Annotated in this window: 187 protein-coding genes, 1 other RNA gene and 3 other annotated features (1 of these 191 running past the window's edge); of the genes, 158 read left to right on the top strand and 30 right to left on the bottom strand. The window is 38.5% G+C overall.

Going from position 1 to position 185,284, the window contains the following annotated elements:
• The first annotated feature begins 151 nt into the window (after positions 1-151).
• From AC4G3O_RS05855 to AC4G3O_RS05840, 4 genes are all read left to right on the top strand, one after another.
• On the top strand, positions 152-1,354 hold the full coding sequence (locus AC4G3O_RS05855) for an IS110 family RNA-guided transposase (RefSeq protein ID WP_491089503.1): 1,203 nt from the start codon (positions 152-154) through the stop codon (positions 1,352-1,354).
• A gap of 479 nt (positions 1,355-1,833) precedes the next feature.
• On the top strand, positions 1,834-2,247 hold the full coding sequence (locus tag AC4G3O_RS05850) for a GNAT family N-acetyltransferase (protein ID WP_491135928.1): 414 nt from the start codon (positions 1,834-1,836) through the stop codon (positions 2,245-2,247).
• Between the two features lie 157 nt (positions 2,248-2,404).
• Positions 2,405-3,223 (top strand): SDR family NAD(P)-dependent oxidoreductase, encoded by an 819-nt coding sequence (locus AC4G3O_RS05845; protein ID WP_491135927.1) that lies wholly within the window; start codon positions 2,405-2,407, stop codon positions 3,221-3,223.
• A gap of 333 nt (positions 3,224-3,556) precedes the next feature.
• Positions 3,557-3,778, top strand: a complete 222-nt coding sequence (locus tag AC4G3O_RS05840; RefSeq protein ID WP_491135926.1) for a hypothetical protein — start codon at positions 3,557-3,559, stop codon at positions 3,776-3,778.
• A gap of 408 nt (positions 3,779-4,186) precedes the next feature.
• Here AC4G3O_RS05840 and AC4G3O_RS05835 read toward each other — a convergent pair whose 3' ends face one another.
• Positions 4,187-4,666, bottom strand: a complete 480-nt coding sequence (locus AC4G3O_RS05835; RefSeq protein WP_066105598.1) for a hypothetical protein — start codon at positions 4,664-4,666, stop codon at positions 4,187-4,189.
• Positions 4,667-4,949: 283 nt separating this feature from the next.
• Between AC4G3O_RS05835 and hemA the strand changes: the two genes are divergently transcribed.
• From hemA to ysxE, 8 genes are all read left to right on the top strand, one after another.
• Positions 4,950-6,314 (top strand): glutamyl-tRNA reductase, encoded by a 1,365-nt coding sequence (hemA, locus tag AC4G3O_RS05830; RefSeq protein WP_066105594.1) that lies wholly within the window; start codon positions 4,950-4,952, stop codon positions 6,312-6,314.
• A gap of 15 nt (positions 6,315-6,329) precedes the next feature.
• Entirely contained in the window at positions 6,330-7,160 is an 831-nt protein-coding gene (locus tag AC4G3O_RS05825; protein WP_066105591.1) for a cytochrome C assembly family protein, read from the top strand.
• Between the two features lie 13 nt (positions 7,161-7,173).
• Entirely contained in the window at positions 7,174-8,106 is a 933-nt protein-coding gene (hemC, locus tag AC4G3O_RS05820) for a hydroxymethylbilane synthase (RefSeq protein ID WP_066105588.1), read from the top strand.
• Positions 8,107-8,889: a uroporphyrinogen-III synthase gene (locus AC4G3O_RS05815; RefSeq protein WP_491135925.1), complete on the top strand. Its 783-nt coding sequence runs from the start codon at positions 8,107-8,109 to the stop codon at positions 8,887-8,889.
• Positions 8,890-8,906: 17 nt separating this feature from the next.
• Positions 8,907-9,896, top strand: coding sequence for a porphobilinogen synthase (gene hemB / locus AC4G3O_RS05810; protein WP_491135924.1), 990 nt, complete (start codon positions 8,907-8,909; stop codon positions 9,894-9,896).
• 27 nt (positions 9,897-9,923) lie between these two features.
• Positions 9,924-11,213 carry a glutamate-1-semialdehyde 2,1-aminomutase gene (hemL, locus tag AC4G3O_RS05805; protein WP_491135923.1) on the top strand — a complete coding sequence of 430 codons (1,290 nt, stop codon included), beginning with the start codon at positions 9,924-9,926 and terminating at the stop codon, positions 11,211-11,213.
• 272 nt (positions 11,214-11,485) lie between these two features.
• Positions 11,486-12,955, top strand: a complete 1,470-nt coding sequence (locus AC4G3O_RS05800; RefSeq protein WP_491135922.1) for a LysM peptidoglycan-binding domain-containing protein — start codon at positions 11,486-11,488, stop codon at positions 12,953-12,955.
• 186 nt (positions 12,956-13,141) lie between these two features.
• Positions 13,142-14,164, top strand: a complete 1,023-nt coding sequence (gene ysxE, locus AC4G3O_RS05795; protein ID WP_491135921.1) for a spore coat protein YsxE — start codon at positions 13,142-13,144, stop codon at positions 14,162-14,164.
• 89 nt (positions 14,165-14,253) lie between these two features.
• Here ysxE and AC4G3O_RS05790 read toward each other — a convergent pair whose 3' ends face one another.
• On the bottom strand, positions 14,254-14,445 hold the full coding sequence (locus tag AC4G3O_RS05790) for a YszA family small membrane protein (protein ID WP_066105566.1): 192 nt from the start codon (positions 14,443-14,445) through the stop codon (positions 14,254-14,256).
• 221 nt (positions 14,446-14,666) lie between these two features.
• Positions 14,667-14,901 (top strand) — a binding site (T-box leader).
• A gap of 67 nt (positions 14,902-14,968) precedes the next feature.
• Between AC4G3O_RS05790 and AC4G3O_RS05785 the strand changes: the two genes are divergently transcribed.
• From AC4G3O_RS05785 to pheA, 28 genes are all read left to right on the top strand, one after another.
• Positions 14,969-17,620, top strand: coding sequence for a valine--tRNA ligase (locus AC4G3O_RS05785; RefSeq protein ID WP_491135920.1), 2,652 nt, complete (start codon positions 14,969-14,971; stop codon positions 17,618-17,620).
• Positions 17,621-17,717: 97 nt separating this feature from the next.
• Positions 17,718-19,028, top strand: a complete 1,311-nt coding sequence (locus AC4G3O_RS05780) for a bifunctional folylpolyglutamate synthase/dihydrofolate synthase (protein WP_491135919.1) — start codon at positions 17,718-17,720, stop codon at positions 19,026-19,028.
• Between the two features lie 138 nt (positions 19,029-19,166).
• Positions 19,167-20,888, top strand: a complete 1,722-nt coding sequence (locus AC4G3O_RS05775) for a sensor domain-containing diguanylate cyclase (RefSeq protein ID WP_491135918.1) — start codon at positions 19,167-19,169, stop codon at positions 20,886-20,888.
• Positions 20,889-21,500: 612 nt separating this feature from the next.
• Positions 21,501-22,250 (top strand): prepilin peptidase, encoded by a 750-nt coding sequence (locus tag AC4G3O_RS05770; protein ID WP_491135941.1) that lies wholly within the window; start codon positions 21,501-21,503, stop codon positions 22,248-22,250.
• Positions 22,251-22,274: 24 nt separating this feature from the next.
• The gene (pilM, locus tag AC4G3O_RS05765) at positions 22,275-22,760 is read left to right on the top strand and encodes a type IV pilus biogenesis protein PilM (protein WP_140461963.1); all 486 of its coding nucleotides are present in this window, start codon (positions 22,275-22,277) and stop codon (positions 22,758-22,760) included.
• Positions 22,730-23,236, top strand: a complete 507-nt coding sequence (locus AC4G3O_RS05760) for a type IV pilus biogenesis protein PilM (RefSeq protein WP_077248078.1) — start codon at positions 22,730-22,732, stop codon at positions 23,234-23,236. The genes pilM and AC4G3O_RS05760 overlap by 31 nt, the downstream gene beginning before the upstream one ends.
• A gap of 31 nt (positions 23,237-23,267) precedes the next feature.
• Entirely contained in the window at positions 23,268-23,795 is a 528-nt protein-coding gene (locus AC4G3O_RS05755) for a hypothetical protein (protein WP_491135917.1), read from the top strand.
• Between the two features lie 102 nt (positions 23,796-23,897).
• On the top strand, positions 23,898-24,248 hold the full coding sequence (locus tag AC4G3O_RS05750; RefSeq protein ID WP_491135916.1) for a hypothetical protein: 351 nt from the start codon (positions 23,898-23,900) through the stop codon (positions 24,246-24,248).
• 84 nt (positions 24,249-24,332) lie between these two features.
• Positions 24,333-24,710, top strand: a complete 378-nt coding sequence (locus AC4G3O_RS05745) for a hypothetical protein (protein ID WP_491135915.1) — start codon at positions 24,333-24,335, stop codon at positions 24,708-24,710.
• Between the two features lie 30 nt (positions 24,711-24,740).
• The gene (locus AC4G3O_RS05740; protein ID WP_491135914.1) at positions 24,741-25,211 is read left to right on the top strand and encodes a type II secretion system protein; all 471 of its coding nucleotides are present in this window, start codon (positions 24,741-24,743) and stop codon (positions 25,209-25,211) included.
• Positions 25,212-25,306: 95 nt separating this feature from the next.
• On the top strand, positions 25,307-26,263 hold the full coding sequence (locus tag AC4G3O_RS05735; RefSeq protein WP_140461966.1) for a hypothetical protein: 957 nt from the start codon (positions 25,307-25,309) through the stop codon (positions 26,261-26,263).
• 120 nt (positions 26,264-26,383) lie between these two features.
• Positions 26,384-26,992, top strand: coding sequence for a Maf family protein (locus AC4G3O_RS05730; RefSeq protein WP_225983733.1), 609 nt, complete (start codon positions 26,384-26,386; stop codon positions 26,990-26,992).
• A gap of 37 nt (positions 26,993-27,029) precedes the next feature.
• Positions 27,030-27,719 carry a RadC family protein gene (gene radC, locus AC4G3O_RS05725; RefSeq protein ID WP_140461968.1) on the top strand — a complete coding sequence of 230 codons (690 nt, stop codon included), beginning with the start codon at positions 27,030-27,032 and terminating at the stop codon, positions 27,717-27,719.
• A gap of 162 nt (positions 27,720-27,881) precedes the next feature.
• The gene (locus AC4G3O_RS05720; RefSeq protein WP_066105546.1) at positions 27,882-28,898 is read left to right on the top strand and encodes a rod shape-determining protein; all 1,017 of its coding nucleotides are present in this window, start codon (positions 27,882-27,884) and stop codon (positions 28,896-28,898) included.
• Between the two features lie 55 nt (positions 28,899-28,953).
• Positions 28,954-29,826: a rod shape-determining protein MreC gene (gene mreC / locus AC4G3O_RS05715; protein ID WP_491135913.1), complete on the top strand. Its 873-nt coding sequence runs from the start codon at positions 28,954-28,956 to the stop codon at positions 29,824-29,826.
• Positions 29,823-30,338, top strand: a complete 516-nt coding sequence (mreD, locus tag AC4G3O_RS05710) for a rod shape-determining protein MreD (protein ID WP_066105539.1) — start codon at positions 29,823-29,825, stop codon at positions 30,336-30,338. Before mreC ends, mreD begins: the two co-directional genes overlap by 4 nt.
• 77 nt (positions 30,339-30,415) lie before the next feature.
• On the top strand, positions 30,416-31,099 hold the full coding sequence (minC, locus tag AC4G3O_RS05705; protein WP_066105536.1) for a septum site-determining protein MinC: 684 nt from the start codon (positions 30,416-30,418) through the stop codon (positions 31,097-31,099).
• Between the two features lie 2 nt (positions 31,100-31,101).
• A complete protein-coding gene (minD, locus tag AC4G3O_RS05700; protein WP_066105532.1) occupies positions 31,102-31,905 on the top strand; it encodes a septum site-determining protein MinD in 804 nt (267 codons plus the stop codon).
• A 120-nt stretch (positions 31,906-32,025) separates the two neighbouring features.
• The gene (locus AC4G3O_RS05695; protein WP_181162035.1) at positions 32,026-32,820 is read left to right on the top strand and encodes a M23 family metallopeptidase; all 795 of its coding nucleotides are present in this window, start codon (positions 32,026-32,028) and stop codon (positions 32,818-32,820) included.
• The gene (locus AC4G3O_RS05690; RefSeq protein WP_066105525.1) at positions 32,813-33,679 is read left to right on the top strand and encodes a M50 family metallopeptidase; all 867 of its coding nucleotides are present in this window, start codon (positions 32,813-32,815) and stop codon (positions 33,677-33,679) included. The genes AC4G3O_RS05695 and AC4G3O_RS05690 overlap by 8 nt, the downstream gene beginning before the upstream one ends.
• A 57-nt stretch (positions 33,680-33,736) precedes the next feature.
• Positions 33,737-35,233: a ribonuclease E/G gene (locus tag AC4G3O_RS05685; RefSeq protein ID WP_491135912.1), complete on the top strand. Its 1,497-nt coding sequence runs from the start codon at positions 33,737-33,739 to the stop codon at positions 35,231-35,233.
• Positions 35,234-35,280: 47 nt separating this feature from the next.
• Positions 35,281-35,353: a sequence feature (ribosomal protein L21 leader region), on the top strand.
• Positions 35,354-35,366: 13 nt separating this feature from the next.
• Positions 35,367-35,675: a 50S ribosomal protein L21 gene (rplU, locus tag AC4G3O_RS05680; RefSeq protein WP_066105519.1), complete on the top strand. Its 309-nt coding sequence runs from the start codon at positions 35,367-35,369 to the stop codon at positions 35,673-35,675.
• Positions 35,676-35,685: 10 nt separating this feature from the next.
• Positions 35,686-36,009 (top strand): ribosomal-processing cysteine protease Prp, encoded by a 324-nt coding sequence (locus tag AC4G3O_RS05675; RefSeq protein ID WP_066105516.1) that lies wholly within the window; start codon positions 35,686-35,688, stop codon positions 36,007-36,009.
• A gap of 15 nt (positions 36,010-36,024) precedes the next feature.
• Positions 36,025-36,315 (top strand): 50S ribosomal protein L27, encoded by a 291-nt coding sequence (gene rpmA, locus AC4G3O_RS05670; protein ID WP_066105513.1) that lies wholly within the window; start codon positions 36,025-36,027, stop codon positions 36,313-36,315.
• A gap of 224 nt (positions 36,316-36,539) precedes the next feature.
• Positions 36,540-37,070: a Spo0B C-terminal domain-containing protein gene (locus AC4G3O_RS05665; protein WP_491135911.1), complete on the top strand. Its 531-nt coding sequence runs from the start codon at positions 36,540-36,542 to the stop codon at positions 37,068-37,070.
• A 42-nt stretch (positions 37,071-37,112) separates the two neighbouring features.
• Entirely contained in the window at positions 37,113-38,402 is a 1,290-nt protein-coding gene (gene obgE / locus AC4G3O_RS05660) for a GTPase ObgE (protein WP_491089856.1), read from the top strand.
• Between the two features lie 40 nt (positions 38,403-38,442).
• Complete coding sequence (locus AC4G3O_RS05655) at positions 38,443-38,895, top strand: ACT domain-containing protein (protein WP_490996561.1); 453 nt, start codon at positions 38,443-38,445, stop codon at positions 38,893-38,895.
• A 60-nt stretch (positions 38,896-38,955) separates the two neighbouring features.
• Positions 38,956-39,798, top strand: coding sequence for a prephenate dehydratase (gene pheA, locus AC4G3O_RS05650; protein ID WP_491135940.1), 843 nt, complete (start codon positions 38,956-38,958; stop codon positions 39,796-39,798).
• A 97-nt stretch (positions 39,799-39,895) separates the two neighbouring features.
• Here pheA and AC4G3O_RS05645 read toward each other — a convergent pair whose 3' ends face one another.
• The gene (locus AC4G3O_RS05645; protein ID WP_139063840.1) at positions 39,896-40,435 is read right to left on the bottom strand and encodes a transcription repressor NadR; all 540 of its coding nucleotides are present in this window, start codon (positions 40,433-40,435) and stop codon (positions 39,896-39,898) included.
• A gap of 170 nt (positions 40,436-40,605) precedes the next feature.
• On the opposite strand from AC4G3O_RS05645, the gene safA reads away from it, so the two are divergent.
• From safA to yajC, 10 genes are all read left to right on the top strand, one after another.
• The gene (gene safA, locus AC4G3O_RS05640; protein WP_491135910.1) at positions 40,606-42,357 is read left to right on the top strand and encodes a SafA/ExsA family spore coat assembly protein; all 1,752 of its coding nucleotides are present in this window, start codon (positions 40,606-40,608) and stop codon (positions 42,355-42,357) included.
• Positions 42,354-43,322: a phosphotransferase gene (locus tag AC4G3O_RS05635; protein WP_066105494.1), complete on the top strand. Its 969-nt coding sequence runs from the start codon at positions 42,354-42,356 to the stop codon at positions 43,320-43,322. The genes safA and AC4G3O_RS05635 overlap by 4 nt, the downstream gene beginning before the upstream one ends.
• A gap of 226 nt (positions 43,323-43,548) precedes the next feature.
• Complete coding sequence (locus AC4G3O_RS05630) at positions 43,549-44,247, top strand: metallophosphoesterase family protein (RefSeq protein ID WP_491135909.1); 699 nt, start codon at positions 43,549-43,551, stop codon at positions 44,245-44,247.
• Positions 44,248-44,544: 297 nt separating this feature from the next.
• Positions 44,545-45,093, top strand: a complete 549-nt coding sequence (locus AC4G3O_RS05625; protein WP_066105486.1) for an intercompartmental signaling factor BofC — start codon at positions 44,545-44,547, stop codon at positions 45,091-45,093.
• 148 nt (positions 45,094-45,241) lie between these two features.
• Complete coding sequence (gene ruvA, locus AC4G3O_RS05620) at positions 45,242-45,853, top strand: Holliday junction branch migration protein RuvA (protein ID WP_066105483.1); 612 nt, start codon at positions 45,242-45,244, stop codon at positions 45,851-45,853.
• A 27-nt stretch (positions 45,854-45,880) separates the two neighbouring features.
• The gene (gene ruvB, locus AC4G3O_RS05615) at positions 45,881-46,867 is read left to right on the top strand and encodes a Holliday junction branch migration DNA helicase RuvB (RefSeq protein ID WP_373925499.1); all 987 of its coding nucleotides are present in this window, start codon (positions 45,881-45,883) and stop codon (positions 46,865-46,867) included.
• Positions 46,864-47,070 (top strand): DUF2905 domain-containing protein, encoded by a 207-nt coding sequence (locus AC4G3O_RS05610; protein WP_066105478.1) that lies wholly within the window; start codon positions 46,864-46,866, stop codon positions 47,068-47,070. The genes ruvB and AC4G3O_RS05610 overlap by 4 nt, the downstream gene beginning before the upstream one ends.
• Before the next feature lie 88 nt (positions 47,071-47,158).
• On the top strand, positions 47,159-48,187 hold the full coding sequence (queA, locus tag AC4G3O_RS05605) for a tRNA preQ1(34) S-adenosylmethionine ribosyltransferase-isomerase QueA (protein ID WP_066105476.1): 1,029 nt from the start codon (positions 47,159-47,161) through the stop codon (positions 48,185-48,187).
• A gap of 23 nt (positions 48,188-48,210) precedes the next feature.
• Positions 48,211-49,350 carry a tRNA guanosine(34) transglycosylase Tgt gene (gene tgt / locus AC4G3O_RS05600; RefSeq protein ID WP_139892612.1) on the top strand — a complete coding sequence of 380 codons (1,140 nt, stop codon included), beginning with the start codon at positions 48,211-48,213 and terminating at the stop codon, positions 49,348-49,350.
• Positions 49,351-49,387: 37 nt separating this feature from the next.
• On the top strand, positions 49,388-49,678 hold the full coding sequence (gene yajC, locus AC4G3O_RS05595; protein ID WP_066105468.1) for a preprotein translocase subunit YajC: 291 nt from the start codon (positions 49,388-49,390) through the stop codon (positions 49,676-49,678).
• A 33-nt stretch (positions 49,679-49,711) separates the two neighbouring features.
• Here yajC and AC4G3O_RS05590 read toward each other — a convergent pair whose 3' ends face one another.
• Positions 49,712-50,104: a TIGR04086 family membrane protein gene (locus AC4G3O_RS05590; RefSeq protein WP_306821561.1), complete on the bottom strand. Its 393-nt coding sequence runs from the start codon at positions 50,102-50,104 to the stop codon at positions 49,712-49,714.
• 148 nt (positions 50,105-50,252) lie between these two features.
• On the opposite strand from AC4G3O_RS05590, the gene AC4G3O_RS05585 reads away from it, so the two are divergent.
• On the top strand, positions 50,253-50,903 hold the full coding sequence (locus AC4G3O_RS05585) for a DUF421 domain-containing protein (RefSeq protein WP_066105465.1): 651 nt from the start codon (positions 50,253-50,255) through the stop codon (positions 50,901-50,903).
• A gap of 7 nt (positions 50,904-50,910) precedes the next feature.
• On the opposite strand, the gene spoVB is transcribed toward AC4G3O_RS05585, so the two are convergent.
• Positions 50,911-52,476: a stage V sporulation protein B gene (gene spoVB, locus AC4G3O_RS05580; RefSeq protein ID WP_066105462.1), complete on the bottom strand. Its 1,566-nt coding sequence runs from the start codon at positions 52,474-52,476 to the stop codon at positions 50,911-50,913.
• Positions 52,477-52,607: 131 nt separating this feature from the next.
• Here spoVB and AC4G3O_RS05575 point away from each other — a divergent pair, with 131 nt between their 5' ends.
• The 7 genes from AC4G3O_RS05575 (at position 52,608) to dtd (ending at position 61,778) form a co-directional block, all read left to right on the top strand.
• Positions 52,608-52,916: a post-transcriptional regulator gene (locus AC4G3O_RS05575; protein ID WP_139063839.1), complete on the top strand. Its 309-nt coding sequence runs from the start codon at positions 52,608-52,610 to the stop codon at positions 52,914-52,916.
• 236 nt (positions 52,917-53,152) lie between these two features.
• Positions 53,153-55,420, top strand: a complete 2,268-nt coding sequence (gene secDF, locus AC4G3O_RS05570; protein ID WP_066105457.1) for a protein translocase subunit SecDF — start codon at positions 53,153-53,155, stop codon at positions 55,418-55,420.
• A 262-nt stretch (positions 55,421-55,682) separates the two neighbouring features.
• Positions 55,683-55,973 (top strand): LapA family protein, encoded by a 291-nt coding sequence (locus tag AC4G3O_RS05565; RefSeq protein WP_066105454.1) that lies wholly within the window; start codon positions 55,683-55,685, stop codon positions 55,971-55,973.
• A 67-nt stretch (positions 55,974-56,040) separates the two neighbouring features.
• Positions 56,041-58,410: a single-stranded-DNA-specific exonuclease RecJ gene (gene recJ, locus AC4G3O_RS05560; RefSeq protein ID WP_490551091.1), complete on the top strand. Its 2,370-nt coding sequence runs from the start codon at positions 56,041-56,043 to the stop codon at positions 58,408-58,410.
• The gene (locus AC4G3O_RS05555) at positions 58,401-58,913 is read left to right on the top strand and encodes an adenine phosphoribosyltransferase (protein WP_066105448.1); all 513 of its coding nucleotides are present in this window, start codon (positions 58,401-58,403) and stop codon (positions 58,911-58,913) included. The genes recJ and AC4G3O_RS05555 overlap by 10 nt, the downstream gene beginning before the upstream one ends.
• Before the next feature lie 215 nt (positions 58,914-59,128).
• Positions 59,129-61,324: a RelA/SpoT family protein gene (locus AC4G3O_RS05550; RefSeq protein ID WP_066105445.1), complete on the top strand. Its 2,196-nt coding sequence runs from the start codon at positions 59,129-59,131 to the stop codon at positions 61,322-61,324.
• Positions 61,325-61,334: 10 nt separating this feature from the next.
• Entirely contained in the window at positions 61,335-61,778 is a 444-nt protein-coding gene (gene dtd / locus AC4G3O_RS05545; RefSeq protein ID WP_066105443.1) for a D-aminoacyl-tRNA deacylase, read from the top strand.
• A gap of 402 nt (positions 61,779-62,180) precedes the next feature.
• Here dtd and AC4G3O_RS05540 read toward each other — a convergent pair whose 3' ends face one another.
• Positions 62,181-63,446, bottom strand: a complete 1,266-nt coding sequence (locus AC4G3O_RS05540) for an N-acetylmuramoyl-L-alanine amidase family protein (protein WP_491135908.1) — start codon at positions 63,444-63,446, stop codon at positions 62,181-62,183.
• Positions 63,447-63,585: 139 nt separating this feature from the next.
• On the opposite strand from AC4G3O_RS05540, the gene AC4G3O_RS05535 reads away from it, so the two are divergent.
• The 5 genes from AC4G3O_RS05535 to AC4G3O_RS05515 all read left to right on the top strand — a co-directional run bounded on the left by AC4G3O_RS05535 (position 63,586) and on the right by AC4G3O_RS05515 (position 68,613).
• A complete protein-coding gene (locus AC4G3O_RS05535; protein ID WP_175354278.1) occupies positions 63,586-63,762 on the top strand; it encodes a hypothetical protein in 177 nt (58 codons plus the stop codon).
• Between the two features lie 53 nt (positions 63,763-63,815).
• Positions 63,816-64,049 (top strand) — a binding site (T-box leader).
• Between the two features lie 99 nt (positions 64,050-64,148).
• Entirely contained in the window at positions 64,149-65,423 is a 1,275-nt protein-coding gene (gene hisS, locus AC4G3O_RS05530; protein ID WP_066105436.1) for a histidine--tRNA ligase, read from the top strand.
• A 14-nt stretch (positions 65,424-65,437) separates the two neighbouring features.
• Positions 65,438-67,222, top strand: coding sequence for an aspartate--tRNA ligase (aspS, locus tag AC4G3O_RS05525; RefSeq protein ID WP_139892609.1), 1,785 nt, complete (start codon positions 65,438-65,440; stop codon positions 67,220-67,222).
• A gap of 31 nt (positions 67,223-67,253) precedes the next feature.
• Positions 67,254-67,441: non-coding RNA, 6S RNA (gene ssrS / locus AC4G3O_RS05520), on the top strand.
• A gap of 410 nt (positions 67,442-67,851) precedes the next feature.
• Positions 67,852-68,613, top strand: a complete 762-nt coding sequence (locus AC4G3O_RS05515) for a tRNA threonylcarbamoyladenosine dehydratase (RefSeq protein ID WP_066105431.1) — start codon at positions 67,852-67,854, stop codon at positions 68,611-68,613.
• A 60-nt stretch (positions 68,614-68,673) separates the two neighbouring features.
• On the opposite strand, the gene AC4G3O_RS05510 is transcribed toward AC4G3O_RS05515, so the two are convergent.
• Complete coding sequence (locus tag AC4G3O_RS05510; RefSeq protein ID WP_066105428.1) at positions 68,674-69,960, bottom strand: replication-associated recombination protein A; 1,287 nt, start codon at positions 69,958-69,960, stop codon at positions 68,674-68,676.
• Positions 69,961-70,220: 260 nt separating this feature from the next.
• On the opposite strand from AC4G3O_RS05510, the gene cymR reads away from it, so the two are divergent.
• The 4 genes from cymR to AC4G3O_RS05490 all read left to right on the top strand — a co-directional run bounded on the left by cymR (position 70,221) and on the right by AC4G3O_RS05490 (position 75,737).
• On the top strand, positions 70,221-70,643 hold the full coding sequence (gene cymR, locus AC4G3O_RS05505; RefSeq protein WP_066105425.1) for a cysteine metabolism transcriptional regulator CymR: 423 nt from the start codon (positions 70,221-70,223) through the stop codon (positions 70,641-70,643).
• A gap of 38 nt (positions 70,644-70,681) precedes the next feature.
• Positions 70,682-71,824: a cysteine desulfurase family protein gene (locus AC4G3O_RS05500; protein WP_066105423.1), complete on the top strand. Its 1,143-nt coding sequence runs from the start codon at positions 70,682-70,684 to the stop codon at positions 71,822-71,824.
• A gap of 23 nt (positions 71,825-71,847) precedes the next feature.
• Entirely contained in the window at positions 71,848-72,960 is a 1,113-nt protein-coding gene (mnmA, locus tag AC4G3O_RS05495) for a tRNA 2-thiouridine(34) synthase MnmA (RefSeq protein WP_491135907.1), read from the top strand.
• A gap of 89 nt (positions 72,961-73,049) precedes the next feature.
• Entirely contained in the window at positions 73,050-75,737 is a 2,688-nt protein-coding gene (locus tag AC4G3O_RS05490) for a cation-translocating P-type ATPase (RefSeq protein WP_066105420.1), read from the top strand.
• A gap of 13 nt (positions 75,738-75,750) precedes the next feature.
• On the opposite strand, the gene AC4G3O_RS05485 is transcribed toward AC4G3O_RS05490, so the two are convergent.
• Positions 75,751-76,458, bottom strand: coding sequence for a GDSL-type esterase/lipase family protein (locus AC4G3O_RS05485; RefSeq protein ID WP_491135906.1), 708 nt, complete (start codon positions 76,456-76,458; stop codon positions 75,751-75,753).
• Positions 76,459-76,700: 242 nt separating this feature from the next.
• On the opposite strand from AC4G3O_RS05485, the gene AC4G3O_RS05480 reads away from it, so the two are divergent.
• The 17 genes from AC4G3O_RS05480 (at position 76,701) to AC4G3O_RS05400 (ending at position 94,074) form a co-directional block, all read left to right on the top strand.
• Positions 76,701-77,357 (top strand): tetratricopeptide repeat protein, encoded by a 657-nt coding sequence (locus AC4G3O_RS05480; RefSeq protein WP_491135905.1) that lies wholly within the window; start codon positions 76,701-76,703, stop codon positions 77,355-77,357.
• A 16-nt stretch (positions 77,358-77,373) separates the two neighbouring features.
• A complete protein-coding gene (gene recD2 / locus AC4G3O_RS05475; protein WP_225983612.1) occupies positions 77,374-79,800 on the top strand; it encodes an SF1B family DNA helicase RecD2 in 2,427 nt (808 codons plus the stop codon).
• 90 nt (positions 79,801-79,890) lie between these two features.
• Entirely contained in the window at positions 79,891-80,079 is a 189-nt protein-coding gene (locus tag AC4G3O_RS05470; protein ID WP_066105409.1) for a YrzR-like zinc ribbon domain, read from the top strand.
• Between the two features lie 32 nt (positions 80,080-80,111).
• Positions 80,112-80,243 carry a YrzQ family protein gene (locus tag AC4G3O_RS05465; protein WP_077248072.1) on the top strand — a complete coding sequence of 44 codons (132 nt, stop codon included), beginning with the start codon at positions 80,112-80,114 and terminating at the stop codon, positions 80,241-80,243.
• 112 nt (positions 80,244-80,355) lie between these two features.
• Positions 80,356-81,423, top strand: a complete 1,068-nt coding sequence (locus AC4G3O_RS05460; protein WP_306821560.1) for an AI-2E family transporter — start codon at positions 80,356-80,358, stop codon at positions 81,421-81,423.
• A gap of 348 nt (positions 81,424-81,771) precedes the next feature.
• The gene (alaS, locus tag AC4G3O_RS05455) at positions 81,772-84,411 is read left to right on the top strand and encodes an alanine--tRNA ligase (RefSeq protein WP_066105403.1); all 2,640 of its coding nucleotides are present in this window, start codon (positions 81,772-81,774) and stop codon (positions 84,409-84,411) included.
• 168 nt (positions 84,412-84,579) lie between these two features.
• The gene (locus AC4G3O_RS05450) at positions 84,580-84,846 is read left to right on the top strand and encodes an IreB family regulatory phosphoprotein (RefSeq protein ID WP_066105399.1); all 267 of its coding nucleotides are present in this window, start codon (positions 84,580-84,582) and stop codon (positions 84,844-84,846) included.
• Between the two features lies 1 nt (position 84,847).
• Positions 84,848-85,267 (top strand): Holliday junction resolvase RuvX, encoded by a 420-nt coding sequence (ruvX, locus tag AC4G3O_RS05445; RefSeq protein WP_066105397.1) that lies wholly within the window; start codon positions 84,848-84,850, stop codon positions 85,265-85,267.
• Between the two features lie 17 nt (positions 85,268-85,284).
• Complete coding sequence (locus AC4G3O_RS05440) at positions 85,285-85,557, top strand: DUF1292 domain-containing protein (protein ID WP_066105394.1); 273 nt, start codon at positions 85,285-85,287, stop codon at positions 85,555-85,557.
• A gap of 300 nt (positions 85,558-85,857) precedes the next feature.
• Positions 85,858-86,982: an endolytic transglycosylase MltG gene (gene mltG, locus AC4G3O_RS05435; protein ID WP_225983611.1), complete on the top strand. Its 1,125-nt coding sequence runs from the start codon at positions 85,858-85,860 to the stop codon at positions 86,980-86,982.
• A 163-nt stretch (positions 86,983-87,145) separates the two neighbouring features.
• Positions 87,146-87,799, top strand: a complete 654-nt coding sequence (locus tag AC4G3O_RS05430) for an O-methyltransferase (RefSeq protein WP_066105391.1) — start codon at positions 87,146-87,148, stop codon at positions 87,797-87,799.
• Positions 87,796-88,725 (top strand): peptidase U32 family protein, encoded by a 930-nt coding sequence (locus AC4G3O_RS05425; protein ID WP_066105387.1) that lies wholly within the window; start codon positions 87,796-87,798, stop codon positions 88,723-88,725. Before AC4G3O_RS05430 ends, AC4G3O_RS05425 begins: the two co-directional genes overlap by 4 nt.
• A gap of 21 nt (positions 88,726-88,746) precedes the next feature.
• Positions 88,747-90,018 (top strand): peptidase U32 family protein, encoded by a 1,272-nt coding sequence (locus AC4G3O_RS05420; protein WP_066105385.1) that lies wholly within the window; start codon positions 88,747-88,749, stop codon positions 90,016-90,018.
• 2 nt (positions 90,019-90,020) lie between these two features.
• Positions 90,021-90,653: a uridine kinase gene (gene udk / locus AC4G3O_RS05415; protein ID WP_066105382.1), complete on the top strand. Its 633-nt coding sequence runs from the start codon at positions 90,021-90,023 to the stop codon at positions 90,651-90,653.
• A 258-nt stretch (positions 90,654-90,911) separates the two neighbouring features.
• The gene (gene greA / locus AC4G3O_RS05410) at positions 90,912-91,388 is read left to right on the top strand and encodes a transcription elongation factor GreA (protein WP_066105374.1); all 477 of its coding nucleotides are present in this window, start codon (positions 90,912-90,914) and stop codon (positions 91,386-91,388) included.
• A gap of 118 nt (positions 91,389-91,506) precedes the next feature.
• Positions 91,507-93,288, top strand: a complete 1,782-nt coding sequence (locus AC4G3O_RS05405) for a penicillin-binding transpeptidase domain-containing protein (protein ID WP_066105371.1) — start codon at positions 91,507-91,509, stop codon at positions 93,286-93,288.
• Between the two features lie 87 nt (positions 93,289-93,375).
• Positions 93,376-94,074 carry a YrrS family protein gene (locus tag AC4G3O_RS05400; protein ID WP_225983610.1) on the top strand — a complete coding sequence of 233 codons (699 nt, stop codon included), beginning with the start codon at positions 93,376-93,378 and terminating at the stop codon, positions 94,072-94,074.
• Positions 94,075-94,207: 133 nt separating this feature from the next.
• On the opposite strand, the gene AC4G3O_RS05395 is transcribed toward AC4G3O_RS05400, so the two are convergent.
• Together AC4G3O_RS05395 and AC4G3O_RS05390 are read right to left on the bottom strand one after the other, a co-directional pair.
• Positions 94,208-94,579: a hypothetical protein gene (locus AC4G3O_RS05395; protein WP_490558400.1), complete on the bottom strand. Its 372-nt coding sequence runs from the start codon at positions 94,577-94,579 to the stop codon at positions 94,208-94,210.
• Positions 94,580-95,142: 563 nt separating this feature from the next.
• Positions 95,143-95,349 (bottom strand): DUF2536 family protein, encoded by a 207-nt coding sequence (locus AC4G3O_RS05390; RefSeq protein ID WP_066105356.1) that lies wholly within the window; start codon positions 95,347-95,349, stop codon positions 95,143-95,145.
• A 153-nt stretch (positions 95,350-95,502) separates the two neighbouring features.
• On the opposite strand from AC4G3O_RS05390, the gene mtnN reads away from it, so the two are divergent.
• The 6 genes from mtnN (at position 95,503) to AC4G3O_RS05360 (ending at position 101,314) form a co-directional block, all read left to right on the top strand.
• Complete coding sequence (mtnN, locus tag AC4G3O_RS05385) at positions 95,503-96,198, top strand: 5'-methylthioadenosine/S-adenosylhomocysteine nucleosidase (RefSeq protein ID WP_139892605.1); 696 nt, start codon at positions 95,503-95,505, stop codon at positions 96,196-96,198.
• A gap of 190 nt (positions 96,199-96,388) precedes the next feature.
• A complete protein-coding gene (locus AC4G3O_RS05380) occupies positions 96,389-96,601 on the top strand; it encodes a YrhC family protein (protein ID WP_077248071.1) in 213 nt (70 codons plus the stop codon).
• Positions 96,602-97,076: 475 nt separating this feature from the next.
• A complete protein-coding gene (locus AC4G3O_RS05375; RefSeq protein WP_066105347.1) occupies positions 97,077-97,460 on the top strand; it encodes a DUF454 family protein in 384 nt (127 codons plus the stop codon).
• The gene (locus AC4G3O_RS05370; RefSeq protein WP_066105343.1) at positions 97,457-99,181 is read left to right on the top strand and encodes an ABC transporter ATP-binding protein/permease; all 1,725 of its coding nucleotides are present in this window, start codon (positions 97,457-97,459) and stop codon (positions 99,179-99,181) included. The genes AC4G3O_RS05375 and AC4G3O_RS05370 overlap by 4 nt, the downstream gene beginning before the upstream one ends.
• Positions 99,178-100,860, top strand: coding sequence for an amino acid ABC transporter ATP-binding/permease protein (locus AC4G3O_RS05365; protein ID WP_139892604.1), 1,683 nt, complete (start codon positions 99,178-99,180; stop codon positions 100,858-100,860). The genes AC4G3O_RS05370 and AC4G3O_RS05365 overlap by 4 nt, the downstream gene beginning before the upstream one ends.
• Positions 100,861-101,179: 319 nt before the next feature.
• Positions 101,180-101,314 (top strand): YrzI family small protein, encoded by a 135-nt coding sequence (locus AC4G3O_RS05360; protein WP_077248070.1) that lies wholly within the window; start codon positions 101,180-101,182, stop codon positions 101,312-101,314.
• Positions 101,315-101,686: 372 nt separating this feature from the next.
• Here AC4G3O_RS05360 and AC4G3O_RS05355 read toward each other — a convergent pair whose 3' ends face one another.
• Positions 101,687-101,854, bottom strand: coding sequence for a hypothetical protein (locus AC4G3O_RS05355; protein WP_180350008.1), 168 nt, complete (start codon positions 101,852-101,854; stop codon positions 101,687-101,689).
• Positions 101,855-102,024: 170 nt separating this feature from the next.
• On the opposite strand from AC4G3O_RS05355, the gene sigK reads away from it, so the two are divergent.
• The 3 genes from sigK (at position 102,025) to AC4G3O_RS05340 (ending at position 106,029) form a co-directional block, all read left to right on the top strand.
• The gene (sigK, locus tag AC4G3O_RS05350) at positions 102,025-102,741 is read left to right on the top strand and encodes an RNA polymerase sporulation sigma factor SigK (protein WP_066105338.1); all 717 of its coding nucleotides are present in this window, start codon (positions 102,025-102,027) and stop codon (positions 102,739-102,741) included.
• Positions 102,742-102,823: 82 nt separating this feature from the next.
• On the top strand, positions 102,824-105,079 hold the full coding sequence (locus tag AC4G3O_RS05345; protein WP_490558397.1) for an MMPL family transporter: 2,256 nt from the start codon (positions 102,824-102,826) through the stop codon (positions 105,077-105,079).
• A 170-nt stretch (positions 105,080-105,249) separates the two neighbouring features.
• Complete coding sequence (locus tag AC4G3O_RS05340; RefSeq protein WP_066105333.1) at positions 105,250-106,029, top strand: phosphatidylserine decarboxylase; 780 nt, start codon at positions 105,250-105,252, stop codon at positions 106,027-106,029.
• A 63-nt stretch (positions 106,030-106,092) separates the two neighbouring features.
• Here the strand turns inward: AC4G3O_RS05340 and AC4G3O_RS05335 are convergent, their stop codons facing one another.
• Positions 106,093-106,224: a sporulation histidine kinase inhibitor Sda gene (locus AC4G3O_RS05335; protein WP_066105330.1), complete on the bottom strand. Its 132-nt coding sequence runs from the start codon at positions 106,222-106,224 to the stop codon at positions 106,093-106,095.
• 349 nt (positions 106,225-106,573) lie between these two features.
• On the opposite strand from AC4G3O_RS05335, the gene AC4G3O_RS05330 reads away from it, so the two are divergent.
• Genes AC4G3O_RS05330 through AC4G3O_RS05295 form a run of 8 tightly spaced genes read left to right on the top strand, consistent with a single transcriptional unit; the run spans position 106,574 to position 111,638 of the window.
• Entirely contained in the window at positions 106,574-107,128 is a 555-nt protein-coding gene (locus AC4G3O_RS05330) for a YqeG family HAD IIIA-type phosphatase (RefSeq protein WP_175354283.1), read from the top strand.
• Positions 107,116-108,237, top strand: coding sequence for a ribosome biogenesis GTPase YqeH (yqeH, locus tag AC4G3O_RS05325; RefSeq protein WP_066105326.1), 1,122 nt, complete (start codon positions 107,116-107,118; stop codon positions 108,235-108,237). The genes AC4G3O_RS05330 and yqeH overlap by 13 nt, the downstream gene beginning before the upstream one ends.
• 11 nt (positions 108,238-108,248) lie before the next feature.
• Positions 108,249-109,079, top strand: a complete 831-nt coding sequence (gene aroE / locus AC4G3O_RS05320) for a shikimate dehydrogenase (protein WP_066105324.1) — start codon at positions 108,249-108,251, stop codon at positions 109,077-109,079.
• Positions 109,080-109,373 (top strand): ribosome assembly RNA-binding protein YhbY, encoded by a 294-nt coding sequence (gene yhbY, locus AC4G3O_RS05315; protein ID WP_066105322.1) that lies wholly within the window; start codon positions 109,080-109,082, stop codon positions 109,371-109,373.
• A gap of 33 nt (positions 109,374-109,406) precedes the next feature.
• The gene (locus AC4G3O_RS05310; RefSeq protein WP_066105318.1) at positions 109,407-109,994 is read left to right on the top strand and encodes a nicotinate-nucleotide adenylyltransferase; all 588 of its coding nucleotides are present in this window, start codon (positions 109,407-109,409) and stop codon (positions 109,992-109,994) included.
• Positions 109,963-110,535 carry a bis(5'-nucleosyl)-tetraphosphatase (symmetrical) YqeK gene (gene yqeK, locus AC4G3O_RS05305; RefSeq protein WP_066105314.1) on the top strand — a complete coding sequence of 191 codons (573 nt, stop codon included), beginning with the start codon at positions 109,963-109,965 and terminating at the stop codon, positions 110,533-110,535. Before AC4G3O_RS05310 ends, yqeK begins: the two co-directional genes overlap by 32 nt.
• Positions 110,536-110,889, top strand: a complete 354-nt coding sequence (rsfS, locus tag AC4G3O_RS05300; protein ID WP_066105311.1) for a ribosome silencing factor — start codon at positions 110,536-110,538, stop codon at positions 110,887-110,889. It begins immediately after the preceding gene.
• Positions 110,886-111,638, top strand: coding sequence for a class I SAM-dependent DNA methyltransferase (locus tag AC4G3O_RS05295; protein ID WP_066105308.1), 753 nt, complete (start codon positions 110,886-110,888; stop codon positions 111,636-111,638). Before rsfS ends, AC4G3O_RS05295 begins: the two co-directional genes overlap by 4 nt.
• Positions 111,639-111,745: 107 nt before the next feature.
• On the opposite strand, the gene comER is transcribed toward AC4G3O_RS05295, so the two are convergent.
• Positions 111,746-112,576, bottom strand: a complete 831-nt coding sequence (comER, locus tag AC4G3O_RS05290) for a late competence protein ComER (RefSeq protein ID WP_066105304.1) — start codon at positions 112,574-112,576, stop codon at positions 111,746-111,748.
• A 98-nt stretch (positions 112,577-112,674) separates the two neighbouring features.
• On the opposite strand from comER, the gene AC4G3O_RS05285 reads away from it, so the two are divergent.
• The 3 genes from AC4G3O_RS05285 to AC4G3O_RS05275 all read left to right on the top strand — a co-directional run bounded on the left by AC4G3O_RS05285 (position 112,675) and on the right by AC4G3O_RS05275 (position 116,275).
• Positions 112,675-113,331 carry a helix-hairpin-helix domain-containing protein gene (locus AC4G3O_RS05285; RefSeq protein WP_077248068.1) on the top strand — a complete coding sequence of 219 codons (657 nt, stop codon included), beginning with the start codon at positions 112,675-112,677 and terminating at the stop codon, positions 113,329-113,331.
• Positions 113,332-113,403: 72 nt separating this feature from the next.
• Positions 113,404-113,973, top strand: a complete 570-nt coding sequence (locus tag AC4G3O_RS05280; protein ID WP_066105301.1) for a ComE operon protein 2 — start codon at positions 113,404-113,406, stop codon at positions 113,971-113,973.
• Positions 113,942-116,275 (top strand): DNA internalization-related competence protein ComEC/Rec2, encoded by a 2,334-nt coding sequence (locus AC4G3O_RS05275; RefSeq protein ID WP_066105299.1) that lies wholly within the window; start codon positions 113,942-113,944, stop codon positions 116,273-116,275. Before AC4G3O_RS05280 ends, AC4G3O_RS05275 begins: the two co-directional genes overlap by 32 nt.
• A gap of 48 nt (positions 116,276-116,323) precedes the next feature.
• On the opposite strand, the gene AC4G3O_RS05270 is transcribed toward AC4G3O_RS05275, so the two are convergent.
• Positions 116,324-116,458 carry a YqzM family protein gene (locus AC4G3O_RS05270; protein WP_066105296.1) on the bottom strand — a complete coding sequence of 45 codons (135 nt, stop codon included), beginning with the start codon at positions 116,456-116,458 and terminating at the stop codon, positions 116,324-116,326.
• Between the two features lie 311 nt (positions 116,459-116,769).
• Here AC4G3O_RS05270 and holA point away from each other — a divergent pair, with 311 nt between their 5' ends.
• Positions 116,770-117,774 (top strand): DNA polymerase III subunit delta, encoded by a 1,005-nt coding sequence (holA, locus tag AC4G3O_RS05265; RefSeq protein WP_077248089.1) that lies wholly within the window; start codon positions 116,770-116,772, stop codon positions 117,772-117,774.
• A 56-nt stretch (positions 117,775-117,830) separates the two neighbouring features.
• On the opposite strand, the gene AC4G3O_RS05260 is transcribed toward holA, so the two are convergent.
• Positions 117,831-119,114, bottom strand: a complete 1,284-nt coding sequence (locus AC4G3O_RS05260; protein ID WP_066105291.1) for a glycoside hydrolase family 18 protein — start codon at positions 119,112-119,114, stop codon at positions 117,831-117,833.
• Positions 119,115-119,330: 216 nt separating this feature from the next.
• On the opposite strand from AC4G3O_RS05260, the gene AC4G3O_RS05255 reads away from it, so the two are divergent.
• Positions 119,331-120,818 (top strand): MFS transporter, encoded by a 1,488-nt coding sequence (locus AC4G3O_RS05255; protein WP_491135904.1) that lies wholly within the window; start codon positions 119,331-119,333, stop codon positions 120,816-120,818.
• Between the two features lie 263 nt (positions 120,819-121,081).
• Here the strand turns inward: AC4G3O_RS05255 and rpsT are convergent, their stop codons facing one another.
• Positions 121,082-121,348 carry a 30S ribosomal protein S20 gene (gene rpsT, locus AC4G3O_RS05250; RefSeq protein ID WP_066105290.1) on the bottom strand — a complete coding sequence of 89 codons (267 nt, stop codon included), beginning with the start codon at positions 121,346-121,348 and terminating at the stop codon, positions 121,082-121,084.
• A 262-nt stretch (positions 121,349-121,610) separates the two neighbouring features.
• Between rpsT and gpr the strand changes: the two genes are divergently transcribed.
• The 17 genes from gpr to AC4G3O_RS05165 all read left to right on the top strand — a co-directional run bounded on the left by gpr (position 121,611) and on the right by AC4G3O_RS05165 (position 139,703).
• Complete coding sequence (gene gpr / locus AC4G3O_RS05245; protein ID WP_175354282.1) at positions 121,611-122,702, top strand: GPR endopeptidase; 1,092 nt, start codon at positions 121,611-121,613, stop codon at positions 122,700-122,702.
• Positions 122,703-122,773: 71 nt separating this feature from the next.
• Positions 122,774-123,946 (top strand): stage II sporulation protein P, encoded by a 1,173-nt coding sequence (gene spoIIP / locus AC4G3O_RS05240; RefSeq protein ID WP_066105286.1) that lies wholly within the window; start codon positions 122,774-122,776, stop codon positions 123,944-123,946.
• Positions 123,947-123,971: 25 nt separating this feature from the next.
• Positions 123,972-124,304 (top strand): DUF3679 domain-containing protein, encoded by a 333-nt coding sequence (locus tag AC4G3O_RS05235; protein WP_066105283.1) that lies wholly within the window; start codon positions 123,972-123,974, stop codon positions 124,302-124,304.
• A gap of 159 nt (positions 124,305-124,463) precedes the next feature.
• A complete protein-coding gene (gene lepA / locus AC4G3O_RS05230; RefSeq protein WP_066105279.1) occupies positions 124,464-126,299 on the top strand; it encodes a translation elongation factor 4 in 1,836 nt (611 codons plus the stop codon).
• A 97-nt stretch (positions 126,300-126,396) separates the two neighbouring features.
• Positions 126,397-127,527: a radical SAM family heme chaperone HemW gene (gene hemW, locus AC4G3O_RS05225; RefSeq protein ID WP_066105276.1), complete on the top strand. Its 1,131-nt coding sequence runs from the start codon at positions 126,397-126,399 to the stop codon at positions 127,525-127,527.
• 115 nt (positions 127,528-127,642) lie between these two features.
• Complete coding sequence (hrcA, locus tag AC4G3O_RS05220) at positions 127,643-128,677, top strand: heat-inducible transcriptional repressor HrcA (protein ID WP_066105273.1); 1,035 nt, start codon at positions 127,643-127,645, stop codon at positions 128,675-128,677.
• A gap of 63 nt (positions 128,678-128,740) precedes the next feature.
• Positions 128,741-129,322, top strand: coding sequence for a nucleotide exchange factor GrpE (gene grpE / locus AC4G3O_RS05215; RefSeq protein WP_066105271.1), 582 nt, complete (start codon positions 128,741-128,743; stop codon positions 129,320-129,322).
• Between the two features lie 42 nt (positions 129,323-129,364).
• A complete protein-coding gene (gene dnaK, locus AC4G3O_RS05210) occupies positions 129,365-131,191 on the top strand; it encodes a molecular chaperone DnaK (protein ID WP_066105268.1) in 1,827 nt (608 codons plus the stop codon).
• A gap of 156 nt (positions 131,192-131,347) precedes the next feature.
• Complete coding sequence (dnaJ, locus tag AC4G3O_RS05205; RefSeq protein WP_066105265.1) at positions 131,348-132,469, top strand: molecular chaperone DnaJ; 1,122 nt, start codon at positions 131,348-131,350, stop codon at positions 132,467-132,469.
• Positions 132,470-132,490: 21 nt separating this feature from the next.
• The gene (gene prmA, locus AC4G3O_RS05200; protein WP_066105262.1) at positions 132,491-133,429 is read left to right on the top strand and encodes a 50S ribosomal protein L11 methyltransferase; all 939 of its coding nucleotides are present in this window, start codon (positions 132,491-132,493) and stop codon (positions 133,427-133,429) included.
• A 201-nt stretch (positions 133,430-133,630) separates the two neighbouring features.
• Positions 133,631-134,377, top strand: a complete 747-nt coding sequence (locus AC4G3O_RS05195; RefSeq protein WP_066105259.1) for a 16S rRNA (uracil(1498)-N(3))-methyltransferase — start codon at positions 133,631-133,633, stop codon at positions 134,375-134,377.
• A gap of 5 nt (positions 134,378-134,382) precedes the next feature.
• Positions 134,383-135,735 carry a tRNA (N(6)-L-threonylcarbamoyladenosine(37)-C(2))-methylthiotransferase MtaB gene (mtaB, locus tag AC4G3O_RS05190; protein WP_066105256.1) on the top strand — a complete coding sequence of 451 codons (1,353 nt, stop codon included), beginning with the start codon at positions 134,383-134,385 and terminating at the stop codon, positions 135,733-135,735.
• Positions 135,736-135,975: 240 nt separating this feature from the next.
• Positions 135,976-136,149 (top strand): 30S ribosomal protein S21, encoded by a 174-nt coding sequence (gene rpsU, locus AC4G3O_RS05185; RefSeq protein ID WP_066105253.1) that lies wholly within the window; start codon positions 135,976-135,978, stop codon positions 136,147-136,149.
• 15 nt (positions 136,150-136,164) lie between these two features.
• Complete coding sequence (locus tag AC4G3O_RS05180; RefSeq protein ID WP_066105252.1) at positions 136,165-136,614, top strand: GatB/YqeY domain-containing protein; 450 nt, start codon at positions 136,165-136,167, stop codon at positions 136,612-136,614.
• Between the two features lie 153 nt (positions 136,615-136,767).
• Positions 136,768-138,084, top strand: coding sequence for an NfeD family protein (locus AC4G3O_RS05175; protein WP_491135903.1), 1,317 nt, complete (start codon positions 136,768-136,770; stop codon positions 138,082-138,084).
• 31 nt (positions 138,085-138,115) lie between these two features.
• On the top strand, positions 138,116-139,114 hold the full coding sequence (floA, locus tag AC4G3O_RS05170) for a flotillin-like protein FloA (protein ID WP_066105247.1): 999 nt from the start codon (positions 138,116-138,118) through the stop codon (positions 139,112-139,114).
• 37 nt (positions 139,115-139,151) lie between these two features.
• Positions 139,152-139,703, top strand: a complete 552-nt coding sequence (locus AC4G3O_RS05165) for a YqfB family membrane protein (RefSeq protein WP_066105245.1) — start codon at positions 139,152-139,154, stop codon at positions 139,701-139,703.
• Between the two features lie 147 nt (positions 139,704-139,850).
• On the opposite strand, the gene AC4G3O_RS05160 is transcribed toward AC4G3O_RS05165, so the two are convergent.
• Entirely contained in the window at positions 139,851-140,357 is a 507-nt protein-coding gene (locus AC4G3O_RS05160) for a DUF1648 domain-containing protein (RefSeq protein ID WP_066105242.1), read from the bottom strand.
• A gap of 405 nt (positions 140,358-140,762) precedes the next feature.
• Between AC4G3O_RS05160 and yqfC the strand changes: the two genes are divergently transcribed.
• The 16 genes from yqfC (at position 140,763) to cccA (ending at position 157,084) form a co-directional block, all read left to right on the top strand.
• Entirely contained in the window at positions 140,763-141,047 is a 285-nt protein-coding gene (yqfC, locus tag AC4G3O_RS05155) for a sporulation protein YqfC (RefSeq protein WP_066105239.1), read from the top strand.
• Positions 141,048-141,064: 17 nt separating this feature from the next.
• Entirely contained in the window at positions 141,065-142,252 is a 1,188-nt protein-coding gene (gene yqfD, locus AC4G3O_RS05150) for a sporulation protein YqfD (RefSeq protein ID WP_066105236.1), read from the top strand.
• A gap of 3 nt (positions 142,253-142,255) precedes the next feature.
• Positions 142,256-143,227, top strand: coding sequence for a PhoH family protein (locus AC4G3O_RS05145; RefSeq protein ID WP_066105233.1), 972 nt, complete (start codon positions 142,256-142,258; stop codon positions 143,225-143,227).
• 163 nt (positions 143,228-143,390) lie between these two features.
• Positions 143,391-145,535 carry an HD family phosphohydrolase gene (locus AC4G3O_RS05140; RefSeq protein ID WP_066105230.1) on the top strand — a complete coding sequence of 715 codons (2,145 nt, stop codon included), beginning with the start codon at positions 143,391-143,393 and terminating at the stop codon, positions 145,533-145,535.
• 14 nt (positions 145,536-145,549) lie between these two features.
• Positions 145,550-146,020 carry an rRNA maturation RNase YbeY gene (gene ybeY / locus AC4G3O_RS05135; RefSeq protein WP_066105227.1) on the top strand — a complete coding sequence of 157 codons (471 nt, stop codon included), beginning with the start codon at positions 145,550-145,552 and terminating at the stop codon, positions 146,018-146,020.
• On the top strand, positions 146,004-146,387 hold the full coding sequence (locus tag AC4G3O_RS05130) for a diacylglycerol kinase family protein (protein WP_066105225.1): 384 nt from the start codon (positions 146,004-146,006) through the stop codon (positions 146,385-146,387). Before ybeY ends, AC4G3O_RS05130 begins: the two co-directional genes overlap by 17 nt.
• Before the next feature lie 353 nt (positions 146,388-146,740).
• Entirely contained in the window at positions 146,741-147,658 is a 918-nt protein-coding gene (era, locus tag AC4G3O_RS05125; RefSeq protein ID WP_066105222.1) for a GTPase Era, read from the top strand.
• A 687-nt stretch (positions 147,659-148,345) separates the two neighbouring features.
• Positions 148,346-148,489, top strand: a complete 144-nt coding sequence (locus AC4G3O_RS05120; RefSeq protein ID WP_066105219.1) for a YqzL family protein — start codon at positions 148,346-148,348, stop codon at positions 148,487-148,489.
• Between the two features lie 30 nt (positions 148,490-148,519).
• On the top strand, positions 148,520-149,272 hold the full coding sequence (recO, locus tag AC4G3O_RS05115) for a DNA repair protein RecO (RefSeq protein WP_066105218.1): 753 nt from the start codon (positions 148,520-148,522) through the stop codon (positions 149,270-149,272).
• 295 nt (positions 149,273-149,567) lie between these two features.
• Complete coding sequence (locus tag AC4G3O_RS05110) at positions 149,568-150,950, top strand: glycine--tRNA ligase (protein ID WP_066105215.1); 1,383 nt, start codon at positions 149,568-149,570, stop codon at positions 150,948-150,950.
• 138 nt (positions 150,951-151,088) lie between these two features.
• Positions 151,089-151,724 (top strand): transcriptional regulator CcpN, encoded by a 636-nt coding sequence (gene ccpN / locus AC4G3O_RS05105; protein ID WP_175354274.1) that lies wholly within the window; start codon positions 151,089-151,091, stop codon positions 151,722-151,724.
• Between the two features lie 44 nt (positions 151,725-151,768).
• Complete coding sequence (locus tag AC4G3O_RS05100; protein WP_066105209.1) at positions 151,769-152,575, top strand: pyruvate, water dikinase regulatory protein; 807 nt, start codon at positions 151,769-151,771, stop codon at positions 152,573-152,575.
• Positions 152,576-152,820: 245 nt separating this feature from the next.
• On the top strand, positions 152,821-153,312 hold the full coding sequence (locus tag AC4G3O_RS05095) for a YaiI/YqxD family protein (RefSeq protein ID WP_066105206.1): 492 nt from the start codon (positions 152,821-152,823) through the stop codon (positions 153,310-153,312).
• A 41-nt stretch (positions 153,313-153,353) separates the two neighbouring features.
• Positions 153,354-155,171: a DNA primase gene (dnaG, locus tag AC4G3O_RS05090; protein WP_491135902.1), complete on the top strand. Its 1,818-nt coding sequence runs from the start codon at positions 153,354-153,356 to the stop codon at positions 155,169-155,171.
• A 37-nt stretch (positions 155,172-155,208) separates the two neighbouring features.
• Entirely contained in the window at positions 155,209-156,345 is a 1,137-nt protein-coding gene (gene rpoD / locus AC4G3O_RS05085; RefSeq protein WP_066105200.1) for an RNA polymerase sigma factor RpoD, read from the top strand.
• 382 nt (positions 156,346-156,727) lie between these two features.
• Positions 156,728-157,084, top strand: coding sequence for a cytochrome c550 (gene cccA / locus AC4G3O_RS05080; protein WP_066105198.1), 357 nt, complete (start codon positions 156,728-156,730; stop codon positions 157,082-157,084).
• Between the two features lie 134 nt (positions 157,085-157,218).
• Here the strand turns inward: cccA and AC4G3O_RS05075 are convergent, their stop codons facing one another.
• The 3 genes from AC4G3O_RS05075 to AC4G3O_RS05065 are packed head-to-tail and all read right to left on the bottom strand — an operon-like array spanning position 157,219 to position 159,931.
• Positions 157,219-158,211, bottom strand: a complete 993-nt coding sequence (locus AC4G3O_RS05075) for an ABC transporter permease (RefSeq protein ID WP_066105195.1) — start codon at positions 158,209-158,211, stop codon at positions 157,219-157,221.
• Positions 158,204-159,124 (bottom strand): ABC transporter ATP-binding protein, encoded by a 921-nt coding sequence (locus tag AC4G3O_RS05070; RefSeq protein ID WP_066105192.1) that lies wholly within the window; start codon positions 159,122-159,124, stop codon positions 158,204-158,206. Before AC4G3O_RS05070 ends, AC4G3O_RS05075 begins: the two co-directional genes overlap by 8 nt.
• 3 nt (positions 159,125-159,127) lie before the next feature.
• Positions 159,128-159,931, bottom strand: a complete 804-nt coding sequence (locus tag AC4G3O_RS05065) for a GDSL-type esterase/lipase family protein (protein ID WP_139892587.1) — start codon at positions 159,929-159,931, stop codon at positions 159,128-159,130.
• A gap of 201 nt (positions 159,932-160,132) precedes the next feature.
• On the opposite strand from AC4G3O_RS05065, the gene AC4G3O_RS05060 reads away from it, so the two are divergent.
• Positions 160,133-160,840, top strand: coding sequence for a tRNA (adenine(22)-N(1))-methyltransferase (locus AC4G3O_RS05060; protein ID WP_066105189.1), 708 nt, complete (start codon positions 160,133-160,135; stop codon positions 160,838-160,840).
• Positions 160,840-161,961 (top strand): Nif3-like dinuclear metal center hexameric protein, encoded by a 1,122-nt coding sequence (locus tag AC4G3O_RS05055; RefSeq protein ID WP_148630171.1) that lies wholly within the window; start codon positions 160,840-160,842, stop codon positions 161,959-161,961. The genes AC4G3O_RS05060 and AC4G3O_RS05055 overlap by 1 nt, the downstream gene beginning before the upstream one ends.
• Positions 161,962-162,563: 602 nt before the next feature.
• Here AC4G3O_RS05055 and AC4G3O_RS05050 read toward each other — a convergent pair.
• Both AC4G3O_RS05050 and vrrA read right to left on the bottom strand, forming a co-directional pair.
• A complete protein-coding gene (locus AC4G3O_RS05050; RefSeq protein ID WP_066105183.1) occupies positions 162,564-163,505 on the bottom strand; it encodes a 4-hydroxy-3-methylbut-2-enyl diphosphate reductase in 942 nt (313 codons plus the stop codon).
• A 148-nt stretch (positions 163,506-163,653) separates the two neighbouring features.
• On the bottom strand, positions 163,654-164,262 hold the full coding sequence (gene vrrA, locus AC4G3O_RS05045; RefSeq protein WP_139892582.1) for a VrrA/YqfQ family protein: 609 nt from the start codon (positions 164,260-164,262) through the stop codon (positions 163,654-163,656).
• Positions 164,263-164,472: 210 nt separating this feature from the next.
• On the opposite strand from vrrA, the gene AC4G3O_RS05040 reads away from it, so the two are divergent.
• Positions 164,473-165,768: a DEAD/DEAH box helicase gene (locus AC4G3O_RS05040; RefSeq protein ID WP_225983608.1), complete on the top strand. Its 1,296-nt coding sequence runs from the start codon at positions 164,473-164,475 to the stop codon at positions 165,766-165,768.
• A gap of 14 nt (positions 165,769-165,782) precedes the next feature.
• The gene (locus AC4G3O_RS05035) at positions 165,783-166,679 is read left to right on the top strand and encodes a deoxyribonuclease IV (protein WP_066105178.1); all 897 of its coding nucleotides are present in this window, start codon (positions 165,783-165,785) and stop codon (positions 166,677-166,679) included.
• Between the two features lie 36 nt (positions 166,680-166,715).
• Here the strand turns inward: AC4G3O_RS05035 and AC4G3O_RS05030 are convergent, their stop codons facing one another.
• Positions 166,716-166,973 (bottom strand): DUF2624 family protein, encoded by a 258-nt coding sequence (locus tag AC4G3O_RS05030; protein WP_066105175.1) that lies wholly within the window; start codon positions 166,971-166,973, stop codon positions 166,716-166,718.
• 147 nt (positions 166,974-167,120) lie between these two features.
• Between AC4G3O_RS05030 and AC4G3O_RS05025 the strand changes: the two genes are divergently transcribed.
• Genes AC4G3O_RS05025 through AC4G3O_RS05015 form a run of 3 tightly spaced genes read left to right on the top strand, consistent with a single transcriptional unit; the run spans position 167,121 to position 169,174 of the window.
• A complete protein-coding gene (locus AC4G3O_RS05025; protein ID WP_066105172.1) occupies positions 167,121-167,876 on the top strand; it encodes a metal ABC transporter ATP-binding protein in 756 nt (251 codons plus the stop codon).
• A 15-nt stretch (positions 167,877-167,891) separates the two neighbouring features.
• Positions 167,892-168,725: a metal ABC transporter permease gene (locus AC4G3O_RS05020; protein WP_066105169.1), complete on the top strand. Its 834-nt coding sequence runs from the start codon at positions 167,892-167,894 to the stop codon at positions 168,723-168,725.
• A 14-nt stretch (positions 168,726-168,739) separates the two neighbouring features.
• Complete coding sequence (locus AC4G3O_RS05015) at positions 168,740-169,174, top strand: Fur family transcriptional regulator (protein WP_066105166.1); 435 nt, start codon at positions 168,740-168,742, stop codon at positions 169,172-169,174.
• A 39-nt stretch (positions 169,175-169,213) separates the two neighbouring features.
• Here AC4G3O_RS05015 and AC4G3O_RS05010 read toward each other — a convergent pair whose 3' ends face one another.
• Positions 169,214-169,792, bottom strand: a complete 579-nt coding sequence (locus tag AC4G3O_RS05010; protein WP_066105163.1) for a 5' nucleotidase, NT5C type — start codon at positions 169,790-169,792, stop codon at positions 169,214-169,216.
• 153 nt (positions 169,793-169,945) lie between these two features.
• Between AC4G3O_RS05010 and AC4G3O_RS05005 the strand changes: the two genes are divergently transcribed.
• Entirely contained in the window at positions 169,946-170,317 is a 372-nt protein-coding gene (locus AC4G3O_RS05005) for a DUF308 domain-containing protein (RefSeq protein ID WP_066105160.1), read from the top strand.
• 226 nt (positions 170,318-170,543) lie between these two features.
• Here AC4G3O_RS05005 and ispG read toward each other — a convergent pair whose 3' ends face one another.
• The 3 genes from ispG to AC4G3O_RS04990 form a co-directional block, all read right to left on the bottom strand.
• Positions 170,544-171,659, bottom strand: a complete 1,116-nt coding sequence (gene ispG, locus AC4G3O_RS05000) for a flavodoxin-dependent (E)-4-hydroxy-3-methylbut-2-enyl-diphosphate synthase (protein ID WP_139892578.1) — start codon at positions 171,657-171,659, stop codon at positions 170,544-170,546.
• A 116-nt stretch (positions 171,660-171,775) separates the two neighbouring features.
• Entirely contained in the window at positions 171,776-172,069 is a 294-nt protein-coding gene (locus tag AC4G3O_RS04995; RefSeq protein WP_491135901.1) for a hypothetical protein, read from the bottom strand.
• A gap of 187 nt (positions 172,070-172,256) precedes the next feature.
• Positions 172,257-173,048: a DUF1189 domain-containing protein gene (locus AC4G3O_RS04990; protein ID WP_139892576.1), complete on the bottom strand. Its 792-nt coding sequence runs from the start codon at positions 173,046-173,048 to the stop codon at positions 172,257-172,259.
• Positions 173,049-173,193: 145 nt separating this feature from the next.
• On the opposite strand from AC4G3O_RS04990, the gene AC4G3O_RS04985 reads away from it, so the two are divergent.
• The 9 genes from AC4G3O_RS04985 to phoU all read left to right on the top strand — a co-directional run bounded on the left by AC4G3O_RS04985 (position 173,194) and on the right by phoU (position 182,529).
• A complete protein-coding gene (locus AC4G3O_RS04985; RefSeq protein WP_066105145.1) occupies positions 173,194-173,676 on the top strand; it encodes a DUF456 domain-containing protein in 483 nt (160 codons plus the stop codon).
• 124 nt (positions 173,677-173,800) lie between these two features.
• Positions 173,801-174,409 carry a superoxide dismutase gene (locus AC4G3O_RS04980; protein WP_140462014.1) on the top strand — a complete coding sequence of 203 codons (609 nt, stop codon included), beginning with the start codon at positions 173,801-173,803 and terminating at the stop codon, positions 174,407-174,409.
• A 162-nt stretch (positions 174,410-174,571) separates the two neighbouring features.
• The gene (locus tag AC4G3O_RS04975) at positions 174,572-175,780 is read left to right on the top strand and encodes an MFS transporter (RefSeq protein WP_066105141.1); all 1,209 of its coding nucleotides are present in this window, start codon (positions 174,572-174,574) and stop codon (positions 175,778-175,780) included.
• A gap of 93 nt (positions 175,781-175,873) precedes the next feature.
• Entirely contained in the window at positions 175,874-177,958 is a 2,085-nt protein-coding gene (locus tag AC4G3O_RS04970) for a peptidoglycan D,D-transpeptidase FtsI family protein (protein WP_254654710.1), read from the top strand.
• A gap of 282 nt (positions 177,959-178,240) precedes the next feature.
• Positions 178,241-179,137: a phosphate ABC transporter substrate-binding protein PstS family protein gene (locus AC4G3O_RS04965; RefSeq protein WP_139892573.1), complete on the top strand. Its 897-nt coding sequence runs from the start codon at positions 178,241-178,243 to the stop codon at positions 179,135-179,137.
• Between the two features lie 71 nt (positions 179,138-179,208).
• On the top strand, positions 179,209-180,096 hold the full coding sequence (gene pstC / locus AC4G3O_RS04960) for a phosphate ABC transporter permease subunit PstC (protein WP_066105134.1): 888 nt from the start codon (positions 179,209-179,211) through the stop codon (positions 180,094-180,096).
• A complete protein-coding gene (gene pstA / locus AC4G3O_RS04955) occupies positions 180,093-181,007 on the top strand; it encodes a phosphate ABC transporter permease PstA (protein WP_066105131.1) in 915 nt (304 codons plus the stop codon). Before pstC ends, pstA begins: the two co-directional genes overlap by 4 nt.
• Before the next feature lie 32 nt (positions 181,008-181,039).
• On the top strand, positions 181,040-181,840 hold the full coding sequence (gene pstB, locus AC4G3O_RS04950) for a phosphate ABC transporter ATP-binding protein PstB (RefSeq protein ID WP_491135900.1): 801 nt from the start codon (positions 181,040-181,042) through the stop codon (positions 181,838-181,840).
• A 29-nt stretch (positions 181,841-181,869) separates the two neighbouring features.
• Entirely contained in the window at positions 181,870-182,529 is a 660-nt protein-coding gene (gene phoU, locus AC4G3O_RS04945; protein WP_066105126.1) for a phosphate signaling complex protein PhoU, read from the top strand.
• Between the two features lie 69 nt (positions 182,530-182,598).
• Here the strand turns inward: phoU and AC4G3O_RS04940 are convergent, their stop codons facing one another.
• Complete coding sequence (locus AC4G3O_RS04940; protein ID WP_066105670.1) at positions 182,599-183,216, bottom strand: LysE family transporter; 618 nt, start codon at positions 183,214-183,216, stop codon at positions 182,599-182,601.
• A 224-nt stretch (positions 183,217-183,440) separates the two neighbouring features.
• On the opposite strand from AC4G3O_RS04940, the gene AC4G3O_RS04935 reads away from it, so the two are divergent.
• Positions 183,441-183,833 (top strand): hypothetical protein, encoded by a 393-nt coding sequence (locus tag AC4G3O_RS04935; RefSeq protein WP_066105123.1) that lies wholly within the window; start codon positions 183,441-183,443, stop codon positions 183,831-183,833.
• A 153-nt stretch (positions 183,834-183,986) separates the two neighbouring features.
• Here AC4G3O_RS04935 and AC4G3O_RS04930 read toward each other — a convergent pair whose 3' ends face one another.
• Together AC4G3O_RS04930 and AC4G3O_RS04925 are read right to left on the bottom strand one after the other, a co-directional pair.
• Complete coding sequence (locus AC4G3O_RS04930; protein ID WP_491135899.1) at positions 183,987-184,304, bottom strand: hypothetical protein; 318 nt, start codon at positions 184,302-184,304, stop codon at positions 183,987-183,989.
• Positions 184,301-184,663: a hypothetical protein gene (locus AC4G3O_RS04925; protein WP_491089832.1), complete on the bottom strand. Its 363-nt coding sequence runs from the start codon at positions 184,661-184,663 to the stop codon at positions 184,301-184,303. The genes AC4G3O_RS04930 and AC4G3O_RS04925 overlap by 4 nt, the downstream gene beginning before the upstream one ends.
• Before the next feature lie 223 nt (positions 184,664-184,886).
• On the opposite strand from AC4G3O_RS04925, the gene AC4G3O_RS04920 reads away from it, so the two are divergent.
• Positions 184,887-185,284 carry the 5' portion of a hypothetical protein gene (locus tag AC4G3O_RS04920; RefSeq protein WP_066105112.1) on the top strand. Its footprint extends 172 nt past the window's final position, so the window shows 398 of its 570 coding nt (coding positions 1-398); the start codon lies at positions 184,887-184,889; its stop codon lies off the right edge, out of view.

Here is a 185,284-nt window from a genome sequence, read left to right as displayed (position 1 = left end):
ACAAATGATCCCGTCCGCTAAACTGTTCACCCCCTACTTGTAGAAATATGTTTGAGGCTGGTTGGGACTGAGATCTCGTATAACAAGCGAAGCTATAATACTACTTGGAGGAAATAGGGGTACTGGTGAATTTATCAGAGGAGGAGAAAGAATGAACCCAGTTGTGGGTATAGATATAGCCAAAGAAGAAAGTGAAGTACAGGCTTTTTTAGATAAAGGAAAGCCGTATGGAACAAGTTTTTCGATTAAGCATAATCGTGAAGAGTTGGAGAAGTTTATCTATTTCTTAGAAGAAATGAAGGAAACAACTGGGCAGATGCCTGTGGTTATATTGGAATCAACAGGACATTATCATACCCCAGTTGTTCAATGCTTAGAAGAGAATGACATACTTTATATCTTATTGAATCCAATCATTTCTCATCAAGCGAAGAAGGCCAGTTTAAGAAAGGTGAAAACTGATGCGTTTGATGCGTATCAATTATGTGTTCTCTATTATAAAGAAGAATTTGAACCTCAAAAAAGGAGAGGAATTCAACTTCTAAATATTCGGAATCTATCGAGACAACAAGAGATAATGACGAATATGTATGTGGAGGCAAAATTGCATTTCCATACGATTTTAGATCAGGTTTTCCCTGAATATAGAAAGGTTTTTGGGGATCTATTTTCGAAAGTATCTTTATCGGTATTAAAGGAATACCCTACCTCGGAGAAGGTTCTAAGGGCTAGCAAGGAAGAGCTAGAAGATAGGATACGAGAACATTGTCCCAGTCGGTCTGTACAGTGGGCCAAAGAAAAGGCAAGAAAGCTCATTCATTCAGCTTCTCAAAATCCTTTTCAGAAAGTGCGATATGAAAGCCATCTTATCAATCTTAGTATGTATATCGATATTTTATTTCACTACCAAGGACACCTTACGGATTTAGAGAGCCAAATGGTATCCCTGGCAAATGAAATAGAAGAATATAAGATTATCCAATCGATTCCTGGTATCGGTGAAAAGATTGCGGCAACAATCATTTCGGAGATAGGAGAAATTGATCGGTTTAATCACCCTAAAAAGTTAGTGGCCTTCGCTGGAGTCGATCCCAGTGTCTATTCATCTGGTAAGTTTACTGCGAACATAAATCGTATAACCAAACGAGGATCCAGTAGGCTAAGGCATAGTTTGTATTTAGCTGTTTTATGTGGGATAAGAGGCTCTAGAAATAAAAAGCTCAAAGAGTTCTATGATAGAAAACGTTCAGAAGGAAAACCTTCAAAAGTTGCCATTGTAGCTTGTATCAACAAGCTGCTTCACTGGATTTATGCTTTATTGAAAAAGAACGAGAATTTCCTAGATTTAGCTTAGGAAATGATATTTATCCAACATAAGAAAAACCTTCCAAAAAGAAACTGGAGGGTTATTTGGCATACCCAAAAACAGTATAGCATATAAAAAAATGAAATATACAGAGAGATATTGACAACCTATTAGCTGGTTTAGTGGATGAAAGATTTTGTATTAACCCTCTTGAAAGAGTTCCTTAACCATAGATAGGATGGTGATTTATAATGAGAAATTTGATTATTGGTATTATAGCTTTACTTGCACTTTATGTATTACTCTCATATTTCGCTATCAACATATGGTCCTTGAGTTATGTAGAATGGGCTACAAAATTTATTCTACCTTGGATAATCTTGTACTGGCTCATTAGATTGGTTAAAAGTATCGAAAATAAATAATGATGTCGATTATTATACTAACGGGGCAGGTTAGCTGAACAAGGAATTAACTATTGAATAAGGAATTGTTTAAGGAATATGACTATAAAAAGGGTGACGTTTATGAAAGAAGTTAATTCGGAAACAATTCATCCAACAATACGGAAACTTCTCTCCTTTGCCACCTCAGATTTTAAAGTTGACCAAGAATATGAGAACTATTTGAAAACATTAAACCGACAATTATATGGTTTTGAACTTGAAGGGGAAATTGTTGGATGTATAGGTATTGAAGTTATTAGCTTAATTGAGTGTGAAATAAAACATATTGCAGTATCTTCAGTTCAAAGAGGGAAGGGTATTGGTAGTAAAATGATTAATTATATCACTGAACGATATCCATTAATTTCTGCTGAGACGGATAATGAAGCAGTAGGTTTCTATCGTGATTTTGGTTTTGATATAACAAGTCTAGGCGAAAAATATCCAGGTGTAGAACGATTTCTATGTAAATATAAAAAGCAAGGACCTTATTGACTATCGGTAGCATTGATCAAGGAGGATTAATGCTCTTTTTTATTGAATTCCTTATTGTAGAAAGGGGCAGTTGCGGAAGAAGGATACCACTTACTTAATACCGAATTTATAAATTATATAAATAAAAATGGGGATATGGTAAGGGAGTAGGTAGAATATGAAACCGTTAGAGGGAAAAATTGCTGTTGTTACAGGAGCATCCCGTGGAGCTGGTAGGGGGATTGCCTTTCAACTAGGCAGTGCAGGTGCAACAGTGTATGTGACAGGTCGGAGTGTAAAGGGAGCTACAACCGATAATCGACCAGAAACGATTGAAGAAACTGCCGATGGTGTTACTTCACGAGGAGGTAAAGGCATCGCAGTACGATGTGATCACATTAGCGATAATGACGTTAGAAACCTGTTTGAGCAAATTGCAAGGGAACACGGGCGGATTGATATTTTAGTCAATAGTGTATTTGGTGGCTCTGAAAGTTCTCTGCCAACAGGAGATGGAAGGCATTTTTGGCAGCGACCACTAGAGCATTGGGATGCGATGATGGTTGCTGGACCGCAAGCTTATTTACTGACTACCCGATATGCTGTACCTCTGATGGCACAACATCAAAAAGGGCTTATAGTAAATATCACATTTTTTATCAAGGACGAAATTTCAGGTAATTTATATTACGATTTAGCAATGAATACAATCAATCGAATGACACTTGGAATGGCAAAGGAATTAAAGGATTTTAACGTTTCGGCCGTTGCTGTTTGCCCAGGTTGGATGAGGACGGAAAGAGTTATAGATTCAGGTTTTGGACCAGAGGATGGAACAACGGAAACAACAGCGTATGTAGGTCGTGCGGTTGTGGCGTTGGCATCAGACACCAAAGTATCTAAGTATTCTGGAGACACAATAATGGTGTCTGAACTAGCGAGAAAATATGGCTTTACTGATGTAGATGGCACACAACCTTTGCCGTTTGAAGGATAAACCTCTTTCTGTCGATGGGTGCCAGATTTGATAATGATTCATTTAAAATGGAACAGGAAGAACTAAAGTAATGTATTTAAACAAACAGTGGTGTGGTTCAGAGAGGTTTAATGCTCTTTTTGTTGAATTCCTTATTGTAGAAACGGGGCAGTTTAGCGGAATAAGACAATACTTAAAGGCGTATATATCAATAACTAATGGGTCACTATCGTTCTGAGAAGGATTGATGCCCTTTTCTGTTGTATTTCTTATGCCGCTATCGGGGTAGGTTAGTTGAATAAGAAATAGTCTTCACTTTGCTGAAACCTTTATGATTAAGAAAAGGAGAAGAATATGAAAGATTTATTAGGCTATTTTCTTATAGAACAAGCCATTATTACAGGAGTAATCGTTCATACGGTATATGCCTTTTCGGGTAATATTATGGATATCGTTTTTTATGCTGTAACACCTGATGCGGAGGTAGAGATGCGTGTTGGAGTACCTGATTTTATATGGAGTTTACTTATTATAGTAATAGGATTAGGTATATTTGTGATTGCTAAGAAGAAGTAAAATTAAAGAGTGGTGTAATTCAGAAGTAAATGGTTGAACATCTTATAGAAGTAAAGGAGCAGCATCCTGTAATATATGAAGTAAGTTCGTGAAGAAAAGTACTTAAACTAACGGGGGCTTTAGCGGAATAACAAGAAAGTCACTTCTTTTTGGAAGTGGCTTTTTCATCTAGATAAATGTAAGAGAATGGAAACGGAATCTTTAAGAATGCAGCCTATTGCTTACCAAATATCATGAACAATTATACGTAAACTATGAGGGCTTTAGTGAAACAAGGAGACAGTAAAAGTTGTCTCTCTTTTTTTTCTAATAGTAACAAGTTACGAAAAGAGATTATAAAAAAGAAAGGCAGATAGCCTAATGCAGCAACCCTGACCACAATAGGTAGGGTTGCCATGCTATCTGCTTTTATTTTTTCTTAAATAGAATGAATCCGCCAATGAGCATTAAAAGAACAGGCCAGTAGTGATTAAAGAAATCAACAAAATGAACCAAGCCCAGTATAGTTAAGATTCTCTCATGGAATATAAAGATGATAGAGACAACAAGGAATAAAATCCCCGGGCCTTTACCAACTCCTTTTTTTAGATGAAGCAATAAAAGACCCAAACTAATAAATAAAAATAGGGCTGTATGCTCAGCTGGCCAGTTTTCCAAATGGACGGCTATGTATTGGTGTAAACCGAATCCAGTGAGCAAGATTCCAGGCAGTATAAAATCAGAATGACTGCCAAACCTGCTTTCAGCAAGAAAGGCTAATCCGATAATAATACAAAGAGATCCCCATGAATAATAAGGTGACAATAGGGAAAAGTTAATTGATTTTAAAAAATAAAAAAGACCAAAGCCAATCAAAATAGTGCTTGAAAAATAACGATATTCTTTCATATGTAGTCTCCCGGTTTATTATTATTGATAATTATTCTAATCTTTGATAATGTACAATTAGTGATTTAATTTACACATAATACTGTCATAGGAACATCTTGGCAATTAAGATTTAACCTATTATACATTAATTATAGCAGGTTTTTATTTCATGAGAATTTCTCATTTACATGTTTAATTGATATAGAGTTACGATAATGTTCACAATTTGTGGAAAATTTTTCATATACACCAATGATATACTTGCAAAAGAATATGCTCAGATGGGGGTGTGACAGGGGAAATGCATATAATTGTTGTCGGTCTTAATTACAAAACTGCTCCTGTTGAAATCCGTGAAAAAGTCAGTTTTGAATTGGGACAGCTGCCGGAAGCGATGAAATCATTAAGTAAGAAAAAAAGTATCCTTGAAAATATCATTGTTTCCACCTGTAATCGGACAGAGGTTTATGCAGTAGTGGATCAGCTGCACACGGGCAGATATTATATTAAAGAATTTTTAGCAGAGTGGTTCGCGGTTGACCAAAATGAACTTTCCTCCTATTTATATGTTTATGAGCAGGACGGAGCAGTTAATCATTTATTCCAGGTTGCCTGTGGATTGAACTCCATGGTATTGGGAGAAACTCAAATACTTGGACAGGTGAAGAAAAGCTTCCAGCAGGCACAGGAAGAAAATACCGTCGGAGTATTGTTTAATAATCTGTTTAAACGGGTGATTACGCTTGCCAAAAAAGCTCACTCTGAAACGGAAATCAATAAAAATGCGGTATCAATCAGCTATGCAGCGGTTGAGCTTGGTAAAAAAATCTTTGGTTCGCTTCAGGATAAGAAAATCCTCGTAGTCGGTGCCGGGAAAATGGGCCAGCTTGCCATTGAAAATTTATATAGCAATGGTGCCAATCAAGTAACGGTAATTAACAGAACCTTGGAAAAAGCCGAAATATTGGCATCTAAATTCTCTGGACAGGCAAAAATGCTTCAGGAATTGCAATGTGCCCTGCTTGATGCAGATATATTAATCAGTTCGACTGGATCAAAGGAATATGTAATTACAAAAGAAATGATGGAAAATATCAACATTTTAAGAAAAGGCCGTCCGATTTTTATGGTTGATATTGCCGTACCGCGTGATTTAGATCCTAAACTAATGGAACTGGACAGCGTCTTTCTTTATGATATAGACGATTTAGAAGGTATCGTTCAGGCGAACCTGGCAGAAAGAAAAGAAGCAGCAGAACAAATTATGATCATGATTGAAAGTGAGCTGGTTGAATTCAATCAATGGATCAAAATGCTTGGTGTTGTTCCTGTGATTTCTGCATTGCGCGAGAAAGCATTAGATATTCAGGCAGAAACAATGGAGAGTATGCAGCGTAAATTACCAGGCCTAAGTGAAAGAGAATGGAAGGTTATTAATAAGCATACGAAGAGCATCATTAATCAGATGCTTAAAGATCCGATTCTTTATGCAAAAGATATGGCAGAAATGAAGAATCCAGAGGCTGCTTTACAGGCATTTGTCTCGATCTTCAATATTGAGGAGCTTGTAGAAGAACAGGAATTTAAGGCGGCAATGCCATTCCAATCTAAAACATCGGTCCAGCAAAATAGACCTGTCTTGAAAGTGGTGTCACAACCATATTAAGCAAGGATGGGATATATGATTGATATTAATTTAAATAGATTGCAAGAAATTACAATTATATTATATGGACTTAGTGTCTTATTCTATTTCATAGATTTTTTACAAAATAATCGGAAGGCTCATAAGGCAGCCTTCTGGTTTCTTTCGATTGTTTGGTTGATGCAAACAATTTTTTTATGTCTATATATGTTTGAAGTGGGAAGATTCCCGGTTCTTACCTTGTTTGAAGGATTATATTTTTACGTGTGGATATTGATTACCTTTTCACTCATCCTAAACCGGATAATACGGACAGATTTTTTTATGTTTTTTACAAATGTAATAGGGTTTGGTTTGATGGTCATTCATATATTCTCAACATTAGAATCCTATTCTACGGCAGAAGCGCAAACTAAGGTGTTATCTGAGCTATCCATGATTCATATTACAGTTGCCATTCTATCTTATGCAGCGTTTGCTCTTTCCTTTGTCTTTTCAATTTTGTATCTAATACAGTACGATTTATTAAAGCGAAAGAAATGGGGGAAAAGGCTGAACAGGCTGGGAGATCTGGCGAAACTGGAACAGCTGTCTTATATACTGGTAGCAATCGGTGTACCTCTGTTATTATTATCATTAATACTAGGTCTTGAATGGGCCTATATAATCGTTTCGGATATTAATTGGTATGATAGTAAAATTCTTGGCTCATTTGCCTGCCTAATTATATATGGAATCTATTTATATCTTAAAGTTAACAACCGGATTTATGGGAAATCACTCGCTTATTGGAATATTGGTTCATTCTTGTTAGTGCTAGTGAATTTCTTCTTTTTCGGCAGCATATCAGCATTTCATGTCTATTGATGGAGGGTAAATCATGAGAAAAATCATTATCGGTTCACGTAGAAGTAAATTAGCATTGACACAATCTAATTGGGTTATTGACCAGCTGAAAAATCTGGGATTACCGTTTGAATTTGAATTGAAAGAAATTGTGACAAAGGGTGACAGGATTTTAGACGTAACTCTCTCTAAGGTCGGAGGAAAAGGTCTTTTTGTAAAAGAAATCGAACAAGCCATGCTAGATGGGGAAATTGATATGGCCATTCATAGCATGAAAGACATGCCGGCAGAGCTTCCAGAAGGGTTAACGATTGGCTGTATTCCAGAGCGTGAGGATCATCGTGATGTGTTGATTTCAAAAAATAATCTAACGCTTGCAGAACTTCCGGAAGGTGCGATTGTCGGTACAAGCAGCTTAAGAAGAAGTGCTCAATTGTTGGCAAAACGTCCGGATTTAACAATCAAGTGGATTAGAGGGAATGTGGATACACGTATTCAAAAATTAAAAGATGAAGAATATGATGCAATCGTATTGGCGGCAGCAGGTCTTTCGAGATTAGGCTGGAAAAAGGATGTTGTCAGTGATTTCCTTGATGAAGATACTTGCATACCTGCAGTTGGCCAAGGGGCGCTGGCGATTGAATGCAGAGCAGACGATCATGAGCTATTGCAGGAATTAGCTAAATTAACTTGTCAGGATACAAAAGAAGCTGTTACAGCGGAGCGTGTCTTCCTCAATAAAATGGAGGGTGGCTGTCAGGTTCCAATTGCAGGTTTTGCATATAAAGACGAAAAAGGGACCTTACAATTCCAGGCACTCGTCGGAACGCCTGATGGGCGTACCATTTATCGTGAACAAATTTCAGGAGATGATCCTGAAAGCTTAGGTATAACAGCTGCCAATCGCCTAATCGAACGGGGAGCAAAGACTTTAATTGAAAAGGTTAAAGAGGAGATGGAAAGCTAAATGAAGCATTCCTTGTTTCTTTCGGGTAAAGGCGTATTGGTTACAAGAGAAGAAGCGCAGGCCGAACAATTGTGTGCCATGATTGCTGAGCATGGAGGGGTACCAATTAAGGTGCCTCTTCTTTCGTTTCAAAAGGTTGATGATGCAGATAGGCTTGAATCAGTAAAAGAAAAGCTGAGCAGGCTGGAATCTTTTGATTGGATCGTTTTCACAAGCAAGCCGGGTGTTGATCTATTTTGTGAGATGCTGAACGAAATGGAATTTGAAGGAATCTATCCTAAAATAGCAGCCATTGGTAAAAAAACGAAAGCAGCCTTGCAGGAACATGGTCTGCAGCCTACTTTTATCCCACCGAAATATGTAGCTGAATCTTTTTTGCCTGCGTTTCTGGAAGTAGTGGATACGAGCGAATCTGTGCTCATTATAAAGGGTGATTTGGCGAGAGATTATCTATTTAATGGGCTGATAGCTGCAGGTATACATACAGAGGAGTCCGTTATTTACAGCAACCGTATGCCAGAAGACAGTGAACAAGCCTTGGTGGATGTACTTACAAATAAAAAGATAGATATTCTATTATTTACGAGCCCTTCGACAGTAAATCATTTTATGAAGACCGTGAAAAAACATCATTTATTTGACTGTTTGATAGATAAAGTGACAGTTGCAATCGGACCGGTCACGAGGAAAAGAGCCGAAGAACTGGGCGTGGCTGTCACATTATGTCCGGAGCAATATACCGTAGATGAAATGATGAAAGAATTAAGGCAGTATTATTCGTAATATAGGAGGACCTTAAAATGGCCAATATTGAATTTAATCGACACAGAAGATTAAGAAGAAATGAATCTATGAGAGCGCTTGTGCGTGAAACACATTTACATGTAGAAGACTTTATTTATCCGATTTTTATTACGGAAGGTACAAATGAAAAGAACCCCGTTACTTCTATGCCAGGAATCTATCAATTTTCCATGGATCGTTTGAAAGAGGAAATGGATGAAGTGGCTTCACTTGGTATCAAATCTGTCATTCTCTTTGGAGTACCGGATGAGGAAAATAAGGATGAATGTGGGACAGGTGCTTTTCATACACATGGGATTGTCCAAAAAGGGATTCGTTTTGTAAAAGAAAACTATCCTGAAATTCTTGTTGTAGCTGATACATGTTTATGTGAATATACAAGCCACGGTCACTGCGGTATGGTTGAAAATGATGAAATCTTAAACGATGAAAGTCTGGAGCTTTTGGTTAAAACAGCTGTCAGCCAGGCGGAAGCAGGAGCGGATATTATTGCTCCTTCCAATATGATGGATGGATTTGTGGCTGCGATTCGCCAGGGTCTTGATGAATCAGGCTATCAGCACATCCCAATCATGTCCTATGCCGTTAAATATGCATCCGCATTTTATGGTCCATTCCGTGAAGCAGCAAACGGAGCACCTCAATTTGGTGATAGAAAATCCTATCAAATGGATTATGCCAACCGTATTGAAGCCTTGCGTGAAGCTGAATCAGACGTTCAGGAGGGAGCGGATTTTATCATTGTGAAGCCAGCTCTTGCTTTCCTCGATATCATTCGCGATGTGAAGAATACGGTAAATCTGCCTCTTGTAGCTTATAATGTAAGTGGAGAGTATTCCATGGTTAAAGCAGCAGGTGCAAATGGCTGGATTGACGAAAAAGCTATTGTGATGGAAATGCTAACTGGTATGAAACGTGCCGGTGTAGATTTAATCATTACTTACTTTGCAAAAGATGCAGCAAAATGGTTAAAAGAATCAAATTAATTCCATATATAAAGGAGATTGCAACATATGCGTTCATATGAAAATTCTAAGAAAGCATTCCAGGAATCCATCAATTTATTGCCGGGCGGCGTAAACAGCCCTGTCCGTGCTTTTAAATCTGTAAATATGGATCCGATTTTTATGGAAAGAGGAAAGGGTTCAAAAATCTATGATATTGATGGCAATGAATATATTGATTATGTTCTTTCCTGGGGACCGCTGATTCTTGGCCATGCAAATGACCGGGTAGTAGAGGCGATTAAAAAGGTTGCTGAAACTGGTACAAGCTTTGGTGCTCCAACTTTAATGGAAAATAAATTGGCACAGCTTGTAATTGATCGTGTCCCATCAATTGAAATGATACGGATGGTTTCCTCCGGTACAGAAGCAACCATGAGCGCACTTCGTCTGGCACGAGGATATACAGGACGGGATAAGATTCTTAAATTTGAAGGATGTTATCACGGACATGGAGATTCATTGCTTATCAAAGCTGGCTCAGGCGTTGCTACACTTGGTTTACCAGATAGCCCTGGTGTTCCAGAGGGCGTTGCGCGAAATACCATTACAGTTCCATACAATGATCTTGAGAGTGTAAAACTTGCTTTTGACCAATATGGCGAAGATATAGCAGCTATAATTGTAGAGCCAGTTGCGGGAAATATGGGAGTAGTCCCTCCACTGCCAGGCTTCTTGCAGGGATTAAGAGAAATTACTGAAAATCACGGTTCTTTATTAGTCTTTGACGAAGTTATGACCGGTTTCCGTGTTGATTATCAATGTGCGCAAGGTCATTTCGATGTTACTCCAGATTTAACTTGTCTAGGAAAAGTAATTGGCGGAGGACTTCCAGTAGGAGCATTCGGCGGTAAAAAAGAGATCATGAGCCAAATTGCGCCAAGCGGTTCCATCTATCAAGCCGGTACATTATCAGGAAATCCGATTGCGATGACAGCCGGTTATGAAACGTTAATCCAGCTTAATGAGGATACGTATAAAGAGTTTACTAAAAAAGCAGATCTCTTAGAGGCAGGGTTTAAGGAAGCAGCTGAAACCTACCAAGTACCTTTAACGTGTAATCGAGCAGGGTCTATGATTGGCTTCTTCTTTACTAATGAACAGGTTAAAGATTACGAGTCTGCAAAACAATCAGATCTTCAATTTTTTGCGAATTATTATAAAGAAATGGCGGAAAATGGTGTATTCTTGCCGCCTTCTCAGTTTGAAGGAATCTTTCTTTCAGTGGAACATAGTAATGAAGATATTCAAAAGACTATACAGGCTGCCCAAAAAGCGTTTAAAGCAATTAAACGATAAAGTGAAACAATGTCCGTTGAGGAATTACTTTCATTCCACACGGAGCATTAGTTGAACTAATCGACTTCTTACTGCTGCTTACCTTTGTTTTAGGCGAGAGTCCATGCTCCAGTTTGAATGAGATAAAGTGATTAGTAGATTCCCCCGGAGAGCATACTCAGGGGAATTTTTTTATTCTCCAGACATACGTTTAACAAAGCACATATTTTCTGTATCTGCAGCATAGGCTGATAATGGCATTTAGATGAAAAGGGCTGAAGGGAGGAAATTGGGTGTCTGAGGATCATGCATCGTCATTACGATTTTCATTAGAAGAGAGTGTGTGGTTTCAAAGGGGACAGGAAGTTGAGGAACTGTATTCCATTTCGCTTGAACCAAATGTTTCAGCTCATCAAGTAGAACAGTATGTGATTCTTAAAGGGACTCTGGATTTAATGGGGGAATATAAGGCCACTGAGGCAACAGGACAGGAAGAAGGAGCAGAAGATCCGTTTCGGCGCTATGTTTCTGTAATCGAACAAAGGGAGCATCATTTATTTGAATTCCATCAGCAATTTCCTGTAGATATAACGATTCCTGCAGAAAGAGTTCGGGAAATGGATGAGCTTAATATAGGTGTGCATACATTTGATTATAAGCTGCCAGAAAAGGGATATCTGCAAATTAGAGCAGATTTATGGATTGGTGGAGTTTACGATAATTTGCCTGAAGAGCAGACGCAAGTGACAGAGACAGAGGAACGGGAAGAGACTTCAAACTATCAAAATGGAACATCCGGGCGATTTCAGGAAGAGCATCATACTCATACATGGAATAAAATCAACGAAGATTTTGAGGAGTCAGCAGAGGAGATTACTATTCAGGCAGAAGTCCATAATGAGCAAGAGGAAGAACAGATAGAGGTGCATTTATATCGGGAAAATTCTGAGGATGAGGATCAGGAGCAGGAGGATTTGGCAGATTCGCCTGAGATTTATCTCAAGAACCCAACTTCTTATATAGAGAGTAATCATAACCAGGATGACCATTTTTATGTTGAAACTAAATTGTCACCCCGACTGCATCAACCAGCCGATTATGAAGAAACACAGCCGAATGATGAGTCAGATCATACAGACAAGGACTATAGCCCTTTTGCTTTTGAACCGGACCAATTAGTTGACAGACAAAAGCAAAAAGATGAAAACCAATCTTTTTCCATTCCATATGATAATAGATTTGATGAGGGTCCTCCGGAATTAATGGAAGTCGTTCCTTTTACTGCCGAGTATGAAAAAGAGGAAAGTTCAGAATATGAAAAAGAGGAAAGTCCTGAATATGACAGAGTACAGCCGCACCAATCTCAAGCGAATGTAGCACCAGATTTGAATAAAGCTGCAGTAGAACCGGAAACAAATGTTTCTCGCATAAGTCAACAGAAAAAAGAACAAACATCCAATCAGTATGTAGAGAAAAAGTATCAATCGTCTGATTCTAAAAGAAAGAATGGGAAGGAGAACGAAGATCAAACTGAAGGTAAGTCTAAATCTTTGTTATACGATTTATTTACAGAGGAGGAAGAATCACAACAATCAAAAGTAAGAGTCTGTATTGTCCAAAATGGAGAAAATATTGATGTTCTGGCAGATCGATATAAAACGAGCGTTCAGCATATCGCGAGAATAAACGGGATGGAATTAACATCCGATCTAAAAGCTGGTCAGGTAATTTATATTCCTGAAGCTGCTGCTTCTTATAAATAATAGGTCTAGTTAACAGCAGAGCACAGCATTATATGCTCTGCTTTTTTAATAGGAATAGTACAATGCAATTTAAATGTGAGAAACATGGCTGCATAGCTCATTAAAAAATAATGACTTATGATAGGGCAGCTGAAATAGATTTCATTGGTTTCCAAAAAGGGCACATGCAGAAAGGGTGCCAGAGGAATGTTAAGAAAAGATCAGGAGTGGATATCTGAGTTTCTAAGAAACTATCAATTGGAACTTGAATTTTACGAGGATTTTGGAAAAGTAAAAAAAGTATATACGAACAATGGTATATTTGCGATTAAAACCATCCCGGCAACCAAAGGCATTGATTTTATCAAAAATGTGCAGAACCTATATCAAAATGGATATAACCGAATTGTTCCGATTTTTCCAACAGTTGATGGCAGATATGGAGTATTAACTCATGATAAAATCAGTTACCTTATGCCTTGGCTGCCGGATGAACATATAGAGGAACGGGCAGAACGACACCAGCAGATGTTCAGGGAATTGGCAAGAATGCATACGCTATCTGGCAAGGAAATTAACATTACGAAAGAGGAACGGGAAGAGCATTATGAAAAAACAGTCAAGGAGTGGGAGGAGCAAAAGGAATTTATTCGTGAAATGGTAACAACCATCGAAAAGAAGTGGTATATGTCTCCGTTTGAGCAGTTGTTTAGTATGTGCTTTTATGACTTGTCTCAGGCTCTGACGTATTCCTTAAATAAACTGAAGGAGTGGTTTGACCTAACAAAGGAAGAAGAAAAAGTACGCAGTGTGGTGACCCATGGAAATATCTCAATTCATCATTTCTTATATAGTGAAAATGGTTATGGCCATTTTATCAATTTTGAACAGAGTAAAACCGCACCTGCCTATTTCGACTTATTGCCTTTTGTCGTTAAGCAGTTAAAAACTTATCCAATCCAGGGTGAAGAAATAGTTGAGTGGATCTATCTTTATCTGAAGTATTTTCCCTACAAGGAGGGTGAGCTGCGTTTATTCTTATCCTATTTAGCCTATCCGGCTAATTGTATCAAGGTAATAGAACAATACTCCAGAAAAAAAGGTAAACAGGATGAAATACAATTTTGCCGAAGATTCCAAAGGCAGTATTGGTTATTAAAAAACATTGAATATATTATTATGAGGATGGAACAAATAGAAGAAAGCAAAAAGGCGAAGGAAGAGAAATAAAAGATATGGCATCAACATAATAAAATGATAGGCTGTATCAAACAAAAACCAGGCAAACCTACCTGGTCTAAATGAATAGTTATAAAAGATTACAGAATATCAAAGTGGAAGGCTAAAGCAAGACCAATCAGTAATAATAGCAGAAACAAATCAAAAGTGGTCGGAAAAAAGAATGTCCGGATTCCTTGAAAAACGGCAAAGGGAATGGAGAATTGCTGTAAGACATTTCTTGTATTTCGAATCCACGGAGGCATATTGTATTGAGTTACCTTTTTTCGCATGTAAATTCCCCCTTTATGATAGAATATAAAATTACCCCTGAATGGGTGTCTGTACAGCATTATTTAAAGCGTCTAAGAATGAGAATTGACGATGACACCTTGGACATAGGCTTGAATAAAATATAGAAAAATGGGAAACAATGATTGACGAGTAGATGCATACTTATGTATGATAACAGTATTAAAAAATGATTTCCGATTATGAGAAACCAAAATAACAATGAAAAGCTTTGAATGGGAAGAGTATGTGATTAAGACTGTAAGAGAGAGGAATCCATCGGCTGTAAGATTCCTTCAGTAACCGTAATCGCAGAAGGTCGCCCGGGAGCTGTTTCCGTGAACGTCAATAGTAGCGGATAACCGGTGAAGAGCCGTTAATGAAATGAAGTGCCGATACAACAGTTATTTGTATTGGAACAAAGGTGGTACCGCGAGACATACCGTTTCGTCCTTTTTATATAGAGGATGAAGCGGTTTTTTTATTGCGTTTTTCACCAATTATGAAAGTAAAGGAGAATGAAAAATGGAGCAACAAACGGATATTGGTATGCCAACCAAATACGATCCTCAATCAATCGAAAAAGGACGCTATGATTGGTGGTTAAAGGGTAAATTCTTTGAAGCGGGACAGGATAAACAAAAACAACCTTATACGATTGTAATTCCTCCTCCAAACGTAACGGGTAAACTGCATTTAGGTCATGCATGGGATACTGCGCTTCAGGATATTTTGACAAGAATGAAGAGAATGCAGGGTTATGACGTATTATGGCTGCCAGGTATGGACCATGCGGGAATCGCAACTCAAGCGAAGGTAGAAGAAAAACTGCGCAATCAAGGTGTTTCACGTTATGATTTGGGACGTGAGAAATTTGTTGAAGAAACATGGAAATGGAAAGAGGAATACGCATCCCATATTCGTGAGCAATGGGCAAAAATTGGATTGGGCCTTGATTATTCTCGTGAACGCTTTACTTTAGATGAGGGACTTTCAAAAGCTGTTCGTGAAGTGTTTGTAAAACTTTATGAAAAAGGCCTTATTTACCGCGGTGAATATATTATTAACTGGGATCCAAGTACAAAAACAGCGATCTCTGATATTGAAGTAATTCATAAAGAGGTTAAGGGTGCTTTTTATCATATGCGCTACCCACTTGCAGATGGCAGCGGGCATATTGAAGTTGCGACAACTCGTCCGGAAACAATGCTTGGCGATACAGCAGTTGCAGTTCACCCGGAAGATGACCGTTATAAGCACCTGATTGGAAAAACGGTTATCCTGCCAATCGTTGGAAGAGAAATTCCGATTGTTGGCGATGATTATGTAGAGATGGATTTTGGTTCCGGCGTTGTAAAAATTACACCAGCACATGATCCTAATGACTTCGAGGTAGGTAATCGTCATAATCTTGAACGCATTCTAGTTATGAATGAAGACGGAACGATGAACGCGAAGGCTGGCAAATATGAAGGTATGGACCGTTTCGATTGCCGTAAGCAAATTGTGAAAGATCTTCAGGATCAGGGAGTGTTGTTCAAAATTGAAGAGCATATCCATCAGGTTGGACACTCTGAAAGAAGCGGATCTGTTGTAGAGCCTTATTTATCTACACAATGGTTTGTTAAAATGGGACCATTGGCAGAGCGTGCAATTGAAATGCAATCCACTGAAGGTAAAGTAGAATTCGTACCGGAACGCTTTGAGAAAACATATTTGAATTGGATGGATAATATCCATGACTGGTGTATCTCTAGACAGCTTTGGTGGGGTCACCGCATTCCGGCTTGGTACCATAAGGAAACAGGCGAGGTACATGTAGGAATGGAAGATCCTGCAGATATCGAAAACTGGACGCAGGATACAGATGTATTGGATACATGGTTCAGTTCTGCGTTATGGCCGTTTTCCACAATGGGCTGGCCTGATACAGATTCAGAAGACTTTAAACGTTATTATCCAACAGCAGCTCTTGTGACTGGATACGATATTATTTTCTTCTGGGTATCAAGAATGATCTTCCAGGGACTTGAATTCACTGGAGAGCGTCCATTCAAAGATGTATTGATTCATGGACTTGTACGTGATGAGCATGGCAAGAAAATGAGTAAATCTCTTGGTAATGGTGTAGATCCAATGGAGGTTATTGAGAAATATGGTGCGGATTCATTAAGATATTTCTTAACAACTGGAAGCTCACCAGGTCAGGATTTACGTTTCAGCTATGAAAAAGTAGAATCTGTTTGGAACTTTGCCAATAAAATTTGGAATGCATCCCGTTTCTGCTTGATGAATATGAATGGGCTGAAATATGAAGAGATTGATTTAACAGGCGAAAAATCAGTTGCGGATAAATGGATTTTAACTCGTCTAAACGAAACGATTGAAACTGTAACAAGACTGGCAGATAAATATGAATTCGGTGAAGTTGGCCGTGCATTATACAACTTCATTTGGGATGATTTCTGTGATTGGTATATTGAAATGGCGAAGCTCCCTCTATATGGAGAAGACGAGGAAGCTAAACTTACAACACGTTCTATCCTTGCGTACGTATTGGATCAAACGATGCGATTGTTACATCCATTTATGCCATTCATCACTGAAGAAATTTGGCAGAACCTTCCTCACCAAGGGGAGTCCATCACAACAGCATCTTGGCCTGTTGTAAATCCGGACTTAACGGATGAAAAAGCTTCTGATGAAATGAAATTGCTTGTCGAAATCATTCGTACAGTACGTAATATTCGCGCAGAAGTGAACACGCCGCTCAGCAAAAAAATCAAGCTTTCTTTGAAGGCGAAAGATACAGAAACACAAGCTGTTCTTGAGAAAAACAGCAGCTATATCGAGCGCTTCTGTAATCCAGAGGAATTAACAATTGGTACAGACATCCCTGCTGATGATAAAGCGATGACAGCTATCGTAACGGGTGTTGAATTAATTCTTCCATTGCAAGGTCTATTAAATATTGAAGAGGAACAAAAACGTCTTCAAAAAGAACTTGAAAAATGGAAAAAAGAAGTAGAAAGAATTGAGAAAAAGCTATCCAATGAAGGCTTCATGAAAAAAGCGCCTGAAAAGGTGATTGAAGAAGAAAAAGCGAAGCTGGCAGACTATGTTGAAAAACGTGAGGCTGTACAAAGCCGCCTGAAGGATTTAGAAGAATTGGCTTAAGACATTTTATTGCGCCCTGTTCGAAGCATTTGAACAGGGTGTTTTTGTTCAATCATGTCATACTAATACATAGCGCAATGGTTGAGGAGTGAAAAAAATGATACAGGATTATCAACAGGCAGAGAAGTTTCTTGCAGACCGTACAGCAAAACTTGGGATGGATTTTGGCCTGGAGAGAATGGAAAGAGTCTTACGTAAATTGGGAAATCCGGAGCGCAGCATTCCTTGTATACATATAGCAGGCTCAAATGGCAAAGGTTCTACGCTTACATTTTTAAAACATATTTTGGTGGCAGAGGGCTACCGGGTAGGTACCTTTACATCTCCCTATCTTGAAAAGCTGAACGAACAAATTATGATTGATGAGGAAATGATTTCGGACAATAAGCTAGTTGAATGTTTAAATTACCTCCTCCCTGTTTTAAATGAAGCAGAGCAAGAAGGGGATTATCTGACTGCTTTCGAAGTAACGACTATATTAGCTTTTCTGCACTTTAAAAATGAGCAACCGGACATTCTTATTATTGAAACAGGACTTGGGGGAAGACTTGATTCCACTAATGTAATTGAACCGCTTTTGGAGATCATTACTAGCATTTCTTTAGAGCATACCAACATTCTCGGGAATTCTCTGAGTAAAATAGCAACAGAAAAAGCAGGAATTATCAAGAATGGAACATCAGTTGTTACAGGTGTAAAAGATGAGGAAGCATTAGAGCCCCTCGCAAAACAGGCAGAGAAAATGAATGCTGCTTTATATACGCTAGGAAAAGAATTTAAGATTTTAAACCGCTCTCACCCTGAAAATCAGGAAGTTTTCACGGTTAAATGGCGAGAATACTTACTGGAGAATTTACATATTAGCATGCTTGGAAGCCATCAAGTTGAGAATGCAGCGCTTGCTGTCATCAGTTCAATATTACTTAGTGAAACGTATCGCTTTTCGATTCGGGAAGAAAGTATCAGAAAAGGACTGGCATCTGCCAGATGGAAAGGGCGTTTTGAGATTGTGTCGAACCAGCCGCTAATCATCCTGGACGGCGCACATAATGTGTCAGGTATAAACTCTCTGCTTTCAACGATTGATGATCGTTACCCAAATTGTGATATACATATTTTGTTTGCGGCCTTAAAGGACAAGGATTATACAAAGATGATTCAGATGATTGAACAAAAGGCAGCAAGTATAACTTTTACGGAGATTCCATTAGAACGAATGAATGAGGCAGAGGAGCTTTTTAAACATAGCCGACACCCTCATAAGGATGTAAAAAAAGATTGGGTAGAAGGAATAAATGAGATATTAGCCAAAATGAAAGACAGAGATATGCTATTGGTCACAGGCTCTTTATATTTTTTGGCGTCTATTCGTCCATATATCGTCAATGAAATTATTCGAAAGTCATAACTAAATTCATGTAAAAGTAATGATGTTCATGACAATCCTCCATAAGACCTGTTTTTGTAAATACTTGTGTAACAGATGTCAGAATTTTTGATAAAATTTGACATAAGATGGATGAAATTCCTGAACGGAGGGGCGGTAATGGTTACAAAACAAAAACGCTTCATTATTTGGATACTTTGGTTATTGATCGTCCCTGCAAGTTTATATATTTCATATACGGAGTATCCTATTTTAGGAAGCTTTTTTTCGATTGATATTCTTCTGTTCCTATTACTGCTTTGTATTATTACGTATTACCCTATTATGATAAATGGATTGCCAATTTTTCTCCTTCAGGGTGTATCCTTGGCTCTATTCCTTGAGTACGGATTATTTGTTGAAATAATCCTTTCGCAAATCGGAGTAATAACATTGCTCTATAGAATAAAAATAAGCAAGGATGAGCTTTTCCGCATTCCGATGAATTCTTTAATGTTTTTTATTAATTCATTAACAAGCGGATTAATCTATTATTTGCTTGGCGGTCAGCATTCTAATTTGGACTTATCGGATATAAGTGTATTTTCATTAATTGTAATCCACCAAATTGTCTGGTTCTTATCTAATTTTATTTGTGCTTTACTCATAGATGTGTTTGTATATAAGGCAAAAGTAGAGTTTGTTGCAAAAGATCAGGTTGCGGATATCGTATCCAGTATTATCATCTTTCCAATCGGGTTATTATTGTATTCAACCTATCAGGAGCTGGGGGTGGTAGCCATTATTATTGTTGGCGTACCGCTTGTGAGTTTGGCTCTTGTGATGAGACTGTATTATCGGGCTGACCATATGAATGAAGATTTGCAAAAAGCGAGCCAAATTGGTCACAGATTGACAGAAAGATTAGAAGTCAAGCAAGTACTGGATTTATTTTTGGGTGAAATTTCAAGGATTTTCCCAGTGGACGAAACCTATATTCTTAGTGTGGATAGCAAAGCCAATAATCGCCTTCGTATGGTTCGTTATGAAAGTAAAAATGAGACTGGTATGCCCCATTTGAATTTAATCTCGGCAACAGACAGCTTGTTAGGAGAAGTATGGAAATCAAAAAAAACATTGCTGATTCAGAGCTCTGCCTCCCTGAAGAAATACGAAAACCATGGTATTCCTGATTGGGCAGAAAGCGTCTTGATTGTTCCGGTTTTAAATGCAGAGCAAATGGAAGGGATTGTCCTTCATATATCTTCGAAAAGAAACTTTTTTGAAAACAGTCAGATAACGATTGCAGATATTCTTTCTACATATCTGGCTTCAGCTATTGAAAATGCGAGGCATTATGAAGAAACAAAAGTCAAAAGTGAACGCTGCTCTTTAACAAATCTCTATAACAACTATTTTCTGGAAGATTACTTAAAAGAACAATTTATCCTGATAAGGGAAAGAAAGCTGGACACATTAACTCTTATCTTAATAGACTTGGATCACTTTAAGTCAATAAATGACTCTTACGGACATTTGGGTGGGAACGATGTTTTATGTCAGGTAGCAGAACGTTTGTCTTCACTCGTACAATTTAAAGGGATTGCAGCCAGATATGGCGGTGAAGAATTTGTGCTTGTCCTCCCTGGTGCAGGTGTGGAGGAAGGCTATAAATTTGCCGAACTGGTACGTCAAAAAATTGGAACAAAGCCGTATGAATTAGTATCTGATTTAGGTAGTGAAAGCAGGAGGGTTCATGTAAGAGTAACTGCATCAATTGGAGTTTCAACAGCTCCAAATGATGCGGATGATCCTCACTCATTAATCCGTCATGCAGACCGGGCTATGTATACAGGAGCAAAACGCGCCGGACGTAACAAAGTGGCGCAATATATTAAATAAAAGTGACGTATTCTGACTACTAGAGAGGAGGAATACGTCTTTTTTGTTCAAGAGAAATAGACTAAAGCTATTTGTGTAGAAGTGAGTTTCATATATGGAACAGCTGATAAAAATTTTGAAAGAGAAATCGAAGTAATTCAAGCATTAATTACTATTTTGATAAAAAGATGAAGTTAAATCTACCTATCTCTGTAAATCAACAAATATCCTATAAGATTAATATTTATAAATAGAACAGATAATTTATTGGAAAATATACAAAATAATGGCAAAGAATGTATAATAATAATTAGTGATATAGGTAATTTGTACGAGTGAAGAATAGATTCTATTTAAAATACAGGGTAGAGGGGTGGGTATATGAAAAGAGGGCTAAAACTAGCAATTGCTATTATTATTTTATTTTCAACGGTATTGCAGACTCCTAACGTAACATATGGAGCGGAAAGCACTCCAAAAATAAGAGTTTTGGAGATTTACGATAATAAAAATTATTACCCGACAAAGCTTGAGGACCTTTTAGGGGATACCCAATATGAATATACGTCAATGCCAATGAAAAAATTTGTAGCACTTCGAGAAGAATTAGATGGAAAATATTACATGATTGTAATGTTTACTCTCTATCTCTTAATCTTCCTCACCGGTCTCATCTTTGGTTCATTTTATAATGCGGTAGGTTTGAGGATTCCAGCGAAGGAATCGATTGTAGCTCCGAGGTCGGCTTGTCCGGCCTGCGGCCATACATTGACACCGATAGAGCTTATCCCTGTATTGTCTTACTTGTTTCAAGGGGGGAAGTGCCGTAAGTGTAAGGCGGGCATTTCACCTATTTATCCGATGATGGAACTGACAACGGCTATTCTATTTATGGCAGCTCCGATGCTGCTGGGCTGGACTGCTGAATTGTTTGTGGCATGGGCACTTATTTCCCTGCTGATCATTATTTTTATATCGGATATTACGTACATGCTTATACCGAACAAAATTCTGCTGTTTTTTACAGTTGTTTTTTTGTTTATTCGGGTATTTATTCCTTTGGACCCATGGTGGGACGGTATAGCTGGGGCTATTGTCGGGTTTGGAATCCCATTTTTTATCGCTGTAATCAGCAAAGGCGGCATGGGTGGCGGAGATATTAAATTATTCGGTTTAATTGGATTTGTGATGGGAGTAAAGGGAGTTATTCTCGCCTTTATATTCTCCACCTTTTTTGGAGCTGTCTTTGGAGTCATTGGGATGTTAATCGGTCTTGTGAAGCGGCGGAAGCCGATTCCATTTGGACCGTTCATCGTCGTTGGTACACTGGTGGCCTACTTTTTTGGGGAGTTCTTGCTAGACTGGTATTTACAATTTTTGTGATTGATTTGGAAGGGAGAAGTTATAATGGCTTTTACTTTATTTTCAGGCAGCAATCGGGTTGTGAACCTGGTATTAAAAGACCATGTGATTCGTTATGTAGAACTTAAACAGCTGGACCCACCGATTGTTCATAAATGCGGTGAGCATTTTTTACCTGCCGGTGTTATAAAGGACGGCATTATTACTGATTTTGACCTTCTAAAGGATATTTTAGGTGATTGTGTTGTTAAATGGAAAATACAGAAACGTCAGGTGCGGTTTTTAGTACCAGACTCCCGTTTGGTCATTCGTAAGGTTGCCATTCCAAAGGATATTAAAGATGATGAAATCAAGGGCTACTTATATTTGGAAATGGGAACGAGTATACATCTTCCATTTGAGGAACCCATTTTTGATGTGGTTCTGTTGGAAGAGACGGAGGAAAAAAGGAAATTCTGTTATTCGCTGCTGAAGAAGAGGTGGTATCGGAGTACGCCACTTTGCTTGAAAAATCTCAGCTTTATCCTATAGAAGCAGATATTTCGCCTTTGTCGCTGTACAGGCTGTTTTTTCATGCAGGAAAAAGAGATTCGAAAGACCATCTCTTACTGATTGAATTTAATTTGCATACCGTCAACACAAGTGTTTTTGTAAATGATAAGCCGATCTTTATGAAAAATATCCCTATTACAGGGCAAAGTAGTGAATGGGAACTATTGCGTATAAATGAAGATCAGCAAATCATGGAATATTCCAGTGACAAAGAAGATTATATGCAATTGTTGGAGGATACTTATACAGAAATTGATCGGGTGCTAAGCTTTTATCAATATTCCTTAAGCCATGAGCAGCATCAGGTCACTAAAATAATCATAACCGGTGATCATCCTTATCTAACTGAAGTGATCACTGACATAAAAAATAGATATGATCAAACTGTGGTGAGTATTCCAAAGGGATATATACAAACCAATAAGGAACCTGAATTGCCGGAGTCCTTTTTTTAGCCGGGGGATTGGCTCTTAAAGGAGTGAGATGATGCTTGTAGAAATTAACTTGCTGCCAAAAAAAGAGCGCAAAAACCGTGGTGTACTCCTGATTATCTTATCTGCAGTGTTTCTCGGTATTCTCTGCGGAATCCTTTACTTTTGGCAATATCAGAGCAATCAAAGCCAGTTGAATGCATTAGAACAAGAATATGAAATGACTGCTCAAATGATTGAAGTAGAACAGCAGAAGGTTGTATCTCAGGAGAATAGCAATTCCGTTGCTCAATTAACAGAAAAAGTTAAATGGGCAAACCAATACCCTGTTAAAACAGTACCTCTCTTAAAACATTTAAATAGATTTTTGCCGGAGCGAGGATTTATTGAAACCTTTTCTTATGCTGAAAATGGCGCAATTAAACTCGAAGTACGGTTTGATAAAGCAGAAGAAGCGGCCTATTATCTAAAGGATTTATCATCAACTGAGATTATAACGAATGCGATGGTTTCTTCATTGGAAGCAGCACCTGTGGAGGAAGAGACTGAAGATAGTGAAGAAATTGATCCTGTGGAACTATGACCCCCGATATATTGGGACATTTGAGCTGACTCTCAATATGCCGGCAGTAAAAAAATTGAAGGCTGATGGTGAGCTGCCCTCTGAAGAAGAGGTGAAATCGAAATGAGTTGGCGATTAAGTAAAGTTCAAATGTACATATTAAGCGGTGTTTGCGTGGCCATTCTATTACTATTTGTCGGATTGTATTTCTTTCTTCTTAATCCGATGAAATCAACAATTGAAACAAAAAAAGCTGAAGTGGCTACACAGCAAACTATATTGGATTCTATTTCTTCACAGCTGAATCAGTCAACTGGATCAACGTTTCAGTCTACGATGGAATTACAAAAAAAGCTTCCGGTAAAACCATTGGGAGATCAGTTAATTCTCGATTTTGAAAAAGCAGAGGTTATCTCTAATAGTCTGATTTTAAAACTAGAAGTTCGGGATGAAGAGCTGGCTGAAGCAGGTTGAGCGGAGCCTGCTCAACCAACTGATTCTGCAGATGGAACAGGTACGGCTGATTCTCCAGATACCGAAACGGCTTCCGGTGCAAAAGTGGAAACCGAATCAGAAGTAGAGCAGCTGGAACCCCCATTGCCGCTGCCGCAGGGTGTGAAAAAATTAGCGGTTAAGGTGACAGTCGAGGCTGATGGTTATGATGAAATCGAAAAATTTGTTGAGACCATAGAGTCCTCCAGGAGGATTATAAAGGTAGACGGCCTTGAGTTTGTTGGAACAGAAGAGATTACTTCCGTTGAGCAGAACACGGAGCCGCTTGTTTATACATTAAGTATCTCTGCATTCTATTCGCCGGACCTTTTAGATTTACAAAACCAATTGCCGGATATAGAGGCGCCTCCACCAGCTAATAAAGATAATCCATTAAGCATTGCACCGGACGTATATGACGATTCAAAAAAAGATAGTGAGTAGTTTAATAGAAGCATTCAGGTTGTGAGTGAAATGATAAGGAATATAAATAGGAAGTCTAATGAAAATGGAGCTACCTTAATTGAGTTACTGGCGATTATTGTCATATTGGGTATTATAGCTTCAATAGCTGTCCTGGTGATTGGCGATGTCATCCAAAAGGCGAGAAAGCAGGCCTTCGTCTCTAATGCCTATATCATGCGCAATGCCAGTACGGTTTATTATAAGAATAAAGAATTCAATAAAGAACCGTTAGTAAACCCCGTAACATATAACGAACTTGTTACCTCAGGTTTTTTGGATGTCATCATTGATCCGGATACAGGAGATAAATGGGGATTAGATTATACAGATTCCTATGTACTATTTAAGGATGGAAAAGCAGTATCCATCTGTTTAATTGGAATGAAACGTAAATTATGCGGTGAAAAGCAAGGTGAAGATTATTTGCCGTTGCCTCTTGATCAAATACGTGAAGAGAATGTTGAGGATAGAGAATCCTAGAAATTTGGCGAAACCTTTTTGGACAAGACGACAAGAGTCTTGTTCTTTTTTTTTTACAGAATGATAAGATGAACAAAAAACGCGGAGGCAAAGGAATGGATAAGCCAACCCGGGAACGAACAATCATCGTAAACATAAATGGCGAAAAAAAGGAATACAAATGGATTCCAAGTGAAGATCCAGATACTTTGGATACGATCCAAGAAATTGCCAGCACGGTTGAGGATGAACAAGAACCGTCTCTTTGGGCAGCACCCGAAGAAAAACCTGTTAAAAAAAACGAGGCAAAAACAAAGCCGACACAAAAAACGGCTTTTCTTGACCATGTAAAAATGAATAAATTACCGGTTCTTGCAGCAGGAATTCCTGTATTGGTAGCACTTATAATCGGGACATTATTTGGAGTTGTAATTTTAAAAATTGTCCTATTTGGCGGCGGAGAGGAAACTGTTAAAGTACCGGACTCTGTTCCTCTGCTTGGTTCCAATAAACAAGCGCCTCAGGACGAGAAGCAAATGGTCAAGGATATGAATGCTTTTGTCGTTCAGGGCGGCGTCTACTCGAGTAAACAGGCAGCAGAACAACGTGCCTCGCTTATTGAAGGGGATGGAATTCCTGCTATCATTCTTAAACAGGAGGATAAATATTTTATTTATATAGGAGCAGCGGCTACATTGCAGGATACAAAGAAATTGGCACTTTTATATAGAGGAGAAGGTGTTGATACGTATTGGAAGGAAATTCGTTTTCAGGGCCAAACAAAAAAAGCTTATACACCAAAAGAAACAGAGGTCATCCATAATATGATACACAACACCGGTCAATACACACAATTGGCTTCAGAGGGCCTATTACAAAGTGAAACGAAAGAAAAGCCAGATATAAAGTCTATTAATTTAGAGAATATTCCGAAAGAATTACAAAATCTCCATAATTTAAGTGAAAGTATGAATAAAACTTGGTCTACCTATCAATCTAAACCAGAAGAAGCATCCTTAATGCAGCTTCAAAAATGTATACTTCAATTTTTTGATGAATGGTATAGATTATAATGTATTTTCCGGGAAATAAAAAATACAATTTGTGTTTAAAAGGGTACTTCACATTTCGGGGTACTCTTTTTTATTTTGCTTTAAGAATTGAGAATGGTGTCGTATTCTGTTAGGATGAATATGTATCTCCCTATCTATATAAATTCTTATGGCAGGTGGCGAAAAGGATTGGATTTAATCTTGGCTTCTTCTTCCCCAAGGAGAAAAGAATTGCTTGAAATGCTGAACACACCATTTCAGGTGAAAGTAAGTTATGCAGACGAAACCTATCAGGATGGAATGGAACCTCACGAAATAGTGATGGAATTAGCACGCATAAAATCAACTGTTATCGCTGAAACTAACCGTGATTCCGTTGTGATAGGCGCAGATACGATTGTAGTAATGGATGGTGACATCCTGGGCAAGCCGAAAAATAAAGATGAAGCAATTTCCATGCTGAATCGTTTATCCGGTAATGTACACCAGGTTTATACAGGAGTTTCCTTAATAAGAGGGCAAGATTCTATCTTGTTTTATGAAAAAACAGATGTAGAATTCTGGCCATTAAAAAAAGAAGAAATTGAACAATATGTATTGACCGGAGAACCGTTTGACAAAGCGGGATCCTACGGGATACAGGGATTTGGTTCCTTGCTGGTGAAGAGAATCGAAGGTGACTACTTCTCAGTTGTAGGGCTCCCGGTTTCCAGACTTAAGAGGGAACTTGAAAAATTAGTACATCCTTAAGAATAGCCTCACTCCGTCAATGGAATGGAGAATATGGATGGATACAACGCAAATCATGATAAGAGACTATCCAAAGGATGATCGCCCAAGAGAACGATTTATCCAATTTGGACCGGAAAGTCTGTCAAACCAAGAGTTACTGGCACTTCTTTTAAGAACTGGAACAAAGGAAGATTCAGTGATAAATCTGGCTAACCAACTTTTGGCTAAGTTTGGCGGGCTGCGTCTTTTGAAAGAGGCAAGTATTGAAGAAATGACTAGTATTAAAGGTATTGGGGAAGCAAAAGCTGTGCAGCTTGCTGCAGCTATGGAATTAGGAAGAAGAATCAGCAATTTGACGAATGAAGAGAGGTACGTGATTCGTTCGCCAGAGGACTGTGCCAATTATTGTATGAATGATATGCGTTTTTTATCACAGGAACATTTTGTATGTATATATTTAAATACGAAAAACCAAATACTCCATAAACAAACAATCTTTATCGGCAGTTTAAACGCCTCAATTGTCCATCCCCGTGAAGTCTTCAAAGAAGCTCTCCGCAGATCAGCAGCATCTATAATATGCTTGCATAACCATCCTTCAGGAGACCCCACTCCAAGTCGAGAAGATATAGAAGTAACCAAACGTCTAGCTGAATGTGGGAAAATTATGGGAATAGAACTTTTAGACCATTTGGTTATCGGAGAGAAAAAATATGTAAGTCTTAAAGAAAAAGGATATTTATAATACTAGGAATTCACATGAGGATGAGCTATAATATTACGTATGCTTTTTAAAGAATTTATTTTTCATTACATTACTGAAGAACTTAACTTTATGATATGAAAAAGAAAATAAAAAAACTCGTACCTAATATGGAATATGTTTCAGAAAGGGAGATATTAAAAGATGCTTGGAAATAGAGATTTAGGAATTGATTTAGGAACCGCCAATACACTTGTTTATGTTAAAGGAAAAGGCATTGTAGTACGTGAGCCTTCCGTTGTTGCATTTCAAACAGATACAAAATCCATTGTTGCTGTCGGTAATGATGCGAAAAATATGATCGGCCGTACACCTGGTAATGTTGTGGCTTTGCGCCCTATGAAAGATGGCGTTATTGCTGATTATGATACGACTGCAACCATGATGAAATATTATATGAAACAAGCGTTAAAAAACCAAGGTTTATTTGCACGTAAGCCATATGTAATGGTATGTGTTCCATCCGGAATTACAGCCGTTGAAGAGAGAGCTGTTGTTGACGCAACTAGACAAGCCGGGGCACGTGATGCTTATACAATTGAAGAACCGTTTGCAGCTGCTATTGGAGCAAACTTACCTGTTTGGGAACCAACAGGCAGCATGGTTGTAGATATCGGTGGCGGTACAACTGAAGTCGCGATTATTTCTTTGGGCGGTATTGTGACTAGCCAATCTATTCGTATCGCAGGAGACGAAATGGATGAAGCGATTATTAACTATATCCGTAAAAACTACAATTTGATGATTGGTGATCGAACTTCTGAAGCTATTAAGCTTGAAATCGGTTCAGCTGGTGATCCTGAAGATATTGAAAACATGGAGATTCGCGGCCGTGACTTATTAACAGGCTTACCAAAAACAATTGAAATCACTGCTGATGAAATTGCAAAAGCTCTTCATGACACAGTGTATGCGATTGTAGATGCGGTTAAAAATACGCTTGAAAAAACTCCGCCTGAGCTTGCTGCTGATATCATGGATCGCGGAATCGTTCTAACAGGTGGTGGCGCATTATTACGCAACCTGGATAAAGTGATCAGTGAAGAAACAAAAATGCCTGTTCTAATTGCTGAAAATCCATTGGATTGTGTAGCAATTGGTACTGGTAAGGCACTTGATCATATTCATTTGTTCAAATCAAAAGTAAAAGATTCAAGATAATATAATAGAACGCAAAAATCCTGAAAGAGGATAATAATGATAGAGGAGCAAGGATATGCCACAATTTTTCTTAAACAAAAAATTGATTATCTTGCTGATTAGCATCATCTTTCTGGTGGCTTTGATTGGGTTCTCACTTCGGGAAAGGGATGAATTGAGCTGGCCTGAACAGTTTATGAAGGACTCGGCCGGCTTTGTTCAAACAATTTTCCATAAGCCCGCTTCTGCTGTAGCGGGCTTTTTTGAGAATCTTTCAGATTTAAGGAATACATATGAAGAAAATAAGAATCTTAAATCACGCCTGGAAGAATATGTGAAGTTGGAAACAGAGATATATGATTTGAAAAAAGAAAATGAGGAATTAAGCAATATACTTAAGAAAAGAGAAGATTTAAGTGATCATACAGTTTCTCATGCAACTGTCATTGGCAGAGGTCCGGAGAGATGGCATGAAACATTGACGGTCTCGAAGGGCAGTGTAAATGGGATTGAGAAAAATATGGCTGTAATTACTGCTGAGGGATTGATTGGAAAGGTCAAAAGTGTTTCTCAATTTACCTCTACAGTACAATTAATGACGGCTCTTGATCCGCAAAACCGTATTTCAGCAATTGTGCAAAGTAAAGAAAAATCATATGGATTTATCCAAGGATATGATGAAGATAAGCAAGCCTTGCTATTAACAGGTCTCCATTATGATGCTAAAATTAAAAAAGGTGAGAATGTGACAACATCCGGGCTTGGAGGGGTGTTCCCAGAAGGTTTAGTCATAGGTACGGTTAAGGAGGTCGTTATCGATCAATACGGATTAACCCAAACAGCTTTGGTTAAGCCGGCAGCTAATTTCTATGATTTGAATAACGTAATGATTGTAAAACGTACAATGACTACTGTAGATACAGATAGCACTGAGGGGGATGACCTGTGATAAGGTTTAAAATCTTCCTTTTAGCTGTCCTTGTTTTTATATCTGAAGGGATTTTTGTTGAAATATTTTCGGCGAAATTATATACAACACCCTACATCTTGGTGCCAAGGTTTATTATTATCTTTCTAGTGTTTTTAGGGGTGTACGGAAAAAGGAACATGGCAATCATATATGCTTTTGTTATGGGAATCTTCTATGATGTCGTCTATACAGAAGTATTGGGTGTTTATTTATTCACTTTGCCGTTAATGGTGTACTTCTCAACTCAACTGATGAAAGTACTGCAAATTAATCTTGGGATAGTCTCAACTGTATGTTTGCTTGCTATATCTATTTTAGAAATTATCGTCTATGAGGTGAATACCTTAATTGGTTATACTTCATTGACGTTCATTGAATTTGCACGTATGAGATTGCTGCCTACCTTAATTCTGAATCTAATCTTCCTACTCCTGTTCGCTTATGTATTTGCTAAGTGGATTAAAAAATGGACTGTTGAAGAAGATAATTAAACGGTATTGATTCTATAAAAAAAAGGAATTGTCAGCGCTCATGTCGAATTAAATTGCATTGAGGTGAGCACGACGTCATGGGAAAGAAGAATATTCAGCATGTTATGATCAAAGGAAGTAAACAAGGTTTAACGATTGTGATTGATGATCATTCATCTATTTCTGAAGCTTTAAGAGATTTGGATGAAAAATTGTCTATTCATAATTCAACGATTGAAACAACATCAAGTATTCATGTCACCATACATACCGGTAATCGTTATTTAACGGACGAACAAGCGAAAGCTTTGGTCGATTTAGTAGAAAAAAAGGGATACATGGTTGTAAATAATGTTGAATCTAATGTTATTTTGCATGAAGAAGCCAAAAGATTGGCTGAAGAAGTGGCTGTGACAAAAATCGTGAGGATTGTCCGTTCGGGTCAAGTTTTGGAAGTGAAGGGTGACATGCTCTTAATAGGAGATGTAAATCCCGGTGCGACCGTTAAAGCCGGCGGTAATATCTTTATTATGGGTACACTGCGGGGGAAGGCGCTGGCAGGTATACACGGCAATAAAGAATGTGTCGTGTCTGCATCTGTGTTTAAGCCATCCCAAATCGTTATTGGAGATGTTTTATATAACTCTTTTGATTATGATGAGCAGGATGACCACAAAATGGAATGTGCTTATTTAGATCAATCTGGTGAGATGATTTTTGATAGATTACAAGTTTTATGTAAAGTGAGACCTAATTTATCCTTATTTGAGGAGGGCGTATAGCCATGGGAGAGGCCATAGTAATAACATCCGGTAAAGGTGGAGTAGGGAAAACGACTACTACTGCCAATGTCGGAACTGCCTTAGCGTTAATGGGGAAAAGAGTCTGTTTGGTCGATACTGATATAGGTTTGAGAAATCTGGATGTAGTAATGGGCCTTGAAAATCGTATTATCTACGATTTGGTAGATGTGATTGAAGGAAGATGCAAAATCCATCAGGCGCTTGTGAAAGATAAGCGTTTTGATGATCGTCTTTATTTAATGCCTGCAGCACAGACAGCGGATAAAACCTCCGTAAATCCAAAACAGGTCAAGCAGTTAATTGATACTTTGAAACAAGATTTTGATTATATCATTATTGATTGTCCAGCCGGTATCGAACAAGGGTACAAAAATGCAGTGGCTGGCGCTGATAAAGCAATTGTTGTAACGACACCTGAAACATCTGCAGTCAGAGATGCGGACCGGATTATCGGGTTATTGGAGAAGGAACCAAATGTCGAATCTCCAAAACTAGTCATCAACCGTATTCGAAATCATATGCTAAAAATGGGCGATATGCTAGATATTGATGAAATTACTACTCATCTATCCATTGATTTGATTGGGATTGTAGTTGATGATGATGACGTAATTAAGGGTTCAAACCAGGGAGAGCCGATTGTGTTTGACCCGAATAATCGAGCATCTGTTGCCTATCGAGACGTTGCGAGACGTATTTTAGGTGAATCCATTCCGCTAAAACCACTTGAAGACGAGAAAACAGGAATGTTTAAGCGGATAAAAAAATTATTTGGTGTTAAGTAATAGTAAGTGAGGACCTCTAATCAAACGGATTAGAGGTCCTTTTTTTGTATGTCTGCATGGCATAGCTTGGACCGACTATACATATCTTTTAGAAAAGAGCTGTATAAGAGAGGTGAAAGGATGGGCAGCCAAAGTAGCTCAGAAGTTCGTAAGCGCATTGCCGAGAGAAGAAAAAATCGGGAAAGAATGATGAATGCCAGTAAGAGGAATGAAAGACCGACATGGCCGGAAATGGAAGATGAGAAAGAATGGGGTTCTGAAAATGTTTTCGTATATGAAGAAGGGGTGAGTGAGCATAAAAAGCCGCCTATTATAAACAAAGATTGGATCTTATTTCGTATCCTTGCTTCTGTTTGTTTGGTTTTGTGCATGGCCATTATTTATCGAACTTCTGCTCCATGGACCCAGACAGCGAAAACTACCCTTGACCAAGTCTATCAGAAGGAATTTCAATTTGCGTCAGTATCTAGCTGGTTTGAGGATACAGTCGGAAAGCCATTTGCTTTTTTGCCTGAGGAATCGGTGAATGAATCTAAAAATAATAATGCTGCTGATAATCGTTTTGCCACGCCGGCAACAGGCACCATTATGAAAAGCTTTGTGAAGGATGGACAGGGGGTCTTAATCAAAACATCCAATAATACATCGGTTGACACGATTAAAGAGGGGGTCGTTATCTACGCAGGTGAGAAGGAGACACACGGAAAAACAGTTATTGTCCAGCATCCGGATAAGAGTGAATCATGGTACGCTCACCTGCAGGAGATAAACGTCAATTTGTATGAACAAATTAAGAAAGGAACGAAGGTAGGAATAGTATCGCCGTCGGATGAGCCGGACAAGGGGGAGTTTTACTTTGCATTGAAAGCCAATGGAAAGTTTATTGATCCTAATGAGGTGATCTCGTTTGAATAAAATATGGCCTGTGCTTACGAAAATACGCATTCATCCATTAACCTGGTTGTTACTTGCTCTTGGTGTGTTGACAGCCAGGTTTACTGAATTGCTTTTAATGTTTGCAATCGTATTATGTCATGAGCTGGGTCATGCTATTGCTGCGCAGTTATTTGGCTGGAGGATAAAATCAGTTACACTTTTGCCTTTTGGCGGAGAGCTGGAGACAGATGAGCATGGAAACCGGCCATGGCATGAGGAATTAATTGTGTTGGCATCCGGTCCTTTGCAGCATGTTTGGATTTTGCTGCTGACTTATCTTTTTTACACAATTGGCTTTATATCAGATTATATCTATACCAGTTTAATTCTATATAATTTTATTGTTTTATTTATAAATTTAGCCCCTATCTGGCCCCTGGATGGAGGAAAAGCGTTGTTTGTTTTATTAAGCAAGCGGATGCCCTTCCTGCATGCGCACCGTCTAATTATTATCATTTCCGGTGTCAGTCTGTTTCTTGCTTTAATCGGATTGGTCGCTGTTAATCCGCTAAATATGAATTGGTGGATGGTTGTTGGCTTTCTGATCTTTTCTTTATGGAAGGAGTGGAAACACCGTCAATTTGTATTTTTACGCTTTTTGATGGAAAGACATTATGGACATAATAAGGATATTAGAGCGATATCACGGCTGGAAGCGGAAAAGGATATAAAGATTTATAAAATACTTGAGGATTTCCGTAGAGACAATAAGCATATTATAATCGTGAAAAACAAGGATGAAGAATTAGGGAAGCTGGATGAAGCGGAGGTTTTACATGCCTGTTTTACATCAAAATTGGCATATCGGCCTATTGGAGAACTTTTGTATCCTTATTGACGCTCCTCTCCTGACTCGTTAAAGTAAGATTAATGAGCCAACGAGAGGATTTTTTTAATGAAAAAAATAGTGCTTGATTTTCAAGGAACGGAACGACGTCTCGGTTTATTGCAAGATGATAAGCTGATGAGGATACATATTGAAAGAGAAGGGCAGGGCCCATTTGCCGGCAATGTTTACATTGGAATTGTTCGGGAAATTGTACCGGGTATGAACGCAGCTTTTGTGGATATTGGGTTTGATAAAAATGCCTATTTGCCATTTGAAGAAACGCCGAACTACCATTTAGACCCTGAGGCAAAAACATATGTAAAGCAAGGTGAAAAGCTGCTTGTACGCATTCTGCGGGACCCAGAAGGAACGAAAGGCGCTAAAATAAGTGCGTTAATTGAAGTTTCTTCGCCTGAAATTGTTTATATAAAGGGTGAACATTTTGTCCGTACTTCTAAAAAAGCAGATAGGAAGACTGTTCAGAAGTGGAAACATATAACAGCCAAGAATCTGCAAAAAGATGAAGGTGTGATTGTTCGTACATCATTCTTGGATGCGGATGAAGAATCCTTTATCTCGAAGCTTAGCGAGTTGCGTGAACGTTATGAGCAATTACAAAGAAAAGCGTCAAAAAGTAAAGCTCCAGCGCTTATAAGCGATCAAAATCGCATTCTGAATCTGATAGAAAGCTGGACAACAGGGACAACTGGGGACCTTTGGACTAATTCTGCAGAAGGAATGCAATTACTCCGTTCTGTACTACCTGAAACATGGGAAGCAAAGCTTCAAAAGGATAAAGTGGGTCTGTATGATTCCCACGGCGTTACTGAAGAATTGGAGAAAGCAGTCAAAAAGGTAGTCTGGCTTTCGAACGGATCGTATTTACTTTTTGGAAAAACAGAAGCCATGCATGTGATAGATGTAAATACGGGTAAGTTTACTGGAAAGCACGACATAAATAAAACAATTTTGGATACAAATATACTCGCCGCAACAGAAGTAGGAAGACAGATGATTCTGCGCAATTTATCCGGGATTATTGTAATTGACTTTATTAATATGAAATCCCCTGAGCATCGTCATCAAGTACAGGCAGCAATGGAAACAGCCTTAAAAGATGATCCGCTGCGTTCTGTGGTCATTGGGTTTACCGAACTAGGACTCATGCAAATAACACGAAAAAAAGAAGGTCCGGATTTATATGAAATTCTTCAAGAAGACTGCTTGGAATGCAGCGGAACAGGATTAATAAAAAGCCGTCAGAGCGCGATATATGAATTGGAACGTCAGTTAGAGGCATTAAAATACAGCTTGGATGATTCTGTATGGGTTGTGGTTGATTCATCCTTTTACACGTATATCAAGGACAATATTCATGCGGTGAAAATACATATCCTGTCGGGCACTAAAAATATATTTGTGACGGAGGGAAGAATGACAGGGGCCAATCGTTTTGAAATTCGAGCCCTCGGAAATAAGAAGGATCTTGAAGAGCGTATGAAGCGTACAGAGGAAGGAATAAAAAACAAGCCTATTATCCGTATGTTAGTAAATCATGATTGACAATGTTTGTCTGATTATGATAGTATTTTTATGTTAAGTTTGTAGCACCCATGCTACAACCGCACACGTCAGGTAATAAGTCCATTATGGCGCCTGCCGTCGGCGAGTCTTAGACAATTAAGGAGGTGCAGGTATGTACGCAATTATCGAAACTGGTGGAAAGCAAGTGAAAGTAGAAGAAGGTCAATCTATCTACGTTGAGAAAGTGAACGTTGAAGAAGGTGGCATCGTTACTTTCGATAAAGTTCTTTTTGTAGGTGGAGAAGATGTGAAAGTTGGAAGCCCTGTTGTTGAAGGCGCTACTGTAACAGGTAAAGTTGAAAAACACGGCAAACAAAAGAAAATCATCGTTTTCAAATACAAAGCGAAAAAGAACAACCGTAAAAAACAAGGTCACCGTCAGCCTTACACAAAAGTAACAATCGAAAAGATTAGCTTCTAAGGCGACGCGTATGATTAAAGTAAAGGTAGTGCGAGCTGATGAGCGAATTTCTTCGTTCAGTATATCAGGACACGCCGATTTTGCACAAAAAGGTCAGGATATCGTTTGTGCAGGGGTATCTGCAGTAGCTTTTGGCTCTGTAAATGCCGTGATGAGTTTAACTACTGTTGAACCCATCATTAAACAGGCTGGTAAAGATGGCGGTTTTCTTGAAGTCCATTTTCCGGAAACGGATAGCGATGACAAGGTACAATTGCTACTCGAAGGCATGCTTGTTTCCTTACAAACGATTGAACGTGACTATGGTAGATACATGAAAATTATTCTTAGCTAACAGGAGGTGGAATACATGTTAAGATTGGATCTTCAGTTCTTCGCTTCCAAAAAGGGAGTAGGTTCTACAAAGAACGGTCGTGACTCCATTTCTAAACGTCTTGGCGCTAAACGTGCTGATGGACAATTCGTAAGTGGTGGTTCTATCCTTTACCGTCAACGTGGTACAAAAATCTATCCAGGTTTGAACGTTGGCCGTGGTGGAGACGACACTCTTTTCGCTAAAATTGACGGAGTTGTTAAATTTGAGCGCTTGGGTCGTGACAAGAAACAAGTCAGCGTTTACCCAGTAGCACAAGAAGCATAATAAGTAACAGTCAAAAGAAGCTCTAACCTTGTTGGTTGGAGTTTTCTTTTTTAGATATGAGTTTTTTGGTTAAAACCATTATACTTCCGTATGTACCCCAAGTTATTTACTGCTGGCGAATATATTCCTCTCCTGAAACTTCGCTAAATTTGTTATACTGTAATAGATGATTTGCGATTTTTCCAGGACCTCATTATTCCAATCCGACAGGAGAATGTATTAAGATGGAAACAAAATGGACGACTGTAGAATTACTGAGGCATGCACGTCATGATTGGTTAAACAAAATACAGCTGATTAAAGGAAATATGGCATTAGGTAAAATGGATAGAGTATCTGGTCTTGTAGATGAAATCATTATTGAAGCACAACAGGAAGCAAAAATTTCAAATATGAATATGCCGATGCTTTCCGAACTTTTATTGACAGGTAAGTGGCTTCATTACAAATTCCATATTACATATGAAATTATGGATGATATAAAAGGCTATCAGGAATTGGATGAATTGATAACCAATTGGATGAAGAAGTTTTTCAATGAAGTGAATAGGCAAATAGAAGCACTAGATATCCTGCATTTAACCATCCTGCTCAGCAAAACAGATGAGGATTCATTAAAGATTGGTTTTGATTTTCAGGGACCAGTAAACAATAAAGAAGAATTAATAAAAATGTTTCAGGTAAAAGAGCCTTTAAAAATATCAGGCATTACAGAGGATATTAATTCTTTTTATTTTGAAATAACGGTAAGATAACAATCAAAGAGTTGCAAAAGCAGAAAGTAGGTGTTACCACCCATGTTTGTGGATCAAGTCAAGATTTACGTTAAAGGTGGAGATGGCGGCAATGGAATGGTCGCTTTCCGAAGAGAAAAGTATGTACCTAAGGGCGGTCCGGCCGGTGGAGACGGAGGCCATGGAGCAAATGTTGTATTTGAAGTAGAAGAAGGACTTCGCACACTAATGGATTTCCGATATAAAAGGCATTTTAAAGCACCCCGAGGGGAACATGGAATGTCTAAAAATCAGCATGGTAAGAATTCAGCTGACATGATTGTCAAAGTTCCTCCGGGCACAGTTGTTTCAGATGCCAATACTGGTGAAATTATTGCAGATTTAACCGAACACGGCCAGCGTGCCATTATTGCGAAGGGCGGACGAGGCGGACGTGGTAATACTCGTTTTGCTACACCTGCAAACCCAGCTCCTGAACTATCTGAGAAGGGTGAACCAGGGGTTGAACGTGATATAATTATGGAATTGAAATTACTGGCAGATGTAGGCTTGGTTGGATTTCCGAGTGTAGGTAAATCCACATTGCTATCGTCTGTTTCAGCTGCAAAGCCAAAGATTGCTGAGTACCATTTCACTACGATTGTCCCTAATCTAGGTGTGGTTGAAACCGGTGATGGACGCAGCTTCGTTATGGCTGATTTACCTGGACTGATTGAAGGGGCTCATGAAGGTGTTGGGCTTGGACATCAATTCCTGCGCCATATTGAGCGTACGCGTGTAATCGTCCATGTCATTGATATGTCCGGTCAGGAAGGCCGTGATCCTTATGAAGATTATGTGACAATTAATAAGGAACTTGAAGAGTATAATTTACGCCTAACGGAAAGGCCGCAAATTATCGCGGCAAGTAAAATGGATATGCCTGATTCTGAAGAGAATTTGAAGGCCTTTAAAGAACAGTTAGAAGACGATGTACCAGTCTTCCCGATTTCATCGGTTACTCATGAAGGCTTGCGTGAATTACTGTTTGCTGTGGCCGATAAAATTGAGGAAACTCCGGAATTCCCGCTTGAGCATGAAGAAGAGACAAGCGGTGTCCACCGTGTTCTCTATAAACATGAGGCAGAGAAAGCAGAATTCACTATTACAAGAGAGTCGGACGGTACCTTTGTTGTTACTGGCGATAAGCTTGAAAAAATATTCAAGATGACAGACTTCAGCCGTGATGAATCTATTAAACGCTTTGCCCGCCAGCTTAGAGCAATGGGTGTGGATGAAGCTCTTAGACAGCGCGGAGCAGTTGACGGAGATATTGTTCGTTTAATGGAATATGAATTTGAGTTTGTAGATTGAGCATAAAGTTTAAGGATGGTTCCAAAGAGGGTGAACTTGCTTGCATAATAAAGCTGATAAGAAATTTTATTTAGTCAGGGAAGATGTATTGCCTGAGGCGATGCAGAAAACTTTGCAGGCTAAAGAAATGATTGAAAGAGGAAAGGCTGTTTCTGTTTGGGAGGCTGTCAAAAGCGTCGATTTAAGCAGAAGTGCTTTTTATAAGTACAGAGATACAGTTTTTCCTTTTCATTCAGTTGTAAAAGAAAAAATTATTACGCTATTTTTCCATTTGGAAGACAGGTCAGGCACGCTTTCTGAATTACTCGGTATCGTTGCATCTTCGGGATGCAACGTGCTGACCATCCATCAAACCATTCCGATTCAGGGACGTGCAAATGTAACCTTATCGTTAAATACAGGTGAGATGCATATGGAAATGAACGAATTTATAAACCGTTTAAAAAGGCTTGAATTCGTGGATAAGGTTGAAATATTAGGCTCAGGAGCTTGAAAAATAAATACATAGATAGAGAAACAGAGAGGTTTAGAGCAGGGGGAGAACACTTTGGACATACGTATTGCCTATCTAGGGCCAAAAGCTACATTTTGTGATTTGGCAGCATCAAAATTATTTCCTTATGGACAAAGGCAGGCATTTATGACAATTCCTGAATGTATAGATGCTGTGGAAGCTAAGCTGGTTGATTATGCGGTTGTTCCATTAGAAAATGCTTTGGAGGGATCAGTCAATATCACACTGGATTATTTGATTCATGAAGTCCCGATTCCGATAGTTGCGGAGTTTTCTGCCCCTATTCGCCAGCATTTAATGGTTCATCCTTCTCATGTCAATGAGTTAACCAGGATTGATCGGATTATTTCGCACAGTCATGCGATAGCCCAATGTCACAAATTCCTGCATGGAGATATGAAAGGCGTACGATGTGAAAGTATTACCTCCACTGCTGCAGCCGCTCACTATATTCAAGAGCATCCGGATGAGTTGACAGCAGCGATTGCAAATGAAATGGCTGCTGAAGAATATGGACTTTCGATTGTAAAATGGGATATACACGATTATTCTCATAACCATACACGATTTGTCGTTCTGGGCCATAAGCCGTTATCGGAAAAAATGATTCCTAATCAACAAAAAGGAGAAAAAACAACGATTATGGTATTGCTTCCAGCTGACCATGCCGGAGCTCTCCATCAAGTGTTATCAGCCTTTTCGTGGAGGAAGCTTAACCTTTCCAAAATCGAGTCCAGACCATTAAAAACAGGACTTGGCAACTATTTCTTCATTATCGATATCGAACAAAAGATGGATGATATTCTGTTGCCTGGCGCCATTGCTGAAATGGAAGCCTTGGGTTGCCAAGTCACGGTTATGGGCAGTTATTATAGTTATTAATTATCACTTAAGATTAAACGAAGGACCCCTGCTATATTCAGCAGGGGTCCTATTTATATTGTTCTTTTACATAATTAAAGTTGGGCAGCATATCTTTTTATTCTTTCAAAAAACCTGCATTTCTTAATGCCTGTACTGCTTGCTCGAGCTCCGCTTCACTTGCAGCTTCAATGGTATGAAGATGTAAACCATTGGTTAACTGGGACAAGAGAGAGGCATTTGTATTTTTTAGGTTGGCGATAAACTGCCGGACATCTTGTCTGGTGCTGACCATAATGGATGCTGTTAAGTCACCGTACATGGGATGTTCCACTTTTACATCCTTCACCGTAACACCGCAGTCCACTAAAAGCAGTAGTTCCTCTTCTGCTTGTTCAGGTGCATGGAAACTCGCAATAATCCTTGTTTTCCGTTCCAATTTTGGATCGATTTGATGTATATAAATGTACCCACTTGGCGTGGCTATGATTGGTTCATTCCGTGCTTTAAGCAAGGTAATATCTCCAACTATGATTTGGCGGCTGACTGAGCAAATAATAGAGAGCTCACTTCCTGTAATCGGTTCATGACGTTCTTTTAAAATGGATAGGATATATTTACGCCGTTCTTCTGTTGTATATTTTTTCTGGGTCATCACTTATGCCCTCCTTGCTTAGGTGTTATTTTAAAATACTGGTTGTCTTTATTGTAACATAGAGGGATTTCCTTCATAAACCAGAATAATTCCGCATAAATTTTCTTAAATCAATAGCAATCTGCCCAATCAATCATAGTATATATGGACATATGCGTAGGGAGGGATTATGCGTGAAAATACACATCGTCCAAAAGGGCGACACATTATGGAAGATTGCTAAGAAATATGGAGTGAATTTTGAAACATTAAAGAAAATGAATTCACAGCTCAGCAATCCGGATATGCTGATGCCTGGCATGAAAATTAAAATACCCGATAATACGTCTCCATCTGTAAAAAAAGGAGGCAATACAAAGATTAATTTTGGAACCGTAAAGGAAGTTCCTATTTCAGGTGGGAGTTCAAATGTGAAGGAAAGTATAAAAGCAGAGACCGAGACAGTTCCGAGTAAACCGAAAGAGATGCCGATTGTGTCACCACCACCAGCAGTGAAGGAGATGCCAATACAACCGATGGATATTAAAAAAGAAAAGCCTGTTAAAGAAATGCCTAAAATGCCGTATGTCGCCCCACAGGCCATTGTAAAACCTGTTGTACCAGAAATTGATATCAACAACTATTATTTAATGAATATGGCCAAAATGGAAATGCAAACACCTCCTCCTATGCCTATTATTAAGGAGGTACCTAAAGTTAAAGAGAAGCCAGTCATAAAAGAAAAGCCAATCATAAAAGAAAAGCCGAAGAAAATGGAAAAACCAATGCCGAAGCCACAGCCCATGCCAATGCCGAAACCGCAGCCAATGCCGCAGTATATGCCGGAATATTGTCCGCCTATGATTCCATATTATGATCCATGCTGCCCGCCAGTTATGATGCATCCATGCATGGCCTATCCAACGCCTTATTTTAATCAGTCATATATGACTGGACCGTCTTATCACCAACCGTCTTTCCACCAGCCTTACTGGGGTCATGGAGACGGAATGGAAGACAGTTCAAGCTTTCACTATGGGCACCACGAATCAAGCCATAAGATGGGAGGCCACCATGGGGATTATTATCCGCAGCAGCAAGGGTATCATCAAGGCGGAACGATGTCCCCGTATGGCCAATTCCCTGTACAGGGAACACAAGGCTACTATCAACATCCAGGATTTGGGCATCATGGATATGAATCTTCCCATTATGGGATGGAATCGTCAAGCCATATGATGGATCATCATTATCAACAGCAACAGCAACAACAGCAATATATTCCGTTTGATGGGTATATACCGAAAGGCTGCGGCTGTTCTGATACAGGAGCACAGGGGTCTTTTTATCAGCCAATGAATCAATATGACCAACAAGGTATGAGTCATTCAATGGGCAAGTATGGCCAACAAGGTATGAGTCAGCCAATGGGTCAGTATGACCAGCAAGGTATGAGTCAATCGATGGGTCAGTATGACCAGCAAGGTATGAGTCAATCGATGGGTCAGTGTGACCAGCAAGGTATGAGTCATTCAATGGGCCAGTATGACCAACAAGGTATGAGTCAGCCAATGGGTCAGTATGACCAACAAGGTATGAGTCAGCCAATGGGTCAGTATGACCAACAAGGTATGAGTCAGCCAATGGGTCAGTATGACCAACAAGGTATGAGTCATTCAATGGGCCAGTATGACCAACAAGGAATGGGTCAACAAATGGGTCAGTATGAACAGCAAGGCATGAGTCACCCTATGTATCAGCATGCTGCTCAACAACCGTTTTTTCAGGATTCCCAATTTCATCAAAGGTATGGGGGTCAGCAGTTTGAAACAGGATCTCCTTCCTACAATCCCGATGGCCAGCATGTGATACCGCATATCGAGCCGGCAGCATTTGATATGCCAAGGACACAGGAAGAAAGCAGTGAGCAAGAAGGTCAATCATGATGAGGGAGCAGGAGGGAGGCAGTCTAAAAGACTGCCTCCTTGCTTATTTAAGTCAACAAAATATCGTAGTTTATGAGATGAAAGCTATCAAACCAAGATTGATTAAGGTTAGTACAAATAAGGGTATATTTATCGCCAAACAATTTGTAAATCAAAAAAGATTACTCATGCAACTCGAATTTTTAAAAAAGCTGCGAAAAGCAGGGTTCAATGGAGCTTATGTGTTTTCCGATGAAATTAAACCGTTTGAATGCAAAGGTAAATCAATCGGTTTTATAGAATATTTAACGAAGCATCCAAGAAGCTTTACGTATGAAAATTATTCGGAGCGATTAGAAGGTTTGACATTGTTAAATAAGATGCATGAGGCCTCTGCTACGATCATCAATGATTTGACAGTGGAAAAACACACTTTTTCACAAGTGTCAAAATGGAGAGAACGATTAGGAGAATTTACATCTAATAGGAATATGCTCAACAGAGTTATTCCCGACTCGATGCTGACCGAGTATTTAAGAATGGGAGAATGGGCATTGGATAAGCTGGGTTCATACGAGCTTGAGGAAGTGGATGAAGATCCTGTTATCATTCACGGCGACCTGGCACATCACAATTTTTTTAGAAAAGATGATGGTGAGCTTCTCCTTATTGATTTTGATTTGATGGCTGAAGCACCGCCTATGATAGATTATTTACAGTATGCCAACAGATTGCTAATTTTTAATAATTGCTCATTGAAAGAGATTCTTACTTTTCCTCAGTTTAAAAAATATCGGGATAATCCTTTCTTTTTGATTGGGCTTAGTTTTCCAACAGATATTTATAGAGAATGGAATCGCATCTGCCGTGATCAATTATGGAGTTCCAACCGTCGTCTCGACTCCCTTTGGGATATTACCGTGGAAGATTTACCAAAGAGAATCTATTTTTTTAGAGAATTGAAGTCGAAGATAGGGCTTTTGTAAAAATTAATCGTGCAAAAATGTAAGGAATAGTGAAATAACCAATAGATAATTGAAAGATGAGCGTCGTGGATGTTCATCTTTTTTGTCATGAGCTTGGAAAGAAGCGATATCTGTCTGAAGGCTAAGGATACTTACTAATGAATATGAGCAGAAAAGACCGCAGTAATCAGCTGAAATTAGTATAATAAACCAAATGATTAGAATAGATAGAGGAGAACGAATCAATATGAATATACTTTCGGTCGCTGATATACACGGTAACAGAAACATCTATAAACATATCATAGAAGTCATAAGAGAAAAAGATGTTGATCTGTTAATTCTCCCGGGTGACTTATATCCAAAACCATTTAGTGTCACTTTTGAGATGTTTAAAGCAATCCAGGAGGAATCTGCTCAAGAAATCTCGAGTCTTTTTAAACATTTGGATATTCCAATATATTATGTGTTAGGAAACGATGACTGGGTAGACTCGGAAATAAAGAGCGGCATAAATTTACACGGTAAAGTCGTTGAGCATATGGGTATTCACTTTACGGGCTTTGAATATATCAAGGAAACACCTTTTTTCACAAATCGAGAGCTTTCTGAGGATCAACTGAAAATAGCATTTCGTAAGCAAATAAACACCTTACAACTAAAAAGTAAAGAACCGTTGGTTATCGTGGCTCATACTCCGCTATTCGAGAAACAGGACAGAATAACAGGAGGGGAGCGAGTGGGAAGCCAGTCGTTACGCATGGAGATAGAGAACCTGAACCCCCTCATTTATTTAGGTGGTCATATTCATGAAGATTTTGGAGCGGACAAATTAGGTGACACCTATGTATTTAATTGCGCTTGCTCTCATGAAATAGATTTGTTAAGAGGTTATGTAATTAGAATAAAAGAAGGTCAAGTAACTTACGAAGATGTCATTCGGTAACATATAAACAAAGAGCGGACCGCTCTCTAGAAAACAATAGTCACAAAGATTTTGCTGCAGGACGTGGCGTTCTTAGTCCTTGGTCCTTAGTGCAGTCGTCTCAGCTTTTCGTGAGATCCAGCTTCGGCTCCTAGGCCCTCGAGTCATAAGTATAACCACTTCGGGGAAGGGACGTCCCCTGCGTGCCTCTTACTTATGCTTGTCGCTCCTGAACAGTCGCCTCAGCTTTTCGTATTAATTTCAATTTTTTGGGGATACTGGTGGAGAGTTGATTTACATCTTAGTGAGGTGGGTTAGATGAATGGACGGTACTTTTTCCTGGTGGCTTGTTTGTTTTGTTTAATAGTCATTCCAGGTATGAATGATCACGTAGGTGTTGCGGTTAGAAACGATGCCGGTCAGGATAGTCCGGTCCTTGGAATTGCTCCAATCCAGCGAACAGTCATTCTTCAGCGAGTATATTTGGATGGAGAGATGAGTGAAGAAAAAATCGAGGAAACGATTATTTCCATGGATGATTTTTGGAGAAAATATGATAAGTGGCTATTGGTGGACCAAAACGATCAGCAGCTTGTATTCCAAACGTATGTTGATGATATTTCTCCCTTATTAAAGGGAAATGGGTATTTTGGGATTAAATCTGATGGAACGATTACTATTTTTAACGGCAAGCCTGCCAGGGATCAAATCATTCAATCTTTCTATCAAATTGATTTAAAGAAGCTGGAATCCACTGAAAAATCTGAATTGCAGAATGGTGTTAGAATCGTAAATAAAGAAAGATATCTTAAGTTCTTGGAAGTTTATAAATCTTATTCAACACCGACGTCTAAAACGCTTCAATAATTTATAAAAGAGCTGATCGTTTGCCTGCGACAGCTCTTTTGGCTGTTTTCTTAAAAATCAAAAAATCAAACATTTGTGCTGGTAGTGTATAATGGTTAAATGTAGTATGGTACAATGGTTTACAGTCGAATTAGAGGAGAGGTAAACGTTGTACGATTTTATAAAAGGTCGGATAGACTATGTCTGTCCTGAATATATAGTAGTCGAGAATAACGGGATTGGTTATTTAATTCATGCGCCAAATCCATTTGTATTTTCCGGAACGAACGAGGAAAAGAAAATATACGTACATCACTATGTACGTGAAGACTTACAGGCACTGTACGGTTTTAGTTCAAGAGAAGAAAAGAAACTGTTTATAAAATTATTAAATGTCACAGGTATCGGGCCAAAAGGTGCGCTTGCTGTACTCGCGAGTGGAAGAGTCGATCAGGTTGTGGAAGCCATTGAATCTGAGGATGAGAAGTTTCTTGTTAAATTTCCGGGCATTGGAAAGAAAACCGCAAGACAAATGATCCTTGACCTAAAAGGGAAGCTTGAAGATGTTTCTCCAGATGCATTCCCTGATTTATTCCAAACAGCAGATGGAAAAGAATTGAGCTACTCCACCAAGAATATTGCATTGGAAGAAGCATTGCTTGCTTTGCAGGCACTTGGTTACTCCGAGAAAGAAGTTAAGAAATTGGTGCCGAAGCTTGAAAAAGAGGAGAAAACAACGGAAGAATATATAAAAGGTGCATTACAGCTTATGTTGAAATAGGAGGTGGACAACTTGGAAGAGCGAATCATGGACCTGCATGCACAAAATCAGGATGAGACGTTTGAATATAGTCTGAGACCCCATTCACTTGAACAATATATTGGGCAGGATAAAGTAAAAGAGAATTTACGTGTATTTATTGAAGCAGCCAAAATGAGAGAAGAGGCGCTTGACCATGTGCTGCTGTATGGCCCACCGGGACTTGGTAAAACGACATTGGCCACAATCATTGCGAATGAAATGGGAGTGGAAATTCGGACTACATCTGGACCTGCTATTGAACGCCCTGGCGATTTAGCTGCTATCTTAAGTTCTCTTCAGCCTGGTGAGGTTTTATTTATTGATGAAATCCATCGACTGCCAAAATCTGTTGAGGAGGTATTGTATCCAGCGATGGAGGATTTTTGCCTCGATATCGTAATCGGTAAAGGACCGGGAGCGCGTTCTGTTCGATTGGATTTGCCTCCTTTCACCCTTGTGGGAGCCACAACAAGAGCAGGTGCTTTATCAGCACCATTACGTGACCGTTTCGGTGTCATATCCAGGTTGGAGTATTATACTGAGTCACAGCTGCGGGAAATTGTGACACGTACAGCCCAGGTACTGGATACGGCTATTGAGGAATCAGCGGCGAGCGAAATTGCCCGCAGGTCCAGGGGCACGCCAAGGATTGCAAATAGATTGCTTAGAAGAGTGCGTGACTTTGCACAGGTACGTGGCGACGGAGATATTCAGTTTGGTTTAGCTGATTATGCTTTGGAATTAATGCAGGTTGATAAGGTTGGACTTGACCAGATTGATAGAAAGTTATTGCTTGGAATTATAGAGAAGTTTAAAGGCGGACCTGTAGGGCTGGATACGATTGCAGCTACAATTGGGGAAGAATCCGGAACGATAGAGGATGTGTATGAGCCCTATTTGATGCAGATTGGATTTATGCAGCGTACCCCTCGCGGCCGGATTGTGACTGAACATGTGTATCGCCATTTCAATTTGGAAGTGCCAAATTCATGAATCATTTACCAAAAACGATTATGATGATAGGTGTGGCCATTTTTGTGGTTGGTTTTTTAATGCAATTCATTAAAATTGGACGGCTTCCGGGTGATATTTTATTAAAAAAAGGAAATACTACATTTTATTTTCCTATTATGACGTCTATTATTGTCAGTATCTTATTATCAGTATTTTTTTATATCATCAGCCGTTTTAAATGAATTAAATGTTGTCGTCATAGATAGAGATGTAAATTCCGCCATTTGAGTGTGCTGCATGATTACTAGTTAAAGAAATGGAAGTGTCACCATGAAAGTAGATTTATTTGATTTTCATCTGCCTGAGGAATTAATTGCGCAAACTCCGCTTGAAAAACGCGAAGAAAGCAGATTGATGGTCCTTGATAAAGAGACAGGTGATGTGAATCATACGCAATTTAAGCATATTAAAGAATTCTTGAAACCTGGAGATTGCCTCGTTCTAAACGATACAAAGGTATTGCCGGCCAGGTTGCACGGCGAGAAGAAGGATACAGGTGCTCATATAGAGCTTCTTCTTTTGAAGCAAATTAAAGGGGACGTATGGGAAACGCTTGCCAAACCAGCGAAACGTATTCGCGTTGGAACAGAGGTTGTGTTTGGTGACGGCCAGCTTACAGCTGTTTGTGTAAAAGAGATGGAGCATGGCGGCAGGGAATTTGAATTTAAATATGACGGAATCTTTTATGAAGTATTAGAGGAACTTGGCGAAATGCCTTTGCCTCCGTATATTAAAGAGCGGTTATCGGACAAAGACCGCTATCAAACTGTATATGCACGGGAAGAAGGTTCAGCAGCTGCCCCTACAGCCGGACTGCATTTTACGGAAGAACTGCTTGCAGAGATTAAAGAAATGGGTGTACATTTAGCTTTTATCACGCTTCATGTTGGACTTGGAACCTTCCGACCTGTCTCATCCGATACAATTGAAGGGCATGATATGCATTCTGAGTTTTATCAAATGAATGCTGAAACAGCTCAGCTATTAAATCGGGTTAGAGCAGAGGGTGGTAATATATTCTCGGTGGGAACTACCTCCACACGTACTCTTGAAACGATTGCCCGCGATCACAATGGAAGCTTTGCTGAGGCAAGTGGATGGACTAATATTTTTATCTATCCTGGATTTGAATTTAAAGCTATTGATGGAATGATTACGAATTTCCATCTTCCTAAGTCCACGTTGATTATGTTGATTAGCGCTCTTGCTGGGCGTGAACATGTATTAAATGCATATAATACTGCCGTTCGTGAAAAATATAGATTTTTCAGCTTTGGCGACGCAATGTTTATTAAGTAAGATTTTTGAGAGGAGTATCACGATTGACAGCAATCCGTTATGAATTAATTAAAACATGTAAACAGACAGGAGCCCGACTGGGACGGGTTCATACACCTCATGGAACTTTTGAAACACCCGCGTTTATGCCTGTAGGAACTTTGGCTACAGTTAAAACGATGTCACCAGAAGAATTGAAACAAATGGGTGCCAATATTATATTAGGCAATACGTATCATTTGTGGCTGCGACCAGGTACAGAGGTCATTAAGGCTGCAGGTGGGTTACACAAATTTATGAACTGGGATCGTGCAATTTTAACTGATTCCGGCGGTTTCCAGGTTTTCAGTCTGAGTCAATTCAGAAAAATTGAAGAAGAGGGCGTGCATTTCCGTAACCATTTAAACGGTGATAAATTATTTTTATCTCCTGAAAAGGCTATGGAAATCCAAAATATTTTAGGATCTGACATTATGATGGCATTTGATGAATGCCCTCCATATCCAGCAACACATGAATATATGAAAAAATCCGTTGAGAGAACATCCAGATGGGCAGAGCGCTGTCTGAATGCGCATGAAAGACCAAATGATCAAGGGCTATTTGGAATCGTACAGGGTGGAGAATATGAAGATCTTCGCCGCCAAAGTGCCAGCGATTTAGTATCTTTGGATTTTCCGGGATATGCTATTGGCGGATTAAGTGTAGGGGAGCCGAAGGATGTCATGAATCGTGCTCTTGAATTCACTACTCCGTTATTGCCGTCCAATAAACCACGTTATTTAATGGGTGTTGGTTCTCCGGACTCCCTAATTGATGGAGCAATCCGTGGAGTTGATATGTTTGACTGCGTATTGCCAACGAGAATTGCCCGTAACGGTACACTGATGACTTCTGAAGGAAGACTAGTCGTTAAGAATGCCAAATATTCTATGGATTTTGGTCCATTGGATCCGAATTGTGACTGTCATGTTTGTAAAACATATTCAAGAGCGTATATTCGCCACCTTATTAGATGTGACGAAACATTCGGAATTCGCTTAACCTCTTATCATAATCTATATTTTCTGCTAAACTTAATGGAGCAAGTTCGACAAGCCATCAGGGAAGACCGGCTTGGAGACTTTAGGGAAGAATTTTTTGAGAATTATGGGTTCAATAAACCAAATGCAAAAAACTTCTAACCATTCTTACTAATGTAATGAAAGGAGTGAAAATAATATGGTATTATCCCAATTTTTGCTACCGATTTTGCTGTTGGTGTTTTTCTACTTTATCTTAATCCGTCCTCAGCAAAAGAGACAAAAAGCAACTGAACAAATGCAAGCTGCCTTACAAAGAGGAGATAAAGTCGTGACGATCGGCGGTCTTCACGGAACTGTTGATTCTATTAATGAAGGTACAGTAATTATCAAGAGTCCAGACGGTTCTCGTCTAACATTTGATAGAAGATCTGTTTCTCAAGTAGTTGAGAAAAAAGAAAGTCCAGTAACAACAACGAAAGAAGATTAATATGAAAAAACCTAGCCGAATGGCTAGGTTTTTTTAGTTTCGTGATCCGCCGTTCATATTTACCCCCAGTACTCCACCCATCATAGCCGTGATAATAAAACAGCCATTATAGATTAGCTGCGTGGATGTAAATACGGTCTCAAGCCCCAGATATTGATAGAGGAAAACAATTAAAGTATAGATTAGGCCTGTACTGCCTCCGAGCAGCCATCCTTGTTTTTTCCCCTTTCCACCGGATATAAATCCCCCAATAAACAAAGTTAAAAAAGAGAGAGCCATGATGATATACGTTAGAGAAGATTCAGAAATGCTGGTGAATCTAAGTAGCAAAGAAAATAATAAGCTGAACAAAGCAGCCATAATAAAGATGGTTACAACTCCGTACAAAATGGCAGAACCTATGTTTTTTGTTTCGATTATGGTCAACCTCCTTATCTTCTATTGGATCTCTATAAATAATTTATTCTGTTTATTTTTATTTAGAATGTATTTTTGTACAACCAGTCAATCAAATGACTATTTTTTTCTATTTAACAGCAAACTAACAGATGTATTTGATTGGGGGGAATATAGGTTGCTTGAATATTTGGAAATTATAGGGCGTACTAGCCTTTTATATGTTATTATTTTGTTGGTTTTTCGGATCATGGGGAAACGGGAAATAGGAGAGCTAAGTCTTCTAGATTTAGTCGTTTTTATGATGATGGCGGATATAGCTGTTATAGCTATTGAAAATCCTGATGATAGTATGTGGAAAGCGATTTTGCCGATAGCAGTCATATCCATTATTCAAATTATACTTGCCTTTATATCACTTAAAGTGCCATTCATCCGCAAACTGATTGATGGAAAGCCATCTATTATTATACATAATGGAAAAATTGACAAAAATGCAATGAGAATGCTGCGTTATAATTTTGATGATTTGCTTATACAGTTACGCGATGAAGAAGTAGAAAAAATGAGTGATGTTGAATTTGCCATTTTTGAGCCTTCCGGGAAATTATCGATTTACAAGAAAAAATCAATTAAAAAAAATAAACAGCCAGGTCCAATCTTTGCTCTCATTCAAGATGGAGTGATACAAAAGCAAAATCTTAGAGAGATTGGAAAATCAGAGAGCTGGCTAATTCAGGAATTAGCTAAAAAAGGTTATACAGACGTAAAACAAATTCTGTTTTGCAGTTTAGAAGATGACGACCTATATATTAATAACAGTGAGTAGTTCATTGTTATGGAAATAATGCAATCTTGGATAATAGAGGGCCAATAATAGGAACTCTCCTGATTTCCTTTTTTCGTATTAAGCCTGTCAATAAACAACCGATTGCGAAAACAATTACGATAACGGCTATCGAAATAATCAAACGCTGAATCATAGGGATTCCGATTAACCATTGTTCATAGAGCATGTGTCCGATTAATCCGGAGATGGACATGACGACAAGAGCCATGATGTATTCATGCAAGTAAATGGTTAAGTGGATTTTCTTCATAACAGTAGCGAAATGTAAAAGAGTAACAAGCACAGTAGATACACAGATGGCAATAGCAGCTCCCATAATCCCGATATTCGGCTGTGTTACGAGTGTGAGGATTAAGATGATTTTTGTTATTGATCCAATTAGACTGTTAAACATAGCCGCTCTGGCCATATTAAGAGCCTGCAACGTAGCCTGAAGAGGACCTTGAAAAAAGAAGAGCAGAAAAAAGGGTGCCATAAATCGTACATATATGCTGGCATGGTCATTATGATACATGACCTGCATGACTGGTTCAGCAAGTACATATAGAGTGACCACGGCTAGGGAGCCACTTAAAAAAGCAAATCGGAGCGACTGCTGCAGCCGGTGAATCACTTGTTTGATATTTCCTTTATAATAGGCTTCACTGACAGCAGGGACTAATGATGTACCCAGTGAATGGGTGATAAAGGAAGGAAGCATAAGTAATGGTACGGCATACCCTGCCAGTTCACCATATTGTGCAGTAGCGACGCCAGTCGCAACCCCTGCTGCCAAAAGACTCCTTGCCACAACAATCGGTTCAAAAAACCAAGTAATAGATCCGATCATCCTGCTTCCTGTAGTAGGAATGGCAATGGATAAAAGCTCCTTTAATGTATCTTTACCAGATGAAACATAGTTGAAAAATTGTTTTCTCATTCTGAAACTCTTTTTAAATTTAAACATCAACATTAAATATAGCAAAGAGGCAATTTCTCCAATGACTGAGGCTACCATGGCACCGGCAGCTGCATATTCAATTCCATAGGGCAAAAAGGCTTTCGTCAATGCGGCTATCATTGAAATACGTACAATTTGTTCAATAATATTTGAAATCGCATAGGGCTTCATATTTTGTTTCCCTTGAAAGTATCCGCGCAAGACAGCTGAAACAGCAGTTATTGGTACAATTGGTGCAATCGCCAATAAAGGCAGTAAAGTTCTGGAGTCTGTGAATACATGAGTTGATAAGTATGGAGCAAACATAAATAGTAATGGGGTGAAAATTAGAGAAAGACTTCCGGTCACACATAAGGACACAACCAGTATTTTCTTTGTTTTATGATGATCCCCTTTTGCTGCTGCCTCTGCCACAAATTTTGAGATTGCAATGGGCATTCCAAGCTGAACGATTGCAATCACTAGATATAATGATGGCAATGCCATCATATATAGACCGACGCCCTCTTCACCGATAAAGCGGGCAATCACAATTCGATTAATAAATCCTAAGATCTTCGTAATGAATCCTGCAATCAATAAGATAACAGTTCCCCTTATAAACTTGGACATTCAATTCCCCTCCTTCTCAAACAAGCAGCAATCATATACAATTATCTATATGCATGCAAATGGACTAACCATGACAAGCTTCACAGAAAAAGTGAATATCTATGAAAAATGAGGGTTGGAGGACGATTAAATTGGACAGACAGCATCCGTATGAGAAATTTCGTTCAGAAATGTTACCAGCTTTAAAAAGTAAACAAGAAGAATTTCAATTGTTAGGTTATCCGGAGGTTCAGGGAAACGATATATGGATGTATTTAACGAATAAAAAATGGAAGAAACCTAATCCTGAAATAAGGGCATATGAAATTTTTCAAGATATTATGAGTGTCAAAGTGGCACATTATATGAATTATGCGACAATAGAGGCATTAAAAGAAGGTGAGGCTATGAAGAAAAATATGGCTTCAGGGCTTGAAGAATTCAAAGATTTATTTTCATGATTTTATAGAAATATAAGCGGTATATATCCATGCATTAATTTCCAATTCATATGAAATCAAATTGACACTTTGTATTCTATCTTTCATAATAAGAACGGTAAAATCAAATTTTAAAAGATTGAAACAACTGGAATAAAACATAGGAACCGAGTAAATCGGATAATCACGTTTTATTAAAGTAGCGTCCTTCCATGCTGCTTCAATCGGGATATTATGATTAGGGGGCTATTTACATAATGGTTAAGAGAAGTAGAATCCTGGCTTTCTTCCTTATTGTAATCGTATTAGGAGTTACCTTTGTTGGTACAACATCTAATATCATGCAAAACATTAAGCTGGGCCTTGATTTACAGGGCGGGTTTGAAGTTCTTTATAAAGTGGAGCCAGCAAAAGATGGACAAAAAATTGATGAAAAAGCAATGGCGGCTACTGCCAGCGCATTGGACCGAAGAATTAATGTTCTCGGTGTCAGTGAACCGAGCATTCAAGTTGAAGGCAATAATCGGATCCGTGTACAGCTAGCAGGCGTAGATGATCAGGAGAAAGCAAGGGAACTTCTATCAACGCAAGCCAATCTAACTTTCCGTGATGTGAACGATAAAGTAAGAATGGATGGCGGGGATTTAAAAGAAGGAGGAGCCAGCCAATCTTTTGATAGCCAAACCAATCAACCTATTGTACAGGTCCAATTAAAAGATGCAGATAAATTTGGACAAGTTACAAGGGATATTTTAGCCATGGCGCCAGAGAATCAACTAGCTATTTGGCTGGATTTTGAAGAAGGAAAAGATTCCTATAAAGAAGAAATCACAAAAGAAGATCCTAAATTTATTTCAGCACCAAACGTGAATCAAGTGATCAATTCAGATACAGCCGTTATTTCAGGTGACTTTACTGTAGAAGAGGCTAAAGACCTCGCTGAAATTTTAAATGCAGGTGCCCTGCCGGTTAAACTGAATGAGATCTATTCAACATCTGTAGGTGCTAAATTCGGTGAAGAAGCATTAAATAAAACGCTATTAGCTGGAATTGTTGGGATCCTGGCTATCTTTATCTTTATGGTTGCTTATTACCGATTCCCAGGCGCGATTGCAGTTGTCTCATTGTCTGCCTATATTTATTTAATCATTCTCGTATTTGATTGGATGAATGCTGTTCTTACATTGCCAGGTATAGCAGCCCTCATACTTGGGGTGGGGATGGCGGTCGATGCGAACATTATTACAAATGAACGGATCCGGGACGAAATTCGTAAAGGACGTTCCATTAAGGCAGCCTATAAAGAGGGGAATAAGCACTCCTTGTCTACAATAATGGATGCCAATATTACCACTTTACTTGCAGCAGCTGTTCTGTTTTATTTTGGAACCAGTTCAGTCAAAGGCTTTGCGACCAGTTTGATTGTCAGTATATTAGTCAGCTTTATAACGGCTGTGTATGGTACAAGATTGATTATGTCCTTATGGGTGAACAGTAACTTCCTTAACAATCGCCCAGGCTGGTTTGGGGTTAAGAAAAGCGACATTCATGATTTAAACGAATTTAAAAAGGATAAATATTTACCTACGAAGTTTGATAAATGGGATTTCATTAAGCCTGCAAAGAAATTCTTTATCTTTTCTATTATATTAACCATAATTGGAGTAGGATCCTTATTTGTAAATGGTTTAAATACAGGTATCGATTTTTCCAGTGGGTCTAGAATTCAAATCAATGCTGATAAAGAACTATCAGTAGATGAAATCCAAAAAGATCTTACTGAAAACGAAATTGATTCGCAAGATATCGTTATGGCAGGTGAGGGTAACAAGTCGGCTGTTGTGCGGACGAAAGATGTCTTTTCAAAAGATGAAATTGCAGAGCTAAACAATTACTTTGATTCCAAGTATGGGCATAATCCGAATATAAGTACGGTATCCCCGACAATAGGTAAGGAGTTAGCCAAAAATGCGCTGATTGCGGTAGCGATTGCTTCAATTGGTATTGTTATTTATGCGACCCTACGCTTTGAGTGGAGAATGGCTCTACCTTCTATATTGGCGCTCCTGCACGATGCGTTTATGATAATAACCATATTTAGTATTTTTAGAATCGAAGTGGATTTAACCTTTATAGCCGCTGTATTAACCATCATTGGGTATTCGATCAATGATACAATCGTTACGTTTGACCGTATTCGTGAGAATATGCAAATGAAAAAACGCATTAAGACTCAGGAAGAAATTAATGAGATTATCAATATCAGTGTTCGCCAAACAATGGTCAGGTCTATCAATACTGTTCTAACTGTGTTAGTTACTGTGTTGGCGATGATGTTCCTTGGAAGCGAATCAATCTTTAATTTTAACCTTGCTCTATTAATCGGTTTGGTAACTGGTATGTATTCTTCTATTCTGCTTGCAGCCCCTATTTATGGAATCCTAAAAGGCAAAGAGCTGAAGAAGAAAGGTGTTATCAAAACATATAAAGAAAAGCGCGTAAACAACGATCAACCACAAGTTTAATGATGTTTCATACAAAACAGCCCGGTTCTTTTTCTTGAGAAGCGGGCTGTTTTTATGGTAGCTTACACCAGTTCACAAAAAGACTTTATGTGTTATAACTGATTATTTTGTGTGCTTTTTTTGCTGTGTATGCAAGATCTAGTAAAGGTAAACAATAGACTAACAAACATGGAGTACGTTTTTTCTTTGTAAGATAAGGGGATTAAGACTATATACATGATTTATTAAAATTTTTCATAATACTTTATAAAGGAGTAGGAATATGAAAAAACTTCAGTGGTACGTGATTCTTGGGATAGTATTTGCTCTTATCGTTGCTATTTTTGCTGTTGTTAATGTGGATAAGGTGGATGTTAATTATGTATTTGGAACGGCTCATTGGCCCTTGATTTTGGTTATTTTAGGATCTGTTGCCATGGGTGGAATCATTGTTGGTTCTGTAATGGCAGTCCGTATTATCTCTCTGACTAAGCAGATAAAAGAACTAACAAATGAACGGATCGCTTATAATGAATTGGCTGACAATGATCTTAACACTCACCCAAAATCATAAATATTTAGAATCACTCATTGAACCTTTGATAGATATTTTTTATAATAGATAGGTCAGGGGTGACAATATGTTACAATCAAAAACACGTTGGCTTTTAAAAAAAGCTGATGAAACCATTATAAATCTATTCATGCAAGAACTTGAACAGCCTCGTATTGTGGCTACATTATTGGTCAACAGAGGAATAAAGACCGTAGAAGAAGCGCGGTCTTTTTTGTATGCAGCCCAGCAGGATTTCTATGATCCGTTTTTACTATCAGGTATGGAAGAAGCTGTGAGACGGATTGTGAAAGCTGTAAAAAACAACGAAAAGATTACTATATTCGGAGACTATGATGCCGATGGGGTCAGCAGTACGACCATCTTAATGCTCACGCTTAAAATAATGGGAGCAGAACATGTGTCATGGTATATTCCAAATCGCTTTACAGAAGGCTATGGCCCAAATGAAGAGGCTTTTCGATTCATAAAAGAACAGGGAACTACGTTACTTATCACAGTAGACTGTGGCATTTCGGCCATTCATGAGGCTCAAGTGGCGAAAGAATTGGGAATGGATTATATTGTGACGGACCATCATGAACCGGGTCCTGAGTTACCGCAGGCATTAGCTATCCTTCATCCCAAAAAGCCGGGTGAAACTTATCCGTTTTCAGAGTTGGCAGGTGCAGGTGTGGCAATGAAATTGGCCCATGCTTTACTTGGTGAGTTGCCTGATGAGTTGATTGGCATTGCTGCAATTGGAACAGTAGCTGACTTGGTTCCTCTTCATGATGAAAATAGATTAATTACGATTAAAGGGATTCAGGCATTAAAGAAATCAACGAGACCGGGAATCCTTGCCCTTTGTCAAAAAGCAGGTATTCAGCGCGATTCCTTAAATGAGGATTCCATTGGATTTGGATTGGCACCGAGAATAAATGCTGTAGGAAGATTGGAATCGGCAGATCCAGCTGTAGAGCTTTTACTTACAGAAAGTCAGGAAGAAGCTGATTCGATAGCCGACGAAATAGATTTATTGAATAAAGAGCGGCAATCAATCGTAAAAGAAATGACCCAGGAAGCGATTGAGGAAGTGGAGAATAACTATCCACCTGAAACCAATCCGGTCCTAATTATTGCCCGTGAAGGATGGAATACTGGTGTAGTAGGGATTGTAGCCAGTAAGCTTGTAGAAAAGTATTATCGTCCGACGATCGTATTAAGTATTGATCGTGAGAAAGGAACAGCAAAGGGATCTGCACGCAGTATTCCAGGATTTGATCTTTTTCAAAACTTATCTTTAAACAGAGAACTGCTGCCTCATTTTGGGGGCCATCCTATGGCTGCTGGTATGACATTGAAAATAGAAGATGTTGAGGAATTGAGACAACGATTGATCAATCAGGCTAATGAAATTCTAACAGAAGAAGATTTCCAGCCTGTTACTGAGATAGATAGCTTAGTTGCGATTGATGAAATTTCATTAACGCTTATTCAGCAAATGTCCCAGCTTGCACCGTACGGGATGCAAAACCCAAAACCGAGGATTTTGATTGAGGATGCCTCAATAACAACTTCCAGGAAAATTGGGGCAGATAAAACTCATCTTAAACTTCAGCTCGAACAAAATGACGCTGGGTTAGATAGCATTGGGTTTGGATTAGGAGAGTTCCTTGATCATTTATCTCCGCAGGCCAAGGTATCTGTAATTGGGGAATTGGCGATAAATGAATGGAATAATATAAAAAAGCCCCAATTGTTTTTACAGGATCTTTCTGTACCAGGGTGGCAGTTATTTGATTGTCGCAGCGATAAGGGGAAAATACATGTTCAGACAGTGCCGTCTCCACGCAAAATCATCTTATTTCAGGAAGAGAGTAGGGTGTGGCTGACGGAATTTACTAAAGAGAATGATCAAATTATCCATATTACCTCTTTAGAAGCAGCTCAACAGGAAACTTTAGACGGCTATCATGTAGTTTTAGCAGATTTACCTTCACAAAAAGATATATTTGAAGCACTTTTTATTGGAAAATTGCCTAAAAGAGTGTATGTTTACTTTCGTACCACTCAAAATGATTATTTCTCAGCGTTTCCAACAAGAGACCAATTTAAATGGTATTATGCCTTGTTGGCAAAAAAAGGACCTATTTCATATAAAGAACTGCGTTCCATGCTGAATATTCATAAAGGCTGGTCAAAAGAAAATATTGATTTTATGACAAAGGTGTTTTTTGAGCTCGAGTTTGTTACAATAAATAACGGACTCATTGATTTGGTAAGGACCAGTATGAAACGGGATCTCCAAGAATCTAAAACCTATCAAGAAAGACAAGCAAGAATGGCGTTGGAACAAGAGCTTCTATACGCTTCATTCAATCAGCTTTATGAATACCTTGGCAAGTTGATTCGATCCCACATGGAAAACAAGGAGGAAACTGAGCAATGGATTTAAAACAATATATAGCGATCGTAGAAGATTGGCCTAAGCCAGGGATTAAATTTAAAGATATTACCCCACTTATGGATAACGGGAAGGCATATAAATATGCAACAGATCAAATTGTAAAGTTTGCTAAAGAGAAAGAAATTGATATTATTGTAGGACCGGAAGCACGTGGATTCATTATCGGCTGCCCTGTAGCTTATGCAATGGAAGTTGGCTTTGCGCCAGTGCGTAAAGAAGGCAAGCTGCCTAGAGAAACCTTTAAAGTTGAATACGGTTTGGAATACGGTAAAGATGTGTTAACCATTCATAAAGATGCAATCAAACCAGGTCAGAGAGTATTGATTACTGATGACCTATTGGCTACAGGCGGAACAATGGAAGCGACTATTAAATTGGTTGAAGAGCTTGGCGGAGTTGTAGCAGGATTAGCTTTTTTAGTTGAGTTAACGTACCTTGAGGGCAGGAAAAAACTTGCCGGCTATGATATACTCACATTAATGGAATATTAAGCATATAGTAATGGCGTTCTAATTATTAGAGCGCTTTTTATATTATCAAATTGCGAATAATAGCGAAACAACAGATTAAATCTTGTTCGTTACTTTACAAGAAAACTTTTTTTGATGATAATAGAAACAATCCTCTTTTTAACGATTAACCTATATGGTTTAACATAGATAACGATAAGCAAAAAACGTGGAAATACGGAGTAAAAGGTGATTTCATGGCAAATGAGCAAATTTATACCGCTGAGCAGGTCTTTGATAAAGCAAGAAACTATATGAATGATAAAGATGTGGCATTCTTAGAAAAAGCGTATGAATTCGCCAAAGAAGCTCACAAGGAGCAATATCGTAAATCCGGTGAGCCGTATATTATCCATCCAATTCAAGTTGCTGCCATCCTGGCGGGCTTAGAGATGGATACATTTACAGTAGCGGGCGGATTTTTGCATGACGTTGTAGAAGATACTTCCGTAACACTGGAAGACATTAAGGAAACCTTTAACGAAGAAGTAGCCCTTTTGGTTGACGGTGTAACAAAGCTGGGAAAAATTAAATATAAGTCAAAGGAAGAGCAGCAAGCTGAGAATCACCGTAAAATGTTTATCGCAATGGCTAAGGATATTCGTGTAATCATGATTAAATTAGCTGACAGGCTGCATAATATGCGTACTCTGAAGCATTTACCTGTTGAAAAACAGCGTAGGATTGCGAATGAAACGCTCGAAATATTTGCACCGCTTGCGCATAGACTCGGTATTTCAACGATTAAATGGGAACTTGAAGATACAGCTCTCCGCTATTTAAATCCTCAGCAATATTATCGAATTGTAAATTTGATGAAAAAGAAGAGGGCGGAGCGAGAAGAGTATCTATCAGATGTCACCGACCGAATGAAGGAAAAGCTGAAGGAAGTTTCTATTCAGGCTGATATATTTGGACGACCAAAGCATATATACAGTATCTATCGGAAAATGGCTCTTCAAAATAAACAGTTTGAAGAGATTTATGATTTAACGGCAGTCCGTATTATTGTAAATAGTATTAAAGATTGCTATGCAGTTCTTGGTATCATTCATACATGCTGGAAGCCAATGCCTGGTCGTTTCAAGGATTATATAGCTATGCCGAAAGCAAATATGTATCAATCTCTTCATACGACCATTATTGGTCCAAAGGGTGAACCTTTGGAAGTACAGATTCGTACGACAGAAATGCACCGAACAGCTGAATTCGGGATTGCGGCACACTGGGCTTATAAAGAAGGCAAAGATCTAACATCGACACAACGAATGGATAAAAAGCTGGATTGGTTCAGAGAGATTGTTGAATTCCAGGATGCCTCTACCAATGCAGAGGAATTTATGGAATCTCTCAAACTGGATTTATTTGCGGATATGGTATTTGTTTTTTCACCAAAAGGTGATGTGTATGAGCTGCCAAAAGGATCTGTACCGATTGATTTTGCCTACCGCGTCCACTCAGAAATCGGCAATAAAACGATTGGCGCTAAAGTAAACGGCAAAATGGTTACGCTTGATTATGTGCTGAAAACCGGCGATATTATTGAAATATTAACATCTAAACATTCCTATGGCCCAAGTCAGGATTGGCTGAAGCTGGCAAAAACTTCACAAGCGCGAAATAAAATACGACAATTCTTTAAAAAGCAACGCAGAGAAGAAAATATAGAAAAAGGCAAAGAATTAGTTGATAAAGAAGTCAAGGCAATGGAATATGATGTGAAAGAAGTTTGTACTACTGAGAACCTGAGGAAAGTCGCTGAAAAATTCAATTTTGCCAATGAAGATGATATGTATGCAGCAGTGGGCTACAACGGAATAACAGCTGCTCAAATTGCGACAAGGTTAACAGATAAGCTTCGTAAAAAGAGAGAAAAAGATCAGGAAGTAAGCTTGCTTGATGCAGTCTCTGAGTTGCGTATGATTCCGAAAACGAAGAAGAAGGATTCCGGGGTCCGTGTAAAAGGGATTGACAATATGTTAATCAGATTATCACGCTGCTGTAATCCTGTTCCTGGTGATGAAATAGTTGGGTACATTACAAAAGGACGCGGTGTTTCGGTCCATCGGGCAGACTGTGTCAATGTATTGGATGAAGAAAGTAAAGAACGGATTATCCCGGTAGAATGGGAAAGCAGTCAGAGCGTTCGAAAAGAATACAATGTTGATATCGAAATAAATGGATTTGACCGGAACGGCTTGTTAAATGAAGTGCTTCAAGCTGTTAGTGAAACGAAGACCAATATCACGGCTGTATCAGGTCGTACAGACAGGAACAAAAGTGCGACAATTACCATGTCTATATCAATTTATAATGTAAGTCATTTGCATAAAGTAGTTGAACGGATTAAGCAAATTTCCGATATTTATTCTGTCAGAAGAATTATGAGTTAGGGGTAAAAAAATGAAAGTGGTATTGCAACGTTCAAAGGCAGCATCAGTGCGTGTCGATGGTGAAACAATCGGCGCCATTACCTCCGGGTTTGTGTTATTAGTTGGAATTACTCATGAGGATACGGAAGAGGATTGCCGTTACCTTGCTGATAAAATCGTTCATCTGCGCATATTTGAAGACGAGAATATGAAGATGAACCATTCCTTGCTTGATGTGGGCGGTGAAATTTTATCGATTTCCCAATTTACCTTATATGGTGATTGCCGCAAGGGAAGGCGCCCAAACTTTATGGCAGCAGCCAAGCCCGATGAAGCTGAAAAATTGTATGATATGTTTAATGAAATGCTGAGAGAAAAAGGGTTGAAAGTGGAAACAGGCAGATTCGGGGCGATGATGGATGTCGAGCTCATTAACGACGGACCTGTGACGCTTATTCTCGAAAGCAAAAACTAAAAGTTAAGCAGCGCAGTAGCTTTCTTTAAAACCGTACACCTCCATATATCTGAGTTATTTCAGACATATGGAGGTGTTTTTTTTTTGTAAATCAATAATTAGTGATCTAGCTGAATTTATATTTCAGGATTGAAATCAGCTAAACTGAGCGATTTAGCCGATACAGAGAAAAACAGGCCGAACTGAGCGATAATCCAGCCGATTCTACCAATAATCCAGCCAAACACACCAATAATTCAACCAGCCAATACCTCTAAGTAATTTACATTCTCCACCCAAAGAATTATCCATAAAAACTCCCTTTATGCTATCAATTAAAAGCATAAAGGGAGGATCCAAGTTATTAAGAATAAATCTGTTGATCTTTACAACGTGTTTCATAAATCATAGCTTTTCGGGACGCTAAATTTCTAAATCAGAAAAGTAGGCAGCTAATCCATTTGCAAGACCATCTGTGATGGTCTCCTGATAGTATTCTGTTTGGATAAGAGCTTCCTCAGCAGGATTATTTATATAGCCTAATTCCAATAAAACAGCCGGTCGAAGATTTTCTCGTAAAACGTGCAGGTTGTCCTGCTTTACTCCCTGGTCATTTAACGGTGTCTCGTTTTGCAATAAATATTTTTGAATAGTTAAGGCTAGTTGCTTTTGATAGGAATGATAATAATATGTTTTAATACCACTTTTATCTCCATTCTGATTACTATCATAATGGAAACTGATAAAGGCATCGGCTCTATTCATATTTGCAAGATTGGCCCTTGCATGTAACGCTACATACCGATCGCTGGAACGAGTCATGACCACGTTCGCTCCGGCTGTTCGTAACTTCTCGTATGCCAGTTTAACGGTCTGAAGCGTTAGACTTTTTTCTAAAGTGCCAGCTGGTCCGGATGCTCCGCCGTCAGTGCCTCCATGTCCGGCATCAAGGATAATCGTTTTCCCCATTAATGACTCATTCCTTTGAAGACTTGAATTCCGTTCACTCTCTGATTTTGTATACCAACTTGGGATCCATCCTTCTTTTTTAGATGGAAGTTCAATTTTAAGCATGTTTCTAATTTTTTTGAGAACGGTATATTCCTCATCTTTTTTTATTGTTCCAATGATTGAAGCATCTGGCTTATCTGATGCTTGTACATTTAGTACGGAAGCTGTTATACGGATTTTCTTTAAGGATTTTTGTAATTGATGTTGATGTATGTAGTTGCTGTGGATCCAGCCTATATGGTCCTCATAGGTGAAAGAAATCCAGCTATCTTGTTTCTCTATTATGTGAATTACTGTTCCGATAGGAAGATTGCCGAGTACCTTAAACTCTGTGCCTGGGCCTTTTCGAACACGTAGACCGTCTGCAGTAACAATACCGGAATCGGAGGTAAGATCCGCTTCTTTATAGCCTGTAACGAGCCAGCTGGCTACCCATCCTGTTTTTTTGTCACTGAGCTTTATTTTAATCCAATCTTCATCTATTTCCAGGACATCATAAACACTCCCCGCCTGGATTTCATCGATGATGGATGCCTTTATATTTGCCTCCTCCCGGACATAAATAGATGGCTCATTAACCACAATTTTATCGATCGTTGCATGTGCGGTTGGTATAGAATTTTTCATCGGCGCAAGCAGTAGGGTTACACATAGAAAAACCAAAATTTTTTTTAGCAAGATAATAATCGCTCCTTCTTTAAAAATCAGGGCCAGGCGTTTGTTAAAGAAAAAATATTTTTTATGAAAGATACTTTACACAGTCGGGAATACTGATTAAGACAATCTGTAGTTTAAATAAATAAGGGGTGTTCATGATATGAGATACAGTGAAAAGGGATTAATCACACAAAATGCCGGTAAACAAATATTCGGAGTGGATTTTCATGATTTTTTGGTTAAAGAACAGAATAATTCCATGGTGGAGCTTGCTTCGGAATTTGGCCTGTCCGTCAGAGATGTGAAACAACTAAAAAAGAAACTTGGACGTTCTTAAGGGTTGACAACTAGGAAGTTACTTCGTAATATTAATTAAATAAAAATACATATTATATTCCAATGATGGTGAAGAGTAATATAGATCACACATGATCAGAGAAGAAGTGTCTTAGGCTGCAAACACTTCTGCATGTGCCCATATGAACGAACACACCGTAGGTTTCGCCCTGAAAAAACGTTAGTTTCTAGTAGGGGATGAACGTTAAACAGGCGTTAACTGTAAAAGTGGGAGCTTTTTATGCTCCAACTAGGGTGGCACCGCGGGTAACAACTCCCGTCCCTTGCATATGCATGGGACTGGGAGTTGTTTTTATTTTACCTAAAATTACCAAGCCATGCCAATTGGAAATGGTTATAGATTGCATTTTAAGGAGGAATTTTGATATGGCCGTTCAAATACCAAGGGGAACCCAGGATATCCTTCCTGGTCAATCAGAAAAGTGGCAGTATATCGAAAACGTAGCAAAAGAAATTTGCTCAGTGTATCAGTATCAAGAAATACGTACACCAATTTTTGAAAGTACCGAGTTATTTGAAAAAGGTGTGGGAGATACAACAGACATTGTACAAAAAGAAATGTATACATTTACGGATAAGGGAAACCGCAGTTTAACTTTGCGTCCGGAAGGTACGGCAGCGGTAGTTCGTTCCTTTGTGGGAAATAAAATGTATGGGAATGCTATTCAACCTGTTAAGTTGTTCTATATTGGGCCTATGTTCCGATACGAGCGTCCACAGGCAGGGCGTTTCAGACAATTTGTACAGTTTGGTGTGGAAGCTTTAGGGAGTTCCGATCCGGCAATTGATGCAGAAGTAATTTCATTAGCCATGAATATATATAAAAAGTTAGGGTTAAAGAATCTGAAGCTAGTGATCAACAGTCTTGGAGACAAGGAAAGCCGTGCAAAACACAGAGAAGCTTTGATTGCGCACTTTAAGCCCCGGATTGAGGAATTCTGTCCAAATTGTAAAAATCGCTTAGAACGTAACCCATTACGAATACTAGATTGCAAAGAGGACCGTAATCATGAATTAATGTCTGGCGCACCGTCCATTATCGATTACTTAAATGAAGAGTCTACCGAGTATTTTAACAAAGTAAAAGCGTACTTGGATGCGATCGGAATTGCTTATGTTGTGGATCCAGGCTTGGTTCGCGGACTTGATTATTACAATCATACAGCTTTTGAAATCATGCTCGATTCTGAAGGATTTGGGGCAATTACTACTCTTTGTGGAGGCGGCCGTTATAACGGACTTGTTCAAGAGGTGGGCGGTCCTGAAACCCCTGGGATTGGATTTGCTTTAAGTATTGAAAGATTGCTATCTGCACTTGAAGTCGAAAATATTGAGCTTCCGATTGAAAAAAGTGTAGATTGTTTTATTGTTTCACTTGGCGACGAAGCAAAGGATTACTCTGTGAAACTGGTAGATGAGTTGCGCAGCAACGGAATTTCAGCTGAAAAGGATTATTCCGATCGCAAAGCAAAAGGCCAATTTAAGGCGGCGGATCGTGTAAATGCCAAATTCGTGGCTGTACTTGGAGAAGATGAGCTGAAAGAAAATAAAATTTCTTTAAAAGATATGCAAACCGGTGAGCAACAGCAAGTGGGGCTCGCTGAGTTAGTAACAGAATTAAAAACTAAACTGGGAAGATAATAGGAGGAATTACAGTGTACGGAAGAACATATTTTTGCGGAGAAGTACCGGTAACAGCAATCGGAGAAGAAATCACTGTCAAAGGGTGGGTCCAAAAAAGACGTGACCTTGGCGGGTTAATTTTTATCGATTTAAGAGACCGTACAGGCATTGTCCAAGTTGTATTTAACCCAGATTTATCACCTGAAGCCCTAGGTCTAGCTGAAAAAATCAGAAGTGAATATGTATTAAGCGTACGGGGAAAAGTGGTAGCGCGTGAAGAGGGAACGATAAACAAAAACCTTAAAACAGGTAGTATTGAAGTTCAGGCAGAAGAGGTAATCATTATCAATGAATCCAAAACACCTCCATTTGCGATTACAGATAACGAAGAAGTATCTGAGGACCTTCGTTTATCTTACCGATATTTAGATCTTCGTCGTCCGGTTATGTTCGAAACGTTTAAAATGAGACATAAAGCGACTAAAGCAATCCGTGACTTCTTAGATGGAGAAGGCTTCCTTGATATTGAAACACCTATTTTAACTAAGAGCACTCCAGAAGGCGCGCGTGATTACTTAGTACCAAGCCGTGTGCATGAAGGTGAATTTTATGCATTGCCGCAATCGCCTCAAATCTTCAAGCAATTATTGATGGTTTCTGGAATTGAACGCTATTATCAAGTGGCACGTTGTTTCCGTGATGAGGACTTACGTGCAGACCGTCAGCCTGAGTTTACACAAATCGATATTGAAACTAGCTTTATGAGCCAAGAGGATATTCAGGATTTGACTGAACGCATGATGGCTAAAGTGATGAAGGAAGTCAAAGGAATCGAGCTTTCTTTACCACTACCGAGAATGACGTATGATGAAGCGATGAGCCGATATGGTATTGATAAACCTGATACTCGTTTTGCGATGGAATTAATTGACGTTAGCAATATCGTTAAAGATTCAGGCTTTAAAGTCTTCACAGGTGCAGTGGAATCCGGCGGACAGGTTAAGGCATTGAATGTAAAAGGTGCTGCTTCTAATTACTCCAGAAAAGATATTGATGCATTGGGTGAATTTGCTGCCCGCTACGGTGCAAAAGGGCTTGCATGGATGAAGATGGAGGAAGAAGGTCTAAAAGGACCAATCGCAAAATTCTTCCAGGATGAAGACGGAAAAGGTTTAATCGAGGTTACTGGTGCTGAAGCTGGAGACTTGCTGCTCTTTGTTGCTGATAAGAAATCCGTAGTCGCAGACGCATTGGGTAATTTACGAAATAAATTAGGAAAAGAATTAAACCTAATTGATGAAAGTAAATTTAATTTCTTATGGGTAACTGACTGGCCGCTTCTTGAATATAAAGAAGAAGATGGAAGATATTATGCAGCTCATCACCCATTCACAATGCCTGTTAGAGAACAAATTTCTTTGCTTGATGAAAACCCTGGTGAAGTAAAAGCAATTGCTTACGACCTTGTGTTAAATGGTTATGAATTGGGTGGAGGAAGCTTACGTATCTTTGAACGTGCTATTCAGGAAAAAATGTTTGAGGTCCTCGGATTCACACCAGAAGAGGCTAACGAGCAATTTGGTTTCTTAATGGAAGCCTTTGAATATGGTACTCCACCACATGGTGGAATTGCCTTGGGATTGGATCGTTTAGTCATGTTACTTTCCGGCCGTTCAAACTTACGTGATACGATTGCATTTCCTAAGACTGCAAGCGCGAGCTGCCTGTTGACAGATGCACCGAGTGAAGTATCTGAAAGCCAGCTTAAAGAGCTTAGTCTAAAGGTCTCAAAAATGGAATCGGGCTTGAAAAAGTAACCTGCTTTTGATATGATTAAATCAATTAATAGACGTCCTGAAGTGTACGTTATGCATCCTTTTTGTTTTGACCGAACATTTCTTTTAACGGGAGTCCGGAGTTTACCGCTTGCGCAAATGCCTTTTTCGTGAAGGACTTGCAACAAAGTGGAACAGGACACCCACCTGCCGAGGGCGGGCCAAAGCACTAGGCATCAAACGGCACAATTTGGGGCGTCTATACTTATGAAGAATTGTTATAACTCATTGCAGCTGCTGCAATGAGTTTTTTATTTTTATCGATGAAAAATATATCCTTTCATTCCTAGTAGGAAAGTATGGTATCATAAATCGAAACGACGGAACAGCTAATGAAGAAAAGGTACATAATTTTAGAACGATACAATACTGCAGTGGCTGTTAATCAATGGTTTATCTCAATTGTCTAAGCGAAAGAATAGCAAGTAAAGGGATTGGTAGATAATCGTGGCCTGCTGCTGAATCAGCTGAAACTGTATTTTACATCGATAAATGCTTTCGTTTAAAATACATTCAAAGAGTTAAGCGCGTATAGATGAACAGAAATGTTTAGGAAAATAAAAATAGGTAATTACATTTACTAACAAAATGAAATTGGAGTGGAGCTATTCATGTTGCATCAATTCTCACGTAATGAATTGGCTGTCGGGAAAGATGGCTTGGAAATATTAAAAAATACAACTGTGGCGATTCTAGGTATTGGCGGAGTGGGTTCTTTTGCCGTGGAAGCTTTAGCGCGATCCGGGGTGGGCACGTTAATCTTGGTAGATAAGGACGATATAGATATAACAAATGTGAATAGACAAATTCATGCGTTATTATCCACTGTTGGAGAGCAAAAAGTAGATGCTATGAAAAAGCGTATTTTTGACATCAATCCAGATTGCGAAGTAATTGCTTTAAAAATGTTCTATACAGAGGAAACATATCAGGATTTCTTCGCCTATAAACCGGATTATGTAATCGATGCCTCCGATACGATTATTTACAAAATTCACTTGATGAAAGAATGTTTGATAAGGAATATTCCTATCATCTCAAGCATGGGCGCAGCCAATAAGATGGATCCAACCCGCTTTCAAATCGCGGATATATCTAAAACACATACAGATCCATTAGCTAAAGTGATCCGTACAAAATTAAAGAAAGAAGGCATTCGAAAAGGGATTCCAGTCATTTTCTCCGATGAGAGCCCAATTGTGCCTTTTGATGAAGTGACAAAAGTGGTGGGCAACCAGGATGCAGATATTCGTAAGGCTAAATTCCCGCCTTCATCTAATGCGTTTGTACCATCTACGGCAGGATTGATTGCAGCAAGCTGGGTAGTAAGAGAAGCATTGAAGGAAATTAAAATCAAACGAGTGAATGATTAACGTTATGGGTGAATTGTTACCTGCATGTAAAAAAGATTGGCTAATAGAAGCCAATCTTTTTTACTGCTTATTTTTAAACTGTTCCAGTCTTTCATATATAGCAGCTAATCGTTTCTCCTCGCCGGATTCAATCGGATCATAGTATTTTGTTCCCTTTAAGTTGCCTGGGAGATAATCTTGTTTGACCCAGCCACCGAAAGTGCCGATAGGGTAGTCATGCGGGTATTTATAACCAACATGCCCGAGGTCTTTTGAGCCTGAATAATGGGCATCACGTAAATGCTTAGGGATATCCCCGACTTTGCCGCTTCGAATATCCGAAATGGCTTGATCCAATGCCTTATAAGCAGAATTTGATTTGGAGGATAGACACATTTCCACAACAGCCACTGAAAGCGGGATACGCGCCTCGGGAAGACCGAGACGTTCACTGGCGGTAACAGCTGCCAACACATTATTTCCGACGGAGGGATTTGCCAGTCCGATATCTTCATAAGCAATCACTAAAAGTCTCCGATTGACTGCAACCAGATCACCAACCTCAAGAAGGTGAGCTAAATAATATAAAGAAGCATGAACGTCGCTTCCTCTTATGCTTTTTTGCAGGGCGGATAACAGGTTATAGAAGTTTGAGCCTTTTTTATCTCCATAAACTCCTACATTCCCGCCTAAATCGTCAATGACTTCATCTTCTATGATATACGTATCCTCATCCCTGGTTGATGAGAAAACTGCTGATTCCAGCAGCGTTAACGATTTTCTTGCATCTCCATTTGAGTGAAGGGCAATTTTTTTTATTTGTTCCTCGGTGATTTGGATATCCATTTTTCCCAGACCATTTTTTTCATCAGAAAGGGCTCTTTGGAGCAGTGTGATGGTTTCTTCGACAGATAAGCGGGTAAGCTGCTTGATTTGGCCGCAGCGGCTCCGAATAGCTGGATTGACATCATGGAATGGGTTTTCCGTTGTGGCACCGATTAAAATGATATCGCCTCGTTCTACATGTGGCAGAAGATAATCCTGCTGAGCTTTATTGAATCGGTGAATCTCATCAAGAAAGAGGATAACCTGCCCGGTCAGACGTGTTTCATCAACAACTGCTTCGATATCCTTCTTCCCGGCTGTAGTTGCATTTAAAGCAATGAACGGTATTTTGGTGGTTCCCGCAATTGCATAAGCAATGGATGTTTTTCCAATGCCAGGTTCACCATATAATAACATAGAAGGGACATGCCCGTTTTTAATCATTTTATATAAACTGGTTTGTTTGCCGATGATTTCGTTCTGGCCAATAATTTCATCTAAGTTCTTAGGTCGCATTCGAAATGCGAGTGGTTCAGTATTCAACTAACTAACCTCCACAAATAAGCTTCAGGATGCTTTCATTATATCGATAAACGCTTCACATTCCTATATTTTCGTTTTTGCGTAAGAGCTGCGAATTTTATCCTTTCATGAGATTTCCTGTAGTCGAAACTGGTTTTTTTTACTATGATTAAATAGAAAATAAAAAATTAAGAAGAATTGTACTGAGTCATTGAAAATAGGCAATGATTTAATGTATGGTATACTTTTGTAGACTAAATGTAAGGCTGAGGTGCTAAGTAATGAAAATATCTACCAAAGGAAGATACGGACTTACCATTATGATTGATTTAGCTAAGAAACATGGAGAAGGTCCTACTTCCCTAAAATCGATAGCACAATCAAATAATTTGTCCGAACACTATTTGGAACAATTGGTTACCCCCTTGCGTAATGCAGGACTTGTTAAAAGTGTAAGGGGTGCCTATGGCGGCTATAAACTAACGAAAGATCCACATGAAATTACAGCAGGTGATGTGATCAAGGTGCTTGAAGGCCCAATTACACCGGTTGAAGGCATTGAGGACGAAGAACCTGTTAAACGGCAATTGTGGATTAAAATCAGAGATGCTGTAAAGGATGTTTTGGATAATACAACTTTGGAAGACTTGGCATCCTATGAAGAAGAGGACGACTCCACTCAATCATATATGTTCTACATTTAATATAAAGTAATTTTGTTTAGGCAAAGGAGGTATAGGCCATGGAACGGGTTTATATGGATCATGCAGCGACAACGCCTATGCATCCAGAAGTTATTGATGTGATGACAGAGGTTATGAAGAAGACTTACGGAAATCCATCAAGCATTCACCAATTCGGCAGAGAATCGAGAAAGCTAATTGATGATGCAAGAAGAGTGCTGGCTGAAAGTATTGGTGCACAAATAGATGAAATTATATTCACGAGCGGTGGTACAGAAGCAGATAATGCCGCAATCTATAGCAGTGTACAAGCTATGAAGAATAAAGGCAAACATATTATTACGTCAGAAATTGAACATCATGCCGTATTGCATACATGCCAGGCTCTTGAAAAAGAGGGATACGAGGTTACGTATTTGCCTGTCAATGAAGAAGGACAGGTAACTGTGAGTGCTGTTCAGGAAGCATTACGAGATGATACAGTTTTAGTGACAATCATGTTCGGAAATAATGAAGTGGGCACTATTCAGCCTATTCAGGAAATTGGCAGGCTTTTGGCTGACCATCAGGCATTGTTCCACACAGATGCGGTACAGGCATACGGAATCATTCCTATATCGGTTCATGAGTTAGCTGTGGATTTCTTAAGTGTGTCTGCACATAAAATTAATGGTCCGAAAGGTATTGGCTTCTTATATGCGCGAAAAGGCGTACCATTTAAGCCATTGCTACTTGGCGGTGAGCAGGAAAGAAAACGCCGGGCAGGAACTGAAAACGTGCCTGGGGCAGCAGGCTTTGCAAAGGCGGCTGAGCTGATGTCTAACACACGTGAGGAGAAAGCGAAGCAGTATAGAGCCTTTAAAGAAATAATGCTCCATGTATTTGACGAAGCAGGTATTAATTATTCCATCAATGGAAAGCTGGATGATTCACTGCCGCATGTATTGAATATTAGTTTTCCAGGAACGAGTGTTGAGGCTTTCTTAGTCAATATGGATTTGGCAGGGGTGGCTGTTTCAAGCGGTTCTGCCTGTACAGCTGGATCGATTGAACCATCGCATGTTCTTGTCTCGATGTTTGGAAAAGATTCAGAGCGGACAAAGAATTCAATTCGCTTCAGCTTTGGGCAGGGCAATACGGAACAAGAAGTAGAAAAAGCAGCGAAGATTGCTGTAAATGTGATAAATCGATTAGTGAAGTAAATAGGTATGAGGTGAAGTGTATAATGAAATCCCCGGCGGAAACTAGAGTTGTTGTCGGAATGTCCGGTGGAGTGGATTCTTCTGTTGCAGCTTATCTTTTAAAAGAGCAGGGCTATGACGTTGTAGGAATTTTCATGAAAAACTGGGACGATACAGATGAAAATGGTGTTTGTACAGCTACGGAGGACTATGAAGATGTCATCCGTGTCTGCAATCATATTGGAATTCCCTACTATGCAGTCAATTTTGAAAAACAGTATTGGGATAAAGTGTTTTCTTATTTCCTTGAGGAATATAAAGCGGGACGTACACCAAATCCCGATGTGATGTGTAATAAAGAAATTAAATTTAAGGCATTTCTTGAGCATGCCATGGATCTAGGTGCAGATTATTTGGCGACAGGCCATTATGCGCGTGTGGCTTACCAAGACGGAGAATATAAAATGCTTAGAGGGTTGGATAATAATAAGGATCAAACTTATTTTCTAAACCAATTAACTCAGGAGCAATTAAGCAAGGTTATGTTCCCGATTGGTGAGTATGATAAGCCAAAAATTAGAGAAATTTCCTTGGAGGCTGGCCTGCCAACGGCTACTAAAAAAGATTCTACAGGCATTTGTTTTATCGGGGAGCGTAACTTTAAGGAATTTCTTGGGCAATATTTGCCGGCTAAACCTGGTGAGATGAGAACGATGAGTGGTGAACTGAAGGGTAAGCATGACGGCCTTATGTATTATACATTGGGACAGCGTCATGGACTTGGAATTGGCGGAAGCGGTGAACCGTGGTTTGCGGTTGGGAAAGATTTAGAAAACAATGTTCTATTAGTAGAGCAAGGTTTTCACCATGACAGCCTCTATTCTGATTCTATTATCGCTGACAAAATGAACTGGATTTCCGAAAGGAAACCAGGTGATACTTTTGAGTGTACAGCTAAATTCAGATATCGCCAGGCAGATAATAAGGTAACAGTGAAAGTATTGGATGACAATCAGGCAGAAGTAATTTTTGCTGAGCCAATCAGAGCGGTGACTCCTGGGCAAGCTGCAGTATTTTATGATGGTGAAGTCTGCTTGGGTGGAGGTACCATCGATAAAGTTTATAAAAAAGGTTTAAAACTTGATTATGTTGGGTAAATAAAATAGCCAATTGAATGTGGATAGTCTGTTTCGTAGAGAAACAGGCTATTTACGTTCTGTAAAATATAAATATGCAGGTGATGAAGATGGATGTGAAGAAGTACGATTATTCACTTTCCAAGAAAGAGGTATTAGAAGTATTTGAAACTGATGCAGAAAGGGGGATAACGGAAAAAGAAGCCGAAGCGAGATTAAAAGACTATGGAAAAAATGAATTCGGAGTGGAGCAAAAAAATTCATTGTTAAAAATGATTGCTTTACAAATACATAACACACTTAATTACATATTGATGGTTGCCGCTTTATTCTCATTTATAGTGGGTGAAGTGAGTGACGGTTTAATTATTACATTTGTGATTATTATCAACACCATTATTGGTGTAGTCCAAGAGAAAAAGGCAGAAAATGCATTGGACGAACTAAAAAAGTTAGCAGCACCGAAAGCCTTGGTAAAAAGAGAAGGAAATGTCAGGGAAATAGATGCATCCTTGCTCGTACCTGGTGACTGCGTCTTACTTGAAGCCGGAAGGACAGTACCGGCTGATATTCGTATCATTCAATCCCATTCCTTGAAAATTGAAGAGTCTGCTTTAACGGGGGAGAGCCTTCCAGTAGATAAGGACGAGAATTGGAATTTGGAAAATCCTGATCAGCCACTTGGTGATTATCTTAATATGGCATTCATGTCTACTCAAGTTACAAATGGCCGAGGGATTGGAATTGTGGCTGCAACCGGGTTGAATACAGAGGTTGGGAAAATAGCTGAAATGCTTCACAGCACTGAATCCAGCAAAACTCCTTTGCAGAAAAATCTTGATCAGCTTGGGAAAAAATTAAGTTATTGTGCCATTATCGTTTGTGTCGTTATGTTCATTGTAGGATTAATGCAGGGACGGAATCCTGGAGAAATGTTTATGATTTCCACAAGTCTTGCTGTTTCGGCTATACCTGAGAGTTTATCGACAATGGTCATAATTGTTTTAACGCTAGGGGTAAGGCGCCTCATTAAGCAAAAGGCAATTATACGAAGAATTCCGGCAGTTGAAACTTTGGGTTCGGTTAGCATGATTTGTTCAGATAAAACAGGAACACTGACTTTGAACAAAATGAGTGTCGTTGAGCGTTATGTTAATTTAAAAGTTATAGAGGAAGATGTACCATATTCTGCGGATGACCAAAGGTTGATTAATCAATTGGCATTATGCTCGGATGCCACTTATGAACCGGAAGAAACCGGCGACCCGACAGAAGTGGCTTTTGTTAAAGCAGCACATGTGAATGGTTACACAAAGTCTGATTTAGATAAAGAATTTCCGCGTGTAGCCGAAATTCCGTTCGATTCAACGAGAAAAAGGATGACTACCATACATAAAGATGGCGATGGATACATTGTACTGACAAAAGGTGCAGTAGATATCCTGCTAGAGAGAATAACCACTATTCAACTAGATAGCGAAATAGTAAAAATGACGCCGGAATACATAACTGAAATTAATCAAGCTGTGATGCAGATGTCCAACCGCGCTCTTCGTGTAATGGCTTTGGCGGGAAAAAGAGTTTCGGCCGAAGCGATTTCTGAACTGAATGAAGAAGAAATAGAGAATGGTTTGACGTTTTTTGGAATGGTAGGCTTGATGGATCCGCCTCGACCGGAGGCAAAACTTCAAATTGAAAGAGCTCATCGTTCAGGAATTGAAGTAACGATGATTACAGGTGATCATCCGCAAACAGCGATTGCGATTGCGCACCGTTTAGGGATAACGGAATCCGATAAAGTTATCACGGGTGCCGAATTGAATCAAATGACACCTGAAGAATTGAAGGAAGCAGCAGTCGATACTCGTGTATTCGCCCGGGTATCACCGGAGCATAAAGTCCAAATCGTTCAGGCCTTCAAAGAAAATGGGCATATTGTTTCAATGACCGGTGATGGTGTTAATGATGCTCCTTCCTTAAAAACAGCTGATATTGGGGTTGCTATGGGACAAACTGGGACAGATGTTGCCAAGGGTGCCTCTGATATGGTTTTAATGGATGATAATTTCACCACGATTATAAAAGCGGTTGAAGAGGGTAGAAATATTTTTGCTAATATACGAAAATCTGTGCTTTTCCTTGTTACAAGTAACTTTGGTGAAGTTCTAGTGCTCTTTTTTGCCATCTTGCTTGGCTGGCCGACACCGTTACTGACCGTCCATATTTTATGGCTGAATTTAGTTGGTGATTCTATTCCAGCCTTTGCGCTTGGTGTAGATAAGAATAAGGATGTTATGCTGGATAAACCAAGGCCTAAAAAAGAAGGGATTTTCACGAGGGATTCAGTCATCTTCCTGATTTTAAATGGTTTGTTGATTGGTGTAGCTTCTCTCCTAGCCTTCCTAATTGGGTTGAAATGGGCTGCTGGAATTGATTCCATATTCGATTTACAATTTAATCAGCTTACAGACCATGAACTGAGAGTCGGACAAACGGTTGCCTTTATGGCACTAACCTTTATTAGCTACATGCAAGTATATAATGTCAGACATTTACGTAAACCAATCTGGAAAACAGATGTGTTTAGCAATAAATATTTAAATTGGTCTGTCATAGGTGTCATCTTGTTACAATTGGCAGTTGTTTATATCGAACCTTTTGCCAAATTACTCAAGATTGAACCGATAGGCTTAAGGGAATGGATCCTAATCTTCTTCTGTACAATTGGAACCATTGTCGTAAATGAAATTGTTAAGGGCTTCTTAAGATACTATGAAAAAAGAAAGGCTATGGATTAAGCTCCATAGCCTTCTATATTTCTTCGCTGATTCGATTAGCAATCAGGCGATATCCCTTGTCATTTAAATGGAGGCTATCACTGAAATAGTCTTTTTTTGTTTTATCCTGAAACAAATCATCTGTTGGTACGAAGGTGATAGATGAGTAGTTACTGACCGTTTCTTTTAGATCGTGATTCCAGTCATCTAGAATTTCGTCAAGGCGGTCGTCATTAGGAAATGGATTATATAATCCAACAACAATAAAGGGGACATCATGGTCAACCATGCGAATGCTTTTCAAAATGTCATCTACATTATCAAGATAATCTTTTTTCCCTTTCTTTATAGCGGATTGATTGATGGTTTGAAAATCACCGCCCAAACTTGTACGCAAATCATTAGTGCCTATAAATAAGATAATATAGTCAGCTTCATTCACTTTCTCACTTATTGTAGGATTCGCTAATTGTTTGATAACTCCCTCTGACTCCTGACCCGGAATTCCATAATTATTGATTTTATAATTTTTATTTGAGGATTCGCTTTCTGAAATTTTTTCAAGCTGACCGACATAGCCTTCCTCATGGCGATTGCCCAACCCATAGGTTAAGGAATCACCTAAAGCCATAATGACATGTTCCTGATCGGCTTTTATCTTTTCATCTAAAAAGAAGGTATATCCGATATAAATCAGTCCGATTATTAGTAAAAGTCCAGCTGCATAGTGTAGTTTCTTCATATCTCTCACTCCCATAGATATACTTCTACCCTAAAATCAAAGAATTTTAACAAAAAGTGTAATATTTTAATCTATATGATTAAGAGAGTAACCTAGTCATAAATAGGAAGGTAAACTGGTGGGATTTACTATAACTTATAAATGATGGCGCGCTGCTAGCCCAGATGCTTGTCTCTGGGACAACGGACTATCACTTTGTGGTATACTATTTCCATTCAGTTAGGAATGTAGGAGTGAATAGTATGGATAAAAATAAATTAGGTATTCAATATATGGAACAAGGAAAATGGGAGGATGCTGCAAAAGTATTCACCGAAATGATTGAAGAAAATCCAAATGACCCAGTAGGGTTTATCAATTTCGGCAATGTATTGGCATCGATGAACGACAATCAACGTGCGATTAAATTTTTTGAAAGAGCTATTGAACTGGATCCGGAAGCTGCGACTGCCTATTATGGATTGGGCAGCATTTATTATGAGCTCGATGATTTAGTGAAGGCGAAGGATGAGTTTGAGCTGGCTATCAAAAAAGGAATTGAAACAGCAGATGTGATGTTTATGCTGGGATTATGTCTGCTTCATTTAGACCAGCCGAAGCTGGCATTACCTTATTTCCAAAGAAGTGTTGAATTAAATCCGTCGGATGCAGAAGCTCAGTTCCATTATGGACTGGCTTTGGCAGGTGCTGAAATGTATGATATGGCGATTGATGCATGGAATAAGACGCTTGAAATTGATGAGTCACATGCAGATGCGTATTTTAACCTGGGTGTGGCCTACGGTGGGATTAAGGGAGATGCAGATAAAGCAATCGCTTATTTTGAAAAAGCGGTTGAAATCCAGCCTGATCACATCCTTGCTTTGAATGGGTTAAAACAAATGAAAGAACTGTTATAAACGGGAGGTGCTTCTTGTGGAACAAGAGTCGTTCGTCTTCTCCGACAATGACAAACCTTTCATCAAAGGAACACATTTGGTTACCATTTTTCATAATGAACAAAATTTATACTCGGTTGTACGAATCAGAGTGAAAGAAACGAATTTGAATTACGATGAAAAAGAAGCTGTTATTACCGGGTATTTCCCCCCTATTCATGAGGAAGAAATATACACGTTTTATGGGAAAATGAAAGAACATCCCCGTTTTGGGATTCAATTTCATGTAGATACCTTCCAGCGTGAAGTTCCTGAATCAAAGGAGGGTGTGATTGCTTATTTATCCGGATCTCTTTTTAAAGGGATTGGTAAAAAGATTGCAGAATCGATTGTCGAAAAACTTGGCGAAAAGGCAATCTCCAAAATTTTAGCGAATCCATCATTGCTCGATCAAATTCCTAAGCTAAGCGGTGAAAAGGCAAAGCAATTGTATGATACTCTGGCAGCCAATCAGGGCCTGGAGCAAATCATGATTAATTTATCCAGCCTGGGGTTTGGACCTCAGCTGTCGATGAAAATTTATCAGGCTTATAAAGAGGACACGATTTCCATCATTGAGCAAAATCCATACCAGCTAGTCGAAACGATTGAGGGAATTGGATTTACTCGCGCAGATGAAATCGGACTGCAGCTCGGCATTGGAGGAAGCCATCCATCCAGGATTAAGGCAGCGATTCTCTATACACTTGACAGATCTTGTGTACAGGACGGGCATTCGTATACCGAGGCTGAGGAACTGTTGATCAGCGTAAAAACTCTCTTGGAACAAAATCAAAATGTGACCATCACTTTTGAGCAAATTACGGAATCACTTATCCAACTCGGTGAAGAGGGAAAAATCATTGGAGAAGAGAAAAGGTTTTATATGCCGTCCCTCTACTTTTCTGAAAAAGGGATTGTAACGAATATTAAACGGATTATGTCTCAGGACTCATATGCCGATCAATTTCCTGAATCTGAATTTTTATTGGAGCTAGGAAAACTAGAAGAGCGAATTGGGATGGAGTACGCTGAGGAGCAAAAGGATGCAATCTTTAAAGCCTTACATTCTCCGATGCTGATCCTGACAGGAGGTCCTGGTACCGGTAAAACAACCGTTATTAAAGGAATCGTTGAATTATATTCAGAATTACATGGTTTGTCCCTTAATCCAAAAGATTATAATAATGAAAATCCATTTCCATTTGTTTTAGCAGCTCCAACAGGACGCGCGGCAAAAAGGATGAAGGAATCCACAGGGCTTCCCGCCGTAACTATCCACCGTTTATTGGGCTGGAATGGGTCGGATGTTCAGCGTGATGAAGATAATCCAATCAGCGGAAGGCTTTTAATTGTAGATGAGATGTCTATGGTAGACATTTGGCTGGCCAATCAGCTTTTTAAAGCATTGCCGAATGATATGCAAGTCATCCTCGTTGGTGATGAGGATCAGTTGCCTTCAGTTGGACCAGGTCAGGTATTGAAGGATTTACTTGCCTCTTCCGTTATTCCTGTAACCCGTCTGGAATCGATATTCAGACAGGAAGATGGTTCTTCCATTATTCAGCTCGCGCATGCGATAAAAAACGGACAGCTGCCGCCAGATATTCGGAAACCGCAGGGCGATCGTTCATTTTTCTCTTGTTCCACTAATCAAGTAGCAGATGTGATTAGGCAGGTTGTAACCAATGCCCGCCAAAAAGGGTTCCCAGCCCGTGATATTCAGGTTTTGGCTCCAATGTACAGAGGGAGTGCCGGAATTGATTCCCTCAATGTCCTCCTGCAGGGCATTCTTAATGATAATCGCGATAAGAAGAAAAGGGAATTGACTTTTGGGGATGTGGTTTATCGGGTTGGAGATAAGGTTCTCCAATTAGTGAATCAGCCTGAAAATGGGATTTACAATGGTGATATGGGTGAAATTATTGCGATTATCTATGCAAAGGAAAATGAAGATAAGCAGGATCAGATTTTTGTTTCATTTGATGGCATTGAAGCGAAGTATACACGCCAGGAGCTCAATCAAATAACTCATGCTTATTGTTGTTCCATTCATAAATCCCAGGGAAGTGAATTCCCAATCGTCATATTGCCAGTTGTTAAGAGCTATCACCGCATGCTAAGGAGGAACTTAATTTACACGGCTATAACAAGGAGCAAACAGTTCCTGATTGTATGCGGTGAAGAGGAAGCCTTACGATACGGCGTCGGTCGCAGTGGTGAGGAGGAACGGCGAACAACTCTACTTGAAAAACTGCAGGAAGGGTTCCGTGATAAGGAACTTATCTCCAAACCTGAAAATCCAGTTACTGAAAATGAAAGTTCCAATGAAGACGGCTTGACGTATGAGCAAAAAATATTCCAAACAGATCCAATGATTGGGATGGAAAACATTACGCCTTATGATTTTATGATACGCGGTTAAAATACAAATGTCGGTCTTTAAGCTGAATGAATTCTGCATACAATGGACAAACTGGCAATTACAGAGATATTTTTTTATGAGGTGATTGCTATGAAATGTCCGAATTGCTCCAGCAAAGATATCGGCAAGATTGGCGTGAATCAATATTATTGCTGGAATTGTTTTGTGGAATTATCTATCCAAAAAGGAATTATGCATGTCCATCAGGTGGAAGAGGATGGAGTGTTAAGTTCTTTAGATGATTTGTTTAGCGAAGAAGACCGACAGATGAGTCTTTGATTCGTACTTCCTAAATTATGAGGTGAGTTGCTATGAATAAAATGGTTTCGTCGTTAATAACCTTAGGAGCGGGAATGGCGATCTATCGGAGTATGTCCAATAATGGAATGCTATCCGGCCGTAATATGAGAAAGATTAAACGAACAATCATGAAGTCATTTTGATTGGAAGTTAAGGGTTTAAAAGGTAGATTCTCTGCCTTTTAAACCTTTTTTAGTGTATGCCTGCAGAATCCCCATACATATTTTCTTTTAACATAAAGAAAATAGTACAGAGGTGGGATTTTTGAACATACAGATAAAGTGGTTTTATCGACTTGGATTTCTATTATTATTATTTATCGTATTATTTGTGTTTTACTTGCTTAGACCAATATGGTTTCCTGTTATACAGGTTTTTCTAACTGCATTATCACCATTTATTGGAGCCGCTCTTATTAGTTACCTCCTTCATCCCCTGGTGGAAAAAGTTCATCAGAAAGGTTTGCATAGAGGTTTGGCAATCGGTTTGATTTATCTGGTGTTTTTTGGGGCAGTCGGCTATGGATTGTATAAAGGAATTCCAGTATTCATTAACCAAATGATTGATGTTGCAGAAAGAGCACCAGAAATGGCAGAGTTATATCGAGGTTACATAGCTCGTTTTCATTCACAAACCTCAAGCTGGCCGTTTGGTCTGCATGATCGTTTGGAGCAAATCATCAGCTCTATAGAAATGAAACTGAGTTCTTCTATAACTGTATTAATAGAAGCGCTAAGTGGGCTGTCGGATTTTTTCATCTTTGTGTTACTCATCCCTCTCATATCCTTTTATTTACTGAAGGATGCTGAAAAGATTATTGATTTTGGTTTAAGATTATTTCCTAAAAAAAGCAGAGACACAACGAAAAAGTTCTTGAAGGATATCGACCATTCTTTGGGCGGATATCTTCGCGGACAGCTCTTGGTCTGTACGATTGTGGGATCCTTTGCCGCTATACTTTTCTGGTTATTTGGTATGAAGTATCCTTTATTGCTGAGCCTTTTTATTGGGGTAACGAATATTATTCCCTATTTCGGACCTCTGATTGGAGCGGTTCCGGCATTGCTCGTAGCGATCACTATGTCAACGGGCATGGTCATCAAGGTGGCCATTATCATTATTGTGATTCAATTTCTGGAGGGGAATGTCCTTTCACCAATTATCATGGGGAAAACGTTAAAGCTGCACCCGCTTATTATCATTTTTGCTTTGCTTGTCGGTGGTGAGATTAGCGGAATACTAGGCCTGATTCTTGCTGTCCCTATTTTAGCCTTTTTGAAGGTTGCTATTACTCATAGTAAAATATTAAGGAATAACCCTTAAACAATTCCTGAAACATTGACAAAGAAAACACTTATGACTATAATCCAACTTATAACGGAATATATTGAAATATGTTGATGGACCGAGTATGTTTAAGCCCTTCCGAATGTAAATCCTATTTACATGAAAGAGAGAAGTCTCCATGGCTGAAAGAGACTTTGGAAGAAGAGAGACAGAAAGCTAGTCCGGAGTGCGGGCAAAAACCCGCCGTTTAAACCGCGTTAAGGTTTCTGAGGTGACGAAACTTTTTAGATGTTTCGTAATCAGGGTGGTACCGCGAGTCAAGCTCTCGTCCCTGTTTTTAGGGATGAGGGCTTTTTTGTGTATAAAAAAGGAGGATTCAATCTTATGAAGTACATGACTGGGGCAGAAATTCGCCAAATGTTTTTAGATTTCTTTCAGGAAAAAGGTCACAGAATTGAACCGAGTGCATCGTTAGTACCGGTGGAAGATCCGACACTGTTATGGATTAATTCCGGAGTTGCAACATTAAAAAAATATTTTGATGGACGAGTTATTCCTGAAAATCCAAGGATTACGAATGCCCAAAAATCGATTAGAACAAACGATATTGAAAATGTTGGAAAAACAGCTCGACACCATACTTTCTTTGAAATGCTGGGTAACTTCTCTATTGGAGAATATTTCAGAGAGGAAGCAATCAAATGGGGATGGGAGCTATTAACAGATGAACGCTGGTTTGCTATGCCAAAAGACAAGCTTTATATCACATACTATCCAGCAGATACTGATACCCTTAAGGTATGGAAAAGCTTAGGCGTACCGGATAGTCACTTAATTCCGCTTGAGGACAATTTCTGGGAAATTGGTGAAGGCCCATCCGGACCTGATACTGAAATTTTCTTTGACCGCGGTACAAAATTTGATCCTGAAGATATCGGCATTCGTTTAATTGAAGAAGATATCGAAAATGATCGTTATATTGAGATCTGGAATATCGTATTGTCTCAATTTAATGCAAATCCAGAAATACCGCGCAGTGAGTATCCTGAATTACCGAAGAAAAATATTGATACAGGGATGGGATTAGAGCGGATGGCATCCATTTTCCAAAATGGTGACACGAACTTTGATACGGATTTATTCCTGCCGATTATCCATAAAACTGAAGAAATTTCAGGTCAACAATATAGAACAAGTGCGGATAAAGATGTAGCATTTCGTGTTATTGCTGACCATATCCGTACGGTTGCGTTTGCAATAGGTGATGGAGCACTTCCTTCCAATGAAGGACGCGGATATGTTTTACGCAGATTGCTGCGCAGAGCTGTTCGTTTTGCTAAGAAAATTGGTATCAATAAGCCATTTATGTATGAATTGGTTCCAGTTGTGGCGGATATCATGGTAGATTATTATCCAGAAGTTAAACAGAAACAGGACTTCATAGCGAAGGTTGTTCGTAATGAAGAGGAGCGTTTTCATGAAACTCTTCATGACGGGTTAGCTATACTTGCGGAAGTTATTGAGGCTGAGAAGAAAAGGGGCAGCGATATAGTAAACGGATTTGATGTATTCCGTCTCTATGATACCTATGGATTCCCAGTTGAATTAACAGAAGAGTATGCTGAAGATGAAGGCATGAAAATCGACCGTAAAGGTTTCGAAAGAGAGATGGAAGCTCAGCGGACACGTGCACGTGCTGCTCGCCAGGATGTAGACTCCATGCAAGTACAAAGCGGTATTTTAGGTGACATAAAAGTACAAAGTAAATTTGTTGGATATGAAACCCTTGAATGCCCGGCAACAGTGGAAGTAATCATTAAAAATGGTGAAAAAGCGGACGATGCCATGGCGGGAGAAGAAGTTCAAATCATTTTTGACCAAACACCTTTCTATGCTGAAAGCGGCGGACAAATTGCGGACAAAGGATTCTTTGAATCTGAAGACCTACGAGTATTCGTGAAGGATGTTCAAAAAGCTCCAAATGGCCAAAACCTGCATACAGTTATCGTAGAATATGGATTACTGAAGGAAGGTGCGTATGGGAAAGCGGTTGTAGATGAAGCAAATCGCCGTAAAATCATTAAAAACCATACGGCAACTCATTTACTGCATCAAGCATTAAAGGATGTACTGGGCACGCATGTCAACCAAGCGGGTTCTTTAGTAAGACCGGACCGACTTCGTTTTGACTTTTCTCATTTTGGACAAGTTACAGAAGAAGAGCTAGAACAGGTTGAGCAAATCGTGAATGATAAAATTTGGAAGAGTATTGATGTAACGATTGAAAATAAACAGATTGAAGAAGCAAAAGCAATGGGGGCAATGGCTCTATTCGGTGAAAAATATGGCGATATCGTACGTGTTGTCCAAGTGGGAGATTATAGCCTTGAGCTCTGCGGTGGCTGCCACGTTCCTAATACTTCTGCTATCGGGCTGTTCAAAATTGTCTCTGAAGGTGGAATAGGGGCTGGTACCAGAAGGATTGAAGCAGTAACGGGCGAATCTGCGTATCTTCAATTAAAAGAACAAATTGGTGTTCTTCGCCAAGCAGCAGCTAAAGTTAAAGCTAATCCAAAAGATTTGCCTGTTAAAATTGATTCCCTATTAGGCGAATTAAAAGACGCACAAAAAGAAAATGAATCATTAGCAGCCAAGCTTTCCAATATCGAGGCAGGAAATATTCAATCCAAAGCTGAAACAATTAATGGTGTAACGGTTTTATCAGCGAAGGTAGAGGCTCAGGATATGAATAATTTAAGAAATATGGCTGATGACTTAAAGCAAAAGCTAGGGTCCTCCATCATTGTCCTTGGAAGTGCGCAAGGAGAAAAAGTAAACTTAATTGCTGCAGTTACAAAAGATTTAATAGACCAAGGATACCATGCCGGTAAAATCATTAAAGAGGTAGCGGCACGCTGCGGTGGTGGCGGAGGTGGACGTCCTGATATGGCTCAGGCCGGCGGTAAGAACCCTGCTGATTTAGAAGCAGCACTTGAACTGGTAAAAGATTTGGTTAACAAATAAAAACGGGGCAAAGGATTTGCCCCCCTTCTTTTTGAATCTAATCATTTTGGCATGGATAGTATTGACTAGCCAAAACTATCATTCGAATTTTATTATTAGGTTTAAGTAGTGTACAATAAGAGGAACAATGGAAATATAGCTTTTTGAATGAAAGCGGGGTGCGTTGGAATGAGTTCATTTGATAAAACAATGAAATTTAATTTCCCGGAGGATTCTTTTGAGCATGACGTTAGCCATGTTTTAATGGAAGTCTATAATGCTCTAAATGAAAAAGGTTACAATCCTATTAACCAGATTGTAGGTTATCTTTTGTCAGGAGACCCTGCTTATATTCCGCGTCATAATGATGCACGAAATCTTATTAGAAAGCTTGAAAGAGATGAGATTATAGAAGTTCTGGTCAAATCTTATTTAGAGCAGCAACGAGAGGGATAATATGCGAATTGTAGGTCTTGATGTGGGTAGTAAAACTGTGGGAGTCGCCATCAGTGATGAAATGGGCTGGACTGCTCAAGGTTTGGAAACCATAGCAATTGACGAAGAAAAAAATCAGCTTGGCCTGAAACGTTTAGATGAAATCCTTAAACCTTATAAAGTCGATAAATTTGTCGTAGGTTTGCCGAAAAATATGAATGGAACTGTAGGTCCGCGAGGCGAGGCAAGTCAGTATTATGCTTCAAAGCTTGAAAAACGATATAAGGTTCCGGTCGTTTTGTGGGATGAACGTTTAACCACAATGGCCGCAGAACGGGTTTTATTAGATGCAGATGTAAGCCGTAAAAAACGCAAAAAAGTTATAGATAAAATGGCCGCTGTCTTAATTCTGCAAGGATATTTAGATAGTGGCGGCAAATAATTTAGAGGTGATCAGACATGGAAGAAAATATGATAACAATTGTTGATGAAGATGGTAACGAGCAGTTACACGAAATATTACTTACGTTCGAATTGGATGATTATGATAAGCAATACGTTGTATTTGCACCAGTAGGAAACGAAGGCGAAGAAGATGAAGACCTCATCCATGTAGCTTCTTATATTCCTGATGAAACAGGTGAAGTCGGAACATTAAATGATATAGAAGATGATGAAGAATGGGCTCTAGTTGAAGAAGTCATTAATACATTCTTCGACGAAGAAGAATAAACTGAAAATATAGCTCTCCCGGTTTTATCGGGGGAGTTTTTTTATGTGTAGATTTAAGTATTGTGGAATAATGATGAAATGGTTTTACAAGGAATGGTGAAAGGATGATTATTCAAGAGATTTTAGGTAAATTCTCCGAAAAATAGAGCATGTTATAAAAAAGTAATGGTCAATTCATGAAATTTATTATATAATCAAGCGGTTTAAGAAAAAGTTTTATGATAATCATTGACAGATTCCGCTAATGTTTGCAATAAATAAAGAGGGCTTGTAATAAAATGCCTTAGGGGGGCATCACTTTTGGATAATGACAAAAATTGGAAGAAAGAGCAAATGAAAATAAAGCTACTTGAAAGACAGAGTGAAGCTAGAGTGGTACGGAAAATTGTTACTGTTTCGTTAGTTGCTGTCATCCTTGTCATGACGCTTGTTGGACTTGGTGGGTATTTGTATATCTCCTCCGCATTAAAACCTGTTGACCCAGATAATAAAGATGCAATCAAGGTGGAAATCCCTCGTGGTTCAGGAATTAGTTTGATTTCTCAAACATTAGAGGATAATGGAGTCGTTAAAAACGCGAAAGTATTTAAATACTATGTCAAGTTTAAAAATGAATCTGGTTTCCAGGCTGGAACCTATAATTTATCACCATCTATGACAATTCAGGAAATCATCGATCAAATCAAAAATGGAATTGTAGCTGAGACCTATCGAATTACTATTCCGGAAGGAAGAGATCTGGAACAAATTTCAGAAATTATTGCCAAGAAAACAGGCAAAAAGTCAAAAGATGTCTTAGCCGTTATAAATAAAAATGGATTTATTAAAGAAATGATGAATAAGTATCCTGATTTATTAACAGATGATATTCTTGCCGAGAATGTCAGATATCCATTGGAAGGATATTTATATCCAGCAACGTATTCATTTTATGAGGAAGATCCAACAATAGAGTCAATTGTTAGCGATATGGTAAAAAAAACCAACGAAATCTTAGCGAAGTATAAGGATGAAATGTCCAAGGATAAATGGACACCGCATACACTATTAACAATGGCATCCTTAATTGAAGAAGAAGCAACTGAGAAGGTGGATAGGGATAAAATATCTGCTGTGTTTAAAAACAGGATGGAGAAGGATATGCGATTGCAAACTGATCCAACTGTTCTGTACGCATTGGGAGAGCATAAAGATCGGGTGACATACAAAGACTTAGAAGTCGACTCACCATATAATCTTTATCGACATAAGGGGTTAACCCCTGGACCAATTGCCAATGCAGGTGAAACCTCTATTCAGGCGGCATTAAACCCTGCAGATATTGATGACCTATATTTCCTTGCTACTAAATCGGGAGAAGTCATCTTTAATAAAACATTAGAAGAACATAATAAAGATAAGGCAAAACATATAACGAATAATTAAGCATTTGGAGGGGAACTATGGAAGAGAAGAAACGTTTCGCTTCTTTCCCCTAAATATGCTAAAATATTCGAAGTGCATAAAAATAGTGTATGTATTTAAAGAAAGCCACCTGGCTTTCTCATTTTTTTGAATTAAGCAAAGTACAGGGTTTGGAGGAATAAGGATGAATAAGAATCTTGATCACTATTTACAGACTCTTGTACCTTCCCGAAATGATTTATTAAGTGAAATGGAAGAGTATGCAAGGGAAAATGGTGTTCCGATTATGGAATTAACCGGTATGGAGTCTATGTTACAGATTCTAAAAATCCAAAAGCCGCGAAAAATTTTAGAAATTGGAACAGCAATTGGTTATTCTGCTTTACGAATGGCGTATACGCTGCCAGAAGCTTCAATACTGACAATTGAAAGAGATGAGGAACGTATTGAAAAAGCTCATCATTTTATTGAAAGAGCGGACATGAAGAGTAGAATAAAGATTATAAAAGGTGACGCCCTTGAGACAGAATCAGCTGTCTCTCCAGAAGGACCTTTTGATTGTATATTTATCGACGCAGCTAAAGGACAATATAAACGTTTCTTTGAAATATATGAAAAGTCTTTGGCAGAGGGAGGAATTATCCTTTCCGATAATGTTCTCTTTAAAGGCTTGGTGGCTCTTGAACAGGAAGAGATTGAATCTAAACGAACAAAAAATTTAGTTAATAAAATAAAAGGCTATAATGAATGGCTCATGAATAAGGAAAACTTTGATACTGTCATTATCCCTGTCGGGGATGGTTTGGCTATCAGTATTAAACGAGGTGAAAAGGCATGAAAACCCCTGAGCTATTACTAACACCTACTAAGGTTGAAGATATCATCCCATTAATTGATGCAGGTGCAGATGCATTTGTTATAGGGGAACAACGTTATGGACTGAGACTGGCTGGAGAATTTAACAGAGAGGCTGTTAAAGAAGCAATCCAGCTAGCCCATTCAAAAGGAAAGAAAGTATATGTGGCTATGAATGCCATCTTCCATAATGAGAAAGTGGACGAGCTGTCCGATTATTTGCGTTTCTTAGATGCCAATCAAGCTGATGCTGTCATCTTTGGAGATCCAGCTGTTTTGATGGCTGCTCGTGAAGCAGCTCCGAACCTGCCACTGCATTGGAATACAGAAACAACAGCGACCAACTGGTTCACGTGTAATTACTGGGGAACAAAAGGAGCTAAGCGTGCAGTCCTTGCCCGGGAAATTAATATGGACGCTATCATTGAAATTAAAGAACATGCCAAAGTCGAGATTGAAGTACAGGTGCATGGAATGACAGCCATGTTTCAGTCAAAACGGACGCTTATCGGGAATTACTTTAATTACCAAGGCCGCAATATGAAAGTGGATAGCCTGGAGGATCAAAAAAGCTTATTCCTGCACGATCCTGAGCGTAACGCTAAATACCCAATCTTTGAAGATGAAAACGGCACTCATATTATGAGTCCGAATGATATTTGCATTATTGATGAATTGGCAGAAATGCTCGATGCTGGGGTAGACTCCTTTAAAATTGATGGAATCTTAAAGGATTCTGACTATCTTATTGAAGTAACCAAATTGTATCGCGAGGCAATTGATTTATATGCAGAGAATCCGGATCTATACGAAGATAAGAAGGAAGAACTGCTGCAGAAAGCTGAAGAAATTCAACCGGCAAACAGATCGCTGGATACAGGCTTCTTTTTCAAGGAGACTGTTTATTAACAGGGAATGGAGGATGACCGAATGTCCGTGTCAGAAAATAAAATTTCCGAGATTATTGACGGAAAACGCGTTATTGTAAAAAAACCGGAATTACTGGCTCCTGCCGGTAACCTGGAAAAATTAAAAATCGCTGTCCGTTATGGTGCCGACGCAGTATTTATTGGCGGTCAGGAATATGGATTGCGCTCCAATGCCGGAAATTTTTCATTGGCAGAAATGAAAGAAGGCGTGGAGTTTGCTAAACAATACGGCGCTAAAATATATGTGACCACTAATATTTTTGCTCATAATGAGAACATCGATGGACTTCCGGAGTATTTAAAAGGGATTGAAGAAGCTGGAGTAACAGGTATTATAGTAGCTGACCCGTTAATAATTGAGACCTGTAAAAAGGCTGCTCCAAAGCTGGAAATCCACTTAAGTACACAGCAATCCTTATCAAACTGGAAAGCTGTACAGTTTTGGAAAGAAGAAGGGCTGGATCGTGTTGTTTTGGCACGTGAGACGAGTGGAGAAGAAATCAAGCTAATGAAAGAAAAGGTTGATATTGAAATTGAAACCTTTATTCATGGGGCGATGTGTATTGCTTATTCAGGGCGCTGCACGCTATCTAACCATATGACAGCCCGTGATTCTAATCGAGGCGGCTGCTGCCAATCATGCAGATGGGATTATCATTTATTCGCTAATACGGAAGATGGTGAAAAACCATTATTTGAAGATGAAGACCAACCGTTTGCGATGAGTCCTAAAGATTTGAAACTGGTTGAATCCATCCCAACTATGATAGAGATGGGAATCGACAGCTTAAAAATCGAAGGCCGTATGAAATCCATTCATTATATTGCAACAGTTGTCAGTGTTTATCGCAAGGTTATAGATACTTATTGTGCGGATCCGGACAATTTTGTTTTCAAAGAGGAATGGATTACAGAGCTCAATAAGTGTGCGAATCGGGAAACAGCTCCCGCATTCTTTGAAGGTGTACCAAGCCATAAGGAGCAAATGTTTGGCAATCATAATAACAAAACAACGCATGACTTTGCCGGGCTTGTCTTATCGTATGATGAAAATACATCTATAGTCACGTTACAGCAAAGAAATTACTTTAAACCGGGAGACGAAATTGAATTTTTCGGACCTAATATCGAAAACTTTACGCAAACAGTCGGAACAATCTGGGATGAGGACGGCAATGAATTAGATGCTGCAAGACATCCGCTTATGACTGTCCGCTTAAAAGTCGATCAACCGGTTCATCCATATGATATGATGAGGAAGGAGAACAACTAAAAATGACTAAGCCAATTGTAATTGGGGTTGCAGGTGGCTCGGGTTCAGGGAAAACGAGTGTAACAAAAGCAATCTATGAAAAATTCAAGGGTCATTCCATCATGATTCTAGAACAAGATTATTATTATAAGGATCAAAGCCATCTTCCTTTTGAGGAACGACTAAAGACAAACTATGATCATCCATTGGCTTTTGATAATGATCTATTGCTGGAGCATATCAACAAATTGCTTCGTTATGAAGCAATTGAAAAGCCGGTTTATGATTATGCTATGCATACACGCTCTGAGGATGTAATTCCTGTTGAACCTAAGGACGTTATTATTCTCGAGGGAATCTTGGTACTTGAAGATGAGAGATTACGCGATATAATGGATATTAAACTATTTGTTGATACCGATGCAGATCTTCGTATAATACGTCGTTTAATGCGTGATATAAAAGAACGGGGCCGTTCAATTGATTCAGTCATTGAACAATACACATCTGTGGTACGTCCTATGCATAACCAATTTATTGAGCCTACTAAGCGCTATGCGGATATTATTATTCCTGAAGGCGGACACAATTACGTGGCTATTGATGTAATTGGTACTAAAATCCAAACGATTTTGGAGCAAAAATCCCTTTTATAGGAATATTTTGTTTTTACACCAATTTCCATAAAAATAACAAAAAAGTTACTCATTTTTGAAAAAATTTTGATAAAATTAATAGACAAATCGATAAAAAGAAATTAAGCTAACAATGAGTGTAAATTGCGCGTTCGATTGAGAACGCGCAATTCCTATACCAATAAAGGTATATACATAGTTATTAAGTGCATATATATACACATGATCACATGGAGCGGTTGGTGCTGCATGGTGAAAGTACAGAAGGAGTGAAATTTTTTGGCTACTGAAAAAGTATTCCCAATGACTAAAGAGGGAAAAGAAAAATTAGAGAAAGAATTAGAACTTTTAAAAACGGTTAAACGTAAAGAAGTTGTAGAACGAATTAAAATTGCACGCAGTTTCGGTGACTTATCCGAAAACTCTGAGTATGACTCTGCTAAAGAAGAACAAGCATTTGTTGAAGGAAGAATCACTACACTTGAAAATATGATTAGAAATGCACAAATTATTGAGTCAGGTGCATCTCAGGATGGAACGGTTACATTAGGAAAATCCGTAACATTTAAAGAATTACCTGATGGTGAAGAAGAAACTTATATAATTGTCGGTTCTGCAGAAGCTGACCCATTTGAGTATAAAATTTCAAATGATTCTCCTATTGCCCGCAGTTTAATGGGAAAAAAACCAGGTGATGAAGTAACGGTTTCTACTCCAGGTGGAGATATGGAAGTCGTAATCGTATCCGTTCAATAATTTGAAATTTAAGAAAGAACCAGCAAGGCGCCTATTTTAGGTGCCTTTTTTATTTGTTCAATTATAGTTTGAAATAGGCAAGCCCCGTCGAAACTGGTAACAGTAAGGGGTGTGTTAAATGAAAAAAAGAATATTGGGGACAGGAATTATTTTTCTATTGCTGTTTACTTTATTAATAGCCAAGCTGGTACATATACAGATAGTGAAGCCAAAGGAATATTCCAAACACCGGGTAAATTTATTAGAGAATAGTGTGAGACAAAGAATTGACGAAATCACTTTGGATGATGGGAGAGGTGGATTTCTTGATAGAGAAGGTAAGTCGATATCCTATCAGGACAAATCGGTGTTAGTACTCTTTCCATTTGTTAAACATTTAGATTGGCCTGCAGATAAAGTGGCAGACATTCTTGAGATAGAGAAAGAAATACTACTACAAAGGCTAAAGAGTGAAGAGGAACCATTTATTTATGAAAATAAAGGTATAACAGAATTAACAGATAGCCAAATTGCGCAAATTAACAATCTTCATATTCCAGGTATTATAGGTGTAAAGAAGAGAGAGGTTATAGCAAATCCTTCAGCAAGCCATCTTCTAGGGTCCCTGACATTAAATAAGAATGAAATAGATGAAGCTAATAAAATAGGCTATACACCGGTTGATTATCAAACAAAAGTAGGGAAAACAGGATTGCAAAAAGCCTTTCAGATCTTCCTGCAGGGTAATGGCAGTAAAAAACTAGTTTATCACAAAGCAGCCAATGGACTGCCAATGTTTGGAGTGGATATCCGTTATTTGGACGAAGGTCAATCTGGTGAAAGAATTAATATACAGACTACTTTGGATCAGGACTATCAAAAACTTGCAGAACAAGTTGCTGATGATAGTGGGCTGAAAAAAGGCGGAATCATCATTTTAGATGTTGAGACTAATGATATTCTGACTATGTTTTCCACACCGCTTGTAAATAAAGATGTAAACAATGAGGGTAACCATAATCAAATGATTACTCCACAGACTCCTGGTTCCGTATTTAAAACGGTTATAGCAGCTGCTGCCATAGAAGAAGGCCTAAACCTGAATGGAAGAGAATTTAACGGTAATTTGGATCATTTAGGGCGACCTGTTGATAAAAATACAGGAAGATTGCTAGGAATGGTTGATTTTAAGCGAGGGTTTGCATTAAGCAGCAACCAAGTTTTTGGAGTTCTGGGAAAGGAATTGGCAGATAAAAATCCGAATCTTATTGAAGAGTATGCTGAGCGGCTTGGCTTAATTCAACCAATTGGGTGGAATGGAAGTGTATTCCATACATCTCTCATTAAACAACTGCCGGAAGAAAAATCTGGGGTCATATGGACAGAATCCTCCATGAAGAAGGATGAGAATTTTGTGGCGAATACATCGATTGGTCAACTAAATGTAAAAGTAACTCCGCTTGCCATCGCCAATATGATGGCCACGATTGCCAGAGGCGGTGAAAGAATGATGGCTAGAGCTGCCACTAAAGCGGTCGATGATGACGGATTAACCATTGCCACCTTCAAAGAGCAGCCTATAGAAGGTAAAGCCATTTCAAAAATAACAGCCAGCAAGCTACAGCAATTATTAAGAGGAGTAGTAACAACAACAGGGAAATATGCCACTGCGGGTAATCTACATACAGCCAAGTACGATGTTGCTGGTAAGTCAGGAACAGCAGAAATTGGGGCCAAGGAAGATAAAACAAAACAGATGTACAATAAATGGTTTGCAGGTTATTTTCCTTTTCAAAAACCTAAATATGCGATGGTGATTGTAAATCTGGATACAGCGAGCAAGTCGGGTGCGGTAACTCCTTTATACTTACAAATGGTCAATGGGATACATGCAATTAATCAAAAAAGAGGCCTGGAATAAAAAATATGACGAAAAATTGAATAACTTTTAGTGATTACCTATCCATGTTAAAATAATCTTTATTATAAATTTGAGGAGGAAGTGTATATGGATAGGCAAGATAAATATCCTTCGCGTATGGATAAACGTCAGGATAAAAAGGTAAACAAAGTCTACAATATACTGATTACAGTTGTCGTTCTCCTTATTGTCGTTGTGGGAGCTACTATATTTTTAGGTAATAATGATGAACCGGCAAGTCAGAAGGCTGATACCAATCCTGAAAGTAATCAATCGGCAACCAATAAAGAAGACGAAGCTGACAAAGAGGAAGCTGACAAAGAAGAAACTGCAATGAATGAAGATGAGCAAGCATCTGAGAATGAGGACGAAGAGGGCCAAGATCAAGACCAAAACGCTGATCAAGATTCCTCTGAATCTGAAGATGCAGTAGAGTCTGAGAAAGTTGAAGAAACAGCTTCTGATGGAAATGTGGAAGAAGCGTATTCTGATCCTTCATGGAAGCCAGTAGGTACGGAACAAAGTGGAGAGCATGTTACACAATACGAGAAAGGTTCCACTGATTGGAATGAAATGGAGCAAGCCATTGCCTATGGAGCTGGCATAGATCAAAGTAATATGACCTTATGGTATTTACAAAATGGCGGTGAACCGAATAAGGCAATTGGTACTGTATCACCTAAAGATGGATCAAGCACGTATCGTGTATATATCGAATGGGTTGATGGTGAAGGATGGAAACCGACAAAGGTAGAAAAACTTATAAAGAATGACAAAGCTAGTTAACCAAATAAAAATACTTTTAAAGCTGCCATGTTTGGCAGCTTTTTTGATCGTTACTTTTAAGGGAAATCCAGATAATTTGAAGAGTGGAAATACAAAGAGGTAATCGTAGCCATTTCAAAAAGGATGTATCATGTCAGTCAATATCTCTTAAATGTGTTCGAATCTCGGATGCGGTTTTTGTGGGATTTTCACATTGGAAAATAATATATCTATACTTTTTATGTCCTTGCAATTCTATGATGACCAACGGTATCCTACCGCTGTATGAAAGAAAATACCATTCATTCTGATATTTATAACTTCCTTCATAAATATTTAAGAATGAAATAGAAGAACCAGGCATCCGTATCATCCATGTAGGAGCATCGAAATAATCTACTAAAACATTTTTTATTAGAGGGTAGGGCATTTGAATCTTTTGTTTTAAAGCAAAAAAAGTTGTCAAACCTGTAAGAGTTAAAACCAGTTCCTGCTTATCGTCATCAAACTTTATTTCTCTCCCCATATATAGCACCTCCTATTATTCATTTCTGTAGGTCATCATGGCGTTGCCGCACCAAGTAAGTGTACTTAGGCCTTTAATCCCTAATAAGCTCCCTACGGTGCCTCCTCTTATGCTTCAGAGGCCTAAAAGATGTAGGTCATGAAGGACGTGCCGATTTTAGTCTTTGTTCCTTAATATACCCGTTTTTGGGTTTTTAGTTAATCCAGCTTCGACTCCTAGCTCCTCTTATGCTTGTCGGAGGCCAACAGGATGTTGGTCACAAAGACGTTGCCACAGGACGTGGCGTCTTTAGTCTTCGTTCCTTAACATGAGCCGTTTCAGCTTTTTAGTCAATCCAGCTTCGACTCCTAGTCCCTCGAGTCATAAGCAAATACTCTGCGGGAGGGAAAAACGTCTCCCTCCGAGTATTCGTCTTATGCTTTTCGGGACTGAACAGTCGTCTCAGCTTTTTAGTTTATCCAGCTTTAGGGCCTAGGAGTTCGGGACATAAGCATAGCCTCTACGGGGGAGAAACATCCCCTTCGAGCCTATGTCTTATGCTTCTCACTCCTGAACAAGGCCCTTCAGCTTTTTAGTTTATAGTGTACTACGGCTGTGTATATGGGTTTGCCTTCGGGGGTGGTGTGGATTTGGTGGGATATGTGGTGTACGGATAGCATGATTGCTTTGTTTTGATCTATTTTTTGCTGGATTTGTTTTTCAAGGTTTTGAATTGAGGATGCCTCGAAAAATTCAACTTTGTCTTCAATTAGTTCTAATTTAAATTCCACTTTTTTTTGCCTCCTTCATTTTCAAACTAAGTCTACCAAAAATGCCTAGAATACTCTAGCTCCAATAAAGGATTAGTGGTCTGTTTATGCAGATGATTTATGGTAAAATGGTACATGTCATTTTAATCTTTGTAATATAAAGGAGTAATACTAATGAAAATTGCTATTATTGGCGCAATGGAAGAAGAAGTTGCTTATTTGCGTGAGAATATAGAAAGTGCCGAGTCTGTTGTCATTGCTAATACAGAATATACAACTGGACAGATGTTTGGTGTGGATGTTATTTTGTTAAAATCCGGTATTGGCAAAGTGAATGCTGCCATGGGAACAGCTGTCCTTCTTGAAAAATTCAAGCCTGATTTTATCATCAACACTGGCTCAGCAGGTGGCTACAACCCAGAATTAAATGTAGGAGATATGGTCATTTCAACTGAGGTACGTCACCATGATGTGGATGTTACGGCGTTTGATTATGAATACGGACAGGTTCCACAATTACCTGCAGCATTTATTGCTGATGAAAAGCTTGTATCACTTGCAGAGAAAGTGGCCGCAGGCATAGACGGGGTTGGAGTTGGAAAAGGGTTAATCGCAACCGGTGACGTATTTATGTCTGATCCTGAACGTGTTCGATTTGTAAGAGAAAAGTTTCCACAGCTGCAGGCAGTTGAAATGGAAGCAGCCGCTATTGCGCAGGTGGCTTATCAGTTTAATGTTCCATTTGTAGTAACGCGCGCATTAAGTGATATTGCTGGCAAAGAGTCAGATTTATCATTTGATCAATTCCTGGAAAAGGCTGCATTGCATTCAGCTCAACTGGCAATGGGAATTGTAAAAGAATTAAAATAAAATTTTTAAGTTCTGTCGAAATACTAAGACAGAACTTTTTTGTTTTCTTAAAAAAATAATGTGATTGTTCATAACTATTGATACCATTCTGTCCATATATTTTAGTGGTTCGCCTGCCACTATTTACATTAGCATAGGGAGGAATATCGTGTTACTGTATTACTAGTTTATTTGAAAGGTGGTAGTTTCCTTGAAAGAGAAAATGATAGATTATAAACGTTTTGGTACAACTCTCCTAATGTTTGCTGTATTTCTTTTTTTAGGATCCATATTGCCAAAGGAAGGTATGAGTGAAGTAGTAAAGGAATACTTAACTTTTGCTACTGCTGGAGTATTGGCGTTATCCGCATTATTTTTTGCTTTATCCAAGAAATATGGGAAGTTAATACAAGACGAAGAATAAATTCTATAAAATACAGGTCAACTCATTTAATGAGTTGGCTTTTTTTTATAATCTTTTAATCAAGAATCTTTACAGGTACTTGATAAATTTATCATTGACATTGATAATCATTATCAATAATATTAATATATCAAAATAATAATGTGCGGGTGGTTTCTAATGATATTGTTGACATTACATAAACTTTCTTTTTTTATTTGCTTATTCTTTGGGGTTTTACACCTGTTTAAAAAGAATAGACCGATAAGACTTACTCATAGATGGAGTGGTTGTATAGCCTTGATAAGTATATTTATATATTTATTTCAAATGAGTTCTAATTTATTTGGTTATATCATTTATATGCTTATCATTGCTCTGACAGCAATAATTCCTTTTTTAAAGAAACAAAAAAAATGTACGGCCGTTCATATAGTTGGAGGGTTAGGCTCTATAGTATGGCTTGTATTGATACATATTTAGTGGGGGAAGACAGATGAAAAAACTAATTTTACTGGGATTGGGATGGATATCTCTATTGTTTGGTTTAATTGGAATCGCAGTTCCTATTTTACCAACGACACCTTTACTATTACTGACAGCAATTTTATTCGCTGGTAATTCAGTTAAATGTGAAAACTGGCTGAAGAAACAGTCATTTTACGAAAAATATGTAGTGAGCTACCAAAGGGATGGTGGTCTTACTTTAAGAAGAAAATTAACGATTTTACTAACCGTGTATTTATTACTTCTAATCAGCGGTTTAATGGTCAATCATTTGCACGTTCGCATTGTTCTATGCGTGTTGGCAGTTGTTAAATTGATTGTTTTTATAAAAATTCCTACGATTAATAATCAAGAGGAAGTGCAACAAATATGATTCAAAAAGAAATGATGATTTATGCAAAAAAGTATGGAATCATCCCTGTTTTGGTTCAAGTTACATTATTGCAATTATTGAATGTTGTTATAAATATAGTGATTGTATTTGAGATTGCGGAATTATTTTCTGCCTTGTTCTATGTTCATAATATCGTTATGGATATGTACTACATTTTATATATTGGATTGATTATAGCTATAAAGTTCGGCTGTCATTATTACTCGACAAAGCTCACACATTATACATCATTTGAGCTAAAGCATAAGGTGCGGAGAGAACTGTTTGAAAAGCTTCTTTCACTGACCCCTCAAGAGATTACCAAACTGGAAATCAGTAAAATTAGCCAGCTCGCGGTAGAAGGTATCGAGAATATCGATGTTTATTACAGTCGTTATCTGCCGCAATTTTTTTATAGCCTGTTGACTCCTGTCCTGCTATTTGTGGTAATGGCAAAATTGAATTGGAAAATTGCGCTTATGTTGTTGATCAGTGGTTTTTTAATTCCGGTTGCCATTGTGGCCGGCGTAAAAATTGGAAAGAGAATTTTTAAAACATATTGGAATAAATACTTGGATGTTGGTAAAAAGTTCGTTGAAGGTGTAGAGGGACTGCGCACCTTAAAAATTTATAACGGAGAAAAGGCATACGGAGAGATTATGAATAAGGAAGCAGAGGAATTCCGCTATATGACGATGAAGGTGCTTAGGATGCAATTGCAATCTATCACCATTATGGATTTAATCGCCTATTTAGGAGCAGCTTTGGGAATCGTCTGCTCAGTGATTGCCTATAAAAATGGAAACTTAAGTTTAACTGGCTTTATCTGTTTTTCTCTGCTGGCGATTGAATTTTTTGTACCATTTCGACTGTTGGGATCCTATTTTCATGTAGGTATGAATGGTACGAGTGCCTTGAATTTATTATCCTCCATTTTAAAAATTGACTCGCAAAAAGAAGAACCAGCTGTTCATAAGGATATCACAGGAGATTTATGCATTAAAAATATAACCTATACTTATCCATATGCTGAAAAACCGGCTTTGCAGGATTGCAATCTTGTCATCAAGCAAAGCGAGGTGACGGGAATTGCAGGTGCTTCTGGTGCAGGAAAAACGACTATTACACATATTCTGCAACGTTTCATTGAACCGGAAAATGGAACAATTGAAATCGGTGGGACATCTTTAGCGGAACTGCCTATTGATCAGGTGCATCGATTGATTGGCTGTGTCAGTAACCGTTCCTATATTTTTGAAGGTACGATTTTTTCTAATTTAATGATGGCTAAACCAACTTTGGAGGTAGAAGAGGCAGAAGAGATTATTAGGTTTGTGAAGCTAGATCAATTTGCTGCTAACCTTCATTATAAAATTCAAAGCGGAGGGACGAATCTTTCAAGCGGACAGCGCCAAAAATTAGCAATTGCCCGAATGCTGTTAAAGAATCCTAAAGTGTTTATTTTTGATGAAGCTACTGCCAATATCGACCGTAGTAGTGAAGATGATATTCTTGATATTATTCAAAGAATCAGCCGTCAGGGAAAAATGGTTATCATGATTACCCATCACTTGCAGCGTTTAGTAGATGCAAATCAAATCTATGTATTCTCCAATGGAAAAATAGCTGAACAAGGCAATCATCAAACACTTATGAACAATGGGAACATTTATGCAGAGCTATTTGAAGAACAACAATCAATCGGAAGGTGTGCGGTATGATTAGCAGCGGAAAGAATTTGATTCAATTAATGAAAATATTAAAGCCGCTTATTCCACATATGATGCTGACAATCCTTCTTGGTACATTAGGTTATTTGGCGGTTTCAGCCATAAGTCTTATAGGAGGGATGGCTTTCTTGGATGTAATGGGCCTTAAGGACTTTGGAAATGGAAGACTGTTGCTGATTATGATTATTACAGCAGGTATAATGCGTGCTGTTTTTCGTCTGTGCGAGCAATATATGACCCATTACATTGCATTTAGTCTTCTGGCTACTATCCGGTCTCATATCTTTAGATCCCTTGGAAAGCTTGGGAATAGGCAATTAATGAGCTTTCAAAAAGGGGAGCTTATGAATGTTATTACTAAGGATGTAGAAATGCTTGAAGTGTTTTATGCGCACACAGTAGCTCCTGTTTGTATTAGCTTTATCACAGGAATTGTTTATCTGGCGATTTTTTGGTCTTTTCATCCATTTTATGCTGTTGCAGCGTTGTTCTCATATTTGTTAATAAGCTATGTTGTTCCGAAAAGTGTGTACAGAAGCGGACAAGAAGCAGGAGAAGCTTATCGTGTTCAATTTGGCATGCAAAGTCAATATATCCTTGATCGATTAAAAGGGTTGAAGGAACTGTACATTTTTGGACAGGAGCAACAGACAATTAATCAAATTGACGAATATAGTGAGGAATTAAATAATTCTACTTTGTCCCTTAAGAAACATGAAGGTCTACTCAAGGCATTGACGGATGGGGCATTATACCTTTCAGTGTTTATACAAATTGGTATATCCATTTATTTATACGGAATTGGTAAAGTGGATGCAGGTACAGGGCTTTTAGCTGTGCTGCTGCTTTATTCTTCCTTTGGTCCTGCACTAGCTTTATCGCAGCTTAGCTCGAGCCTTGTTCATACATTTGCCAGTGCTAAACGTGTCTTAGGAATCATGAATATTACTCCTGAGGTAAATGAGGGAGGCAGTCGTGAACTCGTCCATATTGGTAATATTAAATATAAAGATGTTCAATTTGAGTATGAAAAAGGCAAACATTTATATAAAAACGTTAATTTTGAATGGAGAATAGGAGAAATTATTGGCATCAGGGGAGATAATGGTACGGGAAAATCAACATTGATTTCATTACTGCTGCGGGATATTCCAGTTACGAAAGGTACCATACTATTAAATGGAGTGCCAGCCGAGGAGTATGATGCCGATTCTTACCGGAATCATTTCAGTATGGTTGATGCTCATACAATTGTATTTTCGGATACATTGCGCCGGAATCTGACGATGTATAAAAAATATAAGGATGAAGAAATTTGGGATGCTTGTGAGAAAGCAGGATTGTATCAATTTATAAAAAGTCTTCCAGAAGGATTGGATACACATCTTCAGGAATTTGGTGAAAATCTTTCAAGTGGACAGCTCCAACGATTAGCGTTGGCCAGATTATTCCTGGATGATGCCTCGGTTTTCATCCTGGATGAACCTACGACCAATCTTGATGCGTTGAATGAATCCTCCATTCTTCAGGCCATTAAAGCCCATGCGGGAGATAAACTTGTTATTCTCATCAGCCATCATCCGGAGGTACTGGCTATGGCAGACCGTATTTTTGAAGTGAGCAATGGACAAATAAACGAAATGGAATGCCAGCATTGTAAGAATGTGTAATATAGGCAGTGGGATGATATCAAGACACACTTAAACACTTGTCGGTTCATGAACAACTTGGACAAAACATGATATAAGCCTGGCATTAGAGCTGCAGAATAATTTTCTGCGGCTTTTTGCTTTGTTTAAAATTTATGATATGTAGATACTTACCCATTCTGGTTTTCTAAAGGTCTGTAATGGTCTATATTTTGGTGAAAAATAGTAAATTAAACTATAGGATTTTTATACAATTTTAGTTCTATATTGGTGATGTGATGAATATATTGATAAAGTGTGCTAAAAACACCGATGATTTGAAGCTTAAGGAGGTAATTGCATGACCTTTAATATGATTCTGTTCACGGTTACAATCAAGTCAAATAAATTGGGCAGGTCTGAATACGTTTCAATACGTCAGGCGGAAAATGAAATACTTGATCGAAAAACAACTATAATTAATAAATTCTATTAATTATATTCCATACTCGAGTATGCGAAGGTTGACCGGTCCAAAAAAATTTGCTCAATCGGAAGGAAGGCGATAGATATGACTAGCAATATGATAGTAAAGACATCAAAATTTTTCTGGATTAATAAGGATAGTGCATAACGAACTGTTCACATTCCTGTAAAGAATTAGTCAATTATTCTTCACATCACGTCGCTTGGGACACCCCTTTATTATGTTAAATTTAGGTAAATGGGAAGAATAAGGGGTTGGTTACCATGTTATTATTCGTAATGGGGGTTGCTACTGCCGTTACAATCACATTTGTCATTGTAGCTGATATCACAGAATTATAAAAAGAAGAAAAAAACTTATGCAGAGCATAAGTTTTTTTCTTTATTTAGGACCAAGGTATCCCCCGCTCCAGAAACCCCAAAAGCCAAAGAGGAATAATAAAATGAATAGAATAATTAAGATCGCAAATCCGGCGCCATACCCATTTCGGCATGGTGGAGGAGGATAGCCCCAACCGCAACTGGGTCCTCCAAAATGATAAGGATACATAGGTGCACCTCCTTATATACCGTAGATTATTATTATAATATGGGATGATTGCTTATATGGTTGGGCATAAATCAAATATCTTATTTTCAGAAGGACAGGCAAGGGATAGAGGCTGCTGTCATACATATCTAATAGTCTAACTGGTTGGAAACAGTGAGGAGCTGATTTAATTGGCAGGAGTTTTAGCAACGTTTGGCTATTTTATTAAAGAATTGGTTTTTCTCGTCTCCTATGTTAAAAACAATGCATTTCCTCAACCATTATCAGCAAAGGAAGAAAGGGAATGTATTGAAAGAATGGCGGAAGGAGATGCGGAAGCAAGGAATTTATTAATTGAACATAACCTAAGGCTTGTAGCTCACATTGTAAAGAAGTTTGAAAATACTGGGGAAGATACTGAGGATCTCATTTCAATCGGAACGATTGGCTTAATCAAGGGAATCGAATCTTATTCCTCAGGTAAAGGCACGAAACTTGCTACATACGCGGCCCGCTGTATAGAAAATGAAATTTTGATGCATCTAAGAGTGATAAAAAAAACAAAAAAAGATGTTTCGTTGCATGACCCGATTGGCCAGGATAAAGAGGGAAATGAAATTTCATTGCTTGATATATTGAAGTCTGAGTCTGAGGATGTAATTGACACAATTCAGCTTAATATGGAACTTGAAAAAGTGAAGAAGTATATTGATGTGCTTGAGGACCGTGAAAAGGAGGTTATTGTTGGCAGGTTTGGCCTAGATCTAAAAAAGGAAAAGACACAAAGAGAGATAGCGAAAGAACTGGGTATATCTCGCAGCTATGTTTCAAGAATTGAAAAGAGAGCATTAATGAAAATGTTCCATGAATTTTATCGAGCAGAGAAAGAAAAAAGGAAGAAAAAATAGTCAAAACGGGCAAAAGATACTTGTCCGTTTTTTTCGTTAAAAGGAAATAATATTGTCACGCTCAAAAAATTGAGGTGTCAATATGCACGAATCTAAACCCCAACATAATTCTTCTTATTTTTACCGTTTTGGCTGTAAGGTCATTCAATATTATAAAGTTATCCTGCTAGTTTGGGGATTACTGTTTCTTGGCGGAATAATGCTAATACCATCTTTTTTTAACCATCTTTCACCACCGCAATTAAATGTAAAAGGTTCACAATCAGAACTAACTCAAAAATTAATGGAGCATAACTTTGCAGATGATATGGGTGAACAAAATTTTCTTGTTTTTCATTCGAATCAATGGAAAGTAAATGAACAAAAATTTTACGAACCGGTAGATAATGTTCTGGCTGAAATCCAAAAGATAGAAGGGGTAACTGTAGTTGCAAATCCGATGGAGAACCCTCTGCTGGAGGGGGAGAATCAAGTTTCAAAGGATTTGCACACTTGTTACGCGTTACTTTTTATTGAAGGGAATAAAGGTCGGGTTTTAGAAACGATTGATGTACTTAGTGAATATTTGGATGCGCAGAAGGGTGGGCTTGAACTATATTTGACAGGGGCCACTCCGACAATAAAGGATTTGACCCATATGGAAAAGCGGGATCTTACCTTTGCGGAAAAATTGGGCATGCCTTTTGTTCTTGTGGTTCTTTTATTTGCATTTGGTTCTCTTACAGCGGCTTTAATCCCGATTATGTTAGGAGGAATGGCGGTAGTTCTTACCTTTGCATGTTTAAGTCTTTCGGGATATCAGGATTTTGACATTATTGTACCAAGTGTAGTGACGATGATTGGACTGGGAATAGGAATTGATTATTCTTTATTTTTGATTATTAGATATAGGGAGGAACTTCAACAAAATGATTCTCATCAGGCAATCGCCATAGCCATTGCCACAAGCGGAAAGTCTATATTTTTATCTGGGTTGACGGTTATGATTTCATTAATCGGACTCCCTCTTGTTCATGCAAAATTATTTCTTAATTTAACAGTGGGCACATTTGCTGTTTTATTTATATTATTGTTGCTGACACTTACCTTTTTACCTTCATTATTATGTTTGCTTGGACATCGTCTGAACAGTTTCTCCATACCATATAAAAAGAAGACTAATCAGAGAAAATATCTGTATCGATGGACAAAGCATATCATGAAGTACTCACTTCCTTATTTAATTGGGAGTTTGCTTATTCTAGCAGCATTGACCGCTCCATTATTGCAGATGCATTTGGGAATAGGGCTTAATCAAGATGCCTTAAAGGATTATCCATCTGGAAGAGGAAATACGCTTTTAGAGGATAAGTTTGTGTCCGGTCTATACTCACCGGTTCTCCTGGTAAAGAAGGCTTCAGGTAGTCGGTTCAGTATGGAAGAGCTTAAGGAAATTTCGACTGTTGGAGATATCCTCAAAACCTTTGATGAGGTCCAAATGGTTTCATCCATTACAGAATTGACTGACAATCTTTTAGGTGATGATGATACATACAATGAGGTAGCAGAATTAATAAAACTACCTGAACTTAAGGAATATACCAGTTTTTTGATTAATGACGATTTTAATGTAGCCCCTGTAATGATTACGTTGAAATATGCCCCAGATTCTACTGAAGCAAAAACTTTTGTCTCTAAGCTAAATGAACGGTTTGAGAAACAGGTGAATGAAGGGAGCCTTTATATTGGAGGGCTTACAGCTCAAGTGAATGATTTGCATGAAGAAACAGCAAAAAAAACACCCATCGTCATTGTGGTTGTTTTAATGATTTCCTATTGTTTCTTGGTAATTGCTTTTAAGAGCATTTTTATTCCAATAAAAGCAATTCTATTAAATATTATTTGTGTAACAGCAGCATGCGGAATGACAGTCTTAGTCTTTCAATTTGGATGGGGAGAAGAGTATCTTCAATTTACTTCTCCAGGATTTATACAGTCTTATTTGCCTGTATTAACCTTCGCAATTTTGTTCGGACTTTCTATGGACTATGAGGTATTTTTAGTCGGAAGGATTAAAGAAGAATGGGAATCATCCCACGATAATGAAGAATCAATAGCAAGGGGAATCGAATCTACAGGTCCTTTTATTACCCAGGCTGCCTTAATTATGATCATTGTTTTTATTTCATTTATCCTGACACGCGTATTAGAAATTAAACAGCTGGGCTTTACTTTAGCGATTGCTGTTTTATTGGATGCGACGATTATTAGGTTAATCCTTGTTCCAATCCTCTTGAAAATGATGGGAAAATGGAATTGGTGGTTTCCGAGTATGAAGAGACGATTTAAATTGAAATGATGATATACTTGACTGTATCAGTAAGAAAAATCTTTCCCTTCCTTTAAAGGAATAGTAAACTAAGTAGAGACAAACACCCTCAATCGTCATGGGTGTTTTTGTTAATTTTATATCCAATCGAAAGATAGCTAAATGTGAGTAGCTATATAACAAGAAAATAGGTGAAGAAAGTGAAGGAAAAGGTATATCAATTATTAATCGAATTAACCAATGGCAGATGGACTTCTTCCCTTTTAAGAAAATTTGCAAACTCTAAAGCAAGCAGGCGGATAATCCCATCTTTTGCAAAGCAATACAAAATTAATTTGACTGAGATGGATCGTCCCATTCAGGAATACACATCCCTGCATGACTTTTTTACAAGGGCTTTAATAAATGGAGCGCGCGAAATTAATCATGAGGAGGGGACTGTTGTCAGTCCTGTAGATGCCGTATTGGAGGATAGTGGGCCCATCCATGAAGATTCTTCTTTCCAGGTGAAAGGGAAGGTATATTCAGTTGAGGAAATGCTTGGGAACACAAAAGATACAGAAAAATATCTAGGCGGCAGATATATGGTACTATATTTAAGTCCAAGCCATTATCATCGTATTCACTCTCCAGTTGAGGGATTGGTTACACGGAAAAGTACTCTTGGACGAAAGTCATATCCAGTCAACAAGTGGGGGATGACATTAGGTAAATACCCTCTATCAAAAAATTACCGTGAAATCACAGAAATCCAGCATGCCGGAGGATTTCTATCTGTTGTAAAGGTTGGTGCCATGTTTGTTAATTCAATAGAGAGAACACATTCGGGGGATACTCTACATAAAGGGGAAGAAATCGGGTATTTTTCTTTCGGTTCAACCGTGGTTCTATTATTTGAGAAGGAAACCTTTACTCCATACATAACAGGTGCTTTGCCGCAACCAGTACATGTCGGTGAGACAATAGGGTATATAAAATAATAATACAAAAAAATTGCCCTGGATCTTAACCAGGGCGCATGATACAAATGAGTTTGGCTCTGCTTAAAATATTTTATAAGATAAGGATCTCCTGTCAATTTCTCTTTCAATTAGACGGATAAATTCTTGGCTTAAGTTTAAATGCCTGGCTTTGTAATATGATTCAATTAAAAGATCATCTGGTAGTTTTTGCATTATTTTGCCTTGCGGCTTCACCTCCAATTTACTGTTCTAAATGGGTGGCAACGACAATATATTAGTAGTTTGCCTTGGTGTACCCTTAATTTAACAGAATCAAGAGGATGGAACAACCGTTCTGTTATCCACAGGGATAGGTGTATAACTTGTGGGTAAATTGTGTGTATCTATAATTTTTATCGGGAAAACGTATCGTATAAAAAGGTAAATGATCTGTTAGTGATGTGCATAAACTTATCCACAGATTTAAATAATGGCGCAATGTGTCGAAAGGTTTTATATTTCGACTGCACTTTTCATCAAATTTAGCTATTTGGCTATGACATAAATTAAAATATCCGTTATGATGGATAGCGGTGAAAAAGAATTAATAGAGGTGTATAGAGTGATAAAAGCATTTTTACCTTCCAAGCATGTTAAAAGTATTTATGAAATCAAACCTCAGGAATTAAAAGATAATGGTATAAAGGGGATTATTACAGACCTTGATAATACCCTTGTGGAATGGGATCGTCCTCTTGCCACGCCAGAACTGATTGCTTGGTTTGAAATGATGAAGCAACATGGTATTAAAGTGACAATTGTGTCCAATAACAGTGAACTACGTGTAAAGTCCTTTGCTGATCCACTTCAAATCCCCTTTATTTTTAGAGCGAAAAAACCTATGGGAGCTGCATTCAGAAGAGCTGTAGAGATTATGGGTATTAAAAGAGAAGAAGCAGTCGTGATCGGTGACCAGCTTTTAACCGATGTGTTGGGCGGCAATCGTAACGGGTTTCAAACAATCCTTGTCGTTCCTGTTGCTCAAACAGATGGCTGGACAACTAAAATAAATCGTAAAATTGAACGCAGAATATTAACATGGTTCCGTAAAAAAGGACAGATAACATGGGAGGACTAGACTTGGAAAAAGAACAAATTAGCTGTGTGGGATGCGGTGTGACTATTCAAACGGAGCATCCTGAAAAAATAGGATATGCACCATCTTCCTCACTTCAAAAAGAACAAATCATTTGCCAAAGATGTTTCCGACTTAAACACTATAATGAGGTACAAGATGTATCCCTAACTGATGACGACTTTTTAAAAATTCTGAATGGAATTGGAAGTAAGGATGCTTTAATCGTCAAATTAGTGGATATCTTTGATTTTAATGGAAGCTGGCTGCCGGGAATTCAACGATTTGTCGGCCATAATCCAGTTGTTTTAATCGGTAATAAGAGTGATTTATTACCGAAATCAGTCAAGCCTAATAAGCTGATTACCTGGATGAAGCACATGTCGGTTGAACTTGGCTTACATCCTGTTGATATTATGCTTGTCAGCGGTGCTAAAGGACATGGAATTGAAGAAGCAATGGAGCGTATAGAGGAATTGCGTGAGGGACGTGATGTATATGTCGTGGGCTGTACAAACGTCGGTAAATCCACTTTTATCAACCGTATTATTAAACAGGGCAGTGGTGAAGAAAATGTGATTACGACTTCATACTTCCCAGGAACAACTCTGGATATTATCGAAATTCCACTGGATGATGAAAGAGCGTTAATAGACACGCCTGGAATCATTAATCACCATCAAATGGCTCACTTTGTGGGTAAAGAAGATTTAAAAGTGATTACTCCAAAGAAAGAGATTAAACCAAGAGTTTTTCAATTGAATGCTGGCCAAACTCTCTTTTTCGGTGGCTTGGCTCGATTTGACTTTATTCAGGGTGAACGGAATTCATTTACTTGTTATTTGTCCAATGAGTTAAATATCCACCGGACGAAATTAGAAAAAGCAGACGAGCTGTACAAAACACATTTAGGCGAATTATTGGTACCGCCGCATCCTTCTGAATTAGATGATTTTCCACCGCTAGTAGCTCACCAATTCTCTATAAAAGAAGGGAAGACAGACATCGTATTTTCTGGCCTGGGCTGGGTAACGATTAACAAGCCGGGAGCAGTGATTTCCGCACATGTTCCTAAAGGAGTGCAAGTGACGATCCGTAAATCATTGATTTAAAGGAGAGTAAAATGAAGAAGCTGTTCGGGGTATTAGGGAATCCAATTGAGCATTCAATGTCTCCGCTTATTCATAATGACGCATTTGATAAATATTCTGTAGATGGAGTATATTTGCCGTTTTATGTTGAGGATAATGAGCTACAACAGGCAGTCGAGGGAATGAAAGCTTTGGGGGCCGGCGGATTTAATGTAACGGTACCTTTTAAAAGTCGCATTATTCCTTATATCGATGTCTTAGACGAATTTGCAAATGAAGTTGGTGCTGTTAACACTGTTGTCATAAAGGATGGACTGTTATATGGGTACAATACGGATGGTCCTGGGTTTATTAAAGGACTGCTGACTATAACCGATCGTATAGATGGTCAAAATGTCTTGATTATTGGTGCAGGCGGTGCGGCAAGAGGAATTTATTTTGCACTGGCTAAAACAGGTGTAGCAAAAATCGATCTCGCCAATCGGACTCATATTTCAGCAGAACAGTTGCTGGCAGATTATCATGGGAATATAAATTCGAGAGCAATTAGCCTAAAAGAAGCAGAGAGCTCTCTCGGCCAATATGATATTATTATTCAGACAACCTCGGTTGGGTTAGCAGACGTACATGCATCACCACTTTCTCTGACAGAACTAAATCAAAATGCGGTTGTGTGTGATATTATTTATAACCCTCTTGAAACCAAAATTTTAAAAGAGGCAAAAGACCGTGGTAATAAGGTTCAAAACGGTGTGGATATGTTTGTAAACCAGGGAGCACTGGCTTTCGAGTTATGGACAGGTGTTATGCCGGATACAGAAAGAATGAAACAATTAGTTTTACAACAATTAGGAGGATCATAAATGTTAAAAGGTAAACAAAAAAGATTTTTGCGTTCGAAGGCACATTCCCTTCAACCGATATTCCAGGTTGGAAAAGGCGGAGTGAATGAAAATATGATTAAACAAATTGGTGAGGCTCTTGAAGTTCGTGAGCTTATCAAGGTCAGCATCTTGCAAAACTGCGAAGAGGACCGTGATACGGTGGCTGAACAGCTTTCAAAAGGTGCACGTGCGGAATTGGTTCAAGTCATTGGTAATACGATTGTTTTATATAAAGAATCAAGAGAAAACAAACAAATTATTCTTCCATCATAATTAAATTCCTATTTAGGGAAGGGGGCACACTATATGAAAAAAATTGGTATTTTAGGCGGAACATTCGATCCCCCTCATATCGGTCATTTAATTATTGCAAATGAGGTTAGGGAGCAATTAGATTTGGATGAGGTACGTTTTATGCCTAATAATGTGCCCCCGCATAAAACCAAAACTTCAACGTCTAATCAAGAGCGCTTGGATATGCTTACATTAGCAATCGGTAGTAATCCATGTTTTATGATTGATACAATAGAATGGGAAAGAAATGGGCCATCATATACGATAGATACCATTAAACTCCTGAAAGAACGGGATACAAACTCAGAAATTTATTTCATTATCGGTGCTGATATGATTGAATATTTACCGAAGTGGAAACAAATAGATGAATTGAGTAAATTAGTCCGCTTTACAGGTGTTAAACGCCCTGGTTACAGTACTGAGACATCCTATCCTGTCACATTGGTGGATATTCCGGAAATCGCTGTTTCCTCTTCGTGGATTCGTGAAAAAATAAGCAATGGAAAGACAATCAAATATTTGGTTCCTGATGCGGTAAAGATATATATTGAGGAGAATCAGTTATATGGATCAACAAAAAGCATTGGAAATCGTTAGGCAGCAATTACCTGATAAACGATATATTCATACATTGGGTGTATTGGAAAGTGCTCAGGAATTGGCAGAACGGTACGGTGCAGATATAGAAAAAGCTAAATTGGCAGCAATCTTTCATGATTATGCCAAATATCGTCCTCTGGATGAGATGGAACAAATCATTAAGAATGAGCAATTACCCCAGGATTTATTGGAATATAATACTGAATTATGGCATGCACCGGTTGGAGCGGTTTTAGTTAAGAAAGAAGCAAATCTTCATGATGAAGAAATCCTTTCAGCAATCAAAAACCATACTTCGGGCTGTGTCGGAATGAGTATGCTTGATAAGATCATTTATTTGGCTGATTATATAGAGCCTGGGAGAAGTTTCCCTGGAGTAGATGAAGTGAGAGCGTTGTCCTTACTAAGCCTGGATAAAGCTGTGCTTCAGGCAATGGGAAATACAATCACATTTTTGATAAAAAAAAATCAAACAATCTATCCGGATACCTTCCATGCCTATAACGATCTTGCAAAGCAGATAGGGAGGAACAATTAAATGAATGGTAAAGAATTATTAGAGGTAGCTGCAAAAGCAGCTGATGACAAAAGAGCAGAAGAGATACTCGTTTTGGATATGAAGGGAATTTCGTTGATTTCTGATTACTTCATTATTTGCCACGGTAACTCAGACAAACAAGTACAAGCAATTGCACGCGAAATGAAGGAAAAAGTCGAAGAAAACGGAGCGACAGTCCGCCGAATGGAAGGCTTTGATGAAGCGCGTTGGGTTCTAGTTGATATGGGCGATGTTGTAGCGCATATTTTCCATAAAGATGATCGTTCATACTATAAATTGGAAAGATTATGGGGAGATGCCCCAGAAGTATCATTGCAGGAACTTAATATATGAATGTAAGTTATCAAAACTTTGCTTATGTTTATGATTACTTAATGAAAGATGCTCCCTATCAGGAATGGGTTGAGTTTTTAAAAAAAATTGCCCGAAAATATCAATTAGATGAAAAATCAATTCTTGATATTGGATGTGGGACTGGTGAGCTTGCTATTCGTTTGAAAGAAGCAGGCTTCCAGCCAACCGGCGTTGATTTATCAGAAGAAATGCTGGCTGTGGCAATTCAAAAAGCAAGCGAGAATCAGCATGACATCCCGTTTTATCACCAGGACATGCGAGCTTTAGAAGGATTGAATCTATATGATATAGTTGTCATCTTTTGTGACTCATTAAATTATCTTGGTGATGAGGATGATGTAAAGGATACTTTTAAAGGTGTTTTGAACCATATGAAAGAGGATGGTTTATTTATCTTTGATGTTCATTCTGTGAAAAAAATGTCCACTTTTTTTAGTGATCAAACCTATGCAGATAATGGAGATGATATTTCCTATATCTGGAATGCGTGGAAAGGGACAGATATTCCTCACAGTGTCGTACATGAGTTGACTTTCTATGTTTATGATCATGAGCTTGATGCGTATAACCGGTTTGATGAAGATCATTTTCAACGTACATACCCGATCGATATGTATAAAACTTGGCTTGATGAGATTGGATTTGAGCTTGTGGAACTGATGGGTGACTTCGGAGGAAATTCCCTTGATGAGGCCGATCGAATCTTCTTTGTTTGTAAAAGGAAATAATGTAAAAAAACCAGGAAACGTGATGTTCCTGGTTTTTTAGTTATATTGACACAATGTTTTCATAAATACCTTTGTTTTCGTAAAGGACTTTTATAATATGATTAGAATTAATGATATGAAACCCCAAACTGATTTTCAATTCCCTTTAAATCCTCTTCAAATTTCCGATGCGTAGCCTGAAAAACATGACTAAAAACCTCACCTAATTCACTTTCCAGCACTTTGATACCTTCACCTGTAATACCGCCTTTCACACACACCTTTTCTTGCAAAGCAGGCAATGAAAAATGCTGCTGACGTAATAATTCACCGAGCCCAATCAGCATTGATTCGGTTAGCTGGGTGGCTTCTTCAGTGCTTATTCCCGTATGATCAACCGCAGCTTCGATAAAGTTTCTTGCAATAAAACTAAAAAAAGCCGGACCGCAGCTAACAATATCTGAGGATACTCTGGTATATTTGTTGTCGATTTCGAGCGGCTTTGAAATTGCTGCTGCCATCTGCTGAAGTTGGTTCCGCCAATATGGACTGCAGGATTCACCAAATGTCAGCAGTGTTGCGCCTGCCAAGGCGCGATTGGTAATAGATGGAATAAATCTAGCGCATGAGCAGGGGACGACAGCTTCCAATTGTTTGATGGAGATTGGACTTGTGATGGAAACAATGCAATTATCCGAACTTAGATGAGGTTCAAGAATTTCAATTAATGGATACATTTCATGCGGCTTTACACATAAAAAGATTAAATCCGCTTGTTTTGCAAGTTCAATACTTGTGTGTGCTGTATGGATTCCTGGTAATTCAACAGCCAGGGATTGGGCTTTGTGTTTAGTCCTGTTCATGATGATTACATCCTTTGCTGCAACGGCCGAAGACCCAATTAAACTTTGAATTAAGATGGTTCCCATATTACCTGTGCCAATTATGCCGGTAATCATTATAAATCCTCCTTATTGGATAAATATCACGATATCCACTATTCCTTATAACAAATTTATGCAAGTAAATATCAAATATGAAGAGGAGCGTAAATTAAATGAATGAGAAAATCGTACAGTTTATCAGGCGAAATGGAATCCTACTAGCAGGTGCAGGAGTAGCCTGTGCTGCACTCTTCTTTTGGAATATGCAATCTGAAGATGGGCAAATCGAACAAAGTGAAATAAATTGGACGGAGGAGAGTGCAATAGAAAAAAAGAATGAAGATACGGAAAAACTGGTGGCAGAACCTGAGGTGAGTGCTACTTATAAGGTTGATGTGAAGGGTGCCGTTCAAAAACCTGGTGTATATGAATTTTTGAAGGGGGATCGAGTAACGGATGTCATTCAAAAAGCAGGTGGATTGAAAAATGGGGCTGATAGTAAGCAAGTGAATATGGCGCAATTAGTAGAGGATGAAATGGTCATCTATATCCCAATCAAGGGTGAGACAGCAGAGGCTTCTAATCATACAGCTGGGGAAAGTTCAGGGAATACAGTCTCAGCGGCCAAGGGGGATGGTACAATTAATTTGAATAAAGCAACATCTGAAGAACTGCAGGAACTTCCGGGAATCGGTCCGAGTAAAGCGACAGCGATTTTACAAAAACGGGAAGAACTTGGATCATTCAAAACGATTGAAGATTTGAAGGAAGTTACAGGCATAGGTGATAAAACATTTGAAAAGCTCAGGGAATTAATAACTGTTAAGTAAGAAAAGAATAGTTGTAGGAAGGATACAATTCTTGTTAAAGTGAAGGAAAGTTCATTGAAAGAGGAGAGAGAAATGGAACGTATTTCATGGGATCAGTATTTTATGGCGCAAAGCCACTTACTTGCATTAAGAAGCACATGTACAAGGTTAATGGTTGGAGCGACAGTCGTAAGGGATAATCGCATTATTGCCGGCGGGTATAACGGATCAATTGCTGGAGGTGTGCATTGTGTGGACGAAGGATGCTATGTTATTGATAACCATTGCGTTCGAACCATCCATGCTGAAATGAATGCCTTGTTGCAATGTGCTAAATTTGGTGTACCAACTGAGGGGGCTGAGATTTATGTTACTCATTTCCCTTGCTTGCAATGCTGTAAAGCCTTAATTCAAGCAGGAATTAAAACAATCTATTATGCCGAATCCTATAAGAATCATCCATATGCTGAAGAATTATTTGAACAGGCAGGTGTGCGTGTTAAACAGGTGATTGTTGATGAAAAGTGGGTTGATTTCCATGATGAAAAGAAAATGAATTTTGTCATGGAGCTTATTAATGAGCTAAAAGAAAGAGGAGCTTCTGAATCTGATCTTGCACGCTATCTGAAAGATGCAGCAAGTTTATTTCCGCAATTTGACTGATATGAGCAACCGATTTTTATTTTATAGTGCTGTAATTGCTATTTCAGGGATTACAGCACCCATTTACTTAAGTAAAACTTTTCTTCTGCTAATAGTCCTCGTATTTTGTTACATTCTAAACAAATTTCCAATTAAGCAATCGATTCTCCTGTATATTATCTTTTCAATATTTTGTGTCCATAGCTTTTTTTGGGATCGTTCAAATACCAGCCAGTTGACCGGGGCTGAAACTCAGCTTTTAATCCATTTTACATCCTATCCCCAGATTAAAGGGGACCGGGTTAGTGGTCTTGCTGAACTCTCAGATAACGAGAAAATATGGATTACTTACCGGATTAACAATGAAGAGGAGGCAAATGTCTTAAAAAATACGATTCTAACGGGAAAGTCCTTTCGCGTAAACGGAAATCTGACAAAACCAACTCGTGCAACGGTCGAGAATGGATTTGATTTTCGAACCTATCTAAGGTTTAATAGAGCGCATTGGATTTTGGAAATCGAAAATAAAGAAGATATATCCAAAGATAGCCGCAATTTGTTTGTAAAACTGGCACAAATGAGAGAGCGGGAAATTAAGCGGATTGATCATTTATACTTAGGAACCGCTGGCAGCTTTACTAAAGCACTCATATTTGGTGAACAAAGTGGTATATCAGAGGATATGTATAACCAATTTAAGAAACTGGGGATTGTCCATATCTTGGCTTTGTCAGGGATGCAAGTTGCATTAGTGGCTGCTATTTTATTTTATGGATTCTTAAGAATCGGCTTTACTCGGAGGCAAACCTTTTTGCTGCTAGCTTGTTTACTTCCTTTTTATGCGGTCATCACCGGATTGTCTGCTTCGATTGTCAGAGCATGCATGATGGCTTCCATATTTATGTTTGGTCAGTTTATCGGACTGCGGTTGACAGCTTTTAAAACAATAACGATTTGTCTAATGGGATATCTACTTATTAATCCGTATCAAATTTTCCATATCGGTTTTCAGTTATCCTTTTTGCTGACTTATGGGTTAATACTTTCAACAAAAATCCTTCAAAAATCGCCGCATTCACCTGTTTTCAGTCTTTTTATTATGACGGCAATATGCCAAATCATCTCCACGCCAATCATCATCTATCATTTTTATGAAATTTCCCTCATTAGTTTTATTTCTAACTTACTTTATGTACCGTTGTTTACTTATTTATTATTTCCTTTAACCATTGGTGTTTATTTGCTGATAATCCTTGAAATTCTTGTTGAGCCGGGATTGCTGATGCTCAATTTTATTTATTCTTTATTGGAGAAATCTACAGAGCTTATGTCTGCCTTGCCCTCCTCCACTCTTATATTTGGTAAGCCATCCAAACTGGTAATGGTATGTATTGTGGTTTGTTTTATCTCTATTCTTATTGGAATAGAAATCCGCTCGAAACACCTGTTTAATACGTGTCTAATCACGATTTTAATGCTCTTTTATCAATATAACAGTCAGTTTTTTTCAGGAAATGGAGAGATAACCTTTATAGATGTAGGGCAGGGGGATTCAACGTTCATTCAATTACCTGGTGATAATGGAACATATCTTATTGATACAGGTGGAGCCACTCTGTTTGGAAAGGAGGAGTGGGCAGTACATAATAGCCAGTTCGATCCTGGAAAAGATACTATATTACCATTTTTAAAAAGTAAAGGAATTAAAGTCATTGATAAACTAATCCTTACGCATGCTGATCAGGACCATGTCGGAGGAGCAAGAGCCATTGTTGAGGAATTGAAGATTGGTGAGATATTGATACCATTTGAACAGCGTAAGGAGTTTAGAGAGACGGAAGTAATAAAGGAAGCGATTGATCAGAAAATCCCCGTTAAAGAGGTTCAAGCAGGAATGGGGTGGACTGCGGGAGATGCTAAATTTACCATTTTATCGCCAGTAGAGAAAGTGGAGGAAAAGAATGAGTCTTCAATTGTTATAAAAGCAAGTATTAATCAGGTAGATTGGTTATTTGTTGGAGATTTAGGTGAACTCGGAGAAGACAAGCTTTTGCAAAATAAAATGAACCTAAGGGCTGATATTTTAAAAGTGGGACACCATGGCAGCAGAAACTCTTCCCAAATAGATTTTATAAGAGAGGTAGATCCTAAAATAGCTGTCATTTCATCGGGAAGAGATAATCGTTTTGGCCACCCGCATGAGGAAGTCATTCATTTGCTTGATAAAGAAAATATTATTATTTACAGAACAGATTTACAGGGCAGTATTCAATATACGTATACGAACAAAAAAGATGGAACGATTTCTATTCAAAGTCCATAGTATGTGTAAGAAATGAAAAACGGCCATGAGGCCGCTTGAAAAAATGAACTATGCACCGATTAATTGGATGACCATGGCAATAATAAACATGGTAGCGAAAAAACCAAATGATACAACAAATCCCATGATGGAATCTGATACGTCATTTGTTTTTGATTGTACATTCTTTTCAAACTCGTTCATTAATCCACCCCCCGACCTCTTTTATCATAGAACATTTAGTAAAAAAAATCCACAATCTCCAAATTTATATAATTATTATCCTGCTATTTTCCAAATAAACATTTCAGTACATGAAAGAGTCATTTAAATGGTAACTGATCTATAGCGCTTTTTCGCTTTTTTGTTAGGTATCCCGGGTCCGGCAAGAAGGCGTTGATATAGATTCTGGGAACCGGTTATTTTTTCCGGTTCCTCTTGAAAGACTTGTCAAAATTGATGGTGGGGATTAGGATGAAAGAAGGAATTTATAAACAGAGGCGATTATATTGGTAATGGATTTATGGAATACAATTAAAAGTAAACGGTTTAGTCCTGTCTACCTTTTATTTGGCGAAGAAGAGTATTTTATAAAAAAAACAAAGGCTTTAATCTGCGAGCATGCTTTATCAGAGGATGAAGCAGAGTTTAATTTGGCTACTATTGATCTGGAGGAAACACCTGTAGAGTTGGCAATCGAGGAATTGGAAACCTTACCGTTTATCGGGGAGCGCAGGGTTGTTATATTACATAATCCCATATTTTTGACAGCCGAAAGAAAGAAGGAAAAGGTTGAGCATGATCTAAAAAGATTGGAAAGCTATCTGGCTAATCCTTCACCGACATCAATTGCCATCTTTATAGCTCCATATCCAAAGCTGGACGAGCGTAAGAAAATAACGAAGGAATTAAAGAGAAATTCTGCAGTCTTGGAAGCGAAACCGCTATACGAAAAGGAATTATCTAAATGGATCACTGCCAACGCTAAATCCTTAGGAGTGAAAATTACACCTGAGGCGGTAGAAACTTTATTATCTCTGACGGGGAATCACTTAATGATGGCTGCAAGTGAGTTAGAAAAGCTCGCTTTGTATGCGACGGTCGAACAGGAAATTGACAAGGCAATGGTAAATAAACTTGTTCCCAAGACCTTTGACCAAAATGTATTTGATTTGGTCGATTATATTATGAATGGCCAAAAAAAAGAAGCTATCCAGTTATATAAAGAGCTTCTGATTTTAAAGGAAGAGCCAATTCGTATATTAGCAGCCATTGCACGGCAATACAGGATTATACTTCAGGTTAAAAAACTATCAGGACAGGGCTACAATGCCCAGCAAATAGCATCTAAATTAAAAATGAGCCCTTATCCGGTAAAACTTGCACTGAAGCGTGTGAATGATTTTACAGAAATGAAATTGATGCGTGCTCTCTCTGAATTGGCAGAGCTGGACTATAAAATGAAGAGCGGTGCCGGAGACAAAGAAATCCTTTTAGAGCTATTTATATTAAAATCATAACAGTACCTGGTAAAACGAAAGGTATCATGGCGAGTGCATGATACCTTTTTGTAATCCTATCTTTTAATGGTTGTGAAGTTGTTTTCTATTAGGAGCCAGTTCTGCGGAAACGATAATCCTAATTTCCAATAACTCATCCCCCGAAGATTTAATTCCTTTAGTAGATTAAATTTTGCCTGTATGGAGCGAGCATCCTCAAACCATACCTCGTGTTCTCTTCCTTCGGCATCCCTGTATCTAAAATAGGGTGCCTGAGCATTATTGTCATAAAGAATTGGTACGTTATTACGTCGTGCCAGATCAATGGCCTGCTGAGGGGAGAGCGCTCTGGCTGTAGTACCCTGTACGAAGGGGAGTGTCCAATCATAGCCATACAGATTTTGCCCCATCATAATTTTACGTGATGGAATCTCTGAAATCGCATAGGTAAGCACCTGGCGAACAGGTCCTATAGGAGATACAGCCTGAGCTGGCCCACCGCTGTAACCCCACTCATAGGTCATAATGAGGACCCAATCTACAACTGCACCCTGTGCTTTGTAATCATGTGCTTCATACCACTTGCCCGTTTGGGTGGCGCTTGTTTTTGGAGCCAGCGCAATTGAAACCTGCCAGCCTTGCGGTGAAAATCTTTCCTTTGCTTTTTGTAAGAAATTTGTATAAGCCTCCCGATCTTCCCCTCTAAGACTTTCAAAATCAAAATGAATATCTCTAAATCCTTGAGCTTTGGCAGTATCTTCAATGTTGGAAAGCAAATTATTTTGGATATCCGTATTGTTTAAAATAACCTCCCCGAGTTCACTGCTGAACGCATCATTCTCTAAATTTGTCACAACCATGACCAGTACATTGTTCGCGCTCCTGGCTATGGCCGGAAATTCACCTAATAGAGGCGGTTTTAGCGTACCGTCGCGTTGAACTTGATAGCTGAACGGTGATAAGTATGTAAGGTGAGGTACTGCAATTCTTGCTTCTCGTTCCAGATTGGGAGAAACAGTATTTCCTCTTGGTTCCACATAGGCATTAAATTCAGCTTCACGTCTAGGGATTGGAGGGATATACAGCCTTAATCCTACAGTTAATGGTGTGTTTAATGAAATATTATTTACTTCTGCAATTTCTTGAGCAGTTCTTCCAAACCTCCGGGCAATTGTATATAGGCTATCTCCTGGTTGCACAAAGTAATAGCTCCCTGTAATCGGAATAACAAGTGCCTGACCTATAACCAAATCATTTGGATTTTCTAATTGATTTGAAGAGATAATTTGTTCAGGAGTAGTATTAAAGGTCTGCGCAATGGAATAGATACTCTCTCCTTGTCTGACAACATGTATTTGCATTTCTTTTCTCCTTTCGGTGGCTAATTATATTAAATGTATGTAGAGGAAGGAATAAGAATAACCAAAATGGATATTGGTCTATGCAAGAGGATAAAATAGAAAGTTCTTTATTTGTTCATATTTAGAACATGGAAGTTTGCTATTCGAATTAATTTGGTATAAAAAATAGACTATAATTTAAATGTGAAGTTTGTTGCATCATAGAGGAGTGAAATTGTGTTAAATAAGAAGTATAAGGGATTGCATCCCATTACCATACTACGGATTACGGGAATACTGGATGGTATCTCACTGCTTTTATTATTGGGCATAGCCATGCCGCTTAAATACTGGGCAGATTTACCCTTTGCCGTTACTCTTGCGGGTTCAATCCACGGTGGGATATTTATTGGATATATAGCTTCCATTATTTATACTCAAATTCGAATACAGTGGAAAATAGGCTGGTCTCTGTTAGCCTTCCTTGTTGCTTTCATCCCATTCGGTAATTTTTGTTTTGATGTGTGGCTGAAAAATCATCAATCATTGTACGATGTAAAACCCTTACCGAAGCTGTGGATTGTATATGCCATTATCATGTTTACGTTTATCGATTTATTTACACAGCTACCAGTTATGAGTACATATGCTACTTCGCTTGGCGCAAGTGTAATGATTGCAGGGGTTGTTGTGGGAATGTATTCATTGACGAATACTTTTGGGAATATATTGTCTGGGATTTTTACGGATAAATATGGATCTTTTATTGTACTTTGTACAGGCTTGCTTATGACGAGCATTTCTTTACTGCTTTATAATTTTGTAAATGATGTACCTGAACTGATCATCGTACGTTTCCTCCATGGCTTCCTTGGTGGATTAATTGTACCTGCTGCTTTTACGTACTTAGCTAACCAAATGGATAGTAAGAAGCAAGGCAGCCAAAGTGCTGTGACAGGTTCATTTATTGGAATCGCAGCTATTTGCGGTCCTGCATATGGCGGTATTATGGCTAGCAGGACATCTGTGCCATTTGTTTTTACGACCATTGCTGCGTGTGGAATTATTCTTTTGCTTGCAACATTGTTGTTTTTGAGAACTCATTCTGAATCGAAACAGCATAAGACGGAGAAGAGGGGAAAACTTATCTTTAATAAAGGGATACTCCAAGCCTACACCGGAGCATTCTTTTTAATGTTTTCACAAGGGGCACTTGCGTATTTGCTGCCCTTGCACATTGATGTATTAGGTTATAGTTCAAGATTAAGCGGTACTTTAATGAGTATATTTGGATTGGTTGCTGTTGCTATATTTATTCTGCCGACGAATAAATATTTTGATCGAATTCCGCCCTTGGTTAGCTTTTCGATTGGATTAGCATGTATGGGGATCAGCCAAGTTTTACTGGGGCAATCAAGTGAGCTAATGGTTCTTTATTCTATAATGGTTTTATACGGGATTGGGTTTGCTTTCTTATTTCCTGCCGTAAATTCATTATTGGTTCAATCGACTACTAAAAGGATGCGCGGGAAGGCATATGGATATTTTTATGCGTTATTTTCATTAGGGGTTGTTGCCGGATCATCAGGTCTCGGATTAATACCAGCTTCTATATCCACGCAATTTAGCTTAATTGGAATCTTATTACTAGTTTGTGCAACAGTAATATATATGCAGGCAAAGCAACCGGAAACAGATACTGTAGAAGACAGTGTTGAAGGCTAAATGGAGTTTTTATCGGAAGGAGCTATCAGGCTCCTTTTTTTTAGGCCTGAAAAAGTGAGGGTGTTATACAGGGTTCGTCTTTATAAAAGTTAAAATGGAAGCTGCAATGCTGCTCCTGCAGCTTTCTGTTGTGTACTAATTTCGTTCAAGCTCCCAAAATTCAACTGGTAATCATCTCTAAAGTGATTTCCCATCAATGAAATAATCCATATTCTCATAATAAATCACACAAAAAAAAACGACCCTCTAGAGGGTACGTTTCATTAAGCGTTCAACTTGTTTACTTTTTTCATAAGACGAGATTTTTTACGAGCAGCAGCATTTTTGCTGATTAAGCCTTTAGTTGCAGCTTTATCTAGTCCTTTAACAGCAGCAACGATAGATTCGTTAGCAGCAGTAGCATCGTTAAGAGCAATTGCAGATTCTACTTTTTTAACGTTTGTACGTACAGCAGATTTTTGAGCAATATTGTTAGCTCTAGCAGTTTCGTTAGTTTTAACGCGTTTAATAGCTGATTTGATATTAGCCATTCTTTTCACCTCCAGAAGAACCGAGATTATGTCAACTCGATATTCTAATCAAATAACATTCACAACATATGATATTCTATCAAAATGTATGTCTTTATGCAATACTCAGATGCATCAAATCAAAAAAAACCATAGTGATAAGTAGTTTTTTCTGTTTAAACAAAGCTCTTTACATATTAAAAGAATGAGAAGAAAGAAATACGGGGAAAATAGCTCCTAAAGATCATTTCATGGGGGTAATCATTTGAATAAAGATTTAGATATGAGTCAGTATCAAATAAGGACTGATTTGGCTATTGAGGCTAGGGAACTGGCTATTCCGCTATCTGACGCACCGGACACATCGAATATCGAAGGTGTAATTTTTAAAGAGCGAGAGATGGATGGGATTAAATTATCGCATGTTGAAATAACGAAAGAAGGCGAAAAACAGGTAGGAAAAAAGCCTGGCTTTTACATAACACTGGAAGTTCAAGGAATTCGTGAGCAGGATTCTGAGCTGCAAAAAAAAGTCGAGGTTGTGTTTGCTAAACAACTGGCCTATCTAATAGACCGAGTTGGATTAAAAAAAGATGCACATTGTCTTGTTGTAGGATTGGGAAATTGGCATGTAACACCGGATGCTCTTGGTCCTACGGTAACGGATAATTTAATCGTAACTAGGCATCTGTTTAAATTTCAGCCTGAATCTGTTTCTGAAGGATTTCGTCCGGTCAGTGCCATCTCACCAGGGGTTATGGGTGTGACGGGAATTGAAACCAGCGATATTATTAAAGGAATCGTAGACAATATTCATCCTGATTTCATCATTGCTATTGATGCACTGGCAGCTCGTTCTATTGAACGTGTAAATACTACCATTCAAATTACAGATACCGGAATTCATCCTGGATCTGGTGTGGGCAATAAACGGAAAGAACTTAGTAAGGAAACATTGGGAGTGCCAGTTATCTCGATTGGTGTACCAACAGTGGTGGATGCTGTATCGATTACCTCTGATACAATTGATTATATATTGAAGCATTTTGGACGTGAATTAAAAGAGGGAGACCGTCCTCGCCGAGCTCTTGCTCCGGCCGGGATGACATTTGGAAAGAAACGTAAATTAACAGAAGAAGACTTACCGGAAGAAGAGCACAAAAAGACATTTCTTGGTATTGTAGGCACACTATCCGATGAGGAAAAGAGAATGCTGATTCGTGAAGTGCTCGCTCCTTTGGGACATAATTTAATGGTTACGCCTAAGGAAGTGGATGTATTCATAGAGGAAATGGCAAACTTGATAGCCAATGGTATGAATGCAGCTCTGCATGAGGCCATAAATCAAGATAATACAGGCTATTACACACATTAATCTCCGAGTATGGTTCTAGTTACTCTATCAAAGCATACATTTTACTAGAATGCTTCTGAAAGGGTGGAACCATGAAAGCAAAAAAACCTAGTTTTGTTGTAGTTGCACTTCAAGCAGCCACCATCATTCGTTTCATACTGATTATACTTGTTACGATGGTTTTTATATTTTTGATAACCGGATTATTGACATCGCTTAAACCAGAATTTCGACCAAGTTCAGATTCGGTGAATGAAGCGACTGGACAAGTTCCCGGTAAAATTTTATATAAGTATTTAGGGCAAGGGAATAAGTACTTTTTGCAATCATTCCCCGAAGAGGAGACAGAGTCTGTTTCGAGGCAGATTTTCCAATCACTGACAAATATCTCATTAAATGATCCACGGAGTTTATTGGGACATGAGCTACCGGGATATTCCTTGTTTGATGGGGAGATTTTAGTGGCAGGTGAGGGTACTAATTACACAAATATGCCAATTGAGTCTCCTCCATCAGAGGAAGCTATGGAAAAAGATACAGAGACTGAGGAAATCGTGGATGAAGAAGAACCTGTTAAACCAGAACAGGCTGGTACTCAGAAAACGAAAGAAGAAGTGATGTACATCTATTTCTCACATACAAGGGAATCGTATCTTCCTTTATTAAAAGGTGTGACAAATCCTAATTCTGCCTTTCATTCAAAAGCAAATGTCACGCTTGTCGGTGAGAAGCTCAAGAAGTCGCTTGAAGCGAAAGGCATTGGGACAAAGGTAGATAAAACAGATGTTAATGCCATATTGAACAAGAAAGGGCTGCAATATGGCAGTTCATACAGCCAATCGCGAAGTCTTGTCCAAGAGGTTATGGCTAACGACAAAAACTTGAAATATTTTATTGATGTTCACCGTGATTCGCAGCGAAAAAAAGTGACGACTATTTCAATTAACGGAAAAGCTTATGCTAGATTATGCTTCATTATTGGTGGTGAAAATCCAAATTATGAACAGAACTTAAAGTTGGCAGAGGAGATGCACAAGAAAATTTCAGAAAAATATCCTGGTTTAAGTCGCGGTGTCTTTGAAAAAAGAGGTGCGGGGACGAATGGGAAGTTTAATCAAGATTTATCCGGAAATGCCATGTTAGTTGAAGCTGGCGGTGTGGATAATACATTGGACGAATTAAATGCTTCAATGGAAGTGTTAGCTGATGTATTAGCTGAGCATTATTGGGATGCCGAGCCAGTACAGGGAAATGCTGCAGAGTGAGAAATAAATAAAGGAGAATGCCAAGATGGGTAAATTTATTTTAAAAATAAGTATGCTTCTTTTCCTCCTTCTCTTTGGGGTCATCCTGGGAATGCAGCTGGCCAATCAAAATATGAAAAAAATGCAGGGATATGATGATCCAAAAATGTATGAAGCCTTTACAATTGATAAACAGGATGACGGAGACATTAACGCTACGGTTCTCGGAAATCAGGTTTCGACAACTGACCTGGAGGAAAAGAAAAAGGAAATGGAAGAATGGAAGGCATTTAATGTTTTATCCAGTGCAGGGAAAGGCATATCTGATACCTTAACAAGTTTATTTAAAGGGATGGCAGGAATGATTTCAGATGAATAATATAATCCAAGCGAGCTCGTACGGAGCTGATTAAAACTCCGCGAGCTTTCTTTATTTATCTATTTAATTCCCTCATTTCTCCTAAACCGTTTACGGTTTGAATTTATTTCTGCTATAATCAGTAATATCTGTGTTTTGAAAGTAACAGGAGTGAACAGAATGAATAATCAGGAACGGCTAAAACGACAAAGTAAAATCCGTAACTTTTCGATTATTGCTCATATTGACCATGGGAAATCGACATTAGCGGACAGAATATTAGAAAAAACGAATGCTCTTACTTCCAGAGAGATGAAAGACCAGCTTCTTGATTCCATGGATTTGGAAAGAGAGCGCGGAATAACAATCAAATTGAATGCTGTTCAATTGAAATATAAGGCGAAAGACGGCGAGGAATATATTTTCCATTTAATTGATACTCCGGGACACGTGGATTTCACGTATGAAGTATCCAGAAGTTTGGCAGCTTGTGAAGGTGCTGTGCTAGTGGTCGATGCTGCACAGGGAATCGAAGCGCAAACTTTGGCCAATGTTTATTTGGCATTAGACAATGATTTGGAGATCTTGCCAATCATTAATAAAATAGATTTGCCTAGTGCTGACCCGGAACGCGTTCGTGGTGAGATTGAAGATGTAATTGGGCTGGATGCATCTGAAGCTGTTCTTGCCTCTGCTAAAGCTGGTATCGGGATTGAAGAAATCCTCGAACAAATTGCGGAAAAAGTACCTGCTCCAACTGGAGATCCCGAAGCTCCTCTGAAAGCATTGATTTTTGATTCAATCTATGATGCATATCGTGGAGTCATCGTATCCATTCGAGTGATGGAGGGTACGGTAAAACCGGGTGATAAGATCAGAATGATGGCGACAGGTAAGGAATTTGAAGTTCTCGAGGTGGGTGTCCATACTCCAAAAGCAACTCTATGCGATGAACTAACAGTAGGAGATGTTGGATTCCTGACAGCTGCCATTAAAAATGTCGGCGATACACAAGTCGGGGACACAATCACCAATGCTAAAAATGGAGCAACAGAACCATTACCGGGGTATCGCCGTATGAATCCGATGGTTTATTGCGGTCTATATCCAATTGATACAGCAAAATTTAACGATTTACGTGAAGCACTTGAAAAACTGGAGCTAAACGATTCTTCCTTGCAATATGAACCAGAAACCTCTCAGGCGCTTGGATTTGGTTTCCGTTGCGGATTCCTTGGATTATTGCATATGGAAATTATCCAGGAAAGAATTGAACGTGAATTTAATATTGATTTGATTACAACGGCACCAAGCGTAATTTATAAGGTTAAGATGACAGATGGCAGTGAGATTAATATCGATAATCCATCTAACATGCCTGACCCGCAAAAGATTGAAAGTATTGAGGAGCCATATGTAAAAGCTACCTTGATGGCACCAAATGATTTTGTCGGTGCAATTATGGAGCTTTGTCAAATGAAGCGTGGGAATTTCATCGATATGCAATATGCTGATGAGAACCGCGTAACTATCATTTATGAACTGCCATTATCCGAAATTGTTTATGATTTCTTTGACCAATTAAAATCAAATACAAAAGGATATGCATCTTTTGACTATGAGTTAATTGGCTACCAAGAATCTAAACTGGTTAAAATGGACATCTTATTAAACGGTGAAACCGTTGATGCATTGAGCTTTATCGTTCATAGAGACTTTGCATATGAGCGTGGAAAAATTATTGTAGAAAAGTTGAAGGAGCTTATTCCTCGACAACAATTTGAGGTGCCTATACAGGCAGCAATCGGCAATAAAATCATTGCACGTTCTTCGATTAAAGCAATGAGGAAGAATGTACTTGCAAAATGTTACGGTGGAGATATTTCACGTAAACGTAAACTATTAGAGAAACAAAAAGAAGGTAAAAAACGCATGAAACAAGTTGGTTCTGTAGAAGTTCCGCAAGAAGCGTTTATGGCAGTTCTGAAGATGGATGACTCCAATTCAAAAAAATAAAATAGTAAGAAAAGCAGGCCAGACATTTTTGTTCTGGCCTCTATTTTATTATGATAGATATAACGTTTTTTTTCGATCTTAGAAAGGGGTGTTGGAATTGGTTAAAAGTTTATATATCCACATTCCATTTTGTACACAAATATGTCACTACTGTGATTTTAATAAATTTTTTATTCAGAACCAGCCGGTGGATGAATATATCCAAACATTATTGACTGAGATGGATTTATATAATCTGTCTCAAAATGAACCCTTATCCACTGTTTTTATTGGGGGAGGTACTCCATCTGCTTTAGAACCTCTGCAGCTGGAACAATTGTTATTTTCCATGAAAGAAAAAGTTACGCTTGCGCCAGGGTATGAATACACAGTTGAGGCCAATCCAGGTGATTTGTCAAAGGATAAATTGAGAATTATGAAGGAAGCAGGCGTCAACCGATTAAGTCTGGGTGTTCAATCATTCAACGAAGAACTATTGAAAAAGATTGGCCGTGCGCACAATGTCAAAGATGTGTATGAGACCATTGATATGGCAAGAGAAGAAGGTTTTGACAACATTAGCATTGACTTGATTTATTCCTTGCCCGGTCAAACACTCAGTGATTTAGAGGATACAGTAGATCGCGCTTTACAATTAAATCTTCCGCATTTTTCAGCTTACTCTTTAATTATTGAACCGAAGACTGTGTTTTATATCATGCTCAATAAAGGTAAATTATCCTTACCGGGTGAGGATGCTGAGGCTACTATGTATGAATATGTCATGGAACGTTTAGTAGAAGTGGGCTACAATCAATATGAGATTTCAAATTTTGCAAAAAAAGGATTTGAAAGCAGGCATAACCTCGTATATTGGAACAATGAAGAATACTATGGTCTTGGTGCTGGTGCTCATGGATACCTCGATGCTGTCCGTTATCATAATCATGGACCCTTGAAGAAATATATGAATGCTATTCAGGATGGCAGGAAGCCGATCGTTGAGCAAGCAACCGTTACGCGAAAGGAACAAATGGAAGAAGAGATGTTTTTGGGGCTTAGAAAAATGGAGGGAGTTTCTCTGGAACATTTCCAAAAGAGATTTTCTGTAAACATAAATGACGTATTTGGGGAAACAATAAAAAGAATGGTTTCAGAGGGGTTATTGGAGTTGGTAAACGGAAGAGTCCGACTGACACATCCGGGTAAATTAATGGGGAACGAAGTGTTCCAGGCATTTTTATTATAGTTTAAAAATGAGAGAGAAAACATAATCATAACCGTTGACACATAACGACGGTTTTGTTACTTTATTTATAGACTTAGCACTCAGTAGTAAAGAGTGCTAACAGGGGTGATTATCGATGTTAACAAATAGACAACTGGCAATTTTACAGGTGATCATCGATGATTTTATTTCTACCGCCCAACCTGTGGGGTCCAGAAATATTTCCAAAAAAGAAGGCATTTCGCTAAGTTCTGCCACAATCAGAAATGAAATGGCTGATTTAGAGGAAATGGGGTATCTCGAAAAAACACATACCTCTTCAGGGCGTATTCCCTCTGAAAAAGGGTATCGGTACTATGTGGATCATCTTGTTTCACCTCAGCAGCTGCAAAAGGATGATGTTCTTAAGCTTAAATCTGTTTTTAAAGAGAGATTATTTGAGTTAGAGAAGATAGTGCAACGTTCTGCCGGCATACTATCCGAAATTACGAATTATACGGCGATTATGCTTGGACCTGCTGTTTTAGAAAATCACTTACGTCGAATCCAAATTGTACCGCTTGATACAAATAAGGCAATTGCTATCATCGTGACGGATACTGGTCATGTTGAAAATAAAATGATTTATCTTCCTCCAGGATTTGATATGAATGAAATGGAGAGAGTGGTAAATATCCTGAATGATCGCTTGAGCGGTGTACCATTGGTGCAGCTTAAAGATAAGATTTTCAGGGAAGTAGCTGTATTATTAAAACAGCATATTACAAATTATGATATGGTTCTGCAAATGCTAGCAACATCTCTGCAATTGCCGGAGAACGAGAAACTTTTCTTTGGCGGTAAGGCGAATATGCTAAGCCAGCCTGAATTTCATGATATTGAAAAAGTAAAGGCAATTTTTAAAATCATGGAACAGGGAAGAGACTTGTATGAGTTGGTCAGTAAAACACATGAAGGAATCAATGTGAAAATAGGCACCGAAAATAATAATATGGCGCTTGAAAACTGCAGTATTATCAGCACTACCTACTCCATTGGAGACGAGAATCTTGGAACTATAGCTATTCTTGGACCTACTCGGATGGATTATTCCAGAGTGATGAGTTTATTGTCATTTTTTGCGAATGACTTAACTGAGATGCTGACAAAACAGTATCAAAATAAAAAGTAACGGTAATAGTAGTAATACTGCTTTAACGTATATAGAACAACACTTTCAGGGAGGTGAGAAGCAGTGTCTGAAAAAAATCAAGATAATATTGAAGAAATATTTGATGAAGCAGAAGAAAATAAAATGAATGATACAGCCTCTGAGGAAACCACTGAAACAAGTGAACCTGTTGAGGAAGCTTCCGAAAATGATGGGGATAGCAAAGTAGCTGAACTAGAAAAGAAATTGCAGGAAGCTGAAGCAAAATATGTTCGTCTTTATGCAGATTTTGATAACTATCGCCGCCGTGTTAAATTGGATGCTGAAGCAGCGCAAAAATATAGAGCTCAATCTCTTGTAACAAATCTTTTGCCTGCTTTAGATAATTTTGATAGGGCGATAAATAGTACAACTGAAACAGATGAAACAAAACCGCTTCTTCAAGGAATGAATATGGTTTTAACAAGTATTTTATCTGCCTTGAAAGAAGAAGGTGTAGAGGTAATCGAATCAGTAGGTCAAGAATTCGACCCTCATGTTCATCAAGCGATTATGCAGGACAATAACGAAGAATACGGTTCAAATATCATTGTGGAAGAATTCCAAAAGGGTTATAAATTAAAAGACCGGGTTATTCGACCATCAATGGTTAAAGTGAATCAGTAATCAAACACATAGGCTACATAATTAATGGGAGGTAAAAAGTAAATGAGTAAAATTATTGGTATTGACTTAGGAACTACCAACTCTTGTGTATCCGTATTAGAAGGCGGAGAACCAAAAGTTATTCCAAATCCAGAAGGTAATAGAACCACTCCATCTGTTGTTGCATTTAAAAACGGAGAACGTCAAGTTGGGGAAGTAGCGAAACGCCAAGCTATCACAAACCTGAATACGATCAGCTCCATCAAACGCCATATGGGTACAGATTACTCAGTAAATATCGAAGGAAAAGATTACTCTCCACAAGAAGTATCTGCGATTATTCTTCAATATTTAAAATCCTATGCTGAAGAATACCTGGGAGAAAAAGTAACAAAAGCTGTTATTACAGTACCTGCTTACTTTAACGATGCTGAACGTCAAGCAACAAAAGATGCTGGCCGTATCGCTGGTTTAGAAGTAGAACGTATTATCAACGAACCAACTGCTGCTGCATTAGCGTATGGTTTGGATAAAACTGAAGAAGATCAAAAAATCCTTGTATTCGACCTTGGCGGCGGTACATTTGACGTATCCATCCTTGAGCTAGGTGACGGTGTATTCGAAGTACGCTCAACAGCTGGTGACGCACGTTTGGGTGGAGATGACTTCGATAACGCAGTAATGGAATATTTAATCGAAGAATTCCGCAAAGAAAATGGAATCGATCTATCTAAAGATAAAATGGCTCTTCAACGTTTGAAAGACGCTGCTGAAAAAGCGAAAAAAGATTTGTCAGGTGTAACATCTACACAAATTTCCTTGCCGTTCATCACTGCGGGTGAAGCAGGTCCATTGCACATGGATTTAACATTAACACGCGCGAAATTCGATGAAATCACTGCTTCTTTAGTAGAAAGAACAATGGGACCTACTCGCCAAGCTCTTCGTGATGCAGGCTTGTCTCCGGCTGAGATTGATAAAGTTATCTTAGTTGGTGGTTCTACTCGTATTCCTGCTGTTCAGGAAGCAATTAAAAAAGAAACTGGTAAAGAGCCTCATAAAGGGGTAAACCCTGATGAAGTTGTTGCTATGGGTGCAGCAATCCAAGGTGGAGTTATCTCCGGTGACGTTAAAGATGTTGTATTACTTGATGTAACTTCTTTATCTCTTGGTATTGAAACAATGGGTGGAGTATTTACTCGTTTAATCGACCGTAATACAACAATCCCAACTAGCAAATCTCAAATTTTCTCTACAGCAGCTGATAACCAAACAGCAGTAGATATCCATGTTCTTCAAGGGGAACGTCAAATGGCAGCAGATAACAAAACGCTTGGTCGCTTCCAATTGACTGATATTCCACCGGCACCACGCGGAATCCCGCAAATTGAAGTAACGTTCGATATTGATAATAACGGTATCGTTAATGTACGTGCAAAAGATCTTGGTACAAATAAAGAGCAGGCGATTACGATTCAATCAGCTACAAGCTTAAGCGATGAAGAAATCGATCGCATGGTTAAAGAAGCGGAAGAAAATGCAGAAGCAGATAAAAAACGTAAGGAAGAAGCTGAATTACGTAACGAATCTGATGCTTTAGTATTCCAAACAGAAAAAACATTAAAAGATCTTGAAGGTAAAGTAGAAGAAGCTGAAGTTCAAAAAGCAACAGAAGCTAAAGATGCTTTAAAAGCAGCAATTGAGAAGAATGATCTTGCTGAAATGAAAGAGAAAAAAGAAGCATTGCAGGAAATTGTGCAAGCTCTTAGCGTGAAACTTTATGAGCAAGCTGCTCAAGCTGCGCAACAACAACCAGGTCAAGATGGTGCGGGCAAGGCTGATGATGTCGTAGATGCAGAATTTACTGAAGTTGACGACGACAAAAAATAATGATTGAACGTAAAAAAGTCAAAGTCAGGATCTCCTTGACTTTGACTTTTTTTAACAAATTGGACATTTTCTGTTTATATTGCGCCGCAGCTTAGTCAAGTGGTACAATGATTTTTATGTGAAACGACGGATTATATAGAATCAGGAGTGTGAGGAATGAGCAAACGGGATTATTATGAGGTGTTGGGGGTTGGCAAAAATGCCTCGAAGGATGAGATAAAAAAAGCATATCGCCGCCTTTCCAAGCAATATCATCCTGACCTCAATAAAGCAGCAGATGCTACGGAAAAATTTAAAGAGATCCAGGAAGCTTATGAAGTGTTAAGCGATGATCAAAAGAAAGCGAGATATGATCAATTTGGCCACGAAGATCCAACACAGGGATTTGGTGGAGGCGGAGCTGGTTTCGAAGGCTTCGGTGGTTTTGAAGATATATTCAATTCTTTCTTTGGCGGAGGGGGAAGAAGAGATCCAAATGCTCCCCGTCAAGGTGCAGACCTGCAATATACAATGACATTATCATTTGATGAAGCTGTATTTGGTACAGAAACGACCATTGAAATACCGAAAGAGGAAGAGTGTGATACATGTAAAGGGTCAGGAGCAAAACCTGGCACAAAACCGGAAACATGTTCTCACTGTAATGGTACAGGCCAATTAAATGTAGAACAAAATACTCCATTCGGACGAATTGTGAACCGCAGAGTATGTCAACATTGCAGTGGTACAGGAAAAATTATTAAGCAGAAATGTGCTACCTGTCACGGTAAAGGTTCTGTGAAAAAACGGAATAAAATTCAAATCAAAGTACCTGCAGGTGTTGATGATGGTCAACAATTACGTGTTCCTGGTAAAGGTGAACCTGGTATTAATGGCGGCCCTCCGGGAGACTTGTTTGTTGTGTTCCAAATCAGACCGCATGAATTCTTTGAGCGTGATGGTGACGATATTTACTGTGAAATGCCTATTACCTTTGCACAGGCTGCATTGGGTGATGAAATTGAAGTTCCAACCATGCATGGTAAAGTGAAACTGAAAGTGCCGGCTGGAACACAAACAGGTACTCGCTTCCGCTTAAAAGGAAAAGGTGTTCCTAATGTTAGAGGATATGGTCAAGGTGATCAGCACATCCGTATTTTAGTTGTAACGCCAACCAAATTATCCGATAAACAAAAAGAATTAATTCGCGAATTTGCTGAAATCAGTGGTCAAGGACAATTAGATGAACATGATGAAGGTTTTTTTTCGAAAGTTAAAAGAGCAATAAAAGGTGAATAAACAGGTAGGAGTTGGTAGAAAATGAAATGGTCCGAATTATGTATTCATACAACGAATGAAGCGATCGAACCAATATCGAATATATTACATGAGGCTGGTGCAAGCGGGGTAGTGATTGAAGATCCGCTTGAATTGGTTCGTGAAAGGGAGAATGTATTCGGAGAAATCTATCAACTTAATCCTGCTGATTTTCCTGAAGAAGGCGTACTTATTAAAGCTTATCTCCCTGTCACAAGTTTCCTTGGTGACACAGTAGATGGCATTAAGGACCTTATCAATAATCTAATAAAATATGATATCGATCTAGGTCATAATAAAGTAACCATCAGTGAGGTTAATGAGGAAGAATGGTCTACTGCATGGAAAAAGTATTACCATCCAGTAAAGATTTCGGAACAAGTCACAATCGTTCCGACGTGGGAGGAATACACTCCGGTTCATACAGATGAAAAAATTATTGAATTGGATCCAGGCATGGCATTCGGTACAGGTACACATCCTACAACTGTACTTTGTATTCAAGCACTTGAGAAAACAGTCAAACCTGGGATGAAGGTCATTGATGTAGGGACTGGTTCAGGGGTACTTACAATCACTGCTGCTAAATTTGGCGCCGAGTCTATTTTGGCGCTTGATCTGGATGAGGTAGCTGTGAACAGTGCCAGGGTGAATTGTAAATTAAATAAGGTACATGATAAAGTTACAATTAAACAAAATGACCTTTTAAAAGGAATTGAATTTGAAGCAGATATAGTTGTAGCCAATATTTTGGCTGAAATTATTGTACGTTGTACAGAAGATGTAGCCAGAGTGCTTAAACCAGGCGGAACCTTTATATCTTCCGGCATCATCCAGCAAAAACGCCGGGAAGTGGAAGAAGCTATTCAGAAAGCCGGACTTGTAATTGAGGATGTCATGACAATGGAAGACTGGGTCTCCATTACAGCTCGTAAATTATAAGTTTTACTTGTTTTAAGTGAAATCACCACATCAAGGTGGATGTTAGAGTATAGTGGGAGTTCAAACTCCCACTTACTTAAGTTAAGGACTCTAGCGGAAGACCGGAATTTCGTAAGGGATTATTAGGCAGGAGCCTAAACGTTTTTCCGCCGCAATAATGCTTTAGGCGTTATTGATTTTAAGGATAGAAAGGTGCAGGCCATGCAGAGATATTTTATTGAGAAATTAGAAAATCAATTTGAAGTAACGATAACCGGAGATGATTTTCACCATATGACCCGGGTCATGCGAATGAATCCAGGTGATACATTTTATGGAGTTATTGATAAAAAAACGGCGATCGTCAAAATTGAATCCATTCAAGATAAAGCTCTGACTGGCCGCATTATTGATTGGATAGAAGGAACAAAAGAACTGCCCATTCAAGTTACCATTGTGAACGGTTTGCCTAAAGGGGATAAACTAGAATTGATTATCCAAAAAGGGACAGAATTGGGTGCAAATACCTTTATCCCTTTTAATGCAACTCGTTCTATTGTAAAATGGGATTCTAAAAAAGCTGCAAAGAAAACAGAACGGCTTCGGAAAATAGCGAAGGAAGCTGCAGAACAATCCCATCGTACTGAAATACCCAGTGTTTACGATCCTGTAGATATTCGCAGATTGTTAGATCTTGCTGAAAGCTATGATTATAAGCTAGTTGCTTATGAAGAAGACGCTAAGCAAGGGGAATCTTCGCAATTGGCGAAAACAATTAGAGGGATGGTACCAGGGCAGTCTCTTTTAATGGTATTTGGCCCTGAAGGCGGCTTGGATACCGCGGAAGTGAATCAACTTTTAGAAAATGGCTTTCAAACATGCAGTCTTGGACCGCGTATTTTACGTACAGAGACTGCTCCTTTATACGCATTGTCAGCCATATCTTATCAATTAGAATTAGCGAGGTGAAGGGAATGGCAACTGTAGCGTTCCATACATTAGGATGTAAAGTGAATCATTATGAGACAGAAGCGATATGGCAGCTGTTTCAAGCTTCAGGATATGAAAGAGTCGATTTTGAACAACGCTCGGATGTTTATGTTATTAATACATGTACTGTTACGAATACAGGAGATAAAAAAAGCCGGCAGATTATTCGCAGGGCAGTGCGTAAGAATCCTGATGCTGTTATTTGTGTAACGGGTTGTTATGCACAAACCTCACCGGCAGAAATTATGGCGATTCCAGGAGTGGACATAGTTGTTGGAACGCAGGACCGTGATAAATTAATAGGTTATATCGATACGTATTTAACTGAAAGACAGCCTATTAATGGCGTAAGAAATATCATGAAAACGAGAGTTTATGAAGAAATGGATGTACCTGCTTTTACAGATCGTACGCGTGCCTCCCTGAAAATTCAGGAAGGATGTAATAACTTCTGTACATTCTGTATTATTCCTTGGGCGCGCGGATTGCTACGCTCCCGTGATCCGCAGGAAGTTATTCGTCAAGCTCAGCAGCTTGTCGCAGCGGGCTATAAAGAAATTGTCCTGACAGGTATTCATACAGGTGGTTATGGTGAAGACTTGAAGGATTATAATCTCGCTATGCTATTGAGAGAACTCGATCAAAAAGTGGCAGGTTTGAAACGAATTCGTATTTCATCCATTGAAGCCTCTCAAATAACAGATGAAGTGATTGAAGTATTGCGTGAGTCTGATAAAGTAGTGCCTCACTTGCATATTCCGATACAATCAGCTTCTAATACGGTCCTTAAACGTATGCGTCGTAAGTATTCTACTGAATTCTTTGCAGAAAGACTGGAAAGATTGCGTGAAGTACTTCCTGACTTAGCGGTTACATCAGATGTGATTGTTGGGTTCCCTGGTGAAACAGAGGAAGAGTTTATGGAAACATATAATTTCATAAAAGATCATCGTTTCTCTGAACTGCATGTATTCCCTTATTCCAAACGTACTGGTACACCAGCTGCCCGCATGGAAGATCAAGTGGATGAGGATGTTAAAAACGATCGAGTGCATCGCTTGATTTCACTATCTGAGCAAATTGCGAAAGAATATGCTTCCAGCTATGAAAATGAAGTTCTAGAAGTGATTCCAGAGGAACTATATGAAGATGGAGAGACAAAAGGACTCTATCAAGGATATTCAGATAACTATTTGAAAGTCGTGTTCCCTGCAACGGAAGATATGGTTGGAAAGATTGTGAAAGTAAAAATTACAAAAGCCGGATATCCATACAATGAAGGACAATTTGTCCGTGTGATGGATGATATAGTCGAACAAGCTGTAGTTAATTCATAATATTAGGCAGTGGGGCTGGTGCAGATTGCATCAGCCCGTTTTTATTTTTTTAAAATGAGGTATATATAGATAGGAAGATTGGAGAGTTTAAATCTGTATTATAAATATCATTTAATTAACCTACACGATTATAGGAATAACAGTTGACCTTGAACGACACATATATTATAATTTGAAGGTACATGGTTTCCTTCTATGTGTAGGAAATTAGAGTTGTTGTGCTCGGAGGGAGGGAAAGAGATGTCTAAAACAGTCGTTAAGAAAAACGAATCGCTTGAAGATGCTCTTCGACGCTTCAAACGCACAGTTTCCAAGCAAGGTACTATGCAGGAAGTAAGAAAGCGCGAATTCTATGAAAAACCTAGTGTAAAACGTAAGAAAAAGTCTGAAGCTGCGAGAAAACGCAAGTTCTAAAAGAGGTGCCCTTAAATGAGTCTTGTTGAGCGTTTAAACAGCGATATGAAACAAGCTATGAAGAACAGAGAAAAAGACAAGCTCTCCGTCATCCGAATGGTGAAGGCTTCTCTTCAAAATGAAGGAATAAAGCTTGGTAAACAAGAATTATCCGAAGATGAAGAGTTAACCGTACTTTCTCGCGAATTAAAGCAACGCAAAGACTCCCTCCAGGAATTTGATAAAGCAGGACGCCAAGATTTGGTCGAAAAGCTTCAATCAGAAATCGAGATTGTCGAGGCATATTTGCCACAGCAATTATCCGAGGATGAGTTAAATGCGATTGTTACTCAAGCGATTGCCGAGACGAATGCCACTTCCAAGGCTGATATGGGCAAAGTAATGTCCGCAGTCATGCCAAAAGTGAAGGGTAAAGCTGATGGATCTTTAGTCAATAAACTTGTACTGCAAAATCTTACAAAATAAGACGTTTAAAACCCGCAATTTTAATTGCGGGTTTTTTATATCCCGTAAATTAATTATATGATGAATATCAAAGTATTGTGAAACTTATGCATGTAAATAACGTATAATGAATTAAGACGTCAAAAATGGAGAAGAAAGGAGGGGTGAACAGGTATGAGGAAAAGATGGTGGTCAATTATGATCATCTTTGCATTTTTTTTAATTGGAATTGCAGGTCCGCCGTCAGGAAATGCGAATACTGATAAAGTATACATAGTCCCTCTGCAAAATGAGGTGGAAAAAGGTCTATCTAACTTCCTGAAAAGAGCAATAGCAACCGCTGAGAAGGATGGGGCAGAAGCGATTATATTCGATATTAATACACCTGGCGGGGCGGTAGATGCAGCAGATGAGATCGGTGAAACATTTGCAAATACTAAATTAAAAACAATAGCCTTTGTTAATAACCGAGCCCTATCTGCCGGTGCATTTATTTCTTTAAATGCTGATGAGATCTATATGGTACCCGGTGCAACAATGGGTGCAGCTGCTGTCATAACATCTGATGGTAATGCAGCTGATAAAAAAGCGCAATCCTATTGGCTTGCAAATATGCAAAAGGCTGCTGAATCAAGTGGAAGAGATCCGTTATATGCTAAAGCAATGGCTGATGAGGATATTGATTTGCCAGAGTATGGAGCGGAAAAAGGAGAGCTGCTTACGCTGACAGCAAACCAGGCTGTAAAGGTTGGTTATAGTGAAGGTACAGTTGGAAATCAAAAGGAATTATTAAAAACGCTGGGATATGACAAAGCTGAATTAATTCAATTTGGTGAAAGCTTTGCTGATAAAGTAGCCCGTTTCCTTACGAATCCTATTGTGATTCCTATTTTATTGTCGATTGGCACAATAGGTCTTGTCGTTGAGCTTTATTCACCTGGTTTTGGCTTACCTGGTTTTGCCGGTATTACGTCTCTGTTATTGTTTTTTTATGGACATATGGTATCAGGTCTGGCCGGATATGAACCGTTAATCTTATTTATAGTTGGAATAGCATTCCTATTACTGGAATTATTCCTTCCTGGCGGTATTGTAGGAATTATTGGTTTTATGGCAATTATAGCAAGCTTCTTTCTTGCTGCGGGGGATGTGGAGCATATGGCAATCGCAATATTAATTGCATTGATTGCAGGATTTATAGCAAGTGTGATATTAATTAAAGTATTTAGAAAGAAAATGACAGCCTTTAATAGGATTATACTCACAGATTCTACGAATACGGAGAGTGGATATGTTTCCAATATTAATCGTCATGATTTAGTTGGAAAAGTAGGTGTTCTTGTCACTGACCTGCGTCCTTCTGGAACACTCTCGCTTGAAGGGGAAAGAATTGACGTGGTAAGTGAAGGTAGTTTTGTAACGAAGGGAACGCATGTCAAAGTAATTAAAACAGAAGGTTCCCGTATAGTAGTACGACCATTAGATTCATAATAATTAGAAGTATGAAGGGAGTTATAAACAAATGGTATTAACATCAGCATCTATTTTTGCTCTTGTGGGCATTGCTTTAGTTATCATTTTATTGGCAGTACTATTCACTTTTGTACCAGTTATGCTTTGGATTTCAGCAATCGCTTCAGGAGTGAGAGTAAGCATCTTTACATTGATTGGGATGAGATTGCGTCGAGTATCTCCAAGCCGTGTTATCAATCCTTTAATTAAAGCGTCAAAAGCAGGTCTAAATGTAACAACGAATCAACTGGAAAGTCATTATCTAGCCGGTGGTAATGTAGATCGGGTTGTTAATGCGCTAATTGCGGCTCATCGTGCCAATATTGATTTGACATTTGAACGTTGTGCAGCTATTGACCTTGCAGGACGTGATGTGCTGGAAGCTGTACAAATGAGTGTTAACCCTAAAGTCATAGAAACGCCGTTTATTGCGGGTGTTGCTATTAATGGGATTGAGGTTAAAGCAAAGGCTAGAATCACTGTACGTGCCAATATTGAGCGTTTGGTTGGGGGTGCAGGTGAAGAGACTGTTATCGCGAGGGTTGGTGAGGGTGTAATCTCCACCATTGGTTCCAGTGAAAGTCATACAACTGTGTTGGAAAATCCGGAACGTATCTCTCAAACTGTCTTAAGTAAAGGTCTGGATGCCGGAACAGCATTTGAGATTTTATCTATTGATATAGCTGATGTGGATATCGGCAAAAATATTGGTGCAGAGCTGCAAACAGAACAAGCAGAAGCAGATAAAAAAATTGCGCAAGCAAAAGCTGAAGAGCGCCGTGCTATGGCGATTGCACAAGAACAAGAGATGAAAGCAAGAGTAGAAGAAATGCGTGCAAAAGTTGTTGAGTCTGAAGCCGAAGTACCGCTTGCAATGGCTCAAGCTTTCAAAGCGGGGAATATGGGCGTTATGGATTATATGAACTATCAAAACCTTGCATCTGATACACATATGAGAGAATCCATAAGCAAAGCCAACAAGGATGATCGAAATACAGATGATGAATAATTTCCCTATCTGATTGCTGGGAAAGGAGGTCCTGCCCATGAGTATGGGAGCTATATGGGATAATCCCATTATCCTGTTTTTGATTATAACTTTAATAAGCTGGTTCTTTCAAAGGGATAAAGGTACAGAGAAGCCTGATGAAACGCAAAATAGAAAATATACATCTCCTCCAAAAAACAAAAGTGAACCTGTTAAGGGACAATCACAACCTATTGGGGGGAAACAGGATGATGATATCCGGAAAAAAATCCAGGAACGCGAAAGAGAAATTAAAAAGAAATTAAGCGGGCATCCTGATTTGCAAAGAGAAGCAACCTCTCTTGCTCAAACAATAAAGGAGCAGTACGAAGCTCAGAAGAAGAAAGTACAGCAAGCTGAGAAGCCGGTTGTTATAAAGGAAACCCCGGTTGATGTAATTGTCCCGAGGGAATTCAAGCCAATAGTTCAAAAAGCAGTAAAACAAGCAACAGAAAGACATGTCAAGCCTTCTAAACAGGGATTTGATGTACGGAATATCAACCTGCAGGAAGCGTTTGTTATGTCAGAAATATTGGGTCCTCCCCGTTCAAAAAGGAAACAGATTAGATAAAAGTTACTTATAGTGCCTGCAGACAGAAACTTTTTGAAGTTTTCGTCTGCAGTTTTTTTATTGTTAAAAATGAAACTTTTCCAGAATTACATAGATCAACGCAGAGAGTTTGGCGTCTATCAAGAATAAGGGAAATCGAGAATTTGGCTATCTAATCTTACTTTGTTTAATTATGCCTAATATGATGGGGATAGAAACACCCACTATTAATACTGGTAAGAACCATGCTCCAAGTCCGTCGCCCCATTCTAACGCGATTGAAACGGATTCAATAATAATTAATGTAAAAATAATGAGACAAATAGCTTTTAATTGATTTGTTATTTTTCTGCTATTTAAATAAAATTCTTTAGCGTTCTCTTTGTTTAATCGTTGAGGATAATTATGTGATTCTGGAAATTTCTCGACAAAATGCATTGATACAGCAAGAAATGCACCTATAATAGGCAAAATAAGAAGTTCTAGTTTTGAACCCCAACGATCAACTTCGCCCTTAGCATTAAAATGAGCTGGTACTTTATCTGGAAGTTCACCCCAAATATAGATTAAAAAAAGTAAAGATCCAATATAACATGAATAACCAATAGTATCCCATATCCTCTCACTTTTTGTTTTCGGTATGTGTATTTTAGGTCTTGCATTAGATTTTGGCATTCCGGTCAGCTCCTTTATTTACCCTCAATTATATAGTTGAAAGTCCACTTTTACATGATTTAGGTTATTTAATTGAATAGTCTGAATTAACTTTTACAAAATATTTTAACATTTAATCCCAATTCTTTCTATGGTAATTGGTCATAGCTTTTACTTGATTGATTTAAACAGATGAAATCTGACCAATCAAACTCTACAACACTATTTGCTAATCAAGTAAACGTTAGAATGTACATCGGATTATAAATGATAACAACGTCTTCTCTCCGTCAGATTATTGATAACGGAACGTTTTAATTAAGCATTTAATGACCTCTTAACGAATAAGTATGATTATGAGGTGATTTTACAGAACAGCCTGTAACGATTACGAAGATATTAACCGGCGGAAAGGGAGGTTTCCTTATGGCTCGTGCATGGGGGTATCGTTTGAAGAGGTGGGTCACGGCCGCAATGGACCTGCCCCAGGATATCATGATGGATTTGCCAAGGATTACGATGGTGGGTCAAATTCATATTTACATAGAGAATCATAAAGGCTTACTTACATTTTCAGACCAGGAATTAAGATTGCTGCTTAAGAACGGACAACTCCTTGTCAAAGGTCAGGCTTTTGTATTAAAAACTATTCTTCCGGAAGAAATCTTACTTGAAGGGAAAATTGATCAAGTTATATTCCTCGAAGAATAACCTAATAGGAGGTTCTTATGAAAAACCAATGGACGAATACTATTACTGGCTATATTAAAGTGAAAATAAAGGGACAAGGTACAGAACGATTTATAAACAGAATGCTTAAAGAGGGTATTCAAGTTTGGGATGCGAAAAATATGGGCACAGAAACAGTTGTTTTTTATATGAAGCTATCTGACGTTCCTCAATTGAGGAAGGCAGTAAGAAACAGCGGCTGTAAGGTCTCTTTTTTAGAAAGAAGAGGAGGGCCTTTTTTTGCCTTAAAGCTGAAAAGGTACAGTGGTCTCGTGGTCGGTGTGATGATGTTTTTTATGATCATTTTTATTCTATCCAATATGATTTGGGGGATAAAAATAGAAGGAGCCAGTCCGGCAATTGAACATCAAATCAGTAAAGAATTGGATGATATGAATATAAAAGTTGGGAAGCTCCAGTTTGCTGTTGGGGATATGGAAGATATACAAAAGGAGCTCAGTGAACGGGTACCGTCCATTACCTGGATTGGCGTACAGCTGGAAGGGACGACCTTTCATTTTCAGGTTGTTGAAAAAAAGCAGCCTAAAAAGAATTCTGCTGATTTATATGTGAATCTCATTTCCGCAAAAAAAGCGACCATTGTCCAAACGATGGTTGAAAGAGGACAAGGCTTAGTAGAAAAGCATCAGGTTGTCAGCAAGGGGCAAATCCTGGTTAGCGGTTTTATTGGTAAAGAGGATAATCAAAAATTTGTAGGAGCTAAAGGAAAGGTCATGGGTGAAGCCTGGTATAAAACAAGCGTGGAGGTTCCGCTCGAAACGAATTTATATGTGTTTAATGGTGATGCTAAAAATAAATACAGTCTAAGTTTTGGAAATGCCCATGTGCCGATATGGGGATTTGGTGAACATAACTTCAAAGAATATGAAGTGGAAGAGGATGAAAAAACATTTAAATTTTTGAAGTGGGAGGTTCCTATTGCCTTTCATAAAAAGATCTATCGCAGTAAAGAAAAGGTGACACGGATCTATACAAAAATCGAGGCGGAGAAGCAGGCGATGAATATGGGGAAAAAGGATGTTCTAAAGAATGCCCCTGATGATGCAACTATTTTGAATGAAAAAATTTTGAAAAACCAGCTTGACAATGGTAAAGTTAAAATGACTATACATTATAAAGTTTTAGAAAATATTGCAATCGGACAACCGATGATTCAAGGAGACTAAGGAATGTCAGAGAAGTCTAAATTGATTAATTTACAATTGGAATCACCAAATGAGGCAGTTGAACTATTTGGTGTACATGATAGTAATCTGAAGATATTGGAAAGCGAGCTTGGAGTCAGTATTGTTTCCAGGGGCGAAACAATAAGTGTGTCCGGTAATCCTGAGAACTTAGAAAAAGCGGATGAGATTCTGCAAACGCTTTTAGTCATTATACGAAAAGGAATTAAAATCGGACCTCGTGAGGTTGTTTATGCCATAAATTTATCCAATAGCGGTACATTGGAGTATTTTTCTGATTTATATGATGAGGAAATTGCCAGAAGCGCTAAAGGTAAATCAATTCGTGTAAAAACATTGGGCCAGAAAGAATACATCTCTGCTATTAGAGCAAAAGATCTAGTATTTGGAATTGGACCTGCCGGAACAGGAAAAACGTATTTAGCTGTTGTTATGGCTGTGACTGCGTTGAAAAATGGACATGTTAAACGAATTATTTTAACAAGGCCAGCTGTCGAAGCAGGTGAAAGCTTGGGCTTTTTACCGGGAGATCTAAAAGAAAAAGTGGATCCATATTTACGACCTCTTTATGATGCTCTTCATGACATCTTAGGATTAGAACAAACAACCAGGCTGATTGAGCGTGGCACAATCGAAATAGCTCCCTTAGCCTATATGCGGGGAAGAACGCTTGATGATGCATTTGTAATCCTGGACGAAGCTCAAAATACAACACAGGCCCAAATGAAAATGTTTTTAACTCGACTGGGATTTGGCTCTAAAATAGTTGTTACGGGTGATACTTCACAAATAGATCTGCCACGTGGTGTCCAATCAGGGTTAAGGGCAGCTGAACGAATATTAAAAGATGTTTCAGGCATTAAGTTTATCCACCTAGATCAAACTGATGTGGTCAGGCATCCGCTTGTTGCAAAAATCATTCAGGCATATGAAAATTTTGGACCAACTCAACAGTGATAATAAAGTTAAGAAACATGCCACAGAATCAACTGTGGCTTTTTTTATTATAAATTTGTTATTCTTACAATTGTAAGTGAAAGGAACAATAAAACCTGTTATTATTACAGAAAGTGTTAGAAAATTATATATAAATAAAATCCTCCGCCGGAAAGGGAAACGTATGAAATTCAAAACCATAGGCAGCTCTTTTAAAAATTGGGTATCCAAACCAGTTTCGCAGATAGGTGTTCTTTTATTAATGGCGTTCATTTCCTTTATTTTTTTGTTTGACAGTGTTAAACCGGAAAAACTTAATGTTGAACTTTACAATGTTGCTGAAACGACAATTCGGTCTCCGAAGACAATAGAAGATCCAGTCGAAACAAAAGAAAAGCAGCAAAAAGCAGTTAATAGTGTTGAGGATGTTTATACAGTTAATAAAGAATATGTGAAAAAGAGAGTTAATTTAATAAATGAAATCTATACATCGGCAGAGAGTGTGGTTAGTGCCGGTTTGAAAAATCAAGAGGTGGAGAAAGATGAGAAAAATACGGCACAAACACTCTTGAAGCCATCAGATTATGTATCTGATTTAAGAGGGAAATTATCTGATAATGTTAATAAAGATCTAACTGATGAAACATTGATTAATCTACTGGGATCATCCTTATCTGACTTATCGATAGCTAAGGATATTACGATGACCAGCATTAATGAAACCATGAAGGATGGCATAAGGGCAAATGAGGTGGAAAATGCCAAGATGAAGGTCGAAGAGGGGATAAAATACTCAAGTCTCCCTGTTCGATTAAAATCTGCTTCGATTGATTTAGGAAGGTATGCAATCATTCAAAACGTGTTTTTTGATCCTGAGTCAACAGAGAGAGCAAGGGAAAATGCAAGTGAATCCGTTGAACCTGTCAGGATTCTTCAGGGACAGATCATTGCCGAGGAAGGATATTTAATTGACGCAGATGTTTATCGCCAATTAAAGCTAGTTGGTCTTCTGAATAGTGAGGATTCCCTTCTTCCGTATGTTGGATTGGCTGCAGTCATTGTGTTAGTTTTTGCTGGTGTCTATGTAATGTTTGGTAATACAATCAGAAACGAAGAACATGAAGACTATCGGGATAATCTATTCATCTTCAGTATTGTTTATCTGCTGGCATTACTACTTATGAAGATAATTCATATATTTGTTGGGTTAAGCCAGGAATCAATCGCTTATTTCTTTCCCGCAGCGATGGCGGCAATGCTTGTAACAATCCTCATGAGAGAGCGCTATGCTGTGGGAATAACTATTGTCCTTTCCGTTATCGGCAGTATAATGTTTAAAGAGGAATTAGCGGGAACTGTACATGTGACGATGGGGATTTATATTCTTGTAAGCGGCATCTCGGGAATCCTTCTATTAAAACAAGGGATAGCGCGTACTAGCATATTAAGAGCAGGTATGATTAATGCAATTATTAATTTGATAGTGGTATTAGGCCTGATCTGGATCGGCGGAAACGGTATTAATCACATTATGATTCTTGTCGCGGCGATTGCCTCAGGGGTCATCTCTGCTGTCTTTACGATTGGAATTCTTCCTTTTATTGAAACAGGGTTTGGTATTTTCTCTTCTATGAGGATGATTGAATTATCAAATCCGAATCATCCGCTTTTGCGAAAAATATTAACGGAGGCTCCCGGTACCTATCATCATAGTGTGATGGTTGCTAATCTTGCTGAAGCAGCTTGTGAAGCGATTGGAGCCAATGGATTGCTTGCGAGGGTTGGATGTTACTATCATGATATAGGGAAAACGAAGAGACCGTATTATTTTATCGAGAATCAGGTCAATATTGAAAATCCGCATGATCATCTATCACCGGAGAAAAGTACAAAAATTATTGTTTCCCATGTGACTGATGGTGCTGAGTTGGTGAAAAAATATAAAATGCCGAAAGAGATTGTCGATATTGTTGAGCAGCATCACGGGACAACCCTGCTAAAGTTCTTTTACCACAAAGCATGTGAAGCAGGGGGCGAGGTTAAGGAAGAAAACTTCCGATATCCAGGGCCGAAAGCACAAACGAAGGAAGCAGCAATTATTGGGATAGCGGATAGTGTAGAAGCAGCTGTGCGATCCTTAAAGTCTCCTACGCAGGCTACAATCGAAAAGCTTGTAAAGTCCATAATTGCTGATAGACTAAATGATGGACAGTTGAATGAGTGCGATTTAACGTTTAAGGAATTGAATAAAGTAAGTCAGTCTTTGTGTGAAACGTTAGCTGGTATATTTCATAATCGCATTGAATATCCAGAATTAGAAAAAGAATAGAGTAGGTGAAAGAAATGAGTTTAACCATTGATATCTTAGATGAAACGGAGCAAGTAACTCCAGAACAACAGGAGCTCGTCACAAAATTGCTTGAATTTGCAGCTATTCAGGAAAAGGTGACAGAAGGCAGCGAAGTTTCTCTAACTTTTGTAAATAACGAACGTATTCATGAAATTAATAAAGAGTACCGTCAAAAAGATGCGCCAACCGATGTTATCTCATTTGCTATGGAAGAAATGGGAGAGGGAGAAATTGAAATTATCGGAGAGGACGTTCCGGCAGTCTTAGGGGATATTATTATTTCTATTGACCGTACGAAGGAACAGGCTGAAGAATATGGCCATTCTTATGAACGTGAACTTGGTTTTTTAGCAATCCACGGATTCCTTCACTTGCTGGGCTATGACCATATGAATGAAGAGGACGAAAAAGTAATGTTTTCACGACAAAGAGAATTGTTGGAACAGTATGGACTCACAAGATAAGAAACCATTGTACCGTTTTTTTAAAGGATTTTATTATGCTTGGCAGGGAATCCTCTATGGAGCAAAAAAAGAAGCAAATTTCAAGTTCCATTTGACTGCCGCTATAGTTGTTTGTATAGCGGCTTCTTACTTCTCTATTACAAAAATAGAATGGTTATTTGTCCTTATTGCGATTGGCGGTATGCTGACGTTAGAGCTTATTAATTCAGCGATAGAAAAAGTGGTGGATCTAGTAACAGGAGAATATCATCCGCTAGCAAAGGCAGCAAAAGATTTAGCTGCCGGAGCAGTATTGGTGTATGCTATTCTTTCGGCTATTATCGGTTTTATAATTTTTCTGCCTAAGATCTGGAGCATGCTTGTTTAATTGAAGAAGAGAAAGTAAGATATGGATAATCAAGGTTTAATTATTGAGTAAAAAGCGCGGTAAGATATATGCACTAACCCTATTGGAAGCAGATGCCGGAAAAGGTGACTGATTCATTGCTGTTACATAAAAGTGCAGCTTATTCTATGTATGGCTGTGCAAGAAGCATTTTTTCAGTCTTTTTCTCATGGATTAACCAAATATAAAAAAATTGGCGATAGCAGCTGATACTGATCATCCTGTTACTTCTTGTGGAGCTGCCGGTAGGTAATTTTAAGCTAATACAAGGTGTGACAAAAGAGGATTTGAAAGATCAGGAGCTGTTATCCGGAGCCTTACACCGGAGGAAATGCATGACTAATCAAACTAATAAACCATTTAAATCAGGATTTGTATCTATTATTGGAAGACCAAATGTGGGTAAATCGACTTTTATCAACCGAGTTATTGGGCAAAAAATTGCCATTATGAGCGATAAACCGCAAACCACACGTAATAAAGTTCAAGGTGTATTAACAACAAATGAAAGTCAAATCATTTTTATTGATACACCGGGAATTCATAAACCAAAGCACAAGCTTGGTGATTTTATGATGAAAGTGGCTTCAACTGCGTTGCAGGAAGTTGATGCTATTCTCTTTATGGTAAACGCCGAGGAGGGCTTTGGGCGCGGTGAGGAATTTATTGTTGAAAAGTTAAAAACATGTAAGACACCTGTTTTCCTTGTCATTAATAAAATTGACCAGATTCATCCCGATGAATTATTCAGCATCATAGATACGTATAAAGAGAAATACGATTTTGCTGAAATTGTTCCTATTTCTGCTCTTGAAGGAAATAACATAGAAACTTTATTAAAGCAAATTAATGCTTATTTGCCAGAGGGACCGCAATATTATCCAGCCGATCAAATAACAGATCACCCAGAACGTTTTATTATTTCAGAGATGATTCGTGAAAAAGCGCTGCATTTAACAAGAGAAGAAGTCCCACATTCCCTTGCAGTAGTGATTGATAAAATTGAGCGAAAAGAAAAATCAGAGACCGTCCACATTATGGCAACTGTCATTGTAGAACGTGACTCCCAAAAAGGAATCATTATTGGAAAAAAAGGCGCGATGCTAAAAGAAATAGGACAACGCGCCCGCACAGACATCGAAAACCTACTAGGCTCCAAAGTATTCCTAGAACTATGGGTAAAAGTCCAAAAAGACTGGAGAAACAAAGCCTCCCACTTAAGGGACATAGGATTTAGGGAAGATGATTATTAAGATGCTGAGACGGCTTGGTCAGGAGCGAGGAGCATAAGACAGAGGCACGAAGGGGAAGGTTCTCCCCCGCAGTGGCTATGCTTATGTCCTGAGCTCCTAGCCGTCGAAGCTCGATTTTAACCAAGATGCTGAAGGGCTCAATTAAGGAACGAAGACTAAAAACGCCACGTCCTGTGGCAACGTCTTCATGACCTACTTCCTATAGGCCCGCGACAAGCATAAGACGAATACTCGGAGGGAGGATTTTTCTCCCGTAGAGTATTTGCTTATGACTCGAGCTCCTAGGCCCTGAAGCTCGATTGCATAAAAAGCAGGACGTAGGAGCTGAATCAAGGATCAAAGACTAAGAACGCCACATCGTGTGGCAACGTCTTTGTGACCAACATCGTGTAGGCCTCCGCAGTGGCTACACTTATGACTCGAGGAGTTAGGAGTCGAAGCTCAATTGCGTAAAAAGCAGGACGTAGGGTCTGAATCAAGGATCAAAGACTAAAAACGCCACATCCTGTGGCCAAGTCTTCATAACCTGCTTCCTTCAGGCTTTTCCATTGAAAAATAATTTTATTCGGCAATATAGGGAAACGGAATTAGTAAATTTTTAATCACATGATTTTTTTCAGGTTGGTGAAGCTAATGTTAGGTAAGGGGAGACAATTAGCGTTTCTATGAACGAAAGGTGGAATAAGTATGATTAGCTTTACCTGGAATGTTTTTAGACAAACCGGCAGTGTGGATACTTATCTTCTTTTTAAGGAACTTGAAAGACAGAATGAAGGCCAACCTGATGTGATTAAAGAGGATCACGAAGAAATGGAAATCCCTATAATTTAATAATCTTGCCGTCATATTGGAGTGAGTGACGTGCTAACAAAGTGCGAAGGAATTGTCATTCGCAGTACTGACTATGGTGAAACAAATAAAATTATTACGTTATATACCAGAGAATTTGGAAAAATTGGAGTGATGGCTAGAGGAGCGAAAAAGCCAAACAGCCGCTTCTCAGCTGTCACTCAGTTGTTTCATTATGGTACATATTTATTTCAGGCGAGCCGTGGGCTGGGTCAATTACAGCAAGCGGAGACCAAAGAATCCTTCCGTTCCATTCGTGAGGATATTTTCTTAACTGCCTATGCTGCCTTTATCGCTGAATTACTGGATAAAGGAACAGAGGAGAGAAAACCTCACCCATCCTTATATGACCTAATTTATTTATCGCTCCATTATATCAATGAGGAATATGATCCGGAAGTCATTATGAATATAGTCGAATTGAAGATGTTAAACGTTTTTGGATTCGGACCTGAGTTAAGCCGATGCGTGAATTGTGGAGCACAGGACGGTACATTTTCCTTTTCTGTAAGAGAAGGCGGGTTATTATGTCATCGATGCGAGCATATTGATCCTTATAAAATTAAGATATCACCGGCTGTCGTTAGGATTTTGCGTATCTTGTATTACATGGACTTAAATCGCCTTGGTACCATATCTATTAAAGATGAGACCAAACAGGAAATCCGAAAAGTCCTGGATGCGTACTATGGCGAGTACTTAGGTGTAGAATTAAAGGCAAAGCGTTTTTTAAATCAAATGAATAAATTTAAAGGGAATTTTTAATCATTTCCTTTATATGATTGTATTGACAATGTAGGTCGTTATTGTATAGAATGTGAGATAAATTAATATGTAGTTACAGTGAAGGAAAGTAGTATTTGGATTACGATATGCCAAGCGAGTCCGGGGCTGGTGTAAGCCGGAACATATCAACCAAAGAAGGCAGTCTGGAGTAACGCATACAAAGTGGCCGGAAAACCGGCAAATAGGGTGGAACCGCGGGTTAACTCTCGTCCCTATGCTCTTAAAAAGCATAGAGACGAGAGTTTTTTTAATTTGTACAAAGGAGAGAACGAATATGACAGTATCAATGGATCAAATTGTGTCACACGCGAAACATAGAGGATTTATTTTTCCCGGCTCCGAAATCTACGGAGGACTTGCGAATACGTGGGATTATGGCCCTCTTGGCGTAGAGGTAAAAAACAATATTAAAAAAGCATGGTGGAAGAAGTTTATTCAAGAATCACCATACAATGTGGGCCTTGATTCTGCAATATTAATGAATCCACGTACGTGGGAGGCTTCCGGTCATATCGGAAACTTTAATGATCCAATGATTGATTGTAAGAAATGTAAAGCTCGTCATCGTGCGGATAAATTGATTGAGGATGCATTGCAAGCTAAAGGTACAGAAATGATCGTGGATGGCTTATCTTTTGATAAAATGCAAGAATTGATTCAAGAGAATGATATTGCATGTCCAGATTGTGGAGCAAAGGATTTTACGGAAATTAGACAATTTAACCTAATGTTTAAAACATTCCAGGGTGTTACTGAAACAAGTACAAATGAAATCTTCCTTCGTCCTGAAACAGCACAAGGTATTTTTGTTAATTTTAAAAACGTACAGCGTACAATGAGAAAGAAATTGCCTTTTGGTATTGCTCAGGTTGGTAAGAGCTTCCGTAACGAGATTACACCAGGTAACTTTACATTCCGTACACGTGAATTTGAACAAATGGAATTGGAATTCTTCTGCAAACCAGGTTCTGAACTGGAATGGTTCCAATATTGGAAAGATTATGCTGAAAATTGGCTGTTATCATTAGGTATGAAAAAGGAAAACTTCCGCCTTCGTGACCATGAGGAGGAAGAACTATCTCATTACAGTAATGCAACCACTGATTTTGAATATAAATTCCCATTTGGCTGGGGAGAGCTTTGGGGGATTGCTTCTCGTACAGACTTTGATTTAAAGAGACATATGGAGTATTCAGGAGAAGACTTCAACTACTTGGATCCTGAGACAAACGAAAAGTATATTCCTTATTGTATTGAGCCATCTCTGGGAGCAGACCGCGTTACATTGGCTTACTTAATTGATGCATATGAAGAAGAACAGCTTGAAGATGGTACTTCCCGTACGGTAATGCATCTTCATCCGGCACTGGCGCCATACAAAGCTGCAGTATTGCCGTTGTCCAAAAAGCTTTCTGAGGGGGCAAAAGAAGTATTTGCCAAACTGTCAGAGGACTTTATGGTAGACTATGATGAAGCTGGTTCTATCGGTAAACGATATCGTCGTCATGATGAAATTGGAACACCTTTCTGTATCACATATGATTTTGATTCAGTTGAGGATAAGCAAGTAACTGTACGTGACCGTGATACAATGGAGCAAACTCGTATCAGTATCGAAGAACTTCCAGCCTTTTTACAAGCAAAAATTAAATTTTAAGGTAAAGCTTGCTCAATAAGGAATGCGATGTCCCCTTATTGGGCAGGCTTATTTTAAATTAAGTGGATTTATTACACTTCATGGATAAATAGTTTATAATTAAATTATATAATTTAAGTATATGGGCACTTTAGGGTGGTGAGTAAGATCGAACTAAGCAAAAGACAAGAACAGATCCTTCAAATTGTTAAAGATAATGGGCCGATTACAGGCGAAAATATTGCCGAACAATTAAATTTAACACGTGCAACATTGCGCCCAGACTTAGCGATTCTGACAATGGCTGGTTATTTGGATGCAAGGCCGCGTGTAGGGTATTTCTACACAGGCAGGACGGAAACCCAATTGCTCACGGATAATCTTAAAAAGCTATTGGTCGGAGATTATCAGTCTATACCGATTGTTGTCAGTGAAGGTGTATCTGTTTATGATGCAATATGCACCATGTTTTTGGAAGATGTGGGTACTTTATTTGTTGTGGATAAAGAGTCGCTTCTTGTTGGTGTTCTTTCCAGGAAAGATCTGTTAAGAGCTAGTCTCGGTCAACAGGAATTAAGCAGTATTCCGGTACATATTATTATGACAAGGATGCCTAATATTACGATATGTACGAAAGAAGATTTGCTGATTGATGTGGCAGAGAAATTAATCGATAAGCAGATTGATGCCCTACCGGTTGTTAAAAAGAGTCCAAAAGGCTTTGAAGTCACAGGCCGGTTAACTAAAACAAACATTACAAAGGCGTTTGTTGGTTTGGCGAGAGACGACCATTAACCAATTTTAGATAAAAGAGAAATTATTCATTACTGGAGGAGACAATGAATCAATCTATCATATATGTGGTTTCGGATTCAGTGGGTGAAACAGCTGACCTTGTGACAAAGGCAGCAGTGAGTCAATTTAGTAATCATAATATCACGCTTAAGCGAATACCATTCGTGGAAGATATATCGACCATTGATGAGGTATTGAGCTTAGCTGAAATGGATAATGCAATTATTGCTTATACATTGGTAAAGCCGGAAATACGCGAGTATATGGCTAAAAAAGCTGCAGAAAAAGAGATCGTATCCTTTGATATAATTGGACCTTTCATCGATACGCTTGAAAATAAGTTTGGAGAACAAGCTTTAAATGAACCTGGATTGGTTAGAAAGCTGGATGAAAATTATTTTAAGCGTGTTGAGGCAATTGAATTTGCAGTGAAATATGATGATGGAAGAGATCCAAAAGGAATTGTCAAGGCTGATATTGTACTATTGGGTGTATCACGTACCTCAAAAACTCCTTTATCTCAATTTTTGGCACATAAACGATTTAAGGTGGCGAATGTCCCGCTTGTTCCAGAAGTTGAACCTCCTGAAGAATTATTCAAGATAAATCCTAATAAGTGCATTGGATTGGCGATTAGCAGTGAAAAATTAAACAATATCAGAAAAGAACGTTTAAAGTCTCTTGGATTGAATGATAGTGCGGTTTATGCAAATATGGATCGCATAAAAGAAGAATTAGCTTACTTTGAAGCAATTGTTAATAAATTAAATTGCCCAGTTATTGATGTAACTAATAAGGCCGTAGAAGAAACTGCAAATATTATTGTTAATATCGTAAATAAACAACAATAAAAAAGGCATGCGGAAGCATGTTTTTTACATGTAAAATATAGGATTATGTTATACGAGTGAAAAGTGTGGCAATTTGACAAGATTTATTTTATAATAAAAAATCGTGATAAAATACCTTTCATCAGGTTTAGAGTTATTTATAAAGGAATAAACTAGAATAAGCTTTTAAAAAACAAAAAGTCAAGAAGTCCTAAAAAAAATAATTCGACAAATGGATAATCAGCCTGGAAAAAAGAAGGATTAAGATGAGAGATGTAGAAATACAAAGGAAGAGTCGTTTAACGGTTTTTGTAGATGCGGATGCCTGCCCGGTTAAAGAAGAGGTTTTGAGCGTATGCAAACCATATGAAGTAGATATTAACTTTGTGGCAGCCTATACCAATACTACCGACCGTTATCCTGATGTTACCTGGAAATGGGTAGAACCGGGAAGAGATGCGGCAGATTTATATATATTAAATCATTTAAAGCGGCATGATATTGTAATTACTGAAGATATAGGATTGGCTGCAGGATGTCTTGCTAAACATGCTTACGTCTTAACATCAAGAGGTAAAGAGATAACAGATAATGAAATTGATTCATTTCTTGAAACCAGGCATTTGAATGCAAAAGCAAGGAGATCCGGCAAGTATGAAAAAGGGCCAAGGAAAATAAAGGACCTTGATAAAAATAAATTTTCGGAAGCATTACAAAAAATATTGTCGAAAATTGAAGGATTTCAGGGACCGATATAGAATTAAGTTATTCATGCTTATTATGAAACAGGTGTTAAAATTTGAAAAACCAATTAATACCAGAAGAAACAGTGAACGCAATTCGCAATAAAAATGATATCGCTGATGTCGTTGGTGAATATGTTCAGCTAAAAAAACAAGGTCGAAATTACTTTGGTCTATGTCCATTTCATAATGAAAACAGTCCATCATTTTCTGTAGCCCCTGATAAACAAATCTTCCATTGTTTTGGATGTGGTGCCGGAGGGAATGTATTTACATTTTTAATGGACATAGAAGGATATTCCTTCACAGAAGCTGCAAAAAGTTTGGCTGAGAGGGCCAATATACCATTAGATATTCATGAAAATGAATCTTCGGATGGGACAAAGCCCCGTCATGAACTCGATGATATGAAGGAAGCACATGAGCTGTTAAGGAAATTTTACCATCATTTGCTTGTAAATACAAAACAGGGTCAGGACGCCCTGGAATATCTGCTGAGTCGTGGATTTACAATGGAATCCATAGAAAAATTTCAGATAGGGTACTCATTGGATTCCTGGGATTATGTGCATAATTTCCTAAAGAAGCGAAACTTTTCAATCGAACGTATGGAAAAAGCAGGTTTGCTGGTTAAACGGGAAGACGGACAGAATTATTTCGATCGATTCCGAAATAGAATTATGTTTCCGATCTTTGACAGGCAAGGTAAAACAATTGCTTTTTCTGGAAGAGCGCTTGCAGCCGGTGATGAACCAAAGTATTTAAATAGTCCTGAGACACCTCTATTTAACAAGAGCAAAATAGTATATAACTATCATCTGGCTCGCCCGTTTATAAGAAAAAAAGGCGCAGCTATCTTGTTTGAAGGATTTGCTGATTGTATATCTGCAGATCGTGCAGAGGTACACAATGGTGTTGCAACGATGGGTACAGCATTAACGGAACAGCACCTTCAATTGCTTAAACGAAGTACAGATACCATTATCATCTGTTATGATTCGGATGCCCCGGGGATAGAGGCAGCAAATAAAACGGCTGATTTGATCCGGGAGAGCGGCTGTCAGGTGAAAATTGCAGTCATGCCTAATGGGTATGATCCCGATGACTATATCAAGGAATTTGGAGAAGAAAAATTCCAAAATGATATAATAGGGGCCGCTCATACGTATATCTCTTTTAAAATGATTTACCATAAAAGAGGGAAGAACTTTGCAAACGAAGGAGATAAGATGGACTACATCGATCAAGTCCTTCGTGAAACAGCAAAGCTTGATAGTGAAGTGGAAAGAGAATTTTATTTGAGGCAAATTGCTACAGAATTCACACTTTCTCTTGATTCTTTGCTTAATCAACAGAGCAAAGTGGGTAAACATAATAAGAAGGCAAAAAACTCTCCTAATCCGAATAACCAAATGCAAGCATTTACTACTGTGCGTAGGGATAATCGGATGAAACCTGCTTATATAAAAGCAGAGGAGACTTTGCTGGCTTTAATGCTCCATGATCGTGAACTTGCATTTCGTATTCAAAAAATGCTTGGAGAAAATCAGATGATAGTGGATGATCACCAGGCCATTATTACGTATTTATTTGCTTTTTATGAAGAAGGCCACGAAGCTGATACAAGTTTGTTTCTGCATTTTCTTCCGGATCCAAATTTACGTAAGATTGTAACAGAAATCGAAATGATGACCTATAATCACGATCCGAGTGAACAGGAATTAAATGATTATGTCCACCAAATCACTAAATATCAAAAATTATTAGTCATTAAGGAAAAAGAGGCAGAGCTACTTGAGGCCACAAGAAGACAGGACACAAGCCGTGCTGTCGAATTAGGAATCGAGCTCATCTCGTTAAGAAATTCTTTATGACTTTAAATAAGAAGTGGATTGAGAAGGAGGGGAACAAATGGCTGAAAAGTCAGCACGTTCCAAAGAAAAAGAAGTAGATAACAACACAGAAATGACATTAGATCAGGTAAAAGAATTTATTACAGAGCTAGGGAAAAAGCGAAACCGCCTTACCTATGAGGATGTAGCAGAGAGACTTTCCAGCTTCGTGCTTGATTCAGAACAAATGGATGAATTTTATGAATATCTTGGAGAACAGGGTATTGATATAGTGAATGAAAGTGATGCTGATGATAATCCAGGGACTCAAGAACTTGAAAAAGAAGAAGAGTTTGATTTAAATGATCTAAGTGTTCCTCCAGGTGTAAAAATTAATGACCCTGTACGCATGTACCTAAAGGAAATTGGTCGTGTTGATCTATTATCTGCTGAAGAAGAAATTGTTTTGGCAGAGCGTATAGAAGAAGGCGATGAAGAAGCGAAAAGACGTCTGGCGGAAGCTAACCTTCGTCTCGTTGTCAGCATTGCGAAAAGATACGTAGGACGCGGCATGTTGTTCCTTGATTTGATTCAGGAAGGTAATATGGGGTTAATTAAAGCAGTTGAGAAATTTGACTACCGTAAAGGTTTCAAATTCAGTACGTATGCAACATGGTGGATCAGACAAGCTATCACTCGTGCTATTGCTGACCAAGCCAGAACAATCCGTATTCCGGTGCATATGGTAGAAACCATTAATAAACTAATCCGGGTCCAAAGACAGCTCCTTCAAGATTTAGGACGCGAGCCTTCTCCAGAAGAGATAGCTGAAGAAATGGACTTAACACCGGAAAAAGTTCGCGAGATTTTAAAAATTGCTCAAGAACCTGTATCATTAGAAACACCAATTGGTGAAGAAGATGACTCTCACCTGGGAGATTTCATTGAAGACCAGGATGCCACATCTCCTTCTGATCATGCAGCATATGAATTATTGAAAGAACAGCTGGAAGATGTATTGGATACTTTAACAGACCGTGAAGAGAATGTTCTTCGTTTACGTTTTGGGTTAGATGATGGCAGAACCCGTACATTGGAAGAGGTTGGTAAAGTATTTGGTGTAACACGTGAGCGTATTCGACAAATCGAAGCGAAAGCTCTTCGTAAATTACGCCATCCGAGTCGCAGTAAACGTCTTAAGGATTTCTTAGAATAGAATATACCATAAATTGGTTTGAAAATAAAACAGCTCTACTGGATTTTCTAAGTAGAGCTGTTTTTTTATTGTAATAAAGTAGACCTATTCATTTTGACCTCGAGTGGTTCGGTTTATCAGTACATATTAATGTTGTTTGAAATCAATAAACTGGCTTAGGGGAGTGTATGTAAAAAGTTTTCAGTGGGGTGGAATATAGAGAAATACCATGTCATTGACTGGGAATGTTATCCCGAAAATTGATTTGAATTGTAGAAACTATGGAAAACTTTGAAGAAAATGCAAGTTATAACTTTTCCAAAATTGGTTTTTACAGTAAAATAAAGAAGGGTAAATGTAAGTTGATGGTTAATTAGTATTTACATAGGGGAGGGGAACTACTATGAAAAACAATGCATTTATGCCATACATTTTAATTATGGTGATTGGTCTTACACTAGTCTTTTTCTTATCCATTAAGGGCCTTGGGGATGCTGATAAAATGGCCAAGGAGAAAGAAGAAGGTGGAAAAACAGAAGAAACAGCAAGTGCTGATAAACCTGAAGACATTTATAAAGCACAATGCTTATCTTGTCATGGCGGTAATTATGAAGGTGGAGCAGGTCCGAAGCTAACTGGGGTTACGGATAAAGAGCTTATTAAAGATCGTATCGTAAATGGTAAAGGCATGATGCCTGGCGGACTTGTCCCAGAAGACAAAGTTGACGATATGGTTGAGTTTATAGCTGGCTTAAAATAAGTATACGAGCGGGACTCTAAAAGAGGTTCCCTATTTTAAAAACAGGTTAAGGAAACGATTTCGTTTTCCTTAGCCTGTTTTTGTCTTTTTCTGTTATTTGAGAATAAGCTTGCTTAAGTGGAAAGTTCTTTACATTAGCTAAGCATATCCTGTCGGGTAAATACAATAAAGGAAACAAGCAGGGCGCCAAGTCCCCATATTGCTAAAATGGACAAGGAGAAAGGTAAAGTCATTCCATCAACCATGGGCATACTACCTGATAGATAGTCGATTAATTCCATATTCACACTGTAAATATATTTTGCCCCATCCCAGGCCGTTGCAAATCCTTTTAAAATAGCGCCTGCAATAAGGGAAGCAAACATAACCCCCATACCACCAGGCGTGTTACGAATCAGTATAGAGACCATAAGAGCGATTGTACCTACGATAACGCTGACATACCAAACGAGTCCTGCTGACATTAAAATATATTGCCACTGTGGAATGAGCCGGATGGAATCAGTAATCAAGTTGCCATTAGCATATTCGAACCCTGTCGCTATCGGTAATTTCCAGCCCGAAAAATTAAAGAATATTCCAGCTAACAAATAAGCCATAGCTATAACAATTAAAACAATTAATGAAATAAATAGGAGCAGTGTCACATATTTGCTTAAAAGAATCTTCCACCTTTTCACAGGTCGGGTTAGCAATAATTTTATTGTGCCGTCACTGCGCTCTCCGCTGATTATATCAATCGCCACTATCATCACGAGTAAAGGTATAAACATGCCGATTCCCTGCTTTAGGAACTCCCTTACAAATGTTGGAGCACCCGGAGAGCTTGGATTAATATCATGCTCCAAATAGTATTGTTGCTGTTTAACCTGAATGCTTAAATAATGTTTCCACTCTTCTGATATCCCGGTACTGCTAAGGCGGTTCTGACCTTCGACAATTCTCTGCTGAAGAACAACGCGCCAGTCATCTGTACCCATCCGTTTCTCAGTTTCTTTTGTCTGTTGGTTTTGAGCATAAAGGAAAATTGGAATCAGAACTAACAGGATTAGGATGATAACCGCAATACGCCGCTTTTTAATTATTTTTTCTGCTTCGTTAAATACGAGTTTACCGAACTCAATCATGATTGATTCCCCCTGTCAGCTCCATAAATAGATCCTCTAAGGTTAATGTCTTTTCATAAACAGAATGTACGTTAATCCCATTTTCAATCAATAATCGATTGTATGTACTGATTAAATCCGATTGTAAACTGCAAATCAGCAGATTATCTTTTATTTGTAGATCTTGTATGTTTTCTTTTGTTTTCAATAGGTCATATGCTTCTCTTATAGGAGTGACCTTCCACTCGACCCTGTCTCTGGAATGATCAAGTAAATCCTTAACCGTAGAAACGGTAATCATTTTTCCTTTATTGATAATGGCTACCCGGTCACACATTAATTGGATTTCACTTAATAAGTGACTGGATATAAATACGCTGATACCTTCTGTTTCAACTAAATAACGGACAAATTCACGTAATTCCCGTATTCCCGATGGATCAAGGCCATTAGTAGGTTCATCTAATATTAATAATTGCGGATTTCCTAGTAACGCTTGGGCAATTCCAAGGCGTTGCTTCATCCCAAGAGAATAAGTTTTAACTTTGTCGTGTATTCTGCTTTCAAGATTTACCTGCCTTATAATATCCTCGATTCTGTTATCCGGGACATCTCCGAGCATCCGGGCAAACTGTTTGAGATTTTCCCAGCCTGTCAGATACGTATAGAGCTCGGGGTTTTCTACAATCGAGCCTACCTGGCGCATGGCTTGCTTAAATGATGTTCGCAGGTTGTAACCAGCAATTGTAATGGTTCCTTTTGTTGGTTTAATTAAACCGACCAGCATTCGGATGGTAGTTGTCTTACCTGCACCGTTAGGCCCTAAAAAACCAAAAACTTCTCCATGCTTCACTTCAAAGCTGATATCTTCAACAAGGTGATTTCCCTTAATGACTTTGGTTAAATGATCTACTTTTAATACAGATTGACTCATTAATCAATCCCCTCCCAACTGTTGTTGGCTTGCGATGGACTGGATTAATCGTTCTGATATAGCCTCGTAGCCTTTTTTATTTGGATGAAAATGATCCGTGTACAAAAAGTTTTTTCCTTGACCCTGAAATAAGTCAAATACCGGAATGATATGTAATTCGGGGTATTGGGTAGCTAATGTTTGCAGCTGGTGATTCCAGTCAATAACAAACTTAGACGTGTCCCCTAATTCCTTGAATTCTTCAAAGGGATTGTACAGGCTGATCCAATAGATAGGTGCATCCGCATTATTTGACCGGATTATCTCGATAATTTTCTTGCTGTTATTAACAAAAGTATTTGTATCTGGTGTATATTCAGCGAGGTTGGTTGTTAATGTTTCGACACCGGGAAAGAGATCATTTCCTCCAATTGTCATAACTATTAAATCAGCATTCTTAAGAGTATGCTTGGTGCCTGAAGTATCAAGAAGGGTTAGTAAATCGGTTGTTTTAGCTCCGCTGATTGAGAGGTTGGACAAGCTAATCTTCTGATTATAGTCCTCTGTTAATTTGGTGCTTAATCTTTTTACATATCCATCTCCGCTATCATCGCCAACACCTCGAGTTAAAGAATCGCCAAGAGCAACAATAGACAATTTTGTGGTGTCTTTTTTAGTAAGCGGCTCTTTCTCTTTTACCGTTTTATACTGATTAATCTCCTTAGGGTTTATAACTGCCCTGGTACCCTGAATAAAGCCAACGAGTAATAGAAACGTTGTCAGTAAACTAATGATAAGGATTGTACCGGTTACCCACCTTTTTCTCATTTACGCACCTGCTTTACTATAGTTTGGATGTTGATATAGTTTCAGTTTTCACGTTCCTATCTCTATTAAACCAAAATATTGAAACAAGGAGGAATATTTTGGCTGAAAAATATGTTCTGAAGAAAGTCCTTTGCAATAGGGGATGAGTTTTCTTATACTAAAGAAATAAATGAATTCCTATTAAGAGTGGAGTATGAAGTAATGAATGTAGATAAATTATCAAAAAGATTAACGCGAGTAACCTCCTATGTGCCAAAGGGCAGTGTTTTGGCTGATATTGGATCTGACCATGCTTATTTGCCTTGCTATGCAGTTAAAGAAGGCATCGTGCAAAAAGCTATTGCAGGAGAAGTAGTGGAAGGTCCGTTTCAATCTGCGTTAAGCCAGGTGAGGGAATCTAAGCTAGAAGACTCTATATCCGTTCGTAAAGGAAATGGGCTGGAAGTCATATCTCATGGAGAAGTAACATCCATTACAATATGCGGTATGGGTGGGTCTTTAATAACGAGTATTTTAGAAAACGGAAAATCTAAACTATCAGGACGGGAGACCTTAATTCTTCAACCCAATATTGGTGCTCAGTTTATCCGGAAATGGCTGATTGCCGAGGGTTGGGAATTGAAAGCGGAAGAAATCCTGGAAGAGGACGAAAAAATATATGAAATTTTAGTAGCGGAAAAAGGAGAGCCATTGAAGTCTTATCGAGAATTACCTTTTGAAGCAGCAGAATTAATGGGGCCATTTTTATTGAAAGAAAAGAATCCTATCTTTATGAAAAAGTGGACAATGGAGTTAAAGCATTGGAATAAGATTTTGAAACAAATAGAGTCCAGTGAAAACGAACGGACTCAGGAAAAGAAAGAAGAAATCCAAAAATCCATAGAGTTGGTAGAGGAGGCGCTTCAATAATGAAAACACCGAATGGTTATGAAGTCATCCAGCTTTTTGAAAGCTTTTCTCCCAAATATTTAGCTGAGGATGGAGATCCAATTGGATTGCAGGTAGGTAGTCTTGCTAAAAAAGTAAAGAAAGTTATTGTGGCATTGGATGTAACGGAAGAAGTGGTTGATGAAGCTGTAAATCAAGGTGTAGATTTAATAATTGCACATCACCCGTTAATTTTTCGGCCATTAAAAAAAATCATCCCTGATCAGCCTGCAGGGAGAACGATTGAAAAATTAATTAAAAATGATATTGCTCTGTATGCAGCGCATACGAATCTTGACATCGCGGAGGGCGGGGTCAATGATATGCTTGCTGATGCATTGGGACTAGAGAATACTTCTGTTTTGAAGGTTACCCATCGAGAAAAACTTTACAAATTAGCCGTATATACGCCTACTTCAGCTGAAACTGAAGTGCGTGAAGCATTAGGAAAAGCTGGTGCAGGCAATTTGGGCAATTACAGTCATTGCAGTTTTACCCTATCAGGCACGGGTAGATTTAAGCCAAATCAAGAGGCAGATCCGTATATTGGGTCTTCTGGCGAGTTTGAACACGTAGAAGAAGTAAAAATAGAAGTAATTGTTCCGGAATCTATTACAAACAAAGTCGTAAAAGCAATGCTCAAAGCTCATCCTTACGAAGAAGTCGCTTACGATTTGTATGTTCTTGAAAACGAGTCAGGTAAGGAATTTGGTTTAGGTCGAGTAGGTGCTATCTCAGAGGCTATGTCTTTAAGAGAATATGCAGAGCATGTCAAACAGGCACTGGATGTAACTTCTGTTCGTGTAATCGGGAATCTGGACGCGATAGTGAAGAAGGTAGCTGTTTTAGGCGGAGACGGTGATAAATTTGTAAGAACAGCTCAATTTGCTGGTGCTGACGTATTTATTACTGGAGATATTTATTACCATACAGCCGTTGATTTTAAACAAGAAGGCATGAATATCATTGACCCTGGCCATAATGTAGAAAAAATTATGAAACAGGGCGTCTCCCAAAAAATGACCTCCCTATGCAAAAACGCTGGCTATGAGGTAGAATTTATCGCATCAGAAATAGACACAAATCCATTCCAGGTAATCTAAAAGGCTGAGACGACTGTCCAGGCCTGAAAAGCATAAGAGAGAGGCTCGGAGGGGATGTTCCTCCCCCGCAGAGGCTATCCTTATGACTCGAGGGACTAGGAGTCGAAGCTGGATTAACTAAAAGGCTGAAGGGCCTTGCTCAGCCGCGACAAGCATAAGAGGAGGTGCGTAGGGAGAACGCTTTTTTCTCCCGCAGCAGCTACACTTATGACTCGAGCGGTTAGGCCCTGAAGCTGGATTACATAAAAGGCTGAAGGGCTGTAAAAGGAACGAAGACTAAAAGCGCCACGTCCTGTGGCAACGTCTTCATGACCTACATCCTGTAGGCCCGCGAGGAGCATAAGACAGGGGCTCGGAAGGAGGTGTTCTTTCCTCCTGTAGAGGTCATGCTTATGTCCTGAGCTTCTAGCCGTCGAAGCTGGATTGACTAAAAAGTTGAGACGATTGGTTGAGGAACAAAGACTAAGAATGCCACGTTGTGTGGCCACGTCTTTGTGACCAAAACGTCCTGTCTTATGATGACTCGAGCGGTTAAGGCCTGAAGATAGAGTAATAAAAAGAAAAAAGGACCCCTGGGTCCTTTTTTCTTTGTAGCTATTGCATTATTTCACTTTCACTTTAGGTAATATTTTGGAAAGAGGTACTTTCTTTTCCGTTTTCCATGTCGATGAATCAGCCGGGTCGAACTGTTCCAAGAATGTAATGACTTCTTTGGTAATAGGTGTTGGTGTGGATGCTCCAGCTGTTACACCAACTACTTGAGCATCTTTAATCCATTCTATTTCCAACTCGCTGACATCAGCAATTCGATAGGCTTTTGTATGGGCGATTTCTTCCGATACCTGTGCCAATCTGTTTGAGTTATTACTCTTAGGATCTCCAACTACAATAAGAACGTCAAGGTCTTTTGCTTGCTCAGCAACAGCTTCCTGACGGACTTGAGTAGCCATGCAAATTTCTTTATGAATTTCTGCTGCAGGATATTTTTTCTTAACTTCATCTATTAAGTCGGCAACATCCCACTGACTCATAGTTGTTTGGTTGGTCACAATGATTTTCTCGTTTTCAATTGTGAGGTCATCAATATCTTGTTTGGACTCAACGAGATGGACGATATCCGGGGCTACACCAACGGCGCCTTCAGGTTCCGGGTGGCCTTTCTTACCGATATAAATGATATCATATCCTTCTTTTTCTTTTGCTTCAATTAAATTATGAGTTGCTGTTACATCCGGACAGGTTGCGTCAATCGTTACAAGCCCCTTTTGTTTGGCAATTTCTCTTACTTCAGGTGAGATACCGTGAGCAGTAAAGATGACAGTGCCGGAATCAACCTTCTCGATTATTTCTTTACGGTCTTTGCCGTCGAGGGTGATAATCCCATCTTGTTCAAACGCTTCCGTTACATGCTGATTATGAACAATCATACCCAGAATATAAATAGGGCGTGGCAAAGTTTTATCTAAAGCGGCATTTCTGGCGATAACCATCGCATCAACAACGCCGTAACAATATCCTCTTGGGGAAATTTTAACTACTTTCATTAATTCAAAAAAACCTCCTTGCTCCATGTCTGTTTGACAGATGGAGTGTTTCTTATATTATAAGCGAGTGATTAAAAACTTACAAAAAGAAATCCTTCGGGAGATATTGCATATGTAGAAAAGCGCTCCTTTTAGGGGCGCTGTATAGTTAGATGAAAAGCTTTGGCAGGGATGGTTTCACATTTTGAGGTTTCGATTTTATTATTGTGCTTCCAGGAAGCTCGTGTGAATAGTCTATTTCGCTAGATTCATTCTTTTCCTTTTTAGAGCTTTTAAGAGAAGCTGAAGATTCTATATGGTTGGATGACTCCAAAATGTTTGAGTCGACCTGATCGATAGCTTCTTCTTGATCTTCTGCTGTAGTTGCATTTAATCCCCGATAAATTTTCCACATGGATGGTAAATTTTTAATTAAAGGTCCATATTGCTGAACTTGGCGAACCATTGGTACCACACGTTCCCCTGCTGCTAACACCTTTTGCGTACTGTTCATAAAATTTGTTAAAGTGGAACCTCCTCCGGCAGCTTTAGCAGCTGTACCGGCACCCTGTGCCAAGCCGGAACCTCCTCCTCTGCCAAACAAAGAAGCCAGAAATCCTCCTCCTTGCTTGGGAGCACTTGCTGCTCCAAAAGGAATTCCTCTCCTTGGCATAGGTGGACCGAATAATCCTCTTGTATTAAATTGTGGTGGGGCAGAACCTCTGATAAAGCCTGGTCCTCGTGGCGGGCCGAAAATGGGTGGTCTCATAGGCGGCATATTTAACCCTCCTTTCTATTCAATATTTTACTTAAGTTCCCATAATAGAATATGTCAGTTAGGGACGGTAAAGTGCGAATATATGAAAGAATAGGCTTTTAATCTACAAAAACTTGTTATTAGTCCTTCACATAAGGTAATATGAGAAGGATAGTTGCTAAAAAGCTTGTAAGCATGTCAGAAAGTTGGTAAAAAATGAGTTCATTTAAAATGTTTAAGTTACCCGAATATGTATTGGAAGCTGTTGAGAAGGTAGGATTTAAGGAGCCGACAATCATACAGGAAAGAGTCATTCCAGCTGTATTTAGCGGTAAGAGTATTATAGGGCAGTCACAAACTGGCACTGGAAAAACCCATTCTTTTCTATTGCCGATCATGGCTAAAATCAATCAGGAAAAGATGGAAGTACAGGCTGTAATTACGGCACCGACGAGAGAATTAGCGGCCCAAATTTATAAAGCTGCTGTTTCTTTGAATGAGAAATTTCCTGAAGATAAACAAATTCATATAAAAAGCTATGTAGGTGGAACAGATAAACAACGTTCAATTGACAAGCTCACCGTTCAACCACAGCTTGTGATCGGTACACCTGGTCGTATTAAAGATTTATCGGAAGAAAATGCGTTGAGTGTTTTTTCTGCCGATATTTTAGTAGTTGATGAAGCTGATTTAATGATTGATTTAGGATTTATGGAAGATGTGGATAAAATCGCTTCAAGGATGGCTCCTAAGCTGCAAATGCTAGTATTTTCTGCGACAATTCCAGAAAAGCTACAGCCATTCTTGAAAAAGTATATGAACAATCCGAAACATATCCATGTGGATCCGACAAAAGTGTCTGTAGAAAAATTGGAGCACATTCTCGTTCCTGTTAGACACCGAGACAAGGTTCAATTGGTTAAGTCAATTATTGAACTTCAAAATCCTTTCCTTGTGCTTATTTTTGCTAACACAAAGCAAAACGCAGATGAGCTGGCAGATGCCCTCCTTGAAAAGGGATTGCAGGTAGGAAGACTACACGGTAACTTACCGGCAAGAGAAAGAAAAAGGGTTATGAAAGAGATTAATGCTCTTAAATATCAATATGTTGTAGCGACAGACCTAGCAGCAAGAGGTATTGATATTGAAGGTGTAAGTCATGTGATTAACTATGAACTTCCTCAGGACTTGGATTTCTATATCCATCGCTGTGGCCGTACAGCGCGCGCAGGTATGTCCGGAGTCGCTGTTACCCTTTATGAAGAGAAGGATGATCAAGCTCTGAATAAACTCGAATCCATGGGTGTAACATTCAGCAACCGTGACGTAGTAAAAGGTGAATGGGTTGAAATTGATGACCGCAATAAGCGTAAAAAACGTAAAAATTCACCTAAAGCAGCCGGTGAGGTAAAGAATTATGGTAAATTCTCTAAGCATTTACGTAAAGTAAAGCCTGGCTATAAAAAGAAAGTTAAAGCAGAAGTAGAAAAAATCAAAAAGAGAGAAAGACGCTTAAAGAAAAGATAAAAGGGGGCAAATGGATGCTTAAAATTGGATCACATGTTTCCATGAGCGGAAAGAAAATGCTTTTAGGCGCAAGTGAAGAAGCAGCTTCTTATGGTGCCAATACATTTATGATTTATACAGGCGCTCCTCAAAACACAAGAAGAAAGAAAATCGAGGATTTAAATATTGCAGCAGGCCTATTGCATATGGAGGAAAATGGAATGAGCGATATCGTTGTCCATGCTCCTTATATTATCAATATCGGTAACGCAGTAAATCCCGCTACTTTCCAATTGGGTGTTGATTTTCTTCGTTCGGAAATCGAACGGACGGAAGCTCTGGGGGCCTACCAAATTGTATTGCATCCAGGTGCTCATGTCGGAGAAGGTTCAGAAGTAGGTATTAAAAAGATCATCGAGGGATTAAATGAAGTCATTACCCCTGATCAAAAAGTCCAAATCGCATTAGAAACGATGGCCGGCAAGGGCTCAGAGTGTGGAAGAAGTTTTGAAGAATTAGCGATGATTATCGATGGAGTTACACACAATGATAAGCTGAGTGTTTGCTTTGATACTTGTCATACGCATGATGCGGGTTATGATATTGTGAATGATTTTGATGGCGTTTTAAATCATTTTGATAAAACTGTCGGTGTAGATCGTATTAAAGTGCTGCATATTAATGACAGTAAAAATGAATGTGGAATGAGAAAAGACCGACATGAAAATATCGGGTATGGAAAGATTGGTTTTCAGCCACTTCATTACATTGTCCATCATCCACAATTAAGCTCTGTACCAAAAATATTGGAGACTCCATTTGTGGGTACGGATAAAACAAACAAAAAAGCACCGTATAAACATGAAATTGATATGCTAAGAGATGGAGCTTGGGTAGATTTTCAAGCTTCCATGCTTGGACAAACGGTATAAAGAGAAGGGGAGCAGTACAGATGTACTGCTTCCTTTTTAAATTCCGATCATGCTATAAAATATTTTCTCGATTTTCTGCGCTTTCTCAGCACCGGTAATTTTCTCGATATTTTTTAAAAGCTGTTTTCGTTCAGTCTGATCAAAAATATTAACGGATTTCCCCCGGATTAGTTTGGTTATTTCCTCAGCTTCCGTTTTTGTTAAAGTTAAACCATTCTGCCCGGCAAAATCAAGCAATTCACTGGCAGTGATACGATTGATTTTTAAGTTAACAATGCTTTCAAATAGCTTCAAATTACCACCCCATGTTTACCATATGAAAAGGACAGAAAAAAATGAACTAAATTATACAATATTAAGTAAATGTGTTTACTTTACTGAAATTGTCCTGTATACTACTTGAGGTAAATCGTAATCATTCTTATTAACAGGTGGCCGATTATGAATAATGACTTAATTAAAATTGAACATGTTACTTATAAATATGAGAGAGAAAACGTTCTGGAAGATATTAATTTATCCGTCAAGGATGGAGATTTTCTAGCTATTGTCGGACCGAACGGTTCTGGCAAATCAACATTGCTGAAGCTGATGCTTGGATTAAATAAAGTACAGCAAGGAGAAATTTTCTTATTCGGTGAGAAAATAAACAAATTTAAAAATTGGGAGAAAATTGGCTATGTATCACAAAAGGCCAATTCCTTTAACAGTGGTTTCCCAGCTACAGTGGAAGAAGTTGTAGCAAGCGGATTAACGAAGAAAATAGGACTTTTTCGTTTCTATAATAAAACTCATCGCCAAAAAGTGGTGAAAGCGCTCAAAGAAGTAGGAATGCAGGATTTCATCAAAAGACCAATTGGAGAATTATCGGGCGGTCAGCAACAACGGGTATTCATTGCAAGAGCACTGGTCAGCGATCCTGCTATGTTAATACTGGATGAACCTACAGTTGGTGTAGATGTAAAGAATGTTACTAATTTTTATGACCTGCTTTACGATTTAAACCGTAACCTTGGATTGACACTTATTTTGGTTACTCACGATACTGGTACCATTACAGAAAAGGTCACTCATATTGCATGTCTAAATAAACAATTGCATTTTCACGGGAATACATGTGAATATGAACATTTAGATGATAAGGATATGTCAGCTTTTTATGGCCATGATGTTTATACATTAACACATGATCATTAATTTGGAGGAAGTAGTATGTTATCAATGTTTCAGTATGAATTTCTACAAAATGCCTTTCTAGCGGGGATTGTGATTGGTATTATTGCTCCGCTGTTGGGTGTATTTATTGTAGTTCGAAAACTCTCCTTAATTGCAGATGCCCTTAGCCATGTAACCCTGACTGGAATTGCATTCAGTTTGTTACTAAGTAAGGAAGTGCCTGCACTGGGTCCTATCAACCCTTTATATATGGGGATGGCCTTCTCGGTAACGGGATCGCTTTTTATAGAGCGACTGCGTTCAGTCTATAAACATTATCAGGAACTTGCCATTCCAATCATTCTTTCCGGAGGAGTAGGGTTGGGAGCGATTTTTATCTCGCTCGCTAATGGCTTCACGACTGATTTATTTGGATATTTATTTGGGAGTGTCAGTGCGGTAAGTCGGACAGACTTATGGATTGTTTTGGCAATCAGTATTGCTGTTATCGCAATTGTTATATTCTTATATAAAGAATTATTCCTTTTATCCTTTGATGAGGAGCATGCTAAAACTTCCGGAATACCGGCTAAAGCGATTCACTTTATCTTTATCGTGCTCGTTGCTTTGGTCATTGCCATTTCTATGAGAATTGTGGGTGTCCTGCTTGTTTCTTCATTAATGACTTTACCGGTAGCGGCTGCCTTAAAAGTAGCGAAGGGGTTTAAACAAACCATTTTTATTTCCATTCTGTTTGGAGAATTGGCTGTAATAGGCGGATTATTCACATCCTATTACTTAAATCTTGCTCCGGGTGGTACAATCGTTGTATTGGCAATTATCATTCTTTTAATCACAATTTTTATCAAGAAATGGAGAATGACTGCGTAAGGAGGTATCTGAAGATGGATGTTAAAGAAGCAATACAACTCTTGAAAGATAAGGGCTACAAATACACTGAGAAGCGTGAAGACATGCTTGAACTTTTTTCGAAGAGCAATCGTTATTTAACAGCCAAAGAAGTCCTTGAAAAATTGAAAAGTTCGTACCCAGGTATGAGCTATGACACGATATACCGAAATTTATCCTTGTATGCAAACTTAGGGATTCTAGAAACCACTGAGTTATCTGGTGAAAAAAGATTCCGATTTGCTTGTGTTGGAAATCATCATCATCATCATTTCATTTGTATGGAATGCGGAAAAACTCGTAATGTAGAGTTATGTCCAATGGAAAAAATAACAGAGGATTTTAAAGGATATGATATTTCAGGACATAAATTTGAAATATACGGAAGATGTCCAGATTGTTTGCAGGAGAATATACAACAAAGTAACTAGAAAGGAGCCATTCTGCGATTGGAGAGTGGCTCCTTTTTATTACCGATTTTCCTTAGTCCAATGGTTTACCCACTGATAGGCTTCTGCCCAATTTTCCACCCTGATCACATTGTTTGGGATAGCCATTCGATTATAAGGTGCGTCAAATAAGATGACTGGAATTTCACATTCTTCAGCAATTGCAACAGCGTTATCGTGCTTATCCTCAAAGAAAAGATCGATTTCGTGTTTTTTTACCGTTGCAATTTTATTATGCGTACCGATTAATTCGATGTGGTGATACAGTAAATCGTTTTTACTGAACCACTCCTTTGTAACCGGCAATAAAGTTTGATTTCTGGCACTGATGAAAAACAGTTCATATATTTCTTTCCATTCCTGTAAAACTCGTTTGGCATCCTTTGCCATAGGTGATTCAGAATAGATGATGGGTTCGTGTTTTTGAAACCAAAGATCAAATTCATGCTCTGGAACATTTACAAACGGATAAAATTCATATTGGTTAATATCCTCTAATGTTAATTGTAAGCGAAAGGCTTTGTTGATATAAGGAAGCATGGAATCCTGTGTAGTGATGGTACCATCAATATCTATTCCAAAACGTTTAGGTTTTGACATGAAGCATTTCCTCCAAAATATGTTTGTATGTAGTTTACATCAAAATGCGACAAATTGCTTTTCTAAATTTTGTAGATTCATGCAACAATCTCTGCTTATGAGTAAGCCTTTTATGGAGCAAACTAGGAAGGCTTCAATAAAGGAAGGTAGGGAATGCTATTGTCAGCCTCAAAAAGACATTGGAATGCAAGAAATAAAAGAGATAAATTTAAAAATGAAGTCGTGTGTCAAAAGCTAAATTATCATGAGGAGACCGGAGCAGAATTTATGGATTCTGCTGAATACAGACGTCATAGTCAAACAGGAAATAATAATAAGACCACTTCTAAAGCTAGCAGCTTTGGTATAGTGGCGTTAGCCTTGTCAATTGCCTCTCTATTTTTTATGCCGGTGATTTTTGGAACAATTGGCATTGTCGCAGGGATTTTTGCGATGAAAACTGAATCGCGTATGATGGGGATAGCAGCAATAGTAATTGGTGTATTTTCTGTTGTTGCTGGTCTTTTGGTATATCCCTTTTTCTAATACAGTAGGCCTGCTATCGTTTATGGGCTTTCAAATCTCAAATAGTTTAGGGATTGGATTTTTATCCAATCCCTCCAATCATAAATAACAGATATAAAACAAAGAACTTCAAAATAATTATTATTTTGAAGTTCTTTGTTTACATATACTAGGCAAAAGAATAAATTCTCATACCTTTAATAAAGTTTAAAGTTTTTGGTTCGAACCTGAATTGCTTCTGCTTAATTTAAGACAGGCTTGCTTTTTCTTTTTCAATTCTTTGTTTTTCGTAATACTCTTCAGCAAGGATATCGATTTCTTTTTTTAGTTCCTCAACCATTATTTCTTCTGGTACTTTACGAACGATTTTACCCTTGCGGAACAATAGACCTTCTCCGCGAGCACCAGCAATGCCGATATCTGCTTCTCTTGCTTCGCCAGGTCCGTTAACGGCACATCCTAATACCGCCACTTTAATTGGAGCTTTAATTTTTTGAATATATTCATCCACTTCGTTAGCAATGGAAATTAAATCAATCTCTATACGTCCGCACGTCGGACATGATATTAAGGTAGCGGAATTGGCTGATAAACCAAATACTTTTAACAGCTCTCTGGCTACTTTGACTTCTTCAACCGGATCAGCACTTAAAGAAATACGCAAAGTATTCCCAATACCTTTACTTAATAAGGCACCTATGCCGGCAGAACTCTTAATCGTTCCTGAAAATAACGTGCCGGATTCTGTGATTCCAAGGTGAAGTGGATAATCAAAGGCCTGTGCTGCCTTTTCATAGGCTTCAATTGCCAAGCGTACATCAGATGCTTTCATTGATACAATGATGTCATGGAAGTCTAAGTCTTCTAGAATTTTTATATGATGTAAAGCACTCTCAACCATACCGTCTGCAGTTGGGTAACCGTATTTTTCAAGGATTTTACGTTCTAAAGATCCTGCGTTGACCCCGATACGAATTGGAATCCCTTTCGCTTTAGCTGCTTTTACAACGGCTTCCACTTTTTCGCGTCTGCCAATATTGCCCGGGTTAATACGGATTTTATCAGCTCCGCCTTCAATCGCGATTAAAGCAAGACGATAGTCAAAGTGAATATCAACTACTAAAGGTATATTAATGCGTTTTTTTATTTCAGAAATTGCATGAGCAGCCCGTTCATCAGGACAAGCTACACGTACAATTTGGCAGCCCGCTTCTTCTAAACGATTTATTTCCGCGACTGTTGCTTCTACATCATGTGTTTTCGTTGTCGTCATACTTTGTATTATAACTTCATCGTTGCCACCGATAGTCAGTGGTCCCACTTTTACGGGGCGGGTTTTTGTACGATGTATTAGTTCACTCACTGGTCATTCTCTCCTTTTAGGCTGTCTGCCTCAATACCAATAAATATATTATCTTCTAAATTATTGTATCAGCGTTTTAGCTAAAATAACAATAAAGTTGATTATGAATTGGCTATTTAGTAATTTTTAAATCGGTAAGTTTGTCCGATTTCTATTTTTTCCGGTTTCATTCCGTTATTTAATAAAGAAAAGTCTTCAATCATTTGATCAATCGGTACTGGTATAGTACCTTCATTTTTCTCTATTATAGAAAGAACGGTATCTCCCGGCTCTACTTTTATATTATAGTAGTTTTCATTCATTTTATCCATATTCTCGGAGGAGTAGGCAGGAAGGGTGCCTACACTTATATCAAAATATATCGAGTAAGCTATAATACAAAAGCCGATAAACAGGATTATTCTTTTCATCTCTTTCGCACTCCCTCTATCTTTTACTAGAGTATATGAAGTTAGTAGAGATAATAGAATTGATTTTGAAGGATTTTTTTAGAGTTAACGTTTAGATAGAATAGAGGAAATGTTGAGCTGGATAATCAGCATTTAATAATAGAGGATATAAATAAACCCTTCCGCAGAAATTCGGAAGGGCTACACTTTATGATTGTACGGTCTTTTGTTTACTTTTTTGAATAGGCATTTCTTTAATAGTCAGGTAGATCATCATTAGTGTAATAAACCATTTGACATAAACATCACCTATTACAGGAACCTGAATAAAATTCATAAACGTAAAGAACGTTACGGCTAATGTAAAGCTGTAAGTGGCTATCCTCCACTGCTGTCCAAAAGTAGCTTTTCTGTTCATGGAAGTTACAAATAAGCCGGTAAGATAGGCTAGAAGTGTAATCTCCAAGAAGAATATTGCTGTTGTAAATAGATACATGACTAACATACATAGACCGATAATTATGTATAAAGATGTTTTTGCAGATTTAATATAATCGCTGGCCTTTTCATTGGTTAATTCAAGACCGGGTATCATAGAATAAGGAATTGTTTGTGATTCCCCGTCTGCAGCAATGACAAATTCATCCTTTAGAATTCCAAAGTCTACTCCGGTAGGGCTGGTGATATCATTTGCATTCAAACTACCGGTGCTGTCAAAATGGAACGTAGCTACATCATCATTAATAATGACAGGTAATGATTCATCTGAATGAAGTCTGCCATCTTTAATTTCAAATTCAGGAAAATCTGTTGTTAATGTTTTTGCCATATGATCTGCCCCATCTAGGATTGCATTTGTAAGATAGATCGATGATGGTAAAATAGTTATTAGAGATAATAAAAAAGCATAGAGGATGGCTTTCCCTATACCCTGAAAGCGAAAGGACGCAATATGCTTTGGCGAGTATAGACTTTTAATAAATTGTGAGAATATATTCATGGGCTACAACACCTTTTTTTAAATTCATTCTTTATTCTATCTGGCTTATGTCGATAAGACAAGAAAGTTCTGCTTATTATAGCGAAACAAATCGAGTAAGTGTTAAGTGTGTATTGAATTAGGGTATTTGAGAGGAGTGTCGAAGATGGATTGGATGAATTGGCTTATTATTTGGCTGGTATTTATTATTGGGTTTGTAGGATTGATATATCCTATTATTCCAAGCGTTCTATTTATAGTAGGTGGAATGCTTTTATATGGGGTATTCTTTTCATTTGAACCGTTTTCGTGGTTTTTTTGGATTGTTCAGGGAATGTTTGTTTTACTTTTGTTTGGTGCAGATTATTTGGTTAATCTTTTTGGTGTTAAGAAATTTGGGGGTTCAAAAGCAGGTGTTTGGGGTAGTACGATAGGATTGCTGATTGGACCGTTTGTTATTCCTTTTCTTGGTATTATACTGGGGCCGTTTTTAGGTGCAGTCATAGCTGAATTGTTGGTACATAAACAGTCGCTAAAAAATGCAGTGAAAATTGGTATGGGTTCTGTCGTTGGATTTGTCGGCAGTGTGATAACCAAATTTATCATTCAGACCATTATGATTGTGTATTTCTTTATCCGAGTGCTTTGATAAGGCATAAAGGTTGAAATAAACGGTTTCAATTGCTAATCTAAAGATAAAGACTTTCGTAACACACGAACTTACAGAATTGCCCGAAAGTACTTATTCTTACAATTATTAGGAGGAGAGAATTATGACTTATTCTTTACCACAATTACCGTATGAGTATGATGCGTTGGAGCCTCATATCGACAAAGAAACAATGAATATTCATCACACAAAACATCATAACACGTATGTGACTAACTTAAACAATGCTTTAGAAGGACAGGAAACATTGGCAGCAAAAAGCTTGGAAGATCTTTTAGCTGACATCGACTCTGTACCTGAAAGCATTCGTACTGCTGTTAGAAACAATGGCGGTGGACATGCTAACCACACATTATTCTGGAATATTCTATCTCCTAATGGGGGCGGACAACCAGAAGGTGAATTAGCTGATGCACTAACAGCTAAATTTGGAAGCTTTGAAAACTTTAAAGAAGAGTTTGCGAAAGCTGCTACAACTCGTTTTGGTTCCGGTTGGGCTTGGCTTACTGTTAAAGATGGTGAGTTAGAACTTTCCAGCACTGCTAATCAGGATTCTCCATTAATGGAAGGTAAAACACCAATCCTAGGTCTTGATGTTTGGGAGCATGCATACTACTTAAACTACCAAAACCGTCGTCCTGAATACATTAATTCTTTCTGGAATGTTGTAAATTGGGATGAAGTTTCTAAGCGCTACGCAGCAGCAAAATAATCGTATAATAAGTGTGGGTACAGGAAATGAATCCGATTCGTTTCCTGTATCTTTTTTTGTGCAAAAAATAAAGGATTGTGCTGTTAACAAATACCAAATGATTTAATTCTACATAAGAGGATTATCTACAGGAAAACTAACCGGAAGTGAAGGGGAGTTTTTATGAAAATGGATAATCAATTTGTCAATAAAATAAAAACAAATAAAGAACTTTATATCCTTTTGTTAATTGGAGCACTTTATTCATTGAGTACGGCTCTTTCCAATACTTTTGTCAATATCTATTTATGGAAACAGTCTGAGGCATTGATCAATCTGGGGATTTATAATCTGTCCGTTGTAATCCTACAGGGAGTTACCTTTATTTTAGCTGGGAAATTGGCTAAACGCATAGATCGTATTATTGTACTGAGGATTGGAATCTTGTTTTTAGCTGCATTTTATATAGCGGTCCTGACATTCAGTTCTACCTCTCACCTTTATCTTGTTCTGATTGGTGGTTTACTTGGAATAGGATATGGATTCTATTGGCTTGCATATAATCTCATGACATTCGAAATTACCGAACCTGAAACTAGAGATACATTTAATGGGCTCCAAGGGATAACTGGGTCTATCGGCGGAATGATTGGTCCTTTTTTTGCGGGATATATTATTACGGTTTTGACTGATAACAATGGTTATCTGTTCATTTTTGGAGTTTCCCTGTGTTTGTTTATCGTGGCAGTACTTGTCAGTTTCTTATTAAAAAGCAGAGCAGCTAATGGGAAGTATATGCTGAAGCGTATTCTTGATGAAAGAAAAAATAATAAAGATTGGAGAAGAATTACGTATGCTAATTTTTCGCAGGGGCTAAGGGAAGGGACGTTTCTCTTTGTTGTTTCCGTTTTTGTATTTGTCGAAACGGGTAGCGAAATGGCTTTAGGTACATATGGATTAATTAGTTCAGGAGTATCATTTATTGCTTATTTTTTAGTCAGCAGATATATAAAGGTTCGTTACCGAAAATGGTCGATGCTGGTGGGGGCCATTTTCCTTTATGGTTCAATCTTTTTTCTGATATATCAAGTGTCATTCACTAAACTGCTTACATATGCGTCTATTCTTGCAGTAGCTTATCCCTTATTGCTTGTCCCCTATATGTCTGTCACGTATGATGTAATAGGACGATCCTGGGAAGCGGGGGAACATCGTATCGAATATGTGGTAATCCGGGAATTATTTTTAAATATGGGAAGAGCCGCATCGATTCTTATGTTTATATTGTTCATTAAAATTTTGCCGGAGAGTACCGGCATCAAAATATTGCTATTATTATTAGGGTCCGGACATCTGTTTGTTTATTATTTTGTAAAAGACATCAAGATGTAAGCAACTAAAAGTTGCTGGAATCTTTTACTTCTGTTAATCTTTAAAAATTGATAATAAAATGATAAGAAATGTGTATTAGAAGGGATGGGGACAGTGAAAGTCAGAAAAAAGAAAAAGAAAAAACATGTACCTGTTCGCCTGAATCTACTGTTTTTTGCAGTATTTGTAATGTTTTCTGCATTAATACTCCGTTTAGGAATTGTTCAGATTGTATATGGAGATGACTATAAGCGTGAAATAGAGCGGACAGAGGATGTAACTGTGAGCAATTCTGTGCCGAGGGGAAAAATATATGATCGAAATGGAAAAATCATCGTTGATAATCAACCTTTATATGCGATAACTTACACACGTACACAAAAAACCTCAAGCAAAGAGATGCTTGAAACTGCTGAAAAACTTTCCAAGCTAATTGAGGTTGATACTGATAAAGTTCGTGAAAGGGATATGAAAGACTTTTGGATTTTAAATAACCCAGAAGCTGCTAAAAAGAAAGTAACAGAAAAAGAATATCAGCAATTAAGTGATGGAAAGCTGACAGATGATGATATATACAAATTACAGCTTGAGCGAATTACTGAAAAAGAAATAGATTACAGTCAAAGTGAGTTGGAAGTGCTGGCGATCTATAGCAAGTTTATTGCCGGTTACTATTTAACTCCGCAAATTGTGAAAAATAAAGGAACGACATATGAAGAGGTAGCGAGAGTTAATGAGCAGATTGAATCTCTTCCAGGCGTTGATACAACAACAGATTGGGAACGTAAATATGCGTATGGCGATACGCTTAAATCTGTTTTAGGTAAAGTATCAAGTGCCAGCGAAGGATTGCCCTCTGATAAAACAAGTTATTATTTAGCTCGGGGCTACAGTCGAAATGATAGAGTTGGAACCTCCTACTTAGAACAGCAATATGAAGATTTATTACGCGGTCAACAGGAGAAAATTAGAAATGTAACTAATACATCCGGCGATATTGTCAGCACGGAGGTTATTTCTGAAGGACAAAGAGGTAAGGATCTTGTATTAACAGTTGATATGGATCTTCAAATAGCCACAGAAGAAATTATTGAAAAGCAATTGAAGGAAAAGAAAGCAAGCGGGAATACAAAATATCTCGATCGTGCTTTTGTTGTTGTAACGAATCCTAATACTGGTGAACTCCTAACTCTGGCTGGTAAACAATATGCAGCCGATGATAATGGAAAAATGCAAATGAATGATATGGCATTGGGAACTTTTACTTCATCCTATGCCATGGGCTCTTCAGTTAAAGGAGCAACTATTTTAACGGGATACCAGACCGGTGCAATAAAACCTGGACAAGTCATTTATGATGGACCAATGAAGATTAAAGCCACGCCAATTAAAAAATCATGGAAGAATTTTGGGAATATTAGTGACATTGAAGCACTGAAAGTATCCTCCAATGTCTACATGTTTAAAACAGCGATTGCTCTTGGTAAAGGAAACTATGTTCCGGGAGGCTCTCTGAAAGTTAATAACTCAGCATTCAGCACAATGAGGAATTATTACAGTCAATTTGGCTTAGGTGTTAAAACAGGTATAGACTTACCTGGTGAACAAATCGGCTATAAAGGATCCTCGCAGGGTGCCGGATTATTAATGGACTTTTCCATTGGCCAATACGATACGTATACTCCATTGCAGTTGGCTCAATATGTTTCTACCATTGCAAATGGAGGTAACCGTATAAAACCGCATGTTTTAAAACAAGTCCGTGAGCCAGTGGATGATGATGAAGATAATACGCTTGGACCGGTTATTAAAGAGGTTAAAACAGAAGTGATGAATACTCTTCCAATGAAAACTGAATGGATTGAACGTGTCCAGGAAGGATTTAGACAAGTTACCCAATCCACCGGAGGAACCGCCTACTCTTATTTTGGAAATGCTGACTATAAACCAGCAGGTAAAACAGGTACAGCGGAAGCCTTTTATGATGGACCTAAATGGGAAAAGGGTACTGTACAGCCAGAAACCTATAATATAACCTTTGTTACCTATGCTCCTGCCGATAACCCGGAAATTGCCATGAGTGTAGTAGTACCATGGGCTTACCAAAATTCGTCAGGACATAAAATGAACCTCGAAATCGCAAAAGAAGTTTATGAAAAATATTATGAATTAAAAGAAGAACGAGCTAAACAAAAATAAAAGATTAATAGAAAATTGGGTCTGCCTTGATTTATGGGGCAGACCTTTTTTTATTTACTGCCAGCATAATTTAGGTAAGTATCATTCTTTTGGATTATTATTACAAATAAATAGTGCGGTTTCTAGGATTTTGCAGTCATCTTTACAATAAACTTTTGATTTTTTACACTACGTTTACAATTCTTTAACACAGTATTTAAACTTTATCTTTACTATAGAAAATGTAAAGGGTGAAAATTAAAAATTACAAATAAATAGCCAAAGTATATGGGAGGATTGGAAATGCGTAGAAGGAAAACAGCATTTATGATTACTTTGATACTTATAATCGGATTGCTGGCAGCTTGTACCAGTAATAATGGAGGAGGAGCAAAGGCGGGAAGCGGTTCTGAAGAAGAAGGATACACAGGAATCATAAATGCAGCTGGTTCTACAGCTTTACTACCATTGGCAGATGAAGCAGCAACTGAATTTATGGCGAAAAATCCAAATGTATCGGTTACTGTTCAAGGCGGTGGAAGCGGAACAGGTATAAATCAAGTGGCGAGTGGTGCAGTCAATATCGGAAACTCTGATCTACCTTCAGCAGATAAAATTGAAGATGAGAAATTAGCAGAAGAACTGGTCGATTATAAAGTAGCCGGTATTGCGTTTGGCATAGTGGTGAATGATGATGCCAATGTAGATAATTTAACAATTGAACAAATCCAAGGAATCTTCTCCGGAAAAATTAAAAACTGGAAAGAGGTTGGCGGAGCTGATTCAGAAATAAATGTCGTGAACAGACCAGAATCATCAGGTACCCGATATGCCTTTGAAAAAACAATCATGAAGGATGTCAGCATGAATACAGGGGTTGGAACAACTCAGGATTCTAACGGTGCTGTAGAAAACTCGATTAATTCCACACCTGGTTCTATTAGTTATCTGGCTATGAGCTACCTCGCTGAGGGGAAAGGCTCATCCTTAAAACCGGTAACTATTAATGGGGCTGAACCCACAATTGAGAATGTGGTAAATGGCAGCTACCCTTTTTGGTCCTATGAATATATGGTAACGAAAGGCGAAATAGGCGGAGCTGTTAAAGGTTATATGGATTTCATTAGGAGTGATGAGTTTGCCGAAACCGTTACGAAAATGGGATACATTCCAATGTTAGAGCTAGAAAATAAAGAATAATTCCAAGGATGAAGTAAACAGGAAGTCAAACAGCCTGGTTATCATCTGTTTGCCGGAAGGAGCGAAAAGGCTTGAATGATCATAAACCAATCAACTATTGGAAAAGTGAATATATCGGACGGATTCTTGTTACATTATGTGGACTATTAATCGTTGTAACAACTTTGGCTATTATCGTTTTTATTACAGGAAAGGGTATTCAGTCATTTACAAACAGTAATATCTCTATAGTGGAGATGTTGACCTCAACAAACTGGAGTCCCAATGATGGGAAATATGGAGCTTTGATATTTATCATCGGTTCTATACTTGTATCAATTGGTGCCATTGTTATCAGTGCACCTATTGCAATAGCTCTAGCAATATTTACGAACTTTATTTCCCCGAAATTCGGAAAAAAGGTCTTGCAGCCGGTTTTGGAATTGCTGGTTGGTATTCCATCCGTTGTTTATGGTTTGCTAGGTGTGACTTTATTAGTTCCCCTACTTAGAAACACATTCGGCGGAGTAGGATTCAGTTTAACAGCCGGGATAATTGTACTTAGTATCATGATATTACCGACTATTGCAAGCTTGGCAACAGATGCGTTAAAAAATGTCCCGCCACAGCTTCTGGAAGCCTCCTATGGGCTCGGTTCCACGAGATGGCAGGCAATCAGCCGAGTAATCATTCCTGCCGCAAAGAATGGCATCTTTACAGGAATCGTTATGGGGCTTGCACGTGCTTTTGGTGAAGCACTTGCCGTTCAGATGGTTATCGGAAATACGGTTAAATTGCCGACTGGCTTAAATGATCCCACGGCAACGTTAACTGGAATTTTAACGATGGACATGTCTAATACAATGAATGGAACTGCATGGAATAATGCATTATGGAGCCTCGCGCTAATACTTTTAATCATGTCATTCTTATTCATCATGATTATTCGTTTTATCGGGAATAGGGGGGCACAGAAATGAGCGCTAGAACAGTAAATAAAATCTGGACGGGTATTTTCTATATCGTTGCTATTTTTGTCATTATTTTATTGAGTTATTTAGTATTTGAAATACTCAAAAAGGGCTGGGGTTTCTGGGACCCATCTTTTCTGACTGGTCGTTCTAGCAATATGGATGCTGGTGGGGGAATCGGATATCAGCTATTTAACTCTTTCTATATGTTAATTATTACTCTGATAATCTCTGTACCGCTTGGCTTAGGCGCAGGTATTTATTTGGCGGAGTATGCCAAACCCGGAAAGTTATTAACGTTTATCCGATTATGCATTGATACGATGGCCTCTCTCCCGTCCATTGTAGTTGGTTTATTTGGTTTATTGGTATTTGTCACAGCTACAGGTTGGGGGTACACCATTATCGGAGGGGCACTAGCAATTACGATTCTGAATTTACCGAGTTTAACACGTGTCAGTGAAGCGGCAATTACAGAGGTATCAGCCGGTGTTAAAGAAGCCAGTCTGGGACTTGGGGCTACCAAATGGCAGACAATTGTAAAAATTGCTCTTCCTACAGCAATGCCTCAAATTATAACGGGAGTTATCCTGGCAGCTGGTCGTATTTTTGGTGAAGCAGCAGCGTTAATTTTTACTGCAGGATTGACAACACCAATCTTGAATACAGCAGCCGATCTAACAAGTCCGGTTAATCCTTTTAATATATTCAGACCTGCAGAGACATTGGCTGTTCATATTTGGAAATTAAATTCTGAAGGAATTGTTCCGGATGCAACGGCAATCGCGACTAAATCAGCAGCAGTATTGATTATAATGGTATTAATCTTTAATCTCCTTGCACGTTTATTCTCAAAAATTATCCAAAAACATTTTGAAGGCGGCAAAAGTAAAACAAAACAAAAGGCATCTGTGTCTTAAGTGAAATCACCATTACCAAGGGGGAAATTGAGATGATAGAATTAAAAGAAGCCAACCCGGCTAAAACGGAAAAGTCTAGTAAACTTGTTTACGATACACAGGGTTTGGATTTGTGGTATGGTGATCACCATGCTTTAAAGGATATTAATCTTGCCATTAATGAAAATGAGGTTACAGCCATTATTGGCCCATCTGGATGTGGGAAATCTACTTATATTAAAGTATTAAATAGAATGATTGAACTTATTCCAAGTGTTCGTACTTCTGGTGATATATTTTACCGGGGACAGAATATCTTTGATAAAGATTTTCAAGTGGAAGAATTACGGACAAAAGTTGGAATGGTATTTCAGAAGCCAAATCCTTTTCCAAAGTCTATTTATGAAAATGTAGCATACGGACCTAAAATACATGGTATTAAAAACAAAAAAGAATTGGATGAAATTGTAGAAAAAAGCTTGCGTGGTGCAGCAATCTGGGACGAAGTTAAGGATCGATTGCATACAAACGCCAACGGACTATCAGGCGGACAGCAGCAACGTATTTGTTTGGCACGATGCCTTGCCGTTTCTCCTGATGTGATATTAATGGATGAACCGACTTCCGCATTAGATCCAATTTCAACATTAAAGGTTGAAGAACTCGTACAAGAGTTGAAAGAGAAATTCAGTATTATTATCGTTACGCATAATATGCAGCAAGCAGCTCGTATATCTGACAAAACTGCCTTCTTCTTGAATGGTGAAGTCATTGAATTTGACAAGACAGATAAGATTTTCTCAAACCCATATGATAAGAGAACAGAAGATTATATAACAGGACGTTTCGGATAAGCCAGATCATTTTGAAGGGAGAATAAAAAATGGTTTTAAGAGAAAAATTCGAGAGCGAGCTAAAGGAATTAAAGCTTAAAGTAATAGATATGGAACGTTTTGCTTCATCTGCCTTGAATAAATCGTACCAAGCATTGCTGAAAAATGATGTAGAGCTAGCACTTTCTGTTATAGAGGATGATAAAAAGCTTGATAAAATGGAAGAAGAGCTTGATGAACTGGCTATCTTGATGATTGCAAAGCAGCAGCCTGTTGCAACGGATTTAAGGCATATTGTTTCAGCTATTAAAATCGGTTCTGAAATTGAACGGGTTGGTGATTATGCAAAGAATGTTGCTAAAACTGCGATTAGATTATCAAAGGAAGAAAAGCCCTTTGTTAATGAGGCTGTAGGCGAAATGCACGCTACTTGTATGAAAATGCTTGATATGTTCAATAAATCCTTTATGGAGGAAAATATTGTCCTTTCTAAGGAACTTGCAGAGCTCGATGATACAGTGGATGATTTATATGGACAGGAAATCCGTAAAATACTTGAAATGAAGCATCCTGAGTCTGCTACGGTTAACGAAAATTCTCAGTTATTGTTTATTGTCCGCCACTATGAAAGAATAGGCGATCATATAACTAATATGGCGGAAGAAACCCTTTATATGATTAAAGGAAGACACTATCATTTAAATGAATAGAATTGTGATAATAAAAATGGAGATTCCCATATAGGGAACTCCATTTTTTCTTGTGCCTATTTTTAATGCTTAAAAAAATAATGTCTTTATGCCCTGAAAACCAAAATATACTCCAAAACCGACCAGAGAAATTCCAGAAAAGGCTGAAATAGCTTTCAAGCTAGTGTCATTCAGAAATCTTCTGAACCCAGTTGTTAGAAAGGCAACGGTAATGTCCCAAAAAGTTAGCCCGAGAAAAATCATCAAGCTGTACACGAGAAGAGAGCTTGTACCGTACGAAGTAACTGTTTTAGCGAGAACCGACCCATATATTCCTATCCAAAAGAGGATGGATAATGGACTTGTAATGGACATTATAAATCCAGTTAAAAAAGATTTCGATAACGAGTCTTTCGTACGATAATCTTCCAATGAAAGTGTATGGACCCTCAAAATGCTTTCAATTCCGGTATAAATAAGAACAAATCCTCCAAAGAGCCAAAGGAAAATCTGGACATATGGAATCGTAATAAATTGTACAAAACCCAAATAGACCAATAACATGAATATTCCATCCGCAATCATAGATCCTGCGCCTACTACCCAGGCGTGTAAAAAACCGTTTTTGATCCCCTTATCAATTCGGGCTGAGTTAACCGGACCAATGGGTGCCGCCAATGTTATTCCTAACAAAAAATAACTAAACATAATATGTCCGCTCACGCTTTCACTCCATCTTCTTATGTATTAGTAACTTGTACATATTATGAAGAAAAGTGGATAAGTATGTATAACAGTTTTATTGAGGTTGTAAAAAGCGTTTAATTAAAATTCTAGCTTTATCCGACTAACGGACAATCCTTAAAGAGGTTTATAAATTGGTGACTTGGATATAAGAAAATAACATTTATTAATAAAAGGGGGATTAGAGAATGAAGGAAAAAGAGACAGTAGAAGTGGACGGAGTACCTATAACCTATTTTCTGAGTGAAAAAGCTGTTCATATAGACAATAATAAAGAATTGGAATCCATCATCCCAAACCCTAAAACAGCCATTAAGCTGGCAAGGAAACTGAAAGCAAACTATCAAAAGAAATACGGAAGGGAATTATCGGTATCTGAGCTCTCTATGGCTATTGAAATCTATGGTCATATTTATCCAGAAAAAATGGCCAAAGCTATAAAAGAACTGCCTTTACCCGGCTTTGTTGATCATGCGATGAATAATTTAATTGAAAAGGCCGATATTATCGATTCAGGGGAAGAGAGTATTGATCAAAACAGAAAAATCTGGGATGTTATTGCAAAGGTCATCCCAGTTTAAAAGCTGCCACTTTGATGCACTATTTACCCTTCGTTAAAATGGCAGATAAGGCAGCATAGTCCATGTTTTTATAAACTGTATAGGTCCCAGTCTGAATCTTTTTTGTGAGATCCCGATTATTCAAGTAGGTAGAAAACTTATCGGTATCTTCAATCACGCGCTCCTGCTGATAATCTCGTCGGAAGCCATTCCAGGCTTAATCGATAATCTAATGGCTACAGTTTCTTCTTTATTACTTTGTTGATTTTCTGTTTTTAGTTGATTAATAGATTGAAGGTTCTTTTGATAGTCATCCCACTCACTTTTTGATAAAACATGATAACCATCCTCCTGTAGAGTTTTTTGAGCGTCCTCGCTTGAAAGGGGCACCTTTTTAGCTGCTGATTCATCTGTGGCAAGATAATATGCCGTAAATACGCTTGTGGCTAAAAAAATACCTGCAGCTGCTCCAGATATGTATAGTCGGTTCAATGAAGATCGCCTCCCTGACTTTCAAGGATCCTAATTACCTCATTGTTTGATAATGCAGATTGCCTGGAAATTTGTTCAATCGATAATCCTTGTTTGTACAAATGAATGACCTGATTTTGAATAACCTCGTGTATGGGCGAGGAATTAGTTAAAAAAGATACCTCCGAAAACGATTCCTCGTGCAGGATTTCCTCCTCAAGTGCACGAATTCGTTTTTTAATTATATACATTTCTTGTACATGCTCTAATGAAAGCTGTTCAATCTCTTTTTCTACTTTAGTTTCCTGTCCTTTATAAAATAACGATAGTAAGAACAGTAAGGCAGATAGAGAAAATAAACAAATCAAAATGATTATCATGAATACCCTCCCAAATTAAATTACAATCCCTATTGTACAACAATTTTCACTGGATTTTGGTAAAAATATATGAAAAAGGAAGTGTTGCTCATAATTTGGAAGTAGGTAGTGGTTCTTCGACAATATGCGTTCATTGTCATCTAGTTCAGGGAGTGTTAGGATTTAATGGAAGATATTAGTGGCTCGCTAAAGCAGGTAAGATAAATGAAAGGGGTGGTACCGCATGGACCAGTTAGACTCTTTAAATAAAAGTACTAAAAAAGCCAGCTGTAAAAGGCTTGTTGATGATAAATCCGGATTAATCGTACCCTATCTTTGGTGCAAAAACGATCAAGATCAAGAGGGGATATCTGCTGCAGTACAGTTAACAAATAATGATTATTTCGATAGAGTAGATGTAGTCTGCAAAAATGATGGGGATCGACCACTTGAAATTAAGATATTTTTTGTTCATGAGGCCTTTAGTGAAGTATCAGCAAGTTTTTATAGTCCTGCGGATTCTTTAATCTATTTATATGGTAAGAATACGATAAGCTTATTAAATGGAAATGATTGTGCATCTATATCGATAATGGAACGAAAACATAAAAAAGCGGTGTACGAATTAATGGAAAATGGCCA

This window comes from Bacillus sp. z14 (2026) (assembly GCF_058313575.1).
This window is presented reverse-complemented; position numbering and strand designations above follow the sequence as displayed.

What these genes read in the sequence shown, in the direction of transcription:
- AC4G3O_RS05855 (WP_491089503.1), top strand. Translation starts at nt 152, where the DNA reads ATGAACCCAGTTGTGGGTATAGATATAGCCAAAGAAGAAAGTGAAGTA.
- AC4G3O_RS05850 (WP_491135928.1), top strand. Translation starts at nt 1,834, where the DNA reads ATGAAAGAAGTTAATTCGGAAACAATTCATCCAACAATACGGAAACTT.
- AC4G3O_RS05845 (WP_491135927.1), top strand. Translation starts at nt 2,405, where the DNA reads ATGAAACCGTTAGAGGGAAAAATTGCTGTTGTTACAGGAGCATCCCGT.
- AC4G3O_RS05840 (WP_491135926.1), top strand. Translation starts at nt 3,557, where the DNA reads ATGAAAGATTTATTAGGCTATTTTCTTATAGAACAAGCCATTATTACA.
- AC4G3O_RS05835 (WP_066105598.1), bottom strand. Translation starts at nt 4,666, where the DNA reads ATGAAAGAATATCGTTATTTTTCAAGCACTATTTTGATTGGCTTTGGT.
- hemA (WP_066105594.1), top strand. Translation starts at nt 4,950, where the DNA reads ATGCATATAATTGTTGTCGGTCTTAATTACAAAACTGCTCCTGTTGAA.
- AC4G3O_RS05825 (WP_066105591.1), top strand. Translation starts at nt 6,330, where the DNA reads ATGATTGATATTAATTTAAATAGATTGCAAGAAATTACAATTATATTA.
- hemC (WP_066105588.1), top strand. Translation starts at nt 7,174, where the DNA reads ATGAGAAAAATCATTATCGGTTCACGTAGAAGTAAATTAGCATTGACA.
- AC4G3O_RS05815 (WP_491135925.1), top strand. Translation starts at nt 8,107, where the DNA reads ATGAAGCATTCCTTGTTTCTTTCGGGTAAAGGCGTATTGGTTACAAGA.
- hemB (WP_491135924.1), top strand. Translation starts at nt 8,907, where the DNA reads ATGGCCAATATTGAATTTAATCGACACAGAAGATTAAGAAGAAATGAA.
- hemL (WP_491135923.1), top strand. Translation starts at nt 9,924, where the DNA reads ATGCGTTCATATGAAAATTCTAAGAAAGCATTCCAGGAATCCATCAAT.
- ysxE (WP_491135921.1), top strand. Translation starts at nt 13,142, where the DNA reads ATGTTAAGAAAAGATCAGGAGTGGATATCTGAGTTTCTAAGAAACTAT.
- AC4G3O_RS05790 (WP_066105566.1), bottom strand. Translation starts at nt 14,445, where the DNA reads ATGCGAAAAAAGGTAACTCAATACAATATGCCTCCGTGGATTCGAAAT.
- AC4G3O_RS05785 (WP_491135920.1), top strand. Translation starts at nt 14,969, where the DNA reads ATGGAGCAACAAACGGATATTGGTATGCCAACCAAATACGATCCTCAA.
- AC4G3O_RS05780 (WP_491135919.1), top strand. Translation starts at nt 17,718, where the DNA reads ATGATACAGGATTATCAACAGGCAGAGAAGTTTCTTGCAGACCGTACA.
- AC4G3O_RS05775 (WP_491135918.1), top strand. Translation starts at nt 19,167, where the DNA reads ATGGTTACAAAACAAAAACGCTTCATTATTTGGATACTTTGGTTATTG.
- AC4G3O_RS05770 (WP_491135941.1), top strand. Translation starts at nt 21,501, where the DNA reads ATGTTTACTCTCTATCTCTTAATCTTCCTCACCGGTCTCATCTTTGGT.
- pilM (WP_140461963.1), top strand. Translation starts at nt 22,275, where the DNA reads ATGGCTTTTACTTTATTTTCAGGCAGCAATCGGGTTGTGAACCTGGTA.
- AC4G3O_RS05755 (WP_491135917.1), top strand. Translation starts at nt 23,268, where the DNA reads ATGCTTGTAGAAATTAACTTGCTGCCAAAAAAAGAGCGCAAAAACCGT.
- AC4G3O_RS05750 (WP_491135916.1), top strand. Translation starts at nt 23,898, where the DNA reads ATGAGTTGGCGATTAAGTAAAGTTCAAATGTACATATTAAGCGGTGTT.
- AC4G3O_RS05740 (WP_491135914.1), top strand. Translation starts at nt 24,741, where the DNA reads ATGATAAGGAATATAAATAGGAAGTCTAATGAAAATGGAGCTACCTTA.
- AC4G3O_RS05735 (WP_140461966.1), top strand. Translation starts at nt 25,307, where the DNA reads ATGGATAAGCCAACCCGGGAACGAACAATCATCGTAAACATAAATGGC.
- AC4G3O_RS05730 (WP_225983733.1), top strand. Translation starts at nt 26,384, where the DNA reads ATGTATCTCCCTATCTATATAAATTCTTATGGCAGGTGGCGAAAAGGA.
- radC (WP_140461968.1), top strand. Translation starts at nt 27,030, where the DNA reads ATGGATACAACGCAAATCATGATAAGAGACTATCCAAAGGATGATCGC.
- AC4G3O_RS05720 (WP_066105546.1), top strand. Translation starts at nt 27,882, where the DNA reads ATGCTTGGAAATAGAGATTTAGGAATTGATTTAGGAACCGCCAATACA.
- mreC (WP_491135913.1), top strand. Translation starts at nt 28,954, where the DNA reads ATGCCACAATTTTTCTTAAACAAAAAATTGATTATCTTGCTGATTAGC.
- minC (WP_066105536.1), top strand. Translation starts at nt 30,416, where the DNA reads ATGGGAAAGAAGAATATTCAGCATGTTATGATCAAAGGAAGTAAACAA.
- minD (WP_066105532.1), top strand. Translation starts at nt 31,102, where the DNA reads ATGGGAGAGGCCATAGTAATAACATCCGGTAAAGGTGGAGTAGGGAAA.
- AC4G3O_RS05695 (WP_181162035.1), top strand. Translation starts at nt 32,026, where the DNA reads ATGGGCAGCCAAAGTAGCTCAGAAGTTCGTAAGCGCATTGCCGAGAGA.
- AC4G3O_RS05685 (WP_491135912.1), top strand. Translation starts at nt 33,737, where the DNA reads ATGAAAAAAATAGTGCTTGATTTTCAAGGAACGGAACGACGTCTCGGT.
- rplU (WP_066105519.1), top strand. Translation starts at nt 35,367, where the DNA reads ATGTACGCAATTATCGAAACTGGTGGAAAGCAAGTGAAAGTAGAAGAA.
- AC4G3O_RS05675 (WP_066105516.1), top strand. Translation starts at nt 35,686, where the DNA reads ATGATTAAAGTAAAGGTAGTGCGAGCTGATGAGCGAATTTCTTCGTTC.
- rpmA (WP_066105513.1), top strand. Translation starts at nt 36,025, where the DNA reads ATGTTAAGATTGGATCTTCAGTTCTTCGCTTCCAAAAAGGGAGTAGGT.
- AC4G3O_RS05665 (WP_491135911.1), top strand. Translation starts at nt 36,540, where the DNA reads ATGGAAACAAAATGGACGACTGTAGAATTACTGAGGCATGCACGTCAT.
- obgE (WP_491089856.1), top strand. Translation starts at nt 37,113, where the DNA reads ATGTTTGTGGATCAAGTCAAGATTTACGTTAAAGGTGGAGATGGCGGC.
- AC4G3O_RS05635 (WP_066105494.1), top strand. Translation starts at nt 42,354, where the DNA reads ATGATGAGGGAGCAGGAGGGAGGCAGTCTAAAAGACTGCCTCCTTGCT.
- AC4G3O_RS05630 (WP_491135909.1), top strand. Translation starts at nt 43,549, where the DNA reads ATGAATATACTTTCGGTCGCTGATATACACGGTAACAGAAACATCTAT.
- AC4G3O_RS05625 (WP_066105486.1), top strand. Translation starts at nt 44,545, where the DNA reads ATGAATGGACGGTACTTTTTCCTGGTGGCTTGTTTGTTTTGTTTAATA.
- ruvB (WP_373925499.1), top strand. Translation starts at nt 45,881, where the DNA reads ATGGACCTGCATGCACAAAATCAGGATGAGACGTTTGAATATAGTCTG.
- AC4G3O_RS05610 (WP_066105478.1), top strand. Translation starts at nt 46,864, where the DNA reads ATGAATCATTTACCAAAAACGATTATGATGATAGGTGTGGCCATTTTT.
- queA (WP_066105476.1), top strand. Translation starts at nt 47,159, where the DNA reads ATGAAAGTAGATTTATTTGATTTTCATCTGCCTGAGGAATTAATTGCG.
- yajC (WP_066105468.1), top strand. Translation starts at nt 49,388, where the DNA reads ATGGTATTATCCCAATTTTTGCTACCGATTTTGCTGTTGGTGTTTTTC.
- spoVB (WP_066105462.1), bottom strand. Translation starts at nt 52,476, where the DNA reads ATGTCCAAGTTTATAAGGGGAACTGTTATCTTATTGATTGCAGGATTC.
- secDF (WP_066105457.1), top strand. Translation starts at nt 53,153, where the DNA reads ATGGTTAAGAGAAGTAGAATCCTGGCTTTCTTCCTTATTGTAATCGTA.
- AC4G3O_RS05565 (WP_066105454.1), top strand. Translation starts at nt 55,683, where the DNA reads ATGAAAAAACTTCAGTGGTACGTGATTCTTGGGATAGTATTTGCTCTT.
- recJ (WP_490551091.1), top strand. Translation starts at nt 56,041, where the DNA reads ATGTTACAATCAAAAACACGTTGGCTTTTAAAAAAAGCTGATGAAACC.
- AC4G3O_RS05555 (WP_066105448.1), top strand. Translation starts at nt 58,401, where the DNA reads ATGGATTTAAAACAATATATAGCGATCGTAGAAGATTGGCCTAAGCCA.
- AC4G3O_RS05550 (WP_066105445.1), top strand. Translation starts at nt 59,129, where the DNA reads ATGGCAAATGAGCAAATTTATACCGCTGAGCAGGTCTTTGATAAAGCA.
- dtd (WP_066105443.1), top strand. Translation starts at nt 61,335, where the DNA reads ATGAAAGTGGTATTGCAACGTTCAAAGGCAGCATCAGTGCGTGTCGAT.
- AC4G3O_RS05535 (WP_175354278.1), top strand. Translation starts at nt 63,586, where the DNA reads ATGAGATACAGTGAAAAGGGATTAATCACACAAAATGCCGGTAAACAA.
- hisS (WP_066105436.1), top strand. Translation starts at nt 64,149, where the DNA reads ATGGCCGTTCAAATACCAAGGGGAACCCAGGATATCCTTCCTGGTCAA.
- AC4G3O_RS05515 (WP_066105431.1), top strand. Translation starts at nt 67,852, where the DNA reads ATGTTGCATCAATTCTCACGTAATGAATTGGCTGTCGGGAAAGATGGC.
- cymR (WP_066105425.1), top strand. Translation starts at nt 70,221, where the DNA reads ATGAAAATATCTACCAAAGGAAGATACGGACTTACCATTATGATTGAT.
- AC4G3O_RS05500 (WP_066105423.1), top strand. Translation starts at nt 70,682, where the DNA reads ATGGAACGGGTTTATATGGATCATGCAGCGACAACGCCTATGCATCCA.
- mnmA (WP_491135907.1), top strand. Translation starts at nt 71,848, where the DNA reads ATGAAATCCCCGGCGGAAACTAGAGTTGTTGTCGGAATGTCCGGTGGA.
- AC4G3O_RS05490 (WP_066105420.1), top strand. Translation starts at nt 73,050, where the DNA reads ATGGATGTGAAGAAGTACGATTATTCACTTTCCAAGAAAGAGGTATTA.
- AC4G3O_RS05485 (WP_491135906.1), bottom strand. Translation starts at nt 76,458, where the DNA reads ATGAAGAAACTACACTATGCAGCTGGACTTTTACTAATAATCGGACTG.
- AC4G3O_RS05480 (WP_491135905.1), top strand. Translation starts at nt 76,701, where the DNA reads ATGGATAAAAATAAATTAGGTATTCAATATATGGAACAAGGAAAATGG.
- AC4G3O_RS05470 (WP_066105409.1), top strand. Translation starts at nt 79,891, where the DNA reads ATGAAATGTCCGAATTGCTCCAGCAAAGATATCGGCAAGATTGGCGTG.
- AC4G3O_RS05465 (WP_077248072.1), top strand. Translation starts at nt 80,112, where the DNA reads ATGAATAAAATGGTTTCGTCGTTAATAACCTTAGGAGCGGGAATGGCG.
- alaS (WP_066105403.1), top strand. Translation starts at nt 81,772, where the DNA reads ATGAAGTACATGACTGGGGCAGAAATTCGCCAAATGTTTTTAGATTTC.
- AC4G3O_RS05450 (WP_066105399.1), top strand. Translation starts at nt 84,580, where the DNA reads ATGAGTTCATTTGATAAAACAATGAAATTTAATTTCCCGGAGGATTCT.
- ruvX (WP_066105397.1), top strand. Translation starts at nt 84,848, where the DNA reads ATGCGAATTGTAGGTCTTGATGTGGGTAGTAAAACTGTGGGAGTCGCC.
- AC4G3O_RS05440 (WP_066105394.1), top strand. Translation starts at nt 85,285, where the DNA reads ATGGAAGAAAATATGATAACAATTGTTGATGAAGATGGTAACGAGCAG.
- AC4G3O_RS05430 (WP_066105391.1), top strand. Translation starts at nt 87,146, where the DNA reads ATGAATAAGAATCTTGATCACTATTTACAGACTCTTGTACCTTCCCGA.
- AC4G3O_RS05425 (WP_066105387.1), top strand. Translation starts at nt 87,796, where the DNA reads ATGAAAACCCCTGAGCTATTACTAACACCTACTAAGGTTGAAGATATC.
- AC4G3O_RS05420 (WP_066105385.1), top strand. Translation starts at nt 88,747, where the DNA reads ATGTCCGTGTCAGAAAATAAAATTTCCGAGATTATTGACGGAAAACGC.
- udk (WP_066105382.1), top strand. Translation starts at nt 90,021, where the DNA reads ATGACTAAGCCAATTGTAATTGGGGTTGCAGGTGGCTCGGGTTCAGGG.
- AC4G3O_RS05405 (WP_066105371.1), top strand. Translation starts at nt 91,507, where the DNA reads ATGAAAAAAAGAATATTGGGGACAGGAATTATTTTTCTATTGCTGTTT.
- AC4G3O_RS05400 (WP_225983610.1), top strand. Translation starts at nt 93,376, where the DNA reads ATGGATAGGCAAGATAAATATCCTTCGCGTATGGATAAACGTCAGGAT.
- AC4G3O_RS05395 (WP_490558400.1), bottom strand. Translation starts at nt 94,579, where the DNA reads ATGGGGAGAGAAATAAAGTTTGATGACGATAAGCAGGAACTGGTTTTA.
- mtnN (WP_139892605.1), top strand. Translation starts at nt 95,503, where the DNA reads ATGAAAATTGCTATTATTGGCGCAATGGAAGAAGAAGTTGCTTATTTG.
- AC4G3O_RS05375 (WP_066105347.1), top strand. Translation starts at nt 97,077, where the DNA reads ATGAAAAAACTAATTTTACTGGGATTGGGATGGATATCTCTATTGTTT.
- AC4G3O_RS05370 (WP_066105343.1), top strand. Translation starts at nt 97,457, where the DNA reads ATGATTCAAAAAGAAATGATGATTTATGCAAAAAAGTATGGAATCATC.
- AC4G3O_RS05365 (WP_139892604.1), top strand. Translation starts at nt 99,178, where the DNA reads ATGATTAGCAGCGGAAAGAATTTGATTCAATTAATGAAAATATTAAAG.
- AC4G3O_RS05360 (WP_077248070.1), top strand. Translation starts at nt 101,180, where the DNA reads ATGACCTTTAATATGATTCTGTTCACGGTTACAATCAAGTCAAATAAA.
- AC4G3O_RS05355 (WP_180350008.1), bottom strand. Translation starts at nt 101,854, where the DNA reads ATGTATCCTTATCATTTTGGAGGACCCAGTTGCGGTTGGGGCTATCCT.
- AC4G3O_RS05345 (WP_490558397.1), top strand. Translation starts at nt 102,824, where the DNA reads ATGCACGAATCTAAACCCCAACATAATTCTTCTTATTTTTACCGTTTT.
- AC4G3O_RS05335 (WP_066105330.1), bottom strand. Translation starts at nt 106,224, where the DNA reads ATGCAAAAACTACCAGATGATCTTTTAATTGAATCATATTACAAAGCC.
- AC4G3O_RS05330 (WP_175354283.1), top strand. Translation starts at nt 106,574, where the DNA reads ATGGATAGCGGTGAAAAAGAATTAATAGAGGTGTATAGAGTGATAAAA.
- yqeH (WP_066105326.1), top strand. Translation starts at nt 107,116, where the DNA reads ATGGGAGGACTAGACTTGGAAAAAGAACAAATTAGCTGTGTGGGATGC.
- aroE (WP_066105324.1), top strand. Translation starts at nt 108,249, where the DNA reads ATGAAGAAGCTGTTCGGGGTATTAGGGAATCCAATTGAGCATTCAATG.
- yhbY (WP_066105322.1), top strand. Translation starts at nt 109,080, where the DNA reads ATGTTAAAAGGTAAACAAAAAAGATTTTTGCGTTCGAAGGCACATTCC.
- AC4G3O_RS05310 (WP_066105318.1), top strand. Translation starts at nt 109,407, where the DNA reads ATGAAAAAAATTGGTATTTTAGGCGGAACATTCGATCCCCCTCATATC.
- yqeK (WP_066105314.1), top strand. Translation starts at nt 109,963, where the DNA reads ATGGATCAACAAAAAGCATTGGAAATCGTTAGGCAGCAATTACCTGAT.
- rsfS (WP_066105311.1), top strand. Translation starts at nt 110,536, where the DNA reads ATGAATGGTAAAGAATTATTAGAGGTAGCTGCAAAAGCAGCTGATGAC.
- AC4G3O_RS05295 (WP_066105308.1), top strand. Translation starts at nt 110,886, where the DNA reads ATGAATGTAAGTTATCAAAACTTTGCTTATGTTTATGATTACTTAATG.
- comER (WP_066105304.1), bottom strand. Translation starts at nt 112,576, where the DNA reads ATGATTACCGGCATAATTGGCACAGGTAATATGGGAACCATCTTAATT.
- AC4G3O_RS05285 (WP_077248068.1), top strand. Translation starts at nt 112,675, where the DNA reads ATGAATGAGAAAATCGTACAGTTTATCAGGCGAAATGGAATCCTACTA.
- AC4G3O_RS05280 (WP_066105301.1), top strand. Translation starts at nt 113,404, where the DNA reads ATGGAACGTATTTCATGGGATCAGTATTTTATGGCGCAAAGCCACTTA.
- AC4G3O_RS05275 (WP_066105299.1), top strand. Translation starts at nt 113,942, where the DNA reads ATGCAGCAAGTTTATTTCCGCAATTTGACTGATATGAGCAACCGATTT.
- AC4G3O_RS05270 (WP_066105296.1), bottom strand. Translation starts at nt 116,458, where the DNA reads ATGAACGAGTTTGAAAAGAATGTACAATCAAAAACAAATGACGTATCA.
- holA (WP_077248089.1), top strand. Translation starts at nt 116,770, where the DNA reads ATGGATTTATGGAATACAATTAAAAGTAAACGGTTTAGTCCTGTCTAC.
- AC4G3O_RS05260 (WP_066105291.1), bottom strand. Translation starts at nt 119,114, where the DNA reads ATGCAAATACATGTTGTCAGACAAGGAGAGAGTATCTATTCCATTGCG.
- rpsT (WP_066105290.1), bottom strand. Translation starts at nt 121,348, where the DNA reads ATGGCTAATATCAAATCAGCTATTAAACGCGTTAAAACTAACGAAACT.
- gpr (WP_175354282.1), top strand. Translation starts at nt 121,611, where the DNA reads ATGAGTCAGTATCAAATAAGGACTGATTTGGCTATTGAGGCTAGGGAA.
- spoIIP (WP_066105286.1), top strand. Translation starts at nt 122,774, where the DNA reads ATGAAAGCAAAAAAACCTAGTTTTGTTGTAGTTGCACTTCAAGCAGCC.
- AC4G3O_RS05235 (WP_066105283.1), top strand. Translation starts at nt 123,972, where the DNA reads ATGGGTAAATTTATTTTAAAAATAAGTATGCTTCTTTTCCTCCTTCTC.
- lepA (WP_066105279.1), top strand. Translation starts at nt 124,464, where the DNA reads ATGAATAATCAGGAACGGCTAAAACGACAAAGTAAAATCCGTAACTTT.
- hrcA (WP_066105273.1), top strand. Translation starts at nt 127,643, where the DNA reads ATGTTAACAAATAGACAACTGGCAATTTTACAGGTGATCATCGATGAT.
- dnaK (WP_066105268.1), top strand. Translation starts at nt 129,365, where the DNA reads ATGAGTAAAATTATTGGTATTGACTTAGGAACTACCAACTCTTGTGTA.
- dnaJ (WP_066105265.1), top strand. Translation starts at nt 131,348, where the DNA reads ATGAGCAAACGGGATTATTATGAGGTGTTGGGGGTTGGCAAAAATGCC.
- prmA (WP_066105262.1), top strand. Translation starts at nt 132,491, where the DNA reads ATGAAATGGTCCGAATTATGTATTCATACAACGAATGAAGCGATCGAA.
- AC4G3O_RS05195 (WP_066105259.1), top strand. Translation starts at nt 133,631, where the DNA reads ATGCAGAGATATTTTATTGAGAAATTAGAAAATCAATTTGAAGTAACG.
- mtaB (WP_066105256.1), top strand. Translation starts at nt 134,383, where the DNA reads ATGGCAACTGTAGCGTTCCATACATTAGGATGTAAAGTGAATCATTAT.
- rpsU (WP_066105253.1), top strand. Translation starts at nt 135,976, where the DNA reads ATGTCTAAAACAGTCGTTAAGAAAAACGAATCGCTTGAAGATGCTCTT.
- AC4G3O_RS05180 (WP_066105252.1), top strand. Translation starts at nt 136,165, where the DNA reads ATGAGTCTTGTTGAGCGTTTAAACAGCGATATGAAACAAGCTATGAAG.
- AC4G3O_RS05175 (WP_491135903.1), top strand. Translation starts at nt 136,768, where the DNA reads ATGAGGAAAAGATGGTGGTCAATTATGATCATCTTTGCATTTTTTTTA.
- floA (WP_066105247.1), top strand. Translation starts at nt 138,116, where the DNA reads ATGGTATTAACATCAGCATCTATTTTTGCTCTTGTGGGCATTGCTTTA.
- AC4G3O_RS05165 (WP_066105245.1), top strand. Translation starts at nt 139,152, where the DNA reads ATGAGTATGGGAGCTATATGGGATAATCCCATTATCCTGTTTTTGATT.
- AC4G3O_RS05160 (WP_066105242.1), bottom strand. Translation starts at nt 140,357, where the DNA reads ATGCCAAAATCTAATGCAAGACCTAAAATACACATACCGAAAACAAAA.
- yqfC (WP_066105239.1), top strand. Translation starts at nt 140,763, where the DNA reads ATGGCTCGTGCATGGGGGTATCGTTTGAAGAGGTGGGTCACGGCCGCA.
- yqfD (WP_066105236.1), top strand. Translation starts at nt 141,065, where the DNA reads ATGAAAAACCAATGGACGAATACTATTACTGGCTATATTAAAGTGAAA.
- AC4G3O_RS05145 (WP_066105233.1), top strand. Translation starts at nt 142,256, where the DNA reads ATGTCAGAGAAGTCTAAATTGATTAATTTACAATTGGAATCACCAAAT.
- AC4G3O_RS05140 (WP_066105230.1), top strand. Translation starts at nt 143,391, where the DNA reads ATGAAATTCAAAACCATAGGCAGCTCTTTTAAAAATTGGGTATCCAAA.
- ybeY (WP_066105227.1), top strand. Translation starts at nt 145,550, where the DNA reads ATGAGTTTAACCATTGATATCTTAGATGAAACGGAGCAAGTAACTCCA.
- AC4G3O_RS05130 (WP_066105225.1), top strand. Translation starts at nt 146,004, where the DNA reads ATGGACTCACAAGATAAGAAACCATTGTACCGTTTTTTTAAAGGATTT.
- era (WP_066105222.1), top strand. Translation starts at nt 146,741, where the DNA reads ATGACTAATCAAACTAATAAACCATTTAAATCAGGATTTGTATCTATT.
- AC4G3O_RS05120 (WP_066105219.1), top strand. Translation starts at nt 148,346, where the DNA reads ATGATTAGCTTTACCTGGAATGTTTTTAGACAAACCGGCAGTGTGGAT.
- AC4G3O_RS05110 (WP_066105215.1), top strand. Translation starts at nt 149,568, where the DNA reads ATGACAGTATCAATGGATCAAATTGTGTCACACGCGAAACATAGAGGA.
- AC4G3O_RS05100 (WP_066105209.1), top strand. Translation starts at nt 151,769, where the DNA reads ATGAATCAATCTATCATATATGTGGTTTCGGATTCAGTGGGTGAAACA.
- AC4G3O_RS05095 (WP_066105206.1), top strand. Translation starts at nt 152,821, where the DNA reads ATGAGAGATGTAGAAATACAAAGGAAGAGTCGTTTAACGGTTTTTGTA.
- rpoD (WP_066105200.1), top strand. Translation starts at nt 155,209, where the DNA reads ATGGCTGAAAAGTCAGCACGTTCCAAAGAAAAAGAAGTAGATAACAAC.
- cccA (WP_066105198.1), top strand. Translation starts at nt 156,728, where the DNA reads ATGAAAAACAATGCATTTATGCCATACATTTTAATTATGGTGATTGGT.
- AC4G3O_RS05075 (WP_066105195.1), bottom strand. Translation starts at nt 158,211, where the DNA reads ATGATTGAGTTCGGTAAACTCGTATTTAACGAAGCAGAAAAAATAATT.
- AC4G3O_RS05070 (WP_066105192.1), bottom strand. Translation starts at nt 159,124, where the DNA reads ATGAGTCAATCTGTATTAAAAGTAGATCATTTAACCAAAGTCATTAAG.
- AC4G3O_RS05065 (WP_139892587.1), bottom strand. Translation starts at nt 159,931, where the DNA reads ATGAGAAAAAGGTGGGTAACCGGTACAATCCTTATCATTAGTTTACTG.
- AC4G3O_RS05060 (WP_066105189.1), top strand. Translation starts at nt 160,133, where the DNA reads ATGAATGTAGATAAATTATCAAAAAGATTAACGCGAGTAACCTCCTAT.
- AC4G3O_RS05055 (WP_148630171.1), top strand. Translation starts at nt 160,840, where the DNA reads ATGAAAACACCGAATGGTTATGAAGTCATCCAGCTTTTTGAAAGCTTT.
- AC4G3O_RS05050 (WP_066105183.1), bottom strand. Translation starts at nt 163,505, where the DNA reads ATGAAAGTAGTTAAAATTTCCCCAAGAGGATATTGTTACGGCGTTGTT.
- vrrA (WP_139892582.1), bottom strand. Translation starts at nt 164,262, where the DNA reads ATGCCGCCTATGAGACCACCCATTTTCGGCCCGCCACGAGGACCAGGC.
- AC4G3O_RS05040 (WP_225983608.1), top strand. Translation starts at nt 164,473, where the DNA reads ATGTTTAAGTTACCCGAATATGTATTGGAAGCTGTTGAGAAGGTAGGA.
- AC4G3O_RS05035 (WP_066105178.1), top strand. Translation starts at nt 165,783, where the DNA reads ATGCTTAAAATTGGATCACATGTTTCCATGAGCGGAAAGAAAATGCTT.
- AC4G3O_RS05025 (WP_066105172.1), top strand. Translation starts at nt 167,121, where the DNA reads ATGAATAATGACTTAATTAAAATTGAACATGTTACTTATAAATATGAG.
- AC4G3O_RS05020 (WP_066105169.1), top strand. Translation starts at nt 167,892, where the DNA reads ATGTTATCAATGTTTCAGTATGAATTTCTACAAAATGCCTTTCTAGCG.
- AC4G3O_RS05015 (WP_066105166.1), top strand. Translation starts at nt 168,740, where the DNA reads ATGGATGTTAAAGAAGCAATACAACTCTTGAAAGATAAGGGCTACAAA.
- AC4G3O_RS05010 (WP_066105163.1), bottom strand. Translation starts at nt 169,792, where the DNA reads ATGTCAAAACCTAAACGTTTTGGAATAGATATTGATGGTACCATCACT.
- AC4G3O_RS05005 (WP_066105160.1), top strand. Translation starts at nt 169,946, where the DNA reads ATGCTATTGTCAGCCTCAAAAAGACATTGGAATGCAAGAAATAAAAGA.
- AC4G3O_RS04995 (WP_491135901.1), bottom strand. Translation starts at nt 172,069, where the DNA reads ATGAAAAGAATAATCCTGTTTATCGGCTTTTGTATTATAGCTTACTCG.
- AC4G3O_RS04990 (WP_139892576.1), bottom strand. Translation starts at nt 173,048, where the DNA reads ATGAATATATTCTCACAATTTATTAAAAGTCTATACTCGCCAAAGCAT.
- AC4G3O_RS04985 (WP_066105145.1), top strand. Translation starts at nt 173,194, where the DNA reads ATGGATTGGATGAATTGGCTTATTATTTGGCTGGTATTTATTATTGGG.
- AC4G3O_RS04980 (WP_140462014.1), top strand. Translation starts at nt 173,801, where the DNA reads ATGACTTATTCTTTACCACAATTACCGTATGAGTATGATGCGTTGGAG.
- AC4G3O_RS04975 (WP_066105141.1), top strand. Translation starts at nt 174,572, where the DNA reads ATGAAAATGGATAATCAATTTGTCAATAAAATAAAAACAAATAAAGAA.
- AC4G3O_RS04965 (WP_139892573.1), top strand. Translation starts at nt 178,241, where the DNA reads ATGCGTAGAAGGAAAACAGCATTTATGATTACTTTGATACTTATAATC.
- pstA (WP_066105131.1), top strand. Translation starts at nt 180,093, where the DNA reads ATGAGCGCTAGAACAGTAAATAAAATCTGGACGGGTATTTTCTATATC.
- pstB (WP_491135900.1), top strand. Translation starts at nt 181,040, where the DNA reads ATGATAGAATTAAAAGAAGCCAACCCGGCTAAAACGGAAAAGTCTAGT.
- phoU (WP_066105126.1), top strand. Translation starts at nt 181,870, where the DNA reads ATGGTTTTAAGAGAAAAATTCGAGAGCGAGCTAAAGGAATTAAAGCTT.
- AC4G3O_RS04940 (WP_066105670.1), bottom strand. Translation starts at nt 183,216, where the DNA reads ATGTTTAGTTATTTTTTGTTAGGAATAACATTGGCGGCACCCATTGGT.
- AC4G3O_RS04935 (WP_066105123.1), top strand. Translation starts at nt 183,441, where the DNA reads ATGAAGGAAAAAGAGACAGTAGAAGTGGACGGAGTACCTATAACCTAT.
- AC4G3O_RS04925 (WP_491089832.1), bottom strand. Translation starts at nt 184,663, where the DNA reads ATGATAATCATTTTGATTTGTTTATTTTCTCTATCTGCCTTACTGTTC.